The following is a 230686-nucleotide window of genomic DNA, read 5'->3' as shown; positions in this document are numbered from 1 at the left end:
GCCGTGATCGCTGGGAAACGACGAATCGGGCGCATGTTCGATGAACGTATGGCCGAGCCCGATCATGAAGGGCCGTGGATGCATCCAGTAAAGCCCGATGATCTGATTGCACCCGAGCGCAAGCAGCGCGACGCAGCACGCGCGCACGGCCGCCGCGCGCTGATGTTGTCCGCCGAATAGCCAAAGCACGCCGAGCGTGAGCGGAACGAGGTAGATAACGTAATCAGCGATCGCGATCGCGACGTCGATTTGCCAGCGCGGCGTCGAGGCCGTCGCGTTGATCATCAGAAAGAACGCCTGATTGAACGCTTCAAGTGTATTCATGCTGCAATCACGTAGATGAATGGAGCTGCCGAACAAGGAAGGCAGAAGAAAGGAAGGCAGAAGACCGGCCCGATCGTACCGGCCGAAACTTATGTCACGCTTAGGCGCTCGAATGGCGCTCTGACCTGCATCCCAACCGCGCAAGCATGCATGGCGCCTCGCGCCACTCTCACAGGTGGAACGGAGTATTCTTTCGGTGCGCTTGCAAAAGACGGCGTTATCGCCGTCTTTGTAGCTACATGCCGAAATCGAATGGCGGTGCTTCATGGATGCGGTCTCTGACGTGTTGCGCGTCGTGCGTCTGTCCGGCGCGGTCTATCTGCACGCTGAACTGACGGCGCCGTGGTGTCTGATCGGCCACGCCGATCAGACGTTGTGCACCGCTTATCTGCCCAGAGCGGATTGCGTGGTTTCCTATCATCTGGTCACGGAAGGGACCTGCTGGGCGCATCTTCCCGACCGCGCCGATCCCGCCATCTGCGTGAGCGCGGGCGAACTGCTCGTCGTGCCGCAAGGCGAGGCGCACATCATGGGAAGCGCGCTCGATCTCTCGCCCGTGCCGGCGGGGCCGCTGCTCGAATCGCAACTCGATACCACGCCGGGTGAACTGCTGAATCTCTCGCATGGTGGCGGCGGCGCGCCGACGCGCCTCCTGTGCGGCTTTCTCGCTTGCGACGACGCGCTGAGCAATCCCGTGCTCGGCTCGCTGCCGCGCCTCTTCAAGGTCAACGTGCGCAACGATCCACAGTCGTCATGGCTCGAAGCATCGCTGCGCTTCGCCGCTGCCGAGGCCGCGCAATCGCGCGCGGGCAGCGCGATCGTTCTCGCGCGGCTGTCGGAGCTGCTGTTCGTGTGGGCCGTGCGACGCTGCATCGACGACTTGCCCGCCGAGCGCAAGAACTGGCTCGCGGGCATCAAGGACCGTTTCGTCGGCCGGGCGCTGTCAATGCTGCATGCGCAACCGTCATACGACTGGACCGTCGACGAGCTTGCGCGAAAAGTCGGTCTGTCGCGCTCCGCGTTTTCACATCGATTCAGCGATTTGCTTGGACAGCCGCCGATGCAATATCTCGCGCGTTGGCGCCTGATCGTCGCGGCGCAGGAACTGTCGTACAGCAGCAAGGCGATTGCGGCGATCGCCGAGCAGGTGGGCTACGAATCGGAATCGGCGTTTCATCGCGCGTTCAGGCGCGAGTTCGGCATGCCGCCCGCCGCGTGGCGAAAACGTCATAGCCATGTCGACGGCGCCGAGGTCATCGCCGAAAGCCAGTAACGTTCACAGTCGATCGGCGTTCGCGCAGCGCGCATCGGGCTCATCGTCGGCGCAACGCGCGAAGGCTTGCGCAACGTGAAGCCGCGCGAATCGATGCGCGCGGCGCGGAAGACGACGGCGCGCCGCATCGCTCGCATCCGTGTCGAAGGCGACGAATGCAAACGGCTTCCGATGTCGTGCATCAACCGCCGCATCGTGGCGTGCCATGCGAGCGGATCGAATATCCGGCTGCCGCGCAGCGACTTCAACAGCGACAGCGCGGTGCCGAGTTCCCGCACATGTCTGCCGTGATCGTCGTTCAGCTGACGCAGCGCCGCACAGCAGGCATCCCAGCCGACGTGCGAATGCACATGCAGCAGTGCGAGCAGCAACACGGGCGGCAGGAGCGCGAGGCCGCCTTGCATCAGCGCATCGCCTTGCAGTTGCAGCAGGAGTCGCTCGTATGGGTCTTCGCTGATGGAGCGTCGGCGCGGATCTGGCAGATGATGCATGACACGGTCTCCTCATTCACAAAGGTCGCGGTTTTCGTGGCCGACGGCCGGCGACGCATCGCATCCGGTCACGGCGACGGAAAAGGCAGGACACCCTGATTTCAGAAGACCTTGCTGCCCGACGTTCAGGAACGCGCTTGCTGCAAAAGATGATTCATGGTGCTCGATGCCGTCTTGCGAGTGACTATGAGGCAATGCGCGCAAATGACCATTGCCCTTGCGTCGCGCCGCTTTATCCGATCGTCCTGTTTTCGTGAGCGCATCGCGCAATGACGCAATCGCCTTTAGTTATTCTTAACGTGCGCTTCCGTTCCGATTGCTCTAAAACTGGTCTGTAGACGCAGCGTCTGCATCGACTAAAAAGGAGTGGTCATATGAATGCTCAAGGCAATGCTCAAGGCGGTAACGACGCGGACAAAGATTCGGGAGCGCGTACTTCATGAACAGTCTCATTGGAACCATCGTCGCCGTGACGGGCGCTTTCGGCAGCCTGGGTCTCGCTACGGCGCAATTGCTGGCGCAGCGCGGCGCGAAAGTCGCGCTCGTCGGACGCGGAGCGGCGCCCACGGATCTGCCGGCGCCGCTCGCGCAGGCCTGCATCGCGAGCGATGTCGATCTCGCGCAACCCGACGCGGCTCAACGTGCGGTCGATTCGATCGCGAGCCGGTTCGGCGGCCTGAACGCGCTCGTCAACGTGGCGGGTGGCTTCAGCTGGGAGACGCTCGCCGATGGCGGCGCGCAAACGTGGCAACGAATGTTCGATGCGAACGTGAAGACGACATTGAACGCATCGAAGGCGGCGCTTGCGCATCTGACTGCGGCGGAGGGCGGACGCATCGTCAACATCGGCGCGATGGCCGCGTTGAAGGCGGGGATGGGGATGGGTGCCTACGCGGCGTCGAAGGCTGGCGTGATGCGTTTGACGGAAGCGCTTGCCGAAGAACTCAAGGACAAAGGCGCGACCGTCAACGCGATCTTGCCGAGCATCATCGATACGCCGCAGAACCGCGCCGACATGCCCGACGCCGATTTCACACGATGGGTGAAGCCGGAGCAGATCGCCGCGGTGATTGCGTTTCTGCTGTCGAAAGAAGCGCAGTGCATCACAGGGGCGCTGATTCCTGTCGCTGGACGTGTTTGAACCTGCTCCCCCTAAGGGCCGAAACGAAAAGCACGGCTTTCGCGCGGGTCATCGCCCCCTCTTCGGAGGGGCTTTTTTATCGTCGCAAGCTTTTGCGCAACGCTTGTACTGCTTGCGCAACTCGGCGATCTTCGCCGCGACGCTCGCCAGAATGCCGAGCGCACCGATTGTTTCGACCAACGCGGAAAGCATGAACGTCTCCTTTGCACGGGCTGTGGGTGCCGGCAACGTGAGACTGGAGCGTAAGGCCGCTGCGTGCCGCTCACAATCTGGAAGTTCCGGACCCAGACTTCGCCGCTACCGAAGCATCACGTTCACGCGAGAGAGCATGCGCAAAACGGACGCGTCGATGAACAGGAGGACGATTCACGCGACGCGTGATTTGAACGTCGACACGCGCGGCAGGTTTCGTCTGAACGTTGGCTGGCCCACATTGCAGCGCGCGTTTGTCGGCGATACTGTGTTCGCGCACGGGGGAAGTTTGCGCATCACGACAAGTCGAATGAGGCAAAGCGTTGTGGCGGCCACAAGGCACCAGCGCCACGCGGCGCGAACCTTTGCCGAACATCTGGCCATCCGGCGCCGCCCGGGACATCGGCCTCAAAAAACTAAAGACTGAACGCCGGCTCTAGCCGGCGTTTTCTTCGTCGCGTGCCGTGCGGCGCGGTAGCGGATCAAAGGACAAAGCAGCGGATAATCCGACGTCGATCGCCCACGCATTGCAGCATTGGTTCGTGCAGATAGCGCATCGCCGGTAGTATCTGGGTTTTGGCTTGCGCCTCGCTCCCTATCCGTCGATGCCACATACCATGCGCGCTGTGCTCAACAAATGGCTTTTCATCGTCTACCTGCTGGGCAGCGGAACGATCTGGTCCACGGTGATGCTGCTGCTCTATCCGTTTGTCGGCCGCTCGGGCCGCTATGCGCTCGCGGCGTTGTGGTGTCGCGCGCTGGTGTGCGTAATGCGCGTATTGCCGGGCATCCGTTGCTCGATAGAAGGCCTCGAGCATCTGCCGAAAGAACCGTCGATCATCCTCTGCCGGCACGAGTCGACGTGGGAAACGCTCGCGTTTCTCGCGCTATTTCCGCGCCGGATCGGTTTCGTGTTCAAGCAGGATCTTTTGCGCATCCCGTTCTTTGGCTGGGTGCTGAAGGGACTCGACATGGTGAGCCTCGACCGCGGCTCGCCGCGGCAGGCGCACGTCGCCGTCACGCGTGAAGCTGCGGAGCGCCTTGCGAAAGGCGATATCGTCGTGATCTTTCCTGAAGGCACGCGGGTGCCGCATGATGCGCCCGTCAGGCTGACATCGGGCGGCGTGCGCCTCGCGTGCGCAACGGGGGCGATGATCGTGCCCGTCGTGCACAACGCGGGCAAGATGTGGCCCGCGAAAGGCTGGCCGACGGGGGCGGGGCACATCCGTGTCGTCGTCGGTCCTACGCTGTCGCCTGCCGAGCGATCGCCGCAGGAACTGATCCACGACGTTCACGACTGGATGCAGTCGGAGTTGAAAAAGCTCTAGTGGGCCTTTCGCATCATGCCGCGCGACGGCCAGGTCGCTGGATCGCGCGCCGCGTGAAGTGCCTTATGAAGCACTACATGAAGCGTCGCGCCCTCATGCCGTCACCGTTGCAGCCAGGGTGCCGTGCGCGATTTGCCGTTCGATGCGCATCAGGCCTTCGATCATCCGCGCTTCGGCCTGCGCGATGTCATCCAGCGATGCAGCGGCGAGCTGCCGCTCGAAGATGCCGAGCGCGATGGTCAGCCACGCGTAGTTGTCACCCTCGATAATCCACTCGCCGCGTGTCTTCTCGATCGCGTCGATGTCCGTCATTGCAATCTGCGCTTCGGCGATATCGTCGAGCGCTTCAGGAAGATGGCCGATGCGGCCGAGTTCTTCGGCGACGAGCAGTTGCCGTCCGAGCGTCGTGTACAGCTCGCGAGATCCGTGACCTCGGCGGAACGCGTCGAGACTCGCGTATGCCTGCAGAAGCATCGCGCGCGTGATCGGCTCGTGTGCGGCGCGGCTGAACGTCAGCGCGCGCAGCAGCGGCGACATGGCGGGGCGGGTCTGTTTGCGGCTTCGCGACTTGTGCGACATGGTGGTGTACCTCTTCTCTTCGTTTCCGGCGAGTGCGGACAGCTCGTGAACGCGCGGAAAAAGATGCCGCCGATGCACTGGCGGCACGTACAGGGGAAAGAATTCAATGACTGTCTGCGTACGGATAATGAGCCGCGACAATTAAGACAGAATTAAATGGCGAGTGTCGTGCCGATCACCGCACACGTCTTCATCGAAAGTTACTGGTATTGAGCGTGCGCTGCCTGACGCTGCGCCGCCTGTTCTTCGGCATGTTTCTTCGCAACGTGATGGCCGACGACACAGCCGCCGATCGCGCCGATGACGGCGTGATGCCCCGCATAGTGCCCCGCGACGCCGCCGACCACGGCCCCCTTGATGCAACCCGCCGCGTGCGCCGTCCCGCTGACGGCGACGAGAAGCGTTGCGGCGGCAAGCGTGGCCTTACCGAATGCTGTCATGCTGATACCCCGTTTCAGTTGTTCGATCCGATGTTGCGCCGGCTCGGCTGAATTCAATAGCGTTCACGAGTCGATTCGCACCGTTAGCGTCAGCGCAGTGTACGCGGCGGCCCACGCCGAAGGTGCAACACGTCTGCGAGTTTCGTAACAAGCAGTTAGACGGAATTGAGGGGCGTGGCGCCCTTCGATTCCGGCGCTGGATGCCACGTGACAGCGCACGGTCACTGTGGCGGCGTCGCGCGCAAACGGTGCGTGGTCTTCGGCGCGGCAGCGGCCGCCGATGCTGCCTCCGATACGCCGCTCGGACCTGAAGGCACATCGGCGGGACGCGTGGCGCGGCCCGTCGCGTTCGGGTACATCGCCATCAGCGTGCGCAGCACGCCGTTCGTCCAGCCGAATCCGTCCTGCAACGGATACTCGCCGCCGCCCGCCGACGTCGTGCCCGCGTTCGCATCGACGTCGTACTTCTCGACCAGCTTGCCCGTGTGCTGGTAGTACGCGACGTTGGTGCGTATCCAGCGCGTCGCGATCTGCTGCGCGAGGTCTGCATGGCCATAACGGCGCAAGCCCGTCACCGCGAGATATTGCAAGGGCGCCCAGCCGTTCGGCTCGTCCCATTGCTGTCCCGACTGGACCGTCGTCGTCGCGATGCCGCCCGGACGCAGCAGGCGCGCGCGCACTGTCGCGGCAACCGACGCCGCTTGCGCCTTTGTCGCGATGCCCGAATACAGCGGATAGACGGTTGCCGCGCTGAGCCGGTGCGTAAGCTGATGCTTGACGAAGTCGTAATCGCCGAATGCATTCAGCTGCGAGTCCCACGCGACGCGGCGAATCGCTTCGGCGCGCACGGCCGCGCGCTGCTCCATGTTTTCCGCGTGCGACGCGTCGCCCTGCACGCGATACGCTTTCGCCAGCGTGCGTTCGAGATCGACGAGCAGAGAGTTGAGATCGACGGGGATCAGCGACGTGACCTCGACTGTCGCGAGCGACTTGCCGTCGGCGAACCAGCGTGAACTGAAATCCCAGCCCGTTTCGCCGCCCGCGCGCAGGTTGCGCCACAGGTCTTCCGCGTTGCGTTGAGGCATCGCCTGCGCGGTGACGACGTCTTCCCGATAGGATTCGTCGCGCGGCGTGCCGCGTTCGTCCCAATAGCGGTTGAGCAATGTGCCGTCAGGCAGACGCACGAGATGACGATACGCGCTGCCGGGCGCGATCTGGTTCTGGCCGTCCATCCAGTAAGCGTATTCTTTGCGCAGCGCGGGCAGATAGTGCAGATAGACTTGATCCCCTTCGCGGTCGGCTGCGAGGCGCACCATCTGCGCGAAGAACGGCGGTTGCGAGCGGCTGAGGTAGTACGTGCGGTTGCCGTTTGGAATGTGGCCGTAGCGGTCGATCAGCGTCGCGAAGTTGTCGAGTTCGTCTTTGAGCAGATCTTCGCGGCCGCTCTGCCGAAGACCCAGCATGATGAAGTACGAGTCCCAATAGTAGATCTCGTCGAAGCGGTCGCCGGGGACGATGTATGGACGCGGCAGCGGCAGCAACGACGACCACGGGCTCGCGCTTGAATCGGGGTTTCGCCGAAGCACGGACCACAACGTGTCGATATGCGCAGTGACGCTCTGGTTCGGATCGGACACGTAGTTTTTCGTTTCGCGCGCGGGCAGCGTGAAGCGCTCATCGACGAAGTACTTGAGATCGAAATGTGCGTCTGATTTCTGACCGGCATAATCGGCATCGATCTCCTTCGGCGGCACGTTGGGCACCATATCGGCGAATGTCTTGCTGTCGGGATAGAGATGCGCGAGTTCGACGGCGCGATACAGGTCGCCGTACAAATCCGATGGCGGAACAGGCACGACGGGCGATGCGTTCCCGGTGCCCCGGTTCGATGCCGACGCCGTAGCGGATGCACCCGACGATGCGCTTGCGGGCAAGGCCTGCGCGTCCGCGGGCTGCGCGTTGAGCGCGAGCAGCGCGCCGGCGCACAGGGTAATGCGAACGATGCGGGCGGCGTCGAAGGCCATGGAAAGCATGCGGCGGGCTTGGGGTTGCGGCATCGGAAGGGCGCTCCTGGTAGTGAAGTCCGTTCGAAGACAAGGAGTCGCGCAAGCAAGGTATGTTCCCCGGCGACGGATGTCCGCGTTCGCAATCAAAAGCGGACGACAGCCGTCGCATCGCGCCATGCGTTTAGACGGAAACCCCCGATGACTGTTCAACAGCACGATGTGATGAATCGTGTGCGCGATGTGCATGTGCATGTGCATGTGCATGCGCATGCGTGGCCTGGCGCACGTCCCGCTTCGGCAAAACTAACGCCGTCGCGATCCAGCGACTATCCTTTTACGAGGCTCGGGCATTGCGTCGGTTGTGTCGAGTTGAAGCGCGTCGAACATGGCTTCGACGTTAGCAAACGACTTTGCCAAGGCCGCGTGAGCGTGCGCGCTCGCGTCAATCGATTGAAGTTGCAACGATCGGACAAGGAGTTGAAAAATGAAGACCCTTGCGTTTGCTCTTGCACTTGTGGGTTTCGCCGGGCTGGCTGCACCCATTGCGTCGTATGCGAAGATCGATCAGAACGCCGACTACTATCGCGCCGAAGATCGCGTGCGCAATACGTCGGGCGATCCGAAAGACACAGCGCGGGCGGAGCGCGGCCAGGCGTCGGCGACTTCGAGCCAGTAGTGTTTTCGCGGTCGTTTCTGTTTGCGGCAACCCGATTACGATCGTGCTTGCCGCAACGCGAATCCTGTTCCGCGAAGGCGTCCACGCATGTTTCATCGTGGCGCGCGGCATAACCACGCACGCGCGCGCAACTCCCTGGCCGAAAGAATCTATTAACCGCAAGGAAGGAATATCGGTCGGGCGTGTAAGCGATAATCAGGCGTGTCCCACATCGGTCAAGCGTCACGCATGCCGTACCCCGACCAACGCAACTCGACGGGGAAAAGAATCCGGTCAGGATTCAATCGAACGAATGAGCGTTTACAATCCGGGCTCGCGTTTTTCACGGAAAACGCAGCCGGATCTGCCCCTCAATCATTTCGTTCAAACTCATGTCGACACCCAATCACGCCAATAGCCGCCGTTCGCTGACCCTGCTCCAATTGCTCTCGCTCGTAGGCGTCGCGGCCGTGGTGTGCAGCGCGCTGCTGCGTCACTTCTACTAGACGGCGGCTGGCAACACTCGCCGTTCGTCTGTCGTCCAATTCGCATGTACAAGAAAGCCACTGCTGTAGAAATCCAGTTCTCGCCTGACCGGCTCAACGATGGCGCCGGCGATCCCTTCTGGATCGACCTGAACCTGACGGAAGCGACAGCGCTGCATCAGGCGCTGCAACGCTATCTCGATGCGCCAGCCGGTGAGCGGCCGACGCCGCTCGTCGTGTCGCTCGATCGCGACAACGGCGCGGCAGCGGCGGAATCGCGCGGATCGGATGACGCGGCTGCGATGCGAACGCCGTCATCCAACGACGAATTCAAGCAGTGGGTATGCGTGATTTGCGGCTGGATCTACGATGAGGCAGCCGGCCTGCCTGAGGAAGGCATCGCGCCCGGCACGCGCTGGGCCGACGTGCCGGAAAGCTGGCGCTGTCCGCTCTGCGATGTCGGCAAGCAAGAGTTTGCGCTCGTGGAATTCTGAGCGCGGGTCACTGGTCTGCTGACGCCAGCGTTCGCGTGCACTCTCTAACCATCGACCGATAGATCGGATCGGCGACGCGGCGCTGAAAATACTCGACGAGCGTGTCGTTCGCGTGCGGCCTGAGCCGAACGCCGATCGCGATGCCACGAAACAGCGACTGCGCCTCGATGCTGACCGCGCCGTTCGCGCGCACCTCGCTGAAATGCCGCACGCTCGATTGCCAGCGGCCGGCGATGCATCCCGCCACATCCGATGCCGTCTGCACCGTTTGCGCCGAGTAGTTCGGCGCCAGTGAAAAGAGACTGTCCTTGCGCGAGCACGCGACGAGCGCGACGCACACGACTGCGGCGACAGCGAGATGAGAGAGGTTCAATTTTCGGTCCGTCAGGGCAGTTGAAGCGTGTAGAAAGCTTGTGAAACGCGCGCGGCGATCAGAGCCAGCGAGAACGAGTATACTTTCGCGCCTTGAACGTTTCGCGACGCATGTGCATCGTATTGAATTTCGAGGCACCACGTCGCCATGAAAAGCCCGCAATGAAAAGCATCACCGCTCTATCTGGCATCTTGTGCCTCATCTGGTTCTGCTCGACCGCCTTTTCGCAGTCTCCGTCCCAAGCCGACGTGCCCGACGACTACGCGTATCTCACGCGTCTTCACGTGCGTCCCGCCGTCATCAACTGTATCGCCGAACTCGACCGCTGGATTCGCACTACCTCACGCTATGACATGTTTCTCGCGCCCGATCGCCGTGTGCTGAAAGCCAGGGTCGACGGCGGCAGCGGCATTTTCTCCGGCAACAATGGCGCTCAACCCGTCGAGTCGACGGTGACGATGCGCGCATTTGCCCGCGTGCGCAGCAAGCAGTCGTGGATTCCTGTCGTCGCGAAGTGCGGGATATGGCACGAGCACGTGGTCGGCGTGTCGCTGCAGAAATACGAGGGTCATACGCCCGTCGTGCATTGACGCGGGGGGCTAGTCTCCGCGATCGTGCAGCTTGAATCCCGCCGACGGGCTATACGACAGCCTGTGCCTCGGCGCGAGCAGATCGTAGTCGCGCAACGCGGACAAGTAGGACGGACCGTGAATGATGGCGGGCGATGGCGTCGATGCGCGATGCCGTTCGGGCGGGGGCTGCGGCTGCAGAAGCGCCGGGTCGAGACGGGAACTGGACGGCAGGTTGGCAAGCACGATGGCCTGCGAGTCCGCGCCAGCCGAACGAACGCCGGCTGCGGCAAACGCTGCCATCCACGCTGCGAGCAGAACGACGTAAGATTTCATCTGCTACCGGAAATGCGCACACTGATTCGTCGGCGCGTCTTTGCGCACGATGCGCCAATCCGCCGCTATGAATCGATATTAGTCACGCAGTGACATAATTTCAACCAGCACCCGACATCGATGGAGTCTCCCATGGCAGCACGTCCCGCCGCTGCGGTCGAAGCCCCGACCAAGCAGGATCTGGAGGCGATGTCCGCATTCCGCTACCAGTTGCGGCGCTTCCTGCGCTTTTCGGAGGAGGTGACGCACACGGCCGGCATCACGCCGTTGCAGTATCAGCTGATGCTTCATGTGCAGGGCATCGAAGGACGCGACTGGGCGACGGTCGGCGAGCTTGCGGAGCGTCTGCAAGCCGCGCCGCATGGCACGGTGGCGCTCGTGTCGCGCTGCGAGTCGGCGGGACTCGTCGCGCGCAAGACCAGCCGCAGCGACCGCCGTCAGGTGGAGGTGCATCTGACGTCGAGAGGTGAACGCCTTCTGCTCCGGCTGGCTACCTTGCACAAGTCCGAGATGGAGGCATTCGGCTGGGCATTCAAAGGCGGGTTCGAAGGCATCTGAATACGCGCCGGCACCTTTTTCGCCGCGCCGCTGCGACGAATGGCACAGCGTGACGTATTCGCCGCCCACTAGCGCGTCTGCCGTTATCCGAGTTCGTCGATCATCAGCCGCGCAGCGGGCGACAACACGGCACCGCGCCGCGTCACGATGCCATAGGGTTCGGTACGGGATTTCACTTCGATTGCAAGCGTCCGTGCAAGGCCATGATCGGACAGCATCGCGGCCATGTCGCGCGGCATCAGGGAAACGAGCGCAGGGTCGCGCTGCAACATCAGCACCGTTGTCATCGTCGACGCGGTTTCGATCGTGTGAGGCGGCACGGGGAGTCCTGCTTCCTTGAACTCGCGTTCGAACAGCCCGCGCAGCGGCATCATGCTCGGATAGACGATCCAGCGGGAAGACGCGAGATCGGCGAGCTTCACGTCTTGCGCGTCCGCCAGTGGATGCGCGCGGCTCGCGACGATCGCAGCCGGTTCGTCGCTCAGTTCTTGATAGTCGTAGTGATCGGGCTGCCGCGCGACGGTCTTGCGGCAGATGGCCAGATCGAGCCGCCCCTGGTCGAGCAGCGCGAGGAGCCGCGCGCTTGTGTCTTCGACGACTTCGACCGTCAACGTGGGCTGTCTTTGCCGCAGACGCGTCAACGCATCGACCAGCACGCCCGACACCGCGCCCGTGATCGCGCCGACGGCGAGCCTTCCGCCCGAGCCTTGCAGAATGCCTTCCATCTCTTCACGCAGATGGGCGACGTCCATGTGAATCAGCCGCGCGTAGCGGATCACGCAGCGCCCGAGTTCATTCGGCTGAATGCCATGCGGCGAGCGCGTGAAAAGCGTCGCGCCGAACGTCGCCTCGATCTCGCGCAGCGCCTTGGTTGCACCGGGCTGGGTCAACGCCATCTCGTCGGCGGCGCGATGCAGCGAGCCGTGTTCGTCGAGCGCGATCAGAAGACGCAGTTGCTTGAGCCGCAGACGCGCGGCAATCGAATCGACATTCGGCAGCATGGGCTATTGTGTTGTCAGCTTTTCCATCAGGAAGTCCACGAAGCAGCGCACGCGCGACGACAGATGCCGCGCATGCGGATACAGCAAAACGAACGGACGCGTGCGGCCGCCATATGGCGTGAGCACTTCGCGCAGCGTTCCATCGTCGAGATCGCGAGCCGCGACGAACCGATAGGTTTGAAAAAGGCCCGCTCCGTGCCGCGCGAGGGAGACGCCGGCCAGCACGTCGCCGGATGTGCTATATCCGCCGCGCGTCATCATCTCCAGTTCTTCCCCTGCTCGCGTGAAGAGCCATGACAGATTGCGCCCGGTGCTCGGCAGCGCGTACTGAATGCACTCGTGGTTGATCAGATCGTCGGGTGTCTCCAGCTTGCCGGCCGATTTCAGATAGGTGGGCGACGCCACGACGACGAGCTCGGCATCTTCAAGCTTGCGCGCGATCAGTCCGGAGTCGTCGGGCGCGCGGCCTCGTATGGCGAGGTCGAAGCCTTCGTCGGCGAAGTCGATGTTGCGGTTGCTCAGATGTGCCTCGACCGTGACGCCGGGATAACGCGCGCGGAATTCGGCCAGCAGCGGCAACACGCGGTAATGGCTATACGGCGTCGGCATGCTGATGCGCAAGACGCCTGTGGGCGTGCTCTGTTGTCCCGTCACTTCGCGCTCGGCGTCGGCAAGCTGGTTGAGCGCCTGACGACATTGCTCGAAGTAACGGCGCCCGGCATCGGTGAGCCTGATCTGTCTCGTCGTGCGCACGAAGAGCCGCACGCCGAGGCGCGACTCCAGGCGCGCGACGGAACGGCTCACGGCAGCAGGCGTTACACTCGCGGCCGTCGCGGCGACGGTGAAGCTCTCCAGCTCAGCCGCGAGGCAGAACAGTTCGATGCTGCCCAGAAGAAGGTCTTCGAATCGACGCTGCATGGCCTTTCCATGATCTGCCGGATGTGCTGCTCGTTTTGCCTGACGCAAAGGCACGGCGCGGTGCAGCGGGATGGTTGACGGCGGGTCCGCAGAGGATAGCAGGTCTTGCGGCATGGGCTGGCTCGCAGCGCGAGCGCGCGTCCGTCATGGCTCGCGACAGCAAGTACAGCGAGCCATCGCCGGCGCAACGATACGCGCGTTGCCCGATCTGTTCCCGCCGCTCAACAGTGTCTTGACTGGCAACCGGTTGACCGGTCTTTGCCTGATAGCCGATCATCTATGTAAAGAGGCTATGCTTGCGGGAGCATTTGCAGCCGAAGCACGGACCTTCGACTATCCGCTCTGGCGTGTGGATCGCGAGCGGCATGGTCTCCAACTTACGCGATGAGGTCATCAGATGAGCAATCGTTTCGAAGACAAGCCGCTTCTCAAGTTGCTTGGCATCAGCAAGCCGATCATTCAGGCGCCCATGGCGGGCACCAGCACGCCGGCGCTCGCCGCGGCCGTTTCGAATGCGGGCGGCCTCGGATCGCTCGGCGTGGGCGCGATGAATGCCGAAGCCGCGCGAAAGGCAATCCGCGACACACGCGCTTTGACCAACGCGCCTTTCAATATCAACGTCTTCTGCCATGAACCCGCAACCGCCAATGCGAAAGTCGAAAAGGAATGGCTGAACTGGCTTGCTCCGCACTTCGAGAAGCACGGCGCGAGTGCGCCTGAGAAGCTCAGCGAAATCTATACGAGCTTCATCGAAGATCAGGCGATGCTCGACGTGTTTCTGGAGGAAAAGCCGGCTATTGTCAGCTTCCATTTCGGCTTGCCTTCGAAAGAAATCATCAAGGCGCTGAAGGACGCGGGCATCAAGCTGCTGGCGTCGGCGACGAATCTCGACGAGGCGGCGGCCGTCGCCGATGCGGATGTCGATGCCATCGTCGCGCAAGGTATCGAAGCGGGCGGCCACCGCGGCGTGTTCGATACGCAAGAGTTCGACGAAGGCTTGGGCACGTTCGCGCTCACGCGTCTCTTCGCGCAGAAAGTCGATCTGCCCGTGATCGCGGCGGGCGGGATCATGGACGGCGCGGGCATCGCGGCGGCGCTCGCGCTCGGCGCGCAGGCCGCGCAGCTCGGAACGGCTTTCGTGCCGTGCCCGGAGACGTCGATCGACGAGGGCTACCGCCGCGCCATTCTCGGCGACCCGGCGTATCACACCGTTTTGACATCGGCGATTTCTGGGCGGCCGGCGCGCAGCATGGTGAACAGGTTTACCGAACTCGGCCGCTCGGCGGATCGTCCTGAGACGCCGTCTTATCCGATCACCTACGACGCGGGCAAGGCGCTGCATGCCGCCGCGAAAGCAACGGGCGAGTTCGGTTACGGCGCGCAGTGGGGCGGCCAGGCGGCTGCGCTCGCTCGTTCGCTGCCCGCTGCGGAACTGGTCGCGCAACTGGAAACGGAACTCGTCGAGGCGATCCGGCGTTTGCTGCCGTTCGCGTCCTGAAGAAATGGATCGGCGCGAGATGGGAGACCAGACTTCCGTTGCACACAACGGCGATAACGTGCGCGACATCGGTGCGACCGTGTTGTCGATCAATGTCGGCTCGATTGAGCCTCTCGACGTTGGGCTTTCTTCGGAAGGGCTGCAAGTCGAGTCGGCGATACGCAAGCGCTCGATCAGCAGCGCGAGCGAGGGCGCGGTCGTCGAAGTGAAGAAGCTGGGTTTCGTCGGCGACCAGCAGGCGGATCTCAGCGTTCACGGCGGGCTCGACAAGGCCGTCTATCTGTATCCGATCGAGCACTACGCATGGTGGCGTGAAAGGCGCATCGAGGCGAGCGTCGCGCATGCCGACAGACCGCTCGAATTCGGCGCGTTGGGCGAGAACCTGACTACTCAGGGCGTGCTCGAAACAGATTTGTGGGTCGGCGATGTGCTCGTTATCGACGAAATCAGGTTGCGTGTCGAGGCGCCACGTAGTCCCTGTTTCAAGCTGAACGCGGTGATGGGCTACAGGCGCGCGGCAAAGCACATGTATCAGAGCGGATTTGCGGGCGTCTATTTGAGCGTCGTGCAAACGGGATTGGTGCGAGCGGGTTCGCGTATCGGCCTTGTGCCGGGGCGTCGCGAGGAATCGATCAGCAACATGCTCGACTTGCGCCGTGGCCGCGCGCATAGAGAACCCTGAATGAAACAGTGCGGGCCCATTGCGCGAAGAACCTTTAGGCTTTCTCGCGCAATCGGCCGCAACCGGCTGCCGCAATTGTCTGCCGGCACTTAGCCCGGCTTTTTGGCTTTCTGCCGACGATATTCCTCGACGGGCAGCCCGCCCCATCCCCAGTTCTCCGTCTCGACTTCCTGAATGACGACGAATGTCGCTTCGAGCGGCTTGTTGAGCACGTTAAGTAACAGCTCGCTGGCTCCCTTGATCAGTTGCGCCTTCTCTTCCGGCGTCACCGCGTTCGCGCCGGGCTTGTTTCCTTCACGAGTGACCTGAATCGTCACGATAGGCATGGCAATCTCCGTGATGTTAGGCAGATGATGCACCGTTGCCGGTGCCTCGCCGTTGTGCTCAGTGGCCTGCGCTCTGGCCGCCGTCGACGTGCAGGATCTCGCCCGTGACGAACGGCGCGGAGTCGAGGTACACGACGGCATCGACGATGTCGCGCATTTCGCCCATATGGCCGACGGGATGCAGCGCACCGAGCGCTTCATGGGTTTCCGGCGCGTGCATCGGCGACTTGATGATGCCCGGCGAGACGGCGTTCGCGCGAATACCCGTCTTCGCGTATTCGATTGCAAGCGACTTCGTGGCCGCATTCAGGCCGCCCTTGGTCAGCGATGCGAGCACCGACGGCACGCCGGAGATTGCATGATCGACGAGACTCGTCGTGATTTGCAACACATGGCCGCTTTTGTTCTTCTCCATCTCTGCGATTGCGAGCTGCGTGATATGGAAGAAGCCGTTCACATTGACGTTCAGGATGGAGGCGTAGTCTTCAGCCGTGTATTGCGTGAACGGCTTCGCGATGAAGATGCCCGCGTTGTTGATCAGCGTATCGACGCGGCCAAAGCGTTCGACGGCTTCGGCGACGGCACGTTTCGCGACTTCGCGATCGCCGATGTCGCCGGCGATTGTCACGACGTTCGGATCGTCGGACGATTTGATCGAACGCGCGATTGCGACGACGCGATAGTCGCGTTCACGGAAAGCTTTGACGAGTTCCGCGCCGATACCTTGCGATGCGCCAGTGACGATAACGACCTTTTGCGAGTTGCTCATGATTGACCTCAAGACGTTGGTGGCATTTGCCGTCGGGAATCGACAGCGCCGTTAGGTCGTCAATCTAGGCTTACTCGATCCGCTTGCGTACACCCGCAGTGGACAAACAGTTTTGACGCGTGGGAACAAATGCGGATGCGTTGCGGCGCGTGCGGGCAGGCGGTGCATGAGTGGGGATCGTTAACGACGCGTCATAGCAGTGCGGACTTCGTTCCAGTGCGCGGCCGGGCCGATGCCATGGGCGATCTGTGCTTCCTCTGGAATTCACTGTTGCGGAATTTCGCCCCTTATTGGGTGAAGCGCGCGAAGCGCTATTTCACTCGCGGTGATGGCACGCATCATCAAACATCATTTTATTGGTCGACTCGCGCTCCTATCGTTGAGCAAAAGAGAGGACGAGCGCAGCGCAATGCGCCTGACCCGTAACGGAATACAGGAGACAGTGCGCGGTACTGCCGCGAGCGTTATCGTCGGGCGCAATCCCGCCTTCTATGAGCACGGCGTACCCGCCGGAAAGCTGATCGGCGGCGGCAAAATGCCGGTGATGCATCTGGCCAAGGCCGTGGGAGGCGTTTTCGTACTCGGCTTTTTGTCTGCGCAAGGGCGGCGTCGACTGGCGCGCGGGCGTATCTGATGCGGGGCGCTGGTGCGATGTGTTCGAAACGCGACTTCAAGATTCAGCGATGCTTTATCTACCTCGACCCCGACTATGAGAGTGCGGACACAGGGTGATATCCGTGGCTGGCGCGGCAGCGTGTAGAGGCCGTTCGTGCCAGAAGGGCGGCGTCGCTGCCCTTCGCGGTGCATCGCGATTGACGCATGCTTCGTTTTTCATCGCGTGACACTCTCATATTTTCGCCATTTATTTTCGATTTTTGTCGCCGGCTGCGGGGCTAAGATCACCGCAGCCGAAAATAAAAGAGAGGCGGAAAGAAATGGCGAGCACGTTGGATCTGTCTGTGTCTGCGGGCACGAGCAAGTCGTCGAAGATAGACGCCATTCGATTTCTCGCAGCCTTCTGGGTGCTGATGTACCACTTTCGGCCGCCGGCGTTCAAGGAACTGCTGCCGCATCAGCTTGCCTCTTTGAGCGGCGCATTATGGTCAGGATCGACAGCGCTGTTTGCCGGGCCTGCCGCTGTCATCGTGTTCTTTGTGATTTCCGGTTATTGCATTCATAGCGCGTATCACCGGGATGTGGCGCTCAAGCCCGTCAACTACTACGCGTCGCGCTTCGTTCGCATCGGAGTGCCGCTTGTGATCCTGTTGTGCGTGGTTCAGCCGCTGCCGACAGGGCAAAACTATCTGGAATCCGTGCTGTGGTCGCTCTACTGCGAGATGGTGTATTACGCGGTGTATCCGATCTTGCGGCCGCGATTTCGCTATATCGGCGAAATGATCGTCGGCACGGCGATGGCGGCGGCCGTGATGGTGGCATCGGTGCGCCTGTTCGGGCATCCCGCTTGTCACGGCTGCGTCTACGAGACGTATGGCGTGTCCGGTACCGCGCTGCTGTACGCGGCGGGCTGGATTTTCGGCTGCATGATCGCGGAGACGCAGCGCAACGCTGCGCAGTTCCAGGATCGCGGCGCCTATTCGGCGCTTACGATGCTGATCCAGCGCGGCCTTGCGCGAAGCACTCGGTGCCTCGCGAACCATCTCGTCGCGCTGAGAGTGGCCGTCGTCGCGTCGGGCGCCATCATCATGATTCTGCTATCGGGATCGAGCCTCAAGCCGGCGATGCTGCCCTTGATCACACCCGACATCACGCTTCCGCTGTTCCAGTTTCTTGCGGCAGTGTGGATCGCGGCAGAGACGGACACGCCTTCGCAGTCCCGCGTCTGGTCCCGACTGGCCGCGTTGGGCGCGTGGTCCTATAGCCTTTATCTTTGCCACAAGACCGCGCTTGCGTTGCTTGAAGTAGCGGGATTCGACGGCACATCACGATTCGCGTGGTTCGTCGAAGTATCGTTGGCGTTCGTCATCAGCTACGCGTTTTATCGGGTGATCGAACGGCCTTCGCATCTCGTTTCACAGCGGCTGCGCAAATACGCGCCCGAGCGCCGGGCGCACCTGCTGCGTGAACGCACGCGCATCACGGCGTCCAGCGATAGACGATGATGCTGGAGCCGTTGTAGTTATCCTTCGTGACCACGTATTCGCCTGTCGACCGGAGGTAGGCTCTCAACCCATACATCGAGTCCACATCGTTGCCCACGTCCACTGTGCCCGGATTCCTGTTGGTCAGCGTGGCATCGAGATGGCCCGTGGTGAGATTGAATGCGTCGATATTGGGTACGGTATGCACGTATCCGACGAAGAGATAATTGCCCGCTGCCGTAATAGACTTCGGGTTGGCGCCCGTCAGATTGATCACCGGATCGGGCTTCGTTGTATTGCCCGCGCTCCAGCCGTGATACACCTCGATTCGCGCATGTATCGCGGTCCAGTCCGGGCTTCCGGCGATGCCCTGCGCGAGGATCATCGTGTCGGTATCCGCGAGATAGACGATGCGCGTCAATGGACGGATGCTCTGCGGAATGGGCAGCGTAATGCCTGCGCCCCATGTGGGCTTGCCATTGCCGTCGAAGCCCGTCAGCGGATAGTGATAGATGTGGTTCGTTCTGTCGAGACCGGCCCACACGTCGCCTTTGCTATCGATGCAAAAGCCCCCCGTGATCGGCCGCGTCGTATTGAATGCGGGCCCCGGAATCGATCCATCGGGCGTGGCGATGTAGCCTTCGGTCGGATCGAAATGGAAAAAGTAGAAGATCGCGGGGTTCTGTCCTGACGCAACGAGAATCCGATTGCCGCCGACACTGACGAGTTGGCCGAAGTGCTCGTTGCGTTGCGTGTCGTTCATGTTGAGCCGAGGGTCATCCGGATAGCTGAATGGATCGACGGTATTCGCGACGAAAGCGCCGCCTGCTGTGCCCGTGTAGATGTTGGTCCCGCTGTAGAAATAGGCGCCATCTGTCGCGGGATCGGGTGCAGCGACTGCTTCGAAGTTGAGGGACTGGAGTTTCCATTGCAGGTTGCCTGCGCCGTCATACGCGTGAATGTCGGTGCCGCCGTTGCGCCCGAGATCCCATCCGCCACCCCATGGATTGTCGAGTACGTACAGATTGCCCGCTGAGTCCTTGCCGATGCCGGTAATGCGCGTAAAGCGCTTGTCGCCCACCTGGCCTTTGATGCCCGACGTAGTGTCGAGATAACCGCCCTGAACGCCGAATGTGCCGACTAGCGTCGGCGGGCCCGAAACGTCATAGAGCTTGATGTTCATATCGGGGCCTTCGTCGCCGACCATGAGCCGATTGGACGATGTATCGAAATACAGCGCGGAAGGTCGCGAAGCGGCGGGCATCTGAATCGTATCGAGCGGCACGCCGGCCGCGCTGAATTCGACGATGACGCCTGCGCTCTGACGGGCAACCCAGACGTTCCCCGCGTTATCGAGCGCGAGTGCGCCGGGACTCGTCACGCTGATGTCCTGCTGCCATGCGCCATCCGTCGTGAAGACGCGGACGCGATTGGCGAAAAAGTCGCTCGCATACAGCAGCGAGCCGGCCGTCGCGAGTCCGGTGATCGCGTCGGCACGGCTGACCTTGTTCCATGTGCTCACGTTGATGACGAGATCGCGTTGACGCGTTGCACGGTTGTATCGTCCGACGGCCCCGCTGCCGTAGGCGCTGCCAGACTGCATCGCCGCGAAGATCGAAGTGGCGTTGCCTGTAATCGCACCGCCCTGAAACTCGTTGTGAATGCCGATAGAGCCGAGACTTTGCCCATTCTGATAGACCGCGATTCCGCCTTCGCTTTCGTCCCAGAAGGAAGCCGTATAGATGATCCCTTCGGGCGCGACCCACATCGAGCGCGCGGCATTGCCTACGTGCGCGGCCAGTGTTCCGAACGTGTTCGCGAGCCAGTCGGTGGTGTACTGCGCATGACAGACCGTGGCGATCATGGCGATCACCGCGCCAAAGAATGCATGCTTGATTCGCTTCGTGCTCATCTGCTTGGTTCTCCCTGCAGCAATTCTTTGGAAAGAGTGATCCGTAGTTATTCGATTCTAGATTGCCAATGTGTCGATACGAGGCCGATGTCGCAACTAATGCTGCGTGCATCGTTGCAGGTGCAACGTGTGTGATTGCTTGGGGAAAGTGGACGGTGCTTTCAGCGTGGAGCGGCGCTTATTATGCCGCTTGCGTGGTGCGCCACGCGATCCAGCGGATCGAGCAAGGCGTACGTTCTCGGATGCCGTTCGGCATACGTCCTTGCTCGTGACGGTAGGTCGATACGATCAGAACGTGTGACGCATGCCCACGGTGACGGCGACTTGGGTGTTGGTCGCCGATGGCGACAACGTGTTGATCATTGCGTGCGAGAGCACTGAATCTGCGGGTGCGCCGTGCACGTTCTGGTAGACGCCTTCGAGATAGAAGTCGGTGCGCTTGCTCACTGCATAGTCGGTCTGGAGCATCGCTGTGTTCCATCCAGGCGCCGAACCGTTGTACGCGCCATGCGTATACGTGTAAGCGCCGGACACGCTCAGTGCCGTCGTGAGCGCGTATTTGGCGTTCACCTCGTAGTTGTCGAGGCGCAGCGAGCCCGCGAGAGAGCCCACGCTCGTATCGTCGGCGCCGAGGTAAGAACCTGTTCCGAAGGAGAACACGCCCGACACGTTGTCGATCTGCGTGTGGCTCCAGACCAGGCCGACGGTAGCTGGCCCATACGTATAGTTGCCGCCGAGCGACCAGATGCGCTGACGTTGCGCGACGAAGTTGGCGCTGGTGTCGCCCGATGTGACCGCGCCGCTTCCATTACCGGCATTGTTCAGTTGCAGATAGCCTGCCGCGAGGTTGACGGGCCATTGCGAATACGACAGGCCGAAACCGTATGAGCGGTTGTTCGAAAAGTCACCGGCTTTATTGCTGAATGCGTACATCGTTTCGAACGTGATGCCGCGATAGATGGGGCTCGTGTACTTGACCGTGTTGTTGATCACGACGGAATTCGCGGCGAGATTGTCGTTCTCGAACGGATGTGCCGCCATGCTGCCGCCCCACGTATTGAATTCCGCCGTGAGGGGGCCGACGAGGTCGTTCATCACGTCAAACTGGCGGCCGAACGTCAGCGTGCCATATGGATCGCTTTGCAAGCCAACCCATGCCTGCGAACCGAAACCATCGCCGGAGAAAGCTTGTGCACCATTGTTGAGAATGAAGCCTTGTTCGAGCTTGAATAGCGCGTGCAAGCCGCCGCCGAGATCTTCCGAGCCTTTAAGGCCGAACACGGTGTTCTGCGTCGAGCTGCTGTTGAGTTGCCAGTTGCTATGGCCTAGCTGGTTGTTCGTGTAGACGAGGCCCGTGTCGAGCAGACCGTAAAGCGTGACGCTGCTTTGCGCGTGTGCCGAGACGGATATAGCTCCGAGCAGTGCGAGGGCGAGTGAGGATTTTTTCATGTTTGGGCTTCTTGATGGGCCGTCGATTAAATAGAACGTTTGGTTCAGTGTTGCCACTGTTGGCGCGCATGCGCTGCATGTTCTAGCCATGCCGATTTGAATCCGTTCTTCTATCGCGTGTCGCATATCCGCGTACTGAATGACTTTGGAAAGCGAACATGCGTGGCCGACGCCGCACAGCGCGACGACGCGAATCATATAACGGTCATGTGTCATACGAATGCATCGCGCGCAAGCGATGGCTTTCATTTCTCCGACGGCACAGCGATTGGCGGAAATATGGGCTTACACTTTGGCTCTATTTGTTGAATGATTGCGTCCGCTTTGCTCTTCATTGCGCGAGTCAATTGCCATTACGATAGTCGCCTCTCACGGCCGCGTGAGTCGGGAAGCGAGGCGCTTAGGCGTGCGCTGTACCGGACGAACATGGACAACAAAATGGAGGAGTTGTATACAAGAAACTCGCCCGACCGGCCGTTCAGGAACAAAAATGGCTACCGCGAGAAAGTACGGCAGCGGACGGGTTTGCGCGTAGCAGGCTAAAGCTCGAGGTCCAGTCGCAGTGCGCGTCGGCAACGCGCATGAGCACCGGGATCTCCGCTTTCTGCCTGTCTTCTTGCTATTGCTACGAATCCGGTGGTACTACAACAATGATTACCTTCGATACAACCATCGAGACATATCTCGCGCACCTGCATCTCGGCCCGCTGCCGAGCCTCGCGATGAGAGCCCTCACCGATATGTACACGTTCAGAGGGCTCGTGCTCATCCCTATCTTATGGTGGATCTGGTTCAAGCCCGGCGAGCGGCAGGAATGGCAGCGCGAAGTGGTCATCGCAACCGTTGCGAGTGGCTTACTGGCGCTTGCCGTTGGACGATTGCTCGCCGACTTTCTGCCGTTTCGAGTACGGCCTATCTACAATACTGAATTGCATTTGCAATTCTCGACAGGCTCTCTCCATGACGCGATGCTCTCGAACTGGAGTTCGTTTCCGAGCGACCACGCAATGCTTTGGATGGCGGTTGCGACGGGCGTTTTTATCGTCTCCCGCTTCACGGGCGTACTCGTATTTCTGTACACGGCCATTTTTATCTGCTTTCCGCGCGCCTACCTCGGCTTTCACTATCCGACTGACCTGCTCGCGGGCGCGGCAATTGGCATTGCCATTACTTATCTCATGACGAGAGACCCGATTCGGACGCGTTATGCCGCGCGATCGTTGCTCTGGATGGAGCGCTATCCGGGGGCTTCATCGATGTTGGCGTTCATTCTGTGCTTCGAACTCGTCACGCAGTTCGATGAACTCCGAAGAATTGCGAGTGTGGCGGCAAAGGCGCTTTGAGTGCGGCCAGCGCGACGTGAAGAAATTCCACTGATAGCGGGCTTGCAGTCGTCGTGCAAGGTAAAGAAAGAATTTGCACTCTCTACAGGGCATTTTTTCAATGCGCCGTCCAATGACGGACTCAAGCCGCGACGGCTGATTCCCATTCGGATGGCACGGATACTGCGTTCCCCCACTTCGTGCATTGCCTGCCCATCGGCGCACATGACACGAACTGCAATCGGGAGGTCGCGGTGTCCGCTATCAATGTCAGCCGGAGGCAACGATGTATGTCCGCGCTTTTGCGTCGTGACTTCGACGAACCATCTTGCAGGCAGACCGTCCCTTCTTCTGGCTCGACGCGCAAGCGTGTCGGGGTTGTCCCGTGCGCGCTCGTATTCATCGAAACGGACAGTACGGGAAGCCCGAATTGCACGCGCGCTGACCCATTTTGCTACCTCGAACAGGCCATTACGCTCAACCGTAGTCTGATGGCGGTCGGGCTGCCGAGATTGACGGTCGCGACAAACGTCGCCGGGCAGATCGAGCAGTACCTGACGAAGGTAGATTCCGATTCGCGTCCCTGTGTGCTGCAGTTGAGACCGTCCAGATTGACGTTGCCGAAAATGACGCGGTTCTATAGCGCACACTTCAAGCTGGACATGATGGAGCAAGTCGCCGCGACGCTGCGCGACGGCGAATTGCTCATGCTGCTCGACACCGACATGCTCGCGCTTCGAACGCTCGACGAAGAACTTCTGCGACGCTGCCAGGTGACAGGTGTCGGCGCGTTCGACATTTCCGATCAGGAGTTTTCGGCGTACGGCGACGCGCGCGTCATTGGCGACCTCGAGACCGTGGCCGGAAAGTCGCTTCAAAATCCGCGATGGTTTGGAGGCGAAGTACTGCTCGCGTCGACGAAGTTCATCAATGAACTAGTGCCTTATGCTCACGCGTGCTTCGAGCGTTACCGACTTGCCATAGATGAGTTGAACCACAACGGGGATGAGGCATTTGTTTCCGCAGCACTCAATCTGTTGGCAGACGATGGCCATCAGATCATCGATCTCGGCGCACACCGGCTTGTGGGACGTCACTGGTCCGGCAATACACACCGGGACCTTCGCTGGTTCAAAGGATGTTCGCTGCTTCATTTGCCCGGGTGCAAGCGGATGCTCGAGCGTGAGGCGCACCGGGATACCTTCAGTGCGGAGCGGCTGTGGCGAAATCTGGTGCTGCGGCACGAGCTCAATCGAACCGTCTGGCCACTCAGGCGATGGGTCCGCTCGCATGCACGGTCGCGTCACGACCGACGCGCGCAGCGTGATGCGATCAAGTCGACTGCAACAGTCGACGTTCTCGTTTTCGATCCGGATGCGGGGCGGCTTTCCGGACTCGTATCGAGACTAACGTCGCAGGGCCTGCAAGTCATGCCGGCTGTCACGACAGAGGAAGCACGAATTGAGGCTCATCGGCTCAATCCGCGCGTCATCGTCGCATCGAGTCCAATTGGTGCCGCCGACGCCGGCGCATTGCTTGCAGATCTATCGCGAGTGCCAGACCGTTTGCGTCGTCCTGTCATGATCGCATTCTCGATCGATGACGCGCGCCTCGACTGGGCGGAATGGGACCGTTGGTTTCCGCGATCGTCGGATCCCGCTGAGGTAGTACGAGCGGTAAGAGATGCACTCGCGCGACAGTAGACAGTACTATCGCCCGCCATTGCGGCCATTGCCGTTATTCCGGCAGTACCTTTTTACTCATCTCCCAAAAGCGGCAATCATTGCGCGATTGCAGCAGTGCATTATTAATTCGGTAAAAAATAAATACCCAATCAGCTATATGGTAGAGATTGCCGGTACTCGTCGCGCGACTTCCAGGGTCGATACCGAAAAAATATTCTCGGCGCGGTGAAAATTGCATCACCGCCTAGCGTTGTCGAGTAAGTTCTCCCACACTTTGCCACACACAGAAACAGGCGCGCATTGGCTCCCATAGCGCCGGCCCAGCCATTAGCGCTATTGCGCCAGACAACTCGGCCGCACCGGCGATCAGTTCATTCCGCACACGTGCGTAGGGCTATCTCCCGTATGGCCAAAAAAGGCGGAATTCCTTTTCGGCCGCAAACAATCAGAAGAATCGTGCTATTTACCTATTCATTTCCGATTCGTATGTAAATGTCAGTCGTATCCGGGTATTATTTGCACCGATTCAAAGGAACGCGCGCACAAATTGCCGGGCGATTTTTCCGCATCAGAACGGCAAACGTTTGCGCGTTGCACAAAGATGTGCGGCAGTCAGTGGCAACGCATTGGGAATCGTCGTAGTTCGCTAGTCAAAGTCTTCCGCAGCTGGATGGACCGTGGACTTTGAGTTCTAGCGTCACCGCTCGAGAAGCATTTGGAGCGGGCAGTTCAATCATTTCTCATGTCACTCACCGAAAGCGCGAGTAGTTGTCCTTGTACGTAAGGATTACTAATTAAATAGCGCTTTGCCGACGCCGGACATCGCATTCGAAGTTCGAGCATTCACCCACTTGGGACTTTTTATTCGAGAAATTTCTCGACAGGGGAAGTATTTGTCATGAATAAACGACGTCAATTTCTTGGCCAGCTGACGGCTCTCGGTGGCAGCTATCTTCTCGCGGCTTGCGGCGGTGGTTCAGGCGATGGCGCCGGCAGCGCGTCCGGCGCAGCTGTCGCGAACGTCGCGGCTCGCGCAAGTACGGCATCGGCAAACGGCACGACTATTCCATCGGCAAGCTCGATTACAGACACGTCGGGTGCGGTATGGACGTTGTCGCAAGGATCCGTCTACCGGAATGGCGCAAAAGCGGGCAACACGTACAACGTGACGCTGCTGATGATCTATGGCGCCGTGATTTATCACCAGGGCACGGGCGGGCAGTTCTACGCGTGGAACGGCACTACGTGGACGGCGTGTAACGACCCGCGCCTCGGCGGAACGTCGCCTGACGGTACAACTATTCCTTCCGCTTCGTACATCATCGACAAGGCGGGCGCGATGTGGACCGTCGTCAACGGTGTCATCTATCGGAACGGTGGGACCGTCGGCAACACGTACAACGTATCGCTGTTGCTGTGGTACGGCGGCAAGATCTGGCACATCGGTACGGGTGGACAGTTCTATGTGCTCACCGACCTCGATCGCTGGTTGCCATGTAACGACCCGCGCAACGCCGCCACGGTCCCCGCCATGGCAGGCATGTTCTACGGCGTCAACGGGCACTTTGACTACACTTACACACCGTCTCAGCTCGTATCGATTCTGAGGAACATGGGCTGCACGAGCTACCGTGTGGGCTGTACCGACGATCCGAATCAGCTGAACGCCGTCAGCAAGCTGGCTGCTGCCTTCCAGGCGGCCGGACTCCAACTGCTGGTCCTGATCAACCAGGGCGTCTACGATTCGAATGGAAATGTGTTCAGCAGCGAGTCGGCGGCATATTCGCGCGGCCAGCAGGTTGCGATGGCCGTCGCCAACGCACTCAAGCAGTATGGCGTGACGCTCTACGAATGCGGTAACGAGTTGACGCGCCAGAACGCGACGATTCTGGACTTCACCAATGCCGGTACGAAAGCGGTCGATTTTAACAACAGCAATTGGCCGGCCATGCGTGGCGTGATGCGCGGAATGATCGACGGCGTGAAGTCGGTTCAATCCAACGCAAAATGCGGCATCAACTTTTGTGTTGCGGACATCGGTGCAGCGGACGCCTTGTGGGACGGCATGCAACCGGATGGCACGGGCGGTTACCCGAAGGTACGCTGGGACGTCACGACGTGGCACAACTACGAAGTGTATGGCGACATCTTCAACATCGGCATCGACGGTTCGGGCCCGGGCTTCGACCTGCCGACGTACTGCAAGGCTCGATATGGCGTGCCGTTCATCATCACGGAATGGAACACGGGTCCTGAGAAGGCGCAGGATTATCGCGCCAGTTACATTACGAACACGTTGAGCAAGTACTATCAGGCGCGGACGTCTCACAACATTCAGGCTGTGATGTACTACGTGCTCGATAGCGGAAACAACACCTATGGTGTTATGACCAACGGCACGACGCTCAATCCGCCGTACAGCGCGCTAACCGGCTTCATGGCAAGCAACCCCGCGAACTGATTCCGCGCTGGCCGCTTGCTATTCGTCGCCCCTTCTTCGCTCGGTCCTTGAGTGGAGGAGGGGCGATTTCACACACCCCTGGTCAAGAGCTTTCCCCATTCATAGTCGATGTGGTCCGGCGTGAAAGGCAATACGCCAGCGCCAGGCGTGAACGTCAATTCGCCGAAATAGACCTCGTCGTCCGGCGCATAGAGATCGACACGAACATAGTCGAAGTCTTCGCAGAGTCGCGTCGCCGCTTGCAATATCGCATCCAGATTTTTGGGCCGTGGCGGAGGCACGGGGCTGCGCGTGTACGGTCCGATCATCACATCCATGACGTTCCAGTTTTCGTCGAACACGTCGCCATGTGTGTTGTTACCGAAGCGGTCCGAAATCAGCAAGGTGTACATGGTCGGATGGCCCGTTCGTCCACCGAAGCAATGCAGCTTGAAATCGGCTGGAATCTGCCCCTGCTTGTCAAGCAGAAGCTTTTCAAAAAAGATACGCGGCTCGATGCTCAAATAGTGTCGCTCGCGGGCAACGCGATAGAAGGACGCCGACAGCCAGCGATCAGCCAATTCTTTTAGCTTCTCGAAAGATGTAGTCGATTTATCTCGGACTATTTCAACAAAGGTACTGCCGTGATTCGCTTTCATGACGAAAGAGGACGGCAGTCTGTCGAATACCTCGCGCGTGAAGAGTTCTGGCGCAGCGATCAGCGGGACGAGATGTTCGCGTCCGAGCTTCTTCTCGACGTACTCGCGAACCGCAATCTTGTCGGTCAGAGGCACATAGCGCGGGTCTGGCCGAAGGTTACGCTGGAGGATCTGCTCATTGAACGTAGTAGGGTGAATGAGCTTCGGATACCGACCAATACACTTCTTGTGTAGCAGACTCAGGAAGAGTGCGTCAGGCAATACCTGTTTGGCGGCTTCTTTCATTCTCCTGAACGGCGACGGAAGCTCATTCGATCCACCGTGCGCCCCGTCCTGCTTCGTGTCCTGCGAGACACTCACTGTGTCGCTCGCCCGCATACCCTCGATTATTGGCATTCTTTGCGCTCCCCGTGCGTCAGGTCAGTAGATCAGCTTTGCCGATGATGCAAGTGCTGCGGCATGCACGACCACGCTGGCTGTGGATGCTGCTGCCGGCGGTTGTGAACGTTCCTCGGCGGGAAGATGGCGCAGCGCCCGGAAATGGGTGGGCGATACACCGTACCGCAGCTTGAATATTCTTCCCAGGCGATTGCCGTCGCCCATTCCACAACGCCGGGCAATCTTGTCGATGGGAAGGTCGGTTTCGATCAGCATCGAGCAAACGACTTCAAAGCGCGTGCGCAACAGATACTCGAGCGGCGTCATACCGAACTCGCTCTTGAACCGGCGCTGATAATTCCGCTTGCTCATCGCGGCGGACTCGGCCGCAAGGCCCACGGAAATAGGCTTGCTGTAGTTCTCGCGAATCCAGCGTGCGGACTCCCGGATCTTTTCCGTTGTCGTCGCAATGTTCAAATCTTCAGCGTCAGGCCGTACTCGCTCAGGGACGTTCGTCTGCAACGCGCGAGCAACCCTGCGCGCGATCTCCGCATTCAGGTCGCGTTCGATCTGCAAGAGCGCCATCTCCGATGGCGTCGGGCCGGCGGGACGCGTCTCGGACACGCCATCGTCAAGCACGAATACGGGCACGGACGACTGAGCCGGGGGCGTAAACGCTTCAAGCTTCGGCTGCATCCCGCCTGGCACGTTCGAGCCTTGGCGCGACAGCCAGGAAACGAGTGCCTCGTTGTTTTGTGCCGCGCCCTCCGAACCGCGAGCGACAAAGAGTGCGTGAAAGTCGGCAAGCCGGTATTGATCGAGCTTCTGCGTCCAGATCGAGAAGCAGGAACCGCCCGTAACAAAGCCACCGGACTCCGACAACACGGTGAACCGATAAGGAAGATGTTCGCCGTTACCGTGGTCGAATTCGTTGGCGAGGCGAAATGCGTCTCCAATGGCGCCTACGGCCGCCATTGAGCAGTGGTGCGAGATGAGCACGCCAATGTGCCTCTCAAGCCTTGAATCAACCGGTCGTTCGTCAGTGTGCCACGGATGCGATCGAGCAAACCCATTCACGTTTAGCTCTCCAAATTAATGCGAAATACTTCGATGCGGCCCAGAATACCGTAGTGAATAGATCGATTGAATAGCTGTCGGATTTGTGCGAACGATGTGGCGTAATTGTTCGAAAATGGAAATTATTACCGAATATCGGCTTTATATTTATCGTGTACTTTTCCGGATCAGGAAATTATTTCGCGTAAAAATTATATGACATTTGTGAAAGAAAAGCGGGCTCGATCTCCCGCGAGCCTTGCAGGACAAGCGTCAGAAAGGCATATGTTGCTTCATTCCCTAAATCTCGACTTTCGGTACTGTCACTAAGGTTCTGTTACGCGATTTCGGCCGGATCGTATCAATCTGTTACACCAATTTCAGATCGGCACAACTCTTTCTTTCCCTGGTAAACCCCGTTACACGCTCCGCGTTATCGGCCATTTGTACCCGAATTTGAGCCGAGGTCGTTCAAATCCCAATTCTGCCCGTCTATGCTTCGCTGCAACACCCTGGAGAAGCCGTCGCCCATTCGTGATTCGTTGGAATGCTGTTTGCAGGTCTTCACCAGGAAATCGCTTACGCCGAAAGCGCGCAAATGTAGTGACCTCGCGTGCTGATGTTTCCTTCGGTCGTGGGATAAAAGTACGCAATCACCGTATTGGACAGTACATCTCTATTGGCTCTCTAACGTCATAGAGATGCGTCTAGATATTTGGCAACCGCTTTGCTCCAGAGGAGGAAAAGCATGAATGGAATGCGCACCATGTTGATCTTCTCGTCCGGAGATTCCGGCACGGCACTAGCTAGTCAGAAAGTCTGAGCGCCGACGCCGAAATGGCGTTCGCATGTCCTGCCGGCTTCGACCTGGCTGAGTGACATTCCGACGCGCCGAATCCGTGTCAGCTTTAGCCGCAACAGCAGCTTCAGTTCGCGATCCGGTGCTGCACTACTGCGTATTGCAGGGTGCTCCAGGGAAACGTACATGAAAGGATGATTCAGGTGGATTACTACCCCTACAACTCGCTTCCTGCTCCTCCCGCTCCCGTCAACAATGAGCGCACGCAGCTCAGTGGGCGCGAGATGCTGAACCTCATGCGCGACCATATCTGGGAAATTCTGGCAACCACGGCGGCCGTGTTCCTGCTCGCGCTCACATATCAATTGGTGGCGAGTCCCGTCTATTCGGCGGATGTGCTCGTGCGTGTCGATCCGCCAGAGCCAAACGCGCTTGGTATCGCGCTGCAGAATCAGGATTCGATGCTTCCGCCGCCCGCACCGTCGCCCAGCACCGAAATGGGCGTGATGCATAGCCGTTCGGTGCTCGACCCCGTGATCGAGAAATATCGCTTCGATGTGACGGTCACGCCGCGCACGATTCCGGTTCTCGGCGACATCGCCGACAAGTTCGCAACGCCTGGCGAGCCTAACAGCGCGTGGCTCGGCTTGAAGTCGTTTGCGTGGGGCGGAGAGGTCGTCAAGGTTGGCTATCTGAACGTCCCGCAGAGCCTCGAGGAAGAGAAGCTCCGGCTCGTTGCACTCGATGGCGGTACTTATGAGCTGCTGGGTCCGTCGGGCGAGTTTCTGTTGAAGGGTGAAGTGGGCAAGCCCGTTACGGCCAACGGCGTCTCGATGCTGATCAATCAGATGGCCGCGCGGCCCGGAACGCACTTCGAAGTGATCCGGTGGAATGCCGTCGATGCCGTCAAGCGCTTCATGGATGTCGTGAAGATCAGCGACAAGGTGAAGGACTCCGGTCTCATCCAGATCGAGTACGCAAACAAGAGCGCGTCGATGGCCGCCGAGGTCGCGAATGCGCTTGGCCAGCAGTACCTGACTTCGGCTGCTGCGAGCCGTCAACTGAACGACACGCAGACGCTCAACTTCATCAAGGGCGAACTGCCGCGTCTGCTTGCGGATTTGCGCAAGACGGAGCAAGCACTCAAGGACTTCCGTGCGAAATCCAATTCGATGCAGCCGACGGCCGAATCGCAGACTTATTTGCAGGGCGGCCTGGACCTGGATCGTCAGATCGCGAGCCTGCAATTGCAGCGTACCCAGTTGCTGGACAAGTACGCGCCGGGTAGCCGCTGGATTCAGAGCATCGACTCCCAGCTCGCGCAGTTGAACAAGACGAAGTCCGAGTTCGACAACCGCTTCCAGGGCATGCCTGCGTCCGAGCGCGAGAGCGTCGATCTGATTCGCGCGCAGAAGGTCGCCGAGACGATTTACATGGGCATGGTGCAGAAAGCAGAGCAATTGACAGTTCGTCGCGCGAGCACGACGGGCGGCGCGCACATCGTCGACTCCGCGATCCGGCCTCATCGCCCGGTTAAGCCGAATCCGCTGATCGTGTTGCCTGGCGGTGCCGTGCTTGGCCTTGTTTCGGGCATCTTCCTCGTATTCATGCGTCGTCATGTTCTCGTGGGCGTGACGGATCCGCGGTACGTCGAGCGCCGCCTGAGCGTGCCTGTTGTCGGCGAAGTGCTGTTCAGTCATCAGCAAACGATGCTTGACCGGAGTCTGCCCGCCGCTGCGCGAAAACCGCTGCCTGGCGTGAGCGGGAAGAATGGATCGCCGCAACGCAATGGAGGCGAATCGGGGGCCGGCGCGAACGAGAAGATCGATCCTTCCTTTAGCGATTCGGGCACCAAGGTACTCGCGGCGCGTTTCCCGCATGACCCATCTGTCGAGGCGCTGCGCGCGGTTCGTACCACGATGTCCCGCGATCTCGCCAACGCCCGTAACAACATCGTGATGGTGACGGGGCCGACGACGTCGGCGGGCAAGAGCTTCGTCGCCGCAAACCTCGCAACGCTGCACGCAGAAGCGGGCTCGCGCGTGGTGCTGATCGACGGCGACATGCGCCGCGGCCACCTCGCCGCGTTCTTTAGCCAGAGCAACCGAGGCGGCCTGTCGGAAGTGCTCTCAGACCGTATTCCGCTGCGTGACGCGCTGCGCGAAGTCGGCATCGACGGCGTCACGTTCATGTCGTGCGGCGCACGTCCGGAGAATCCGGCCGCACTGCTGACGCGCCCGCGCTTCAGGCAATTGCTCGAACGGCTCGGCAATCACTTCGACCTGGTGATCATCGATACGCCGCCGTTCCTCGCCGTCACGGACGCATCGATCATCGCGAACGAAGCGGGCGCCTCGTTGCTTGTCCTGCGCTCCGAAATGCAGTCGGAGGAAGAGATCGCCGACACGGTCAAGAAAATCGAGCGCGCAGGCGGCCGTATCGCCGGTTGCGTATTCAACGGCATACCCGTGCGTCGCAGCACGCGCAGCTACGGCTACGCGACGAACTACGCGAGCGATGTCGGGGATGTCGAGACGGCCAGTTGATGTCGGGCTATCCCACGCTTACGCGACAACAGGAAACGGTACAACTTCGTGAGGCGGAGAAACCCCATGGCATTCGCGATCAACGGAAAATTCACTTCGCAACCCATCACGGGCGTGCAAAGGGTCGCTTATGAGCTCACCCGAGCGATGCAGATGCGCGAGAACCCGGGTAGTGAACTCGAGGTCTTCGTGCCGCAAAACGCGATGGAGCCGGGTGCGTCCCTTAAGCGGCAGCGCCGGTTTCCGTGGTTGCGCGGCACGCTGTGGGAACAGATTACGTTGCCGATTGCCGCGCGTCGGATGACGCTCGTCAATCTGTGCAACACCAATCCGATTCTCAAGCGCCGTCAGGTGGTGATGGTTCACGATATGGCCGTCTATGACGTGCCGGACGGCTTCTCGAAGAAGTTCCGGCTTTGGTATCGGCTCTGCTTCTCGATGCTGCCGAAGCTCGATCCGTTCGTGCTGACGGTGTCGTCTTTTTCGAAGCGCCGGATCAGCCACCATCTGAATATCGACGAGTCGCGCATTGCCGTGATTCCGCCAGGCGCGGATCACCTCGACCGCGTCGTATCGGACCCGGGCATCATCGGTCGTCTGCAACTCCAGACGGACGCGTATTGCGTGATCGTCGGCAGTCTCGATCCGCGCAAGAACCTTCAACGTGTTCTCGATGCAATTGCAAAACTGGAGCATTTGCGCGACGTGAAATTCGTCGTCGTCGGCGGCAGGAATCAACGTGTGTTCAGTGGCGAAGGCGTGAGCGACAGGCCCGAATCGAAGCAGGTGATCTGGGCCGGCTTCGTGACGGACGGAGAACTGAAGGCGCTTTACGAGCACGCGGGCTGCCTCGTGTTCCCGTCGCTATACGAGGGATTCGGACTGCCGCCTCTCGAAGCAATGTACTGCGGATGCCCGGTGATCGCTTCGTCGCGCACGTCGATACCCGAAGCATGCGGAGACGCCGCGATGTATTGCGACGCGATGTCCGCAGACGACATCGCCGAAAAGATCTCGCTGATGATGAGCCACGGCGAACTGCGCCAACGCTATCGGAGCAAAGGCATGGCGCATGCGCGCGAGTACCGTTGGGACCGGTCGGCGAAGAGGCTGCTGGATCTCCTGTATGGGAAGGAAAGCGAGCCTATGTCGGAGCTGTTTCCGCGGGCGACGGTGGGTTGATCAGCGGCACTCGCCGGGACGGACCAATGTATCGGAAGAGAAGCCGACAGGGTAGACGACGCGCGCTCAAGACGCTTGCCGCACTCGCGTGCGCGGGCCTGCCGGGCATGCGAACGACGCCGGTTGCATTCGCGGCCAACGCAGCGGGCAAGCAACGCGAGGCTCGCAGGATGACCGACATGATCGGAACGAACGGTTGGCCAGGATCGGACGCCGACATCAGCATGTGGCGCGCGATGGGCATCAGCTGGGGCCGCGGTTCCGTGGGCCCCGGACAGCCCGATTCCGCGAAGCAGGCGATGCGCGTCGACGGCACGGGTAATGCGTACGACAGCGATCTGCCGCCCGTCATCTTGCGCAACAACGCGAATGGAATCAGGTCGCTGCTGTTTCTCGGCTATACGCCGAAGTGGAATGCAAGCGTACCTGGCGATTCGAAGTCGGCGCCAGTGAATGTCGACGCGTGGCAACGGTATGTGGAAGCCGCCGTCAGCAAGTACTCGAAGCCGCCTTATAACGTGCGTCATTTCCAGATCTGGAATGAGGCTGCCGGGCGCTTGTCGGGCGGGCTGCCTCAGGCCACGTTCTGGCATGGACCCAGATTCAATCGCGACGAAAAGCGCTCTGGGCCATACGAGCGCGCGATGCAGGACTACGTCGACAAGATTCACTTGCCGGCGGCACGCATCATCCGCAAGTATGGCGCGTACATCGTCTACGGCGGATGGCCCGATCAGGGCGGACTGGACACATACGTCAAGTGGCTCGAATACAAGAGCACGCGTTCGAATGAACGGATGATCGATTGGGTCGACTATCTCGACACGCATTATTTGTCCGTCGGCGATCTCGACGGGCTGTACCAGCGATATGTGAAGCAGGGGCCCGCTCGCGGGCTGTGGCAAACCGAAATCGGCGACAGGTACATGGAGGACCCGCATTACCTGCCGCGCTATTTCTTCGAGTTTGCGGTGTGGGCGCTGGATCGCAACTGGGACGACCCTGACAAGTACGTGACGATGGTCTACCACTGGGACGGCTACGAGCCATACCGGCTGACGCATCGCGGGCCGCCCCGCACGTACAACCCTTCGGGGCGCAGTCTGGTCGTTCTGAACAAGACGGTTCCCGGCTTGCTGGCGCCGTTTTCGAAGCAGCTTCGGTTCGGGCCGGAAGCCAAAGGTTCTGCACTGCTTTCGGACAGCGACATTGTCATTCAGGTGAGCGCCGCACCGGGCTGGCGCACGGTGGAAGCGGCAGGCGTAGACCAGCCGTCACTGGACGGCGCAGAGGTGCTTTTCATCGACGCGGTGACGGGCGCCGTTGCGCCTCATGAAGACGCCACCCTGACGTCGAATAGCGGGACGCTGAGCATCCGCTTTCGCGTGCCCGCCGCAGTCAATGGTGCCGATAAGAAGTCGCCCGTGCATCTCGCCTATCTCGTCGTCCGGCGACAGAAGACGACATGAGACACGCAGCTTTTTATTGGTGAGGCAATAGTGCCGACTACCGAGAGAGAAGACTTGAGCATCGACGGATTCAACTTATCGCCGCGAGATCCCATGAAACAGATGGCCATCGTTATTTGCAACTATAACTACGAGCGCTTCATTGCCGAAGCGATCGACTCGTCGTTGAACCAGGACTATCCGGGCACGCGAGTGATCGTCATCGACGATGGCTCGACGGATGGTTCGCGCGCGATCATCGAGAGTTACGGCTCGCGCATATCCGCTGTCTTCAAGGAGAACGGCGGTCAGGTGTCCGCCTATAACCTGGGACTCGAACTCGCCGACACGGAGTATGTACTCTTCCTCGACTCGGACGATGTGCTCTATCCCGGAGCCGTGTCGGAAGTGATGCAGATGTTTGAGCGCAACGACGTGGCCAAGGTGCAATTCCGTCTGGACGTCATCGACGTCGAGGGCAAGCAGACGGGTGCCTACGTTCCGCACTCAGCGCCGCCGACCGATTGCGGCACCTTGCTGATGGGCGGCTGGCTGTATCCGTCGCCGCCTGCGTCGGGCAACGCCTATTGCGTGCGCGCACTGAAGAAGCTGTTCCCGGTTCCCGAAACGGCGGTCAACCGCTACGGCGCGGACTTCTACGCGATCTATGGCGTCGCCCTGGTCGGGCCCGTTGCGATGGTGCCCCGCTCGCTCGGCGCGTATCGCGTTCATCAACGTGCCAATGAATCGAGTGTGTCGTTCGCCAACTCGGAGCAATTGACGAAGGCGCCGAAGGCATTCAAGGCGCGGTGGGCGACATTGCGTGAACTCGCCCGCGCGCGTCTCGATCGGGAATTGCCGATGTCATTTCACGATTTCGCGCACGAGAAGGCTTATTTCTGCTCGAACCTCTATCAGGCTCCATTGGCGACACGCTGGCGCTGGGCGCTCAACGACTCGCACGACTATCGGTACTCGATCGTCGCCAATCCTTTCTGGAGCCTGAAAAAGAAGGCGGGAACGCTTTTGTTGTCGAGCCTCTGCCTGTTGCCGTATTCACCGCTCTCCAACTTCGTGGTCCGGTACATCACCAATCCGCTGGCGCGTCGCAGCGCCACGGCCGAGCGTTAGGAGACCGCCATGCGGCATCGACGATATCAAAGAGGTCGATATGGACGGTAAGAAGAGCGCTAACGTCATAGCCTTTGTCTACGGCGGATATTTGATGAGGTACATCTACCTCATCATCGTCGTGCCGTTCTACGGGCGCGTGCTGGGTGTCGCGGAATATGGCCGCGTGCTCGCTGCCATGTCGCTGATGAACGTGATCTGGATGCTCGTCAGCTACGGATTCACGTTCGTCGGCATGCGCGAAGTTTCCAAGGCGCAAGACACCAACGAATGCAACGCCATCTACTCGCTGCATGTCAGCGCGCGCCTCGCATTGGGCGTGTTGGGTGGCGCCGTCGGGTTCATCGCGACGATGTGCTCGCCGGCGTTGTCGGAGCGGCCATTGATCGGCGTGCTGGCGACGCTGCTCGGCATCGTGTCCGCATTGAATCTCGGCTGGCTCTACCAGGGCCGTCAGCACTTCAGAACGCCGATCATGATCGAGGTGTTCGGCTTCGCGCTCAGTCTCGCGCTCGTGCTGAGCCTGGTCAAAGGGCCGGCGGACTCGATATGGGTTGTCGCGAGCCTGTTCGTTGCGGGCATTGCGTCGGCTGCGATCTCTTATGGCCTGGCGACGTTTCAGCTTGGCCGACCGCACCTGTCGCTGACGGGCATCGTTCCGCTGATAAAGAACTCGACGATGCTCTTCTGCTATTCGTCGGGTTCTGTCGTGCTGACGGCGTCATCGACCTATCTGCTGACGCTGTTGTCGACTCCCGCCCAGGTCGGCTATTTCGGCGCCGCCGAACGCTTCGCGACGATCGCACTGGCGCTGATGGGGCCCGCGGGACAGGTGTTCATCCCCACGATCTCCCGCCAGCTCGCGCAGGGCGACAAGGCGGGCGCGCAGGCTACCACGCGGCGCGGCGCAATGTTGCTGCTCGGTTATGGACTGCTGGTTTTCTGCGGCGCCTTGGCGTTGTCGCCGTTCGTGCTGCCACTGATCCTCGGCCAGGCATTTACGCCTAGCGCGCGGGTGTTGCAGTGCTTTGCATGGATGTTCCCGTTTGCGGCATTCAACGAATTCGCGGCTTTCTACGTATTCGTTCCGCGAAGGAAAGATCGCGTACTGGCAATTGCGGGCGCGGCGGCGGGCATTGCAAATCTTGGCACGGCGCTGTGGCTCGCGCCGCGATTCGGGGCAGAAGGCATGGCGTTTGCCCGTGTAATTGGTGAACTATCGCTTTCGGTGATGCTGCTGACGGTCATGGTGCGCATGCAACTCATCACACTGCTGCCGGGAGCGGGCCGCGCGATGGAATTCATGGCGCGGATGGCGTGGGCCAAGCCACATGCTGGAACGGGTAAAGACGAATGATATTGACGCATCAGATGTTTTGGTGCGTCGGGGGTGAATTATCAATGGTATGGCAACGTGCGTCGGTACTTATGAGTAGTGCAAGAACAGACGGACCGGACGAGCACAGGAGGTGGAAGTGAAAGTTGCGATTGTTCACGATTGGTTGGTGGTATCGGGCGGCGCCGAAAAGGTATTGGAGAACATCATCGAGTGCTTTCCGAACGCGGACCTGTTCTCCATCGTCGATTTTCTGGAAGACCGCAAATGCATTAAAGGGAAATCCGTTTCGACGTCGTTCATTCAGCGAATGCCGTTTGCGCGGAAGCGGTATCGCGCGTACCTGCCTTTGATGCCGATTGCGATCGAACAGCTCGATCTCTCGGGCTACGATCTGGTCATTTCCAGCTCGCATGCCGTTGCAAAGGGCGTATTGACGGGTCCGAACCAGTTGCACGTCAGCTACGTTCACTCGCCGATACGCTATGCGTGGGATCTCCAGCATCAGTACCTGCGGGAGTCGCACCTCTCGGCAGGCTTGAAGTCGGTTCTGGCACGCATGCTGTTGCATTACATACGCGGCTGGGATTCGCGTTCGGCGAATGGCGTCGACTATCTGCTCGCGAATTCGCAATTCATTGCGCGGCGTATCAGAAAGGCCTATCAGCGCGACGCGACGGTGATCTATCCGCCTGTCGATCTGAGCAACATGCGGCTGCGCGAGCACAAGGACGATTTCTACGTGACCGCGTCGCGAATGGTGCCGTATAAGCGAATCGATCTGATCGTCAAGGCGTTTTCACAGACGCCCGAACGCCGCCTGATCGTGATCGGCGACGGGCCGGAGATGAAGAAGATAAGGTCAGTCGCGGGCGACAACGTGACGATCATGGGTCATCAGCCGTTTGATGTGCTGGTCGATCACTTGCAGCGCGCGCGTGCGTTCGTGTTTGCAGCGGAAGAGGATTTCGGCATCTCCGTCGTCGAAGCGCAGGCTTGCGGCACCCCGGTCATTGCGTATGGCAGAGGGGGCGCGCTTGAATCGGTGATGGGACTGCCGCTTGAGCGGCCCACGGGTGTGTTCTTCGGCGAGCAGACAGAGGAATCGTTGCTGGAGGCCGTGACCCGGTTTGAAGAGAATGCGAGCCTCTTCGACGCGCGTGTGTGCCGGAAGAACGCCGAACGCTTTTCGTCAGAGAAGTTCAAGAGATCGCTAATGTCGTTCGTCGACGAACGCTTGCCGAATGAATTCGTCGATCGCACGGCGCCGTATGCAGTCAAGGAACGCGCGCGCGACGACGAACATCATCACCAACTGGCTTGATTTCGAAAGCTCAGTCGGGACGTTGGCGGGAGGGTAGGCGTGCCCCCAATGCTCCCAATGCGGATAGCGGACGGATATTCGACAGCGCGCATCTGACTGTGGGCGCGTGTCCGCGAATCACCTCGGATTTGGCATCGATGATGTCCTGAAGCGGCGCCTTGTGCCCATAGGCGACCGTTGACACGGCGAGCAGACTCAGCGTCGCCCAGATCGGCCGAAACTTTCTGAACTCCACGTGCAATGCGGTTCGCAGGAACCACGCAGCCGCGATCACACCGACCACCCAGCCGACGATCACTTCCATCACCGAATGCGAGTGATCGAATACGCGCGAGTAGCCCGTCAGGGCTCCGATCAGCAGACCCATTACGATTCCCAGCGAAGGCGGCTGGCGCCACCATTTCGCCAGCAAGGCAATGGTCACGATCCACACGGCAGTGGAGAGCATCGTGTGCCCGCTGATCACGCGGAAATGGCCGAGTGGCAACGCGATGCCCCACGCCGAATAGAGAACTTTGGTCGCGCCGACCAGCGCCATTCCGCAGGTCAGTGCAAGAATCCATCGGCATGCGAGGACCACGTCGACCCTCGCAAGCCAGGCCGCGCACAGAATGGCTACGGGTACGGTTAGCGCTGCATCGCCGATATTGGTAAAGATCATCCACATATCGGTACGATCAAATCCGCTCAGGTTGATTCCGTGTTCGAGCAACATGTCCTGGAATAGCCCGGGAGGGTGGAGTCGGCATGACCGGTCGCGGGTCCAGCACCGGGCGATTTTGCTGAACCGGGGCGCGCTCGAAGCGCGCGGCAAGCAGAAGCGATACGACAAGAGAGAGGATCAGAACATTCGACGGCGTGACCAGCCGGTGTTCGGTGCCCGCCATCACGAGCAGACATACCGACGAGATCTCGACGAACCGGAAGCCCGCGAAGTTCCATCCCCCTTGCCTCAACGCGCTATAGGCGGCGCCATCCTGGCTCCACTTGATGAGCTTCCAGTAGAAGGCCAGCAGGAGGAACAGGCCGACCACGCCGAGCTCCGCGAGGAAGTTCAGATACGAATTGTGCGCGTGCGAGTCGCTGTGCTCGACCACGATATCCGAAGGCACGCCGAGCACGCCGAAGTACGACACGACGTTACGGATATGGTCGTCGAATGAGCCGAATCCCATGCCCACGATCGGGCTTTGACTGAAGTACGTCAGCGCGCGCGGCCACAGCCATTCGTACCGGATGTCGAGATTCGCCACCTTCGCATCCGAATTCTGGATGTTGAATGTGTAGCCCATGTAATCGACATTCGGCTTCACGTGATACATCGCCATGCCAATCGACGCAATGACGAGGCCGCTCATCAACGTCGCGAGCATCCAGCGCTTGCGGCCGAAATACAGGTACGGCAAGACCGCCATCGCGCCGAGCAGCGAACCACGGCTGTAGGTCGAGAACAGCATCAGGAAGTTGAGGAAGAGCATCGAGAGGAGCAGCTTGCCGCGTTCCTGAAGGTAGCAGGCGATGCCGAGACAGAACAGCATCGCGAGAAAGCCGCCCGCCGCATTACGCGCGATAAAGAAACTGCCGAAGCTGTCGTCGGGATGCTTGAAGATGGCCAACAGCCCGTTTTGAGCGAGATAGACCAGGTATGGCGGAATATTGGCGACCACCGCGCAGATGAAGAACGAACGGAAGATCTTGTTCAGATCGAAGCGGTGCGCGTACACGCAACCGGCAAAAAATGGCGCATAGGAGATGAAAAAGTTACCGTCGCGTCGATAGAACTCGAACTCGGTCAGCGAGTGCGCGTTGTAGAGCATCGTCGAGATGAGCGCGAACAGCGTAAGCGCCGTCAGCGGTGCGAAGAACGACGGATAACTGCGCCCGAAAAAGCGCCACGCGCAAAGAATGATTGGGACAAAGCCCACTGCGCTAATCGGTACCAGGTTAGTTACCGTCATGAATAGCGCAAGTAACGAGATGTAAGCCATGTCGACTCTCGCGATTAAAAATGCTTTTCATCGATGACAACACGGCCGTCATCAATGAACTTGTAAGTGGATGAAACTGCGAAGCGGCGAGTGATCGCGTGACGATCCGCTTGCCGCAGAAGAATTGCGTATAGCTTGACGTGCAGTATTGATGCCAGCGTTCGGAGCACGTCTGCTGTGGCAGGATTTGCGCAGATATGTGAGGCGGCACAGGCTGATCATGCTCGCTTCACAGAGAAGGCATTAGCGCCGCGCTGGTCGCAAATTACCACGAATAGAGATGGATTTCCACGCCGGACACAATCAGTAAAAAGATAACTTGGCGAGTGCGTGGCCGATATTCGAAAGCTTCAGCGAGCGGGGCCATAAGTTCAACCGTTCGCGCCAGAGGTGCTGTCGCACAGCGCAACCTGTCTATCATCGATATAGGTCGAATTGAATGTCGTGGCCTTGGGTCGCTATCAAAACGTCCGCGGGATGATGTTTTCGTTATCGGTGGAGAACATCTTCCGTTCACATTGCAAGATCGTGAGAGCAGGGCGCGGTGACGAACGATCGTCCGCCGATCGTTCGTACAACTCTGCTTGATGCGATCTTCGCCCATCAAGCTGTGGCGTCGATGCCTGCATCAGGCACACGCCCACGATGTGTAGTTAAAGCGACGCTTGTCTGGTCCTGCGACGTTCTTTCGTGCGAACGATGAGAATGGACTTCAATGCCAGGGAGATTGAAGTGAACAAACAAACGATGAATGTAGAACAACACGCCGTTGCAACAGCTGTCGCCGAACCCGCTGCGGATTGCCGGCGGCTGGTGCAGGTCATTCTCGCGGGTGGATCGGGTACACGTCTGTGGCCCGTGTCACGCGAGCAGTATCCGAAGCAGTTGATTGGCGTCGTCGGCGATCAGTCACTGCTGCAAGCGACGATGAAGCGGATGGATGGCTTCGCGAGAGCATGGGACGTGGCGGCCGAACCCGTCATCGTGTGCGGCGCAGAGCATTCGTTCGCGACTCGCGAACAGGCGCAGCAATGCGAAGTCAAGCCGCGCATCGTCGTCGAGCCCGCGCGTCGCGACACGGCGCCTGCGTTGACGCTCGCTGCGTTGGCCGCAAGCACCGACGGCGATGACCCCATTCTTGTGGCGATGCCCGCCGACCATGCGATCGCGGACGTAGCGGCATTGCAGGCCGCGATCGAACAGGCCGCGCAGCTCGCGCAGGCAGAGGGTGTGATCGCCACGCTCGGCGTGCCGCCAACGCGCGCCGACACCGGCTTCGGCTATATCCGCCTTGGTGCGCCGCTGAACGACGGCGCGTACCGGATTGACCGCTTCGTCGAAAAGCCCGCGGCCGAGCTTGCCGCGGAATACGTCGCGTCGGGCAACTACTGGTGGAACAGCGGCATGTTCGTCGTGCGCGCATCCGTGTGGCTCGAAGCGCTCAAGCGCTTTCAGCCCGAAATGCACGCAGCGTGTGTCGAGGCGCATACGAACGCGAAGCGCGACGACGTGTACATCACGCCCGGCGCGGACGCGTTCGAGCGTTGCCCATCCGATTCGATCGACTATGCGGTGATGGAGCAGCTCGGCAAAGAGGGCTCGCCCTTCACGGGTGTCGTGGTGCCGCTCGAGGCAGGCTGGTCCGATCTCGGTTCGTGGGACGCCGTGTGGGAGGCGATGGACAAGGACGAGTTCGGCAACGTCGCAAACGGCCGCGTGATGATGGAAGGCGCGACGGCCACGTATGCGCGTTCCGAAGGCGGCCGGCTGGTGGCGTGCGTCGGCACCAACGGTCTTGTCGTCGTCGAGACGGACGATGCCGTGCTCGTGGCGGATCGCTCGCACGTGCAGAACATCAAAGGACTTGTATCGCGTATTCGGCAGACGAAATCGCCGGAAGCGGAAAACCATAGAAAAGTACGCCGCCCTTGGGGCTTTTACGATTCGATCGATAACGGGGATCGCTTTCAGGTCAAGCGGATCGTCGTGAGTCCGGGTGCGCGTCTGTCGCTGCAAATGCATCACCATCGGGCAGAGCACTGGATCGTCGTCAGCGGAACCGCACTGGTCACGCGAGGCGAAGAACAGTTCTTGCTCACTGAAAATCAGTCAACCTTCATTCCCCTTGGCGTTCGGCATCGTCTGGAGAATCCCGGACATGTACCTCTGCAGATCATCGAGGTCCAGTCGGGCGCGTATCTCGGCGAAGACGACATCGTCAGGTTCGACGACCAGTACGGCCGTTGCAACTGATCGACGGATGTTGCCATGGGTGATGGATAGAAGGGGGTAATGATGCGTGCAATGACAGGTCTGCTGGCGAGGGTGTTCGACGTCGCCTTGATCGTGGCAGGTGCGCTCGTGGCGTCGCGAATCCGGTTCGACGATGCCTCGCAGCGTGGGTTCTATCTCGCGTTTGTCGCGTTTGCCGCGGCATTTTCGCTCGCCATTTTTCCGGCTCTCGGTGTCTACGAGTCTTGGCGGGGGCGCTCGAAGCGCGTGCTCGCGGGTCAGGTGGCGTTGGGCTGGCTGATCGTGCAGGCGTGCGCGTTGGCGTTGATGTTCTCGCTCCACCGCATCGACTTCGTGTCGCGTCTGTGGTTTGCGTACTGGACGGGTATTTCCGGCGGTTCGCTCATCGTCAGCCGTCTCGTGATGCACAGGCTGCTCGGCCGAGCCCGCAATGCGGGTCTGGATTTGCAGCCCGTTGCGGTGGCCGCTTGCGGAGAGCACTGCAACGAGATCATTCACCGGATGGAGAGCGAGACGACGTCGGGCTTCCGGCCGCGGGCGATCTACAATCTGCGCCCCGAGGCGCAGACGTTGCCGCACGTGCCCGCATTCAACGATCACGAGGCATTTGCCAGCTACGTTCGCGAGCAGCAGATCGGCGAAGTGTGGCTTGCGTTGCCGCTCGCCGAAGAGCGCACGATCCTGAAGCTCGTGAACGAGTTTCGCAACGATCTGATCAACATCCGCTTCATGCCGGACGTGCGCACGCTCGCATTGTTCGAAGGCGGCGTGATGAGCCTGGTGGGTCTGCCGACGATCAATCTCGCAGCGTCGCCGTTGCCCCCGAACGCAATGATGAAGAAGGACATATTCGATCGGCTGTTTGCGTTCTGCGCACTCGTGGCGATCTCTCCGATTCTGCTTGGCTGCGCAATTGCAGTGAAGCTGAGTTCGCCGGGGCCCGTGTTCTTCAAGCAGCGTCGCAAGGGCGCGGATGGCCGGGTCTTCACGATCTACAAGTTCCGCACGATGCGTCTGCACAAGCAGAAGGCGGGCGTGCTAGAACAGGCCAAACGCGGCGATCCGCGTATCACGGCCGTCGGCGCCTTCCTGCGTCGCACCAGCCTCGACGAATTACCGCAATTCCTGAATGTGCTGCGCGGCGAAATGTCCGTCGTCGGCCCCCGTCCGCACGCACTCGAACATGACGACCTGTATCAGAACGTCGTGTCCGGCTATATCCATCGCTACCGGATCAAGCCCGGCATCACCGGTTGGGCACAGGTGAACGGATATCGCGGCGAAACGGATCGCCTCGAAAAGATGGAAGGACGTGTCGAACACGATCTGTACTATCTGCGCAACTGGTCCTTCGGACTGGACTTGCGCATCATCCTCGCGACGATTTTCAAAGGCATTGTCCATCCCAACGCGTACTGAGCATAAGGCCAAAAATAATGAACGTTCGACAGGGAGCGGGTAGCGGACCCGGTTGGTTGAAGCGCGAAACCAGTACGATCGCGAGCGATCTGGAGAGCGCCGTGAGGAAGTCGCTGAAGACCATCGGGCGCCGCAAGTTCCATTGGGAGCACGCGCTGCAGGCAAAGAAAATTCTGCGCGTGCTCGAAAAGACCTACGGCAAGGTTGATCCGATGAACCTCAGGCTCGCCGACACGTATGCACGCGACGTGTTCGGCGCTGCCGTCTACGCGCCGTGGCTCCGCGCCTATACGGCATTCAACCGCAAGTTCAAGGAAGGCTGGATTCCCGACAACTTCTACGGAACCGTCGTCGTCCCGAGCATGAAAGGATGGCACGGGAAGATCTCGAACCTGAAGACAGTCTCGCAGCTGATCTTCGGGAGCGAGACCTTTCCCGACATCGCGTACTTTGCGAATGGCCTGTTCTTTTCGGCTCACAAGGTGGCGATTCCGCAGGCGCATGTCGAAGGATTCGTATTTCAGAACGCCGATCGAATCGTCTATAAGCTGGACGGATCCGCGCGCGGCTCGGGCATCCACATCTTCGACCGCAAGACGTTCGATCCCGAAGCGATCAGGTCGTATGGCAATGGCGTGATCCAGACGTATATCGAACAGCATCGGGTGTTCAGCGAATTTACGTCGAATTCGGTTGCGACGCTGCGCTTCACGACAGTGGTCGATGACGTCGGCGACATTTCCGTTCGCTCGTGCTTCCTGCGCTTAGGCAGAGCGGAGCACACGCACGTCACGGCGGAAGACGAGGTGTGCGTGCCCGTCGATCTGCTCAAGGGCGAATTGCGTCGCGAAGGCTATCTCGACAACTGGCTGGCTGTCGACGCGCATCCCGATTCCGGATGCTCCTTCGAGGGCGTCAAGATTCCGGCGTTCTGGAAATGCGTTGCGACCGTGCTCGAATTGCACGGCAAGATTCCCTTCGCGCGATGCGTCGGATGGGATCTGACCGTCGACGTCGATGAAAACGTCAAGGTGATGGAGTGGAACGCCGAGCATAACGACGTCAAGTTCAGTGAAGCGACCCAGGGTCCGTGTTTTTCGGATCTGAAATGGGAACGCCTCAAGGCTTCGTTTGCGTAGGTGAGCCGATGCCCCAGGCAATCAGATTCGAGAAAGCCGCACTCGGCGCGCAATGCGACGGGCAAACAAGCAGCCGTAAGAGCGGCGGGCAGCGAGTCGGCCTTGAGAAGGAGCGCGACTTGAGCGAACAGCTTTGGTGTGTGCACATCGAAGGGATCAACGATTACGTTGCGGCCATGTCGCGTGAGGCAGCCGAGCGGGAGGCATCGGCGATCAACGCATATCTCGAGCACGCGGGCGACAAGGCGCCCGCGTCGATCGTGCGAGCTACCGCGATCGAATGGCCTTTTACCGCGGCCGGCCATGCACGGTCGCTTGAAGTCGACTGGGACGATTTGCAGCACATGCCGCACAGGCTCACGGACGCCGACAGCTCCAGGGAGACGCTGCCGCCTTCGATATGGCGGCGGCTCAAGGCGTTGGTGCGCGGAGCGTGAAGCAAAAGGGCATGCGGACACGTGGAAACACGATGACGCACGAATAGGTTTCTTCCGCTGAGCTTGCATGACTCAGCGCACGAGCCGACAAGATTGTTCATTGACTAAAGCGGAGTTCCGACATGTGGTATGGCATCGGTGCAAGGATGATGGTCGTTGGCGCTTTTCTTGCGCTAGCGGGTTGCGGCGGAGGTGGCGGAGGCGGATCGGGTTCCACGACTTCCGGCAGCGCGAGTTCGCCGCAACTCGCGGCCGCGACGAAAGTCGACGACGGCACAGCGATGGGTGATACGAACTGGCCTGCGGGTTCGACAGCAACGGGTGGAACGGGACAGCCGGTGAGCGGCCTGAACTGCGGCGTGCGTGGCAATGCGTACACGTACTCGCATTTGTCGATCTACCTGAACGGCAGGCAACTGGCGTTGCCCGAAAACATCGGTACCGTCGAGCCGACGATGGCCGTGCAGACGGGCTGCGCCTATCCGCTGCATACCGATGACCAGACGGGCAAGATCCGCATGGACTCGAGCACCGGCGCGTCCTATACGCTCGGCCAGTTCTTCGCGATCTGGGGACAGCCGCTGTCGACGTCGAATGTCGCCGGATTGACGGGGCTGCCCGTCACGGTCTATGTGAACGACGGCGGCACGCTCACGAAATACACGGGCGATCTCGCGAGCCTGCCGTTGCCCGTGCACGGCGAAGTGACGATCATGGTCGGCACGCCGCTCACGCAGATTCCCACCTACACATGGAACGATCCGCCGCCGTTCAATCAGCAGCAACCGATCGCGCTTGCGTTTGGCGGTTTGATCGGCGCGCCTAACTGGCCGAGCGGCAGCACGCCGACGGGCGGCACGGGTTCGCCTGTCGATGGAATCGTCTGCGGGGTGGGCATGAGCGAGGCCTATCACGTGCACGCGCATCTGGCGATCGTCAGAGATGGCCAAGGGCTCGCGCTGCCCGCGCAAATCGGCATTCCGTCACCGTGTAACTATGAGATGCATACGCACGATTCGACGGGGATCATCCACATCGAAACGCCCAACGTGAAGAGCTTTACGCTCGGCCAGTTCTTCGACATCTGGGGCGAACCGCTGACGACCACCAACGTCGCGGGTGTGATGGGCAACGTGATCGTGTACATCAACGACAACGGTGACGTTCGTCGCTATCAAGGCGATCCGCGCAATATCGAGCTGATCTCGCACCGCGACATCACGTTGCAGATCGGGCAGCCCATCAGTACGCTGCCGACCTACACGTGGACGGATGAGGCGCAATAAGTAGCATTCAGGTAGCAGGAAGAAAGGGGCGGCGCCGTCAGGCCGCCGCTCCGACGCGCGTGCGTGCCTCGTCGTCCGTCGGCACGGACTGCAGCACGGCTTGCACGACGCGCTCCACGCCTGGCCAGTTCTTCGCGTGTTCGCCGGGCACATACTGCTGGGGCGACACGCTCACATAAGGCGGCGGATAACCCCATATCGCGTCGTGCACTTCGGGCCGTGTCACGCTTCCGCCGATCACCGCGACGGTCGGACGGCGGAACGCGGCCGCGACGTGTAGCAGCATCGAAGAATTCGTCAGCACGACGTCCGCCTTTTCGGTCAGCGCAAACACGATGCGCATCGACACTTCCGCTGCCAGCGAGCGGACGGGCACGCCCGATCCCGCTGCGGCGATCGCCTCGGCGGCGCGCGCCCGATCCGCCTCGCTGCCGACGATCACGATGTTGCAGGCGTTGCCGGCCTGTTCGAGTGCGTGAACGATTTGCGTGAGCGCGACGCCCACCTGTTGCGCGGGCCATGCCTTGGTCGGCACGCCTGCTCCAACGCCAACCACCAGGCGCACAGTCCTGCGCCCGGGTACGTCGCCGGTGTTCCATATCGGCGTGGCCTGCGCTCGCTCGTCGCCCGTCAGGAAGAGTTGCGGACGCACTTCGGGCAACGCCGTTGCGCCGAGCAGTTCGCCTTGCGCGAGCGCGGCGCGTCCGCACTGCCGTCTCGCGTATTCGACATAGGCCTGGCACGCGCTCCATCCGCCGCGATAACCGCGCACGCCGATTCGATATCGCGCGCCCACGCGCATCATGAGCAACGCGCCCATATAGCTGCCCAGCACGTCGATTGCGACATCGAAGCCGCCTCGCGCGCGCAATGCGGCGACCTGCGGCGACTTCCAAAGAAAGCGCAACACGTTGCGATGCGAGCGGTCATCGACGAGCTTGTTGTTCCAGGGCGCGTCGAGTTCGACGATCTCGTCGATGAACGGATTGTTCTCGAGTATCGGCCGCCCCCAACTGCCGATGCCGGCGATCAGGCGCGTCGTCGGAAAGCGCTCGCGCAGCGCTTCGAAGAGCGGCGTGGTAGTGAGCAGTTCGCCGAAATCGTTCGGGCGCAGCACGAGAATTTCACGCGGCGTGTCGCGCTGCGGGTCAAAACGTGGCGGGCAAAATCGGCCGGTCAGCCAGACCGGCGTTTCGATCAGCAGACTTTTCCAACCCATTGCTTCTCCATCCCGGCACGAGGTTGTCGCCGTCGGTGCGCGTTATCAGTGCGCGTGTGCGGCTGGCTGCGTGCGCGTCGATTGAAGCGCGTGGGACCGGCCGGATATGACGCCGATTGTGCATCGGCGCGATCGCATGGAACCGCCGAGGTCGCTCTCTTTTCCGCCATCGTGTGTGGGTTGGGGCACAGGCGATCGCTTCGATTGAACGCCCGTTAATCTTTCAGATTAACGCGATTTGTATTGCAGGAATATTTCAATGTCGATAATGCAAGCCATTACATCCGGTAGATCCCGCTGTAATTAAATGAAATATAAAGGCCGCAGAGCTTAATGTTTTCTTCAGGTTGTATCACTACGATCGCCCTGCCTGCTCGGACGCGCTCGCCGTTGTGTTGATCAGCCGCTTCCAGCTTCGCGAAGCGGTCATGAACGGCGGCGGACGTCCACAACGTTTTCGGCTTCGTGTCAGTGCCGCACTTCCGGGTTCTTCTCGCGCGCGGCTATGCGGCCCATCGACTACGGCGTCAGCAGAACGCCTGGTTCATAGAACCTTCACATCGGCACTCCAATGGCGATTAATGCGCTGGTTTCGAATGTCGGACTCGTACGCGAATTTCTGGCTTGCCTGTGTGGCGTATGCGCGGTATTCGGCATTCTGTACACCGTCGCGGCCGCCGCGCTGGTCGGCTGGTTCTTCGCGCGAAGCTCGCCTAAGCCGAGAGGCTTTCCACCCGTCACGGTAATCAAGCCGCTGCGCGGAATGGAGACCGCGCTTCTGTCGAATCTGCGAACCTTCTGCGAGCAGGATTACGCGGGCGAAGTGCAGTACCTGTTCGGTGTCCAGGATCCGAACGATCCCGCGCTCGATGTCGTGAAAGAGCTTCGACGCCTCTATCCCGACGCGCACATCACCATGGTCGCGAATAGCGAATTGCACGGCTGCAACCGGAAGGTCAGCAATCTTCTCAACATGCTTCCTTTAGCCGTCCACGAGCACTACGTGTTTGCGGATAGCGACGTCGCGGTCGGCCGCGATTACCTCAGCAGAGTGATGGGCGAACTTCAGTCGGAAGGCGTCGGCCTTGTCACGTGCGCGTACGTGGGCGCGCCCGACCCCGGTTTCTGGCCGAAGCTCTCGGCGAGAGCCGTCGATTATCAGTTTCTTCCCGGCGTGCTGATCGCGCTTGCATGGGGCCTTGCGCAACCGTGTTTTGGCCAGACGATTGCGATGCGTCGCGAAACGCTCGACAAAATCGGCGGGCTGCGCCAGTTCGCGGATCTGCTCGCCGAAGATCATGCGATCGGTATGGCGGTGAGAGCGGCAGGGCAGCGCGTGGCGGTCCCCGGTTTCGTGATCGGCCACGCATGCCCCGAGTCCACGCCCGCGCGGCTCGTCGAGCATGAGTTGCGCTGGAGCAGAACCATCCGGCGAATCGATCCGTATGGTCATCTTGGCTCGGCCGTGAGTTACCCGGTACCATTGGCGCTACTCGCGCTGCTGTTCGCAAGTGCGCCGCCGTGGACGATGTATCTGCTCGCGGCCGCGTTGTGCGCGAGGCTCGTGCTTCAGTGCCGGATGGATCTCGCACTGAAGCGCTCTGTTCGTGAACCCTGGCTTCTGCCGTTGTGGGACGTGATGGCGTTTGCCATTCTTTTCGCAAGTCTGCTTTCTTCGCGCGTCGTCTGGAGAGGCGTGAGTTTCGACGTAGACGACGATGGCCTCCTCAAGGTCGCGCCCGCCAGTTCTTCCACCGACTGAGCAACGGTAGCTTCCCACCAATTCCAATTCGATGATCAGGCACGTCAGCAGGTTCGCGGCTTTGGCAGGTCTCTTGATTGCGCTTTTCGTCGTGTGGCGCAGTCATCCCGCAGAGGTACTGGGTCTCTTGCGCGGCGCGGGCGCGGGGCTGATCGTCGCCGGGCTTGCGCACGTCCTGGCGATGCTGGCGAACGCCCGCGACTGGCAGACGCTGATACGCGGCGCCAATCGGCCCAGCCTGCTTTCGATGCTGAAGCTCGTGTGGATTCGCGAGTCGGTGAACTGCATGTTGCCCGTTGCGCGCGTCGGCGGCGAACTGGTCTCGTTCCAGTTGTTGCGGCGCTGGCGCGTGCGCGCGTCGACGGCGGCGGCCAGTCTCGTCGTCGATATGCAATTGACGATCATCAGCCAGTTCGTCTTTACGATGGCCGGGATCGGATTTCTCGCGGCTCGCGGCGATTCTGCAACGGGTCACGTGGTCGGCGGCCTCGCATGGAGCACGGCGCTGCTCGTGCCCGTACCCATCCTCTTCGCGCTCGTCCAGCATGCGAACCCGTTCGCGCTGGTGTCGCGAGGACTCGATCGGATGACGAGCGGCAAGCTCACCGCGCTGGTCGGCCATTCGGTGAAAACCGATCAGTCGATCAAGGTGATCTGGCGCAGGCGCGCCGTCGTTCTTCGCTATCTGTTCTTCTGGCAGCCGCTGCAATGTCTCGCGACGGCGCTCGAAATCTGGCTCGCGCTCTATTTTCTCGGCGCAAACGTGAGCTTTCTCGCGGCGCTGACCATCGAAGTGCTGATTCAGGCGGTGAGCAGCGCGGCCTTCGTTGTGCCCGGCGCGCTGGGGATTCAGGAAGGCGCCTTCGTGCTGATCGGCGGATGGCTCGGCATCGAGCCGGCGACCAGTCTTGCGCTGGCGGGCGCGCGGCGCATCCGCGATCTGTTGATCTTCATTCCGGGCCTTTTTGCGTGGCAGTTTTCGCTGCGCAACGCGCGGTGACGGTGCCCGTCACGGTCCTGGCGTGTCGGGCGTCGTCAGGCGTCATCAGTTGTCGTCAATTGGCCGGTTCTGCGCGGCCTGCGTGGCATAACTTTCTTCACGCCCTTCGCCAACGATCCCCTCTGCGGAATGCCCTCTGAATGCCTATGGGCATGCTTCTTTCATAGCGTATCGCTCAGAACGTAGTAATGTATCGCGGGAGCCAGTTTTCGCCCGGCCCCTTTGATTCTCGAGGCGCTTATGTCCAAAGACGCAGACACCACTTTCGACGAACAGGTTGCTGCAATTGCAGACCGCATGACCCAGGAAGGCCGTGACGTTTCTCCTGTGACGATCTGGTCGGAGGTCCATAGCGGATCGATCGTCGCCGTTGCCGTCGCCTTGCAACGCTGGCGCGACGCGCGACAGCCGCAGACGCCGCCCGCTCAGGTCCAGGCCGAAGTGCCAGACGACTTGGCCGAAGCACTGATGAACATCGCGCGCCGGCTCTGGACGGCATCGCACGAAGCCACGTCGCGGGTGTTCGGCGACCGTCTGGGCGCGGTGGACCATCAGCTCGCCGTTGCGCTGAAGGAGCGCGACGAGGCGCTGAGCGAATATCAGAAGACGGAGAAGGAAGTCGAAACCGGCCGCGACCGGCTCGACGGATTGACCAGCGAACTGCAGGCGCTGGACGAAGCGGCGACGCGCGCCCGCACGGAGCTTGCCGAGGCGACCGCTCGCGCCGGGATGGCCGAGGCGAAGGCCGGCGAGCTGGCGCAGCACGCATCGGCGGCGCAGGCCGGGCGGGAGGCGGCTGAGGCGTCGCTGGTCGAGCAGCACAAGGCGAACGAATGGCTCGCCGCGACGGTGTCGGGCAAGAACAACGAAATCGCGCGCCTCACGCAGGAGCGCGACGATGCGCGGCGCGAAATCGCGACATTGAACGACGCATGTCAGGCGAAGGCCGCCGAAGTGGAGCGATGGACGCAGGAGGCGGGCGCCGCCGCGTCGCGCGCCGATGCCGCCGACGTGCGGGCAAGCGAGAGCCTCGCGCGGGTCGTCGCGCTGGAGGCTGATCTGGAGGCGCATCGCAGCCAGTTGCAGGCCTCTGAGGAGACCGCGACGCGCGTTCAGGCCGAACTGGCCGCTGCGACTGCCCGCGCGCAAAGTGCGGAGGCGAAGGTCGAGGAACTCGGGCAACGGGCGTCGATGGCGGAAACGAAGCTCGAAACCATGCAGGCATCGCTCGACGAGCAGCGCACCGCGAATGAACGGCTGGCCGCGACGGTGTCGAGCCAGAACGACGACGTTGCGCGGCTCACGCAGGAGCGCGACGACGCTCGGCGCGAAGTGTCGACGTTGAATGACGCGTGCCGCACGAAGACGGAAGAAGCGGCGCGATGGTCACAGGAGGCGGGCGCGGCGACATCGCGTGCCGAAGCCGCCGAGGCGCAGGCAAGCGAGCGCCAGGCGCGGCTCGCGGCGCTGGAGGCCGAACTCGACGAAACCCGCAGCGCGCTGGCAGCCGAGCGGCAGGCGGGCGCGGCACGGGCGGATGACATGGCGGCGCGGGTCGAAGAGCTTCAGCGCGTCATGCGGGAACTCGAAGCGGCCAAGGGGCAGATCGACGCGATGAGCGAAGCCAGGACTGCCGCGAACGCCGAACTCGAGCACACCAGGCACGAAGCATCCGCCGCAGAGCAACGCGCCGACGCAGCCGAACAGCGCGCCACGCAGTTGGAGCAAAGTCTCGCTGCAGAGCAGCAGGCAAGCGCTGCGAGGGCGGCAGAAGCAGCGGCGCAGCGTGAAGAACATGAGCGCACCACGCGCGAACTGGCAGAAGCCCAGGCGCAGATCGTCGCGATGACCGAGGCCAGGACTGCCACGAACGTAGAAATCGAGCACATCAAGCACGAAGCATCCGCCGCAAAGGAACGCGCCGATGCAGCCGAACAGCGCGCAGCGCAGCTTGAGCAAAATCTCGCGGCAGAACAGCAGGCGAGCGCTGCAAGGGCGCAAGAAGCAGCGGCACAGCGCGAAGAACATCAGCGCGTCATGCGGGAACTGGCAGACGCCAAAGCGCAAATCGAAGCGATGAGCGAGGCCAAAATCGCCGCAGACGCCGAGCGCGAGCGTCTCTCGCACGAAGCATCCGCCGCCAAGGAACGGGCCGACGCTGCCGAACAGCGCGCAACGCAGCTTGAGCAAAGCCTCAAAGCAGAGCAACAGGCAAACGCTGCGAGGGCAGAAGAAGCGGCAGCGGTACAGCGTGACGAATATCAGCGCGTCGCGCGGGAACTAGCAGAAACCAAAGCGCAGATCGACGCGACGAGCGAAGCCAGGACTGCCGCGAGCGCAGAACTCGAACACATCAGGCACGAAGCAGACGCCGCCAAGCAACGCGCCGACGCAGCCGAACAGCATGCCGCGCAACTGGAGCAGCGCCTCGCCGAACAGGAGCGCGAAGCGGCAGCCGCAAGAGACGCGCCACGCGAGCACCAGGCCAGCATCGAACCTGGAGCAGCGACCACCGCGGACGAAATCGCCGCGCTGCAACGCCAGATCGACGCTCAGTCGAAAGCCCACACGAAAGCCTATAACGAGCTGCGCGCCAACGCCGAGCAGTGGGTCACGTACGCGAAGGAAATCAAACAGCGGCTCGAACAGGCGAACGAGAAGATCCTGTTCATCGACGCACGCAGCACGGGCGAAGTTGCGCTGTTGCGCCGACTCTCGTCCGAGCTGGAGCGGCTCAAGCCCGATCACGAACTGATCTACCGCGATGCGCAAAAGAAGCTGATCGGCACGACGATGGCGCAGCAGCTGGCCCAGAAAGGCTATCGGTACGATCCTTCCACGGCCGTCATGTCGAAAGTGGAGAGCTGACGCCCATCGCTCCAGCAGACGTTGCCCCGTGCCTGGTCAGATGATCGACCAGCATGCGCGCGGGCAGCGGCAGCGTATCGAAGTTGCGCGCGACGATCAGCATCGGGCGCAGCGACCAGGGCTCGTCGAGTTCGATCACCCGATAGCTCGCCGTCTGCGCGTAGGGCATCACGCTGCCCTCGGGCAGCACGCCGATGCCGAGCCCCGCGCCGACCATGTTGCGCACGCCCTCGAAGCTCGTCACCTCGATGCGCACGCGCAAGCGCCGGCCATCGCGCTCCGCCGCCGCGCGGCACAGCTTCGAAATGGACGTGGCGTAGGGCATGATGACGAAGTCTTCATCGAGCGCATCGGCGAACCTGACAGCCGCGCGCTGCGCCAGCCGATGCCCGTCCGGCACGATCAGCACCAGCTTGTCGACGCTATAGGTGCGCCATTGCAAGTCTTGCAGCGAATCGCCAGGCGCGGAGCAGATGCCGAGATCCGCCATGCCGCTCGCGTTCGTCGGCTCGCTCGTGACGACGTTCATCACATACAAGCTGACGTCGAGCGTCGAAGCGATGATGGTGATCGCGCCCATCAACGGCTTCTTCACGCTGGGCTGCGCCTATGTGTGGATGGCCATCTATCCTTGCGAGCTCTTCACGAGCTCGGTCCGTTCGACGGCGATCAGCTTCGTGTTCAACGCGGCGCGATTGATCGCATGGGTGTTCCCGATCATCGCGGGCAGCATGATCAAGTCGTTCGGCGGCGTGTCGCATACGGCGCTCGCGCTCGGTTCCGTGTACGTGCTCGGCATCGTGCTGCCGTGGTTCCTGCCCGAGACGCGCGGCGCGGGCATGCCGGACTGATTGCGCGCTGTGAATCAGCGCGTATGCACGCGCTCGAGCGGCGGCGCCGTCAGGTATCGGGGTGCGCCGCGATGAAGCTGGTGAATGCGTCATACGGCTGACTCAATATGGCGCCGTCGATCATCAGGCCGTAGGTCGAGTCTCCGCTATCGAGTACGTAGTACATCACCGACTGGATGTTTTGCGTCTTTCTGGCCGTGAAGTAGCTGGCGAACTGAGCACTGATATAAGTGGCCCGATAAGCCCCTGTCTTTTCGGGCCCCGTGTTCCACTCGGTGAGCAGGAACGGCACGCCGTAGCGCGACTTGCAGTACGCCGGCAGATTGAAACCCGGACCTGACCCATCGGAACCGATATCGAAGATGTTCCCGTAGACCTCGAAGTTGTGCCACGTCGTCATGTCCCATCGCAGCGTCGGATGACCGCCTGTTCCATCCGGCTGCATGCCGTCCCACAAGGCGTCCGATGCGCCGATGTCCGCGACGCAGAAATTGATGCCGCAACTCGCGCCGGGTTGCACCGACTTCACGCCCTGGATCATACCCCGCATGACACCGCGCATGATCGGCCAGTTCGTGTTGTTGAAATCGACGGCCTTCGTGCCGGCAGTCGTGGCATCGAGAATGATGTCGCTTGCGCGCGTCAACTCATTGCCGCACTCGTACATCGTCACGCCATAGGGCGCAAGCGCGTTGGCGACGGTCGCCGCGCAGGACTGCCCACGGTCGTACGCGATCGATTCGCTCGCGAACATTCTGCGGTTGCCGTCGTAAATGCTGAGATCGATGAGCACGAACAAGGTCAGGCCCGCCGACTGGAATGCCTGAGCGAGTTTCGCCACGGCGTTCAGTTGCGTCGGGTCGTCCGTGCAGCCGAGCCGATACGTCGAGCAGCCCAGGGTCTTGATGATCGATACGATCTGGGCAGGCGTGTAGCGATAGTCGTAGTGTCCGTTGATGCCGTAAAACGTGCCCGCACTCGCAGCATTGACGACACGCGGATTGTTGGTGACAGCGCTCGGGCCGGAACCGCCGCCCCCGCATCCGTTAAGTACATAGCTGCCGCCGAGCGCCGTCAGGCAGCCGAGAATCTGGCGTCTTTTGATCATGAGAGATTTCCGCTGCCGGAGTGCAGGAAACAAACCGTGTAGATGCTGGAGGGGCAACGACACACATGAGCCGCCCTTGCCGGCGAGTCGTCGACCAGTAATTCGTGCCATTGCCGCATCTGCCGGTCATTTTTTCGGCAAGAATATGACGGAATAGAGGAAACGTTATAGAGAAAGCGACATACAAAAAGCGGTGGGAAATGTGCTGGAACACATCTGGCAGGTAATCGTGACCGAATACGGTGAACGCGATGGGCGGAGGCAGATAGAAAACGCTGGGATCTTTCGGGCGAAGCGATATCTTCCGGCATGACTTCTTCGAGCCGAGGCAACGCGACGGTATCGACGTCAATCGCGTCCACGCGGATATGCCGCAGCGCAAGATGGGCTAAGAAGCGCCGATCTGATGAGCGCATAGATATTGGACCAAGGTCCAATATCCGCTCGCGCACGCCCGGCCTATTCTTGACTTCGCGCATGTTAGTTCGGAGATTCGCATGACGACGTCAAGGAATCTACTGATAGCCATGGTCCGTGCGGCGCTCGGTCGGCCGTACGTTTTGGCCATGACCCGATTTCGGGCGATGTTGCAGGCAGAGTGTTCCATTCAAGGCCCATTGCACACAGCCCGTATGCCGGGCAGGGGAAACACGGGCCGCGCACGGCGAAGCCGGCCATGAAACGGGTGCCCGACTGGGACCTCCTTCAGACTCGCGAAACGATCAGGCAAGCTGCCTATGAGCTCGCTCGCGGCGGAGTCTGTGAAGGATGGCAGGACGTATGGCGAGCGCTTCGCGCGCGCTTCACCGTCGATCAACTGACGACGATCTTCGAGAACCCGCTTTGCCGACTCGATGTCGATCAGCGTTGCTGTCGCGCGCGCAATCCGGGGAAGCACGACAGCGGGCTATCGGCCTGTTCGCCCTTGATCAGGCGAGACCTGTGCGAAAAAAACGGTGCATTGATTCCCCCGGCTGTAGATCGTCAGCCGCAAAGAACGGGACGGCTCGCCGGGAAAATCAAGGCGCTGCTGGCGGATGGCTGCGAGCGCACCGCGATGCAGATTGCGCAGCAACTGGGCACGAGTCGCAACGAGGTGCTCGTCGCTGTGCGCGCGATGTTGGCCGATGGCGCGCTGCAGGTAACGCGCCACGTTTCCGCGAGTCATCGTGGGCGGGGGGCACGCGTGTTTGCGTGTGCCGGTACGGCCGCGAGGAAGAAACATGAAGAACGCGGGTTGTACGCGCCGTGGCCGCAAGCGGACCCGGTGGTGACGACAGCCATCGATGCCATTGCGCGTCACAGGTGACGATGCTTCGGGTTGCGTGCTAACGGGGGGACCAGAAAGAGGGAATCGAAAAAGGCGCGAGCGGCGCTTTGACGAGGATTGCGCGTCTGGCTGATGGTCGTCCGCTTTGGTGGAAGCTGCACGTGTTGTCGCGGCTCGCTACCCGGTATCTGATATCGCGGTCAACCGGACGGCCATGTTGCTTTGTCTGTCGCTTGTCCTGCCGACATTGCGCATTGTTCTTCTGATCGGCGGAGGCAGAATGCTGAATCAGTTTGCCGAAACCTTTCTTCTTGTCGTCGCAGGTCTCTTTCCCGTCATCAATCCGCCGGCGGCGGGATTCATCGTCCTTAGCCTGGTCCCGCAAGCGACGCCGGCTGAGCGAGCCTATCTTGCCAAAAGCATCTCGATTAACAGTCTGATCATCTTGTTTCTGTCGCTCTCGATTGGCGCGTACGTGTTGTCCTTCTTCGGCATATCGCTGCCCGCATTACGGGTGGCCGGCGGAATGGTGATCGCGTTTGCCGGATGGAATCTGCTGCACGCGCCTTCGGACGCGGATCGCGAGCCGGAACAGAGGACCGTCTCCGACGCGACTCGCGAGGCCTCGTTGCGCGCGAGGGCCTTTTATCCACTGACGCTTCCGATCACCGTCGGCCCAGGATCGATCGCCGTCGCGATTGCACTCGGCACAGGCAGGCCACGCGGAGGCGTCGCGATGATTCACCTCGCCGGTGTGCTCATGGCCTTGGCCGTTCTATGGTGCAGCATCTACTTGTGCATCCGGTTCACAGCGAACATCGAGAAGCTGCTTGGACCAGTCGGCACTGAAGTCGCCGAGCGGCTCTTCGCGTTCATACTCTTTTGCATCGGAATTCAGATCTTGTGGCTGGGCATCGATGATCTGCTCGAATCGGTGCCCTTGTGGGTGCGTATCAAATGACATATGGATCGGTCGATGTCGTCGAAACCGGGTCGCGCCATGTCTTTTCACCCTGGCTTTCGCGGTACCGGAAAAACGGATTGGACATTGCAACGGCGTTTGATCCTGGGATGCTAAATAAGATGAGTAAGTGAGGAGACACGTGATGACGCTCACGCCGATTACCCAACGGACGATATCGAGAGAGTTGCTCGATGTCCTGATTCGCGCCGGACTGATCGCTGTTCTGGCCGTCTTCTGTTTCCGGATCTTCGTCCCGTTCCTCAACCTGATGGTTTGGGCCTTGATCCTCGCGATCACACTGTATCCGCTTCAGGTAAGACTTCGCGGTCCGCTTGGCGGCAAGGACGGCCTGATCGCCACGCTGATCATTCTCGTCGCGTTCGCGGTCATTCTGGTGCCGACCTATCTGCTGGGCGTCGCGGTGGCCAATTCGATCGAGCGCTCGATGGCCATTTTCAGGAGCGGCAATCTCCAGATTCCGCCGCCTGCCGAATCCGTCGCCGCGTGGCCGATAGTGGGTCAGCGGGTGTACGACTTCTGGGCGCAGGCCTCGACCGACATGACGGGTCTTGCGCAAAAGTTTGCGCCGCAACTCAAGGAAGCCGGCCTCGCGCTACTGGGCACGGTCACGGGTCTTGGCGCAGGGCTGCTCGTGTTCTTCTTCGCGCTGATCGTCGCGGGCATTTTCATGGCTCACGGCGAGAAGGGCTATGGCAGCGCGGTGCAGATCGCGTCGCGCATCTCGGGACCCGAAAACGGCCGGCAGATCGCCGATCTGTGCACCGCCACCATCCGGGCCGTGGCCCAGGGCGTGGTCGGCATCGCGTTTATCCAGATGCTGCTGATCGGCATCGCGTTCATCGTGATGGGCATCCCAGGCGCGGGTCTGCTCGCGCTCGCCGTGCTGCTGATCGGCATCATGCAGTTGCCCGCCACATTGATCACGATTCCCGTCATCGCGTTCGTGATCGTTACGGAAGGCGTGAGCACGGCGACGATCATCTTCTCCGTCTATGTCTTCGTCGCGGGTCTCGCAGACAACGTGCTCAAACCACTTCTGCTCGGGCGTGGCGTCGCGGTGCCGATGCCCGTCGTGCTGATCGGCGCGCTCGGCGGCATGGTGACGGGTGGGGTGATCGGGCTGTTCATCGGTCCCGTGATGCTCGCAGTGGCCTACCAGCTGTTCTGGCGTTGGGTAAGGGAGCAGCCGGAACGCGAGCCGTGGCAAAAGCAGAAGCAGCCCTGAAAGATGCTGCGGAGATGGCCATGTTGCCTTCGATTCGCCGATACGGGCCGCTGCCGCTGCTCCAGCCGGGCTGCGTCATCGCGTGCGTCGCTGGCGTTCTGGCCGCCTGCATGCGCGTGGGCCCCGACTTCCATCCGCAGCATGAAGCGTGGAGCGAACACTGGAGCAGCGCATCGATAGAACAGCTCGCGCAGCAGGCGGCGCAGCCTGACGTACGGCAGTGGTGGCAGGTATTCGGCGACGCGAATCTAGAGCATCTGATTGCCGAAGCCGATGCGGGCAATGGCGATCTGAAGATCGCGGGCCTGCGCGTACTCGAAGCACGCGCGCAGCTCGGCATCGCGCTCGCGGGGCGCTACCCTCAGGTGCAACAGGCGAGTGCCGATGTCCTCGCTTCGGCGCGCAAGCGCTCGGATGGATTCAACACGCGCTCGGGCGTCTATTTGCAGTACGGCGCGGGCTTCACGCTCGGATGGGAGCTCGATTTCTGGGGGCGTTTCGCTCGCGCCATCGAGTCGGCAGACGCTGCGTTCTTCGCCGCGCAGGCGAACCGCGACGCGGCACTGGTGCTATTGCACGGGCAGGTCGCCGATACGTATTTCGTGTTGCGCACGGCCGAGGCGCGTCTGCGCATTGCGCGCGAAAACGCCCAGTTGCAAAGGCGCAGCTACGAGATCACACAGAAGCTCTTCAAGGCCGGCGAGACTGATGAGCTGGATCTCCAGCAGGCGAGAACGCAGTATCTGGGCACGCTGAGCAGCGTCCCCGATCTCGAAAGCCAGATCGTGCTCGCACGTCATGCGCTGTCCGTGCTGATGGGGCGGCCACCGGGCCCGCTCCCCGAACTGGATGTGCAATCCGGAAAAGAAGGCGTGGTGCCGCTCGTGGATCGCGCGGTACTCCAGGGCGTTCCCGCCGATCTGCTCTTGCGCCGCCCGGACGTGCGCGCCGCCGAGTATCAGATGGCGGCGCAATCGGCACTTATCGGCGTCGCCAAGGCCGATCTCTATCCATCCGTTTCGTTGCTCGGCTCGCTGGTCTGGAGCGCGAGTTCGCTGACCGGCTCGCCGAACACGCTGGCCTTTGCCGTCGGCCCGAGCGTGACATGGAACGTGTTCGATAACGGAAGGATCACGAACAACGTGCGCGTGCAGGACGCCCGCTTGCAGCAGTTGACCGTCGCGTACCAGAACACCGTGCGCGAGGCGGCGCGCGAGGCCGACGATGCCGCCACCGCGTTGATCGCCGCATTGCAGCGGGACTCGATTCTTAACGACGCACAAGCGTCCGCGCGTCGCTCGCTCACGCTGGCCAACACGGTCTACCGCGAAGGATATTCGGACTTCCAGCGCGTGCTCGATGCGCAGCGCGCGCTCTTCGCGCAGCAGGACGCGTACATCGTCAACCGCAGCAATGCGGTGGGCAGTCTGGTCGCGCTTTACAAGGCACTCGGCGGCGGCTGGACGACCGAGCAGCCGCTCGTCGATGACGCGACGCGCGAGCAGATGCAGCAACGCACCGATTGGGGCGACATGCTGAACGAAGCGGGTGCGCCTGCGGCGACCACGCCATCCGACGGTGCGTCGCCATGAGCGAAACGACCGAGACCTCCCGATCGACGGCGGCGCCATCGCCGGGACCGCCTCCAGCGCCCCCCGCCGATCCGTCACGCCGCGCGGTGAAGTGGATCGGCGGGCTGATCGTGGTGAGTCTCATCTGGTATCTGCTTGCCGACCGCTTTACGCCGTACACGCAGCAGGCGCGCGTGCAGGCCTTCGTCGTTCCTGTGGCCGCGGAAGTATCGGGACGGGTGACACGCGTGTTCGTGCACGACAACCAGGAGGTCAACGCGGGCGACGCGCTGTTCGAAATCGACGGCGAGCAGTACCGCATTGCAGCCGATCGCGCGCGCGCCGACCTCGAAACCACGCGACGCCAGGTCGGCGCGAGCACGGCCGGGATCGATTCGGCGCTCGCGTCGCTTCGCGCAGCGATCGCAAACGAGGTCAAGGCGCGGCAGGACAGCGAGCGGCTCGAGAGACTGTATCGCGAGGACGAGGGTACAGTTTCGCTGCGGCGCCTCGAAGTGGCGCGAGCGACGCATGAGCAGGCACAAAGCCAGGTTGCGGCGGCGCGCGCCGAAGTCGAGCGCGCACGTGAGCAACAGGGCGGCGAAGAGGCCGGAAACGCGCAGTTGCGCAGCGCGGCCGCCGCGCTGGAGAAAAGCGAACTCGATATTGCCAATACGCGCATCAAGGCGCGCACGGGAGGCGTTATCACCGATCTCAGCACAGAGGTTGGCCAGTTCGCGTCGGCAGGCAAGCCGGTGATGACACTGATCGCGATTCGCGATGTGTGGGTCAGCGCAGAGATGACCGAGAACAATCTGGGTCATCTGAAGCCGGGCACCCCCGTCGCGATAGCGCTGGACGCCCTGCCGGGCGAAATCTTCGAAGGCCGCGTCCGCAGTATCGGCTATGGCGTGAGCGTGGGGCAGGATACGCCGCCCGGCAGCCTGCCCACCGTGCAGAACAGCCGTGACTGGTTGCGTCCCGCTCAACGCTTTCCCGTGATCGTCGAGTTCGATCGCGACGAGCGCTCGCGTCTGCACAACATTCGCGTGGGCGGCCAGGCCGAGGTCATGGCGTTTCCGGGTCAGGGCAATCCGCTCAATCCGCTGGGCCGCGTGTTTCTGCGCGTGATGAGCTGGGTCTCCTATCTCTACTGACGACGGCTATGGACAACAGGCTCCTGCTTCCCGGTCGACGCGCGCTCCGCCTGGCTATCGGCACAGCGCTATGTCTCGCGCTCAGTTTCGCGCTGGACCTGTCGATTCCCGTCGTCGCGCCTGTGTTTGCCGTCTATCTGCTTGCGACCCGAAACCGGCCACTGTCGTTGAAGGCGGGCGTGCTTCTCGCGCTTGTCGTGGCGCTGACGACGGGCAGCGGCCTTCTCCTCGTTCCGTTGCTTCGTCACTACGCGTTCGCTGGCGTGGCGCTCATCGGCCTCATGCTTTTCCTCGCCTTTCGATACGGATTGCGCGGCGGCAACAATCTCGTCGCGACGTTTCTGGTAGCCGGACTGACGATGATCTCCGCTGCGGGCACGGCTGACTTCGAACTCGCGATGACGGTTGTCGGCGCATTGGTGAAGGGGCTCCTGCTTGCGGTACTCGTATCCGTACTGATGCACGTGCTCGTTCCCGAGCAGCCCGTGAGCGCGCGGCCGCAATCTGTCGCGCGGGCCATGCCCGACGATCAGGCCGCGTACATCGCGCTTCGCGCCGCACTCGTGGTGATGCCCGCGTATCTGCTCGCCATGACCGATCCGGCAAGCTACATGCCGATCATCATGAAGTCCGTCAGCCTCGGCAGACAAAGCTGCACGACGACGGCCCGCAGCGCGGCGCGCGATCTGATCGGCTCGACGCTGCTCGGCGGCGTGCTAGCCATCGCGTTCTGGTTTTCGCTCAGGCTCTTTGTCGATCTATGGATGTTCTTTCTGTGGATGCTGCTTTTCGGCCTGCTGGTGGGACGCAAGCTCTACGCCCTTAGCGAGACGCGCTGTTCGCCGGGTTTCTGGCTGAACAGTCTTGTCACGATGATCATTCTGCTGGGGCAATCGGTGCAGGACAGCGTTGCGGGCAAGGATGTCTACACCGCATTTGCGGTGCGTATGGGGCTTTTTCTGGCCGTAACGGTCTACGCGTGTTTCATGCTTCTGCTGTTCGAACAACGCCGCCAGGCGGGATGAGGCGATGTGCAGTCGTGGGTCAGCCGAACCGTTGAACCGCACAACTTTCGCCGATGGATGAAACGGTGTACTTCTGCGCGATTATGGCGCTGAAGGATTAGCCGGATAGAAAGCGGTATTGACCGATGGAAAGTTGCGGGGAAGCAATCAGACGCAGCAAATCGACGGAGCACATATGCAGGCGCACACCAACAGATGGGCGTGCGGTCAACTCGACAGTCCGCGTGCTCGCATGAAAACGGGCGTTGTCCGGTGGAAACGGTCGCATTGCGCGCGATGGATGATGGGCGCGTGTCTGCTCATCGCGCTGTTTTCCTCGCAGTTACATGCGCAGGGGACACCGGATCAACTGTCGAGCCGCACTGTGATTGGCGGCAACGTGAAGCAGCATGCGGACGCCGTGCTCGCCATCATGACGTACACGACAGTTCCCGATGTCACGACCAGTTCGCTGTCGATCAATAGCGGGACGACGGGCAACCCGGGTTTTGGCCAGACGCAGTTCGGCGGCGGGTTCACGATCAGCAAGTCCTTTCCGTTGTACATGGAGGGCACGCTCGCCTATAGCCGCTACGATCCGACTTTCATCGCCTCGGATGGCGCCACGCAGCGCGAGGTGCCGACCCGATGGAATACCTTCAGCGGCACGGTGGGCCTCGGTTGGGATTTGCGGATCACCGATGAGCTCGTGTTCCGGCCCATCCTGAACGGTACGATCGGACGCGTGTCGAGCGATCTGAAGGTCGGGCAATCAGTCTTCAATCACGTCACGGACAGCAACCTCCAGTTTCTCGAGAACGGATCGCTGGACGCATACGGCTATGGCGGCTCGCTGATGCTCGATTACGAGCACTACCGCGAGAACTACGAAATCGATGCTGAACTGCGAGCTACCGATATCTATCTGCGCAGCTTTGGTGGCTCCGACGCCGTTCAGGGTTCAGCGATGGCGCAGCAACTGAGCCTGTGGACGCGCTGGCGCGCGCCGACGGGCTGGCGCGCGTTGGATCGGCCAGTCCGCTACGTGCTGGAGCTTGCCTACTCGCATTACTTCGGCGACAGCGCCGGCGTGCTGGGCTTTAACGATCTGACGTCGTTGGGCGTCGGACTGGAACTCGACAGCAGCAAATATCCGATCGTCATCACTCGCACGCGCGCGCTCGTCAGATATGTGTTCGGACACAATGTGCACGGCGTGTCGTTCGGGCTGGCGGTGAGCTTTTGATTCCTCGGGAGCGTCGGCCGGCATGTTGCGTGCGCTGACGCTCGTGACCGAAAGAACCACTAACCGGACAGCGGACGCAATGCCGTTCCAAAAGAAGAATGGTTCAGTCACGCGAACGGCAATAGAGGAACCGCTCGGCCTGGCCGGGAACGATGCGCGTTCTAAACGTCTGCAGTCCATAAGACCAAAGTCCAATACCGTCGATCAGACGCAGCGCCTAGACTGAATTCGCGCACACTGGACACGAAGCGTCGAGCGTGCGCGCACACATGAGCCGTGCTGGATTCTTCAATTCAATCGCCATTGATCGTGGTCCGCACTCGCTATCCGGTAGAACCTGTTCCGGACAGCGGACGACTGGTTGATCGCCGGGAGCGCAGAAATGAAAGCGAGTCACGTTTTTCTTGCGATGGCTGTCGTGATGACGGCATGCCCGGCACTTGCCCAACCGCAAACCACAGTGGATGTCACGAAGGGGGCGGGCAGCGCGACGGTAGTCGGAACGTCGAAGGTGACGGCCACGGTCGTCGCAATCGAGCCGGCGACCCGGACCGTTACGCTCAAGGACAGGAAAGGCAAGGTGATCCAGCTGGAGGTGGGAGAAGAGGCGCGCAACTTCGATCAACTGAAGGTCGGAGATATCGTCACGACGGAATACAGGGAAGCGATGTCGCTGAGCCTTTCGAAAACGAACGGTCCGCGTTCAGCGACGCAACGGCTGATTGAAGAGCGCGCGGCTCCCGGAGCCAAGCCAGGCGGCACGATTGGGCGGGAGATCACCGTGATGGCCGATGTCGTCTCGGTCGATACGAAGGCGAAGACGGTCACGTTGAAGGGTCCGCAGGGCAATCTGGTCGACGTGCACGTCGAGGACCCGGAGCAGATGAAGAACGTCCACAAGGGTGATCAGGTGGAGATTGTCTATACAGAAGCCGTCGCGATCACGGTCACGCCCGGCGCCACGCAGTAAAGCGGCGCGGAACATCACGTATGGAGCGAGCGCGCTGGCGGCCAACGGTGCGCGGATGTCGTGTTCGATGCAGGTGAACAGCGATGATTCTTCGTAGAACAAGCCGGCTTCGCGCTGGCACGGAGGAGGCGATGCGCGGCAAGCCTGAAACCGGCAGCGCCATCTATAGATGCCTGTTGCTGACGGGTGTTCTCGGCTCGCTGCTGTCCCTGACGGGATGCCCATACTATGCGGTGCCTCCCGGCACCGTCATCACGACGCCGGCCAGCTTCGACCGCTCTTTCGCAGCCGCATCGGGCGCAATGCACGACGAGGGTGTGTCGATTACCGTGCAAGACCCTGCGAGCGGCACGATCGTCGGCGTGCTCGACGGTGCTACTGTGACCTCGAGCGTACGACAGCAAGCCGATGGAAGTGTCGTCGTGCAGTTCAATTCGAAGGACGCGCGCGACCCTTCGCTACTCGATCGCATCTCGCGCAGTTATGACAGACGGATGGGACGGTGAGTGCATCGTCGGGCGGACATGGCCCCGAACCGTCCCATGCAATCGGACAATGTACACGTCACGGATTCGTATCATGCGAGCAGTGCCCGATATCGCCTCATGACCTCGTCTGAAGGACGCACGATGGGCGGCGAGTCATATCGGCACTTCCGGATCATTGGCCCGCGAGCCGCTTGCCCGCCACGTTATCGCCGGGATTTGCAGGCCATTGCGCGCGGATTTTCGTCAGGACCAGTTCCGGTAGCGGTATGTAGTCCAGCGTATCGACCGTTTGTCCCCCGTGGTTGAATGCCCAATCGAAGAACCTCAACGTTGCTCCGTCGTGGGCCGGGTTGTCCGGCGTTTGATGAATCAACACGTAGGTGGCCCCCATCACGGGCCACGCGTCCTTGCCCGGCTGGTTCGTCAGCAACTGGGAGAACGAACCGGACCAGTCGGCGCTGGCCACCGCTGCCTTGAACGTCGCGACGCCGGGCTGAACGACGGTGCCCGCAGCGTTGGTCATGGCCGTGTACGTCAAGTGATTCTGCTTCGTGAAGTCCCACGCGACATAGCCTATCGCGCCAGGCAGATATCCGACGTATGTCGCAACGCCTTCGTTTCCATTGCCGCCGATGCCGAGCGGCCAGCGCACGCTGGTGCCTTCGCCCACCCTGCGCTTCCATTCCGGGCTGACTTGCGCAAGATAATGCGTCCAGATGAGCGTCGTGCCTGAGCCGTCCTGACGACGCACGACGGCAATCGGGTAGTTTGGCATCTTGATCTTCGGATTCAGCCGCACGATAGTGGGGTCATCCCAATACAGGATCTTGCCGAGAAAGATATCGGCGATTACCTGCCCCGTCAGGACGACCTCGCCCGCTTTGAGACCGGGCAGGTTCACGACGGGCACCACGCCGCCGATCGCCGTTGGAAATTGCCGCAATCCGTTTTTGGCCAGCTGATCGTCGGTGAGCGGCGCGTCCGATCCAGCAAAGTCGACTTCGTGGGCCATGACCTGCTTGAGCCCATTCGACGAGCCCGTGCCGCGATAGATCACCTTGCTTCCGCCCGACTTCTGATAGTCGGTGGCCCACTTCATATAGAGCGGCGCGGCGAACGTGCTGCCGGCTCCCGTGATGTCGGCGGAATGGGCGGCGGCTGCAAACAGGCAGCAAAGCAGACTGGCCGTCAAGGTGCGCAATGTTCTCATGGATGGTCTCCGGTTGGATCTTGTCGCGGGACTTGCTTCAGGCGAAGTTGTCTGGCGCGCGAACTACAGCGTCGGAATCACGCTCGGAAACTCCAGGTGGTATTCCACGCGCTTGACTCCGGGCACGCATTCGGCCGCAATGTGGATCGCGCGCTTTTCCTCTTCGGATTCGATGACGCCCCACAAATGCGCGACACCGTCCTTGACGAGCACGCCCTGTTTCGGCAGCCTCCAGCGCTGCCCGCGCATTGCACGCACGATCGCGTCGCGCAGGCTCGCATCGTCGAGCGAAATAGCGTCGGCGGCCGGCACGACGCTCGCCAGCGCGCGGATCATATTCGAACGGCTCACGATTCCGACCAGCTTGCCGTCCTTGAGCACGGGCACGCGTTTGAGGTGCCGGCGCTCCATGAGGTCCGCGATCTCGGCGAGAGGCATGTCCTCCGAAATCGAAATCACCTGATTGCACATCACGTCGCCGACGACGTGACCGTGCTCCTTCACGTATCTCGCGGCCTGCTCGCGCGGCGATGACAACAGGAATTCGAGCCACCACCGACGCTTTCCGTGGCCGGTGCCGTTCTCCACACGATGCAACAGGTCTCCCTGGCTGACGATGCCGATGACCTTTTTGTTTTCGTCGACGACGGGCATGCCGCTGATGTGGTTGTCGACGAACAGTCTTGCAGCGTCGTGGATCGTCATGTCTGGTGTGGCGGTAACGACGGGCGTAGTCATGATGTCGAGTGCGCGCATGATCGTTCCTTCAGCGTGTCGCGTCGGGTCCCCATCTGTTGCACCCGTCGCATGGTTCCGGCAGACGCACCGGCAGCGGATCGCTCGGTGCTGAGGCGCCTTGATTCAATAAGCCGATGTGATATCCCGTCAGGGACGACCTGACCTGTTACGAATGCCGCTGTGAGCCGAAATCTTCGTACAGTTAGTTCGATGCGATCGCGAAGCGCTGAGCGCCATTGCGTGATTGGAGAACGATCAACGCGGATATCGATTTCAGTCCGGCTTTGGTTGCGCATTCAGGGATCGCCAAGCATGTCGAGCAGCGCCCGGGAGTCGCCGGTTCCAGACGGGCGCCGTGCGGTTCTTGCAGTCAGGCGTCAATTTCCACCGTAGTACTCGTTTATCCGGTTCAGCGACCCATCCTTTTCGGCGCGGATCAGTTCCTGATAGACCTGGGCGCGCGTCTTGCCGACACTCGCTCCGCTGGTGGTCGCGCCGGCCATCGTTCCGCCGACGGCATCGGTCGTCATCGCGGCATTGCTTTCGGAGCCAGTACTCGAAGTACTTGCTTCATCGGCGGCATAGACCTGCATCGCAGACAGTGACAGTGCTGCGACGGGAATCAAAAACATGGCTTTCATCGCATTCTCCAGCCTGGTGCATTGACATTGCCGACGCAGTTCGCCGGCATCGTCGACTGTATTCGCCGGTCACATGCGCATGAATAAGGTCCGAGTCCTAAAAGAGTATCGGGGATTGCCCTATTCGGCGGGCTGGCTTCGTTCTATCGGCTTCTGCCCGTTTCTATTGGCTCTCGATCCACTGAATGGCGAACCGCATCAGTTCCTTGCCGCTACGGATATTCAGCTTTTCCTTGATATTGGCCTGATGCGCCTCGATGGTCTTCACGCTCCGGCTCAGCTTCTCTGCGATTTCGCGCGTGCTGAAACCGAGGCCGATCAGGTGCAGTACTTCGAATTCCCGTTCCGACAGGCTCGCAATTCGGCCCTCCGGTTTTTTATGAGGCGCCGTAAGGGCTCTCGCCAGCTTCTCGTGCATGGCGGCGCTCAAGTAAACGTTGCCTGCCAGTACTTCGCGAATGGCACTCATGACGTGCTCCGTGGCCTCGAGTTTCATCAGATATCCGTTCGCTCCGGATCGCAGCGCGCGTTCAGCAAAGAGGCTTTCGTCATGCATGCTGAGCACGAGAATCATCAGATCCGGATAGCGATGACGAAGCGTCTTGACAAGCTCCAGGCCGGAGTCCGATTGCAGGCTGATGTCCACAATCGCCATGTCGGGCCGGCAGTTCATCGCTGCCAGAGCCTGTTCGGCGCTACCGGCTGCGCAGCAGACGTGCAGATCCTCTTGCAGATTCAGCAGATGTGTCATCCCCTCGCGGATGATCGGGTGATCATCCACGATCAGGATCTGGGTCGTACGGCTAGCGGATTTCTCGTGCACGGCCCGAACCCTCCGGCAGCGGATAGCTGATGGCGACCGTGGTGCCGCCCAGACCATTGCGAGTCACGGTGCAAGAGCCGCCTAGCAGGCTCGCACGGTGACGCAGGTTGTGCAGTCCCAGTCCTGACGCACGCTCCATTTCTTCCTGGCCGATGCCTACGCCATCGTCGCTGATCGAAAGCGTCTGGAGACCGCCCGCGCGCTCCAGGTCGATCCAGATGCGGTGGCCGTTGCAATACTTGAGCGCGTTGTTGACGGCTTCCTGCGCTGCACGGTAGAGGTTGATCTGCATGAGCGGATCGAGCAAGTCCACGTCTGGCGCGATCCGCAGCGTGCAATCCACGCCGTTGAGCGTGTGAGTCGTGTTTGCCAGCCCATGCAGTGCGGCCGCAAGACCGCCATATTCCATCGCGACCGGGTCCAGGCCGTGGGCAATCCTGCGGGTCGTCAAGGACGCCTGCTTCACCAGGCCGACGACGGTAGCGGCATCGGCGGCGGCGGGGTGGTCTTGCGTCTGCAGTTTCTGGTTCAGCGCGGTGCAGTACAGACCCAGGCTGGTCAGCTGTTGCCCGAGTCCATCATGCAGTTCCCGGCCGATGAGCCTCTGCTGCTGATCGCCGATCTGGATCAGTTCTCCTTCCAGCAAACGGCGTCGCGCCATCTCCTCCTTCAGTTCATTGTTTGCCTTCTCCAGGTCTTCCGTCCGCTCCTGAACGCGTCGTTCCAGTTCGATGTGAGCTTCCTGCAGCAGGCGATAAACGCGCTGCTCCTGAGCGCGTGCCGCCACCAGCAGCAGACCCGTTACCGCTACGACGTTCGCGAACGTGCACCACCTCGCGAGGCTATCCACTGGAGATTCTGCGGCGAAGGGGCCCGTGCCGTGCGTGGTGCCCCAGATGGCCACGATCGAGACCATCAGGGTCGCGATGCTGGTGCCGAGGTGCTGAAAGCGCAGCGCCGCCCAGATGATGAACGGGAAAATCGCGAGCGCCGCAGGGTAGTAGCCAAGCCCGGCAAGTTGCGGCGCGCCGAAGACGAGATAGCTGACCCAGAAGGTCGCAATAGTCAGCGCGCACGCTTCTATGGCCTGTTCGGCGGAGCGGACAGGATTCGAATACGTGAGGAAACTGAAGAGCGGCGGTGCCACGACGAGCACGCCCATCATGTCGCCGAGCCACCACTTCAGAAAGGCCGCGACGTACTGGGTAGCGGGCACCAGGCCGCCTGCCAGAAGCGCGGTCGTGCCGACCAGCGCGCTGACAGCCGTGCTCATCACGGCAGCGACGCCAATGAAGGCCAACACGTCATTGATGCGATCGAGGGTGATCTGGAATCGGGTCACGCGGTTCAACACGATCGCCGCCGTCAAGGTGCCAACCATCGACCCGGTGCCGATGATTGCGGCCACTGCAACGGGCACGCCCCCCGACACATTGGCCAGGAATGAGCCAATGGCAATCCCCGGCGCAACTCTGAAGCCGAGAGCGAGCAGCGCAACAAGAGCAATACCGCTGGAAGGCCACACGAGGGAGATCGCGCCGCCCACGACTGCGTAGGCAAGACCCGTCTTTGCACCCGCGTAATACGCCAATGCAACGATCCCGATGTGCACGAAAAGCCTGAACCTGGAATTGCCCCGAATGGTACCCATTGTTCGCTTCTTCCTGAAGCCGAAGTGCCAATACGCACCGCGCGCAGAGTAAACGCAATACGAGGCTGCGACAACGAGAAAAACGAGCCTTTCGACTGATGTTTGAGACGTGTGCTCTTCGCGGGGATCGAAGGTGGGAAAGTCGTATGTCAGCCAGCGAGTCACCCGGCGCCATTTCCTCACCTGACGACTCGATTGTCGTAGTACCCACTGCGTTAATCAAACGCTACACAGCGCGCGTTGACCTAAATCGCCGACTTGCAAGAACATTGTCAAATATAAGGAGGATGTGATTGTCCTGTCGCCCGTTCGCTTAAAGGGCGGCAGGTCCGCGCGCGATGATATTCAGCAGTAGCACGGCGAGCGCTTGTGCTTCCTTGCGCTCTTTCCAAGCGCTCGCCCGGTCACGTGGGCAGATCAGAAGTGCCCGTTGAGATCAGTACCCGGCGCGAAGGAAACGCCTCTTAGCACTTCCGCGTAGCCCGCGCTGCGTAGCGTGACGAACTTTTCCTGCGATGCGCCGGCAGCCGTCGTGTTCTTGACGACATCCCGAATGGCGACGAGCCTGTTCGGGTCCGCGCCGACATCGCCATTGCCGCTCACCGTCGACGTGATCGCCCAGATCGTCGCCGTGCCGTCGTCGTCGACGCGGCCGGTCAGGTTGCGCAAGCCATCCGTGGCGGGCGCCCAAGGCAATCCCGTCGCCGCATTGGAACCGGACGGATAGCCCTTGACGGTGTATTGCGTGCCGAGGTTGAGGCCGCCCTGCAACGTATAGGCGAGCGTCCACTTCTTCGTGCCTGCGTTATAGATCCACTTTTGCAGTCCGGCAGCCGATTGCGCTGCCGCGTGCGTGTAGAGATCGGCGCCGCCCGTGTAGCCGTCGCCTTCGTCGGCCACGTACAACGTATTCGCATCGGCGAACCAGAGTCCGAACGGGTACGAGAGCGTAGTCGCCGATTTGTTCGGCGTAGACGGGAAGCCAGCCAGGATGCACATGTTGTTCGGAAGGCCGCTGGTCTGAAGCGTCGGCGGGTTGTACGCAAGCGGCGCTGTCGGCAGTTTTGCTTGCGCAGACGGCACGCCGACGCCGTTCGGACATGCATTGCCCGTCGTATCGACGAAGTAGACGGTATTCACGCCGTTGCTGCCGCTTCCCTTCGTCAGGTACAGCACGTTGTTGAAGACGGTCATGCCGCGGAAATTGTCGTCCTTGCCGATCTTGTCCGCTTTCGCGCCCAGTTGCGTGACGGAGAAACTCGCCAGCGGCGCAGGCGTGCCCGGATCTTGTTGAGCTTCACGTTGTTTCGATGCATCGATGAATTGCGCGCCCGCGCCGAGAATCACGCCATCGGGTTGCGGGTTCGATCCATTGCCCGCATTACCCGCCGTATAGATGATGTCGTGCCCGTCGCTGTCGTTGAGAATCGCGGCGCGGCCGTTGTTGCCGCTATATGCATTGGTTTCCGTAAAGCGAAAGTGTCCGTTGCGATCGACGCGCGCGACAGCGCGATAGAAGTTCTGCCCGACAGGGTCGGTCGGATCGACTACACCGGGCGTGTTGGAGTTGGAAACGTCGATCGCATTCACGGGCGCGACATAACCCATGAATATCAGATATTTGCCGTCGGTGGACAGATGCAACGCGAGTTCCGACTTCGAGCTGAAGCTTGTCACCAACTGGTCGTGCGAGAAGCCCTGCAGCGTGCTGTTCGGCACTTCGAGCGCGCTCACGAATGCGCCGCCCGGCGTGATCTGATCGAGAAAGATGCGTGATGTGATGCCAAAGCTGGCATCGTAGCCGTCGTTATTCCAGACGTAGGGATAGCTGCCGTCGGAAGGTGCTCCCGTGGATGCGCTGCATCCGCCGTTAGTGCTGGCGCAATTGGGCGGCAGAATCGCGCCGACCCGAACGTTGCTCGAAAGATTGTCGTACACGCTGCGGCTGACAACCAGCAGACCCGGCTTGAAGCGGGCGTCGCCGTCGTGACCGGACGGCTGCGCGTGTGCGGCCGTGCTCGCGGAAATAACCGTGACAGCAAAGACAGACATGCTTGCGGCGGACATCAGATTGCGAACCATCGGGCGGGGATTCTCTTTTTTCATTTACGTCTCCGTAGGGGATCTGACAGGACTCGATCTGGCGGAACAGCAGGGATAGAGCCGGCTAAATCTAGCGGCGATTGATGAACAACTAATGGCGCAGGGCTTTCTCGAAGCTGGCAATCGGTTCGCTGGAATACGGTCGTAAGTGTCGTGAAATGGCTCTTTCAATAACCCGAAAACTTTTATATGGGAATTGGCAAAGTACTTGAAGGAGGAACGGAAAGTCAGCATTTGATTTCTATTTAAGCTGCTTAGGATTTGCTTCAGCAAAGACGGTGCCGGTGTTGGTTTGGCGCGCGGCGGACGCGGTGCAGTGTCTGGCTGAATCCAACACCTCGGCGATCGTTCGTCAATCGCTCGCTGCGGGCGAACGTCGATAGCACGGCCAAGAGGCACGATGCCGAACAGGTGGTGCGGATGCCGTCTCGATTGGCGCGGTTGTTGCAAACGATCGCTGCGTCAATTCAGGAGATGGTCATGCTCACGCTGCGCAACGTCGTCGCATCCTTGGCAACCCGTCGTTCGCTCGCGATCGTCGCCGCTTTCTCTGTTTCGGTGATGTGCGCGACGGGTATCGCGGCGTTCGCCGGTCTTTTGCCCGCATCCGATCACGTCGCTATGGCGGTGACGGCGACACCGTTTGTCGACATGCAAGTCGACGATGCCACTTCGACGAGATAATGATTTGCCGCGGCACGCGCAGCAGATTTCCTTGAAAAGAGTGGATGTCTTTCAGAGACTTTGCGTGGGGAACGGCAATTCACCGTAGGCCTTCTGTCCGACGATTCGGTCAGGCCGATCAGGCCATCGACTCGATTCCCTGTTTGAATTTGACACTCGTAGATCCTGCGATCGTAAGGAGGTTGACATGAGCAATGGACAGACGCGCAGCGACGCCGCAACGACGACCGGAAGAGCGAGCTTGGCCGACATGAAACTGGAGGTCGTCGTCATTCCCGTGTCGGACGTCGATCGCGCGAAGCAGTTCTACATTGGCTTGGGATGGAGGCTCGACGTCGATATCGCGAAGAATGACCAGTTTCGGGTCGTACACTTCACACCTCCGGGCTCGCAATGCTCGATCCTGTTCGGCAAGGGCGTCACGACAGCAGCGCCCGGCTCAGCACAGGGGCTTCACCTCATCGTGTCAGATGTAAGCGCGGCGCGCGCAGAACTCGTCGAACGGGGTGTCGACGTAAGCGAAATCTTCCACGACGTCGGCGGCGTATTCCACCATGCCGGCGAAGAAGGGCGCGTGAGCGGCCCTCATCCGGAACGGAAGAGCTACGGTTCATTCGCTTCATTCAGCGACCCCGATGGAAATGGCTGGGTTCTTCAGGAGGTGACCACACGGCTTCCCGGACGCGTGGAAACGCACGACACGACATTCGCTTCTTCGATTGAGCTTGCGGGTGCGCTGCGTCGTGCTGCGGCTGCGCACGGCGAGCACGAGAAACTAGCCGGCCAGCACGACGAAAACTGGCCGGACTGGTACGCCGAATTTATCGTCGGTGAGCAGGCCGCCTCGAAATGAGTCTTGCGTTCGGGCATTCGAGTGCGCGAGAAGCACAGTGTTGCTAAAGGCATGGTGATGTCATCGCGAATACATCGGGAGCCCAACGTCGTGTGACTCTTTGACACAAACTTTGTCGGGAAAGCGAGAGCGCTCAACGTCGACGCTCTCGCCGAAATCCGCAGCCCGGCACGATGGCTCGTGCGCCATTTCACCGGGACGGGAATCAACCGACTATTGCAGCCGCGTTCTGATTTCGTTCGCGAGTTGCTTCGTCGCTGCTTGCGTCGGCGCATCGGAGGCGAGCGCATTGAGCAGACCGAAATCGTGGATCGTGCCGTTGTAGCGCGTCGTCGTGACTTCATTGCCAGCGGCGCCGAGCTTGCGTCCGTATGCTTCGCCTTCGTCGCGCAGCACGTCGAATTGCGCAACCTGAATCAATGCGGGCGGCAGACCTTGCAGTTCGTCATCGGAGGCACGCAGCGGCGACGCGTAGACCTGCGCGCGCTGTGCGGGGTTCTTCGTGTAGGCGTCCCAGAACCACTGCATCATGGCTCGCGTCAGGAAGTGGTTCTTCTGATAGGCGAGGTACGAGCCGTCGCTGAAGTTTGCGTCAGTGACGGGCCACATCAGACCCTGGAAGCGGATTTGCGGACCGTGCTTGTCCTTCGCCATCAGGCTCACGACGGCCGCCATATTGCCGCCCACGCTGTTGCCGACCACGGCCAGACGGCTGCCGTCCACGCCAATCTCGTTGCCGTGTCCCGCGACCCATTTGGTCGCGGCATACGCCTGATTGATCGCGACAGGATAGCGAGCCTCGGGAGAGGGCGTGTAATTCACGAACACGGCCACCGCGCCGGACTGCACGACGAGGTCGCGCACGAGCCGTTCGTGGGTCTCGAAGTCGCCGAGTATCCAGCCGCCACCGTGGAAGAACATGAACACAGGCAACGTGCCCGTCGCACCTTGCGGGCGGACGATCGTCAGCGGCACGCTGATATCGTCCTGTTCGATCGTGCGGTTCGACACTTCGATGCCTGACAGATCGACCTTCACGCTGTTCTGCGCATCGATCAGCACCTGACGCGCCTTGGCGGGCGGCAGAGTATTGATGGCGGGACCCGTGCCGCTGTTGAGCTGCGTCAGGAATGCCGACGTGACGCGGTCCGGCGTTGCCTGCGCGGCGGGCGTTGCGGCCGAAGCAAGCATGGCGTTCGCGGCGAGCACGGCGGCGAGGATAAGGGGCTTTACGGGTTTCATTTTGAACTCCAATATTCTGTCAATGAGGCGAAGCCGATCAAACCAGCGTCAACGTGACGTCGATGTTGCCGCGCGTTGCATTCGAGTACGGGCATACGATGTGGGCCCTGTCGATCAGCGATCGAGCGGCGTCGGGGGCCATGCCGGGCAGCGAGATCTTCAGTTCGACTTCGATGCCGAAGCCGTTCGGAATCGCGCCAATGCCGACGCTGCCGTCGATGGCGACGTCTGCGGGAATGGGCGTCTTGTCGCGCGCCGCAACGAACTTCATCGCGCCAAGAAAACATGCGCTGTAACCAGCCGCAAACAGCTGCTCCGGATTGGCGCCTTCACCACCCGCACCGCCCAGTTCACGCGGCGTGACCAGCTTGAAGTCGAGCTTGCCCTCAGGGACGACGGCGCGGCCGTCGCGGCCTCCCGTGGCATGAGCGTGGGCGCGGTAAAGAACTTTTTCGATCGACATGATGTAACTCCCGACAAACATTGGTTGAAATACGAGGCGATTCGTTTGGGTATCTATGTGTAGATAGATAACTGCGCGAACCTCGACCCTGCTTCGATGCGTCTCGCCGAGTATCAATCTACTAGAAGATAGATAACCTGGCCCAACTAAAGGCGGTGCTCGACCGCCTCAATACATCTACTTCAAAACCTTCCACGAAGTCTCGACTTCTTCGAGCCGCGCCTTCGTTCTGAACAACCGGCTTGCAAGCACGCTGCCCTGATAGGCGGCGTACAGCGTTCGTGCGACGTGCTCGGGTTTGCCGTTGACGTTCAACGTACCCTCCTTCGCGCCTTGCGCAAGCACCTTTGCGAGCCAGCTTTCGTTGGCCTTGAAGAAGGACTGCACGGCAGCGCGCACGTTATCGGGCAATGCCTCGATATCGGCGGCGAGCATACCGCAGAGGCAGATCTGATCGCCTTCTCCGAGGGTTCTGCCGAACAGCTTTGTGTACTTGCTGAGCTTCTGATCCGCCCGAAGCGAAGCGTCTATAGAACCGAGCGCGGCGAGAATGCCGCTGCTGTACTGGTTGACGGCTTCGAGCACCAGGTCGTCTTTCGACGGAAAGTAATAGTGGATGCTCGAAGTTTTCACGCCAACCAAGCCGGACAGGTCGCGATAGCTAAAACCGTTGTAACCGCGGAGCATCATCAACGTGATGGCGTGGTCGAGAATCTGATCGCGAACGGTGCTTGTCGGTTCCATGTAGCGTACTTTATCTACTGCTAGATAGAATGTCAAGGTACTTTTCTGCATGCAGTATTCATCGTCTCATTCGAACGCTCCCGTGCGCACCTCGCCGTCGCGCATGTAGCGCGTAATCAGCACTCCGCCAGGCGTGCTGATCGAACGCGCGAGAGTGAAGGCGGACGCCAGTGCGTCTTCGCCGAACAGGCGCTTGCCGCGCCCAAGCATGACGGGATAAATCACAAGCCGAAGCTCGTCCACGAGACCGGCTGCGAGCAGTTGGCGCACCATGTTGCCGCTGCCGAACGTCAATAGATCAGCGCCGTTCTGACGTCGAAGCGCGCGTATCGCGTCCGCGAGATCGCCCTTCAGTGCGTGACTGTTGTGCCAGTCGAGCGTATCGGACCGATGCGTGGCCACGTGCTTCGATACGCTGTTGAACCGGTCTGCGATGGCCCGGCTGCCTGAATCGGCCGGCACGCGCGGCCAATATGCCGCGAATATGTCGTAGGTGGTACGGCCCAGCAGCAAGTCGAACGGCCGTGAGAGCAGGTCCTGCAAGTTTCGGCTGATGGCTTCGTCGGCATAGGGAACGATCCAGCCACCGAGGCGAAAATCGTCACTGGGATCTTCTCCCGGGCCGCCAGGGGCTTGGATGACGCCATCCAGACTGACGAAAGCGGAAACGATGAGCTTGCGCATAATGATCTCCCGATCTACGGACGCGGTCGGTCCACAGATACGACGAACGATTCGCATGTGAATCGACAAATAGCGCAGCGGCCTGCATGCGGTGCCGTGCGGCCTCGATCTCACTCAATCCGAGACTGCTGGCAATCCTGCTGATACCAACGATCTACCTGACGTAGCGCCTCCTGTAGATCATCGGGATAGTACGGATCAAACCACCTGGACGGCTCGTACCCCGCCGCCTCGAGCGCGGCGAGTTCACTCCTGTTGCGCTGGGGTGTGAGGGGCGCGTTGTTCCTGAGAGCGGTTAGGTCGCGGCATTGCGCTGCGCTCAGATGTGCCGCGCCGTCCGCTGTGCCGCTTGTGGCGCAGCCGGCGAGCGAGAAGGCCAAAGCGAGAAGCACTGGCCAGATCGTCGGCGAGTTCTTCATGCCACGTCTCCCTTCAGTAAATCAGCGCTGTACGAGGGCTGAAATCAGTGCCCGCGCGGCGGTTCGTCGATAACCCATTGCGCCGCCCGGATTGAATCATTTTACGTTTGCCGCCATCGCGACATCACTGAACGACGCTAGCCCGATAATTGACACCAATTCAAAAAGCGAGCGCAGAAAAAAGTCGCAACAGCCATTGAAACATTAACGCGTTGAGGATGTACCTGAGCGGTTGATTGGGGGGTTCTGTACCGGCTAGCGGGGCAATGAAACCTGCTCCAGTGCTAAAGAAAGAGCCTGCCCACCGGCAGCACGCAATCGGGCACTGCGTATGCTTAAGTAAATCGAACGCGCGAGAGGCGTGCCGGTTCTTCTCGCCATCCTTGGCAGCAGTTGCGCTGCGGTCAAAAGGCGTTCGGTCGAACCGACGAAGCAGAAGCAGGGGTAGTCCGTGTTACTCCAGAAGCGGGTTCGCAGAGTTTTGCGAGCCGCCGCGCTTGCCGTTGTCGTCGGTATTTCCTGTTCGCTACCTGCAGCGTTCGCTGCCGATATCGTTCAAGATCCATCGGGAAAAACCGACGCTGTGCCCGCCGGATCACGGGAAAGCGAGCCTGGCGTATTTCCGGCTACCGTTGACCGATACGTTCCCGCCGTAGTCAGCGTCATACCGCAGTCGACGCAGAAGCCTCCGGCAGTAGAAGCCGTCGATCCCGCCGCTCGCGATATCGCTGAGAAAAATGGAGCTGAGGAAAATGAGTCCGCAGGCGACGTGCATCGCCAGCCGATGGAGAAAGACGTGCAAGCGCCCTTTGCCCGGCTTGACCAGTACCAGGTCGCCGTCGCGCAACGCATCGAGAAGAGCAACCCGTCGGACGTGCTGCACGGCAATCCCCAGGCGATGCTGCGCTCGGTTGTGGTGCTTTCGGTCGTCGTCGATCGCGGCGGACGCGTAATCGGATCTTCGGTGTATCGGACGAATGGCGACGGCGACGCTGAGCGCATTGCGCTTGCATCGCTTCGCCGCTCTTCGCCGTTGCCACAGCCGCCGGCGCAACTGCTCGATGGACGCGGGCAACTGGAACTCTTCGAGGACTGGCTATTCAACGACAACCGCAAATTCCACATGCGTGAGCTCACGCCACCGCAAGCGCAGACGCTGAACTGACTTGCACGACGGATGGCCCGATATCCGACGTGACCGCTGCTCGAATCTCCACTGTATTAACGAAGCACTTCACCGTGCGCCGGATCAGTGCGCAGAACCACACGCTGCACGCACAACGAAAACCAATCCTATCCTGTCGTGAACCTTGATATACGGCTTACATTTTCCTAAAGTGAACTGGGCCGCATCGGCAAAAGTAATGTCCATCCTGAGCCATCCGATCCACCCATCGTCAGTAATCGTCTGCACGGAAGCGCTGCACAAGTCCGTCGACTGATCTGCGACCGCCATCCGCTTTTCGAAAGAAGCCGATGCTTCATCGGCACGGGATAGCGACTTCTTCGCATCGCGTTTTACGTCGACACAGTTCTACTACGTGACGGGCGAATCGCTGAAGGAGAAAGAAATGATCAATTCTTCTGAAATTCGCCAATCCGGTTTTCGGGGTGAGGTCATTCAATCTGCCGATTCCGAATACGACAAGGCGCGTGCCGTATTCAATGTCTCGATCGACCGGCGTCCTCTTCTGATTGCGCGCTGCGTTGACGCCGACGATGTGGCAAGGATCGTGGCGCTCGCACGCGAGCACGATCTGCCGCTCGCCGTACGCAGTACCGGCCATAACGTTGCCGGATATGCAGTCTGCGACGACGGCGTCGTGATCGATCTGTCGCTCATGAAGGCGATCACAGTCGATCCGTCGGCGCGCACTGTGCGTGTGGAAGCAGGTTGCAATTGGGCTGAAGTCAACGACGCGCTTCAGTTGCACGGCCTGGCCGCCACGGGCGGCTTCGTGTCGATTACGGGCGTGAGCGGACTGACACTGGGTGGTGGCCTTGGCTGGCTCGTCCGCAAGCATGGACTCGCGCTCGACAATCTTCTTAGCGCCGATGTCGTGCTCGCCGACGGTCGTAAGGTGAAAGCCAATAGCCGCGAGAATGAGGATTTGTTCTGGGCGATACGCGGCGGCGGAGGCAACTTCGGCGTGGTGACGTCGTTCGAATTTCAGGCGCACCCGGCCGGAACCGTGCTCGCCGGTATTGTGCTCCATCCCGCCAGCGCAGCGGCGGGTGCGATCCGCAGATGGCGAGATCTCGAAGCGGAAGCCCCGGACGAATCGACGATAGGCGCGCTTCTGTTTCACATGCCGGACGATCCTTCGCTGCCTCCACCGATGCGCGGCGCCCCCGTCGCAGGTATCGGTGGCGTGTACGCCGGTTCGGTAGAAGAGGGCGAGAAAGTCTTGCAGCGCTTGCGCGAATACGGACCGCCCCTCGTCGACAAATTTGCACCCACGCCATACAACGAAGCTCAGCGCATGGCGGACTTCCTGTGGCCGCCCGGCCTGCATAGCTATTGGAAATCGAGCTACCTCAAGGCGCTCGACGACACGGCTATCGACATCGTCGTCGATCGTTTTGCGCGTGTCCCGTCACGACAGACCGTGATCGTGCTGGAGAACTACGGCAACAGCGCATGGAGCCGCGTTCCCGAATCCGCGACCGCGTTCGGGCATCGCAACTGGCCGTGGAATATCGTGATCACGTCCGGTTGGTCCGATGCAAAGGATAGTGAACGGAACATTGCATGGACGCGCGAGTTGCTCGACGCGCTGAGCCCGTACACAGCGCCCGGCGCGTACGTCAACTATCTGGGCGGCGACGAAGGCGTTGACGGATTGCAGGCAGCGTATGGAAGCAAGCTCGGTCGGCTCGCCTCGATCAAGGCAAAGTACGACCCGGCAAACCTGTTCCGCCTGAACCAGAATATCGCGCCTGCGCCGCTCGCGGATGCGCCGGGCGGGTGAATGGGTCTGTGATGCACGTCACTGATCGCGGAGCCCCGTGCGGACGTAGCGGCGTATCGCATCAGGCGCACGGGCCGAACGAACGCGACAGCGTCGCGAAACGAGCCGTGTTGCGCTGACGAGATACAGCCCCGGCGATTAGCCGCTGCTGATGTTGCGCGCCTGGTCATCACCGTCGGCCCGGTCGTGCCGCCGATCACGCTGCCCATTGCGTTGATCCGCGCGATGCCGGCGGTCATCGTTCGAAATTCATAAAGTCCATTTCGCGAATGCGGCCACAACGATAGATCAGGCAAGAGGTAGGCATCGATGGACCGCTAGTTACCTAAGGTCCTTCCCGAACTTCTCCCGAGCTTATGGACATTCGCACAGACGCTGCCGCGTAATAGTGCTGAAAGCCCGCCCGGCGTAGTATGGCTTCGTGCGATACACATCTACGCGGGGTCCGCAATGAACGAAGGTTCGATGAGAGGCTACCGTAAGGACGAATGGAGTGAACTGCTCCTGATCGTGATGAAGACGAGCCTGTCAGTCGCTCACGAACTCGCATTGCCACCTGATGCCGTGCTCGACTGTGCCGCGACGCACCTGCTTTTCCACGACTTCGCAAGTTTGGCCTCGGCGATGCAGGGCGCCTCTCGAGTGCACGACTGCCTCGGACGACGCGCTAGCATTCCCGCGGTCGAAGTCGCGTATATCAAGAGCCTCGCGGCACGTATCGACACCGACAGAAATGTACTCGCCCATCCGCCGACGACGTGCGCATCCGACCTTCAGCGTCACGTCGAAGCGCCTGCTCAAGCGTACGAAAAAGTAGCAACGGCAATTCAGGCATTGAAGACCGATGTGCGCCAGACGTTCATGCAGAGCAGCATGTACAGCGATACCGCCGTTGAAGCCGCTTCCGGATTCGCAAAGGCGCTTGCGGAGATAACACCTGGCAACGATGGCGTCGACGCCTATGAGCGGGCGCTCGCCGCGCTGCTGCATGTGCGGTTCACTGGGCCGCTTCAACTTGTCGATAGAAATGCGGACGACGCGGAGCGTCATCCCGGTGGTGACCAGCACGCGGGAACTGTGCCCCTGTCGACTGCGCCGGGGGGCTGGATACAACGTGTCGAGGATGCAGTTCACCATCCTGCCAAGCTGCACAAGTAAGCCATTGCGCGCGAGGCATCGACGGGCGTGTGGGCTCGTGCGCTCCGAAGCGAAGGCGCTTTCACGCATTCGCTTCGAAGCGGCGACGATCACGAGTGCGCGTAGACCGGTTCGAGGCCGATGATGTTTTGCTGCGCGGCGGGCGCTTGCGCCGTGTCATGACGCGAGCCCGCGCTCGCCTGACCCGCCGTGACGCCGCCATAGGACGCGTCCTTTTGCGCCTGGATGCGCGACAGCGCTGCTTCGATGTTGCTCGGGTATTGCGTGTAGTCGCTTGCGGGGTTGTAGCCGGCCTGTTGCAACTGAACCAGTTCGGCGCGCACTTGCGCGCGGGTCAGCGGCTGGTTCGACTGCGCGAACGAAAGAACAGGAGCGGCGATCAATGCTGCGACGAAAAGGGATTTCACGAGTTTCATGAGTATTCTCCAGAAGTTGAGTGGCTTTCGGTGATGCTTCCGGGCGGCCGTCGCGCGTTGCACGTTGCATTCGCGATTGCATGTCGTCCCGGCAAGTCGCACTGTCATGAATCAACCTTGCGTGACGTTATTTGAATCCGCGCATGTATCTGGCTCGTTTCCCGAATGCGCGGGAATGTAAGCCACTGTTTCCCGAGCGGCGGTAGATACATTGCGGTACAAAAGTCCCGCCGGCGCCGCTTCAAATAGAAAACGCCGCTGCGCCAATCAGTGTGGTTCGCCGAGACATGCATCGGCTACGTCGACGATCGGCTCGATGTCGGCATGGGCTTCGGGAGAGCGATCGACGCATTTGATCTGCAATAGCGTCCACCAGATGCCGGGCGGATTGTGGCCGAGCCACATCACGGTTGCCGCCGCTTTGGTTCGGAGGCTCCATCGCTGCCAGTCGGCGCCCGTTGGTGAAAAATGGCCTTGTGTATCGGCGTATCGGGTGTGGTCCAGGCCGTAGCGTTTCAGGTAAGCAGGATTGAGTCGCTCGTCGAGCGTAAGCTGACGGTGAGCGATGCGCACCTGTTGATCCCTTTCGTCCTGGCTAAAATCGCTCACCGCGCGGCTGACGACTGACAACTCGTACAGCAGCGCCGCGCCCACTGCCAGAAACGTCGCGGCAATGCAGAGCACGAGCACCACGATGATTCGTCGTCCCGCTTTTCGTGCGCGGGCCATTCAGTTCTCCTGGTTCGCCATGCGACGTAAAGAACGCATGCGATCCCAGCCTGCCACAATCTTCGCGATCGCGGTGTAGCATTCCACCGTGTGCGGATGACTTTCTGGAATCCCAGCGCAAGAGCATCGATGGGAAGCATGATGTCAATCGAGTGGAAGCGCCGCGTCCTGCTGTTCGTCAAGCGCCTCTGGCAGCCGACCAGCGCGTGCATGACCTGCATGCCGGGCAGCTGGGGCAATATTCTGAGTCTCGCCCACTGGACTATTGCATTGCAAACAGGTGTGTTCACCGGAATCCTCGCTGTACTTCTGACTTTTACACCGTTGGCGAGGCTCTATTCGCGGCGATACGGCAATGCGCTGATCGTCGGATTCCTGACGATGTTAGGCGACGCGTACTCACACCCGAATCACTATGGCGTTCCTTTTGCCGAGGCGATCGTAACGGGTGTGACGTCGGGCCTGCTGGCGCTGGCTGCTTCATATGTTTTTGAGGACCGCGCCCGACGCCTTCGCGCGGCATGCACCCGGATTTCCCGATTGCTGGTTCACTGACGGTATGTACGTTATCGCGGCGTCAACAAGCGTCATATACTGGCTCAGTGCATCTGGAGTATGCATCGGAATGTCCTGGGCGCATTCGATGAGCGCTGCGACCAGAAAACAAACGACGCCGTAACCGTATCGCTCGGCTGTTTGCCTGCGCATGTCCTTTCGTCGGACGTGACGACCACGAGGCCTGGTGGTCCGGGATCTGCGGCACCTGCCAGGCAGGACGAAGAGGACGAAGCCATGCTGACTATCGATGACATCCGGGCAGTTCCGCTCTTCTCGTCACTTCCCGCCAATGAACTGGAGAGCCTCGCGCACACGTCCGCCGATCTGCATCTGTGCGCGGGCGAATTTGCCGTCCACGAAGGCGGCGAACGCGCGCTCTATGCGGTGCTGTCAGGCAAGATGGAAGTCATCAAGACGTTCGACGGCATCGAGCGCACGTTGGGCTGGCGTCTGCCGGGCACCATCTTCGGCGAAGTGCCGCTTGCGCTGAGTTCGCCGTTTCCCGGCGCATATCGGGCCGCGGAGCCCTCGCGCGTGATGCGCGTCGATGCGCAGCGCTACTACGCGCTCGCTGCCGCATCGCCGGAGGTCGCGCTCAAGATGGGGGCGCTTGCGCGCGAGCGCATCGGCGGTCTTCAGAGCCTCTCCGCCGAACCGCCGAAGGCGCGCGTGACGATCGTCGGCAATCGCTGGGACAACGCCTGTACCGCGCTGCGCCAGTTCCTCGCGCGCAATCAGATCAGCCATGACTGGATGGCGCCCGACGCGCCCGAACTGCCGGCGCGCTGGCCTGACACGATGCCGTCCGAGGCGGAGTGCCCCGCGCTGCGGCTCGTCGATGGAACGGCGCTTAGCCGGCCCGCGACGCGCGAGCTCGCACGCCTGCTGGGTTTGCAGACGCAGCCTCGCTTCGCCGAATACGATACGGCGATCATCGGCGGCGGGCCGGCAGGCCTGGCCGCGGCAGTGTACGGCGCATCGGAAGGCCTGCGCACGCTGGTACTGGAGCGCGAGGCGCCGGGCGGGCAGGCCGGCACGTCATCGCGCATCGAGAACTATCTCGGCTTCCCGAACGGCGTTTCCGGCGACGAACTCGCAAGCCGCGCGCTACAGCAGGCGAGGCGGCTCGGCGCTGAGATTCTGGTCACGCGGTCGGTGGCGCGGGTCGATGTGGAAAGACGCGCGATTTATCTCGACGGCGGCGATGTCGTCCGCTCGCAGACGATCATTCTCGCGACCGGGGTGACGTGGCGGCGCCTCGCGATCGATGGCTTCGACCGGTTCATTGGCAAAGGAATCTACTACGGCGCGTCGCGCAGCGAAGCAGGCGCGACGCATGGACTGGATGTTCATCTGATCGGTGGTGGAAATTCGGCTGGACAGGCCGCGCTCTTTTTTGCCAATCACGCGCGCAGGGTGACGCTCGTCGTGCGAGGCGATTCGCTCGAGAAGGGCATGTCGCGCTATCTGATCGAGCAGCTCGCCGGCAAGGATAATGTGGCGGTGCAGTTGCGATCGGAAGTCGTCGGCGCATATGGCGATACGTGTCTGAGCGCGATCGACGTGCGCGATGGAGCGAGCGAAGAGGTGCGCCGCTACGACTGCGGCGGCTTGTTCGTATTCATCGGCGCCGACGCGGAAACGGAGTGGCTGCCGACGGAAATCGCGCGCGACGCACGCGGCTATGTTCTGACCGGCGACGATGTCGTCAAGGCGGGCCGCTGGTCCCATCAACGCGACCCATACCTGCTCGAATCCAGCGTACCCGGCGTGTTCGCCTGTGGAGATGTGAGGTTGAGTCCCGTCAAGCGCGTTGCTTCGGCGGTCGGCGAGGGCAGCATGGCAATCGCTTTCGCACACAAGTATCTGCAGTTCGACGCGCGGTAGCGCCTGGGGGTGACGGTGTGGCTGCATCGACAACTAACAGCCGCGATCCCTGTCGAGAAACGCAGTGACCGCGCCCGTGAGCGCGATGCTGCGCAGTTCCTCCGGCGAGGCCAGATGCGCGGCGATGATCTCGCGATTATCGAGCCGTAGCTCGGGCATGCAATCGAGGCGCAGTTCAAAGAAATGCACCCGGTCTGTTCGTCCGTCCCAAGTGCCACAGACACTGCCGACGGGAAGTAACGGGCCCGATGAGAAACCAATCTCCTCTTCCATTTCGCGCTGTGCGGCTGCATCAGGCGTCTCGCCGGCCTGGATGCTACCGCCGGGAAAGCCCCACTCGGCGCGGTACGATGACTTCACCAGCAATAGCGCCGGCCCGACGTAGATTGCGACTAGCGCGCCCTCATGGGAAGGCCGTCGAACGCGCCACCAGACGCGAGCGAGCCGAAATCCGACGCGAAGCGCCATGCGCCAGACAGAGTCGACAAGCATGGACGCTCGGGCTGGCCCAAGGCTCGGCATGAGCTTTCTCCTTTCTTTCCTTTCGTGATCAGAGGATCTTCCGTTCATCGCGTTCTAGCGGCTTGGTTCATTCAGCGTTTGTCATAGCACTGTTTGAAAGCCGTAGTTTATCCGTAGGCCGCAACCTGGTGCCTGGACTCGCGATATGGTCGCGGGCACGATTCCGCTCATCGCGACGACACCCGGCATAAAGCACCTTGGCCCGGTTCTGGGCGATCTCCAGAGCACGCTCACTCATACAGCCGTGCTCATGGCTAGTACCTCACAACGTGATACAGCCGAAGGGCTCATCAAGTTCCTGGTGTTGCCCGACGCAAAGGGGGGCGCCGCAAACGGAGCCGGTGATCGACATCCGGATGTCGTGTTCGACGACAAGGGGAAAAATCGAGGGATTACCTCTGGCTGCTTACCATCTCATCATGTGGAACCAGATCGCGCGTATCGGAAACATCCAATGCAACGCAACGCCTGGAGCATTGCGCATCGACGCATCCCGTTTCTGAATACGAAACGATGCCAGTATCCCGCTGATTTCACGCTGTTTTCGTCGCCTTGCTACCGCAACGAATATGGTCTGTTGCCGCTTTTTTACTACCACTGGAGATTAGAGATGTCGCCCGTTTATATAGAACCGGTGCCGAAGGGCCGATGGGGGCCGATTGACGGATATAGCCTTGAGCTCAGGGACGGTACCAGGATTACCGAGGAACTGCATCGCTCCGAGAGGCTCGCGGCAAGTGAAGTAAAGTTGCGCGGCTACCTGCCGTTGCGTGCGACAGTGCGCATAACGGATAAAGCGGTCGCGGAACACTGGCAGCCGGCCGACGAAACCCATCTGTTCGCCCAAGGTCAGTCGTAACACGTTTGGTTTTGCCAGGAGCACTTGGCATACGACTTTTAACCTCTCACCGAAGGCTGACGAGATGCTGGGAGATATCGGAGCAACGGGTGTCGCGCGGGACGTCAATGTCGAGTTTCGCGGGCTGGGATTTCGGTCCGAATGGCGTCCGGGTGATGCTGCCCGGAGCGACACCCCGTCCTCGCCTGGCAGCCTGCCGCAAAGAACGCATCGACAAACGCCTGATCCGCATGCCCGCGCTTCTCGGCGATGTTCTTCGCGGTCTCTCCGGTCCATGTCTGACATGCCGGTTTGCATCGTGAACGCGCGCCAACAAACTTCTTGAAACTGTTTCCTGATCCACGCGCAGGCTTTAGTCCATGGCCTAGCATTCATCCCACACCAACGTGTCGAGCGCAACCAGCCGGTTGTCCAGACAAGGAAAACACGACAGAGGAGGAAACGGGATTAGCTAGTGAGCTGAGGCGAGTCCCACGGAAGCATGTTTATGTTCAATTCGGCTCAGGGTAGATGCCAGCGTGTCAGCATTTTGCTAGCTCACCGACCGTGTTCAGTTCGGGGCATATTTTTTTCACTATGCGGGCGTCCTTTTAACTCCATCTATTCGGTATCCAAACGAAATCCGTTCATTTCGTTTGTCGAGAGGAGGGCCGGTTGCAATGAGTCAAACGATGGAAGGAATGGTCTGTCCGAAGGACGCCTCGCGTAGCCACTGCCCCGCCTTCGTCTCCACGATGGAAAGCGGTTCGTCTGCCGATGCGAGGCCTGTGGCGTGCATGAACGTGATGTCCTTGAGTCCGATCACGCCGAGCGCCGCATTCAGATAAGGACGAAAGAAGTCGGGCTGTAGCGAAGGCTCGCGAAACATGGCGCCGCCGGAAGTCACCGCGACGAATGTCGGCCGGTCGCGCAACAGGCCGACCTTGCCGTGCTCCGTCGTCTTGAACGTCACGTCACGACGAACCACGAGGTCGATCCAGTTCTTCAGCACGGCGGGTACCGTGAAGTTGTGCACGGGTGCCGAGATCCAGAGCATGTCTGCGTCATCGAGTTCCTGAATCAACTGGTCTGAAAGCGCAAGTGCCGAACCGAATCGCGCCTTCGCTTCGGCTATGGGCAGCACCAGCGACTCCGCGTACTCGGCCGTGATCGGCGGCAACGGCTCTGCACCAAGGTCGCGCCGGTTGATCTGAATGTCCCGCCCGAAACGCTTGGCCATCGCGGGCAGCAAATGACGGGTGAAATGCCGGCTCGTCGAGTTGTCGCGCCGTGGGCTGCAATCGAGCAGCAGCAACTTGAGATTGTTCATTGCAGATCCATGCTGAAGTGAAGACCGCGGGCCAACAAGCCGAAGCGGAAATAGAAACGTTGCGCCAGTGCATTGGCGAGCGCTGTGTCGAGCACGATCCGGTTGCTGTTGTCCGCGCGGCCAAGCGTGCGCAATTCGTCCAGCAAGCGCTCGCCATGTCCCCTGCCGCGCTCCGCTGCATCCGTGATCAGATCGTCGATGTAAATGAAACGGCCGTGAATCAGGTTGTCGATGCGTCGGTAGCCGGCGAGCGCCACGGGCTTATCGCCGTCCCATACTGCGAGCAACCGGTAACCCTGCGTGCGCTGCAACGCGACGCGGGCGACAAACTCTTCGGATGATTGCAAATGCGGACGCAATTGCTGCATGACGCCGAAACACGCCATGACATCGGCGTCTGTTTCGGCATGTCGGAGAACCAGGACGTCTGTCATGATGCCGATGAACGAGGGTTGGTGTAGGCTTCAGTGTCGTCGTTCGATGACATAGCTGACAGGGACATTTTCTTTGCTTTGGACCAGGCCATGACGCAGCCAATGGCCCGCACGGCGGCGCCTATTCACGAGCAGATCTACGCGCGCTTTCGCTCGATGATCGAACAGGGACAGCTGAGTCCCGGCCAGAAAGTGTCGTCGTTGCGAGCGCTGGCCACCGAGCTTGGTGTCGCGCGCGGCACGGTGCAGGTCGCCTACGACCGCCTGCTCGGAGAGGGCTACCTCGTTGCCCGAGGTCCGGCGGGGACATTCGTTTCGGAACACACGGCTCCCGCCAAACCCGCTCACGCGAAAAAACCGCCCGTTGCCGCTCGCCCATCCCCACGCGCATCCGCACGCCCGTCGGCGCCCGAAACGGTCATCGATATGGAAGGCGGCAATCCCGCGCCGTTGCAGATGGGCCTGCCTGCGCTCGACGAATTTCCGAGGAAGCTCTGGGCGCGGCTGATGACGCGGCAGGCGCGCAAGGTGGGATCGCTGAACAAGCCACCGCCAGCGGGATACATGCCGTTGCGCGAGGCGTTGGCGGCCTGTCTGCACCGCTCGCGCGGCATCGACGCGCATGCCGCGCAGGTTTTTATCGTTCCCGCCTACACCGCGAGCCTTGCCTTGATCATCGATGCACTCGGACTGGCAGGCGAGAGCGCGTGGATCGAACATCCGTGCTATCCGCCGACCGCGCAAACGCTCAAGCGCATGGGTCTGCGAGTCTGCAATGTGCCCGTCGACGAACATGGCGTTGACGTCGGTTTTGGGCGCAAGCAGTTCACGAATGCAAGGCTTGCGGTGGTGACGCCATCGCATCAGAGTCCGACGGGTGTTGCGTTGCCGCTGCAACGGCGCGTCGAACTTCTCGATTGGGCGGGCGCGCACGATGCATGGATCGTCGAGGACGACTATGACGGTGAATATCGTTATCGCGGCCATCCGTTGCCCGCGTTGAAGAGCATGGACGCATGCGGCCGGGTGATCTACTGCGGGACGCTCAGCAAGTCGTTGTTCCCCGGACTGCGGCTGTCATATGTGGTCGTTGCGCCGAACCTCGTGCCGCAATTCGAACTAGCTTGCAGGCGGAGCGTGCATGGCGGTTGTCCCGAACTCATGCAGGCGGTGGTGGCCGATTTTATTGCCGAAGGCCACTTTTCGCGCCATATCAAGCGAATGCGGACACTTTACGCACGGCGGCGTGCGCTGCTCGCCGAAGCGCTCGCGCCTTATGCGGCGGATGGCTTCGTCGTCCATCTGCAGGACGGCGGCATGCATCTGCTGGTCGACGTGCGCGAAGATCTCGACGACGTCGCTCTCGCCAGCCGGGCGCGCGCCTCGGGCTTCGCCGTGCATGCGCTGACGACATGGCGCAACGGCTCGCCCGGACGTCGCGGCCTGTTGATGGGATTCACGAACATCAGCAGTCAGGCCGAGGCGCAGCGTTTGGTGACGGAGCTGTTTCGTGCATTCGACCTGCGCCGATAAGACTGGCTATCTGACGCGCAGGAGCGCAGCGCACTTCGCTGTGTCCGTTCGTCTGGTTGAGCAACGCTAGACCGTGCCTAATGCCTGTGGAACCGACACACCAGCGCGGCAAAGATCATTCACGACACAAGCAAGGATCATCCGGTTGTATTCGGGAGAGAGATAGCCTTGTTGTGTCAGAGGTCGAAAGACTTTATCGCCAAGTCGAATCCGTCTGCCCGTCAACACGCAATATGAATCGTTGCGCGCGCGTCCCAGTCGCCACGTCTGTCCGGAGTAACGGCCCAATGTCGGGTCACTCCAGCTTACGCTCACCGTTTCCGACGACAGCCACTCGACAATGGAAATGCGAGCGGGGACCGGCTCGGCAACGACAGGATCAAATGTCCCGGTTGCGGCGCGACCGCTTCGGCGATACTTCTTGTTGCGAATGCATGTATTCGCAGTGGCCTCCGACGCAAACGGCTTCGGTGTCAAAAGAGCAATCAGTGCACGTCGAACGATATTGTCTTCATCTCGACAGGTCATAGATTCACCTTTTCAGAAGTGCTCTGCCCATCGAGGCAGTCGCCAGGGGAAGTGACGATGAAGCCGGGGTCGCTCATGCGGTGAACAAGAAAGGATTCGCGTCCGAAAAGCAGAACGCATCTGCTGGCGGCATCCTTTTTAAGCCGCTGTCACCTGCAGCCCGCGCTGCACTGCCGGCCGCGCGAGACCACGCTCGAACCAGCGCCGGACGTGCGTGAAGCGGTCGAAGCCGACGATCTCGCGCGCCTCATAGAAGCCGATCAGATTGCGCACCCAGCCGAGCAGCGAGATGTCGGCGATGCTGTAGCCGTCGTCCATTACCCAGTCGCGGATCGCCAGCCGCGAGTCGAGCACACCGAGCAGCCTCGCCGACTCACTCACGTATCGGTCGAGCGGCCGCTTGTCCTCATAGTCCTTGCCGGCGAATTTGTTGAAGAAGCCGACCTGTCCGAACATCGGCCCGACACCGCCCATCTGCCACATCAGCCACTGGATCGTTTCATAGCGCGTGTTGAGATCGGTCGAGAGAAACTGCCCTGTCTTTTCGGCGAGATAGATCAGGATCGCTCCCGATTCGAACAACGCCAGCGGCTGGCCGCTCGGCCCGTTGGGATCGTAGATCGCGGGAATCTTGCCATTGGGATTGAGCGCGACGAAGGCTGGATCGCTGTTCTCATTCGCCAGAATGTCGATGCGGTGCGGCTCATAGGCGAGTCCCGTCTCCTCCAGCATGATGCCGATCTTCACTCCGTTAGGCGTCGGCAGGGAAAAGAGCTGGAGCCGATCGGGATACTGCGCCGGCCAGCGCGTAAAAATTGGATGATTGAGTGTCACTTTCGTCCTCCTCGGTGATTTCATCCGTAATGGCGCATCTCAGCGGCCAGCACTTTGCCCGCCGTCGACATGCAGGATCTCTCCAGTGATGAACGGCGCCGAGTCGAGAAAGAGGATGGCGTCGGCAATATCGCCTGCTTCACCCATGCGTCCGATAGGGTGGAAAGCGCCCAGCGCTTCGTGCGTTTCAGGCGCGTGCATCGGCGTCTTTATGATCCCCGGAGCGACGGCGTTCACGCGAATGCCTTTTTTTGCGTACTCGATCGCCAGTGACTTCGTGGCAGCGTTGAGGCCGCCCTTCGTCATAGCCGCGAGGACCGAGTAGATCCCGCTGATTGCAGCGTGATCTATGCTGGCGGTGACGCTCACTACATGGCCACTCGAATGCTTTTCCATCTCGGCGATCGCGAGTTGCGTGATGTGATAGAAGCCCGCCATGTTCACATTCATTACGGCGGCATAGTCTTCGGCAGTGTGTTCGGTGAAAGGCTTTCCGATGTAAATGCCGGCGTTGTTCACCAGCGTATCGATCCGGCCAAATCGCGCGACGCCTTGGGAAATGACACGTTGAGCGGTTGCGGGATCACCGATGTCACCGGCGATGCTCAGGATGTTCTCGTCGTTCGACGGCTTGATCGAACGCGAGGTTGCGACAATGCGGTAATCGAGCTTTCGGAATGCCTCTACGACTTTAGCGCCGATGCCTTGTGAAGCACCCGTGACGACAACAACCTTCTGTGACTCGTTCATGCTTTACCCAGAAAATATTGTTTCGCTTCAATGCCGACCAATCCTGATCTGGTGTGAAGTGTCCTAACCTTGTCGGCGCATTCGAAATGCCCGAACACGTTCCCGGAAATCTCTCCTGGGCGCATCCGGGCATTGGCTTTGGGCCTGCATCACATCAAACCGCTTGGTACCCTCAGCGAGGGCAGATGCAACCGGATTGCGTTCAGATCGAGCCAGCTGGCGTAACGGCGGGAAAGTCCTTCTCGGGATCGAACACGTTATTGAAGAAGTTCGTCAGGGAGTACATCGCCACCAGCGCGACGATCTCCATGACGTTCGCGTCCGTGTAGCCTGCATCGCGGACGGCTTTCAGATCGGCGTCGCTGACCTGGCCTCGGGTTTCGATGACTTTGCGGGCAAACTGAACGGCGGCGTCGCGCTTCGCGTCGCTGGCGTGGCCCTTCCGGGCGAGAATGATTTCATCGGCGGGCAACTGGGCCATATGCTTCGCGGTAAAGCTGTGCACCGTCAGGCAGTAGTTGCAGCCGTTCACTTCGGAGACAGCGAGCCCGATGCTGTCACGTGTCTTCACGTCGAGCGCCTTGCTCAAGGAGCCAAGCAGGGTGGCCCATGAGTTGAACGCGATCGGGCTCTGCGCGAAAGTCGCCATCATATTGGGGGTAAACCCGATATTCTTGGTGAACGTATCGAGAGTTGGTTTCGATTCGGCCGGCACCTGTTCCGGCTTTAGAGCAGTACTTCTCGGCATGTTGGTTTTCCTTAAGTTACTGGTTTTCGGAACACTTATATGAGATCGAGCACATCGGCCACCGGACGGCGCGGCTTCTGCGCCCAGTTTCCGGGGCGCTCCGTCCCAACGGACAACAGCATGACGGGCACTTCGTTCTCGGCCAGCCCGAACTCGCGGTGCACCGCTTCGGCGTCGAAACCGATCATCGGCGTCGAACCCAGGCCCAGCGAGCGGGCCGCATAGATCATCGCCGCCGCACCGAAGGTGCCGGTGCGTACCGCCTCGTCGCGCTGGCGCTGCGGGTACTCCATGTACAGATCTCGTGCGGGGATTTCCCATTCCGGCACCATCGTTGCCGGCATGACGCCCGCTTCAACCAGCGGTGCCAGGCGCTCCGGTATTACGCTGGAATCGGCCAACTGGCCGCAGATGATGAAGGTAACGGCTGCATCCGTGACCGCGGGCTGGTTCCAGGCGATCGGACTCAGCCGAGCTTTGGCTTCCGGCGTGCGCACCGCGATGAAGCGCCAGTTCTGCAAGTGGAAGGATGTCGGCGCGGAGGTGCCGATTCGCACCAGCTCGCGGATCTGGTCGTCGCTCAAGCTGGCGGCAGGGTCGTAGTACTTTGCGGCGCTGCGGCTCAGGATGCATTCGATGACGGCGTTGGTCATGGTGGTTCCATTTCTCATAGCGATTCCTATGCGTGATGAAATAAATCGAGGTACAAGCGTGCGTTCGCTCTATGCGGACCTGCTTTCGTTCAAGATGTCGGGCGACGTTTTCTCCTCTGCTTCTGGTAGTTGCAGTCAACCGCGGTACTTCGGCAAGCGCGGATCGGCGCATACACGGCTGGTACCGGGCATCTGGTTGATTGCGATCGTGATATCAACGCTCATCGAACACTACAAACTGGATAATTCGTATAACTAAGCGTAGACGTCACTTTGCGATACGAATGACCGAATCGGCTCATGCAAGCGCGGCACGCGCACGTTCGTCAAACAGACCGCCAGCTTCCGATCATGCCTGTACCAGCGCCAGTTTTTCGACCTGCACGCCTTTCTTCGGCAGGTCGCGCGGGCGCCCTTCGTGTCCAGGTTCAGTTGGGTGTGACGGTTTCATCCATCCCATGCCCGGTAGCAGGCATTGAGACGGTGAAGGCAATGGCTGTGCGAGCAGCAGCGAGGACAGATCGAATGTTCATGAGGATGTTGGTCCTTATGGTCCTTGTATTGTGGCTGTGCTCTGGGCCACAGGTAAGAACCAGGAATGAACATTTTTTATGTACCACGACCGGATGACCACGCCGCAAATTACCGGGCCTAACCCCGGAACAAATGTGAAGCGTGTGTGACGGCGCCGCCTGCACGAATGGCCGCCGCCACGAGCGCGGCTTCCGACAGTTGCGCTTCGCTCGCGCCTGCGTCGCGCGCAGCTTTCGTGTGCAGTTCAATGCAGTAGGGGCACTGCGTCGTCAATGCGACGGCGACGGCAATAAGCTGCTTCTGTTGCACACTCAACGCGCCTTCTTCAAAGACCGCCTTGTCGAATGCCCAGAAGGCTTTCATCGCTTCCGGTGCGTTTTCGTCCAGCTTCTTGAGTCGGCTAAGATGCTTCATATCGAACATGGGTTTCTCCTGTAATCATTGGCCTGCATGCTTATAGTAGAGAGGTGCCCGTTCCATTTGGTCTCGATTTGGTTCGAATTCGTCTATGACTAGTCGCGCGATCTTTGAGCTTCCCGTCCTCGAACGTTTCCTTGCCGCACTGGACATCGGCGTGGCGAATTTCACTCTGTGCGACATTCGCGACGGCTGGAGTGCCCGCTTCGACGCCTGCGCAACGACAAGCCTTCACTACTGCATGGAAGGCAAAGGCGTGCTCGTGATGCAAACGGGCGAGCGCGTCGCGCTGACGTCGCACAGTTTCGTGCTGTTGCCGCCTGGCATCGCTTACGCGATTGAAAGCGGCTATTCATCGCCCAGCAACGAAACGAACCACGGACGTCTCACAGAGTGGCCTTCGCGAGAAACAGTGCCGACAATCCAGGCGGGTGAAGGCACGGCCGGCATCGCCACGGCATGCGGTGAATTGAAGCTCGATACGAATCACGGCATGGATCCATTCAGCGCGATGCGTCGGCCGCTGATCGCACAGTTCGACGGGCAGTCGGGCTTGAAGAACCAGTTCGTCATGCTGCTGGCAGAATGCGCGCGGCCGGGGCTCGGCTCGCGCGCGCTGGTCGAAGCACTGCTCAAGCAGTGCTTGATCATGGTGATGCGGCGGCAGATCGAAGCGGGGGAAATAGAGCTGCCCTGGGCCACAGGCTTCGCCGACAAGCGGCTCGTCGCAACGCTCGAAGCAATCTTTGAGCGCCCGTCATCGCCGTGGACAGTGGAGCGGTTAGCCGATATCGCCGGCATGAGCCGTTCCGCGTTTGCCGCCCAGTTCATGAAGGCATTCGGGCAGCCGCCGATGAGCATGTTGAAACTCGTGCGGCTACGAAAAGCGGCGGAATTGCTGGCGACGACCACGCGACCGGTCGCCGAGGTCGCGAGGATGGTCGGATTCACGAGTCGAAGCAACTTCTCGCAGGCGTTCCACGCAATGCACGGCATGGACCCGACCGCTTTCAGGCGTCGTCCCGTCACGGGGAATTAGTCGGGCTACCTCCTACGCCGATCTCGGCCGTGTGTGGCTCTCGCCTTTTCGCCTCGCACGCGCATACGTGAACGATGGAGTGGAACGACCGGCTCCAAGGTCCTGAGCGCCATCACGTTGTAGTCGAGATGCTTGCTCGCGTGTTTGCTCGTTGATTTGCCTGAATTACTTGACCGGTGTGGTCAGGGCCTTGTCGCCGGAATCGACCACGAACACCGCCAGCAGTTTCGCTGGCCTGGTCTTGCTTGCATTGCGGCTCACACGATGAAGCGCACCCGGCTCCTCGAAGAAACTTTCGCCCGCGTGATAGATCCGCTTCGGGCCATCGTTGACTTGTGACTCAATGGCACCCGAAACGACATAGGCGTAGATGAACGCCGACTTTGCGTGCTCGTGTGCCGGCGACGCTCCACCAGGGGCATAGTCGACAACCACAGCGGTCAATGACTTGCCAGGAATGTTGGGGATGGCACGCTCGAAGTTGGGTGTGACCGTTTCACCCGTCCCGTGCGCAGTCGCAGGCATCGAGACGGTGACGGCCACGGCTGCGCAGGCACCAGCGAGCGCGGATCGAATGTTCATGAGGATGCTTCTCCTTAGTGCCATTGCATTGTGTCTACGTTCTGGGCCACTGACAAGAACCAGGATTGAACACTATTTATGTACCATGACCGGATGACCAAGCCGCTGCAAATACAACTCGACCGGTCTGCGAAGACTCCATTGGCCGAGCAGATCCGCAAAGCAATCAGCACTGCAATCGAGAGCGGCGTGCTTGCAGCGGGAGCACGTCTGCCATCGTGGTTGGACCTCGCAGCCCAGCTCGGCGTTGCCCGGGGCACGGTGCGCCTGGCATACGACCGACTCGCCGACGCTCAACTTATCATTGCTTCCCGGGCGACGGGAACGCGAGTGGCGGATCGGCCGCCCGCTCCCGTTCAGGTGGAAGAGCGGCCTGATCCGGGCTCGTTCATGGAGACGTACCGGGAACTCACCGCAGGGCCGGCGATTTTCCAGATGGGCGTGCCTGCACAGGAAACGCTCCCTGCCAGACTTTTCACAAGAGTCCGATCGTTCGCGCTACGCGCGGAATCCAGCGCATCAGTCGTTTATCCCGATCCCCGGGGCGAACTGGAACTGCGGCGCGAGATAGCCGCCTACCTCGCCATTTCGCGCGGCGTCACGTGCTCGCCCGCCCAGATCATCATCACGAGCGGATTTAGCGGCGGGCTCGGACTGACACTACGTGTACTGGGCCTCGGGGGCAAGAGGGCGTGGGTGGAGAACCCGGGGTTTCCGTTCACCCGACACGGGCTGGAACTCGCGGGCATGACACTTTCGCCGATACCGGTCGATGCGGAAGGGCTCAATATCGATTACGGCCTTCGACATGAGCCGAAGCCCGATCTGGTTGTCGTCACTCCCGGGCAGCAGGCACCGCTCGGTCCCACGCTCTCGCTCGCGAGGCGTCTGCACCTTCTCGACTGGGCTGCGAGAGAACGAGTCTGGGTGCTTGAAGACGACTATCTGAGCGAATTGCAACTGACAACACGCGCCGCGCCGGCGCTCGCGTCTCTTGATCGTGGCCAGCGTGTCATTCATATCGGCTCCTTCAGCAAAACGATCAGTCCTGCACTGCGATTGGGGTTCGTTGTCGCCCCGTTGCCGCTTGTGTCCCGGTTCGCGGAGGTGGCAGCATGCCTGGCTCCGGCGCCCTGGTTGTCTGTGCAGCTCGCGACGGCGCAGTTCATGCGCGACGGACACTACATGCGCCATCTGAGAAGGATGAAGCGCCTTTACGCCGCTCAACGCGACGCGTTGCTCAAATGCCTCGAGCAGCGCGCTTTCGAAACGGTGACTGCCGGTTTGGCCGTACTCGTGCGGTTGCCCGACGGCGTCTCGGACATCTCCATTGCGAGAGCATTGTTGGCGTTTGGATTGGGTCCCCCACCGCTGTCACCGTGGTATGCGTCGCCGGCCTCCGCGAGATCGGGACTTTTGCTGGGTGTCGCGACCTCGCCGGAGAGAAGCGTCGCCAGATCCTGCGACCTGTTGCATGAAGTGATAAGACGCCATACGTAAAGCAGTAATGCGGCTACGATCCAATCGGATCGCGCCAAGTTCAGTGCGACGAGACATAGGCCGTATCAGCGAATACGGCCGGAATCGCAAAGCTCTCGCGCATACGCCTAGCCTCGGCGGCCGGTGTCAGTCAAACAGACGCCTGAATTCCCTGCTGAACTGGAACGGGCTCGCGTAACGCACAGTGTGTCCCGCCGCCTCTGCGGTCAACTCGTTGCGCTCCATTGCAGGCGAGCCCGACGAAGACGCGTCGACTTCACGTATTGCATTGGCGACACCTGCGTATTGGCCTTGAAGTGACTGTGGAAACCCGGAAGGCTCATTCCCGCTTCGTCGGCCAGTTGCCTGACGTCGAGGGCTGCGCGTGGCTTGCATGAATCAGACGCAGCGAGCGGCCTATCTGGCCCGACTGTCCTCGCATCGCCAAAGCCTCGCGCAACGAGTCTGGCCTCAAGAGGATAGAACTGGGTGCTCGGTCGAGGCGCTTATCGCATTCCACCGGAAGGATTGACGGGCACTTTTCCGCCCAGCTCGAAGTAGCCCTCGCGCATGAGTCGCACTGACTCGCCGCGCTCGCATGGTCCTGCCGCGTCGCCTCGGCGCGATGCAGATCAGCAAGAAGGGCGATCTGGCGAACTGGATGATCCCCGGCAAGATGATCAAGGGCATGGGCGGCGCGATGGACCTCGTCGCGGGCGTGAAGAAAGTGGTCGTGCTGATGGAGCACGTCGCGAAGGGCGACCAGCACAAGTTCTCATGGCTGGCGGCCACTGGAGCCGTTGTCTGATTGTATTGTCCGCCGGGAACAAGGTGGCCTCATCGCTTCAGCCCGGTATGCGCTCTTACGTGCGGATCCAGCCTCGTCCCCAGGAGTTCAACGTGTATTCCTCATGCGGCCAGACGCCCGGAGGATGGGCCGCTTCTACTCGCTGGAGGTCACAGGAGAGTTCAACCCGATTGCCATCGGGGTCGGTGATCATGAAGAACAGGTTGTTACCTGGACCATGCCGTCCCGGGCCAAAGAAGATCGAGTATCGTGCCCGTGCGAAACGGTCGCCCCAATCGCGGATATCGTTCCAGGACGAGGTTTCGTAGCAGTGGTGATCCCAGACATCCTGCGAGCCTCGAAAGAATGCAAGTGAGTGATGCTCATCGTCCGAACGCAGGAAGCACGTCGTAACCCGCCCCTCCGTGTCGACGACTTCATCTGAGATGGCAAAGCCGAGTCTGTTGACGTAGAAGTCGAGCACCGCTTCGAGCTGCGTCGTCTGAAAAACAGTGTGCTGTAGCCGTGCGGGAAGGTCGTCAGGGCTTCGCTGCTCATTGGGTACACCGATGACCAGGCAACGCCCTTGTGGATCGCGAATGCGTATGGCACCTTGCATGAAGAACACCTCGTCGGCCGGAGTCGTGGTTTCCGCAAAGTCACCGAGCTTCGCCTTCAATGTGGCAAGGGCTGCTTCATCGCGCGCGGCATAGGCTGCTGCGGCAAGCTCTCCTGATTTTCCATAATGAATCACGATTGCCCGTGAACCGCCAGCGAGAGCAATCTGGTCGCCGTTATGCGACACGACCTTGAGGTCGAACAGATCGGTGTAGAACCTGGCCAGTCGTTGGGGATCTTCGCTTGTGATGTGAAGATGATGAAGGGCCAGTGGCGTATCGGTTTGAAGCGTCATTATTAAGGATGCTCTTATTCTGTGGAAAGAACGTGTGAAGGTGTTGCTTGCCCATGGCCGACTACGTCGCTGTCTGGGTTCGACGTTATGTCTGCCGCAGCAAGATAGCGCGACGCAAACAATTCGGCTTCGGAGGCGCGAAACACGCCGGCTACGTATCGATCCGGACGTACAAGGATGAAGCTTCCTTTCGCCGCTGCATACATCGACGGAATCGCCGCCGTTGCGAGGGTTGTCTGGACGAAGCTGGTTGTGCGATTCGAGTCGGTCTGACTGGACGTCGTAATTGCAATTTTCGTCGCCTTGATCCGCGCCCACATGGGCAAAGATCCAACTGCGGCCAGTGCTTCGGGATCGACGTCGATCGCAAGCAATGTGAAGCCGTGACCGGTGACTTCATCCAGCAGCACCCTGCTTTGGCCGATCCGTACTTCGGGCTGCGGCGACATGGTGCCGACGGCATCGGCACAAACGCTTGAAGACGCATCGATAAGGCCTGTGCGAAAGCGTGGCTTCGGTTTGAACTTCATTTTCAGGAAGTAGTCCCGGACCGGGGGCACGATCGCGGTTGCGCGGAAGAACGTTGCGGTGGCCCAAGCCTGCAATTTGCTGGCCGGCGCCATCACAAATCCGAGTTGCAATGCGAGCCTGATAAGCGCCCAGGCGTGGTCGCGGCGCTCCTGTTCGTACGTTTCAAGAACAGCCGGTCCCACCGTGCCGTTCAGAACGGCAGCGAGTTTCCATCCAAGGTTGTGTGCATCGCGGACACCGCTATTCATGCCTTGACCCGCATACGGTGGAGTCAAGTGTGCGGCGTCCCCCGCGAGGAAAACCCGGCCGATTTTCCACCGGTCGGCCACGCGGGCATGAAATGTATAGACGGTCTTCCGAACGATGTCGACCGGCCGATCACCTTTGAAGGGGCGAAGTAGTTCGCGGATGCGCTCCGGCTTCAGGATCTCCTCGTCGGTCTCACCGGCTTTGAGGAGAAACTCGTACCGTCGTGTCTTGTCCGGCCCGGGTACATCGACAACAGGGCGATCAGCGTCGCAAAATGCGCGGGTCTGCCAGAACGAATCGTCATCGTTTTCGATGTCGATTACGAGCCAGCGGGCTTTGAAGGACGACCCTACGAGCGTCGCGCCAATCTGCTGCCGCACGCTGCTGCGCCCGCCGTCGGTGCCCACAATGTAAGCCGCTTCAATGGTGTGAACGCCTTGGGTGCTCGCGACGTTCGCGCGCACGCCATCGGAGTCATGCGCAAAATCGACGAGCGTATGGCCGAACAACATGCGCACGCAGGGGAAGCGGCACAGCCCCTCCCGGAGGCTGGCCTCGAGGCGTGGTTGGCGGAACGCGTTGCGGCGGGGAAAGCCGTATTCGCTTGCGGTAGGTTCGACTTTTCCAAAGCAAATGCCATCTGGGCGCGTGTAGTAATGCACGCCGTAGCCCTTGACGACATTTTCGAGTACGGCTTCTGCGAGGCCAATAGCCTGCATGGTTCGAAGCGACTCGTCATCGATCGATACAGCCCGCGGCTCTCCGACAGTCGACGCTTTGCGATCAATCAGAATCGTTTCGATTCCCTGTTGCCCGAGTATGTTGGCCAGCGTGAGCCCGGTCGGGCCAGCGCCGACGACCAGTACCGATGTCTTCAGGGTCTTTGGGGTGTCCATCTTGTTGTCTCCGTCCATGCCAGCAGCCCCAAGACGGGGCACCCGCGGCGCGCTCGGACCTACTCGTCCTTGATTGAATTGAGCAATGTACCGATGCCCGAAATCTCGACTTCGACCACATCGCCGGGCTTCATCCACAGCGGGGGCTCGCGGAATGCACCGACACCTCCCGTGGTGCCAGTGATGATCACGTCGCCTGCATGCAGCTCGGTGAACGTCGAGCAATAGGCGATGACATCGCCAACACTGAAGATCAGGTCGTCGGTGGTGGCTGCCTGCACAACTTCACCGTTCAGGCGCGTCGTCAGCGAGAGCTTTGACGGATCAGGGATCTCGTCCGTCGTCACGAGCCACGGCCCGAATCCACCTGTTTGCGGGAAGTTCTTGCCGGGCGTGAACTGGATCGTGTGTTTCTGCCAGTCGCGCACACTTCCGTCGTTGTAGCAGGAGTAGCCCGCGACGAAATCGAGCGCGTTCTCTGAGGAAACGTGGCGTGCCGTGCGGCCGATTACAACAGCCAGTTCGCCTTCAAAGTCGAGCTTTTGCGATGCGCGTGGCCGGATGATCGGTTGTCCATGAGCCACCTGCGAATCGGCGAAGCGGGTGAAGAACATTGGGTGTTTCGGCATCTCGCGGCCCGTTTCCTTCACGTGCGAAGCGTAGTTGATGCCGACACAAAGAATCTTGCCGGGGGCCGGGATGACGGGGAGGAAACGTACCTGATCGAGGGGAATGAGGGCTGTCCCTCGTTCGGCGATCGTTGCGATGGCTCCAAACGCACCAATAGCGATGGCTTCCTGCAGCGTGTGTCCAACGTCCGAAGCGTATTCGCCGAGGTCAAGGACCCTGTCACCGCGCAGCACTCCAAAGGAGGTCTTTCCCGCATATTCAAAACTCAAAAGCTTCATTGCCTTTCTCCTGTATGAATCCTCATATATGACGTAGCGTTGAATCGAAATGTGCATTATTCGCATATTTCAGGAAATGGGCACATATAGTAAACCATTAGTACGGAAGGAGGCGGAGTGTGATAGCGTGAGCGAACGCTCGCAACGCCGGTGCGAGGAGATCTGCGCAAACGTCGACGACATACTGCGGATGCACCGTGCGGCGTTGAGATGCCATATAGTGAAAAATTACGCAAGCGGCCCGCTTCTGTGCGTGCCTGCTGGATTCAGACGGAACTCAGAATGGCGACAGATCGTGCGCTTGGCGTCCTCGGACTCTTTTCCCTTGAGAAACCTTTGTGGAGCGCAGAGGAGATTGTCCGGGAACTGGGGGTTTCTCCGAGCAGTGCATATCGTTATCTGGCGAATTTGTCGGAGCTTGGGCTCGTTGCCAGCGCTGGCGGAGGGAGGTATGTGCTCGGGCCTGCAATTATCCAGCTCGACCGGCAAATACAATTGACCGACCCGATGCTGCAGGTCGCGCGCCCGGTAATGAAGGAGCTGATCGAGTTCGCGCCCGCCGGCTCAGTGATGCTGCTTTGCAGAGCGTTCGGCGAATCTGTGCTGTGTGTACATCAGGCGATGGGCAAGGGCCCGCAGCCCGTCGTCAGTTATGAGCGTGGCAAACCGATGCTCATGTTCCGCGGGGCAACGTCGAGGATCATTCTTGCGTTCCAGCAGACCCGACCTTTGCAGGCGATCTACGAACGAAATAAAGCCGAAATCAAGGCGGCGGGACTGGGGCAGGACTGGGCTTCATTTCGTGCCGAACTGTCCAGGCTTCGGCGGGCCGGGTTCGTGGTGTCCCGAGGGGAAGTCGATCCCGGGCGTGTGGGCATCGCCGCCCCTGTCCAGAACGAAGACGGGCGTGCGATCGGCAGCCTCAGCTATGTGATTGCTGATTCGGTTGCCGACCCCGGATGCGTCACGCGGCTGTCGCATGTTCTGATGGGGGGCGCCCGAGAGATCAGTCTTGGTATGCTTGCTGTTGGCACATCGGCACCTGACGACCGGAAGCGCATTGCGTAGTCAGTCGGCGTGATTTTCCTATTCGTGCATGATTGGCACCTCCTGGCCTCGAACAATTACGTCTGAGCGAGAAGCTGGGGATAGCGCGAGCCCATGCATGCCGAGCATTGCTGGGCAGATCGGGAAGGATGATGCGAGAGCGGTGGAAATGCTGGAAATCCATTATCGGCCTGATAGCGCGTTTGATAGCTCGATGGTCGCGTTAATCTGGATCAGCGCCTTGCGCGATGTAGCTCTCGGTCGACGCGAATATGTGCTTCGGGTGAAGACCGCCATCGCAGCGCCCTTCGCAGGGGTCTGCCTGGTTGCTGGTGCAGAGTATCTCTTTGAGTACACGTAGTTATCCTTATCAGGTAACTTGCTCGACTGCGACAGAGACTCCAACCATACCGTCTGGCGACGCGTTCCTTGACCACGGTGCGATGGCAGGCCGCGTTCATCTGATGTCATGGCAATGCGAAGTGTTGCCTACTCGGGCCGAAGCATGTGAGAAACGCCTGCGTGCGGAGAGGATCGCGAAAGCCGCACATCCGGCGTTCTTACCTGCGGCTCGGCTGACGGCTGCTTTTCGGGAAGACATGCCGGCCTATGCGGGCGACGGCGAGGGGCCGCTGGATCTCGAGAGCGAGACGGGCATCCCTTGCTATGACGAGCTACGGCGCCGCGGTTGCGCGCCCGTGCCGACATCATCCACAAGTACGGCGCCTACGATGTTGGACAGGTTGCCACCCGCGGCACTTCGACGCCGGTGCACGGCAGCTGAGCCGCCACCAGGCGCCATTTGATCTCCAGATTCCACGCCAGTACCACGGGTAGCGTGGCGAGCGCCAGGCCTCAACGACGATAAGTTCATTACCGGCGGCAAAGGAGCGAGAATCTCGCTGAACAGAAGGGTGAGCATCGACTACGGCAACTGCCATAGCCTGCTTTAGATATATTGCATTTAAAAGCAAAGCCAACATAAAATGCTAAACAGTAGGAATATTCGGTTAAGTTCTAGGCTGCAGCGCTCGGCTTAGCCGGCAGTTTCAGTCGTTTCGTCGTTCTTGGACTTGAAAGCTGCTCCGAGCCTAGATTGAGGTCCGATTGGCTCAAGAGGATCATTCCACTGGTCGGGACGGGGCCCCTCTCCACTGACATTGCCTGATCGGTCGAGTACCGGTTAATACAGTTATGTATATACATAATACTCAACGTAGAACTTCGCGGGCAGGGGGCAACGCCCGCGGCAGCGATGTCCGAGGCCGAAGGCCCGGACCACGACGTGTCGTTGACGCTTGTGTCTGGAATTCTGGGATATAATACGATAATGAATACGATTGCGATCCCAGGCCGAATGACTTCCGGCGAACTTCTGGAACTGGACGGCAGTGACTTCCCGGCTCAGGTGGCGGCGGAGACACGCAAACTGATCAATCGCGGAGTGCTTGCACCTGGCTTCCAGCTGCGGCAGTCTGATCTTGCCGAGCGCTTCGGGATTAGCCGAGTGCCCGTGCGTGAGGCGCTGAAACTGCTGGCCGCTGAAGGCATCATTGAACACGATCCGAATCGCGGGTTTTTTGTCGCTCAACTGTCGAGTGACGAGGCACGGCAACTATATCGGATGCGGCAATTGCTCGAAGCTGAATTGCTAATGACCATCGAGTGGCCGACGCCCGCCCAGCTGAAGCAACTCAAGGCAATGCTCACGGACCTCGAGCATTTGCTCAAGGCGGGTAATCGCGACGGCTGGATCGAGCAGCACCGCGCATTTCACGACATGATTTTCGATCTGTCGCCGAACAAAGTGCTTAAGCGTGAAGTGCTGCGATTGATGCGATTGACCGATCGCTATCGTGCATTGGCAGCAGATATCTCGGCGAACCCCGAACACCGCAGTGCGAATATCGAGGCGCGGTTGGTCAAGGCGTTGCAGAGTAGGGATAAAGACTTGCTGCTCGCGACTTACGAAAAGGGGCGATCAATAGTTTTGAGCGGCTTGATGGCGGTGCTTGCGGCCAGAGAGACGTGATCAACACAAGACGCACCTACCGTGTCCCTTTTCACATCAAAAGCCGATTAGAACGTCCTAAGCATGCCAAGTTGGGTCACGGCTCGACTTTGGCGCTGGACACGGAAGGCGCTGGTCGCGACCGGCGGTTCCGCCACTGCTGCTGCGGACGTGCCAAACACGTCAGCCGCACGCTCCTGCAATGCCGCTTCCACTCCGTGATCGGGTTCGGATCAACATCAAACTGCTGAGCCAGTTCGGCCAACGTGCGTTCGCCTCGGACAGCGGCCAAAGCCGCCTTCGCCTTGAACGCCGCTGAGTGAGTGCGCCGGTTTTGTCATCGTCTGGCTTCCTTTGCCGGCATTATCCAGTCTCATAGACCAGTCGCTCCACTTACGCGACTGTCTGAATTCCCGGCGCCACCTCTCTCTCACGGAACAATTCGCCACGCAACTGGCACTACTATCCATTTGCCTGCCCCTTTGGTTTCCATGGCGCACGCGAGGCGAAAGCCATGACCTGCACGCAGTACGCGCTACCAGGCTGGCAGAAGAGGCCCTGCGCCGCATCGGTACGCTCTATGCCATCGAGGAACCGACCTGCGGCAGCCGACGGCTGAACGTCGCGATGCGCGCCAGGCGCAGGCGTTACCGTTGCTCGATGACGTCAAACGCTGGTTCTGGGCGACGCTCTTCACGCTCTCGGCGAAATTCGACACGCTAAAAGCGATCCAATACGCGCTGAACCGCTGGCCGGCGCTCGTGCGCTACTGCGACGACGGACGTGCGGAAATCGATAACACCATTGCCGAGCGAGCATTAAAAAGGTAGCGCGGCGTTGCGCCGAACTTCGGCGGCAATGGTACCGGATCGATGAACTATTACCTTTAATCATTGCGCTTCTGTTGCCCGCGTCAGCACATATCGACCTTATTCGCTTGCAGTCCCGCTTCTCACACGTCAACGTAATTCGTGACGGTATTGATCGAACGCTTACTCTGATTGCACTGCCCGCAACTCAGTCGCGAATCGCAGCCATCGGCAAATTGTGCCGTGCCGGAAAGCCAGGGGTTCTCACGGGAGCATGGCGCGTTGACATTGCATTCGTATATAAATACTATTTTGAATGTCACGGAAGAATTTCATTTTGCCTTCGTTCCATTGGACATCTGCCGATGGAATAAGTTGTCGTGTCGCGGTGTGCGCTCTGTTTTCCGCCAACTATCTACTTGACTTACGGCGGTGTCGATCTTCCGTTGGATGACATCGGCATTGACGGCTGTGGGCTTTGGCTATTACGTCGCGGTACACGGCTCGATGGCATCCCAGCTGACGCGGGCGGCTGGATAAAGGTACGTCGGGATCGACTAGTTCATTGCGGCTCTTCGCGGTCCCTCGCGGTCCTCGGGTTCGCGGTTTCAAGCGCGCTCCTTTCTGGCATCAAGTCATAGGGGAGGGGGAATTGCGACGGCCGAAAGCGTGGCTTTGAACGCGGCGATGATACTGACAGGCATTTCGATCTTAGTCGTACAGCTTGGCGAATATCCCTTTGTCGATCCATATCGGGAGTCGGAAGACTGGGGTTGGATCGCTCAGGGCAATTAGGAATGCAATTCAAATCGGACACCGGTTCCTTGCGCTATTCAGTCGATGCCTACGGGCAGCTGGAACCAGACAAAACGCTCGCATTTAAGGGTTCCTTCGGATGTCCAGCCAGATTTCGACGTCGCATTGGATGCTGCACATCTTCAGGATAGCAACAGAGCAGCGTAAAAAAATAGACGTACTCGCGTTTCGATTCACTAGCAGTCACTTTCAGAGATCATCTATAAGAATCAGGAGAAGATATGGATCGCCAGGGGACGTGGAGGAAACATCCATGGGCTGCGGTGCCGTTTGCGTGCGCATCGGTTTTCATGGGTGTTACGGCCGCCCATGCGCAAAGTAGCGTCATGCTTGGGGGATTTCTTGACGAAGGTCTCGCCGCCTATCGTGATTCTGGTGGGGCACGTTTATTTCAAATGCAGGATTCCGCCATCTTTCCCACCAAGTTTTTCTTCCGCGGGAGCGAGGACATGGGGGGCGGGTTGCGCGCGAACTTCAGCCTCGACTCGATGATCAGCCTGAGTACCGGGGGACTAGACCCGCAGTCGCGCGGCGCGATGTTCGAGAACTCGTCGTGGGTCGGACTCAGTCAAGCAGGGATCGGCAGCTTCCGCCTCGGGCGCCAGAACGACTTCGCCTTCGATTACTACCTGATCGGCGGTATCGATCCGGCAACGGGCATCGCTGGCGGTATGCTGAATTTCCGGACCGGTAGCTTCGGTGCCGATCTGCTCGGCGTCTCGGGGCCGGCGCGGATTGCCGGCGCCGTCTCAGGCGGTCCGTTCGCGCCTATTACGACGAACGGCCAAATTTCTGGATTAGCGGCCATCAACTGGGATCGTGTCGGCGGTAAGCGGATGGCGAATGCCGTCAAGGTTGTGACGGAAGAATACGCCGGGCTGTCGGCTGGCGTGATGTATAGCTTCGGCGGTATAGCGGGCGACTTCGACAACGGGGCTGGAAAAAGCGCGGCGATCAGCTTCCGGTATGGAGAAACGCGTGCTGCTGTCGTTTACACTGAGCAGAATTATGCGGCGGTCAACAATGGGCGCAGTGGCATCGCCAACCTGCTCGCCGGTGTCAGGACGAAGTTTGGCCACTTCACGGTCTCCGGGATGTACAGCGACGCGCGCAACACCCATACGGGTGCCAAGATTTACGCCTTTGCAGGTGGCGTCGGATACGACTTCTCGCCGGCTTGGAACCTCGGCGGCGCTTACACCTACGAAAATGGTAACGCGTTGCTGAAGAACGTGACGATCAACCAGGTCGCGTTGCAGTTGACGTACACATTGTCGAGACGTACCTCGGTCTATGCCGCTGGCGTATATCAACACACCAACGGCGCTTACGCCGCAGAAATTGGGAACATCGTGGCAAGCGGCAATATCCAGTCAGTTCTCCAGCTTGGCATGATGCATCGGTTCTGATGCTTCATTCAAGAACGCCAGCGATGTGCATGGTTTCGTCATCGCTGGCGTGGTCTTCGTGGGCTATGCACTGCGGGCCGCGAATACTGTCATCCGTCCGTTCCAAGGGGTCGACAAGGTCAGAGTGACCGCAATTCAAGTCCGCCTGGCAGCGCGCCTCGATTGATTTGTTTCTGCGTTTCCGCCGCGATTTGGATTACAGAGTGCTCTTTTTAAGGCTGCGTCTCTTCGTCAGGAGAGACGATATTATTCAATGCTGAATGCTATAATGCCGAAACAGCATCGGCAGCACTCGTTGAGCAAGATGAGAGCAATTCACAGCGCGCCGGGCGAGCAGTAGCGGCACAGCAGTGAATGATTAACGATAGTACGACGTGGTGTTAGGACGTGTAGACGCAGGCCGACTAACGATTCCGACCACATTTGCCGGAGAAGCAGCAAAAATGAAGAGCGAGGAGGGGCTATTCATCAGCCAAGAGCCGGAAATCCTGGCTTTAAACTGGTTCGCCGGTATTGTCGCAATGGACAAGGCGATCTCCGAGTCCGTTAATCGACGTTTGAAGTCATCGCTTGGAATTTCGTTTGCGCAGGCGAGGGTCGTCGCATGCCTCGCTGGGCAGCAGTTCATGACACAGGTTCAACTCGCCCGCCGGTTGCATCTTGATATGGGGACGCTGTCCAGAATCATTCCGCGTCTCATCGACGCTGGAGTTGTAACGAGGTTTCGACATCCAAACGACTGTCGCTGCTGGTGCGTTCGGCTTACGCAAAGCGGAGTGGCCATGGTCGCCGAAATTACAGCTTTTCTCGGGGCAACTGACAATAAATTGATTAGCCCCTTGACTGAAGATGAGGCGGATATTTTCGTTGCGTTGCTCAAGCGTTTACTTGTTAATGCCACGGTCCACGACGCAACCGATGTCTCGACAGTTGCCCGGACCGACAGTTTGTGACCCTCCCGCGCCGTTGGCGCCGTCGTGAACGACACCGCTCTTTCTCCTCACTGAAAACATGGGAAGCAGGCGATCCAATCCAGCGCGTCTTTCCGTACGCCCTTATCCGCGATCGCCTTCTCGCGCGTGTGTCCCAATGCTCCTCGCGGCCGAGTAACGGCCGGGTCTGGCGATAACACATCCGACCAGATCTAACAATTGTGTTTGCCCCCTATCTACCATACGGGGTTCGTGCCGACATCCTAAGTTATACAATTAATGTAGGCAATAAAACATGCTCCTGCTTCTTCGCAATCTAAAAGTACGCAACCGGCTGTTTGTTAGCTTCGCAATCGTTATCCTGCTGCTATGCAGTGCCGTGGGATTTGCGCTCTTGCAGGCGCATCGGATTCAACTACATCTGCTGGACATCAAACAGGATTGGATGGAGTCAGTCCAAACGATTTCTGATCTTCGTCTCGCGCTCAGTACGGATCGTCGTTCCACGCTGGGTCTTGTCTTATCCGATACAAAACAAGCCAAGGATACCAATGCTGCGATTCGGGCAGGAGCCTTGAATCAGCTGAGAAGCAGTGTCGATCGATATGAGAAACGCGCGCGGCCCGGCGAGGATCGTCAGTATTTCGAGAACGACAAGAAGGCAATTGCTGCGTATGCGGTGATCAACAAAGAACTATACACGCTTGCAATGTCTGATAATCCAGATCTTGCTACCGAGCGTGTGCTCGCCAACACCAAGATCTTTGCTGTTTTCAAGTCCACGGAGGAGACACTCACCGCCCATATGGACTTCATTAAAAGGCAGGCAGATCGGGCGGCGGACAAAGCGATTCACGACTACAACATGGCCGTGGCGCTGACGTTCACCGTGATATTGATTGCTCTCATTGCGACGGTATATGTCTGCAACGCGGTTGCCAAGTCGATCGTCTTCCCGCTAACGGACGCAGTACGAATTGCTGAGGCGGTGGCGGCGGGCGATTTGACTTCGGAAGTCAGAGTACATTCCGATACGGAACTCGGCCAATTGATGCGTGCGCTTCGAAGCATGAATGTGAGTCTTGTGAACATCGTGAAGGAGGTTCGATCGGGTAGCGAGGCCGTATTGACCGGCGCATCCGAGATCGCAGAAGGCAACGAGAATCTGAGCCAGCGAACCGAGGAACAGGCAGCAGCGCTTGAACAGACGGTAGCTTCGATCCAGCAACTGACTGTGACGGTGCAGAACAACGCAGCGAGTGCGAAACACGGACTTAAACTCGCACAGACCACGTCCGATCTGGCAAACAGCGGTGGAGAGGTCATGAAACACGTTGTGACCACTATGACCGGTATTGCTGATCAATCGAGGAAAGTCGCCGACATCATTGCGACTATCGAGGGCATCGCTTTTCAGACCAATATCTTAGCCCTTAACGCGGCGGTTGAAGCCGCACGTGCTGGCAACGAAGGTCGTGGCTTCGCCGTCGTTGCCCAGGAAGTCCGCACGCTGGCTCAACGCTCGGCAACGGCAGCCAAAGAGATCAAGGAATTGGTCAGCAATTCGGTCAGCCGCGTTGACCACGGATCTCAACTGGTGAACGATGCCGGGTCTAAAATCAACGACGTGGTAAGTGAGTTTACCCAGGTGTCGACTCTGATGGAGGAGATCACCCACGCATCCGATGACGGCCATCGCGGCATCATGGAGATAAATAAGGCGATCGGCGAAATCGATACGGTGACGCAGCACAACGCAGCTTTGGTCGAAGAAGCCGCTGCAGCAGCCCGTGGCGTTCATGCAGAAGCAGAGCGCCTCCAAAAACTGGTTACTAACTTCAAGATCGCACGCGCCATCTGAATCATACTCTCCGGAGACAAAATAGCCCTCGATGAGGGATGGTGTTCTTGAGATCGACGAAGGCTCCGTTACTGCGGATACCCTATCTGCTAGCGGCGACGTGAAACCGACCGACCGGGAGTGTGGACGAAAACTTGGACTACCGGGAGGTAGTTCATGTACTCGTACGAAGACCGCGTTCAAGCCGTCCGGCGCTACATAAAACCAGGAAAGCGCATTGCAGCGATCCATCGTCAACTGAGGTATCCGTCGGCTTGCGCAAGCGGCTGACGTCGATCCGTACGTTGCAGTGGTACGCCCACATACCCAGACAGCCGGAGAACTCGCTGCTGTTATCGGCGAACGGGAATCGCGACGCCCGACGTTGGGCCACCAGCCGGTTCAGTACGGACAGAAAGTCCTCTGCGCGCAGGCGCTGTCCGACTTCAATGGCAAGTGCCTCACGGCTGAAGACGTCGACGATCGTCAGGCTCGCAGACGGGTGTCGTCAGCCAAGTGGTCCGCCACAAAGTCCTGGCTCGAGTCTTCATTGATATCCGTCGGTGAATCCCGTCTTGAGCGCTGGCGATCCCTGTGCGAAGGTGTTGCCATGGTAGCGGCGGAACAACCTGATGGACCATGCAATGGGCGGAACTGCTGCACCGGCGCACGCGCGTCGTTCCCGGCAAGGCGAGACATTCTGGCGGGAGATGGTCATGACATGGGAAACAAACGGCCTTCGCGCGCCGTTGTGTCCTGAAGAGCGGCTCGCCGTCAGTTCCAAGAAGTTCGCTGGCAAGATACCGACGCGCCTGGTTGCCGTGGGGCCGTCGTATCCTGTCAACCGCGCACAGTGTCGCATGAAGGATGTTCTTATGAACCAAGTTGCATCGCAAGCCACCTGTGCACTGCGTAAGCTTATGCATCGCGACCCGGTGAGCGCGTGTAAGCACGAATGGTGCGAACAACACGATGAATACAAATATCGTGTCCAGCGGCAATATACCGAGGGTAGGCGAACACAGCCTGTACGCGACGTTGCAGTCACTTGGCGCAAGCCGGGCGCAGTTGCGACCTTCTTTTCGTTTTAGGCCCCTCTAGCGGCCAGCACCCTCATCAGCCCTTCCAAAACCGTAGAGCGCCCTTGATCATAGGCCGCAAGCAGCAGAACTCTATCCCGACTCTCCAGTGCCTGCACCAATCGCGCTTCGATATCTGCCCGGCGATGTTCCGGATTTGCCGAAACGTCCACGGCCAGCGCACGGTAGCGATCTGATAAACGCATCAAACGCAGGATTTCTAGCTTGATCACCTTGTTTGGAGACAGTTCGAAAATCATGTCGTGGAAAGCACGGTGCATTTCGATCCAGCCATCGCGATTACCCGTCTTCAGCAACTCCATGAGATCCGTAAGCATTTGCTTGAGTACCGTCAGCTGCTCTGGCGTAGGCCACTCGATCGTGCTCAGCAGTTCTGCCTCAAGCAGTTGACGCATGCGATACAGTTGTCGGGCTTCATCGGTTGACAACTGCGCGACAAAGAATCCACGATTCGGATCATGCTCAATGATGCCTTCTGCCGCCAAGAGCTTCAGTGCTTCGCGGATCGGCACGCGGCTGATCCCGAACCGATCAGCGAGTTCCGACTGCCTCAGCTGAAGGCCCGGCGCTAGCACCCCCCGATTGATCAGCTTACGCGTCTCTGCCGCCACCTGAGCCGGAAAATCAACGGTGTCCAGTTCGCGAACTGCGGTGCCCATCTACTCCTCATCATATATGAAATATATTTTTGTATTATATATCAAACCTCTATCATTCGCGCATTATTTCGTTGGGAAAATAACTCCCTGCGATAGAAACGGCAGTGTAACGATCAGCGCCTTCCACTCGAAATCGCGAAACTACTCTCTGAACGAACGGAGCGACCTCTGAGTGAAGTGTGAACGCTCTTCCTTTGCGCCGTTGATGCATGCACGACCCGAATACCAAACGCGGCCACGAGCGCTTATAGATACAGCCTCGTCACTCGAAATCCAGCCCAATACCATCTTGAGTTCGAGCCTCTTGTCGTGCTTTGCCACGGAAAACCCCAAGGGTCGGATTTATCTCCAACTCTCGGGGTTTAGCGCAACGATAGGGCATTTCTATGTCGTACCGTCGGTTCAGATCAGTAAACGAAGCCGGGCATCACTTCGCTCGCAGTGGGGACGTCCTTGATCTCGGGGATACGCGTCGAACCAAAGACCACTAGGGGACGCATCTGACCTTTCTTGATGTACGGGGCTGCGACATCGTACGGAACCGGGATAACCTGCACCTTCGCTTTCATCAAACCGTCGATTTCCTCAGTTGTATCCTTATACGACAATTTAACCATGCGAACACCGTTACGCTTTTGCAATGTGGTCATCGCGGCCAGGTCGCGCGCACCGTCAGCCGTCGTACCGAAGGTGTAGCAGTCTGGATTGTCTTTCAGGCGACTAATCAGATCCGCGTAGTCCTTTATGTCGGTTCCAGACACGCCCTTGCCGATTTCAGCGACCAGGACAACACTCGGGGGCGCACCAACCGCGGTTGCCCGTGCGGACTTGGCCATAGGTGCAGGTGCAGGTGCAGATGCGGATTTGGCAGGTGTACTCGCGAGGGCGACGTCCGAGATCAGTGCGCCCGCTGAGAGGACCGCCGAGAGGAGAAGTTTCCGGTTCAGTTTCAAGATCAATTGTCTCCGACTATTCTAAAGGGTGCCTGAAAGGCGGCTAACAATAATGCACTGCGTGATTAGCAAAATGCATTACATATGGGGAACGGCATAGTGCGGGCCGTACCTCAATCTGGATTTTTGGATTAGTCGGATCCCCAGTTGGAGATCCACAGTAAATCATGAAAATCGACGGCTCTATTCGCCTGAAATTCGCCGTAGGATCCTTGCGAATACAGCAGCGGCGTCGTTACATGACCATTAATCGCAGTGCCTTCGACACGTCCAAAAATTACGGCATGCGTACCGATCTCAAGGATGCGTTCAACGGTGCAATCGAAATTGACCATAGTATTGGCCAAAGCCGGGGCACCCGTCTTAATACGATTCCACGTCCCCGCCTGAAATTTTTCTTGCGGCGAAATCGGTCGCGAGAACCGCTGCGCCAGTTCCTGCTCACTACGTGCCAGAACGTTGACGACGAAGTTGCCAGTGGCCTGCACGTGCGCTAGCGACGAGTTTGCGCGATTGATACAGACCAGCAGAATAGGAGGTGCTGCACTAACAGACGTCACAGCGGTTGCGGTCATGCCGGCGAGCGGCCCGTCCGTATCCGAACCGGTAGTGATCAAACATACGTGCCCGGTCAAACAGCGCATGGCGCGTTTGAATTCGGATTCTTCTATGCTCACTTCACCCTCCAATCATAAAACCAGACGGAGCAAATGGAGGGGTGGCGATTTTTCGGGGGCGCCACCCCATGCTATGGACGCGAGTCTTAGCCGGTTTACTGATCCCAACCGAAGATACTGAGCGTGCTCTCACCCGCCTCCAGTCGCTTCATCTGTTGTGCTTCTGCTGCTTCGCGTGCTTCGGATGCAGTGAGCACCTCGGCGATTTGCTCACGCGGGATGCACACGACGCCGTCTTCGTCACCAACGATCAGGTCGCCTGCGTTTATCGTGACGTCGTCGAATCGAATCGGCGCGTTGATCCAACCTCTGGAGCCGAAATCTTTTCCTGTGCCACGGATGCAAAGTCCGCGAGCGAAAACGGGAAACCCAATCTCGGACAGCAGTCGCTGATCGCGAACGCAGCCGTTAATGACGAGGCCGGCAAGCCCCCGAACCTTTGCGGCCGTTGACATGACCTCGCCCCAGTACCCGTGTTCATACGCTTCGCTGACAGAGACGACCAGGACATCACCTGCTTGGGCTGCGTAAATCGCACGGTGAAGCCAAAGGTTATCGCCACCGGGCGAATGGACGGTCACAGCCGGGCCGCAAATCTTGAAGCCGGGCGCGACAGGCTTGATTTCATAAGGCAGGACGCCGATCTTTCCGGCAGCCTCGTGAAGCGTTGCAGCCGGCAATTTCGCGGCGACGTCAAGCAAATTGACATCGGGTCGCTCGATAGCGAGACGCGTGGTCTCATGACGATTGAAAACGGGGCCCGTCATGCCTCTTCTCCAGTCCGACGCGTTTGCAGTTGATGGTACTTGAACTGCTTGCGAGCCTCGTCAAGCCGCATACCCGTTGCCACAGATCGGCGGATGGCATTTTCGGCGGCATCGATTTCTTCAGCAGCAGCAAGCACGCGCTCTTCATGTTCCTTCGGAATGGAGATCACGCCGTCTGCGTCACCTCGCAGCAGATCGCCCGGAGCAACGCGCACGTTACCGATATTCACTGGAACGTTGGTGGCTTCGACCTGCACGCGGTCCTTGCCCGTGCGCATCCAGTTGTCCTTGGAGAAAACCGGATAACCGAGCGACAGGCAGAGGTGTACGTCACGATTTATGCCGTCGATTACGGTACCAGCGATACCACGGCGATGAGCGATCTCGGTCAGGATGTCGCCCCATACCGTTGCATCTTCGCGACCCCCATTGTCGAGGACGATGACCGAGCCTGGCGGAACGTCGTCGATAAAGTCACCCACGGTGCCTGCGGGCGAAGCGGCGGGGCCGTAGAGAATGGTGAATGCCCGACCAGCCATTCGGAACGACGAATCACGCGGCTTGATCTTGTAGCACTGACCGTTCAGGCCCAATCGGTCCAGTGCGTCGCTCAGCGTCGCTGTTTCGAGTTTCGCTGCGCGCGCAACATTCTTGTCTTGTTCGATTTCGGACATGGTTAATCCTTAAGCATAAGTTCGTAGTTGCCGCCCATGACTTCGTGGATCGGCGTGCCCGCCAGTAGTGCCTTCGCCATCAGGGCTTCGCGTGCGACGATCGATTCAGCGGTCTCGACCACCTTGGCGATGTTTGCCTTGCTGATGAAAATCACGGCGCTGCTGTCGGCGATCACGTAGTCGCCGGCTTCCACGGCGGCCCCGAAGACTTCAATCGGGACGTTCACGCCCTTTTCGACGATACGACCACGAGCGGTGAGCGCCGTGAACTTGTTTGTGAACACCGGTAGGCCCATCTCGCGGGATTCATCGATGTCGCGAACGGGACCGTCAGCGATTACGCCCGCGATACCGCGAACCTTGGCACCCAGCGACAGGATGCCGCCCCACGAACCGGCTTCAATACCGGTGCGCTGCTCGACAACGATCACATCGTCGGAGTTGCCGAGTTCGATCGCGGTGGTGCCCAGATGACGCGGCGGGCCAGGAGGCGGATCGCCAACACCGAGTTTCATCGTGATAATGCGACCTGCGATACGCTTCGTGCCTGAGGCTTGCGCGACGCCGCTCACGACGCCGGACAAGCCGAGTTTGTCGAGTGCGTCCGAGACTGCGCAGCAGTCCAACCGACGAAGGCGGTGGACGAATTCGTCTTTGGTTGCCATATATTTGATGTTTCCTTATTCGGACTGCGGCTTCCAGTACACAAAGCCCATCGCGTTGCCGGTACCGGCTTCGCTGCGATAGCAGGGCACATAGTCGACCACCGTCATGTCGAAGCCGAGTTCATCCATCATGCCCGCGACGGGAATCCAGTTTTTGATTTCAGATGTACCCGCCTGGAAGATTTCCTCGCCCAATGCGAATACCGGCGTGAGGTCGTGGTTCTTCATCGCGTCGAGAATCAGATTGTCGACGCGCTCGTCAATGACGAAGTGCGTCAGACCACCGGAAGCGATGACAGCCACACGTGCGTTCGAATCCCACGATTCGATCGCGCGAGCAATCGATCCACCGAAAGCGTGGCAGCGTGCGACTGTCGGTTGATTCGGCGGATAGAACGTATTGACAAACACCGGCACGGTCGGAACGACCTGGTCTTTCATCAACTGGCGGAACACGAAGCCGTATGCATGCGGCGTTTCCGTTTCAGACAAGCGGCCAAGAGCGGCAACGTCAAAGTTGTCCGCGATCGCGTTCTTGATAATGTGCTTTGCAAGTTCGGGAACGCCTTCATGCGTGGCTGTTTCCGGCTTGTAACCCGGCATCGAATGGCGCACGCCCGGAGGCATTTGCATCAATTTTCCGTGACTGATCATGTTGTTCACGATCGTCGGGCCGTGCATGACACCGAATGCGGGAATGCAATCAGTGGTGAAGATTTCCATCTGATCGTTGCCGACAATGACAACGACGTCAGGTTTGGCCTCAGCCAGTACCCGTGCCATTTCCTCGATAGCCGCCCGGCACTGGTCATGCCGCTCCTTCCACTTCTCGAGTGTGATCTGATCCGCGAGGTTCTCGCTACGGCGATATTCGACAAGCTCATCAAAAGCCCATTCGCGGCCTTTGAAATCATGCATGCTCAGTCGATCATCGGGTACGCGAGCGCCCCAGGTCTCCGGTGGCGTGATGAGCATGGGGCCATGCGATGTTCCCATTCCCAATACGATTTTTGCCATGATTTCGAGTCCTGTGGGCGTTGTTTATTCGTAATCCGCGAGCTTTAGCTTGAAGAAGTCGCGGGCGTTGCCGAAGAAAATCGCATCTTTCTCTGCCTGCGACAGCCAGTCGAAGCCTTCGATGTACGGCTTGATGTCGTCGAACGTGCGACCGGTGTCCGGATTCATAGCCGAACCCACGCCCGGGCACTCTGCGCCGAACATGCAGCGGTCAGCGCCAACCGTCTTGATCAGTAGACGCAGCGATTCTTCGGAGTAGAGCACGGTGTCGTAGTACAGATTTCGCATGCCCTCGAGGAAGTTGCGGCCGGCACGCGAGGCGCCCGACTGGAAACGGCCGATCTGATAGGGGATCGAACCGCCGCCGTGCGACACCATGATCTTCAGTTTTGGGAAGTCCTTGAACACGTTCGAATTGACGAGGTTGAACACCGCGATCGTTTCTTCGTTAATGAAGTGAACGGTATACGGCGAACGTGCCGACTGTGAGCCAGTAGCGTGGATGTGCGCCGGTATGTCGAGTTCGCACAGTTTCTCGTACAGCGGGTACCAGTAACGCTCACCCAGACCCGGGGCTTCGACGCCGCTGTTTTCGAACGGATCGGGATTTAGCAGTACGCCCTTGAAGCCGAGTTCCTTGACGCAGCGCTCCAGTTCCGGCAGCACGACCTCAATCGGGTCACCCGACACCTGGGGCAGGCCGCCGACCCCGATGAAACGCTTCGGCAGTAGCTTGACGGTGCGCGAGATGATGTTGTTGGTTTCTTCTGTGAACCAGTGCACGAGCTTGCCCGGCTTCTGGCTGTGCATCATCTGGAACGGACGCGGCGACATCAACTGGACGGTCGTGCCTACGCGGTCGAGCATGTCGAGGTGGCCGACCGGTGCCATTTCCTTCTTGTTGGCGTAGTGCAGGATTTCTTCGTCGGTCACTTCTGGCATCTTGCGACCGTGTTCGCCGCGATGCGACAGAATGTGTGCCTTGTAGACCCACAATTCCGCGGGTGCGCTGACGTGACCGTGGCAATCGATAATCACTTACTTGTCTCCTGAATTAACGTGATAATGGGTGCCCATAGGCACACGGGTGCTTGCTACAGATCGAGGACGAGACGATCGCCTTTGGAGCCAGAGCAGCAGATAATCATCGTCTTGTTCGAAGCCTTTTCGGGCTCAGACAGAATGGCGTCGCGGTGATCCGGTTCACCTTCCAGCACGCGCACTTCGCATGCACCGCATACGCCTTCTTCGCACGAGTATGAGATCGGTACACCGGCTTCACGCACGACGTTGAGAATCGTCTTTCCTTGAGGGACGGTGAGCGTCTTGCCGCTCTTACGCAGTTCAACTACGTAGTTGCCATCGAGTGCGGCTTCGTGTTTGGCACTGAAGTACTCGACGTGGACTTGTTCGGGGGGCAAATTCGAGCAAGCCTTTTCGAATGCGGCGAGCATCGGGCCGGGGCCGCAGCAATAGAAATGGGCCGACGCTGGCTCCCGCTTCACCACGTCTTCGATATTGAGAAATGTGCCGACTTCTGCGTCGACATGAACGACCGAACCTTCGAATGTCTTCAATTCTTCGGCGTAGGCGACGTCAACCCGGTCTCGACATGAATAATAGATGCGAGGCGATTTTCCGATTTCCTTCAGGCGACGAGCCATACACAGAATAGGCGTGATGCCGATACCCCCGGCGACCAGAACCGTGTGCTCAACGTCTTCGTCGAGCGGGAAGTTGTTGCGTGGGGTTTCGACCTGCACGAGGTCACCGACACGCATCGTTTCGTGAATGTAGCGAGAACCCCCTCGCGACTGCGGGTCGAGTTTTACGCCAATCACGTAAGAGCGTTGCGTCAGGCTATCGCTTGACTCGAGCAGGGAGTATTGACGCGTCAATCCGTTCGGCAGGATCAGTGCAACGTGCGAACCCGCGTCGGCGGCGGGCAGACGCTCGCCCTCGGGGTCTTCAAACGTCAGAGCCAGCGTGTTGCGCGCTAAATATTGACTCGCCGTCAAGCGCAGAGTCATCACTTCGTTAGATTCAGTCATCTCACCTCCAAATTCGTAGAACGCGCGAAACCCCGCGAATGGGGGGCAGGCATCACACATCACGCTTCCTCAGTCACCAATCATCGAAAGTTTGTCGCGAGCAGTTTGACGCGTAATTCTTTTTTGCATATTATTTCGTCTGGGTGGAAAAAAGTCAAAGACTCTTCGGAGCGAAACAGGCGATATCACATGGGGTATTCCCCAGGGAGGAGAAGTGATTGCAGTTCTGACCACTAACGGTGGAACCGTTACGCATGGTGATGGCGCGGCAACGACGCTACTGGTTGCTACGATCCGCGGCATGCTCGTATTCGAGCGTCAAGACGCCAGGGCCCCGTGGCACCTCACGCGCACGACGCTGGAGGACCGCCACGTGAGCGCGTTGCTCTATGTTCCGGGTCCGGGCCTGTTGTTCGCGGGCGCACACGGCCAAGGCAGCCTCGTGGTCTCGAAGGACTTGGGCCTGACGTGGGAAGCGGCCAACAATGGCCTGAAGAGCACGCACATCTATACGATGACGAAGCAGGAGCGCGGCGGGAAGACTGTCCTATTCCTGGGCACTGAGCCGTCCGCGCTTTATCGCAGTGACGATCTGGGTGCTTCGTGGGTCGAAATTCCCGAAATGATGACGGTGCCGGGTCAGGACCGGTGGACGTTCCCGCCGCCTCCACATATTGCACACGTCAAGAACATTTCGTTTCACCCGGCCGAACCTGAAACGCTTTATGTGTGTATTGAACAAGGCGCACTTCTTAAGACTACTGACGACGGCAAGACATGGAGCGAGCCGCGGTCGTACGAATCGGAAAACGATAAGTTCTACCACGACAACCACCGCGTGCTGATCCGCCAGTCAAATCCAAAGCAGATTTTCATGTGCGGCGGCGAAGGCCTGCACTACAGCGCAGACGCTGGCGAGACCTGGGCTCACCTGATGACGCGTCAAGACCTTATCGGTTATCCCGACGCCATGTTTATCGACCCGCGCAACGAGAACGTTCTGTATCTCGGTGGACCGGGTAACGCACCACGCGATTGGGGCGCCCGCAAGTCTGCGAATGCAACTGTTCTCAAGAGCACCGATGGTGGTGTTACCTGGAAACATATGCGTAACGGTCTGCCCGACGAAATTATCGGCAACATCGAAGGTATGGGTCTGTACCGTTGGAATGACAAGATCATGCTCATCGCCGGTACGGCAACGGGCGAAATCTATGCGACGGAAAACGATGGCGAAAGCTGGTACGTCGTCTCCGAAGACGTTCCACCGATCTCGAAGGGCGGTCACTATCGCTGGTTCCTCGACTCCAAGGAGCGCATGACCGTCGAGGATCGTTACGGTCGCAACGAACACTGAACGCTATTCAAGCAAAAACCATTCTGCGCGCCGGCCACGTTTCGGCGCGCCATGTCTTCCCAGGAGAACGTCTTGAGCCGTATTAACAGCCGCGAGGAAGCCCTCGATATTGCCCGTGGTTTGCACGATGCGATTCGTTCACGCGTCAAACAGACGGAAAGCGACCGCGTGGTACCGAAAGAAACGATCGATGCACTGCGCCACACGGGTCTTTTCAACATCATCACACCAAAAACGTTTGGCGGTTCCGAATTAGGTTTCACGACGCTCGTCGAAGTTACGGCAGAAATCGCGTCGGCCTGTGGCTCGACGGGTTGGGTTTTCGGGGTGCTGGCGGGCCATAGCTGGATGTTGAATCTGTTCCCGTTGCAAGCACAGCAAGACGTGCTTGGCAAAGGCCACGTATTGACGGCAACCGTATTCCGCCTGGGCGGCACGATTACCGAAGTCGAAGGCGGCTACAAACTCGTGAACGGCGACGGTCGCTTCTGTTCGGGTATCGACCACGTGCAATGGGTCATCATCGGAAACACCGTGCAGCGTCCGGATGGGTCGTCTGAACCGCGCTTTTTCGTCATCCCGCGCTCGGATATCGAAATTGTCGATGACTGGCACACAGCCGGCCTGCGTGGCACCGGTAGCCGCACGATCAAGGTCGCGGAAGCGTTCATCCCGAAACATCGTTCGGTATCGGTCAAAGACATGATGACCGGCAACGTCGAAGGCGCTGACGCAATGCGTGCCCCGATCTACCGGATGCCGTTCCAGAACGTCACGCCGTTCTCGCTCATCGGGGCGCCGCTGGGCATGGCACGAGCAGCACTCCGTTCGTTCGCTGAGGGTTTGGCGCCGCGTCTTCAGGCAATGCCAGCCGCTCAAATGGCGGAACAGTCGGCTACGATCGAACGGCTGGCACACGCGACGGTAGATCTCGACGCGGCCTACGCGTTGATTCTCGAAGACACGCGCCGCGTCGACAGCGCAGAGAGTGCGGAGTCACTGACGGCGCTCGAATGGTCGCGTATACCGCGCGATTGGGCGTATTCGGCTCAAACCGCTCGTCGCGCGGCAAACAGTGTTTTCGAAGCTGCCGGCGGCACCAGCATTTACAACGCTTCCGAGCTCCAACGCATCTGGCGCGACGTCAATTCCGCCGCGCAGCACTTCGCTTTCACGTGGGATTCGGCGCTGACGACATTTGGTCGCCATGCGCTCGGCCTCCCGCCTTCGCAGTTCGGTCCAGGTCCGAAGAAATAAGGATGAGCCATGAACGTGGATGACATTCACTCGATCGAAGATTACTCGCCGGAAACGTTGCGTGAACTGATCGGGCGCGTGGAGAAGTCGAGTACGTTCGAGCACATGATTTACCGCGAATCCGAGCTCGATGAAATCTGGCGGCTGCTCGATAACGATATCGTCGCCGCTGCACGGCAGGGCTCGAATGTGCGGGAAGTGCAGAACCTTGCTGCTCTGCGCAACCTGATTGTCGAAGCGCACGATTTTATTGGCAACGACAGCAACACCGTAGACGCGCGTGATCGACTGCTGAAGGCCGTCGAACTCGTTTCAGGCTAGTGGGAGAGCACGAGTCTCCCACGCATATTCACAGATAAAGAGAACCTAGGAGCAACCCATGCTTTCCCGCGAAGATAACGACGTTCTGACCCAGGTTGGTAAAGGCACGCCGAACGGCGACATGATCCGTCAATTCTGGATTCCGGTGATGCTGGCGTCCGAAATCAGCGAGCCGGGCGGCAAGCCCGTGCGCGTGCGTCTGTTGGGCGAAGACCTTGTGGCGTTCCGCGATAGCGACGGCAAGGTTGGTCTGCTCGAAGAACAGTGTCCGCACCGTCGTGCGTCGCTCGCGCTGGGCGACAACTCGGAAGGCGGCCTGCGTTGTTTGTATCACGGTTGGAAGTTCGCCGTCGACGGTCAGTGCATGGACACTCCGACGGAGCCGGAAGATTCGAAGCTGTGCTCGCGTATCAAGGCAGTGGCGTATCCGACTCGAGAAGTCGCTGGCGTGATCTGGACGTACATGGGCGACCCTGCAAAGGTTCCGCAATTCCCCGACTTCGACTTCCTTTCCTACCCCGCAGAGAAAGTTGCTGCGTTCAAGGTGCTCGAAGACTGCAACTACGCTCAAGCCGTCGAAGGCACGATCGACTCCGCACACGCAGGCGTCCTGCACCGTGAACAACCGTGGGCAGCGCCGGCCAAGTACGAACACGAGCGCGATCTGCGTCCGAAGATCGAAGTCGAGTACACGCAGTACGGCCTGCGCTATGCGGGCGTGCGTAATTTCCGTGAAGAAGGCAAGTTGCACGCCCGTGTCACGCAGGTGATCCTGCCGTTTTTCACGCTGATCCCGCCCGATGGCTTCGGCGTGCGCAAGAACCGTCGGATGGCCAATGCATTCGTTCCGCGCGACGACGAATCGACGTGGCACATCCAGTGGTTCTTCGACGAAACGCAGCCTGTCGACATCGAATACCGCATTCAGGAAGGCGGTCACTGGGTCGATGAAAACTTCCGCAAAGAACTCAACATCGACAACTGGTACAAGCAGGACCGCGAAGCGATGAGGACGTCGTCGATGTCGGGAATCAAGGGAATCCTGACGCAGGATCATGCGGTCAGCGAAACTCAGGGTCGTATCCTCGACCGCACGAAGGAACACCTCGGCACATCGGATGTCGCGGTCGTCGCATGGCGTCGTCAGATGATCCGTTCGGCTCGCACTTACGCGGAAAGCGGCGAATTGCCGAGCGTGCTGACGAACACGATCCCGTGGAAGGAGATTCACGCTTCGACGGTGATCTTCCCCAACGATCGCACGTGGAAAGAAGAAGTACCCCTCAATCCGGACGTCGCTCTGAAGGCCTGAGGTCCACATGATCGTCGATAGTCACGTCCATGTTTCGCGTCATTGGTATGAGCCTGTCGAGACGTTGATCGATCAAATGACTGAACATGGCGTTGATATGGCCATTCTCACCCAGATGATCGGACAGACGGATAACCGGTATCAGCAAGACTGCGTCAAGCGATATCCGGGCCGTCTGTCGAGCGTGGCGTGGGTTGATGTCGACGCCCCGGACGTTGCAGTGACGATCGAAAACCTGGCCGCCGATGGCGTGTCCGGTATTCGGCTTCGCCCCTCCTCGTGTCTTCCTGACGGTCGTGTTCCCGAAGCATGGCGTGCAGTTCAGGAAACTGGACTACCGGTGAGTTGCGTGGGATCGGCGGAAGCATTCAACGCGCCGGGGTTTATCGAGCTGGTTGCGAAGTTGGCTGGGACGACCATCGTCCTCGAACATCTGGGTGGCACCAGCACGCCCGTCACGACAGATGAGCAGTTGGCTATTCGTCGCCAGGTGTTCAAACTCGCCGCCTTTCCGAATGTCATGCTCAAGGTTCCGGGGCTCGGCGAATTGATGCCCCGCGACCCGAAAACCTGGCATCTGGGTCGTCCCTTCGGGGACGCGACGTCGCCACTTGTCCACGAGGCGGTAGCCGCATTCGGCGCAAATCGCCTGATGTGGGGTTCGGATTTCCCCGTCGTGAGTTCTCGCGAAGGCTACGGGAATGCATTGACTCTCACCCGTATTGCACTCAATGGATTACCTCATGAGGATCTCTGCGCGATCTTCGGTGCGAACGCACTTCGCGTATTTGGGAAACTCTGAGATCGAAAACGAGCAGGAGACAAGCACATGACGAAAAAGGTACTGGCCGCAGTTAAGACGGATGTCGAGACCACGGAAATCCGTGAATTCGATTATCCGACTGTCAAGCCTGAAACCGGCATTCTACGCATCGAAGCCAGCGGTGTAGGCGGCAGCGATCCCGAGCTCTATCGTAAGGCCGGCCACGTTCCGGTCATCATGGGGCACGAAAACGTCGGAACCATCGAAGAAGTCGGTGAAGTCGCGGCCAGGCGTTGGGGCGTCAAGCCTGGCGATCGCGTTGCTCTGCATGAGTATCTCCCGTGCTGGCATTGCGAATGGTGCATGAAGGGAGATTTCCGTCTGTGTATGGAGGTCGATTTCTTCAATGTGAAGGATCGCCTGAATACCGATCGATTCGGCATGTCCACCGCCAACAAGGCACCGCATCTGTGGGGTGGCTACGCGCAGTATATGCATCTGCCGCTCAACACCGTGTTGCATAAAATTCCGCAAGACATGCCGGCCACACACGCAACACTGGCAGTGCCGTTCGGTAACGGCGTGCAGTGGGCGTGTCTCGACGGCGGCGCAGGTCCCGGTAAGGTCGTACTCGTGTGGGGACCGGGCCAGCAGGGCTTGGGCTGCGTGCTGGCGGCAAAGGCCGCCGGCTCATATACGGTGATTCTGGCTGGCATGACGCGCGATCAAAGTCGTCTCGATCTGTCGCTGCGTCTGGGCGCCGACTATGCAATCAACGTCGAAACGCAAGACCTTGAAGTCGAAGTGATGCGTATCACCAGCGGACGGGGCGTGGACGTCGTCGTTGATACGACTGGCGACCCCAAAGGCGAAATCGTCAAGCAGTCGATCGCACTGGCGGCAAAAGGCGCCTATCTGAGCCTGAACGGCCTGGAGCAGCACGTCCCCGTCGGGGAGATCAAGAAGCGCTACCTGACGGTTCGTGCACCGCGTGGCCGTAGCTACGCAGCGGTCGAATTGGCATTGCGCTATATAGGCTCGGGCCGTTATCCGATCGATGAAGTGTGCTCACACACGTTCGGCCTGTCGCAGGTGCACGACGCAATTCTGGCCACCGCGGGTCGGGGCATTCAAGGTGCGATCCACGTGTGCGTGGACCCATGGAAATAACGCCGCATATCGTTGGTTAAACTGAATTTATCAAAGGGTAACGTCATGATTGACAGCCACGCACACCTTATTTCGACCGACCGCGAAAAATATCCGCCGTCGCCGCTGAGCGGCGTTCTGGAAGAGAACGCATTTGACAATCCGGTGACTGCTGAGCGCTTGATCGACTTGCTGGACACATTCGGTATCGATAAGGCGCTCGCGGTCCAACGCGCGCACCTCTATGGTTTTCATAACGACTACGTCGTGGATTCCGCACAGAAATATCCGGATCGTCTGCGTTCGCTGTGCATGCTCGATGCACTGGCACCGAACGTCGAAGAAACGGTGAAGTACTGGGTCGGCAAGCGCGGGTCGGTCGGCATCCGTCTGACGGAACCGAAGAAAGGTGCAGACAGCAGCTGGTTCGCTTCAACGCAAGCGCGTCGAGCCTGGGCAGCAGTGACGGATCTCGGTGGCAGCGTGCGTCTGCACTTCTACCGCTGGAATCGTTTGGCGGCACTCGAAGCACTCCAGGACGTTGTGAAGGAGTTTCCTGATACGCCGGTCATTCTCGACCATTTCTCGAATATTGCCGGCGAGAGCCCGGGACCGGATTACGGTGTGGACGAAGCACTGCTGAAGTTCGTCGACAGCCCGAACGTCTTCCTGCTGTATTCCATGATCAACCTCGGCAAGTTGAAGGCGCTCGAGCTGCCGTCCGCGCCGGTTGTCGAGCGTGTGGTGCGTTCGTTCGGTGCCGATCGTGTGATGTGGGGTTCCGACATCGCTCAGTCGAAGGGCGAATACAAGGACATGGTCCAGCTGGCTAAGGACTCCGTCTCTATGCTGTCGGCCGAAGATCAGCGCAAGGTTCTGCATACGACGGCCGAGCGTGTCTACTTCAGTTAGAGAAGCTACAAACATAAACGGCGTTCTGGGTACTGGAACGCCGTTTATGTGCATTTCAGGGTAATCCCGGGTCATGCCGCGCGAAGCAACGCGATAAGATGCCACGAATACTTAATTGAATACTATTTAGGATGCCGATTGCGGCTAAGTTACAGAGGTCGCATGCGCAAACTGGCAGGTCACTGACAGGTCCGTTGTGCCGCACCTTGTTCCGATTTATCCGTTATCGATTCCTTTCTCAGGAGACTGACAATGAAATTCCTCCGGAACTGCTGGTATATGGTTGGATGGTCGACCGAGTTCTCGGCTACTGATATCGTCCCGTTCACGGTGATGAACGAGGCACTGGCGCTCTACCGCAAGGAAGACGGCACGCTCGTAGCACTCGAAGATCTGTGTCCGCACCGTTTGGTTCCGCTGTCGGTCGGCCGCAAGGAGGGTGATGAACTGCGCTGTATGTACCACGGTCTGAAATTCGCCGCCGACGGACGTTGCACCGAAATCCCGGGTACCGATCGTATCTCGTCGAAGGTCTGCGTTCGTAGCTACCCGATCGAAGAAAAACATGGTGCTGCATGGGTTTGGATGGGTGACGCCGCAAAGGCCGATCCCGCGCTGATTCCGCCGATCGAAGGTCCTGACAGTGCTGTCTTCGCGATGAAATGCTCGAAGAAGGTATGGAAGGGGAACGCGGAAATTGTCGCTGACAACTTGCTCGACCTTTCGCACGCACCGTATGTTCACGAAGCGACGTTCGGTGCCAACAACAAGGTATCGCTCAAGATTCAGAAAGATGGCGAAGCAAAGCGCGGTATCGATACGGTCGAGCGTGGCGTCGTTGCTGACCGCTGGCACCTGGGCCGTCCGTCGAATCCATACTTCGGTGAAATCCCTTCCGACGACAACGTCGTCAGCACGTTCCTCGTACCGGGCGTCTTCATCCTCAAGATCCATTCGTACGCCCCGGGCGTTCAGGATCGTCTCGTCAATGGCAAGCCCGCAGAAGAGCCGATCTTCCGCCGTTGCACATGCCAGATGATCACGCCGATCAACGATACGGAATCGATGTTCTTCTACAACTTCGGTCCGGACCACGAGCATGCCCATTTGGCAGAACACGCATTCGCGATCGCTGAAGCCGCATTCGCGGAAGACAAGGCAATTATCGAGACGCAACAGGCAACGATCTCAAAAGCGCCGGGGCGCAAGATGATCATGCTGGTGATGGATCAACCGGTGCTGCGTTACAACGAAATCTATAACGGTCTTCGTTCGGCCGAAGAGGCTGAGCGAACCGCTGCTGCCCCCGCAGCTTAGGTAGACAGAACCGCGCTGGTATGTTTTGTGAGACACGAGGAATAGCGAAAATGGAATTGAATTGGACCGAGCCCCGATGGGATGACCAAGCCGATATGGTTGTTGTCGGCTACGGCGGCGCTGGCGCAGTGTTTGCGCTGGAAGCTGCTGAGCAGGGCGCCGACGTGCTCATTCTCGAAAAGGGTGCGCAGGGCGGCGGCAACTCGGTCTGCGTCGCGGGCGGTCTGATTATGACCTCTGTCGATGAAGAGGAGTCTTTCAAATATATGAATTGGCTGTGCGCAGGCCAAACTGATGAAAGCGTTCTTCGCCATTTCGTGTCGAGCCTCAAGAACATACCCGCCTGGCAGCACAAACTCGAATTGCCGCTCAAGGACAACCCGCAGCCGTTCTCCGCACCGGGATTTTTCCCCGAATTCCCGGGGGCTCCCGGCGGGGAAAGCATCAAAGGTATGAGCGTCGTCGCCGCGCCGGGCGGCGCTGGCCTCTGGAATGCGATCTCCGCGCAAGCGGAGAAGGCGGGTGCTCGCGTCCAGTGCAACACGCGCGTCACCAGGCTGGTTCAGCACCCGGTCACGAAACGGATTCTCGGTATTGAAGCCGAACATGATGGCAAGACGATCGCGGTGCGTGCTCGCAAGGCAGTAGTGTTGGCCAGCGGCGGCTTCGAGGCGAACGACGCCATGTGCAAACAATTCCTGACTGCTTGCCCGATCTACTTCCTTGGTAGTCCGAATCTGACCGGCGACGGCATTCGAATGTCGCAGGAGGTTGGCGCGCAGCTGTGGCACATGAACGCCGTAGCAGGCCCCCTCAACATGGGCATCAAGACGAAGGAAGGCTACGTCTATGTGACTTACGACCTGAACAAGGTCGCAGGTTTCGGCTATAAAAGCGGTGCCTTCAAGGACGGCGGCAGTCTGTTGTGGGTCAACCGCCAGGCGAAGCGCTTCCATAACGAAACGGTGGACACGTCGGTAGTCCAACATGGGTTGGCCAATCGCGATACCTGGTTGACAACGACGCCGGGCACCCCGGAATTCACGAACGTGCCGGCGTTCCACATTTTCGATGAAAAGGTCCGTGCGGGTGGTGCGGCAATGACGACGCTGAATTCGCGTGTGCCGCCGTGGTCGCAAGACAACCTCAAGGAAATCGAAGAAGGTCTCGTCATCAAGGCCGATACGCTTGAAGAGCTGGCGTCGAAGTGCCAGTGGCCGGAGATCCCGGGTGTGTGCAAGGCAGGCCACCTCGACCCGGCCGCACTTCGAGAGACAGTTGAGCGTTACAACGATCAGTGCCGCAACAACCTTGATTGCGATTGCGGTCGCGAAACGTTCCTCGTGCCGCTCAGCGATGAAGGCCCGTACTACGCGATCGGGCCAATGCTCCCGACATACTTGAACACGCACGGCGGTCCGAAGCACGACGCAGGTCAGCGTGTTCTCGATCATCAGAACAAGCCGATCGCCGGTCTTTATGCAATCGGAGAATGCGGGTCGCTATGGGGACCGTATTACAACTCGATGGGCGATATCGCCGAGTTCATCGTATCCGGCGTGACTGCGGCCAAGACCGCACTCGCCGATAGTGGGCGGGAGAATGGCCAAAATTAGCTACACCGAATTACACCGATAATTAGCAAGGAGACACCGTAGTGAGTGAGATCGCAGAGGTACATGGGGAGTTGACCCCCGCCGACAACGTGGCAGATTCAAAGACGGCCAAAGGTGCATGGTGGATGCTTATCGTTTTGACGTCCACCTACGTCATCTCGTTTATTGATCGAGGCGCGCTTGCTCTCGTTGTCGGACCGATCAAACAAGACCTCGGAATTTCAGATCTTCAGGTCAGTTTGTTGCTTGGCCTCTCTTTTATGTTGCTGTATAGCATGCTCAGTATTCCTATGGGCATTCTGGTTGACAAATACCAACGTAAGACGCTCCTCGGCGGCGCGATCATGGCATGGTCGGTGGTTCAGATGCTGTGTGGTCTGAGTACAACCTATCTCCAGTTATTCTTGACGCGTGTTGGTCTCGGAGTCGGCGAATCGGCGCTTGCTCCCGGATCGCAGTCGATGATACGTGATGCATTTCCGCCGCATCGTCGCAGTGTTGCTTTCGGCATCTACAATATCGGCCCGATGTTGGGCACTGGTTTGTCGATGGCTCTCGGTGCCGTCCTGTTGAAGGCAGCGTCCGCAGGCGCATTCGATACACTACCTGTCGTCGGCGGCATGAAGCCGTGGCACTTTGTGCTGCTAGTGCCAGGCATCATTGGGGTTCCGTTCGCATTTCTCCTTTGGCTGCTTCGTGAGCCGCCCCGTCGTTTCCAGACCGCTATTTCCGAGGTGACGTATGGGCAGACAATGTGCTTCGTCTGGAAGAATCGCGGCGTGTATGTGCAACTCTGGGCTGCGATTTGCCTATACGGTATCGCCGTCGGTTCCCAGATGGCATGGCTTCCGGAAATCATCGCTCGTACGCTACACGTTGCCCGTCCGGAAATCGGTAAGGCGATAGGCGGCGTGGCACTGCTCGCTTCCCCGCTCGGTCTCCTGATTTGCGGCGGAATCGCGGACCGGCTGCGTAAGCGCGGCATGATCGATGCGCCGGTTCGAGTAGCGGCACTCACAACGGCAATCGCCGCAGTGGTTACGGCATGCTTTCCGCTCGTCCATACGATGAGCGCGGGAATCGTCCTTTACTTCATCCAGATGTTCATGTTTGCGATGTTCGCGGTGGCGGGCGGTGCAACGAATGCCGAATTCACGCCGGGTAACATGATGGGCAAAGTCACTGCCATCTACTACCTGGTCACCAATCTCGTCGGTTTGGCACTCGGCCCGACAGTGGTGGCACTCGTCGCTAAATGCTTTGACGGTCCCAATGCACTAGGCGTGTCGTTCATCATCTGCTATGTGGTCTCTGTGGCATTGGCGGTAATCCTGCTGATTCGTGTCTGCGGTGCATTGCGTCGGTCAGTCGTGCAATAACTCATCGTCGCCTTGGGGCGTCATTTCTGATGCCCTTTCTACGAATTCCTATAGGTTTAATTCAAGTGAAGATAACCCGCGTTGAGTGCATTCCTATTTCGATGCCGCTGAAGAAGCCGATTAAGCTGCCGAATGTCACGATCACATGCCTGAATACGCTTCTCTTAGCTATTACGGCCGATAACGGTCTCGTCGGCTATGCGGAGTCGGGTGACACTTCGTCGTGGTATCGCGGTGAAAGCCAGGCGTCCATGACGGCGATGATTTCCGATATTTTTGCACCGCGAATCCTGCTTGGTGAAGATCCATGCAATATCGAGAAGATCGTCGGCATGATGGACCAACTCGCCCGCGACAACAATCAGGCGAAGGCGTTGGTTGATTGTGCGCTGCATGACCTGAAGGGCAAATCTTTGGGCGTGCCAGTCTACAGCCTGTTGGGTGGCCGCACTCGCGAGAAGATTCCGCTCGGTTGGGTATTGTCGGCGGGTGAACCCGAAAAGGTGGCCGAACTCGCAATCCAGGTTCGTGAAAATGGCTTTTCGGCGTTTAAGCTCAAAGTCGGCCGTCATACGTTCAATAACGACGTGGCTACGGTTCGCGAAGTGCGAGCCGCGCTCGGTCCGGATGCCAGGATCATCCTGGACGCGAATGGCTCGTGGAACTACGAGCAGGCGTTGACGACGATGAAGCGCCTCGATCAATACAACCTCTCATTCATGGAGCAGCCACTGGCGCACCAATACCGCGACAGTCTGGCGAAACTGCGCGAGCGTATCAACACGCCGATCTACGCAGACGAGGGGGCGCAAGAGTTGGGCGATCTGCGAGAAATCGCCGAGCGCCGTTCGGCCGATGGCGTCGTTCTCAAGATTCAGAAGGTCGGCGGACTGGTCAAGGCACAGCGATTCCTGGCCGCGTGTCGCATGTACGACATTCCCGTCTTTTGCAGCACGCTGATCGGATCGGGTGTCGAAGCCGGGCCGAGCACGCATCTGATGGTCGCAAACGAGTGGGCATGCCAGTTCATGAGCGAAAGTATGGGCCCGCTCGCGATTCACGCAGCGTGGAACAGCGGTGATATCCCCGTCGATCAGGACTTGGCTATCGGTGGCCAGCGCTTTAGCGGCGGCTTTGCATATCCGAGTGACGGCGCCGGATTCGGGTTTACATTGAATCAGGAGTTATTGGCGAGGATTCATACGCAGGGACAGCAGCATCGGGTTGTCGAAGCGCAATAGCAGAACACAAGGCGGCGGGCTCGATTCCGCCGCGTTGCATAACCATAATCCAATATAGGAGATATCGATGCAGGGACTTAATTCGCCGCCGTGGAAATATGCTGTGCTCTGGCTCCGGGTTTATTTCGGCGCCGATCTGTTGTGGTCGGGTTTCCGCTATCTTTCGACAGGCTGGGTTCCGTTTATTCCGGGCATCGGAGGTCAATACGTGCAGGCACTCGATGCCATTCATATGTTTTACGCCGTTAAAGCAGTGGAAATGCTGGCCGGCATCCTGTTGCTGACGAACCAATATGTGTTGCTCGGCGCAATTCTCGAGTTCCCGACATCGATTTCGATTTTCTGGATTAATACCTTTATCGTTGCGACTCCACGTCAATTGTTCTCCGGCCCGAACCAACTGCTAATGAATGGCCTCATTCTGCTGGCGTATGGCGGCTACATGGCAAGTGTATTTAAGCCAAACAAGCCACTGGCGTTATGGGAAGGCTTCAAGGTCGACGTATGGAAAGAGCATTTGAGGCTGAGTAAAGGCGCAGAACCGACGTCCACTATCAAGAATTCGAGCGATTTCGCATAAGGGAGATCGAAAATGAAAAGTAACCGGAATCTTTATATTGGCCTTGCATGCTGCGTCATTATGACGTGCTGGGTATTCTTCGGATCCACGGGACTGGGCTACACAGAATATCGGGAATTGCGCGCACGCGATATGTTTGGCCTGGCAATTCCATGGATCTGCGTCATCACCGTCTTAATTCGGGATCGACGCAAAGGCATCATTTAACGGACTCTCAGGCGTGGTCTAGACCACCGCCTTTGGGGTATGCCTGCCAGAGGCATATTTCGTCGCTGAACTGCACTAACCTTTCGGAAATATTCCCCTATGCAAAGCGCTAACTCTTCCCCGTGGAAGTACGTCGTTACGTGGCTTCGGCTGTATTTCGGCGCACACCTTTTCTTTTCTGGCATTCGATTCGTGATCGACGGTTACGTACCGATGGTTCCTGGGCTTGCCGGTCAATATTTGGCCGGTGCCGATGCAATCGGTATGTACCATTGGGTCAAGTATATGGAGGCGATTTACGGCTTCCTGCTTCTGACGAACCGTTTTGTCTTACTGACGCTGATTCTCGAAATGCCGACGACGGTCACTATTTTCTGGCTGAATACGTTCATTTCGGCTACACCGCGTCAATTGTTCTCGGGCCCGCAAGAACTGCTGATGAACGGTTTGCTGCTGCTTGCGTATAGCGGCTATATGGCTGCATGCTTCCGCCCGACCCTGAATCCTATGTGGCTCTGGGACGGTTGGAATGGCTTCAACCTGAAAGGTAAAGGTGGCCTGTTGCAAACCGACCCGACGTTGGTCGGTGTGTCTGTCGAAGAAAAAGTATCGGCTTAAGGAGCACTCGCATGAAGAAAAATACCTGGATCGCGATCGCCATCTGTATCGCGCTGACGCTGCTGGCCATCGATGGCTCAACGGGTTGGGGTTGGGCGGACTACCGTCCGCTGCGTAACTTCGATTACTTCGGTCTCGGCGTTTCCTGGCTGCTTTTTATCGGAGTGCTCATCCGCGACAAGATAAAAGGTGAAGCCTGAGCCTCGGTTGTGGATTGATAAAGAAGCCCGGAGACGACTCTCCGGGCTGGGACGCGGACACAGGCGAGCTCCGGCGTCAAATCTTACGGAGTTCATTGACGAGGCTTCGGCAAAAGTGCCTGTATATGATGGTGTGGCACACCAGGTAGTGCTTCATGATGATGATGTTCAAGCCGGTGATCGGCCGTATCATCGATTGGGAGAGTTGACGAGCATTTACTGGCCGGACGTCGCGTAAGTCTGCAATCGATATACGAGATTGCAACTGATTACCCCACGTGACGGTTGGGCTGCCTCGTATCGGTGACTTAGTCTTTTTATCCGTATCAAAGGAAAGCACGATGAAGATGGCACATGAATCACCGTGGAAGTACCTGGTCATGTGGGGGAGGTTGTATTTCGCGTTCCACTACCTTGAGTCAGGACTTTATTACGTAATTTTTAGATACGTGCCGGATTTCAGCCACGCGGGCAAAGTTGGTGCCTATATCGGTGCGATGGCGGACGTCGGGTTCTATCAAATGATCAAGTATGTTGAGGTGATACTCGGTACGTCGCTCCTACTCGATATAGGGGTGCCGCTTGCACTGATCGTTATGGCGGGTATCAGTACGACCATCGTCTTTTTGAACCTCTTCGTCTCGCCTGATCCGCGTGAATTGTTCACCGGCCTTCAGGAGTTGTTTCTGAATGGCGCACTCTTGCTGGCATACGGTGGATACTATGCAAATTTTTGCCGTATAAAGGCGGAGCCGTTTTGGTTTTGGGACGGGATGAAACGCGAAAGACTTGAACCGAGGGGTGAGTCGTGAAGAGGGATTTCGTTGTTGTTCTTATGGTTGTAGTAGCGGTCACGCTGATTGTAATTTGCACTTCGACAATCTTCTTTGTGCGTCATCTACGTCTTTATGATTACGGTCCGCCCTTGGGCGCCGGGATCATTGTTTTGGCGATGATGATCCGCACCGCGATATCTAGACGATAGAACGATTGATGCGCCGTCCACAGCGCATCCATACCTTTACTTCACCGTCTTGAAGGACGCTGGAAACATGACGAAGCGATTTACACGTTTCAAGTCGATATGGTCGCTAAGATATATTTGCAATAACATTACCGGCGCGCTACTCGGAACGCTTTTGATTGCACAGCCGAGATGGGTTTATGCACAACCGCCGCAAACGCTCACGATCATGGAATATCGGTCGCACTTGGATTCGGATCAACCGACAGTGCGCGGCATGATCCGGTTCGCGGAGCTCGTCAAGGAAGAGTCCAAAGACCGCCTGGCCGTGACAGTGAGTCGAGCGACGGTTCCTGGATCGCCCGAAGAGCAGATCAGGGCGTTGCAAAAGGGCGGGGCTGGTGCTCCCGACATGATGCTGCTGGTTACGCCGGCGCTGCGCCATCTCGAACGCGAATTCGAAATCATGGACCTTCCGTTCGTCGTCAACAGCGATCGCCAGGCGCATGAACTGCTGGACGGTCCCTTTGGCCGGGAATTGCTGTCGCGTCTCCATGGCCATGGACTGACGGGTTTCGCGTGGTGGGAAAACGGATTCCGGCAGATCACGACGTCGGGGCAGCCGTTCAAACATGCTAATGATCTGACTGACCGTCCGGTTCGTGTGATTCCGGAACCGGCGTTTGTAGAGACGTTTAAGGCCTTGGGTGCCAAGGTCGTGGGTCTTTCGTATTCCGATCTATATCCGGCTCTGAAGTCAGGACGAGTGGAGGCCGAAGACAACTTTTACTCGCAAATCCTGGTTGGCCATCTGTATGATGTTCAGTCGAGCGTGACGGTGACGAATCATTCCTATAGCGCCATTGCAGTCGTTGCTAACTCCGCAATATGGCAAAAGTTGTCGGTTCGTGATCGAAATATTCTCCAACACGCAGCGGTAGAAGCAGGGCGTTATGAACGGGACCTGGTTCGAAAACAGGCCGAGGCGGATAGAGCCACACTTGAACATCATGGAATGATCGTTCAGAGCCTCTCGCCAATGGAAATTGCAAGGATGGAATCTATGACGGAGCCCGTCAGAGAGCGATTCTTGCGGAACTACGATCCCATAATTCTCGATACCTACCGGCGTCAGATAGCAAAGCGTTAGGTAATTCGGTGATTGACGAAAATATAACTCTTGGGGCAAAGCAGGGCGCCAAACCGGCGTCGCCCTCTCGGCAGACGCGACTGATTCCTATGATCGTCGCTGTGCCGATGTTTTTGCAGGCAATCGATACGTCGATATTGGGCACGGCACTTCAATCGATGGCTACGTCGTTGAACGTCGAGATACTTCATCTCAACTTCGCCATCACCGCATATCTCTTAAGTTTGGCATTGTTTCTGCCCGCGAGCGGCTGGCTCACGGACCACTTCGGCACCCGCCGTGTTTTCTGTTCGGCAGTTGCGATATTCTCGGTCGCGTCGGCGCTGTGCGGAGCCGCAACTTCTATCACTCAAATTGTTCTTTTCCGGGTATTGCAGGGCCTTGGCGGCGCAATGATGGTGCCAGTCGGCCGGTTGATTCTCTTGCGCAGCATTCCGCCTGCACACTTGGTAATGGCGATGGTCTGGTTTACTGTGCCAGGGACCATCGGTCGTGTCTTGGGACCACTCCTCGGAGGCTTCATCGTCACGCTGGCATCATGGCGCTGGATATTCCTGCTCAACATCCCTTTCGGCGTGCTGGGCATCTTGTTGTCGCTAAAGTTTGTGCCGGATTCGCGATCAGAAAAACGAGAACGGTTTGATCTCACTGGATTTCTTTTGATGGCGATCGGACTTTCTGGAGTGGTCTGCGGCCTGGAAACTATCGGGCACAATTTTATTTCTCTGGGCGCTACAATTTTTGTCACAAGCATTGGTGTCGTGGCATCGATCGCGTATTGGATCTATAGTCGAGATCGTGCTGACGTGATCATTCCGCCCAGCCTATTCCGATACAAAGCGTTCAGTATCACAAATGTCGGCGGTATGCCATTAAGAATTGCGGTTGGGTCGTCTCCGATTTTCGTTCCGCTGCTTTTGCAAATCGGTTTGGGATTCACGCCTATTCAGGCCGGATTGACGAGTGCCTGGCTTTCGGTTGGGGCCTTTGGGATTCGGCCAATTATGCGACGGGCGATTAATAGATTTGGATTCAAGCCTCTTATGATTGCGTCGACGATACTGTCGGGTGCCGCATTTGCAGCTTATGGTTTGTTCTCGCCCGGAACGTCGATTTATTTCATTTGCGCCATGCTCTTCGCGGCTGGCATCGCCAACTCGCTTGGAATGGTTACGATGAATACGGTCGGATATTCTGGCGTTCCGAAGGCCATCATGAGCAAGGCAACAGCTCTTTCAACTATGATGCAGCAGACGTCGATGAGTATCGGTGTCGCACTATGCGCTTCCTGCTTGGCGTTTAGTGCTCACGCTCATGGACATAGTGCGGAGCATTTGACGAGGAGCGATTTTCCGATGATGTTCTTTATCGTCGGAGCGTTGAGTTGTCTGTCAATGCCTGCGTTCCTCCGCCTTCCGAACGATGAAGGCGCCGAGCTGCGGTAAGTGTTATCGGTTAAAACGTTAAGCGCGGGATACGCACCCGCAGTCGGGAACAATTTTGGGGGCGGATTTTAGGCTAGCCATTTTGATGGCCACGATCGCGATGTGCGCTTCGCATGCTTCATATTCGCGCGGTCTGCTTGTCGACGCGACGTTGTAGACGATACCGTCGGGCCTAACCGTCAAGAGAAAAACCGCGGGCGCTGAACCGAACCCCGGGAAGCCGATGGTGCAAGGAGGCGGAAATACCGAAGGGCTGGGTGCTACAAGGGAAGCGAGCTGTATGCAATTGAGCCCGCGATCCGCGGCAAGCCACGGACGTGTGAAGGCGTGTCTGCCAAGAGCAGGCGCGTCAGTTACTCGACGCCCTTGAGACCTGGCTGCGCTCGACATTGAGTCATATGTCGCAGAAAGGCGGTATCGCTTAAGCCATCAACTACGCGCTCAACCTGTGGCCCGCGCTACGTCGACGAGGGGATGGTCGAGATCGATAACCATGCCGCTGAACGCGCCCTGAGAGCGGTAGGGCACAAGGAAGTGCGGATTGAACCGATCGATGCAACGCACTAGTGACTGCGCAAGCAGTAGGAGTGTTGCGTATGAAGCAGCGCCGCCGGATCTATTACATCGAGACTCAGGAGGTATTGATGTTGGATCGTTGGCAGAAAGGTGAATCTCTCCAGAAGATCGCGCAGCTTTTTGATCGGAACCATTCGTCGGTGGAGAGAATTCTGGCCGAGACTGGCGAGATTTCGACGCCACGAAGGTGTCGCTTCCGATTGCCGTTGACGCTCGCTGAGCGCGAAGAGATATTGTGCGCCCTCATGACAGTGGATGCGATCGAATCGATGACAACACGACTTGGTCGAGCTCCCTCCACCATCTACCGTGAGCTCAAGCGCAACGGCGGGCGGCATGGGTATAGGGCAAGGCATGCCGACCAGCGAGCCTGGGATTGGGCGAAGCGTCACAAAGCTTGTAAGCTGGTTGAATATGGCGGATGCAACCGGTCGTCGCAATCTTTGATCAGCATGATTTATGGGGCGATCAGCGGGATGGATGCATAAGCTGACCCGGCGAGGAGCGATGCGCTCGTCAGATGCACCGTTGCATCGGCGTGAGACCGAGCGACGACTCTGGAAGCAAATCGGAAGATGCCTTGCACGCGTGAAAGCAGAAGATCTGTCTTCACGGATTCAGTTTGACCTGGTTCGCCTTTCTGCGTTGCAGGGGGATGAACGGTGTGGACGATCTCGCTGGCGGTCATTGAGAAGCAGTATTGCTGGATGTTTCGATTTGCCTTTTTTGTCAAGACAGCGCCTATACTCTCAGGGATATCCCCGATAAAAAAGGCCCTTGCCATGACCTCCCTTCCGCGTATTGCGCTCGGCGCCCTTGCCGCAGCGTGCTGCTTTGCGTCGGTTGCGGCGCTCGCCAAACCGTACGATTCCACGGTGCCGATGACGCGCGTCCAGGTGCGCGCTGAGGTGATGGAATGGCAGCGGGCGGGCTACAACCAGTCCGACGATTGGTCCCACTACCCTGAAAGCGCGTTACGCGCAGGCGCGATCGTCGCACAACGGCGTGCAGAGACCGTCACTCCTGCTGGTGGCGCCCGCCATTGACCGCGGCAATCCTCGACTGAAAAGACCGCTCGCGTGAACCGCGCCCCTGTAGTTGGATATTGATCCGACCATTGGATGCCAAGTTCAACGAGGAATTTCGACGGTAGATGGTTCAGTAGTATCTGGAGTCGGGCGCGAGCACGCGAACATCCGTCGCGGCGGGGGCATTGGCCACGATTTCCGGTTTAGGCCGTCGGTGCTTTGCCCCGCGGTACCGCATCGAGCCTTTTCAAGGAAGCGACTCTGGCGATGAGCGTCCGGTACGCGGACCTCAGAGTCGAGTTCCGGAACGTCCATGATCGTCATGCGCGCGTTGCGGCGATCTGCATGTCATGGAGGCGATCCGGCAGGCCGGACAGTTGATCACACGTACCGCGCCGGTGGCTCGTCCAGAAGTGGGTGACGATGTAGCCGGCTTCAATGTCGACGGGCAAAGCTCTATCTGTCGCCGGTGATGGATTCATATAACGGCGAAATCGTCGCTTGCCGGATGGATCAGCGGCTCAGCTACAGACTGGCCAGCGGCATGTTGAAGAATGCACCGACCGCGCTACCGCGCAAGGAGTGGCCACTGCAGCGTTCAGGCCAGTGCTGACATCGCTGCACGTCAGCCTATCGTCAACTGCACGAGCGCCGAAGCCACATGCAAAGCATGACCCGCAAGGGCAATTGCCTCGACAAAGCGGCTATGGAAAGTCTCTCGGCGCGCTCGGCCCGTCGGGCTCGAACGTTTTGCGTGCGCCGGTCAATTGCACGCGCGCTGGATAGATGCATCCACTTCTACAACCACGAACGCGTCTGGAAAGGTTAACGACCTGAGTTCTATGCAGAAAAGGACTCAGGCCTTGATGGCCCGCCATATTTAACTATCCGACCTCGTGAAGTGAGTTCAACTCGGCGGGTTTTTAATTGCGAGAGCAACTACGCTCAGAATCGCGTCGACATGCCCAGACCGATAGCCGTCACATTCGAGTGCTGACCGGTAGTAGCCAAGCCCCCCGGGGGGTAAATCGACTGACTTGCGATACCGCTATTCCAGAGCTTCTTGACGAAGCCATAGAACATAGTGGATTTCGAAAACGAGTAGGTGTAGCCGATAGCAGCGGTACGGATAAACCAGTCTCCGACTTTAACCGGTGTCGTGATTTGCTTCCCGCTCGCAGTGAGATTCTGATCGCTCAGCTCGCCATACGAGACGCGGACCGTGCCGAAAGGGCTGGTCGGGACCGTGAAGCCAACCTGCCACCCCTTGTCAACGAAGCCTGGATCGTTGGTACGGATTTGGCCCGAGGCATACAATTCCATGAAATTCAGGTTGTAGCGGATGCCAAGAACATTTTCGTACGTATTGCGAGCCACGGCAGCTTGGTTCTGAAGACTATGACCGAAACCGTATTCCGTGATCAGGGGGCCGTTTTCATACCGCAGCGTCGCGAGTTCGAAGTGCCGCTGGTAGGGTTGAGCCGTCAATGGATCGGAGGGATCGCCCCAAGAATAGGTTAGCGTGCCGGTCAGGCCGCGAAATGTCGGGCTCGTGTACTGAATCGAATTGTCCGACCGTGCTGGGTCTTGCAGCATGTTGAATAGCCACGGACGCGGATTCTCACCGCCAATCGAACCCAGCGGGGATCCCGGTGCGAGCAGCATCGGGTCGAACGTGCCACCCCAATCGTAACCCATCGTCTGTAGGCGACCGGCGATCAACTCGCCGTACTGTACGCTATGCAGGCCGACAAACGCACGACGACCAAACAGACGGCCGCTTTGGCCTGAGGTGCCGTTGTTGATATTGAAGCCACTTTCGAGAGTGAAGATTGCCGATAGACCGTTACCGAGATCTTCCTGGCCCCTCAAGCCCCAGCGCGAACCACCTGCACCACCGCTGTTCATGCTTATGACGTGCTGCCCATTCGAGTTGGCGAAATAACCCATGAACGCATCGGCCACGCCATACAGTGTGACACTGCTCTGCTGCGCTTGAGCCATCATCGGCGCGAATGCTGCTGCGGCAATTGCGCCGCAGTTAATAAGTTTACGCACTGGAAAAGCCTCCAAGAATTGATATTGGTCGTAGGGCGGGCTGCCGACCCACCGTGACACACCGAGGTACGGGCGGTGTACGAATTCAAAATGATATTCTTTGTTGCATAAGTCGTGTGAGAAAACACGAAAATGTTGCTTAAGGGTATGCCCTAGATGACAGTCATGTGATCCATTTGGCATGTCCGTAGAACTTAGTGGTCCAAATTAACGTACGACAGAGGCTTATTTCTGAGGCCGTAAGTTGAAATCGGGTTTTCCCTACGTTTACAAGACTTCTCGTTTGCCTATAGCATTGGATATGCTAAATTGAATACAAAGAGAGGACCGAGGCTGCGAGCCCGAAGTTCTTATTGCAATGTGCCAAGGAGAAGGGATGTCAAACATTCAGGGGGGGCTTTCGTCGCCCGAGTTCATTGCTCAAGCAGATGGATGGCTCGATAGCTGGACGGGACGCGTAGCAGCAATGCTTGTCGGATTCGTTTTCGTCGGCTGGATTGCGCACGATCTCCATTCTGATCCACGTTGGAAGTGGCACGCAGGCACCGGCAAACTTCCACATGAGGTCGTTCACGAATTTATGGACATGGCCTATACGAAGGGCCATGGGGGGGAGGCCTACAAGGAATACTTTTCGGCTAAAGCGATCGATACCGCCCCCCAGACCGTCGATCATCAAGATGGTGAGCCGATCCCCGATCACGTGAAGAAGGTTATCGTTGAAGGTTTTGACGTCGCTGTCTATCACACGATTGGCGCCGCGCGCGGTCAGGCCGCACAAGACGTCGTTGATGTATTCCAGCTGGACGGGTCGGGCTGGATCATTCGACGTGATCGTCTCACGGCTCCGGTGCAAGAAGAGGCGGCGAACACTGAGGTTGCCGCGCAAAAGCGGGCCTCGAAATAAGCGGGTCGTAAATAAACGGTGAAGGCAAATATGTCTAACGATGATCGTAGGACGACGGCTCAACTCGTCGGAAAAATTCTTCTGACCTTCTGTCGGTTGTATCTCGGCGGTTGGATGGTGGTGAGCGGCACCAGCTATTGGCGTACCGTACTCGGGATGGGACCAATCTTTCCGCAGCCGTTCGGCACGCTCCATGCGTCGAATGAATTGCTTGTCACGATGGTTCACACGCACTTCTTCCACATCGTGAAGACGCTGGAAATCTTGGGTGGTCTGTCTCTCGTGCTTGGCCTCTTCGTGCCGATTGGCCTACTGGTCCTGCTACCGGTGTCGTTTGTGGTCTGGTACAACGCAATCATCCTCAATCATCGTTTCGATAAGATGTTCACGCCATACATGGGCGTCGGGTGTCTCTACATCAACCTGGTGCTGTTGGTCTGGTATATCCGCTACTACCTGCCGATGATGACGTTCAAGACCACAATTGGCCGCATCAGCGACTGGAAGAAGTTGTCCAAAATCTTCAAACCGGACGCTGCTGATCTGGTATGAATTCTGAAGTGAGGGATTTAGCTACGTTGCTTCGTCAACGTAGCCGATCAGTTCGAACGGCCGCTTTGCGCCAACTGGTAAGGCAGCAGGCGACCCGATCAGTCCTTGGATCCCGCACGATCTCATCGGTATTTTCCGGAAGGTGTCCGGTCGTTGAAATGCAATCGATCGAGTTGGTTAGCCAGGTCAAGTTTCAAATTCGGTATGTTTCATGTCCTCGTTGTACCAGGCACGCGCTGGATTGAAACTGCGAGCCCACGCGTCCTTTGACAACTTCCATGGAAGAAACACCGCTCGAACGATTACGCATCCGTTGCGACCGGTTGTCTGGCTCAACACTTTCCTCGCAGTCCAATTCTCGATCGGCAAGCGCGATCTGACGGCCGTGCCCAGCTTTGTCCGGACTGCGTCGGTGGTTCCGCGCTCCTATCAGCTTTATCAGCTCTTGGCTGCACCATTAAAAAGAGGCAACTGCGAAATACATCAACCGCCTTGCAGCGTCTGCAACGCTTGCGGTAGTCGCGCTCGGTCTCGCAACGTTCGCCCAGATCAAGTTCTTTCCGAAGACGGCTGACGACAACCCGGTCGCGCGTGTCGTCCTCAACATCGAGTCCTGGACCAGCTAGGGGAAAAATGAATCACGTGGAAAAATCAATCGAAGGTCTGCACTGGGCTCATGAAGCGAATTAGCGGCGATCCTCCGACAACTGTATCGTTTCGCGATCCGTCAGCCACTTTCACAAGGTTGATGCGACGCAGTTGACTCCGTCGACTAGTGATCGATCAGGAATCGTAGGACCCACGTTCGGAGATCCTCAGTTTGGGATTCGGAGCGGGCGCGGAAATGACTGTGTGATGCCGATGGTGAACGGCTACTGATGATCGCAAGCACCAGTTCAGCGAACGTTCTCAGGAGCGGCCGCTGCAGTCATCAATGGCAGCTCCTGGCAGGTTGGGTGAATGCGTACTCCCGGCCATGAAGCGTCATTCTCTTCTTACCGTCGCACGGACGTTCAGACATCGGCTTCGCCCCAGAGAACGGCCATTCGACTCATCAAAAATGACCGTTGCCTCGTCGGCTATGACGGTCATCAGCGCAAACACAAACGAAAGCTATCGTTCGAGACGATCATTGACAAATGAGTCGGCGCTTCAGTCATCTTGCACCGTAGAAATGACGGTATTGCCACGCGGCCTGCCTGATCAACTCGTCGTCCGGCCATGGGCCAGTTCCAAATCTGTCAACCGATAGAGGCGTTAGATCGATGGAGGGTGCACCGTCGACGATCCACGCCGCGAGTATCTGCCCCAATGCCGGAGCGATGGAGAGTCCCGCGACATTGCAGCCGCTCGCGAAGTAAAACCCTCGAATGGCGGGCGCGGGGCCGACGATGTGCTGGCCATCTGCCGTCATCGTTGGCAGCCCGCCACGATGCTCCCGGATCCCTGCCTTCAAAAGGATCGGAAGCTGGGCCTCGACGTCCCGAGCGTAGTGCCAGAGAATCTCGGCGTCGAGCGAGAGGTCCTTGACGTCGAAGTTGGCGTCAAAGCCATGCATGTCGAAGAACCCAGGATGTTCCTCGTAGACTCCCCAGAGAAATCCTCCGTCACAAGGTCTCATATACACCGCAGCATCCATGATTCGGACCATCGGCAATTCGGCTCGGGCCTCCGGCACCGGTTCGGTGACGAACAATTGCTGCGCTGTCGTAACAAGCGGAACCCGAATCCCGCTGGCCTCGGCCACTTGCCGCGTCCAGGCGCCGGCTGCATCGACGACGACTGGGGCTCGTATGGGGCCGCGCGTGGTGTCGATCCCGGCCACGGCGCCGTCCTCAATCAGGACGCGCGTCACCGCAGTGTGCGGCAGTAGCACTGCCCCGTTTGCCTGCGCTGCACGAGCGAAGCCCACGGCCAGTTGTGCGGGATTGAAATACATGTCGTCGCTGATGCGCATCACCGCAGCGACTCCCGTTGTTTGCAGAAACGGGTTGAGCCGGTGGGCCGCGTCGACCGAGAGTTCCTCCACGTCCAGGCCGTGGCGCCGGCCGCGCAGGATGTCTTCCTGAATGACCTCCGCATCCACCGGCCGCCGCGCTACTTTGAGGCTGCCCGAATGCACCCAATCCAGCGGCTGACCGGTTTCCTCAGAGAATTGCCTGATGCTGTCAGCCGCCAGCTTGATCAGGTTGATCATCAAGTCGCTTTTGCGCAAACAGCTCACCATGCCAGCCGCTCGCGGCGATGTCTGGGAGCCGATTTCGAGCCGCTCGACCAGCGCGACCCGGAGATCGCGTCTCTTTGCCACGTGGAAGGCTGTCGCAGCTCCTAGCCCGCCGGAGCCAATGACGATCACATCTGCCGATTCGATCATCGATGTTTCTCCTGTCTATCATGTCGGCCGAGCTGCCAAACAAAGACGGCTTGATACATGATAGACGTCGGAACAAAGGAGGCGACCGCGAACGAACGGATGGCTGGGTCTATCATGGGAACCGTGAGGTTGCCATGCGTTGTCAGGACCGGAGCATCGAATGAAGCCACCACGCAATACTGACTCCGTGCCAGGGGAGTGGTACATCGACACAGCGTGCATCAATTGCGGTGCATCGCGTCACGTCGCGCCTGGGCTGATTGCCGAGCGAAACGACAGAAGTGTCTTCGTTCGGCAGCCCGTCACGTCAGAAGAACAACTTGCTGTTTGGCGTGCGGTGTTGGTATGTCCTACGGCATCGGTACGTAGCGAAACGAAGCAGTCTCGCCCGAACGCCGCGATCTTTCCGCAGCAGATCACATCGGGCGTGTGGCGCTGCGGATTCAACGCCCGTTCGTCGTTTGGTGCACATTCCTATTTTGCCGCGCGGCCAGACGGCAATCTGCTAATCGACTCACCGCGGTATGCGGCAGAACTGGTGAATTGGTTTGACACTTCGGGTGGAATTGCGCACATCCTTCTGTCGCATCGTGACGACGTCGCAGACGCAGACAAATACGCGCGCCGGTTTGGAGCTCGTGTGTGGATCCACCGCGAGGACAGGTCGGCTGCCCCCTATGCTACGGATCTGCTCGACGAAGGATCAGCACCGAGCATCGCGGCCGGCGTGCGCGCAATCTCGACGCCGGGGCACACTCAGGGTAGCGTTGTCTACCTGCTCGACGATCGTGTGCTCTTTTCGGGTGATTCACTTGCCTGGAGCCCACGCGAGCAGGATCTCGTCGCGTTCAGGGACGCGTGCTGGTACTCTTGGACCGAGCTTACCGAATCGCTCGGCAGGCTGGCCGCGTATCGTTTTGAATGGCTGCTTCCTGGTCACGGTTGGCTCGTGCACTTGCCGGCCAAGGAAATGAATGCTCGCTTGCTCGCGTTGGTTACACGCATGGGAAACGGCTGAAGTCGCCGGAATCTGCTTCCCGCATGGGGCATTTTGAATCCGTCAACTTCTAGCCCTGCAATGAAGTGGCAAGACTCGGCCACAAACTGCCGGGCACATGCGCCGCCGGCATGCCGCTCAGGCGTCGGCTCTGCTTCGCAACCGGCCATCTGAGTGTCACAAGGCGAGCGCTCGTTCATCGGCCAAAAGTGACATCAATCTGAGCGGCCAAAGACGCCCAGCTCAACCGAGCGGGGGCGTCTCCCCTGTTAATCCCTGTCAGCTTGCCGGATTGCGTGCCATGACGATCCACGCCGCGCCGTCGATCATCACCGACCGCTCGCCCGGCAGGCCCGCGAAGGCGGCGCGAACCGCGGCCGACGCGCGGGCGCGAATGTCGTCGGGCTGATCAGCGAGCGCGCGCGACAGCGGGCCGGCCTCGAGCGTCATCTTCACCGCGTCGTCGATCGCAGCGTCCCGCGTCCCGCCCTCGCCGAACGGGACGGAAGCATCGAAGGGCGCGATAGCGATACCGGTGAAGCCGGCCGCCGTCAGGATGCGTGCCACGCGCCCCCGGTCGCCGAACGAAAATGGGCCGGGCGCTTCGGAATCAGGCGGCGCGCTCGGCGGGAGGATGCCCTTGATCGCGCCCATCGGCAGGCGCACCCAATCGTTCTCGGCCGCGCCGCGCCAGCAGACGAAAGCGACCCGCCCGCCTGGCCGCAGCGCGCGTCGCATATGGGCGAACGCCGCTGTCGGATCGTCGAAGAACATCACGCCGAAACGCGAGAACAGGATGTCGAACGCGCCCTTGGGCAGTTCGGCGCTGCTGACGTCGGCCACCTGGTAAAGGACCGGCGTATCCTGTGGCGCAAGCGCGCGCGCCCGGCTGATAAGCGGTTCGGATATGTCCACGCCCAGCACTTGGCCCCCCGGGCCGACGCGGGCGGCCAGTGCCAGACTCGACGCGCCCGCGCCGCAGCCGACGTCCAGCACGCGCTCGCCCGCCGCGGGCGCAACGGCTTCGATCGCGGCCTCACCGAAGACCGCCACCATGGCGTCGAGCCGGGCCTGGTTGGCGACCCAGCGCTCCCCGCTTTGACCATTCCAGTCGGCAACCTGATAGGCATTTTGCTCTGTCATGTCATCTCCTTGTTCCGATTCGCTGTTAACTAAGCTGTCCGATGCCGAAGCGCGCATCGCAGTTAGAGCCCCCGCTTGTTCGAAGACCCCTCACGCCAGCGCTCCAGGAGTTAAGCGTCCACTATTCTTTTCAACGTGGCCCTTTGCATTGATCGCGGCGTCAGACGATTTGAAAAGGCTGCCATCTTGTTCGACAGGCCCGCGACCACCATAGCCTTTCCTTGCAACAACGCCCGAATACCGCTCGCGGCGACCCGACGAGGCTTCATCGTGAGGAGGCGCAGCAAGGCCGACGTGGTTGCGCCGGCTGCCTCCTCGAAGCCCGTCGCGACGTGCCCCGGGCAGAGAGTGGTAACAATCACACCATGCGGGCGGAGTTCGTCGTGCAGGGCCTCGCCAAGGGCGAGGACATATGACTTGGTCGCCGCATAAGCAGCGTAGCTGGGAACGGCTTGGAAGGCCATGAGGCTAGCGACGAGAAGCATATGTCCAGATCGCCGCTTGGCCATATCGCGGCCGAAGAGATAGGTCAGCTCTGTGAGCGTCGTGATGTTGAGCTGGATCATGTTCGCGGCGCGCTCGATCGGCGTTTCCAATAAGTCGCCGTGCAGGCCGTATCCGGCGTTGTTCAACTGCGGGGCGAAGATGCCCGCCATCGCGCCGTGCGATGATGCTTGGGTGACCGAGGGCAAGAAGGGTGTGGCGAGGTCACCAGCGGCGTAGATTCCGGGCATGCTGGTTTGGCGGCGCTCGTCGACCTTGAGGACGATGCCGCTGGCCCAGTGATTCATGCAGGCTTGCGGACGGCTGATTGCGCGGATGGGCGAACAGGACGTCGACCGCGGCGTTGCGGCGGGTACCGAGATTGACGGTGGTGATATGGCCGTTCTGGTGGGCGATCTCGACGATCCGGCCATCGATGGGCGCGCCGAAATTTGGCCGTTATGTTCGTCTTGCCAATATATGAACCACCGTGCAAGAGCGGGCATGGGATACGTTCGCGGCGGGGCGTCCGAAAGAGGCGTTCAAGTTGCTGCAGGGCTTGCGTCGCGCGGGGATAGTCGATCCAGCGGTCTCGAAGAAGTCCAAGTATTCGTTCGTCGTTTACGCGCCGTTGCTCTTCTATTGTCCTGAAGATCAGCGCCTCAGAGACAGTCTGCTGCCCTTCCGACGTGATGGCATGCAACGCTGCCCGATGCTCGAAAAGCGAGATTGCTGGCCGCCGCATGTCTGCGTAACGGACTTCGAGGTAGTTTCCGTCCCCTGCTGTCATAAAAACGCGCGAGAGGTCCTCGGGATGGTTCGAACCGTAACCGCTCGCCGCGTCTGGCACCAGGCGACGAAAATTGGATGCCAGTAACGAACATGGAAAGCGTCAGGCGATCACCCTGAATTTTCCTCTGTACGACGGGCAAAAAGCGGATCACGAACCTCAGCTCTGCATCGCTGGACGCGGGGAGCCGCCGCGAATCGAGGCTACGGGCAAGCATCCGCCACGTGTCGGCTGGCGTCCGCTCCAAGCAGCCCGCGATGCGGAACGTGGTGGTAGCGTCTGGCGATCTCGATCGCGAGCCATTGCTCGAATTCAAGAGCGACCGCTTCCCGCGAGGTTGCGGTCATTCGCGGCGATAGCTTCAGTGTTTGGATGATTTTAAACGGCAGCGTCGAGATTCGAAACGTCAGCCGAGCCACTTCCCGATGTTAGCTGCCATCGTTTCCGCCGAGACTCCGTACCGATCGTGCAGTGTGGGCAGCGCACCTATCTCGACGAACTCGTCGGGCAGCGCGATATGGCGGGCGGCAGCAGCGAAGTTCACAGGCTCGAGCGGCTGGCACGACGGTGCCAATTGCAAAGGCGCACCGCTGCACAACGCGCCAACGCCTACCTTGGACGTTGATGCCGCATCGGCAATCACGAAGCCTCCCTCAACGCCCGTGCAATGAAATCGACAAACGTCCGTATTCGCGCCGACATCTGATGCCGCTGTGAATACACCGCGAAGATGTCCGCGCTCGGCGTTTCATATGCAGGCATCACCTGAACCAGCCGGCCATCGACCAGATACTCCTTGATATCCCACTCCGCGCGCATCAGAATGCCATGGCCTTCGAGCGCCCACTTCACGGCGATCTCGCCATCATTGGTTGTCAGATTGCCGTTGATGCGCACCGCCTCAGTCTTGCGCGCGGCGCCACGGCCCGTTGTGAGACGCCACACGCCGTAAGCTTCATCGCCCTGTCGGATGCCGATGCAGTTATGTCGCACCAGTTCGTGCGGCGTCAGGGGTGCGCCATACTCGGCTATGTATGACGGCGCCGCGCACAGCAGCCTTCGATTCGGCGCAAGCCGGCGCGCGATAACACGGCTATCGGGAGGTTCGCCAAAACGGATGCAGACGTCGAACGCATCGTCGGTGAGCGGCGGCGTAACCGACAGCTGCAACTGCACCGCGACCTGCGGATAGCGGCTGACGAAGCGCGAGATGGCAGGCGCAACATGACTGCGCCCGAAACCGAGCGTCGCGTTCACACGAAGCAATCCCTTCGGACTCTTCTTTGCGCTGCTGAGCAGCTCGGAAAGCGCGTCAATCTCATCGAGTATCCGCCGCGCGTGCTCTAGGTAGACCTCGCCGTCCGGCGTCAGCATCATCCGGCGCGTCGTTCGGTTGACGAGCGGTACACCCGCGCGCTGTTCCATCTGCGTCAGCCGCTTGCTCACGGCTGCGGGCGTCAACCCCAATTCGCGCGCTGCGGCGCTCAGGCTGCCCGACGCGGCAAGCGTCGAAAAGAAGCTCAAATCGGTTGGCTGAACGGTCTGCGTCATCGCTCATTTGTGAATTCTGGTTAAAGATGCTTTGAGTCTAGCACCGGTTACTGCGCTCCCAGTTGGGTAAAGTCGGCTTCGTTCCCATCATTTCCAGACCATTTGGAGGAGCGAGACATGAAGACCTATCGCATTGCGACGATTCCAGGCGATGGTATCGGCAAGGAAGTCGTCCCGGCGGGCCAGCAGGTGCTGGAAGCGCTCGCAGGCACGAGCAGTGGTTTCCGCTTCGAGTTCGAGAACTTCGACTGGGGCGCCGACTACTACCGCCGGCATGGTGTGATGATGCCCGCCGACGGTCTCGATGCGATCCGCGACAAGGACGCGATCCTGTTCGGCTCGGCGGGCGATCCCGATGTGCCCGATCACGTGACGCTGTGGGGTCTGCGCCTGAAGATCTGCCAGGGTCTCGACCAGTACGCGAACGTGCGCCCGACGCGCATCCTTCCCGGCATCGACGCGCCGCTCAAGCGCTGCAAGCCCGAAGACCTGAACTGGGTGATCGTCCGCGAAAACTCCGAAGGCGAATATTCCGGCGTGGGCGGCCGCGTCCACCAAGGCCATCCGATCGAAGCCGCAACCGACGTGTCGATCCTCACGCGCGCCGGCGTCGAACGCATCATGCGCTTCGCTTTCCGTCTTGCGCAGTCGCGGCCTCGCAAGCTGCTGACCGTCATCACCAAAAGCAACGCGCAACGTCACGCGATGGTGATGTGGGACGAAGTCGCGCTGCAGGTTTCGAAGGAGTTCCCCGACGTCAAATGGGACAAGGAACTCGTCGATGCGTCGACGGCCCGCATGATCAATCGCCCCGCGTCGCTCGACACCATCGTCGCCACGAACCTTCACGCGGACATCCTGAGCGATCTCGCCGCCGCGCTGGCGGGCAGCCTCGGCATTGCGCCGACGGGCAACATCGATCCGGAACGCCGCTATCCGTCGATGTTCGAGCCGATCCACGGCTCTGCATTCGACATCATGGGCAAGGGCCTCGCGAATCCGATCGGCACGTTCTGGTCGGTCGTGATGCTGCTCGAGCACCTCGGCGAATTCGAGGCCGCGAGGCGCGTGATGAGCGCGATCGAAACCGTGACTGCCGACGCGTCGCTGCATACAGGCGACCTCGGCGGCAAGGCGACGACGGCGCAAGTGACGGCGGCTGTCTGCGCGCTCGTCGAGAAGATGACCATCGCCGCATAACGTGCAGGCGAGTCCGTTGCCGCGCAACCAGAGACTGCGAGACAACGGACGATGCAAACGGGCGTGTGCCGCATCCAACGACGCGTGCCCGAAGGTTTGCGCACACAACAACAACTGACCTCAAACCGCAGAGAACGCGCAAAGCCCGGCTTAACCTCCAAGGAGGAGACAGATGCAACCGGAACTTGAATCTCGCGTATCACGCAAGCTCATGTGGCGGATTATTCCGTTCGTGATGCTGCTGTACTTCGTCAGCTTCCTCGATCGCGTCAACGTCGGCTTCGCGGCGATGACGATGAACAAGGCAATCGACCTCTCGCCGACGGCATTCGGCCTCGGCGGCGGGCTGTTTTTCATCGGCTACTTTCTGTTCGAAGTGCCGTCCAATCTCATCTTGCATCGCGTGGGCGCGCGAATCTGGATCGCGCGCGTGATGGTGACGTGGGGCATCGTATCGGCCGCATCGGCGTTCGTGGCGGGCCCGACCAGCTTCTATGTGCTGCGCTTCGCGCTGGGCGTCGCGGAAGCAGGCTTCTTTCCCGGCATCATCCTGTATCTCAGCCTCTGGTTTCCGGCGAAGCAGCGCGCGGTAGCCGCCGCATGGTTCATGGCGGCCGCGCCGATCTCGACGGCCATCGGCTCACCGCTCTCGGGCGCGATCATGCAACTGCCGCCGATCTTTGGTCTCGCCGACTGGCAACTGCTCTACATTATCGAGGCGCTGCCCGCGATCCTGCTCGGCTTTGTCGTATTGAGATTGATGACCGACACGCCCTCGAAAGCAGAGTGGCTTCGCGCCGACGAGCGCGAATGGCTGATCGCGCGGCTGAAATCGGAAGCCGACGAACGCAAGGGACACGTGGGCCACACGGCGGGGGCACTCAGCGCACTGCGCGATCCGCGCGTGCTGGCCCTCGCGCTGATCTACTTCGGCACATCGGCCGGGCTGTACACATTGGGCCTGTGGGCGCCGCTTATCATCAGGCAGTTCGGCTTCAGCCCACTGCAAACAGGCCTGCTCACGGGCATTCCGAGCGTGCTTGCCGTGGTCGCGATGGTGCTGTGGGCGCGGCACTCGGACAAGACGGATGAGCGTACCTGGCACGTCGTCATCCCTTGCTCGCTTGCATGTATCGGCTTCATCTTCGCCGCTCAGGCGGGCACGGCGCTGCTGGTTGTGCTCGCGCTGGTGGTCGTGAATGTCGGCATCAGCGCGGCGAAGGCGCCGCTGTGGGCGATGCCGAGCATGTTCCTGTCGGGCGCGGGTGCGGCAGCGGGTATCGCGATGATCAACTCGATCGGCAATCTTGGCGGCTTTGTCGGTCCGTTTGCGATCGGCTGGCTCAAGAACGCGACGGGCGGCTACGCAGCGGGTCTCTATGTGGTCGGCGCGACGCTGGCCGTATCGGCGGCCGTTACCTTGCTGTTGAGCCGCAAGGGCGCGCATCAGCCAGTGACGGCATGCATGAAACGCGATCACTGAACGCATGTTGCTATCGGCCACGAACTCAGTCCGGTTAGCAGGGCTCTGCTTATGGAAGGAGTCGTGGACGCGGTACGGCGCGCTAACGCGCCCGTCATGCAGCAGTCCAAACACAGCCGAGCGAACCTGCACGGGATCGCCCGCCCGTCGAAAACTCGCGTTGATGGCGGGCAGTCTCTGCGGTTGCTTCACGAACCGCACGATCGCCGCTCGGGCCTCTCCGGTGAGTATTGTCGGGTTGGAGTTGAACGTGATCAGCAGATTCACCGATGGGCCGTTCGTCGGAACCATGTCGCCGCTGCCACGAGCAGCTTGTGCATGAGGCCGCGCGTGCCCGCGTCTTCATCCGCTTGTTCCGGCTTTAATGCGTTGATGATCGACTGCTCGTCGACGTTCTGCTCGTCCAATACCGGTTCAGCGGAGAACGCAAGGCGTACGATGACACCGAACGACAACGCAATGAAGATGCCCGGGGGTGCGGACAGTGGGTCAGTATTCGGTGGAAATCAACAGCTTGTCGTTCATAGTTGTTGTATTGGGCCCAACGGCCCGTCGACATACATGGAGGCCAGCGGGGGCTTGCTTCTCAAGCGCATGGTCGATCAACACGCAGATGAAGAGCACATAGCGAAGAAACGCAAAGGGGCCGCTATTCATCGACTTCATGCGAGCTTCCCGATGCGGTAACCTACCCCACGCACATTGTGGATTACATCTCCTCCCAATTTGCGCCGCAGATTGTGGACATGCACCTGGATGGCGTTGCTTTCGATCTCCTCGTTCCACCCGTATAGGCTTTCCTCGAGTTGCGCCCGCGTGACGACGATTGTCGGATCGCGCATCAGCTCCTGCAGCAGTGCGAACTCCCGCGTCGTTACCGATACCTCCTTATCGCGTAACCACACGCGGTGTTGCGCAGGATCGAGCCGCAGCGTACCTACTTGAAGTAGCGGTTGCACGCGCCCCGTCTGGTGCCGGATCACGACACGGATGCGTGCCAGCAGTTCATCGAGTGCGAACGGTTTGACGATGTAATCGTCGGCGCCTCCGTCCAGGCCCGCAACGGCTTTCGGAACGGCATCGCGAGGTGTAATCACAATCACGGGCGTTGCGTCATTTCGCTGCCGCAACCTTGCGAGCAGTATCAACCCTTCGTTTCCAGACAGATCGATATCGAGTAGGACCAAGCCATACGAGGTCATGCGAAGCGCAAGCATCGCCGATCGTGCGTCCCTCACCAAGTCGACGGCGAACCCCTCCTTGTGCAATCCGAACTTCAACTCACTGTCTATCAACGCGTTAGGTCCCACGACCAATATGCGCATGGCGCTCCCCGTATTTCACTCCACAGTCCGTCAATGATTTAGACACGACATGTTATGACTGGAGTGGCCGCCCCGTGACTGCCGCCTTCAGCGAACCGCGGGCTGTCGCCTCGTTGAGCGCGATGGCAGCGGACTCGACCACCCAAACGCAGGACTGGTTCATCACTTTTCTTGCTTTCTCACTGTCCACTCGTTCTCACTGCATCAACTAGACGTATTGAGAAACGCTCGGACGGACCGCCCGCCACAGAACTGGTGAATTTCATCGGTGCCGAGAGTCCAGCCAGCTTGGCGCGCAGCTGATACCGCACACGAGGTGGAAGAGGCTAACGACGAAACCTTAAGGGACGGTTAACGCGCTAACCATTCGCATGTGAATTACAACACTTTAAGATTTGCCGCGTTTTTGATAGCTGACCCGTGCTCGGTGAATTCCCTGGCCATTAGCCCGTTAAAGCAGATCGCACGATCAGTGCTTTTTTCTTCTCTTTACGTTTTCCTTTATCCGCAACATGAAGAAGTCCACTCTGCCAGCTTGGCGGCAGGAGACACAACGAATTGGTCTCAGCCCGTCTACGCGGTGCTCTTGCGACGCACAGGATCGCAGTTTTGTCACAAACGGGGCAGCTCGATGGCGACCTGACCGATAACCTTCGATTATTTAAACGGCTTTCACGCATAACCTCTCTTTTATCATGCGCATAAAATTATTCGATTGTCATAAAGCCGGGCGCGCCGTCAAAGTTCGATCCGGAACAGTTGGCGTCTGCCGCGCATCCTGAGCGGACAGCGTTCGTCTGGATGCCGAAACGGTCTGCCGGAGATGGCGACCGGGGTGGATCTGAAGCTTCATCTTCTGGTTCAAAAGCATCGACCTTCTGCGTCGAATCGTTCACTATGAAATTCGCACTACAAAGTATCAATAACGTAAGGAGAGGTTGTGAGACATTTCAGGTTTAGAGAAATTTCCGTTGTGGCGCTGACATTTTCGGTACCTGCTGCAGTACATGCACAGAGCAGTGTCACGCTATACGGCTCGATCGACGAATCCCTCGCCTATTACAACAACACCGGCGGTCATTCTCTCGTGGCAATGCAAAACGGCGACAACGCTGCGACTTATTGGGGACTCAAAGGCAAGGAAGAACTAGGCGGCGGTCTGAACGCGATCTTCAGCCTGGAAAGTTCATTCGACATCACCCGTGGATCGCTTTCGGCTAATCGCATTTTCGCCCACCAGGCCACGGTCGGTCTCGCCGACGAATCCTATGGAACGGTAACCATGGGGCGGCAGTTCGATCCAACCGTCGATCTGATCCAGCCGATCACCGGCGACAGCTTTGCGGGACCGGCTTTCACCACACCAGGCGATGCCGACAACAACGACAACTCTGTATGGATCAATAGCTCCATCAAATATGCGAGCCCGACATACGCCGGCTTCCAGTACGAGTTGATGTACGGATTCAGCGGACTCGCCGGCAATACGACGGGCGGCCACTCGTATGGAGCGGCGGCGTCATACAACAACGGGGGGTTGACGCTTGCCACCGGTTATCTGTTCTCGAAGAACGACGTGAACGGCAATGGCGCGGCAGACCTCACTCAGACCAATTCGGTGGTGCCTCTTTTCGGCGCGACATCGTTGTTCGGTTCGCGCCAGATCTTCCAGGTCGCCGCGCAGTACGTCGTCGGTAGCCTGACCGCCAACATCCGTTACAGCAACGCACAGTACAAGCCGTATATGAACTATGGCGCGTTCAACCGCACGCAGAAATTCAACGTTGGCGGCGCGGCGCTTCAGTACCAGTTCAACCCCGCGCTGACGGGCTCGCTCAGCTACGTGTACACGCGCTCAAGCGGTGCGTCGTCCGCAACGTACAACAACTTCGGAGTGAACGGCGCCTACTCGTTGAGCAAGCGCACGAGCTTCTATGCGTCTGTCGCATATTCGCACGCGAGCGGCACGACGTTCAGCGAAGACGGCTCCGCAATCATCGCGGCAGGCGGCACAGTGGGCGATCTTGCGGCGAGCTCGAGCACACGCTCGCAGGTCGTGGCGATCCTCGGCATTACGCACAAATTCTGACGTTGGAATCAAGGTAGTCGATAAAACCAACCTAAAACGCAGTCATTCCTATGGAGGCAACATGGCTTTTCTCAGGCACAAGGCGTTGACGATTTGTCTCGCAGCAATGGGGTTGTGCGCGATCGCGGTCCACGCGCAGACGTCTCAGTACCAGCTCGTCAAGACGATTGACCTGCCCGGAACCAAAGGTGGTCACGGCGATTGGGTTACCTACGACAAGGACACCCACGCGATTTGGTTGTCCCAGTCGCCCAACCACAATGTCGTCGTGATCGACGCAAAAACTATGGCCGTGAAAAAGACGCTCGCAGGCGTCGATTCCGGTAACGGCATCGATTTCGACGCAAAGCACGCCTATGTCACGGACGCGACGACTGGCAAGCTGATCATCTATGACAAACACTCGTTCGACCGGATCGCCGCCGTCGACACGGGAGGCAAAACCCCCGACGGTGTGAATGTCGACACGAAGTCCGGTACGATTCTGATCGCCAACGACGACAGCAATAACGAAGCGATTTTTGAGCCGACGTCGCCATACAAGCGTACTGCAACGTTCAAGCTGAAGCCCGAAGACGACAAGGACGGACCGGACGTCGCGCTGTACGTTGCCTCCACCGACCGCCTGTATCAGCCGGTTGGCGGCAAGATCGACGTGATCAATCCGAATACCCATGAGATCGAGGCAGTGTGGGAGTTCGGTTTGAAGAGCGCCGCGAAGGGCGGTGTCTACGACAGCAAAACGAATCACCTGATATTCGGCACCAGCGACAAGAAGATGCTTGTCGTGGACCCGACAACGGGCAAGCTGGTCACAACCATCGGCGTCGCTGGCGCCGTCGACCAGACGGCGATCGACACTGACAAGCGTCGCGCGTTCATCGGCGACAAGACGGGCAACCTTGAAGTGATCGATCTGGATTCGAATCAGGTCGTCGATCACATCCGTACCGAGCCCAAGGTCCATACGCTGACGGTCGATACGGCAACCCATCGCGTCTACGTCTATCTCAACGAAAGCAACAAGGTTGGCGTGTACGAGCAGAAGTCCTGATATCGCACACCGTTTTCGGGTCACGCGGCAGCATGCCCGCCTGCGTGACCCGTACGGCGCCTACGCTGCATGAAACACGGTGCGGCGCGCAGGATCGCAGCATCACGCGCCATCACCCGACCTTTATTTTGTAGGAGAAGTCGTCATGTCATCCGCTCCTTCGCCGGCGGGCAAACCCTTCCTGGGAAACCGGTGGACTCAACTGTTCATCGGCATTGCCTGCATGGCACTCGTCGCCAACCTGCAATATGCGTGGACACTGTTCGTTATCCCAATGAAAACGCAGAATCTTTGGAGCGCCGCCGAGGTTCAGACGGCGTTCTCCATCTTCATTCTGGTCGAAACGTGGCTCGTGCCGATCGAAGGCTGGCTTGTCGACCGCTTCGGTCCGCGCCCCGTCGTCATGGCTGGCGCAATCTTCGTCGCGTTAAGCTGGGTGATTGATTCTTTAGCCACGACATTGCCCGTGCTCTATGCCGCGTCAGTCATTGCCGGCCTTGGAGCGGGCTGCGTATATGGCACTTGCGTGGGCAATGCGCTGAAGTGGTTCCCGGACCGGCGCGGGCTCGCCGCCGGACTGACGGCAGCGGGCTTCGGCGCCGGTGCCGCGCTGACAGTAATTCCGATCGCGAACATGATTCACAGTTCGGGGTATCGGCAGACGTTCTTCGTGTTCGCCGTAATCCAGGGCATCGCAATCTTTATCCTAAGCATTGCATTGATTCGCCCTAATCCAGGCCCCGGCATCAAGCCGGTCGCGCGCGTCGTGACGAGCAAGATCGACTACACGCCCGGACAGATGATCAGAACACCGCTCTTCTGGATGATCTACGTGCTATTCGTGCTGGTAGCCGCTGGCGGCCTGATCGCTACGGCACAGCTCGGCCCGATTGCAAAGGCATTGGGCTTTGCAAAGCTGCCTGTACAGTTCTTCGGCACAACATTGCCTTTGCTGACGCTGGCGCTATCGATCGACAATCTGCTCAACGGGTTGACCCGGCCCGTCTGCGGTCTTCTATCCGATAAGATCGGCCGGGAGAACACCATGCTGCTCGTGTTTGTTGGCGAGGGACTTGCGTTGCTAGGAACGAATGCTTACGGCCACGATCCTTATGCGTTCCTTATCTTCGCGCCACTGATCTTCTTGTGCTGGGGAGAGATTTTCTCGATCTTTCCGGCGATCTGCGCGGATACGTTCGGCAGCAAATACGCGTCGTCGAACGCGGGCACGCTCTATACGGCCAAGGGCACCGCATCGTTGCTCGTCCCCATTGCGTCGCTGGTGGCGGCAGGCGGTTCATGGGAGCATGTTCTGATCGGCAGCGCCGTCGTGTCGGTCGTCGCGGGGGTGTCGGCCAAGTTCATTCTCGCGCCCATGCGAAAGCGCTGGTTCGCAGGCATGGGCGACGAGGTCGCTCCCGTTCTCCAGACTCAGTGAGCGAGCCGCCAGCTCCACTCTGACCGCCTGGTTGTGGGTGGCAGAAAGCTGTCGCTCGCTGTGCCGACAATTGCGCGAGCGTCATCAATCGTGTTGCCCATTTGGGGCCATCGTGGGTGCGGTTCGACCAGGCTCCAGGGAGTGGCCCGTGCCAGGGGCGCCGGCCGCAACGCGTGCCTGAGCCGCTTGCAGGTCCGAGGGATATTTGTTGTGACGCCCAGTTGGTCTGTAGCCGGCTCTTACCAGCTGGGCCAACTGCTCGCGTACCTCGGCACGCGTCGGCGAACCATTGGATGGCTGAGCGAAAGAAACGGCCGGTACAAGCAATGCGGCCGCTACAGCGGCCAGTTTAAGGGTCCTGTTCATAGTCTGCGCCTCCAGCTAGTCAGGTGTCAGTGCTGCGGCCCGGGGTGGGGCAGTAGCTGGCACCGCTAGCTTGCCAGTGCAGACTTAAGAAAAAGTTAACGCCGGACGGATTCTGCACTCTGATCGAAGGCCGAAAGCGATGATCTGCAGCCAACCAATATGATCCTTACCAATGTGAATAAAGCGCGCAGAACCGGAGGCGGGACATTAGATGCGCATATTGCTGGTGGAAGATAACGTCTCGATCGGCGGCGCGTTGCAGCATCGGTTACGCGGAAAGGGTTTTGCCGTCGACTGGGCAATTGACGGGGCATCGGCCATGCTTGTGCTTCGAACGACACCGTACGCGTTGGTGCTGCTCGATCTTGGGCTGCCTGGAAGCGGCGCACTGACACTGCTCGCAGGACTGCGGAATCGTAACGATCCGACGCCCGTGCTGGTCATTACCCCGCGCGAGACGGTTCCGGATCACGCCGCGGGTCTGGATAGGGGGGCGGATGATTATTTCGTAAAACCGTTCGCGCTAAACGAGCTACTTGCCTCCATCCGGGTCGAGGATCGGCGTCAAACGAGACGCGTAGATACAACGCTGCACGTAGGTGCCTTGTGGCTCGATTCTGTTCAGTGCCGTGTCTGGTTGCATGACCACGAGATATCGGTGACGAAACTAGAGTCCGCGTTGCTCCGCGAGTTGATGCGTGATCCGACGATCGTCGTCACCCACGAGCAGCTCGAGCAGCGTCTTGAGATTATGAGTAACGCTGTTCAGGTGCATGTCCACAACTTGCGCCGCAAGCTCGGCGTCGACACGATCCGCAACGTGCGCGGTGTCGGTTACCGCATCGGAGATATCGCTTGAAGTCGTCGCGTCACCGCCTTCCGCTGTGGCTGCTGTCGGTTATGCGCCGCTGTTAAATAGCGCCAAAAATGACGGATTGCACGGGGCACCACCGCGACCCCGCGATCAAAATAGCCGAACCAGCTTTCAATCATTGAAGGTCGCGCGGCCCATATTGGAGCCAGGTACGCGCGCGCATCGCTGCGATTCGCGACGGTGCTGCACGTCGAAGCGGGACGTTCGAGCGGCTCGCGAAAGCCGCGTGCGAATCCGGGCCGCAGGCATTCGAGGAACTCGATGCGCTCGCCGGTCATCGCTTCGCGCGCATCGCGCAAGTATGGGCACATGCTGCATCACGAAGCACCCGAGGAAGTCGCGGCGATCGTCGAGGATCTGCTCTTCTCGCCGCCGTAGCCCGTCGCACGGTCCTGCAAAAAAACTTCGTGTGGCTGCCGATCGGCGGGGGCGATCTCCGACGAATGACTTCCGGCCGGCTGCAAACTCCACGGTTTTCGCCTGTGGCCGCATCAATGTCGAACCCGAATTTCGTTGCGATCACCACACGGTCGCGGAATGGCGCGAGCGCCTCGCCGACCACTTCGTTGACGAATGGTCCATACACTTCCGCTGTATCAAAGAAGGTAACGCCGCGCTCGACTGCCGCGCGGATAAGCGCAACACCTTCCGGCTTGGACAACTGCGTCGCATAGCTAAAACTTATGCCCATACAACCGAGTCCGAGCGAAGATACGTTCAGAGGTCCCTGCCCCAGGGTTCGCATTTCCATGGCTTATCACTCCAGTAATCAAGAGGCCGTGAAGCGTCAATGTGCGATGGCCCGACAGACACCGCGCTCGTTGCCATACGTCTGTGCGGTGTCAATGTGCCGGTAGCCGCGCGCGAGCGCCAGACCGACGACCTCGGCCGCTTTGGGCACATTGGCGGGCGTCGGATTGCGATCCGGCGGTACGTTCAGTGCCCTGAAGCCGAGCCGGGCGATACGTGCGCTCTTATTAAGCGGGATTGTGGGAGTGGTCAACTACCCGTCCTCTAAACAGCGATGTAACCGCGTTGCCTTATTCGCTGGCAAGCTGCTTTTCGACCGCGGCGCGGGCACGCTTTGCCGCGTCAGGAAAGCCGCCACGGTCCAGCGCGTCCGCCGCATCGTGTAAGGCTGCGGGTGTCAGGCCGATATTCATGCTGATGCGGACGTGCGCCTGCAACTGCGATTCCACCCCGGTGATTGCCGAGAGCGCGCCGACCGTCGCGAGCTCCCGGCTCTTCCAGTCCAGGTTATCGCGCGCGAATATGTCGCCAAAGAGGTGCGCTTTGAGAAAGGTATCGATAGCTGGGGCGAATTCGAAGAGCGGCCCCTTCACCGCTCCGCCTGAAAGCTTCGTCTGGTTAGCGGTACCGAGGTCGAGGAGATCCTTGCCGGTGGGCACGGTCCCGGGCTCGCGGCCAGGCGCGTCCGTCATCCCACGTTGCTTGCGCGTTTCCACGACCTTCATGAGTTCGCCCAGTGCATTAAGGCTACGGGGGAACCCGGTGTAGGCGTACATCTGAACCAGAATCTCCTTGGCGTCGCTTACCGACAGGCCAGCGTCGAGCCCCTCGTTCAGCGCTGCGTTCAGGCGCGCCATGTCGCCCACAGCGGTGGCGGCAGAGATGGCTGGGATCGCCGTCTGTTTGGCGTCCAATGTTCGTTCAATTGTCATCGTCCTGTTCTCCCGTTCTATCGCCACGGCGAATTTCAGCGTCGGACCGCGAGCGCTATGCTGCCAACGCAAGCACGGCTGTACGGCGGCCACAGCTGACGGGCGCCTTCATGCGGCTACGTCAGGCATGCCCAACAGGCTTCGGGATTCCGTCCGTTCGCAGCATGACGACCGGTCAGCCCTGCACCCGTGGACCGGCCAGGTATTGTTCGTCAGTCACCCGCTCCAGCCAGTTGACGTTCTCGCCGTCGAGCGCTTCCTGAACAGCGATATGCGTCATCGCCGTGGTCGGCGATGCACCGTGCCAGTGCTTGTGGCCGGGCGGGCACCAGATGACGTCGCCTGCCCGGATTTCTACGATTGGCTCGCCGTCGCACTGTGTCCAGCCGCATCCGGCTGTCACAATGAGCGTCTGCCCAAGGGGATGCGTATGCCAATTCGACCGCGCACCGGGTTCAAACGTGACTGCCGCACAGGAATGACGCGCCGGTTCGGGCGCAGCGTTCAGGGGGTCAATGCGCACAGTTCCCGTGAACCATTCGGCCGGACCCTTGAGCGACGCTTGAGATCCCGCTGGCTTGAGTTCCATGGTAAGTATCCTCTCGACATGAGTTTCATTCGGAGCATGTTATCGGGAGGATTTCGTGGGATAAAGGCCATTTCATCGCATGGACCTATGGCCCACATCGATAAATACGTAATCCGACCGCATCGCACCGTACGAGCCGATGCTCGGCGTTGATCGGCGTTAGCCGCGCCGCAGTGCGTCGATCACGACCTGGAGCGCGCGGGACGTCTGCCTTCGACCCGGATAGTAAGCGTGCAGACCGGGGTAGGTCGGCCACCAGTCCTGCAGCACCCACCGGAGGCGGCGCTTGTCAACGAAAGGCTGGGCCAGGTCCTCCGGAACGTAGGCGAGGCCAAATCCCGCCACGGCCGCTTCGATCATCTGATATGTGTTAGTGACAGTCACCTGTCCTTCCACGCGCACCTGAACTTCCTTTGTCTTTTTCTTCAGCTCCCAGGGGAGTAAGCCGCCATGCGTGGGCAATCGCAAATTAATGCAGTTGTGCTGGAGGAGTCCTTCGGGCAATTCGACCGGTGCACGGTTGCGCAAATACGTGGGCGATCCGACGATCGCCATGCGAAAGGGCGGTGCTATTCGAACAGCAATCATGTCCCTCGCGACCTGGTCTCCAGAGCGTACGCCGATATCGAATCGGTCCGCGACGATATCGCGTAACGCGTAGTCAATCGATAGTTCGATCTTGATGTCCGGGTACTGGGGCAGCACCTTCGCAATCTTTGGCCAGATGACGGTGTTTGCCGCGTAGTCTGTCGCTGTTATGCGAACGATGCCGGACGGCTTTTCCCGGAGGTCAACGACGGCTTCCACTTCGGCGTCGATTTGCTCGAAATGGGGTGACAGGCTTTGCAGCAGCCGCTCGCCAGCATCGGTCGTCGAGACGCTGCGCGTCGTGCGGGTAAGCAGTCTTAGGCCCATGCGCTCCTCTAGCGTGCGCATCTTGTGGCTCAGGGTGGATTGCGAGATGCCGAGTTGAGCGGCGGCCTTGGTGAAACTACGTTCACGCGCTACGGCGACGAAAGCGATCAAGTCATGTAGGTTTGCACGAGGCATTATTTTCTTCCGCCCATAAAGCTCACATCGTGCCGCATGTGACGGCGACAAATCAACGGGGCGTCGCAACCCCCCGGACCGTGGAATCACGATTGGGATAGGCACTTTTTGGGCGCTGAGGAATTCGACCGCTGGCCGAGCGCGATATCATCGCGCGCGGCGTCGAATCGCCGATGAGGCCTTTGGCGTGACGACTGCTGTCGGCCTAGATGCGCCATTGCGGCGTCCGCTTAAAGGTTCCAACGGACGACTCCTATTGGCCCGAACCCGGTCCGACATAGCACGGCCGGCGCGTTCAGCCGTTGATCGGCCGCGTCGGGCGGGAGTCGAAACAGAGCGGACTTCGAATACGCCAAGGCTTTCGCGACTTGAAGCAATCCCCGTAAAACTACTTCTCGAACCAGTATTCAAATTCGGTGTGGTTCTGGTTGAAGGCTTTCGAGTCCGAAAGTGTTTCCGCGCGCACGATGCCTCGAATGCCGCGGAATTTGCCAGTGCCACCCGTGATATCCAGCTCTGTGAGATTCTTCAGGCGGTTGCTGTCGGGCAGTTTGTGGTTAAGAAAATATCCACGCGCAAAGATCTTGTCGCCATTTTCCATCCTATATTCCACATAGCTGCGTCCGAGCCCATTCAGGTCAGTCAGGTCGCTCGTGGCACGGATGACGGCTTCTTTGAGAACAATGCCCTCGATTGTCTGATCTTTGCCACCGTAACTGCGCACTAACTCGTATAGCCGTAGCTTGTGCTCGGGCACATCACCGACTTCAAGGATGTACTGCTGCGTGTACCTGTTTCCGCTCGCTGGTGCATCGAATGCGGCGATATGCGTCTCTTGCGCAATGGCGGTCGTCGAAGCGAGCAGCACGCCGCATAGCGTCGCAAATATTCTGAGTTGCATGGCCTTCTCCCAGCGGGGAACCGTGCTGTCGGCCGCGTTTCTTGCGCGGATGGCGCTCGAGATCGAGCACGTGTCGTACTTCAAGATCGAAACGCCGGGTGCGGCCGCGAAGCTGCGCGAACTGATCCGCCTCGCGGGCGAAGCAGTCGAAGGGCCATGGGACGGCGAAGAAGCGATCACGCTGTTCGCGGATCTCAACGCGGGCGCGACGGGTTCGATGACGGGCGGCGGCTATCCGGACGGCATCCGCCCGATCCTCGAGGCCTTCCGCGAAGGCAGGCGCGACGACGCCTTCGCGCATTATCAGCGCTGGCTGCCGCTGATCAATCACGAGAACCGGCAGGCGGGCCTGCTAGCAGCGAAGGCGCTGATGAAGGAAGGCGGCGTGATCGCTTGCGAGAGCCCGCGCCATCCGCTGCCGCCGATGCATCCCGCCATGCGCGCCGAACTGATCGATATCGCGCGGCGGCTCGATCCGCTGGTGCTGCGGTGGGGGAAGTGAACGTATAGCCAGGCCGCAATTCACAACACACAAACAGACGAGGAGACAGAATGGATGGAAAGCTGATTGCGGCGTCCGCGCCGGCCACAACGACAGGCATGAATTTCCGCTGGCGCGTGCTGATCTGGTTGCTGATCGGCGGCATCATCAACTATCTGGATCGCGCCAGTCTTTCGATTGCAGCGCCCGGCATGATTCACGATCTCGGCCTCACGCGCACGCAGATCGGTCTGCTCGGCACCGTGTTCGCGTGGACGTATGCCGTGATGCAGTTGCCCGCGGGCTGGATCATTGATCGTTTTGGCGCAAAGAAAGCGTATGCGATCGGAATGATCTGGTGGAGCGTCGCGACATGGCTGACGGGCGTGGTCGGATCGATCTCGGGCCTGATCGTGATGCGCGCGCTGTTAGCCGTCGGCGAGGCGCCTTGCTGGCCTACGTCGGCAAAGATCACGGCCGCGTGGTTCCCCGACAAAGAACGCGGCTTCGCGACGGGCATCTGGGACTCGTCGTCGAAATGGGGGCCGGCGCTTGCGCCCGCTATTCTCGTCGGGCTGATGATCGCGTTCGGCTGGCGCTCGCTCTTTCACGTGACGGGCGCGGTGGGCATCGCATTCGCGATTCTGTTTCTGTTCCTCTATCGCAATCCGATGCAGAGCAAGCGGCTTCCGCGTGAAGAGTTCGCGTATATCGAAGCGGGCGGCGGCGGACATGAGCGGTCGCTCGCGACTTCGGCGATCAAGTGGCGCTCGCTGTTCGGGCATCGCAGCGTGTGGGGGATGATTCTCGGGTACTTCTGCGCGATCTGGTTGTGGAATCTGTTTCTGGTGTTCCTGCCGCTGTATCTGCTCGACCGCTTTCACATCTCGCTCACGCAACTCGGCGTGTACGCGAGCATTCCGTGGTTCGCGGCGCAGCGGGTGAGATCGTCGCGGGCTGGATTGCGGCGAAGCTGGTCGATCGCGGCGTCGCATCCGCGATGAGCGCGAAGCGCATCATCATCGTCTGCTCGTCGCTGGGCGCGGCGGCTTGCGCCATTGCACTGCCGTTCACGCAATCCATTACGACGACACTCGTGCTGATGACGGTCGGTCTCGCGTTCATCGCGGCGACGATCGGCAATGCGTGGGCGCTTGCGGCGGATATCGCGCCTTCGTCGATGGTCGCTTCCGTCAGCGCGATCCAGAACTTCGGCGGTTATTTTGGCGGCGCGTTTTCGCCCGTTGCAGCAGGGTTCATCGTCGATCGCACGGGGTCTTACTCGCTTGCATTCGTGATTGGCGGGGCGATTGCGGGATGTGCCGCGCTGTTCTACTGGTTCATGGCGCGGCGGACTGTGGCGGATGGCATGATGGAGAGAAGCGCTGGTTGATTCTACGGTTTGAACGACGAGTGGCCGCGTTAGTCGTTATATTCGACGTCACTCGTCGTTCGATCTGCCGCATGCATGACGGCAAGGCGCAAACAACGCTACATCACTCGGACGGCACTCGCACCCAACCCTCCATCAACACGCGCGCGCTGCGGCTCATCACGGCCTTCTTGACCGTCCACTCGCCATTGGCCTGAGACGCCTGGGCGCCGACCCGCAGCGTCCCCGACGGATGACCGAAACGCACGGCGTTGCGCTCGCCGCCGCCTGCCGCGAGATTCACGAGCGTGCCGGGAATCGCCGCCGCCGTGGCAATCGCGACGGCCGCCGTGCCCATCATCGCGTGATGCAGCTTGCCCATCGACATCGCGCGCACGAGCAGATCGACGTCACCCGCTTCCACGCGCTTGCCGCTCGACGCCGTATAACCTGTTGGCCGCGCAACGAACGCGACTTTCGGCGTGTGCTGGCGCTTCGCGATTTCATCGAGACTCTTGATCAGGCCCATGCGCAGCGCGCCATGCGCGCGAATCGTCTCGAACTTCTTGAGCGCCGCATCGTCGCTGTTGATCGCGTCCTGTAGCTCCGTGCCCGTGTAGCCGATCGCGTCCGCGTTCACGAAGATGGTCGGGATGCCCGCGTTGATCATCGTTGCCTTGAGCGTGCCGACGCCGGGCACGTCCAGATCGTCGACGACGTTGCCCGTCGGGAACATCGCGCCTTCCGCGCCTTCTTCTTCGGCGGCGGGGTCCATGAATTCGAGCTGCACTTCGGCGGCGGGGAACGTCACGCCGTCGAGTTCGAAGTCACCCGTTTCCTGCACCGCGCCGTTGGTCATGGGCACGTGCGCGATGATCGTTTTGCCGATGTTCGCCTGCCAGATGCGCACGATCGCGATGCCGTTGTCCGGCACGCGGTCCGGATCGATGAGGCCGCCGCTGATCGAAAACGGCCCCACGGCCGCCGACAGGTTGCCGCAATTGCCGCTCCAGTCGACGAACGCCTTGTCGATCGACACCTGTCCGAAGAGATAGTCGACATCGTGATCCGGCCTGCTGCTCTTCGCGACGATCACCGTCTTGCTGGTGCTCGACGTCGCGCCGCCCATGCCGTCGATCTGCTTGCCATACGGATCGGGGCTGCCGATCACGCGCAGCAGCAATGCGTCGCGCGCCGCGCCGGGCACCTGTGCTGCTTCGGGCAAGTCCTTCAGGCGAAAGAACACGCCTTTGCTGGTGCCGCCGCGCATATACGTCGCGGGAATCCTGATCTGGGGTGCGTGTGCCATGTGTTGTGGTCCTGATGAGACGAGGGCGGTACAACGCGCACCGCCCATGCATGAACGAACAGTGCGCGTCAGGCCGCTGCCTTCGACGACTCCAGGAAGTCTTGCGCGAAGCGTTGCAGCACGCCGCCCGCTTCGTAGATCGACACTTCTTCCGCCGTGTCGAGACGGCAAGTGACGGGCACTTCGACGCGCTCGCCGTTCGTGCGGTGAATCACGAGCGTGAGGTCCGCACGCGGCTTGCGTTCGCCGATCACGTCATACGTTTCCGTGCCGTCGATGCCAAGCGCGAGCCGGTTGACGCCCGGCTTGAACTCGAGCGGCAGCACGCCCATGCCGATGAGGTTCGTGCGGTGAATGCGCTCGAAGCCTTCCGCGACGATCGCTTCGACGCCCGCAAGCCGCACGCCCTTCGCGGCCCAGTCGCGCGACGAGCCCTGGCCGTAGTCCGCGCCCGCGACGATGATCAGCGGCTGCTTGCGGTCCATGTAGGTTTCGATGGCTTCCCACATGCGCGTGACCTTGCCTTCCGGCTCGATGCGCGCGAGCGATCCTTTCTTCACCTGGCCATCGACGACAGCCATTTCGTTGATCAGCGTCGGGTTCGCGAAGGTCGCGCGCTGCGCAGTGAGGTGATCGCCGCGATGCGTCGCGTACGAGTTGAAGTCCTCTTCGGGCAGGCCCATCTTCGCGAGGTATTCGCCTGCTGCGCTGTTAGCGAGAATCGCGTTCGACGGCGACAGGTGATCGGTCGTGATGTTGTCTCCGAGCACGGCGAGCGGGCGCATGCCCTTCAGCGTGCGCTCGCCCGCGAGCGCGCCTTCCCAGTACGGCGGACGGCGAATGTACGTGCTTTGCGCGCGCCAGTCGTACAGCGGGCTGAGCGGCTCGCTGCTCGCGGCCGTCAGCGCGAACATCGGCTCGTACACCTTGCGGAACTGCTCGGGCTTCACGCTCTCTTTGACGATCGCGTCGATCTCTTCGTCGCTCGGCCAGATGTCCTTCAGATAAACGGGCTTGCCGTTCTGGTCGGTGCCGAGCGAATCGCGTTCGATATCGAAGCGGATCGTGCCCGCAATCGCATACGCGACGACGAGCGGCGGCGACGCGAGAAACGCCTGCTTCGCATACGGATGAATGCGGCCATCGAAGTTGCGGTTGCCCGACAGCACGGCCGTCGCGTACAGATCGCGGTCGATGATCTCCTGCTGGATCTTCGGATCGAGTGCGCCCGACATGCCGTTGCACGTCGTGCACGCAAACGCGACGATGCCGAAGCCGAGCTTTTCCAGATCGGGCAGCAGATCGGCTTCCTGCAAATACAGTTCGACCGCCTTCGACCCCGGCGCAAGCGACGACTTCACCCACGGCTTGCGCGTCAGGCCGCGCGCATTCGCGTTGCGCGCGAGCAGGGCCGCTGCGATCACATTGCGCGGATTGCTCGTGTTCGTGCAGCTCGTGATCGCGGCGATGATAACGGCGCCATCGGGCATCTGGCCCGGCACATCGTCCCACTTGCCCGCGATGCCGCGTTCGGCGAGATCCGAAGTGGGCAGGCGCTTGTGCGGATTCGAAGGGCCTGCCATGTTGCGCACGACCGTCGACAGATCGAACCTGAGCACACGCTCATATTCGGCGTTTTTCAGCGAATCGGCCCACAGGCCCGCCGTTTTCGCATACGTTTCGACGAGCTTCACTTGCGCGTCGTCGCGGCCCGTCAGGCGCAGATAGTCGACAGTCTGCTCGTCGATGAAGAACATCGCAGCCGTCGCGCCGTATTCGGGCGCCATGTTGGAGATCGTCGCGCGATCGCCGAGCGTGAGGCTCGACGCGCCTTCACCGCGAAACTCGAGATACGCACCGACCACTTTTTCCTTGCGCAGGAATTCCGTCAGCGCAAGCACGATGTCGGTGGCCGTGATGCCCGGCTGGCGCTTGCCGGACAGCTCGACGCCGACGATATCGGGCAGGCGCATCCACGACGCGCGGCCCAGCATCACGTTCTCCGCCTCCAGGCCGCCGACACCGACGGCGATGACGCCGAGCGCATCGACGTGCGGCGTGTGGCTGTCGGTGCCGACGAGTGTGTCGGGATACGCGACGCCATCGACGGCATGAATCACAGGCGACATCCGCTCCAGATTGATCTGGTGCATGATGCCGTTGCCCGGCGGAATCACGTCGACGTTCTTGAACGCCTTCTTCGTCCAGTTGATGAAGTCGAAGCGGTCTTCGTTGCGCCGGTCTTCGATCGCGCGGTTCTTCGCGAACGCATCGGGGTCGAAGCCGCCGCATTCGACGGCCAGCGAGTGATCGACGATCAACTGCACGGGGACGACGGGGTTCACCTTCGCGGGGTCGCCGCCCTGATCGGCGATAGCATCGCGCAAGCCCGCGAGATCGACGAGCGCCGTCTGCCCCAGAATGTCATGGCACACGACGCGCGCCGGAAACCACGGAAAATCCAGCTCGCGCTTGCGCTCGATGATCTGCGTGAGCGAAGCGGTGAGCGTCGCCGGATCGCAGCGTCGCACGAGATTTTCGGCGTGAACGCGCGACGTGTACGGCAGCTTGTCGTAGGCGCCCGGCTGGATCGCGTCGATGGCGGCGCGCGTGTCGAAGTAATCCAGCGAGGTGCCGGGCAGCGGTTTGCGGTATTCGGTATTCATGACGTAGGGACACTGCGGTAGTAATCGGAAGCGTCTGGCGCTGAACGCTCCTTTGAGGTCTTCTCGCGCAGTTTAGCGCGTCGGTGGACGGCTCGCGCAGTAAAGCATGCTGCGTAAAAAGCAGCCTTGGCTCGCGGGTATGACGAGCCAAGGCCCAAGTGCATCGCAGCTCTCGCGCAGCGATACAGAAGTCAGCTCATCTATCAGGCGCGCTTCGCGAGCGGCACGAACGGCAGATCGTCCGGACCCGTGTAATTCGCGCTCGGCCGAATGATCTTGTTGTCGATGCGTTGCTCGATGATGTGCGCGGCCCAGCCGGACGTGCGCGAAATCACGAACAGCGGCGTGAACATTGCCGTCGGCACGCCCATCATGTGATACGACACCGCGCTGAACCAGTCGAGGTTCGGGAACATCTTCTTGACGTCCCACATCACTGTTTCCAGCCGCTCGGCGATATCGAACATCTTCATGTTCGACGCTTCCTTCGACAGCTTCTTCGCCACGTCCTTGATGACCTTGTTGCGCGGATCGGAGATCGTGTAGACGGGATGCCCGAAGCCGATCACGACTTCCTTGTTGTCGACGCGGCGGCGGATGTCCGCTTCCGCTTCATCGGGCGTCTGATAGCGCGACTGGATCTCGAATGCGGCCTCGTTCGCGCCGCCATGCTTCGGCCCGCGCAGCGCGCCGATCGCGCCCGTGATCGCCGAATACATATCCGAGCCCGTGCCCGCGATCACGCGGCCCGTGAACGTCGATGCGTTGAATTCGTGCTCCGCGTACAGGTTCAGCGATACGTGCATCGTGTCCACCCACGACTTCGACGGCTCCACGCCATGCAGCAGATGCAGGAAGTGGCCGCCGATCGAATCGTCGTCGGTTTCGACTTCGATCCGCTTGCCGTTGTGCGAGTAGTGATACCAGTACAGCAGCATCGAGCCGAGCGAGGCCATCAGCCGGTCGGCGATGTCGCGCGCGCCTGCTATGTTGTGATCGTCCTTCTCCGGCAGCACCGTGCCCAGCGCGGAGACGCCCGTGCGCATCACGTCCATCGGGTGCGCTGCGGCGGGAATCCATTCGAGCACGGCCTTCACGTTCGCGGGCAGGCCGCGCAATGCCTTGAGCTTCGTTTTGTACGCGGCGAGTTCGGCGACGTTCGGCAACTTGCCGTGCACCAGCAGATACGCGACCTCTTCGAATTCGCAGGCGCCCGCGATGTCGAGAATGTCGTAGCCGCGATAGTGCAGGTCGTTGCCCGTCTTGCCGACCGTGCACAGCGCGGTGTTGCCCGCCGTCACGCCCGACAGCGCGACGGATTTCTTCGGCTTGAACGCGCCTGCGCTCGGTGTGTTGTTGTCTGCTTCGCTCATGTGTCTTCCTCCAGATGCCATTACTTGTTCGCGGCGAACAGCGCGTCGAGCTTGTCCTCGTACGCGTGATAGCCAAGGTACTTATAGAGATCGTTGCGCGTTTGCATCGTCGGCACGGCCGCTTTTTGCGTGCCGTCGCGCATCACCGTCTCGTAGAAATTGAGCGCCGCCGCGTTCATCGCGCGATACGCGCCGCAGCAGTACAGCGCGATGTCGACGTTCGCTTCGCGCAGTTCCGTCGTCGTGAAGAACGGCGTCGAGCCGAACTCGGTCAGGTTCGCGAGAATCGGCACCTTCACGGCGGCCTTGAAGCGGCGATAGTCGTCGAGCGTATTCATCGCTTCGGGGAAGATCATGTCCGCGCCCGCTTCGACATAGGCGACGGCGCGCTCGATCGCAGCGTCGAGGCCTTCGGCGGCGGCTGCGTCGGTGCGGGCCATGATGACGAACTGATCGTCGGTGCGCGCATCGACGGCGGCCTTCACGCGGTCCACCATTTCTTCCTTCGCGACGACTTCCTTGTTCGGCCGGTGGCCGCAGCGCTTCTGGCCGACCTGGTCTTCCAGGTGAACGGCCGCGACGCCCGCCTTGATGAACGAGCGGACCGTGCGCGCGATGTTGAAGGCGCCGCCCCAGCCGGTGTCGATATCGACGAGCAGAGGCAGGTTCGTCGCGTCGGTGATGCGGCGGGCGTCCGTCAGAACGTCGTCCATCGTGCTGATGCCCAGGTCGGGAATGCCGAGCGAGTTCGCGGCCACGCCGCCGCCCGACAGATACACGGCCTTGAAGCCGACGGCTTCGGCCATCTTCGCGGCATACGCGGTGATTGCGCCGACGACCTGCAGCGGTTGTCCTTCTGCGACGGCCTGGCGGAACGCGGCGCCGGCGCTAGCGGGTTGTTTGGCTGAGTTCAATTTGAGGCTCCGTTATTAGCGGGCCTGTATTCGCAAACAGCGTGCCATGCGGGGCCGCGCCGCTAAGTCTCTGATTTTGCGGTGCGCGCGTCCGAACGGTCTCGCGGCCGCGTTTCAGAAATGGAATTTGGCGTTTCTGTTGTGAAACATATAATGGACGAACAACACGATCCGCGCCGAGCCCGTCATGAACACGCCTTCCGCCGCCTCCCATTCCCGTCCGCGCATCTGGGCGATGGGCATCAGCCGTCTGCGCGATCTGTTCGTCGATATCGCGAGCGAGTATGCGGGCCGCGCCGACGTGCGGATCGTCGCGCGCGGTTTCGGCGATGCGATGCAGGAGATCGACGCGGCAGGCGTCGAGCGTCCCGACGTGATCGTGGCGGGCGGCTCGAATGGCGCGTATCTGAAGGCGCGCGTCAACGTGCCCGTGGTGGTCATCACGCCGACGGGCTTCGATGTGATGCAGGCGCTCGCGCGCGCGAGACGCGACGGCGATTCGGTGGCGCTCGTCACGCACGGCGAGACGCCCGACGAGGTCAAGCGCTTCACGGCCGCGTATGGCATCGACGTGATTTTCGCGTCTTACCGCTCGACGGAAGACGCGGAGCAATGCGTGCGCGAACTGCACGAGCGCGGCGTCGATGCCGTCGTCGGGCCGGGCCATGTGACCGATCTCGCGGAGCGCGCGGGCATGGGTGCCGTGTTCCTCTATTCGCGCACGTCGGTGCGCGCGGCGTTCGACACGGCGCTCGAAGTCGCGCAGGCGACGCGCGCGGAAGGCGTGCGCCGTCAGCGCCTGGACAACCTGTTGCAGCATTTGCGCGACGGTGTCGTCGCGCTCGATGCGCAAGGGCGCGTCGAAGCAATCAATCAGCGGCTCGCGGGCGTGCTCGGCATCGATGCCGCGAGCGCCGCCGGCGTGCCGCTGCAACAGCTCGCGCCCGATCTGGCGAGCGCGCTGCCCGATACCGACGGCGATACGCTCGTGTCCCTGCGCGGCGCGAGCTACGTCGTGCATCGTGGACCGCTCGCGGGCGCGGGTCCCGCTGCGGGCACGGTGCTGACGTTTCAGGAATCGCGCGCGGTCGAACGGCTCGATCGCACGCTGCGTTCGCGCCAGCGCGCGCAGCAGTTCACCGCGCGTTACCGGCTCGATGATCTGGTCGGCGAATGCGCGTCGATCGAACGCGTGCGCACGCTGGTCCAACGCTACGCGAAGTCCGATGCGACCGTGTTGATACTCGGCGAAAGCGGCACCGGGAAGGAAATGGTCGCGCAGAGCATGCATCATCTGAGCGCGCGGCGCGACTTCGCGTTCGTCGCGATCAATTGCGGCGCGTTTCCCGAAGCGCTGCTGGAAAGCGAGCTGTTCGGCTACGACGAGGGTGCGTTCACGGGCGCGCGCAAGGGCGGCAAGGCGGGGCTCATCGAAGCGGCGCATCGCGGCACGCTCTTTCTCGACGAGATCGGCGAGATGCCGTTGCCGCTGCAAAGCCGGCTGCTGCGCGTGTTGCAGGAGCGCGAGGTGGTGCGGCTCGGCTCGACGGAGCCGACGCGCGTCGACATCCGTGTGGTGGCCGCGACGCATCGCGCGCTGACGGAAGGGATCGAGGCCGGGACGTTCCGCGCGGATCTCTACTATCGGCTCAACATTCTGAGCATCGCGCTGCCGCCGCTGCGCGAGCGCGCGGCCGATGTGATGCCGCTCGCCGCCGAACTGCTGTTGCAGGCAGCCGCGCGCGAGCCGCGTCTGACGGCGCGCGTGCGCGGCTCGCAGGATGCGGCGCATGTGCTCGCGCCCGTCAGCGAGCCCTTGTGCCGCTACGCGTGGCCGGGCAACGTGCGCGAATTGCAGAACGTGATTGAGCGGATCGCCGTCGAGCTGGCCGACGCGGACGGCGACGCAGGCCCTGCGTTTACACGCGAGATGCTGGAGGTGGTTGCGCCTGAACTCTTCGTGCAGTCGGGGCGGCAGAAGAAGGGCGCATTGACGCTGCGCGAGCGCAGCCGCCATGTCGAGGCCGACGAAATACGCGCGATGCTGGCGGCGTGCGGCGGCGATCGCGATGCCGCGTGCAAGACACTCGGCATCAGCAAGACGACGTTGTGGCGCAAGCTCAACACGACGACGCAATGAGCGTCTGCGAACCGTTCACACGCCCAGCAACGCGGTGATGAAAAGACCGACTGCGACGACGGCCATGCCGATCGTGAGCTTTTGAAGCCAGCTCTTTTTGGTGAGCAGCGTAATGGCGGCGAGCGCGATGGAGATCTGGATCAGCGTGGTCGCCTGCGCCCAGCGATGATGCTGATGTTGCAGCGACTCGCTGACGTCATTGTCCTTTTTCACCTGCTTTTCGAGCGATTCCGCCTGCTGGCGAATCGGCTCTTTTTCGGTCTTGTAGCGCTGCACGTCGGTGATGAACTTCGCGTGCGCCGCCGATGCGGGATCGCTCAGCGCCGCGCCCAGTTCGGCGAGATTCTGCTTTTCTCCCTTGGCCTGATAGTAGGCCCACTGGTTCGCGGCTTCCGTCTTGAGTATCGCGGCTTCGTTCTTGTAGAAGAGCGCAAGGTTTTCGTTGGCGCCGCTTTGATATGACGCGATTGCGCCGACGCTCGCGAGGATCGCCGTCATGACGGCAAGTCGAGAGGCGCCCGAGTCGCTTCCATGGGAGCCGGGGTGCTCGATCGCGTGATCGTGCGGGCCGTGCACTTCGTATTCGTCGGACATCGTGATCGTGGCTCAGGAGAAACGCAGAATCGCAAGCATACCGCAGCGTATCACCCGCAAAAAAGGCGTCCGGCCTTTTCTTTTCTGTCCGGTCGATGCCGTGTCGAGCGCACGCCACATGCCGCTCAGTATTGCACCTTGCGCTGCGCGCGATACTCGGTCGGCGATGTTTTCATATGCCGCCGGAAGCTGCGCGCGAGATGATCGCCGCTCGTCATGCCTGCGCGCTTCGCGACTTTGTCGACGGGCAGATCGGTTTCGACCAGCAGATTGCAGACGACCTGAAGCCGCGCGTTCATCAGATAGTCGGACGGCGTCATGCCGAGTTCGCTTCTGAAGTGACGCAGCAGACTGCGCTCGCTCATCGCGGCCACCTGCGCCGCGTCTTCGATCGTGACCTGGCGGCGGCAGTTGTCCTGTAGCCAGTGCGCGGCCGCGCGCACCTTTTCGGCGGGCGTGCTGCCGACGACGTCCTCGAATATCGCATTCAGCGCGTCTTGCGAGCAGATCGACAGATGCTCGGCGACGCGCCTCGCCATCGTGTCGCCCATGTCGCGGCGAATCAGTTTCAGCGCGCCCGTGAGCGCTTCGTGAAGGCTTTGGGATTTCCTCTTGCAATCGTTCGCGTGTCCCGCCGCGCTGCACGATGACTCGCGATGCGTCGCGCGCGGCCCGTCGCGAATGGGGCTGTCGGGACCAGGCAGCGGCGCGCCTACCAGCCGCACATCGGCCGCTTTCGCGCGGGCGCGGCTGATCCAGGCGGTCAGCGGCTCCGAGCGGTCGTCGAGATCCGTTTCCGCGCCGACGATCGCGAAGATCGCGTCGAATTCGTAGTCTCTGCGTGTATCGAATGCTTCCGTGGAAACGAGCAGCGTCGCGGAACTGCCGACGTGTCCATCGTGCGCCGCAAGCACGGCGACCCGATACGCGCACTGGATCGAACTGCGCGACGACAGCTCGCTCGCCAGTTCGAGCGTATTGGCGATGACGCTTGCGCTCAACAGATCGAATCCCTCGAACAGCACGACGGCGACATGACGCGTGCGCAGCAGTTTCCCGTCCGGCCCCTCCGATTCGTTGGCATCGAGTCTTTGACGCGGACGCATGGACATGTTCTTCCTCAACCTCAATGAACTGGCCCAAAACTCCGGATACCCTGACGTCGACGGGAAGCATTCCAGACGATGCACGCGTCACCGAATGTATGGAAGGCTCCAGTTCTCCCGCTAACCTCCAATGCTGCCTTGATAAATCGCAAAGCGAATGTGGGCCGGCGCACGCAGCGCGACAAGTATCGTCAAAGAACTTTCACGCGCATCGGCTGATGCGTCCGATTCGGCAACAGGGGCAGCGTGAATGCAAGAGCAAAACGATTGGCGGGCCGGTATTGTTCCCGCAACGATGTCGATTGTCACGTCGACTGGTTTCTGTTCCAGTTCGACATCGACGAAATGCCGCTCGATTCGAAAATAGCCTGCGCGACTTTCAGATAGCTCTCGGCCGTGTCGCGCAACGTATAGCCGTCCAGTGGGCGATATGCGCGAGGCGTGTGCATTGCGTGAACCAGCGCGCGCGCATACGCGGAAGGTTTCATCGTGTCGACGAGCGAGACACCCGGAAATTCGCGGGCGAATTCGAACGCTGCAATGCGGCTTGCGACGACGGGAATACCCGATGCCAGCGCTTCGAGAAAGCCAATGCTATGTGCCTCTCTGTGAGAAGGCATCGCAAACACATGCGACGCTTGCAGGATCGCGGCGACATTCGTCGCGGGGCCGCACAACGAGACGCGCTCGTTCAGGTTCTTGCGGTCCACGAGATTCATCGCTGTCTCGTGATAAGCCTTGTCTTCGATGACGCCGCACAGCAGCAGGCGCGCTTCGGGTTCCTGTTGCAGCACGCCATCGAACGCTTCGATCGTTTCGAGTTGCCCCTTGTCGTGAACGTAGCGTCCCAGCTGCACGATCTGTTTTGCCGTGCTGTGATCGGCCAGATTCAATGCGGAAGCCACGAACTGGAAGCGCGACAGGTCGACGCCGTTAGGGATCACGGTCACGAGCGGATGCGGTCCGAATTCGCGCAGATAGTCGTGCGTATTCTGCTGCGAGACGCCGACGACCGCTCTGGCTCGACGCGACAGAAAACGCTCGGCCCATTTCAGCTTAGGGTCCTCGAAGTCATTGGAGCCGGAGTGCATCACATAGACGACGGGCGCGGCATACGGAAGAAGACGCACGTAGAGCGCCGCAAGCGTTGCGTGAGCGATGATGATGTCGGGCCGGAACTGCTTGATGCAGCGCCACAGATGCATCAGGCGCCCCATCCTGCCCAGATATGCATCGGGAAAATCGCACAGCACGTCCGCGGCCGCCAGCTCGCTGCGGCTGTGATCGAAGTCCGCAAGTTGAGGCAGCATCGACGCGATGCAGACTTCGTGGCCACCCTCCCTATGCTGGATTGCAAGACCCTTCGCGAGAATCTCGGCACCAGACAGACGTGGCGCATGTACGACCTGTAATATCCGCACTTGTCACCGTTTGAATAAGTGTTGTGTACGACGGAACAGGGCCCCGATGGCAAATCGTCAATTGCTTTCTGTTCTCTGTGCAGCGTACGGTTCCGTTGATCGACCGTCAATTGGTGTGTTCAATGACGGTTCCAACATACTCAATCGCACCGACAATCATCAGCCAACGACTAGTCATTACTCGACACCTAAGTACATACCTGTAGAGTTGCTTTTGATGCAAACATCAATGCGGCCGATAGGACGGTCGCAATTTTTCTGCCTGGTCCCACCTATTGAGTGAGCCGTTCGAGCCAGAGCGTTTCCGAGTACATTGCGGGAAGTTGGACCGTCGCTGTTGGTAAAGCTTGCACACTGTTTCCGTTCATTGCGTATTGCACGAGCGCCGCGTTTCCCGCCGTAAAGAGCGTGTTGTCGAGTATCGCGTCGGCACGCTGATAAAAGACGAGCGTCGAGTGCTTGCCGTCGCTCGTCACTGCGGGTGTCGTGTCTTGCCATTGGATGCCGCGCAACGAGGCCAGCGGAACAGGTGCCGAATCGGGATGAGCGGCGTCAAGCTTCCATACGTCGACGCCGCCAGGGCTTGCGAAATGAGGTACGGTCATGACGACCGACGCATCGGCATCGGCATCGGAGTGCGGATCGCTCGTCGCGAATTTCGTCATGTCGGGTTTGAACGTTGCGGGCAGCATCGCGGGCGCGCCAACCGACCAGTGCCCGCCTTCGGCATCAAGCGGGACGATGGCGATCCGGCTGTTGTCGTCGGTTGGTTGAACGGCGACAAACGATGCTGCATCTGCGCGATTGTTCGGCACTGCAAGCAGTCGAAGATTCGACTTGAGACGGCTGTCGTCGAGTACCTGGGTTTGCTGAACGTGTCCCGCGGGGTCTGCGCTCGCTGTCCACAGTTCGACGCCGTTGTCGCGCTTTTGAATTGCGATCAGTACTTTTGCCGGTTCCTTCTTTTTGATCGAGTACGACGTGATCTGCTGCACGCGTCCGGCAGGCATCCGGCTGTCGCTCTGGAACCAGAGAACGGGCGCAGTAAAGCGGCTCCCCGTGCTGCGCAGCAGCCAGAATGCGGTGCCGCCGTTTCGCGGCGTGACGACCATCAGATCCGCGCGGCCGTCGCCGTCGAAATCGCCGAGCAGAAAGCGCGCGCTATCGAAGCACAAACTATCGGCGCGGCACGTTGGCGTCGTTGCGCGGCTGTCGAACGGCACCGTATTCGCATACCAGCGCACGGGTTTATCGGCTTTGCTCAACGCCTGAACGTTGACATCGAAGCCCGGACCGTCTGCGCGACGTTGAACGTACACCGCCGCCGACTCGCCGCGCCCCGACACATCGCCATACATCGCGCCCGCGAGCCGCAGATCCGTCGCCCATGTCGGGCGCGTCGTCGACCAGCGGTATCGCGTCGTTAGCGATGCGCAGCCGCGGATATTGAGGCGCCCGCTTTCTTCGCCGAGGCACCGGCGCGACGGCGTAAAGATCAGACCAAAGTCCCACGGCGTCCAGCGCTGCGATTCGTCCCATGAGTCGCAGGTCTCTTCCGTCAAGGTGCCATTGTGTTCGGCAACGCATTGCCGCGTCGACGCCGAAACGAGCGCCGCATTGTGCTGATTGCCCGCATAGGTCGGCCTCGGTTCCCACATCCATTGCTGGCGGACGGAGCCGTCGCATGGCGCGAGTTCCGGCTTGCGCTCGCTGCCCGTCGAAGTCAGACATTCGCTGGAAGCCGTGTTGAAGAGCACCGTCGGCAGCGCGACGAAATCGGGCGTGGCGTGACCGGTCGTGTCGAAGCGCGCGTATCGGCGCAGGATCCAGTTGCCGTCCCATTGGTATTCGCCGAACACATGCGCGAAGTCCCCGCCGTCGATCGTGAAGTAGCTTGCGGAAATGTCGCGCTTGCGTTGCGCTTCGTCGCCGTACAGCGTCGATGGCCACGTTCCCGTCGGATACGTGATGTGGTACGCAATCGGGATCGATCGTCCCAGGATTTGCGCGACGTGCCGCGTGATGCGCGCGGAGTAGATGTGATCGGGATGCTCGATGAACGGGACGGTGTCGGGGTTGAGCGTGTAGATGCGCGTCGCGTCTTGCAAAATTGACCTGAGCACGGCGGACAAGGAATCGCGCGTATAGCGTGCCGGCGCGATTTCGCCGTGTCCCATCGGATAGGTCGTGATCGTCGCGCCCTGGTCCCACAGCAACGCGAGCGGCACGCGGCCGCCGCGCACGGCCCCGCCGGGAAGGCGCAGTTCGAGCAGCCGCACCTTCGGCTGCGCCTTCAAGGTCAACTGAAACACCGGCTTGCCCGCGATGCGCACAGTCGTTTCGTCCCAGTCGTTCGGCACGCCGGCCATGCGCGCGTAGGCGAGACGCGACCCTTGCTCGCGCTTTTGCACATACGCGAAGTTCGCGCCGTTGGCCCCGCCGATCAGGTGAACTGTCGTGACGCACCATCCCGCCCGCAACTGCTCGCTGATGCCGGGCTCGACGAACAGCAGATCGTCGTCGAGATGCGCGACTACGGTAACGAGCGTGCCCGCGCTGCAATCGGCGGACGCCGCATGGCTCGCGCCGCAACAGGCGAATGACACGAAAAGAAGAAACAGGAAGCGAATGAAGCGGCGAGCGTTGAAGATCGACAGGTTCATATGATTTTCTTCGTGTTCTTCTCGCGAGTCGTCACGGGATAGAGGACGTAATATCCATTCTCTTCTTTTCTAAGAGCCGGCAATTCCATCACGCTTAAGGGACGAAAGATCAGCGAGCCTTTGAAACCCGCTCTCAAAAATCGGCATTGAAATGAACATTCGCAATGTCACCTCTTTTGCGGTGGTCTTAGGGACATTGAATAGCATTTGATCGCCAGGTTTTCTGTCATATCGGCATCATATGGATGCACAGGATCGCGTCGGCAGCGTTTTACGACCCGGCTCGCGGCGTGGCCTGAAACGTATCGACGATTTCGCGCATCAACGCCTTCCGGTCATCCGACGCGCGCTGCACCATGCCCACCGTTCGAAGCGTCGGCGGGCTGCCGATCGAAATCACGCGCAGCAGCGGGTCGCTTTGCCAGTTGCCGCGATTGAGCAGCGGCAGCACCGCGACGCCGACCTTCTCGCGCACGAGCGCGACGATCGTTTCGATCGAATTGAGTTCGAGATACTCGTTGACCGTCAGGCCCGACTTCTGCAACGCCTGTTCGACGACCTGGCCTGTGCGCACGCGCCGGTCGAAGCGCAGAAACCCGTGGCTGCGCAAGATGCGCTGCGGATCGTTGTCGACAATCTCGCGGCTCGCGACGAGCATCATCGGCTCGGTGTAGAGCGTGGTCCACTTCAGCGTGTCGGGCAGCGTCTGGTCCGCACGCGCGACGACAGCGGCGACATCTACTTCCCGCGCTTCGACCATGCCCGCCAGCTCGTCCGAGCGCGCCGACAGCAGGCGCACGTCGAGCCGCGGATGCGCCGCCTTCAGCCGCGCGACGGCCAGCGACAGCGCGCCGATCACCGACACGACCGCGCCGATCGTCACCGGCCCTTCCATCGCGTCCGAAGGCTTCGCTTCCAGCTCGGCGAGAAGCTCCAGAATCTGCTCGACCTTCGGCCAGATCGTATGGCCGTGCTGCGTGAGCGCGATCTGGCGGCCCCGGCGATCGAATAGCTGGCGGCCCAGCGCCAGTTCGAGTCCGCGCATCTGCAGGCTGACCGCGGCCTGCGTCAGCGCGACCTTGTCGGCGGCGGCCGAGAACGATCCCGTGCGTGCCACGGCCTTGAAAGTCTTCAACATGCGAAGCGTCGGCATGGTGTGTCTCGAGTGCTTCTCATGATCTAATCATGAGAAAAATTTAAGTGTCGAAAAGAAATATTAATATTTTTTGTACGACGCCCGCCAGATAATCGATTCATAACGACCTGAAACGACGAGCGACACGATGCGGAGTGCCCAAGCATGACCGGCGTTGAACGCCGACCAGTACTGGAAGTACGAGGCTTCTCGTTGAAATTTTCAAACGCGGCCGATGTACCCAATGTCGTCGATAACGTCTCCTTCCCGGTTCACGCGGGCGAGACCTTGTGCATGGTCGGCGAATCGGGCTGCGGCAAGAGCGTGACGTCGCTGGCGCTGATGGGGCTGCTCGCGAGCCCGCCCGCGCGGCGCGTCGCGGGCAGCGCGCATTTCGAGGGGCAGGATCTGTTCGCGCTGACGGAGCGCGAACTCGCCGATATTCGCGGCAACCGCATGTCGATGATCTTCCAGGAGCCGATGACGTCGCTGAATCCCGCGTACACGGTCGGCGAGCAGATCGGCGAAAGCATCCGGCGTCATCGCGGCATCAAGCGCGCGCAAGCGCGTGAAGAGGCGCTGGAGATGCTGCGGCTCGTCCACATTCCCGCGCCCGAAACGCGGCTCGACGCGTTTCCGCATCAGCTGTCGGGCGGCATGCGCCAGCGCGTGATGATCGCGATGGCGCTCGCGAACCGCCCGCGTCTGTTGATCGCCGACGAACCGACGACGGCGCTCGACGTCACCATTCAGGCGCAGGTGCTGTCACTCGTGCGCAACCTCCAGGCAGAGACAGGCACGGCGATGCTCCTCATCACGCACGATCTGGGCGTGGTCGCGGAAGTGGCGGATCACGTCGCCGTGATGTACGCGGGCAGGATCGTCGAGTACGGCACCGTGACCGATCTGTTCGACGACCCGCAGCATCCGTACACGATCGGGCTGATGGGCGCGATTCCGTCCGTCGGCAAGCGCGCGGGCTCGCTCGCGACGATACGCGGCTCGGTGCCGTCGCCGGAGCAGATGCCGCGCGGCTGCCGTTTCGCGCCGCGCTGCCCGTTCGCGGAGCAGCGCTGCGTCGACGCCGCGCCACCCGACAGAACGCTTTCGGGCGAACATCGCGTCGCGTGCTGGCTAGCGCCCGTCGAGCAGCTCGTGAAGCCCGCGCAGCAAAAGGAGCTGACATGAAGGAGCCGACATGAGCGCCGACACGAAAGCGCCCATCATCGAAGCGAGCGCGCTGACGAAGCGCTTTGGCGGCGAGCGGCACATGTTCGCGCGCACGCCCACGGTTCATGCCGTCAACGACGTCTCGTTCGCCGTGAACACGGGCGAGACGTTCGCGATCGTCGGCGAATCGGGCTGCGGCAAGTCCACGCTCGGCCGGCTGCTGCTGCGCCTGATCGACGCGACGCAAGGGCGCGTGATCTATCAGGGCGAGGACATCACGCGCTGGCAAGGCGCAAAGCTGCGGCGGCTGCGCCGCGAAATGCAGATCATCTTTCAGGACCCGTTCGCTTCGTTGAATCCGGGCATGACGGTGGGCCAGATCATCGGCGAGCCGGTCGGCGTGCACGGGCTCGCGCGCAACGCCGCCGAGCGCCGCGAGCGCGTCGCGCAACTACTGACGAAAGTGGGCTTGCAGCCGGGCTACGCCGAGCGCTATCCGCATGAATTCTCGGGCGGGCAGCGTCAGCGTATCGGCATTGCGCGGGCGCTCGCGGGCGAGCCGAAGCTGATCGTCGGCGATGAGCCGGTGTCGGCGCTCGATGTATCGGTGCAGGCGCAGGTGATCAACCTGCTCGAATCGCTGAAAGCAGAACTCGGCCTCACGCTGATCATGGTCGCGCACGATCTGGCTGTGATCCGTCATATGAGCGACCGCGTCGCCGTGATGTATCTCGGCGAGATAGTCGAGCTGGCGCAAGCCGACGAGCTGTTCGACGCGCCGCTGCATCCGTACACGCAAGCGCTGCTGCGCGCGATTCCCGCCAGCAGTCCGCACGAGCGCCGCACGAAGCCCGCGCTGCAAGGCGATCTGCCGAGCCCGACGGCGCCGCCGCCCGGCTGCCGCTTTCATACGCGCTGCCCGCACGCGAAGCCGCGCTGCTCGCAGGAACGGCCGCTCGCCGAAGCGCTCCCCGGCGGCCGGCAAGTCGCCTGTCACTTCTGGCGCGAAGTGCAGAACGCGGGCAGCGGCACGCCGCTCGCCGCGAGCGTCAGCGTGAAGCTGAACGAGCGCCTGTCGATTTACCGTGACAGGCAGGCCGCGCTGACAGCGGGCGCGATCCGATAACTCACCTCTGATGGCAACCCGAACCGCAACAAGGACATAACGCATGCGAAGAATGTTGATTGCCGCCGCGCTCGCATTGAGCGCATCCGCCGCGATGGCCCAGACCACCATCCGCATCGGCTTGCAGGACGATATCGGTTCGCTCGACCCCGCGCGCAGCGTGCAGTTCGTCGACCGGATCGTGTTCGCGTCGCTGTGCAATTCGCTCGTCGACGTCGGGCCCGACCTGAAGATCGTGCCGATGCTCGCCACTTCCTGGACCACGAGCGCCGACGGCAAGTCGCTGACGTTCAAGCTGCGCCAGGGGGTGAAGTTCCAGAACGACGAGCCGTTCAACGCGGCCGCCGTGAAGGCGAACCTGGACCGCTATCGCACGCTGCCGACCAGCAACCGCAAGAGCGAGCTTTCGTCGGTCGATCATGTCGACGTCGTCGACGACAACACCGTGAAGATCGTGCTGAAGCAGCCGGACGCCGCGCTGCTCGCCACGCTCTCCGACCGCGCCGGCATGATGCTCGCGCCGAAGACGCTCTCCGACGCGGCGGGTGTCGCGTCGCATCCCGTGTGCTCGGGTCCGTACAAGTTCGTGCAGCGCGTGCAGAACGATCGCGTCGTGCTCGAGAAGTTTGCGGGCTATTGGGACGCGGACAAGTACCCGATCCAGCGCGTCGTGTTCCAGCCGATACCCGACAGCACCGTGCGTCTCGCGAACCTGCGCTCGGGCTCGCTCGACATGCTCGAACGCCTCGCGCCTTCCGACGTCGCGTCGGTGAAGAGCGATGCGAATCTGCAATTCAAGCCGGTGACGGGCCTCGGCTTCTACTATGTGACGTTCAACATCAACAACGGGCCGCGCGGCAACAGCCCGTTGAAGGACAAGCGCGTGCGTCAGGCGTTCGAACTGTCGATCGACCGCGATGCGATCGACCAGGTGATCGGCGCGGGCATCTTCACGCCGGCCAACCAGGGCATTCCGAAGTCGAGCCCGTACTACAACGCGTCGCTGCCGACGACGAAGCGCGACGTCGCGAAAGCGAAGGCCTTGCTGAAAGCGTCGGGCCACGAACATCCGACGATCGAATTCGCGTATCCGAACAACACGGTCGCGAGCCAGATCACGCAGATGTTGCAGGCGATGCTCGGCGAAGCGGGCATCACGCTGAAGCTGCGCCCGAGCGATTACGCAACCGAGCTGAACGCGGGGCACAGCGGCGATTTCGAAGCGATGTACACGGGCTGGTCGGGCCGCGTCGATCCCGACGGCAACCTGCATCAGTTCAACACGTGCTCGGGCAATCTGAATTACGCGCACTACTGCAACCAGCAGGTCGATTCGCTGCTCGACGGCGCGCGCACGAAGCTCACGGCAGCCGAACGCAAGGCGGACTACGACGCGGCCGGCAAGATCCTCGCCGACGACGATCCCATCGTGTACATCTACGCGCAGCCGTGGCCGTTCGTGCTGTCGAAGAAGGTGCAGGGCTTCACGCCTTCCGCCGATGGCCTCGTTCGCCTGCGCGGCGTTTCGATGAAGAGCTGAGCGCCATGCTGCGGATCATCGCCAATCGGATGCTCGTGGCCGTGCCGACGCTGATCCTGGTGTCGATGCTGATCTTCGGCCTGCAGAAGCTGCTGCCGGGCGACCCCGTCATGGCGATGGCGGGCGAGGACCAGGACCCGCAAGTCATCGCGACGCTGCGGGTCAAGTATCACCTCGATCAGCCCGTGCCCACGCAGTACGCGCTGTGGATGCGCGACGTCGCGCACGGCGACCTGGGCGCGTCGCTGCGCACGGACGTGCCCGTGCGCTCGCTGATCGCGCAGAAGCTGCCCGTCACGATACAGCTCGCGATCATGGCGATGATCCTCGCTATCGGCATCGGCATACCGGCGGGCGTGATCTCGGCGGCGAGCCGTGGCGGGCCGCTCGACTACGCCGCGAATATCTTCGCGCTGTCCGGCATGTCGATACCGAACTTCTGGCTCGGCATCATGCTGATCTTCATCGTGTCGGTGCGCTGGCATCTGTTGCCGTCGTCGGGCTACGTGTCGCCGGGCGAGGACTTCTGGCTCAGCATCAAGACGATGCTGATGCCTGCGTTCGTGCTCGGCGCCGCGCTCGGCGCGCAACTGATGCGTCACACGCGCAGCGCAATGCTCGGCGTGCTGCGCACCGACTACATCCGCACCGCGCGCGCGAAGGGTTTGCTGCGCGGCGCCGTGGTGGTCAAGCACGCGTTCCGCAACGCGCTGATCCCCATCGTCACCGTGCTCGCGCTGCTGTTCGGCGAACTGCTCGCGGGCGCCGTGCTGACCGAGCAGGTCTTCACGATTCCGGGCTTCGGCAAGCTCGTCGTCGATGCCGTGTTCAACCGCGACTATCCCGTCGTGCAAGGCGTCGTGCTCGTGACGGCGCTCGCGTTCATCGTCGTCAATCTGTGCGCCGACGTGCTGTACATCCTGCTCAACCCCCGACTGAGGCGCAGTTGATGGCTACTCCTCTCGATGCCCAAGCCGCCCGATCCGCAGCGTCGGCCGCAACGCTGCCGCGCCGCAAGCGCCGTGGACTCGCGCGCTTCATGCGCAACCGTGCTGCAGTGTTCGGCGCGTTTCTGGTGGCGCTCGTCGTCGTGATGGCTGTATTCGCGCCGTGGCTCACGCAGTACGACCCGGTCCAGGCGAGCTTCATGACCGTGCGCCAGGCGCCGTCGGCCGCTCACTGGTTCGGCACCGACGAACTCGGCCGCGACGTGCTGAGCCGTCTGCTGTACGGCGCGCGTGCGTCGCTGCTCGCGGGCGTCGTGTCCGTCGGCATTGCCGTCGTGCTCGGCGTGCCGCTCGGACTGCTCGCCGGCTATTTCGGCAAGCTCGTCGACGGCGTGATCTCACGCGTCGCCGATGCGCTGCTGTCCATTCCGTTCCTGATTCTCGCGATTGCGCTTTCCGCGTTCCTCGGGCCGAGCCTGACGAACGCGATGGCCGCGATCGGCATTTCGGCGATGCCGCGCTTCATCCGTCTCACGCGCGGACAGGCGATCAGCGTGAAGGCGGAAGAGTACGTGGAAGGTGCGCGCGCGATTGGCCTCGATCACCCGCGCATCATCCTGCGGTACATTCTGCCCAATGTGCTGCCGCCCATCATCGTGCAGGCGAGCCTCACGGTGGCGAGCGCGATCATCGCCGAAGCGAGCCTGTCGTTCCTCGGGCTCGGACAATTGCCGCCCGCGCCGTCGTGGGGATCGATGCTCAACACCGCGAAGGACTTCGTGAGCCAGGCGCCGTGGATGTCGATCTTTCCCGGCATCGCAATCTTTCTGGCCGTGCTCGGCTTCAATCTGCTCGGCGACGGTCTGCGCGACGCGCTCGACCCGCGCGAATCCTGATTTCTTTCCATGGCCCTGTCGCTTTCGATAGGGCCGCGGTCAACCTCTAGAGTGAAGGCATGACAAATTTCAACTGGCAGAACCCTTATCCGACGACGCGCATGCCTGTGTTCGCGCGCAACATCGTCTCGACTTCGCAGCCGCTCGCCGCGCAGGCTGGTCTGCGCATGCTGTGGAAAGGCGGCAATGCCGTCGATGCCGCAATCGCGGCGGCAGCGGCCATCACGGTCGTCGAGCCGGTGTCGAACGGCCTGGGCAGCGATGCGTTCGCGCTCGTGTGGGACGGCAAGAAGCTGCATGGGCTGAATGCCTCGGGCGTTGCGCCTGCCGCATGGAACGTCGACTACTTCAAGCGCAAGTACGGCGAGAACAACGGCGTCGCCGCTCAGCCCGTGCGCGGCTGGGACACCGTGACGGTGCCGGGCGTGATCGCGGGCTGGGAAGCGCTGCACAAGAAGTTCGGCTCGCTGCCATTCGCGGACCTGATGGAGCCCGCGATCGAGATTGCCGAGCGCGGTCATGCGGTGGCGGGCATCGTCGCGCGCAAGTGGGCAGCTGCCGTGCCGGAACTCAAGAACCAGCCCGGTTTCGCCGACACGTTCATGCCGCGCGGCCGCGCGCCTGAAATGAGCGAACTGGTGAAGATGCCGGGTCACGCGAAGACGCTGCGCGTGCTCGCCGAAAAGGGCCCGCGCGCGTACTACGAAGGCGAGATCGCCGAGCGCATCGCGGCGTTCTCGCGCGAATGCGGCGGCGCTATGACGCTCGACGATCTGCGCAACTATCAGCCCGACTGGGTCGAGCCGATCGGCAAGCAGTATCGCGGCTACACAGTGCACGAGATTCCGCCGAACGGGCAGGGCATCGCCGCGCTGATCGCGCTCGGCATTCTCGAGCAGTTCGACATGGGTTCGATGAAAGTGGACGGCATCGAATCGCAGCACTTGCAGATCGAAGCGATGAAGCTCGCGTTCGCCGATGTGTATCGCTACGTCGCCGATCCGCGTTCGATGGAAGTGACGCCCGCGCAAATGCTCGACGACGCGTATCTGAAGTCGCGCGCGAAGCTGATCGACCCGAAGCGCGCGACGCAATTCGGCTTCGGCATGCCGAAGTCGGGCGGCACGATCTACATGTCGGCGGCCGACGAGCGCGGCATGATGGTCAGCTTCATCCAGTCGAACTACATGGGCTTCGGCTCGGGCGTGGTCGTGCCGGACAGCGGCATCTCGCTTCAGAACCGCGGCTATGGATTCTCGATGGACCCGAAGTCGCCGAATGCCGTCGAAGGCGGCAAGCGGCCTTTCCACACGATCATTCCCGCGTTTCTCACGCAGCAGGTGGACGGCCGGCAGGAAGCCGTGATGAGCTTCGGCGTGATGGGCGGCGACATGCAGCCGCAAGGCCATCTGCAAACGGTCGTGCGCATGCTCGACTACGGCCAGCAGCCGCAAGCCGCGTGCGATGCGCCGCGCTGGAAGGTCAACCGCGACTTCACGATCGACATCGAATCGACGCTCGATCGCAACACGGCGCTCGCGCTCGAAGGGCTCGGCCACACGATCAAGTCGATCGACGATCCTTATATGGATTTCGGCTCGGGCCAGTTCATCTGGAAGCTCGACCGCAACGAGCCCGAACGCGGCTATGTGGCCGCGAGCGACAGCCGCCGCGATGGTCTCGCAGCGGGCTTCTGAGCGGACCGCTATATCGGTTTCGCCCGCGCGTTGGAGCCGGCTGCGTTCAGCCGGTTTTCCAGCGCGCGTCCGCGACGGTCAGCTTGCCGGGAATCAGCTTGAGCGCGCTGAACGTATCGGCGATCTGCTGCTGATACGCGAGCGTCGCGTCCGTAATCGGCTGAACGCCGTAGCCGGTGCGTTTGAGCGCGACTTCGAGCGTGGCCGTGTCGAGCCCCACGAGCGGCGATAGCAACGCAGCCACTTCGGGAATGTTGTCGTGCGCCCAGCCGTCGATGCCGTTCACTTCTTCGAGCAGCGTGTGCAGCACTTGCGGCTGCGCAGCGGCGAATTTGCGGGCCGCGACGTAGTACTGAGTGTTGCGCACGAGGCCGTCGCCATAGGCGAGCGTGCGCGCATTGCCCTGGCGTTCGATCGCCGCGAGATACGGGTCCCAGATCACCCACGCATCCACGCTGCCTTGCACGAAGGCCGCGCGCGCATCGGCGGGCGTCAGATAGACGGGCTGGATGTCGGTGTACGCGAGCCCCGCTTTTTGCAGCGCCTTCACGAGCAGGAAGTGGACATTCGAGCCCTTGTTGAGCGCGACCTTCTTGCCGCGTAGCTGCGCGACCGAGCGGATCGGCGAATCGTGCGGCACGACGATCGCTTCGCCTTGCGGCGCGGACGGCTCGCTGCCGATGTACACGAAGTCGACGCCGCCCGCCTGCGCGAAGATAGGCGGCGTCTCGCCGACGGTGCCGACATCGACGGCGCCTGCATTCAGTCCTTCCAGCAATTGCGGCCCGGCGGGAAATTCGAGCCACTGGACGGTCACGCCCTGGCTTGCAAGCCGCTTTTCGAGCGTGCCGCGCGCCTTCAGCACCACGAAGTTGCCGTACTTCTGATAACCGATTCGCAGCCGGTTGCTCGCGCCTTGCGCATGCGCAAGGCCGCTCGCGAATAGTCCGAACGGTCCGAAGGGTCCGAGCACGCCGCCGAGCGCGGCGCCCGTCAGGCCGGCGGCGGCGCGCTGCAAGAGGCGGCGCCTGCGCAGATCGGCGGGATGGGTATCGATGGGTGTGTCGTGTTTGCTCATCTGTCGTCGATGTTATGTCTGTGAGAAATGCGCCGCCTTGCCGGACTGTGCGGCGCAGTGGGCACGAACCGCTCACGCCGCAAACGGGCGCGTCAGACTCACGACGTTAAGTCGGCGCGCGCGTGAATCCAACCAATGTTTGCGCATATCGAAAGCAGCGAATCGACGATAGCGCGCGCGTAGCGATCGCCGTGGACATCGCATGAGACGCGCCATTTGCATATATCGAATCGTCGTTTGGAAGACGCGTAGCGCGTCGCTAGCATTCAGGGACTTTTGATTTCCTGTTCGATAGCCATCATGTCTACCGTCGCCATTCCGTCCACTTCCGTCGATACCCCGGCCCGACGCGCCGAGGCCGCCGTTCCCGTCATCATCCGCAGCGCGCAGGACGTCTCGCGCATCGTCAACGCGGGTGCCGCGAAGGGCAGCAACGCGCGCATCGTGATTGCGATTGCGCTCGGCGGCGTCTTTCTCGACGCCTATGATCTGACCTCGCTCGCCTACGGCATCAAGGACATCGCGAGACAGTTCGCGCTGACGCCCGTGCAGGTGGGATTCGTTTCTTCCGCGATCACGTTCGGCGCGATTCTCGGCGCGCTGTTCGGCGGCTATCTGACGATCGGATCGGCCGCTATCGCGTGTTCATGGCCGACATGCTGTTCTTCGTCGTCGCGGCGATCGCGGCAGGTCTCGCGCCGAACGCATGGGTGCTCGGCGCGGCGCGCTTTCTGATGGGATTCGGCGTGGGCCTGGACCTGCCTGTTGCAATGGCCTTTCTCGCCGAGTTCTCGCGCGTGGCGGGCAAAGGCAACAAGGCGGCGAGCGTCGCGGCGTGGTGCCCCGCCTGGTATGCGGCGACGAGCACCTGCTATCTGCTGATTCTCGGCCTGTACGCGATCCTGCCCGAACAGCACCTGGGCTGGCTGTGGCGGCTGACGCTCGCATTCGGCGCCGTGCCCGCGCTCGCGATCATTCTGGTGCGCAGCCGCTATATCAGCGAGTCGCCGGTGTGGGCCGCGAATCAGGGCGATCTCGAAGGGGCGGCGCGCATTCTGAAGCGCACGTATGGCGTCGATGCCGTCGTCGAGCGGGCCGCAGCAAGCGCAACGTCCGCGAGCGAGCCGCGCCGCGCTTCGTGGCGCAACTACGGCGTGCTTTTTAACAGCACGTATCGCAGGCGCACGATTCTCGCGGCTGTGATCGGCAGCGCGTCGTCGTTCGGCTACAACGCGATCATCTTCGGATTGCCCGTCATCATCACGAGCTTTTTCGCGCAAGGACCGCTGACGACGATCGTCGCATCGCTCACGCTGAATCTGCTGTTCGCATTCGTGGGCGGCCTGATCGGCGTGCGGACCGCGCCGACAGTCGGCGCATGGAAGATGACCGTGCTCGGCCACGCGCTGCAATTCGTTTCGCTGATCGGACTCGCGCTGATCGGGCGGCCGAGCGGCGGCGCGCTGGTCGCAGCCGCGATCCTGCTGCTCGGCGGCTATCTGTTCGGGCAAGGCTTCGGCCCAGGCTCGCATTCGATGACCTATGCGTCGCTCAGCTATCCGACGTCGCTGCGTGGCATCGGTGTCGGCTTCAATCAGACACTCGTGCGCACGGCGTCGACGATCTCGCTGTTTCTGTTTCCGGTGCTGGCGGGCGCGCTCGGCACGAAAGTGTTCTGGGTCATCGCGATCGCGCCGCTCACGTCGCTGCTGGTGCTGCTCGCAATTCGCTGGGAGCCGTCGGGTTACGACATCGACGGCGAAGACTATCGGGCTGTCGAACCCGCTCCAGCGCGCGGCAGCGCTTGCAGTTGCCGATAGTCGCGACGTTACGACATCACGACACGTGCGGTATGCGATCGAAGTAGTGCATCCCGCGCGCATTGCAAAGCATTGCACAAATGCTTGTTTGCACATGGATGCGCCACTGACTAGATTCAGTGACGAGGCCACAAGCAGGAGGACGCATCATGTCGATGAACCTCGCAGCGTTTTACCGTCATGCGGTTTTCGAGCCGTTCGAAGCCGTGCGGCATCGGTTGCATGCGCGGCCGCGACGCGTCGCGGCTCGCCGGACAGAGACTCACGACAAAGGCACGCCACGCGACGATGCCGAGCGCCTCGAACGTATCGCCGCTTACGCGCGTGCCGGCTACTTCAACATGGGATACACGCTCGACGTGTTTTACATGATCGGCGGAATAGAACCCGAGTGACGCATTCGCTTCGATCCACATGCGGAATCGGGACGAGTTCGTTGCCGATCTGCGTCCCGGACGGCTCTAGTTGCGTGTAGCAGCGAAGAACCGGTTTTGCGGACGCGGCAAGCCGAGATGTTCCCGCAACGTCGTGCCTTCATACGCGCGGCGGAAAATTCCGCGCCGTTGCAGTTCAGGCACGACCTTGTCGGCGAAATCGTCGAGCCCGCCGGGCAGATACGGGAACATCACGTTGAAGCCGTCCGAGCCGCGCTCGATCAACCACTGCTCCATCTGATCCGCGATGGTCGCTGGTGTGCCGATCATTTCCAGACCCGAGTAGCCGCCGATGCGCTGCGCGAGTTGTCGAATGGTCAGCTGTTCGGTACGCGCCCAGTCGACGACGCGTTGCCGCGCGCTCTTGCTCGCGTTGCTCTCCGGAATGTCGGGCAGCGGGCCGTCGGGATCGTACGTCGACACGTCATGTCCGAGCGCAATCGAAAGCGAGGCGATGCCACTGTCGTAGTGGACGAACGTATCGAGCAACACGCGCTTTTCGCGTGCGTCGTCGAGGGTATCGCCAACGACGACGAACGCGCCCGGCAGGATCTTCAGATGCTCCGGGTTGCGTCCCGCGCGTTCGGCCCGCGCCTTGACGTCGGCATAAAAGCGCTTGCCCTCGGCGAGCGACGGCGGCGCGGCGAATACGGCGTCGGCGGTTTCGGCGGCGATCTGGCGGCCTGGTTCCGACGAACCGGCCTGCACGACGACGGGCCAGCCCTGTATCGGCCGCGCGATATTCAATGGGCCGCGCACCGACAGATGCTCGCCCTCGAAACCGAGCACGTGCATCCGTTGGGGATCGACGAACGTTCCGCTTTCGACATCGCGCACGAACGCGTCGTCGGCCCAGCTATCCCACAGGCCCGTGACGGCATCGAAGAACTCACGCGCGCGCTCGTAACGCACGGCATGCGCAACGTGCTCGTCGAGCCCGAAGTTCAGCGCCGCGTCGGGATTGGAGGTCGTCACGAGATTCCAGCCCGCGCGCCCGCCGCTCAGGTGATCGAGCGAAGCGAACCTACGCGCGACGTGCCAGGGCTCCTCGAATGTCGTCGAAGCGGTGGCGATCAGGCCGATGCGCTCCGTCACTGACGATAGCGCGGACAACAGCGTCAACGGCTCGAACGACGTGACGGTGTGGCTGCGCTTGAGCGCGCCGACGGGCATGTTCAGCACGGCCAGATGATCGGCCATGAAGAACGCGTCGAAGCACGCGCGTTCGAGCGTTTGTGCGAAACGCTTCAGGTGGTCGATGTTGAAGTTGGCGTCGGGGAACGCGCCGGGATAGCGCCACGCGCCCGTATGAAGGCTCACGGGGCGCATGAAGGCGCCGAGATGAAGCTGGCGGGAAGGGGTCATGATCGATGGCCTCGTCGAAGCTGGGATCAGTATGCGAACAACGCTGCTGGATACGATACGAACGATACGACAACCGCGTGATTCGGGCTGGCACTCTGCCGTTGTTTCGTCCATCGCTTTATGACGGAGACAGATAAGCGTATCGGCTTTGATTCGTTGACCCTTGCGCGCGCGAGGCCATACATTGGTGATCTTGATCAGACACTGGGCATCTTCTTGTGACGAGCACCGCACCCGACCCCATCGCCATCGCAGGCGCGCGAGCAACCCACGCGAACCGCGCGGATTCGCGCGACGCTCACGCGCAGTCGTTCGAGATTCGCCCCTTCGACGCGCCGCTCGGCGCCGAAGTGATCGGACTGTCGTTGCGCGAGCCGCTTTCCGATGCGGACTTTGCGCGCATCCGCCGTGCGCATCTCGATCATCATGTGCTCGTGTTTCGCGATCAGCACATCACGCCCGAAGAACACATTGCGTTCAGCCGCCGCTTCGGGCCGCTGCAGATTCATGTGCTGCATCAGTTCGCGCTCGCGGGTCATCCCGAAGTGCTGATCGTGTCGAACGTCGTCGAGAACGGCAAACCGATCGGGCTCGGCGACGCCGGCCATTTCTGGCATTCGGATCTGTCGTACAAGGAGAAGCCGAGTCTCGGCTCGCTGTTGCACGCGCAGGAGCTTCCGTCCGAGGGCGGCGATACGCTGTTCGCGAACATGCATCTCGCGTGGGACACGCTGCCCGCGCATCTGCGCAAGGCCGTCGAGGACAGGCACGCGGAGCACACGTATCTCGCGCGCTATGCGGAGTTGCAGGCGCGCAGTCCGTGGCGTCCTAACCTGTCGGCCGAGCAGATCGCGCAGGTCAAGCCTGTCGTGCATCCCATCGTGCGCACTCATCCTGAAACGGGCCGCAAGGCGCTCTTCGTCAGCGAGCATTTCACGACGCGCATTGTCGGCTTGCCTGAAGATGAAAGCCGTGCGCTGCTCGACGCACTCTTCGCGCACAGCGTGCGTGCCGGGCATCTGTACCAGCATCGCTGGCAAGCGCACGATCTCGTGTTCTGGGACAACCGCTCGCTGATGCACCTCGCTGCGGGCACGCCCGATCACCTGCGCCGCAAGCTCTATCGCACCACCATCGAAGGCGACGCGCCGTTCTAGATCCGTTGCGCGAACATCGAGACCGGCTTCGCGCTCATCGCCATTCATCTACGGGGAATCTCATGTTGCACTCTTTTCGCGCGGCATGGTCCGCGCGCATTCGTCCTGCGCGCCGCGTTGCCGCTGCGGCTTTGGCCGTCGTCGTCGGCGTGAGCGCGCTCGGCTTGCCGCGACATGCTATGGCCGAAGGGCAGATACGCATCGCGGAGCAGTTCGGCGTCGTCTATCTGCTGCTCAACGTGGCGCGCGATCAGCATCTGATCGAACAGGAAGGCCGCAAGGAAGGACTCGATATCAAGGTGGACTGGGTGCGGCTGTCGGGCGGCGCGGCCGTCAACGACGCGCTGCTGTCGGGGTCGATCGATATCGCCGGTGCGGGCGTCGGTCCGCTGCTGACGGTGTGGGATCGAACGCGCGGACGCCAGAACGTGAAGGGCGTCGCGTCGCTAGGCAACCTGCCGTACTACCTCGTCAGCAACAATCCGAACGTGAAGACCATCGCCGATTTCACGAGCAAGGATCGCATCGCGGTGCCCGCTGTCGGCGTGTCCGTGCAATCGCGCGTGTTGCAGTATGCGGCCGCGAAGCAATGGGGCGACAAGGCGTTCGACCGGATCGATGGCTTCACGCAGGCCATTCCGCACCCGGACGCGACGGCCGCGATCATTGCGGACAGCAGCGTGATCACCGCGCACTTCGGCAATCCACCGTTCCAGCAGCAGGAACTGGCGCAGAACCCGAAAGCCCATATCGTGCTGAACTCCTACGATGTGCTCGGCGGCCCGAGTTCGGCGACCGTGCTTTACGCGACCGAGAAATTCCGCAACGACAATCCGAAGACTTATCACGCGTTCGTGGCCGCGCTCGCTCAGGCGGCACATCTGATCTCGACGAACCCCGAGCTGGCCGCCGACATCTATATTCGCGTCAACGACTCGAAGATAGACCGCGCGTTGCTGCTGAAAATAATTCGCGATCCGCAGGTGCAGTTCAAGATCGCGCCGCAAAACACATTCGGGCTTGCGCAGTTCATGCATCGCGTCGGCGCGATCCGCAACGAGCCGAAGTCCTGGCGCGACTACTTCTTCGACGATCCCGCGACGGCGAGCGGAAGCTGACCGTCATGCGCGAGCGGCGCATGCGGCACGCTTCTGCATCGCTTTCGATGCTTATGCGGGCGGCTACTTTGAATATTCGCATTCGTTGGTTGGTGCCGCGCGAGCTCGCCCGTATGTTGTCGTTTTGTCTGCTGGAGTTGTCATCGTGAACGCTGCTACGACACAAGACCGGGTCGCGCCGCGCGCAGCGCAGCGAACCGCATCGGCGGACTCGCCGGATGGGGGAGCCGCCTCGAATGCAGCCGGTGCGGATCGAAGCGGCGCCGTGTACAGCGAGCGCCTGCTCGCCGTCGATCGCGTGAGCCTCGAATACCGCACGCGCGAGCGGATCGTGCGCGCGACGCGCGACGTCAGCTTCGACGTGTACGGCGCAGACCGTTTCGTGCTGCTGGGTCCATCGGGTTGCGGCAAGTCGACCTTGCTGAAGGCCATCGCGGGATTCATCGAGCCTGTCTCCGGAACCATCACGCTCGATGGAGAACGCGTGCGTGGACCCGGCGCGGATCGCGTCGTCGTGTTCCAGGAATTCGATCAGTTGCCGCCGTGGAAAACCGTGGTCGAGAACGTCGCGTTCCCGCTGCGAGTCGCGCGCGGTTGCTCGCGCTCGCAAGCGACGGAACGCGCGCTGCACTATCTCGACAAGGTCGGCCTTGCGAATTTCGCCGATGCCTATCCGCACACGCTATCGGGCGGCATGAAGCAGCGCGTGGCGATTGCACGCGCGCTCGCGATGCAGCCGCGCGTACTACTGATGGACGAGCCGTTCGCTGCGCTCGATGCGCTCACGCGCCGCAAGATGCAGGAAGAACTGCTGCGGCTATGGGATGACGCGCGCTTCACGCTGCTTTTCGTTACGCATTCGATCGAGGAAGCGTTGATCGTCGGCAATCGCATCGTGCTGTTGTCGCCGCATCCGGGACGCGTGCGCGCCGAGCTGAACAGTCACCAGTATTCGCTGCAAAGCATCGGCGACAGCATCGGGCGACATGACTTTCAGCAAAGCGTCGCGCGCATTCATCGTCTGCTTTTCGACACCGATGCGCTGACGCCGCAGGAGAATCACGCATGAGCACGCCTGCAAAAATCGATCTTGTTCCGCCCGTGCGTCCCGAGTACGAGCGGCCGCTCGAAGCACCAGGCACGCTGACGGAAGCGACGCCCGTGCCGCCGCTTCGGCGCATATGGGATGCCGCGTGGTGCCGCCGCATTCTCATCGCGGCGGTGCTGATCGCCGTGTGGGAAGTGACCGCGCGCGCGATCGCCAACGACCTGTTGCTACCCACCTTCGGCGCGACGCTGACGGCGTTCGTGCAGGGCATCGCATCGGGCGAACTGCTTTCGAAGACGGCGATCTCGCTGTCGGTGCTGCTGCGCGGCTATGCGATCGGCGCGGTGCTCGCGTTCGCGCTGACGTCGCTTGCGGTGTCGACGCGCATCGCCCGCGATCTGCTGTCGATGCTCACCGCGATGTTCAATCCGCTGCCCTCTATCGCGCTGCTGCCGATCGCGCTGCTCTGGTTCGGCCTCGGTACGGGAAGCCTGCTGTTCGTGCTGGTTCACGCCGTGTTGTGGCCGCTCGCGCTCAGCATGTACTCGGGCTTTCTCGGCGTGCCCGAGACGTTGAGGATGACGGGACGCAACTATGGGCTCAAGGGTGTGCGTCAGGTGCTGCTGATTCTCGTGCCGGCCGCGTTGCCGTCGATCGTGGCGGGCCTGCGCGTCGGCTGGGCCTTCGCATGGCGCACGCTGATCGCAGCGGAACTGGTCTTCGGCGCGAGTGCGGGGCAGGGCGGACTCGGCTGGTACATCTTCCAGAACCGCAATGAGCTTTACACCGATCGCGTATTTGCGGGCCTCGTTGCCGTCATCGCGATCGGTTTGCTCGTCGAGCATCTGGTGTTCGATACGCTCGAACGCGTGACGGTGCGGCGCTGGGGCGTGCAGCACTAACGTTAACATCGGGTGCCCCGCAAGGCTCGACTGTTCGACGACAGCCGCTGCAAAACAAATTCGCGAACGCGGATAAGCATTCCTGAAATTGCTGGTAGGCGGTAACGCAAGGCGCTGGTTCAATGGATGTCTGGACCCGCTGTGCGGCTCTTCATCTGCGATGTGGCAGGAGGGCGGGCACGCATCGCGGGCGCTCTAGTCGTTCCATCACAACGCCATGCCAGACATCGAAAGCCTTCCAAACGGCGGCCGCATTGCGCGGCCGTTCGATCCTGACGAAGTACACCGCATCGCCGACGACGCAGAAGCACTTGCCGCTGCGCACAAGCTCGCTTCAACGTTTGCAAGGGAAGCCGCGCAACGCGACCGCGATCGCGTGCTTCCGTGGGACGAACTGGAACTGTGGTCGAAAAGCGGACTCGGCGCGATCACCGTGCCGCGCGGATACGGAGGCGCCGACGTGTCGTATGCGACGCTCGCCGAGGTGTTCGTGATCCTCTGCGAAGCGGACCCGGCGCTCGGTCAGATTCCGCAGAATCACTTCGGCGTGCTGGGCCTGTTGCGCGAAGCCGGATCGCCGGAGCAGAAGGCGCGCTTCTACGGTGAAGTGCTGGCCGGCCAGCGGCTCGGCAACGCGGGCCCGGAGCGCCGCTCATCGGGGGCGAATACGATCTTGCAGGGCACGACGCGTTTGCAAAAAACGCCGAACGGCTTGCGTCTTGTCGGCCGCCGCTTTTATTCGACGGGCGCGCTTTTCGCGCATCGCGTGCCTGCGCGCGCAACGGACGACGCTGGGCGCCCCGTGCAGGTCTGGGTTCCGCGCAACGCGCCGGGCCTCACCGTCGTCGATGACTGGAACTCGTTCGGTCAGCGCACGACGGCGAGCGGCACCGTGCTCTTCGACAACGTGCCCATCGATCCCGACGACGTGCTGCCCATCTGGCAACTGGCGAATCGGCCCGGTCTGTATGGCCCGACGTCGCAACTGATCCAGGCGGCGATCGATCAGGGCATCGCGCAGGCCGCCATCGCCGACGCGCTCGCATTCGTGCGCGAGCGTTCGCGGCCTTGGATCGATTCGGGCGTCGAGCGCGCCAGCGACGATCCGTACATCATCGCCGGCGTGGGGCGCCTCGAAATCGATCTGCACGCGGCGCACGAGGTGTTGCTCGAAGCGGGCCGCACGCTCGATGAGATCGCCGCCGCGCCGCTCGACGACGAAGCAAGTGCGCGCGCGTCGGTGGCCGTCGCGGAAGCAAAGGTGCTGACGACGCGCATCGCGCTCGAAGCGAGCGAAAAGCTCTTCGAACTGGCGGGGTCGTCGGCGACGCGCGCCGCGCACAATCTCGACCGGCACTGGCGCAATGCGCGCACGCACACGCTGCATGATCCCGTGCGCTGGAAGCTGCATCTGCTCGGCAACTATCACTTGAATCACGTGCTGCCTGCGCGGCATTCATGGAACTGAACGATGACGATCGACCTCTCACCCGCGCAGGACGCGTACGTCGAATCGCGGCCGCCGCTTTTGCAGCGCGAGCCGCTACGCGTGCCCGATCCCATCATCGACGATGCGCACGCGCTCGAAGTCGCGCGGCGGCTCGCTGGCGAGTTCGCGCCCGATGCGGCGCTGCGCGACCGCGAGCGGCGCTTGCCGTGGTCCGAGCTTGATGCGTTCGTCGCGAGCGGCCTGTGGGCGATCACCGTGCCGCGCGCTCATGGCGGCGCAGGCGTACGCACGGGCACGCTCGCTGACGTGATCGCGACCATTTCGGCTGCGGACGGATCGCTTGGCCAGATTCCGCAGAATCACTTCTATGCGCTCGAAGTGCTGCGCGTCGGCGGCAGCGCCGAACAGCAGCGCTTCTTCTACGATCGCGTGCTTGCGGGCGAACGCTTCGGCAACGCGCTCGCGGAAATCGGCCACAAGGATTTCAGGCGCCGCACGCGGCTGAAGCGTGAGCGCGATGGCTGGCATATCGACGGCCGCAAGTTCTATTGCACGGGTGCGCTGTACGCGCACTGGATTCCTACCCTCGTCGTCACCGAGGAAGAGGGTGCCGACGTGACGCGGCTCGCATTCGTGCCGCGCGACGCGGAGGGCGTCACCGTCACGGACGACTGGGACGGCTTCGGCCAGCGCGTGACGGGCAGCGGTTCCGTCACGTTCGAACGTGTGCGCGTCGAGCCCGAATGGGTCGTGCCGTTTCAGTCGTCGTTCGAGCGGCCCACGACGATCGGTCCCGTCGCGCAGATCATGCACGCCGCGATCGATCTCGGCCAGGCGCGCGGCGCGTTTGCCGCCGCGCTTGACTTCGTGCGCGAGCATTCGCGGCCGTGGATCGACGCGAACGTGGCGCGCGCAACCGACGATCCGCTGACGATCGCGCAGTTCGGCGACATGGCAGTGCGGCTGCGCGCGGCAGAAGCGTTGCTCAGACGCGCAGGCCGTATCGTCGATGCGGCGCAGGCAGCGCCCGATGAGCAGTCGGTTGCGCAAGCGTCGATTGCCGTCGCCGAGGCGCGAGCTGCGACGACCACGGCTTCGCTCGATGCGGGCTCGCGGCTCTTCGAACTGGCGGGCACGGCCGCGACGCTCGACGATCTCGGCCTCGACCGGTTCTGGCGCAATGCGCGCACGCACACGCTGCATGATCCCGTTCGCTGGAAATACAACGCGATCGGCAACTTCTATCTGAACGGGAAGCTTCCGCCGCGGCACGGAGCGCTGTGATGGCGAAGAAAAAAATTCTGCTCAACGCGTTCAACATGAATTGCGTCGGGCACATCAATCATGGCTTGTGGACGCATCCGCGCGATCGCTCATCCGATTACCGCTTGCTGTCGTACTGGACGGACCTCGCGCGCGTGCTCGAACGGGGTCTGTTCGACGGGCTCTTTCTTGCGGATATCGTCGGCGTATATGACGTGTACAGGCGCAACGTCGATGTCACGCTCAATGAGTCGATCCAGTTGCCCGTCAACGATCCGACGCTGCTCGTTCCGGCGATGGCGGCCGTCACGCAGCATCTGTCGTTCGGCGTGACGGTGAATTTGACGTATGAGGAGCCGTATCTGCTCGCGCGGCGCTTTTCGACGCTCGATCATCTGACGCAAGGGCGGATCGGATGGAACATCGTCACGGGCTATCTCGACAGCGCCGCGCGCGCGATGGGGCGCGCCGCGCAACAGCCGCACGACGAACGCTACGATCGCGCGGACGAGTATCTCGACGTGCTCTACAAGCTGTGGGAAGGCAGCTGGGAAGACGATGCCGTTGTTCGCGACAGGGCGGCGCGCGTCTATGCGCGGCCTGACAAGGTGCATCGCGTGCGGCATGCGGGGCGGTACTACAACGTCGACGGCTATCACCTCGCGGAGCCGTCGCCGCAACGCACGCCTGTGTTGTTTCAGGCGGGCAGTTCCGGACGTGGACAGCGCTTTGCCGCGCGTCACGCAGAATGCGTTTTCATCTCGCCGCCGAACCGGGAAGTTGGGCGCGCAACGGTGCGCGCATTACGCGAGGAACTGGTGAAAGCGGGACGGCGTCCGGATGACGTGAAGGTATTCGTCGGCGCCGCTGTCGTGCCGGGTGCGACGCAAGCCGAAGCACACGAGAAGCACGCGGACTATCTGCGCTACGCGAGCCGCGAGGCAGGTCTTGCGCACTTCGCCGCGAGCACGGGGATCGACTATGCGCAGTACGATCTCGACGAGCCGATCGACTACACGCCCGGCAACGCGATCGAATCGGCGGCTCGAACGGCGAAGGCGCATGGCTGGACGCGTCGCAAGCTGCTCGACATGTTCGCGTTGGGCGGGCGCTATCCGGCGATTGTCGGCACGCCCGCGCAGATCGCCGACGAACTCCAGCAATGGGTCGACGAAGCGGACGTCGACGGTTTCAATCTGAGCCGTACCGTCGTGCCCGAAAGCTACATCGATTTCGTCGATCTCGTCGTTCCCGAGTTGCAGAATCGCGGCATCTACAAGGCGGCTTATGCCGACGGCTCGTTGCGTCACAAGCTGTTCGATGCGGGCGACAGACTGCCGGAACGACATGCGGGTGCTGCGTTTCGCCAGCAGTCGGCGCTCGACAGTTTTGCGGAAGCGCCGACCGTCGCCTGAGCAACGAAGCAGAAGCACCTGAGACCTAAGCCGTCTGTTGCCCCAATGCGCGCGACAGGTTGGTCGCCTCGCGCTTGAGCGACTCGGCAAACTGCGCGACGCGGTTGTCCGTGACGCGCACGCTGGGACCGAAGATGCAAATCGATCCCGCAATCTGATTGGCCCCGTTGAAGAATGGCGCGGCGACGGCAACCGCGCCTTCGATCAGCTCATGGCGGCTCGTTCCGTAGCCTTGCGCGCGGATCGCTTCCATGTCCGCGAGCAGCGCCGACACGTCCTGATCCGGCTCGGCGAGATACGGGCGCAGTTCATCCGCGGAAAGCTGCATCTGCGAAAGGATGGTGCGCCCGCTCGCGCCGAGCACCAGCTTCTCGCGATAGCCGACGCCGCGCCGGAAACTCAGCGGCTGCGGGCTCTCCAGTTCGGCCACGCATACGCGATAGGTGCCGTCCGGCACGAACAGCGCGACCGTCTCCGACGTTTCCGCCCAAAGATTTCGCAGCATCGGTTGCGCAAGCTCCGCGATGCTGTGATCGCTCATCCACACGTGCGCCAGCTGCGCGACGGCGCTCCCGAGGTGAAACCGCTGCGGTTCACCCTTCGACGCGAGAAAGCCCTTTTGCTCAAGCGTGTTCAGCAGCCGATACAGCGTCGGCCGGCTCAGGTTCACGCGCGTGAGCAGCTCCGCGACGGTCAGTTCCTTGTCCCCCGGCCTGAACACAAGAAGTATTTCTAACGCTCTTTCCACCGCACGCACATTTTCGTGCGATTTTTTTTCTTGCATTTGAAATTTCCTTTCCTGATCGGCGCGCGCCGTCTGCACATTGTAGAGAAAGTCGGCGGCAATGAAACTTGACATCGGTCAAGTTGTTCGTAGAATGAGAACACAATCTCACACAGCGGACAACGACGCCGCAACCGATCTGGAGGATGAACATGGACAGGAACATGTCCGAAACACTCGTGCGCACGGGCCCAGGGACAGCAATGGGCAACCTGATGCGCCGCTACTGGGTGCCGATCCTGCTCGCGAGCGAAATCGCCGAACCCGATTGCCCGCCCGTGCGCGTGCAGATCCTCGGCGAGAAGCTGCTTGCCTTTCGCGATTCGGAAGGCAAAGCCGCGCTGATCGACGAGTTCTGCTCGCATCGCGGCGTGTCGCTGTATTTCGGGCGTAACGAGGAGAACGGCATCCGCTGCGCGTATCACGGCCTCAAGTTCGATCGCGACGGAAAGTGCGTCGACGTGCCGTCCGCGCCTCAGGCGTGCAAGCACATGGGCATCACCGCGTATCCGTGCATCGAGCGCGGCGGTATCGTGTGGGCGTACATGGGGCCGAAGGACCGTCAGCCGGCGCCGCCCGATCTGGAGTGGTGCAATCTCCCGGACAGCCATGTGTTCGTATCGAAGCGGCTGCAGGAATCGAACTATCTGCAGGCGATGGAAGGCGGCATCGACACGAGCCATGTCTCGTACGTGCACCGCTATGAAGTCGACGACGACCCGATGCACCAGGGCACCAAGGCGCTCGACTACATCAAGGCCGATGGCAACGTGATCTTCGAAATCGAGAAGCAGCCGTTCGGCCTGACGCTGTTCGGCCGTCGCAACGGCGAACCCGATTCGTACTACTGGCGCGTCACGCAGTGGCTCTTCCCCTGGTACACGCTGATCCCGCCGTTCGGCGATCACTCGCTGGCGGGCCACGTGTGGGTGCCCATCGACGATCACAACTGCTGGGCCTGGAGCATCAACTTTCGCCCGGATCGTCCGCTGAGCGAGCAGGAACTGGCGGACCTGAACGCGGGCAAGGGCATTCACTGCGAGTACGAGCCCGGCACGTTCCGGCCCAAGGCCAACAAGGACAACGACTACCTGATCGATCGCCAGGCGCAGAAGGACAAGCGCGCGTATTCGGGCGTATTCGGCTTCGCGATGCAGGATGCGTCGCTGCAGGAAAGCATGGGGCCGATCCAGGACCACAGCAAGGAAAAGCTGCTGCCGACCGACCGCGCGATCGTGATGGCGCGCCGCATGCTTTACGAAGCGGCCACCGCGTTGCTGCCCGATACCGATCCGCCCGCGATCAACGCCGATCAGCAGCGGGTGCGCGCAGCGGGCGCGCTGTTGCCGCGCGATCAGAAGCCGCAGGAATGGGCTGCCATTCACCTCGCCGACGGCAAGGGTCAACCGATCTACTCGATCTGATCGTCCGCGCCGGACGCACGTCCGGCCGCGGGAGTCATCGTTCCTGATTCGCGACAAGGAGGCCGGCATCGCGCCGGCAGGAAATGCAGCAAGGTACAAGACTTCAAGGCAAGGTGGCGCTGATCACAGGCGGCGGTGGAGGCATCGGCGCCGCGACGGCGCGCATCTTCTGCGACGAGGGCGCGGCTGTCGTGCTGGTCGATGCGAACGCCGAAGCGCTCGCGCGCGTTAGCGATGAACTGCTTCAGCACGATTCTTCCGCGAAGGTGAAGACGTTCGTGGCCGACGTATCGAACGCAGATGAAGCTGCAGCCGCCGCCGAGCTTGCCGCCCGCTCGTTCGATCGTCTGGACGTGCTCGTCAACAACGCGGCGATGCGCAACTACAGCCCGCTCGCCGACGTAACGCCCGCCGAATGGCAAAGCATGGTGTCCGTCAATCTGATCGGAACGTCGAACTACTGCAAAGCCGCGCTTCCGCTGCTGCGCAAGTCGGCTTGCGCGAGCATCGTCAACGTGTCGTCGTGCTATGCAGTGACGGGCCGCAAGGGCATGGGTCTCTACGATGCGACCAAGGCCGGCATGCTCGCGATGACGCGTACGCTCGCATTCGAGGAAGCGGCGCACGGCGTGCGTGTCAACGCCGTCTGTCCCGGCTCGACGCTGACCGACTTTCACGTCAACCGCGCGCGCGCGGCGGGCAAGAGCGTCGACGTGCTCAAGACGCAGCGGCAGGACACGTCGCTGATCGGTCGCTGGGCTGCGCCCGAAGAAATCGCATGGCCGATTCTCTGGCTCGCAAGCGACGAGGCGTCTTTCATCACGGGCACGACACTGATGGTCGATGGCGGCCTGTCGATCATGTAATGGGTGGCCAGCATGAACGATTCCACACTTACCGTGCGTGTCGCGCGACGCAGCGTCGAAGCTGAGGGCATTGTCAGCTTTGAGTTTGCGAGTCTCGACGGGCGCGAACTGCCTGCGTTCGACGCGGGCGCGCATATCGACGTGCATGTTCCTGGCGGCCTGATCCGTCAGTACTCGCTGTGCAATTCGCCTGCGGACCGTCGGCGTTACCAGATTGCCGTGTTGCGCGATGAACAGTCGCGCGGCGGTTCGGCGGGCATGCACGAGTCCGTGCACGAAGGCGACGAGATTCGCATCGGCGCGCCGCGCAACCATTTTCCGCTTGCACACGGCGAGGCGAAGCATCTGTTGCTCGCGGGCGGCATCGGCCTTACGCCGCTGCTTTGCATGACAGAGCATCTTGCCGGCGCGGGTGCGTCGTTCGGGATGCACTACTGCGCCCGCTCGCGTTCGCGTGCGGCATTTATCGAGCGTATTGCCAGTTCGCCGTGGGCGGCGCAAGTCCAGTATCACTTCGACGATGGCGACGTTGCGCAGCGCCTCGACTTGAAGGCGCTGCTCGCACAGCCGCAGCCCGATGCGCATCTGTATGTATGCGGCCCGCAGGGATTCATGAATGCCGTGCTCGACACGGCTCGTTCGCTCGGCTGGCCCGAGCAGCAACTGCACTATGAGTTCTTTTCGGCGGCGCCCGTCGATACCAGCAACGATGGTGCTTTCGAAGTCAGTCTCGCGCGCTCCGGACGTATCGTGCCGATCCCTGCGGACCGGTCGGTGGCGCAGGCGCTCTCCGATGCGGGCGTGGATGTCCCCGTGTCGTGCGAGCAGGGTATCTGCGGGACGTGCATCACGCGCGTGATCGATGGCGAGCCCGACCATCGCGATCTTTTTCTGTCGCCCGAGGAACAGGCTCGCAACGACCAGTTTCTGCCGTGCTGTTCGCGCGCGAAATCGAGGAGGCTCGTGCTGGATCTTTAGCGATGGAAGCAGGCCGATAGAACCAGGACCAGCCCGCTTCGAATGGCTGGATCAGACTGCAGAATAAAGGGGCGGCCGCGCGCACGCCCTGCATTGGAGGAGTCATGGAGAAGAATCTGACGTCGTCAGGAGACGCATCTTGCACGGCGTGGCCCGCGCAAAGCGCGGCGGCGACTGAGACGAGCGCTTACCGGTGGGTTGCATTGTTCATCGTATGGGCGGCGTTTCTGCTGAGCTATGTGGATCGCGTCGCATGGAGCACGGTCGCCGCGCCCGTCGGCGCATCGCTCGGCCTCAATGTCGCGATGCTCGGCGCATTCGTCACGGCTTTCTACGCGGGCTATGTGCTCGCGAATGTGATCGGCGGCGCGCTCACCGATCTGCTCGGCGGCCGCGCGATGATGACGCTCGCGCTGCTGCCGCTCGGCGTTTTCACGTTTTTCTTCGGCGAGACGCACACGCTGACGACGGGCATCGCGATCCAGCTTGCAATGGGCTTCGCCGCCGGCGCCGATTACTCCGCCGGCATGAAGATCATCCCCGCCTGGTTCACGCGTGACCGCGGCCGTGCGATGGGGATCTACACGACAGCCACATCGCTCGCAGTCGTGCTCGCGAATGCGATCGTGCCGTCGTTTTCCGCGCAGCACGGCTGGTCCAACGCGTTTCGTATGCTCGGCGTCGTCACGTTTGCGTGGGGCATCGTGTCATTGCTGTTTCTGAAGAACCGGCCGACCGGCGACCAGTCACCGACACGCAACAGCGCAAAAGAAATGCTCGGCCTGTTGCGCAACCGCAATCTGATCGTGCTCGCCATCGCAGGCTGCGGCGGCCTCTGGGCGACCGTTGGTTTCGGCGCGTGGGGCAATGCGTTGATGACGAAGCAATACGGCATCTCGCCGGTGGTTGCGGGCTCCATCATCGCGTCGTTCGGAATCGGCGCGGTGATCGCAAAGCCGGTGCTCGGCTGGATCTCCGATCTGCCCGGCATCTCACGCCGGCTGATGTCGATTCTCTGTCTGATCGCCTTCGCGCTGATGCTGCTCGTTTTCGGCATGTGCTCGACCACCACGCAGTTCTATGTGGTCGCGCCGATTCTGGGCGCGTTTTCATACGGCTATCTGCCTGTGCTGATGGCGCAGATCAGCGATGCATCGGGCAAGCGTCTTGCAGGAGCGAGCGCGGGCTGGACCAACGCGATCTGGCAAACGGGCAGCGCGATTTCTCCGCTCGCCGTCGGCCACGTATATGGCGGCACGCATTCGTTCATGCTCGCGCTGCTGACGCTTGCGATAGGTCCCGTCGTCGGCATGGTGGCGATGCTGTTCGTCAGCAAGCACATTTCCCGCGAATAAAACCGATGTCATAGAGAGCGTTATGTCTCGCTCTCTTATCCGTTGCGATTCGATTAGTACAACTACTGTAATAAATCAAAGGAGACAGGATGAAGTCGAATTACACGGCCCGCACAATCGGAAATCTGCTGGTCGCTTGCGTCGGAGCGGGTGTGAGCGTTGCGGCTCATGCGCAATCGTCGGTGACGCTGTATGGAATTGTCGATTCAGGCGTCGAATACGTGAACCACGCGGCAAAGCAGGGCTCGGGCAACCTGTTCCGGCTCAATACCGGCAATCGCATCAATTCGCGCTGGGGCATAACGGGCAAGGAGGATCTCGGCGGCGGACTACGCTCGATCTTCACGCTCGAGTCCGGCATCGCGATGAACAACGGGACGTTGCAGCAAGGCGGACGACTCTTCGGACGCCAGGCGTTCGTCGGCATTGAGAGCGACCGGCTGGGCTCAGTAATGGCCGGCAGGCAGATGACGCCGATGTATCGCTACTTTCTCCCGCTCGATCCGCTCGGTTATTCCAGCTATGGCTTTTCCGCGCAGGATGCGCAGTTCGTGGGCCGCGCCGACAATGCTGTCGAATATCTTGGGCACGCGGGACCGTTCGAAGTCAATGCGCTCTACAGCTTCGGCTATGACTCGACTGTAGCGAACGGCGGCCCGGTGCCTGGGGCGTTCAGGGTCGGCAAGCAGTTCGATGTCGGCGGGCGCTATCGTCAGGGGCCGTTCAATCTGACGTTCGTGTATGAACAGCGGCAGGGCCAAAGCATTGCATCGGCAAACGACAGCGAACGCCGGTACGTCGCCGGCGGATCATGGCAGATCGGCGACGCAACGTTGTACGGTGGATACGAGCTGTTGCTCAACGATATCGCCGCGACGCAGCAGGCTTCGCCGTCGCAATACATGGCCTACGGCGGATTGCGTTACAAGGTCACGCCGCAACTTCAACTGGCGGCCGCTTCTTACTATCACTCGTATCGAGCGGTATCGGCACACGCGCTGAGCTCGGGCGTCAACGCAGACTACTGGCTTTCTAAGCGCACGGTTCTCTATACCGACGTGACCTATGTGATCAACAGCTCGAAGTCTGCGTTGAGCGCGACGGGATCGACGACAACCGTTGCGACGGGCGCCAATCAATTCGCGGTTGCGGTCGGGATTGCGCACCTGTTCTAGGCGCTTTCATCAGGGAATCTGTTTGTCGCGTTGCACTTTGCCGAAGTGAACGGCAGCGGAGTGCCCGGTGACGACGGGAACTTGACTGACACTGTGGGCGATTCCACTGCGGCCTACGATGCAGTTGGCGGTTCGGTATGCATACTGCGAGCGCACGGGCATGTCGGATGGCGAAGCACGCGCTGCTTCGGCGCTGCTGTGAGCGAATGGGTCCGCCGTTTTCAACGCCGGTCCGACCAATTGCAACGACTTCTGGTCGGTCGACTGATCAAATCGGGCGGGCTAACGGTTTTGATCCGATTGCTGTGATGCGCAGGTGGGCTGCTATCTCTAGCAGCCCACGCGCGGGCACTTGATTAGCTGGACTCGCTCGGCGTCAATTGTGCGGTGATCCATGCATTGCACACCTGCTCGATTTGCAACGCCTCCTTGTTGCGAAGAAAATCAAAGCGACCGTCGACGGAACCATTGACCAGTCCATGGATTCCGCCCGCGAGGAATCGCCTCTTCCAGTACGTTACGGCTGCCGATGTTATCGAGCACTCGTGGCTGATGTCGTTGTTCGAATGACCGTCAGCGGCCATCAACAGGACCTTCGCGCGAAGTATCCATGAAGGCGGCTGGCCTTGCGAGCAAACCATGGCAAGGAGTTGCTCACGTTCGTCCGCGGAGATATCAAATTGGATTCTGGGTCGAGCCATGTTCAAAACTGCGGTATCGCAGTACTCCGTGAAAATCAGAATGGGCGTCACCGTGATTGAGCCTTGCTGTGTTGGCAAGACGCAGTTGCTTGATGCAAATACGGTGAATCGAATTCGTGCCGTCGATCGGATCAACAACGTTTCCGGAATCAAACGGTCGAGTGATGATCAAGGGCCGTGTATTGGATTCGGCAAGCGCATCTCCTCCACGTTTTAAAAGTGGTAACTGCTCCATCACCGCCATAGCGGACTTGCAAGGTCGAATGGCAATGTGGTTTACCGGGTAACGAGGTCAATTGGCGCCGACGATTGTTGTTGATGTATTGAGTCATCGCCGGTAGTGCCCGACTGTTCCAGCCGCCTTCCTTGCAAAGAGAGGGACGGGAACGGGTCGAGCGGCGATGCGGCACTGGAGCGCCTGATGGACCGCTGAGGACCGCTAGATCGACACAGGGATATTTGTCACATAAGCAAGACATTGCGACGTCTCCTGCGAGGAAAATGCGGAATGTCGAGTACGTATCCTACGGCTTTATATTTTTTTGGTCCCCCGCCCTTTGGGGGGGGACGCTAGTGAGAAAAGCGGTTCGTCGATAAATGGTATTAGGCCTGCATGTTGTAACAGGATGCTGTGTATTGCAGAGCACTTGCGATCGGATAATGTGAAAGATACGAGGATGTAATCGTTTCCCGGCCTTTAAAGGAAAGTGCTCGCGACCGAAGTCGCGAGCACCAATGCCACGCTTGTCAGAATCAATGAACCTTCGAGCACAACTCAGATGCTGCTGTCAAATTTTTGACGTGCTGGCTGCTGCGGAAGCTCGTAGCCTTTGACAAGGTCGAGTCATTCGAACGTCCGCTTGGACTTCAATAGCCCCTTGAGCTTGCTTTCGTAATCGAGCTGGTATGGCTTCTTCAGATGATGGTCCACGAAGTACTGCGCGCTACACGCCCAGGTTTCATAAAGCACGAGCGTGTCGGCATTATCCGCGGAACGATGCAGGTACGTATTGACGAAATCCGGTTCATTCGACATTTCGTCGAGCACCTTGATGAAGCTCGAGTAAAGTTCTTCGCGCGCCTCGGGCTTGCCGGGCAGATGGACAATGAATGAGATATTCTGGGTCATGTTGAGGCTCCTTGGTCTGGATGGGTTTTTACGCGTTCAATATCGCTCGCCCTGCGGAGCGTTGCGAGGCCACTTCCGCGACGCGCGCGCCGAGAAATTCCGCAGTGCGTAAATCCGCATCCGGCGGCGTAACATCGGCGCTTTCGTCGGCGTTCGATTGCGCAGCGGCGCCGAGGAAAAGCCTTGCCGGTTCAATGTTTCCTCCGTCGATTGCGAATGATTGTGTTCGGGCGGCAGGCCGAGATTGACCCAGTTCATCCGATGCTGCGCGGCGAAAATCGCTATCTGCTGAAGCGTGGCCAGCTTGTCGCCAGAACGCGATGCCGCATTGATGATGCCGGCCGCGACCTTGTCGGCCCATTTGCTTCCCTTTGCAAAGACATTGCGGGACGTCGCGTCCATGAACTTTTGAATTTCGCCGACGCGCTGCCCATGTACGTGGGAGCGCCGAAGATGATGCCGTCCACCTGTTCGAGGGTGGTCCAATATCCGTCGATATCCTCTACGCCGACCAGCAGGCTCTCGGTTCCTTCGACGCTGGCCGCCCCTCGGGCCACTGCTTCTGCGACTTTCATCGTGTGTCCATAACCGCTGTGGTAGACGACTGCAACACGGGTTCCTGCAAAACCTTGCGACATGATCTGCCCCATGGTTGACGTCACAGCCGGTGACGATTGCGATAATTATGGACCGGACGGTTTCGAATCTCGTTCGAAGGGATTCATGAGGTCGTTCGGTTTCATTAAACGAGTGTTGTTCCCACTCAGTTGTAAACCGTTTGGTCTACAATATCGGCCTGTCAGAGGAAACTGAAATGGCGCGCCCGCGCGAGTTCGACGAAGATCAAGTTTTGGAGAAGGCCCTACACGTCTTTTGGGACAAGGGCTATGACGCCGCGTCGCTAGCGGATCTCCAGGAAGCGACGGGGCTCACGAAGTCCAGCTTGTACAAGGCCTTCGAGAGCAAGGAGGGACTGTTTCGGCGCGTGGTCGATCGATACAACGACAACCATCTGGCGTTTCGCGGGCATGCATTGGCGCAGCCGACACCCAAGCTGATCGCCGAATCTCTGCTTGAGGGAATAATCGTGCTTCACACAGGGAAGAACACGCCCTCGGGTTGTCTCCTGACGTTTGCCGCGCTTGCGTGCAGCGCGGACGCGCGCCGGCTGAGCGATGAATTGTCGGAGAGCCGCAATGCTTTTGAGCGGCGTCTGCGCGAGCGCTTCGAGTCAGTGAAGCGGGCCGGGCCGCTTCCGGAAGGTATGACCAGTCATGATGCGGCCTCTTTCGTATCGACGTTCATTCAGGGCCTGGCCGTTCAGGCGAGAGGAGGCGCCACGCGTCGGCAGCTTCGTCAACTGGTGGCGGCCGTGTTGAAGAGCTGGCCCACGGACTAGGAAAACGCTGTCCAGACCTGCTCAGCCGAACATCCGCAGAGTTGCCGAACCAGCAGCGCGCGGCACTTTTCGCAACGGTAGTGTTCGATCGCCACTACGCCTTCGCACTCGCCGACGCCGATCAGCGTCAGCCCTTCTTCTCTGATCCTGTCAGCGGAGCATCCCTGGAGCGTGGAGCATTCGTCGCAAAGTTCCATGACCTGATTGCCGTCTCACGTGAGTCAATCAACAGCGGGAAAAAAGGGGAAAGGGCCCGCGTGAGTGGGCCGTCCATCAGCAAAGGACCCGCGAAGAGAAGCGGGCGAGTCAGTATTGCGCTAATTGGCCTGTCGCGCAGCAAAAATTATTTGGGGAAGCAGACCTAACGGCATGATGCACAGCGTTAGTGCCAAATGCGCTTCATTTCGGTGAGCTTTTCTGCGCGGTCCGACTCGTATCCCTCAACCAAAAGCAATCAGTCAGGCTGCATCCACGCAGGATCGAGCGGCGCCATTCTGCGTAGCGTCAGACGAAAATCGCGCGCGACGGCCGGCAACGTCGCATCGCGTCGGCGGATCAAGCCGATTGTGCGTGCAACCGTCGGCTCGACGAGCGGACGTATCGCAATTCTCGATTGAGCGTCGCGCGGCGCCGCGCAACGTGGAATGATCGAGATACCGAGTCCGGCTTCGACGAGCCCGAGCGACGTCGTCAGATGCTCGATCTCGATCAGCCGGTCCGGGCGCCAGTCGATGTCGCGCAGTGCGGCGTCGAGCATCCGTCGATTACCGCTCGTCGTGCCCGATACGATCAGCGGCCACGGTCTCAGTTCTCGCCATGCAACGTGCTCGCTTTTCGCAAGCGGATGATCGGCGGGGCATGCCAATACATACGGGTCCACTAGCAACTCGTCGATTGCAAGATCCGGCGTTTCATTGACGAGAAACGCGATGCCGAATTCCGCCTCCCCATCGGCGACGCGACGCGCTACCGTCGAAAGATCGGCTTCGATCAGCCTCAACCGCACTTCAGGCCGCTTGCGGTGATAACTGCCGACGATTTTCGGCAGCAGGAACTTCGCGACAGTGGGAATGCACGCAATCGTCAATTGACCCGCGCGGATGCGCGTGGCCTCGGTGACGAGCTGCAACGATGCGTCGAGTTCGCGCAGCACGCTTTGCGCGCGCGGCAAGAGCAGTTCGCCCGATGCCGTGAGCGAGACCGTGCGCGTCGTGCGCTCGAAGAGCATCAGGTCGAGCGCTTCTTCAAGCCGCTTGATGCGTCGCGTCAGCGCAGAGGCGGACAGATTCAGTTCGAGCGCCGCATCGTTGAACGACGCGTGCGAAGCGACTGAAACAAAAGCGCGGAGCGCATCGAGATCGACACCGGGATAGCGAATCATGGGAGCCTGACGGTGGGCCTGGTTCTGGACCTACTTGGCGATTCACAGACTATCGACTGTTGCATGTGAGGCAATAATAATCGCGCCGCACGCAATTCACAAACGCGAGGCGGCTGCGGATACTGGGTGACAGCAAAGCAGCATGCCCGGCTCAAACCCACTACTAGCGCCATTGCGCCTGACACGCGATGAACCAGCACAACGACATCGGCACAAACCCTTATACCGGCGGCGTCGCGGCGTTCGTGGCGGGATTGCGTTACGAAGCGGTCCCCGACGAAGTACGCGCTCGCATCAAGCTGCTGATTCTCGATTCGCTCGGATGCGCGTTGTTCGGCTCGGGCCTCGAATGGAGCCGCATCCTTTCGGACACGCTTGCGGGCATCGATACGACGCAGGGCTGCAACGTGTGGGGCATGCCGTCGAAGCTGTCGGCACCACACGCGGCGCTCGTCAACGGGACGATGATCCAGAGCTTCGAGCTCGACGACGTGCATCGCGCGGGCGTGCTGCACGTCGGCGCGGTGACGTTGCCCGCCGTGCTCGCCATCGCGCAGACGCTGCCCGCCGATGCGCGCATGAGCGGCCGTGATTTTCTGCGCGCCTGCGTCGCTGGCTACGAAGTGGGGCCGCGCGTCGGCATGTGCATGGGACCCGAACATATCGCGCAGGGCTGGCATTCGGGCGCAACGGTTGGCGTGTTTTCGGCTGCGGCGGGCGCGGCGGCCGCGTTGCGTCTCGATACCGCGCGGACGGTGCACGCGCTCGGCATCGGCGGCACGCAGTCGGCGGGCCTGATGGCCGCGCAGTTCGGCGCGATGGTCAAGCGCATGCACGCGGGACGCGCCGCGCAAAGCGGACTGTATGGCGCGCTGCTGGCGCAGAACGGTTTCACGGGCATCGTCGATGTGTTCGAGAACCCGTATGGCGGTTTTTGCAGCACGTTCTCGCGATCGACGGACCGTTTCGATCTGACGCAATTGATCGACGGCCTCGGCGAGCGCTTCGAGACGATGAACATCGCGCTGAAGTTCTATTCGTGCGTGGGCAGCAATCACACGACGCTCGATGCGATCCGCGCGATGCAGGCGCGTCATTCGTTCGGCGCAAACGACGTGGAGTCGATCGTCGTGCATGGCTCGCGTGTGACGGTCGATCACGTCGGCTGGCACTACGTGCCGCAGGGGCTGACGTCCGCGCAGTTGAACCTGCCGTACTGCGTCGCGACGCTATTGCTCGAAGGCGATGTGTTCGTCGACCAGTTCAGCGAAGACAAAGTGGCCGACCCTCAACGCATGGCGCTGGCAGACCGCGTACAGGTGCTCGAAGACCCGTCGATCACCGCGCGCGGGCGCGGCGCGCGCCATACGGTGAGAGTCGAGGTGATACTGCGCGACGGCGCGCGGCTGGAGGAAACCGTGCAGTCGCAGCGCGGCAGCGAGCATGCATTTGCGAGCGATGCCGAAATCATCGGCAAGATGACGAAGCTCGCGGCGCATCGCATCGAAGGCGAGCAGATCCAGCGCATCGTGGACTGGGTCATGCACGCCGAAGAGAAAGCCGACGCGGCAGAACTCGTGCGCTTGCTCGCGACTCAAGATTAGCGGCGCGAGAACATCACAACGCGAGAACATCAACCGCGAGAACATCGCACGCAACACGGCAAGAAAGCGGAAAGCAGCAAAGCAGCAAAGCAGCAAAGCAGCATCCAGGCACCAGACGATAGCGGCCCGACGGCCGCAAGGGGACACAGGATGGCCGCAACGCCTCACGATCTGTCGCTACGGGCCTCTCTCGCCGGGCGGCGGGAACGCCTGCGCTCGATCATCGGCGGCAGCGCGGGCAATGTGATCGAGTGGTACGACTTTCTCGCGTACTCGATCTTCTCGATCTATTTCAGCAAGGCATTTTTTCCGGGCGGCAATCAGACGGTGCAATTGCTTAACGCGGCCGCTGTCGCCGCGATCGGTTATGTGGTGCGCCCACTCGGCAGTTGGGCGATCGGCGCGCTCGCGGACAGGCACGGACGGCGCGTCGCACTGAGCGTATCGGTGGCGATGATGAGCATCGGCTCGCTGATCATCGCGCTGACGCCGACCTACGCGACGATCGGCGTCGCAGCGCCCGGCGTGCTCATCTGCGCGCGGCTGCTGCAAGGCTTCAGCATGGGCGGCGAGGCAGGGACGAGCGCGACGTATCTCAGCGAGATGGCGCCTGCGGGCCGGCGCGGCTTCTTCGTCGGCTTCGTGCAGGTGACGGTCGTGATGGGGCAGCTCGTCGCGCTCGCGTTGATGCTCCTGCTTCAACGGCTCGTGCTGTCGCCCGCGCAACTCGAAGACTGGGGCTGGCGCATTCCGTTTGCAATCGGCGGCGCGCTCGCGGTATTCGCGCTGTATCTGAGGCGCGGCATCGCGGAAACCGATGCGTTCCAGCGCGCCGACGCGCTCACAGCAGGCAAGCAGCGCGGCGAAGCGGAGCGCGGCAGTCTCGTTGCATTGCTGATCCGCCATCGCATGCAGACGTTATGGACTATCGGCATCAGCATCGGCGGCACGGTCGCGTTCTATACGTTCACGATCTATCTGCAAAAGTACATGGTCAACACGACGGGCTTCAGCCGCAATACGGCGACGCTCATCACCACGGTCGCGCTCGTAATCTACATGTGCTTTCAGCCGCTCTATGGACTGCTGTCCGATGCGATCGGCAGGCGTCCTGTCATGCTGATCTTCGGTGTCGGCGGCACATTCTGCACGGTGCCGTTGATGCATGCGCTCGGCACGACGCACAGCGTATGGGTAGCCTTCGCGCTGAACCTCGCGGCGCTCGGCATTCTGAGCGGCTTCTCGTCGATACATTGGCTCGTGAAGTCGGAACTCTTTCCCGCGAAGCTGCGCGCGCTCGGCGTCGGCTTGCCGTTTGCAGTGGTGTCGTCGGTGATGGGCGGCACGACCGAATACCTCGCGCTCAAGTTCAAGCACGCGGGCCATGAGTCATGGTTCTTCTACTACGTGAGCGCGTGCGCGGCCGTATCGCTCGCCACCTATCTGCTGATGCCGGAGACGCGCCATCGCTCCGTCATCGATGAAGAAGCGCGAGGCTAACGGGCCATGCAAGTCACGCAACGGAACGACACGATGCACGATTCGACCGCGACGGCTGCCCACGCGCTCGCGGACTACGCTCACGGCTTGCGATACGAAGCGCTGCCCGCCGACATCGTGCGGCTCGCGAAGGATTGCCTGATCGATGCGATCGGTGCGGCCGTCTATGGTCATCAAGTGGCGGCGGGCGAGGCGGTGCGCCGCTATCTCGCCGATGCGGCGCCCGGACCGTGCGCCGTCCCCGGCATTGCCGACGCGCGCTATCGCGCCGAAGCGGCGGCCTTTGCTGGCGGCGTGCTCGTGCATGCCGCTGAACTCGACAGTCTGCGGCAGCCCGGCGCGGGCGTTCATCCCGGCGCGGTGCTCGTGCCGCCGGCGCTGGCCGTCGCGCAAGTATCGGGTGCATCGGGATGCGATGTGTTGACCGCGCTCGTTGCAGGCATCGAAGTGCTGTTTCGTATCGGCGCGGCGACGAAGCATTCGGCGGAATCGCGCGGATTCCACGCGCCGGGTCTCACGGGCCCGTTCGGTGCTGCAATCGTCGTGGGCAAGCTCGCGTGCGTAGACCGAGAGACGCTGCGGCGCGCGCTCGGCATCGCGGGTTCGCTCGGCGGCGGACTGCTCGAATTCGCGAAGGCGGGCGACGGCGGCCTCGTCAAGCGCGTGCATTTGGGGCGCGCGGCGCAAGCAGGCATCGTCGCCGTGCAACTGGCGCGCGCGGGTTTCGACGGTCCGTCGAGCGTGCTCGAAGGGCGCTACGGGTTTTTGCACGCATATTGCGAGCGCTCCGACGTCGCGCTGCTGACGGACGGTCTCGGCACGCGCTACGAAACGCGGGCGCTCTGCCTGAAGCGCTACGCGTGCCATATCGTTGCGCACACGCCCGTCTACGCGGCGCAACGTCTGCGTGCCGCGCACGATATCGACGCGCGTCGCATCGCATCGGTTCATATCGAAGGCGCGGCACGGCTTGCCGCCAATCACGACATCAAGTCGCCGGCCGATTCGACGCTCGCGCAGTACAGCGTGCCGTACTGCGTCGCCGGGGCGCTGCTGCACGACGCCGACGACCCCGCGACGTTCGGCACGCGGCTGCTCGACGATCCCGCCGTCGGAGAACTGGCGCAGCGCGTGAGCGTCGTCGCAACCGATGCACACGGGCTGTCGACAAAGACGCGCATCACGCTCAACAACGGCACGTGCTACGAAGAAGCGCGCGCGGATTTTCCGGGCTGCCCGAGTTCACCGCTTTCGCGCGAGCAGTTGCGCGCGAAATTCATGCGGATGACGCGCGCGCTCGACAGCGCGGCCGCGCCGCTGTTCGACCGCCTCGACCGCCTCGAAGAGGAAACGGACCTTCACTGGCTACACGCCGCAACGTCACGGCTGCAAGGAGCACACGCATGACGATCGCCCGATGGCTCGGCGAGAGGATCGCCGCATTCCGTTTCGAAGACTTGCCGCCCGAGGCGCTGCGCTGGGCGCGCATCGGCATCGTCGATACCGTCGGCGTGACGTTTGCGGGCGCGAGCGAGCCTTGCACGCGTTTCGCGCATGCGGTCGCGTCGCCGTCGGCGGGCGACGCGCTGGTGTTCGGACGACGCGAGCGCATGAAGCCATCGGATGCGGCGTTCGTCAACGGCACGGCCGCGCATGCGCTCGACTTCGACGATTGCAGCAACACGCTCGGCGGTCATCCGTCGGCGCCCATTCTGCCGGCGCTCTTCGCGGTGGCGGATCACGTTCATGCAAGCGGCCGCGAGTTCGTGAGCGCGTACGTCGCCGGCTTCGAAACGCAAGCGCGCCTCGCGCACGCGGTGAACTTCCATCACTACGACAAGGGCTGGCATCCGACCGCGACGCTCGGCGTATTCGGCGCATGCGCGGCCACGTCGCGTCTGATGCGGCTCGACGCATCGCAAACGGCGACCGCGCTGTCGATTGCCGCGTCGTTCGCATCGGGCGTGAAGGCGAACTTCGGCACGATGACGAAGCCGCTGCATGTCGGTCACGCATCGCGCAACGGGCTCATCGCGGCGCAGCTTGCGCGCGAAGGCTTCACGGCCGGCGACGAGGCGTTCGAGCATCGCCAGGGATTCTTCAATGTCTACAACGGCGCGGGCAACCACGATGCCGAAGCGGCGATACGCGCGTGGGCCGATCCGCTCGATATCGTCGAACCGGGCATCGCGATCAAGCAATATCCGTGTTGCGGCAGCACGCATCCCGCCATCGACGCGATGCTGATGCTCGTCGCCGGGCACGGCCTGACGCCGGAGAAAATCGAGCGCGTGATCTCGCGCACGCATCCGCGCCGCTTGCAGCACACGAACCGCCCGCAGCCGAAGAGCGCGCTCGACGCGAAGTTCAGCGTGCAGTACTGCGTCGCAAGAGCCCTTGCACAAGGGCGCGTCGTGCTATCCGATTTCGAAGGCGATGCGTATGCGAATGCATCGATCCAGGCCGTGATGAAGAAAGTGACGGCCGAGCCCGATCCGCTCGCGGACCAGCAGCCCGATCATTTCGGCGCGGAGGTGGTCGTCGAGTTGCGCGACGGGCGCAGCGTGTCGAAGCGCGTCGCGCGCGCGGCGGGGCGCACGTCGGCGAATCCGCTGCCTGACTCGCGTATCGAGACGAAATTTCTGGATTGCGCTTCGCACGCGCTGACGGCAGACGCGTGCGCGCGAGCGCTCGCTGCGCTGTGGCAGGTCGAGCGTCTCGAAGATATCGCCGCGTTCACTGCGCAGATGGAGGCTGGCTTGAAGCCTGATTTGAAGCCGGATTCAAAGTCAGGTTGAAGCACGCCAGCGGATCAGCAACACACCGTCCCGCAGACCCGATAGCAAATCGCGCGGCCAAGAACGCGCGGATTCGAAGGAGACAGGCATGAACGATTCACTCGTCGCCGCGCGCGTCGACCGTTTGCCGAACTCGCGGATGCATCGCGAATGGATGCTGCTGTTTGCGATCCCGCTGTTTTTCGACAGCTGCGACATCAACACGTTTGCTTCGGCTGCGCCCGCGCTGATCCGGCATTGGCATATCGCGATCAACGAAATCGCGCTGATCACATCCGCGAGCTTTATCGGCATGTTCTTCGGCGCGACGTTGGGCGGCATGCTGTCGGACCGCATGGGACGTCGGCGCTCGCTGACCGTGTTCGTCCTGATTTCGTCGCTCGGCTCGCTCGCAACTGCGCTCGTGCCGGGCGTTCCGTATCTGTTCGCGGCGCGCGTGGTGACGGGCTTCGGCATTTCAGCGGGCATGGTGACGGTGATGACGTACATCGCCGAGCTGTTTCCGGCGAGGTCGCGCGGCACGTGGCAATCATGGGCGATGGTGATCAACCTGTGCGCGATTCCGTTGACGAATCTCGTCGCGCGGCTCGTCGTGCCCTTCGGCCCGGACGGCTGGCGCTGGGTGTTCGTATGGGGCTCGCTCGGCATCGTGTTTCCACTGATCGTGCGACGCTTGCCCGAGTCGCCGCGCTGGAGCGCTCGCGTCGGCCGCTTCGACGACGCCGAAGCCGCGATTGCCGCCATGGAAGCGCGCGTGACGGCCGAAGGTCATACGCTGTCATCGCCTGCCGTCGTCGCGCGTGCGCCCGAAGCGCGCGAGCCGTGGACCGCGATGTTCAACAGCGTCTACCGCCGTCGCACGCTCACGCTGTGCGCGATCTGGCTGTTGCAGACCATCGGCTTCTACGGCTTCGAAGCGTGGGTGCCGACGCTGCTCGTGCATCACGGCATCACGGTCGCGCGCAGTCTCACGTACTTCACGCTGATCAACGTCGGCGCGCCGCTCGGCGCGTTGCTCGCCGTCGCGTTCGCCGATCGTTTCGAGCGCAAGCATCTGATCGCGCTCGTCGCGTTTCTGATCGCGTGCTTCGGCTTGCTGTACGGACTGAGCTTCCAGCCGGTTCTGATCGTCACGTTCGGTTTCGCGGTCGGCATGTTGACGCAGACCTTCGCGACGCTGCTCTACTCGTACACGCCCGAGCAGTTTCCGACGGGCGTGCGCAACAGCGCGACGGGCCTGACGTATGGCGCAGGCCGCGTTGCCAACGTGGCGAACGCCTTCGTGATCGCCGCGATCTACACCGGCTATGGCTATGTGACCGTGTTCATGTACATCGCGGGCGCGTGGACGCTCACTGCGCTTATCACATTGTTGTTCGGTCCGCGCACGACGGGCCGCAGCCTCGAAACGCTGAGCCCCGCCGTCGATCCGAACGCAACCGGCGACGCCTCGCTGCAACCGCTCGCCGACTATCCACGCCGCTGACTACGCAACCGGAGACCTGACTGATGACCCTCGACGAACTCAACGATATCGACGTACTCGTGATCGGCGCCGGCAATGCCGCCGCGAATGCGGCACTGGCCGCGCGCGAAGGCGGCGCGCGCCGCGTCGCGATGCTCGAAAGCGCGCCCGAAAGTGCGCGCGGCGGCAATTCGGCATTCACGGGCGGCGCGTTCCGTTTCGTCTACGAGTCGGTCGATGACTTGCTGAAGCTCGCGCCCGACATCGCCGAACTCGATCTGCCGAACATCGATTTCGGCACCTATACGCGCGAGCAGTATTTCGACGACGTGGGCCGCCTGACCGAATATCGCGCCGACCCGGACCTGATCGAAGTGCTGATCGGCAACAGCTACGAAGCCGCGCTGTGGCTCAAGCGGCATGGCGTGCGCTTTCAGCCGGCGCTCGGACGTCAGGCGTTTCGCGTCGAAGGCAAGTTTCGTTTCTGGGGCGGCCTTGCGTGCCATATCCTCGGCGGCGGCACGCATCTCGTCGAAACGCTGCACGACGCGCTCAAGCGCGCGGAAGTCGGCGTCGTCTATCAGATGCAGGCGACGGGGCTCCTGTATGGCGACGGACGCATCGAAGGCGTGCGCGCATTGCATCGCGGACGTCCCGTCGAAATCCGCGCGAAGGCAGTCGTGCTCGCGTGCGGCGGCTTCGAGTCGAACCCGGAGATGCGCGCCCGCTATCTCGGTCCGAACTGGGATCTCGCGAAAGTACGCGGCACGCGTTACAACACGGGCTGGGGTCATCGGATGGCGATGGAGATCGGCGCGGCCGTGACGGGGCATTGGTCGGGCGCGCACGCGGTTCAATGGGACATGAACGCGCCCGAATATGGCGACCTGACGATCGGCGATCGCTTCCAGAAGCACAACTATCCGTTCGGGATTCTGGTGAACGCGAAGGGCGAGCGCTTCCTCGACGAAGGGCTGGACTTTCACAGCTTCACCTATGCGAAGTACGGCCACGAGGTGCTTCGCCAGCCGGGCCTGTTCGCATGGCAGATCTTCGATCAGAAAGTGGTGAAGCTGTTGCGCGACGAATACCGCATTGCGCGCATCACGAAGGAAACGGCGAATACGCTCGAAGAACTCGCGCAGAAGCTGACGGGGGTCGACCCGGAAGGTTTTCTGCGCACGGTGCGCGCGTACAACGCGGCGGAGCGTCCCGACGTGTCGTTCGATCCGAACGTGCACGACGGCTTGCGCACGCGCGGGCTCGCGATCGACAAGACCAACTGGGCGAACCGGCTCGATACGCCGCCTTACGAGGCATATGGCGTGACGGCAGGCGTGACGTTCACGTTCGGCGGGCTGAAGGTGTCGACGGCTGCGGAAGTGCTCGACGTGTCGGGCGCGCCGATTCCAGGCCTTTACGCGGCGGGCGAAATCGTCGGCGGTCTCTACTATCACAACTACGGCAGCGGCACGGGACTGGTCGCGGGCGTCGTGTTCGGCAGGCTGGCGGGCGAAGGCGCGGCGCGCCTCGTCGCTCGCTGAACGCCGCATAGCGGAGGGCGCTTTTCGATGCTGCTGCTGGACAACGAATGCGTCGCGCGTCTGTTGACGATGCGCGATTGCATCGACGCGCAGGCGCGGGCGTTTGCGGGGCTGCCGGCTGGCGCGTCGATCGGCCGCCCGCGCTTCGACACCTATGTGCCGACCACGCGCGAGGACGGCTACTACCGTTTCGGTTCCGTCGATGGCGCGACGAACGGCATTCTCGCCGTGCGGTTGAAGTCGGACGTGATGGTGTGGCCTCGTGATCGGGATGGCGGAGCCGGTCATTCGGGATCGCATCGCGCGGGCAGCGAGCAGAAGTACTGCATCGAGCCGGGCACGTACTGTGGTCTCGTGATGCTCTTTAGCACCGAGAACGGCGAGCCGCTCGCGATCATCAACGATGGGCATTTGCAGCATATGCGCGTCGGCGGCGCTGCGGGGCTCGGCACGCGTCTGCTCGCGCGCGTAGATGCGCAAACCATCGGCATGATCGGCTCGGGCGGCATGGCCGAGACGTTTCTCGATGCGCTGTGCTGCGTGCGCGACATTCGCCGTGTGCGCGTATATAGCCGACGCGAAGAGAACCGGCGACGTTTCGCTCGCGCGATGGCGGACAGGTTGCAGATAGACATCGAAGCCGTGGACAGCGCTCGCGATGCGGTGCGCGGCGCGGATATCGTCGCGACCTGCACGGATAGCATGTCGCCCGTACTCGACGCCGCGTGGCTCGAACCGGGCATGCATGTCGTCGCGTTGACGCCGCGCGAGTTCGATGCAAGCGTCGCGCGGCGCTTCGACGTTGCGATTGCACAGGGCCGCGAGCGCTTGCCGTTGGAGGAGAGCGAGCGGTTCAGCCAGCACATTTCTGGAAGCCCGAATGCGTTCGTCGGCGGCAGCATCGACGAACGGCGACGGCTGCCCGTCTCAAGCGGAGAGCGCGTGGATACGAGCGGCTGGCCCGTCTACAGCGATGTGATAACGGGCCGCGCGCCAGGCCGCACGAGCGCGGAGCAGATCACGTTCTACTACACGGTCGGCAATTGGGGCGTGCAGTTCGCGGCCGTCGGCGGACATGTGTACCGCGAGGCGATCAGACAGGGCGTCGGCATGATGTTGCCGCGCGAGTGGTTTATACAGAACATCCGCAATTAGTGAAAAGAGCAAACGGTGCCGGCAACACGCAAAGGACGCGCATCCTGGCGTAGTGAGCCGATAGGCTGCAAAACCAGATGTTTTCTTTCAGTTCGCCTCATTTCGTGAGGCGATTTTTTTTGCCCGCGACGAGGGTGATTGCGGATTGATGTCGCGAATCGATGGGTGTTGATCGCCGCCCGCCTTGGCGAATCGCCTCCATTCCGCGTTGCTGTCCTGATCAGCGGGCTGCCTCATCGGAAGCCTGTCTGTCGCATCTTCGTGGCTTTGTCACCCCTCATAACGGCAGGGGGCAGCCCGCGGCGGCCGTACTAATCTACCCGATGTCTCTCCGCTTATTGGTCCCGCAGTGTGGGCGGGCGCGTCCACCCATCTCTCTCGTTTCAGGAGTTCCGATGTTCCCGGTAAAGCGTTTTCTTCTCGCACTGACTCTGGTGTGCGGTGCCTTGCAGGCATCGGCGCAGACCGCCGCATCTGCAACGCCGCCAGTCCCCGTGACTGCAGACAACTTCGTCCGTGCGGAGTCGGACATGGAGTTCGCGGCAGTCGTGAAGCTGAACGGCTTTGGGCGTTTTGTCCATCTTCGCGAGCTTTCTCCGATAAACCGGCAAATCGTCGTGCGCGTGAATCGCGACACGCTCTATTCGGCCGCCGTATTCGATCTCGATGCAGGACCGGTCACGATTACTCTTCCCGACGCGGGCAAGCGTTTCCGCTCGATGATCGTCATCAACGAGGACCACTACGCGCAGGAGGTGGTCTACGATGCGGGCAAGTACACCCTCACGAAAGAGAATGTCGGCACGCGGTATGTGCTCGCGACGGTACGAACGCTGGTCGATCCGGCAGATCCCGCGGACCTCAGACAGGTTCACGCGCTGCAGGATGAAACGAAAGTCGAACAGCCCAGCGCGGGCCGGTTCGAGGTGCCCAATTGGGACCCAGTCAGCCACAAGAAGGTGCGCGACGCGCTGAGGGTTCTGGGTTCGACCGTGCCGGACACGAGGGACGCGTTCGGCCGCAAGGGCGAGGTTTCGCCGATACGCCACCTCATCGGCGCAGCCGTGCTGTGGGGCGGCAATCCCGACAAGGATGCGATCTATTTGACCGTCACCCCGCCGAAGAACGATGGCAAGACCTTGTACAAGCTTCACGTACGCGATGTCCCCGTCGATGGCTTCTGGTCGGTCACGGTCTATAACGCCTCCGGCTATATCGACCCGAATCCGTTGAACGCCTACACGATCAATAGCGTCGTAGCGAAGAAGGGAGCCGACGGCTCGGTCGATGTGCAATTCGGCGGATGCGACGGCAAGCGCGACAACTGTCTGCCGATCGAACCGGGCTGGAATTACACGGTTCGTCTCTATCGTCCACACCCCGAAGTTCTCGAGCGCAAATGGGACTTCCCGAAAAGCGTGCCCATGTCGTGATCGCGCGGGCGCGCATCGTCGAGGCGCCCGCTGCATGACTGGCGGGCGCTGCTGATGAGGCTACGGACTTCACGAGCCGCTGCCTGCGAAATTCAAATGATCTGACGAACGACAGCGGTTGCATCCGAAGCCAAATGCGCTGGCGATGCAACCGGCCTGTTCACCGGGCACACGCCCACGCGCAATGTCCGCCGACCGGGCTCAGAGGGATGCCCGCCATCCAGCGCCCACAATCCGCGAATTCCGGCGCACTTGTTCGCGTGTCTAAAGCGCCCAAAAAGCCCGCACCGCAAGGCGCTCAGCCCGATGACACACGGTGAAATAACTTCCGCATAGCCTGTAACGGCGTCCATCACTACAGTGCGCATATCGGATGCGATGCACTGACCCACAACTTCACCGCAGACGATACCTCCCGCCACAACCGTTATGGCATCGTCATGGAAAACCTTGGGAAATTCACGTTGTACGTCACGGCTTTCGTCATCGTCGTATCGATGATCGAAGCCGTCTGGCTCACCCGCAAGAACCGCAATACGGCCACGCCGTTTGCATGGTACGAAGTCTGGCTTTCGATCGTCGATCTGGTCGCGCGCAAGCTGCTTGCGCTGCTGCCGCTCTCGCTCGCGGCACCTGTTTTCGCCTTCGCCTGGGACCACCGCCTCTTCACGGTGGAACTCAACAGCGCGCTGATGGTGCTGGCGCTCTTCGTCGGCCAGGAGTTCTGCTACTACTGGTATCACCGCGCGTCGCATCGCGTGCGCTACTTCTGGGCCACGCATGCCGTGCACCATTCGCCGAACCAGCTGACGCTTTCCACCGCGTACCGTCTCGGCATCACGGGCAAGGTGTCGGGCGCGGCTGTGTTCTTCGTGCCGCTCGTCTGGCTCGGCGTGCGTCCCGAAGTCGTGCTGATGACGCTCTCGATCAACCTGCTGTACCAGTTCTGGCTGCATACGACGTGGATTCCGAAGCTCGGCTGGCTCGAGTACGTGTTCAATACGCCGTCGTCGCACCGTGTTCACCATGCGTCGAATGTCGATTATCTGGACGCGAACTACGGCGGCGTGCTGATCGTCTTCGACCGGCTGTTCGGCACCTACGTCGAAGAACGCGCCGACGAGCCCTGCCGGTACGGTCTCGTCACCCCCACGACGTCGCGCAATCCGTTCGTCGTCGAGTTCGAGCACTGGGCGACGCTGGTTCGGGACGTCGTGAAGGCGAAGAGCGTGTGGATCGCGATCAACCACGTGATCCAGCCGCCCGGCTGGCTGCCCGACGGAGGCGGCGAAACCACGGAAGAACTGCGCCGCAAGGGCAAGCCGGCAACCCGCGAGTGCGAAGCTGTCAACGGCTGATCAGAAGATAAAGCAGCATCGGACAGGGCGCGTGAAGTGACACGCGCCCTGTCGCTTTTCAGGGCCGCGCGACGCTGCCAGCGATTATCCCGCCGCTGCGTGAAAGCCATGTCCATCGAGGCGCGGTATGGCACGGTCGTGCTGCATTGTCCACGCGCCCAACTGATTCGGCGCTCAATCCGTAACAGTTACCATGGCAATATCTGACTGCCGGCACGATCTTCGTGCGGCGTTTGGGCTGTTTCGTGCAAAGAGGAAATCGTGATGGACGACGACGCGCATGCCTTTAACCAGCTTCGCCCGCGTTTGCAGAAGATTGCGTATCGAATGCTCGGGTCCGTGGCCGAAGCCGAGGACATCGTGCAGGACGTATGGCTGCGCTGGCATTCTGCGGCGCGCGAGGGCATCGACAATGCGGAAGCCTGGCTCGTCGCGGTCACGACGCGAATGTCGATCGACCGTCTGCGCGCGGCGAAGATCCAGCGCGAGCACTACACGGGCATCTGGTTGCCCGAGCCGCTGCTGACGGAGCCACCGGCGACGCCCGAGGAGATGACCGAGCGCGCCGACGACGTGTCCGTGGCCTTTCTGGTGCTGCTCGAACGGCTGACACCGGAAGCGCGTGCGGCGTTTCTGCTGCGCGAGGTTTTCGATGCGGACTATGTCGATATCGCCGATATCGTCGGCAAGACGGAAGCGGCGTGCCGTCAGCTGGTGAGCCGCGCCAAGGCGCAACTGCGCGAGGCGCACCCGCGCCATGCCGTGCCGCGCGAGACGCATCGCCGGCTGCTGAAGACGTTCGCGCAGGCGTGCGAAGGCGGCGACTTCGCGTCGATCCACGCGCTGCTCGCCGAAGACGCGACGCTGATCGGCGACGGCGGCGGCAAGGTGCCGAGCTTCCCGCGTCCGATGCTGGGCGGCCGGCGCATCGCACAGCTTTTCTACGCGTCGTCGCTTCGCTACAAGAGCGGGCTTCGCGTGAAGCTCGTGATGCTCAACGGGGAGTGGGCGCTGCTGCGCTATTTCGAAGGCAAGCTCGAATCGGCGCAGACGTTCGAGACGGACGGCCAACGCATCGTCGGCATCCACGTCCAGCGCAATCCCGACAAGCTGGCGCGCATCGTCGCCGCGCACGGCAATCCCTGAGCGGCCGTCCATCCCGCGATCCGGCGTGCACGCGCGGCGAGTACCGGATGACCGATGCGCCGATTGGTGCTTCACGGGCAACAGCGTGAGCCCGATCCCATGTCTACCGCCGCACGCCCCGCACACCTACCATGGCTTCATGCGGCTCATCGCCGCTCATGGCACCCTGGAAGTACGGGTGTTTCCCTTATCGTCGCCAGGAGACATCATGACCCAGCGCATCAACTATGTTCAGCAATCGCCGGAACTGTTCAAGAAGTACCTCGAATTCACGACGCTGTTGAAGGACAGCGCGATCGAAGAGACGATCCGCGACCTTGTTTCGATCCGCGCGTCGCAGATCAACGGATGTGCGTTTTGCCTCGACATGCACGTGAAGGAAGCGCGCATTCACGGCGAGCGGGAGCTGCGCATCCATCATCTTCCGACGTGGCGCGAGTCGACGCTCTTCTCCACGCGCGAACGTGCCGCGCTCGCGTGGGTGGAAGTGCTGACGAAGCTGCCCGAGCACGGCGTCGAGGACGATCTCTACGAGCGCGTGCGCGGCCAGTTCTCCGAAAAGGAATTGTCCGATCTGACGTATGAAGTCATGGCCATCAACGGTTGGAATCGTGCAAACATCGCGTTCAGGACGGTGCCCGGTTCGCTGGACAAGGCATACGGCCTCGACAAGGCCAACCTCGCCTGAGGCGCGCTGTCGTTTCGCTATCCCGGCCCGCCCGCGTGGGCCGCATCGTTGAGGAGCACACCATGTTTCTCTCGAAGAGATCCGTCATGTCATTGCTGGTCGTCACGGGCGCTTTGATGGGGCAGGCGGCCCGCGCCGCAGCGCCGGAGGCCATCGTCACGCCTGTAATGACGCAGCCGCTCGAAGACTATCCGGGCAAGGAGGCACTGATGATCACGGTCGAATATCCGCCTGGCTCCGTCGATCCCGTCCATCGGCATTTCGCGCACGGGTTCATCTACGTGCTGGAAGGGTCGATCGTGATGCAGGTAAGGGGCGGAAAGGAAGTCACGCTCAAGCCCGGGCAGAGCTTCTATGAAGGCCCGAACGATGTTCACACGGTCGGGCGCAACGCGAGCCAGACACAGCCGGCAAAGTTCCTCGTGGTATTCCTGAAGAACAAGGGTGCGCCCATTCTCGTGCCGGAAAAGTGAGCGCGGTGGCCGGCGGCGCGCCGGGCCGATGAAAAAAATCTGCGTGAAATGCAGCGAGCGATGTCACAAGCGGGGGCGCTCATACGTCTAGTCGGATACCGACCCACCGACTATGCGCGCCATGTCAGACTACCCACCACGCAGTTCGGCCCCACCACGCAGTTCGGCCCCATCACGCAGTTCGGCCCTCAGCGCCGACGATCCGATCGCCAGCAGCTTTGCGACCAGTTACGCCGGCGTCGTTTCCTTTCTGGCCGTTGCCAACGAAGGCAGCTTTGCCCGCGCGGGCGATCGCCTCGGCATCGGCCGCTCTTCCGTCAGCCGCAACGTGCAGAAGCTCGAGGCCCAGCTCGATGCGCGGCTCTTTTTTCGCACGACGCGCAGCACGTCGCTGACGCGCGAGGGCGAACTGTTCTACGAGAAATGTCAGCCGGGCGTCGAGCGCATCGCGCAGGCGCTGGAAGACATGCGCGATCTGCGCAGCGGGCCGCCGCGCGGCCGTCTGCGCGTCGGCTCGACACCGGGCTTCGGCCGCAAGATCGTCGCGCCGTTGTTGCGCGGCTTTCGCGCGCGCTATCCCGACATCGCGCTAGAGCTGCTGCTGAACGACCGCCCCACTGACTTCACGGCGGACCGCATCGACGTCGCATTCCGCGACGGACGCATGGAGGACAGCGAGATCGTCGCGCGCCAGCTGATACCGATGCAGATGATCGTCTGCGCTTCGCCCGCGTATGCGCAGGTCTACGGCCTGCCGCGCCATGTCGACGAACTGGCCGCTCACGATTGCATCAACTTCCGCATGACGTCGGGCCGCATCAGGGAATGGGAATTCAAGGTAGACGGTCTGCCGCAGCGGCGCCAGCCGGCCGCGCAGCATACGTTCAACGACGCCGAACTGATCTTGCAGGCCGTGCTCGACGGCGAAGGCATCGCGCAACTGCCGGCGTATCAGGTGTGCGATCTGCTCAAGCAGGGCCGGCTGCTGTGCTGTCTGCCTCAATACGCGCCCGACGACGGCGGCCACTACATCTGCTATCTGAGCCGCAAGCATCTTCCCGCGAGAATCCGCGTGTTCGTGGACTATATGACCGAGCACACGAGAGCGCTCGATTTGCAGTATCTGAGCACGACGCAAGAGATGCCCGAGGTCGAATCCGCCGTCGATTGACGACGCGCATGACGCCGACCTCTTCAACGTTCCTCGACATGCCGATTGGTGCCCGTGACGCAACACGATGGGTCCTTCTGCGGCTCTTCTGCCGGGCGGCGCGCGAGCCTACGATCTTCACATACGGAGCGCGCGCAATTCGTAATTCGCGCTTGGTATGCAGTAGCGGCCTCGCGGCCGCGCACTAGCTCGCAAGGAAAGTGAATGAAGATCGTCGTGACGGGCAGCACGGAACACATCGGCAGCAAGGCCGTCGCGACAAGCGGCAGGCACAGCTTGAACGGATGACGCGCTGTGACCGCATTACGCCCACCGCCATTGACGCTGCTCGACAAGTACAGCGGTAAAGACACTCAAACGCTGTACTCGACGACGGTCTGCGTGACAGGCGGCGATGCGTGTCATGGGCGCGCCTCGGGCATCGTGCGTTCCGACGACGGCAATCTCGCGATCGAGTTGCGCTTGCCCGAAGCGCTCGGCGGACCGGGCGGCGGCGCGAACCCGAGCAGTTGCTCGCGGCTGCGTACGCGGCCTGCTTTCACGGCGCGCTGAGCCTGCTTGCGATGCGGGCAGGCGTTCCCGTAGCCGATGCATCGGTGGAAGTCAAAGTCGGATTCGGCCGCGATCCCGTCGATGGCCTGTTTCTGCTGGCCGCCAATACGCGCATTCGCTTGCCGGGCGTCGAGCGCGCTCTCGCGGAGCAGCTTGCGCGCGACACGGAGCGCTTTTGCCCCTACACGAAGATGGCGCGGCAAGGCATCGAAAACGTCGTCGTGCTCGCGCAGGCGGATAGCGCTGACGAAGCATAACGCCGCGCGCGCATCAGCGAAGGAGTTCGAACATGAACGGCAGTGATCCGTGGTCTCAGATCGTCGGCTGGTTGCGCGGACAGGCGCCCGATATG

The 230686-nt window shown here is 60.7% G+C and carries 206 protein-coding genes and 17 pseudogenes (2 of these 223 running past the window's edge); 128 read left to right on the top strand and 95 right to left on the bottom strand.

Annotated elements, in window-relative coordinates; all coding sequences use genetic code 11:
* On the bottom strand, positions 1–324 hold the 5' portion of the coding sequence (locus AABE10_RS26790) for a phosphatase PAP2 family protein (RefSeq protein WP_342936219.1). 279 nt of this gene lie to the left of the window's left edge; 324 of the gene's 603 nt are visible here — the first part of the coding sequence; the start codon lies at positions 322–324; its stop codon lies beyond the left edge, outside the window.
* Positions 325–589: 265 nt separating this feature from the next.
* On the opposite strand from AABE10_RS26790, the gene AABE10_RS26785 reads away from it, so the two are divergent.
* Positions 590–1597 carry an AraC family transcriptional regulator gene (locus tag AABE10_RS26785; RefSeq protein ID WP_342936218.1) on the top strand — a complete coding sequence of 336 codons (1008 nt, stop codon included), beginning with the start codon at positions 590–592 and terminating at the stop codon, positions 1595–1597.
* Here AABE10_RS26785 and AABE10_RS26780 read toward each other — a convergent pair.
* Positions 1552–2088 (bottom strand): hypothetical protein, encoded by a 537-nt coding sequence (locus AABE10_RS26780; RefSeq protein ID WP_342936217.1) that lies wholly within the window; start codon positions 2086–2088, stop codon positions 1552–1554. The genes AABE10_RS26785 and AABE10_RS26780 overlap by 46 nt on opposite strands.
* Before the next feature lie 12 nt (positions 2089–2100).
* Entirely contained in the window at positions 2101–2358 is a 258-nt protein-coding gene (locus tag AABE10_RS26775; RefSeq protein WP_342936216.1) for a hypothetical protein, read from the bottom strand.
* A 169-nt stretch (positions 2359–2527) separates the two neighbouring features.
* Between AABE10_RS26775 and AABE10_RS26770 the strand changes: the two genes are divergently transcribed.
* Complete coding sequence (locus tag AABE10_RS26770) at positions 2528–3229, top strand: SDR family NAD(P)-dependent oxidoreductase (RefSeq protein WP_342936215.1); 702 nt, start codon at positions 2528–2530, stop codon at positions 3227–3229.
* Positions 3230–4038: 809 nt separating this feature from the next.
* Complete coding sequence (locus AABE10_RS26765) at positions 4039–4749, top strand: lysophospholipid acyltransferase family protein (RefSeq protein WP_342936214.1); 711 nt, start codon at positions 4039–4041, stop codon at positions 4747–4749.
* A 93-nt stretch (positions 4750–4842) separates the two neighbouring features.
* On the opposite strand, the gene AABE10_RS26760 is transcribed toward AABE10_RS26765, so the two are convergent.
* The 3 genes from AABE10_RS26760 to treF form a co-directional block, all read right to left on the bottom strand.
* Positions 4843–5328 carry a hypothetical protein gene (locus tag AABE10_RS26760; protein WP_342936213.1) on the bottom strand — a complete coding sequence of 162 codons (486 nt, stop codon included), beginning with the start codon at positions 5326–5328 and terminating at the stop codon, positions 4843–4845.
* A 200-nt stretch (positions 5329–5528) separates the two neighbouring features.
* Complete coding sequence (locus AABE10_RS26755; RefSeq protein ID WP_342936212.1) at positions 5529–5768, bottom strand: hypothetical protein; 240 nt, start codon at positions 5766–5768, stop codon at positions 5529–5531.
* A gap of 221 nt (positions 5769–5989) precedes the next feature.
* Positions 5990–7801 carry an alpha,alpha-trehalase TreF gene (treF, locus tag AABE10_RS26750; RefSeq protein ID WP_342936280.1) on the bottom strand — a complete coding sequence of 604 codons (1812 nt, stop codon included), beginning with the start codon at positions 7799–7801 and terminating at the stop codon, positions 5990–5992.
* 457 nt (positions 7802–8258) lie between these two features.
* Here treF and AABE10_RS26745 point away from each other — a divergent pair, with 457 nt between their 5' ends.
* Positions 8259–8450 carry a hypothetical protein gene (locus AABE10_RS26745; protein ID WP_342936211.1) on the top strand — a complete coding sequence of 64 codons (192 nt, stop codon included), beginning with the start codon at positions 8259–8261 and terminating at the stop codon, positions 8448–8450.
* A gap of 529 nt (positions 8451–8979) precedes the next feature.
* Positions 8980–9408, top strand: a complete 429-nt coding sequence (locus AABE10_RS26740; protein ID WP_342936210.1) for a rubredoxin — start codon at positions 8980–8982, stop codon at positions 9406–9408.
* Between the two features lie 7 nt (positions 9409–9415).
* On the opposite strand, the gene AABE10_RS26735 is transcribed toward AABE10_RS26740, so the two are convergent.
* On the bottom strand, positions 9416–9781 hold the full coding sequence (locus AABE10_RS26735) for a hypothetical protein (RefSeq protein ID WP_342936209.1): 366 nt from the start codon (positions 9779–9781) through the stop codon (positions 9416–9418).
* A 161-nt stretch (positions 9782–9942) separates the two neighbouring features.
* On the opposite strand from AABE10_RS26735, the gene AABE10_RS26730 reads away from it, so the two are divergent.
* A complete protein-coding gene (locus tag AABE10_RS26730) occupies positions 9943–10371 on the top strand; it encodes a BspC domain-containing protein (protein WP_342936208.1) in 429 nt (142 codons plus the stop codon).
* Positions 10372–10380: 9 nt separating this feature from the next.
* Here AABE10_RS26730 and AABE10_RS26725 read toward each other — a convergent pair whose 3' ends face one another.
* Positions 10381–10686, bottom strand: a complete 306-nt coding sequence (locus AABE10_RS26725) for a hypothetical protein (RefSeq protein WP_342936207.1) — start codon at positions 10684–10686, stop codon at positions 10381–10383.
* A gap of 132 nt (positions 10687–10818) precedes the next feature.
* Between AABE10_RS26725 and AABE10_RS26720 the strand changes: the two genes are divergently transcribed.
* A complete protein-coding gene (locus AABE10_RS26720) occupies positions 10819–11244 on the top strand; it encodes a MarR family winged helix-turn-helix transcriptional regulator (protein ID WP_342936206.1) in 426 nt (141 codons plus the stop codon).
* An 83-nt stretch (positions 11245–11327) separates the two neighbouring features.
* Here AABE10_RS26720 and AABE10_RS26715 read toward each other — a convergent pair whose 3' ends face one another.
* Complete coding sequence (locus AABE10_RS26715) at positions 11328–12245, bottom strand: LysR family transcriptional regulator (protein WP_342936205.1); 918 nt, start codon at positions 12243–12245, stop codon at positions 11328–11330.
* Between the two features lie 3 nt (positions 12246–12248).
* A complete protein-coding gene (locus AABE10_RS26710) occupies positions 12249–13163 on the bottom strand; it encodes a LysR family transcriptional regulator (protein ID WP_342936204.1) in 915 nt (304 codons plus the stop codon).
* 397 nt (positions 13164–13560) lie between these two features.
* Between AABE10_RS26710 and AABE10_RS26705 the strand changes: the two genes are divergently transcribed.
* Both AABE10_RS26705 and AABE10_RS26700 read left to right on the top strand, forming a co-directional pair.
* Positions 13561–14661, top strand: a complete 1101-nt coding sequence (locus AABE10_RS26705; RefSeq protein WP_342936203.1) for a nitronate monooxygenase — start codon at positions 13561–13563, stop codon at positions 14659–14661.
* A gap of 19 nt (positions 14662–14680) precedes the next feature.
* The gene (locus tag AABE10_RS26700; protein WP_342936202.1) at positions 14681–15343 is read left to right on the top strand and encodes an MOSC domain-containing protein; all 663 of its coding nucleotides are present in this window, start codon (positions 14681–14683) and stop codon (positions 15341–15343) included.
* A gap of 89 nt (positions 15344–15432) precedes the next feature.
* Here the strand turns inward: AABE10_RS26700 and AABE10_RS26695 are convergent, their stop codons facing one another.
* Both AABE10_RS26695 and AABE10_RS26690 read right to left on the bottom strand, forming a co-directional pair.
* Positions 15433–15669, bottom strand: coding sequence for a 4-oxalocrotonate tautomerase family protein (locus tag AABE10_RS26695; protein ID WP_342936201.1), 237 nt, complete (start codon positions 15667–15669; stop codon positions 15433–15435).
* Between the two features lie 58 nt (positions 15670–15727).
* On the bottom strand, positions 15728–16438 hold the full coding sequence (locus AABE10_RS26690) for an SDR family oxidoreductase (RefSeq protein WP_342936200.1): 711 nt from the start codon (positions 16436–16438) through the stop codon (positions 15728–15730).
* 328 nt (positions 16439–16766) lie between these two features.
* On the opposite strand from AABE10_RS26690, the gene AABE10_RS26685 reads away from it, so the two are divergent.
* The 3 genes and pseudogenes from AABE10_RS26685 (at position 16767) to AABE10_RS26675 (ending at position 18558) form a co-directional block, all read left to right on the top strand.
* Positions 16767–17072, top strand: a complete 306-nt coding sequence (locus AABE10_RS26685) for a hypothetical protein (protein WP_342936199.1) — start codon at positions 16767–16769, stop codon at positions 17070–17072.
* Positions 17038–17170: pseudogene (locus tag AABE10_RS26680) on the top strand (nuclear transport factor 2 family protein); the annotation flags it as partial. The gene AABE10_RS26685 and the pseudogene AABE10_RS26680, both read left to right, overlap by 35 nt.
* Before the next feature lie 203 nt (positions 17171–17373).
* Positions 17374–18558: an acyltransferase gene (locus AABE10_RS26675; RefSeq protein WP_342936198.1), complete on the top strand. Its 1185-nt coding sequence runs from the start codon at positions 17374–17376 to the stop codon at positions 18556–18558.
* Here AABE10_RS26675 and AABE10_RS26670 read toward each other — a convergent pair.
* Entirely contained in the window at positions 18533–20449 is a 1917-nt protein-coding gene (locus tag AABE10_RS26670) for an SMP-30/gluconolactonase/LRE family protein (RefSeq protein ID WP_342936197.1), read from the bottom strand. The two genes, AABE10_RS26675 and AABE10_RS26670, sit on opposite strands and share 26 nt — an antisense overlap.
* 288 nt (positions 20450–20737) lie before the next feature.
* Positions 20738–21898 carry a porin gene (locus tag AABE10_RS26665; protein ID WP_342936196.1) on the bottom strand — a complete coding sequence of 387 codons (1161 nt, stop codon included), beginning with the start codon at positions 21896–21898 and terminating at the stop codon, positions 20738–20740.
* Between the two features lie 650 nt (positions 21899–22548).
* Between AABE10_RS26665 and AABE10_RS26660 the strand changes: the two genes are divergently transcribed.
* The 3 genes from AABE10_RS26660 to AABE10_RS26650 all read left to right on the top strand — a co-directional run bounded on the left by AABE10_RS26660 (position 22549) and on the right by AABE10_RS26650 (position 27366).
* Complete coding sequence (locus AABE10_RS26660; protein WP_342936279.1) at positions 22549–23241, top strand: phosphatase PAP2 family protein; 693 nt, start codon at positions 22549–22551, stop codon at positions 23239–23241.
* 269 nt (positions 23242–23510) lie between these two features.
* Complete coding sequence (locus tag AABE10_RS26655) at positions 23511–24923, top strand: response regulator receiver protein (RefSeq protein WP_342936195.1); 1413 nt, start codon at positions 23511–23513, stop codon at positions 24921–24923.
* Positions 24924–25803: 880 nt separating this feature from the next.
* The gene (locus AABE10_RS26650; protein ID WP_342936194.1) at positions 25804–27366 is read left to right on the top strand and encodes a hypothetical protein; all 1563 of its coding nucleotides are present in this window, start codon (positions 25804–25806) and stop codon (positions 27364–27366) included.
* 68 nt (positions 27367–27434) lie between these two features.
* On the opposite strand, the gene AABE10_RS26645 is transcribed toward AABE10_RS26650, so the two are convergent.
* Positions 27435–28400 (bottom strand): ATP-grasp fold amidoligase family protein, encoded by a 966-nt coding sequence (locus tag AABE10_RS26645; RefSeq protein WP_342936193.1) that lies wholly within the window; start codon positions 28398–28400, stop codon positions 27435–27437.
* 24 nt (positions 28401–28424) lie between these two features.
* Complete coding sequence (locus AABE10_RS26640) at positions 28425–29357, bottom strand: helix-turn-helix domain-containing protein (protein WP_428983392.1); 933 nt, start codon at positions 29355–29357, stop codon at positions 28425–28427.
* A gap of 1083 nt (positions 29358–30440) precedes the next feature.
* Here AABE10_RS26640 and AABE10_RS26635 point away from each other — a divergent pair.
* From AABE10_RS26635 to AABE10_RS26610, 6 genes are all read left to right on the top strand, one after another.
* On the top strand, positions 30441–32783 hold the full coding sequence (locus tag AABE10_RS26635; RefSeq protein WP_342936191.1) for a polysaccharide biosynthesis tyrosine autokinase: 2343 nt from the start codon (positions 30441–30443) through the stop codon (positions 32781–32783).
* Positions 32784–32849: 66 nt separating this feature from the next.
* Positions 32850–33965: a glycosyltransferase family 1 protein gene (locus AABE10_RS26630; protein WP_342936190.1), complete on the top strand. Its 1116-nt coding sequence runs from the start codon at positions 32850–32852 to the stop codon at positions 33963–33965.
* Positions 33966–33991: 26 nt separating this feature from the next.
* Positions 33992–35434 (top strand): hypothetical protein, encoded by a 1443-nt coding sequence (locus AABE10_RS26625; protein ID WP_342936189.1) that lies wholly within the window; start codon positions 33992–33994, stop codon positions 35432–35434.
* Positions 35435–35527: 93 nt separating this feature from the next.
* The gene (locus AABE10_RS26620) at positions 35528–36544 is read left to right on the top strand and encodes a glycosyltransferase family A protein (protein ID WP_342936188.1); all 1017 of its coding nucleotides are present in this window, start codon (positions 35528–35530) and stop codon (positions 36542–36544) included.
* Positions 36545–36584: 40 nt separating this feature from the next.
* Positions 36585–37901, top strand: a complete 1317-nt coding sequence (locus tag AABE10_RS26615; RefSeq protein WP_342936187.1) for a lipopolysaccharide biosynthesis protein — start codon at positions 36585–36587, stop codon at positions 37899–37901.
* Between the two features lie 118 nt (positions 37902–38019).
* Positions 38020–39204, top strand: a complete 1185-nt coding sequence (locus AABE10_RS26610) for a glycosyltransferase family 4 protein (RefSeq protein WP_342936186.1) — start codon at positions 38020–38022, stop codon at positions 39202–39204.
* Positions 39205–39214: 10 nt separating this feature from the next.
* Here the strand turns inward: AABE10_RS26610 and AABE10_RS26605 are convergent, their stop codons facing one another.
* Together AABE10_RS26605 and AABE10_RS26600 are read right to left on the bottom strand one after the other, a co-directional pair.
* The gene (locus AABE10_RS26605; protein ID WP_342936278.1) at positions 39215–39871 is read right to left on the bottom strand and encodes a phosphatase PAP2 family protein; all 657 of its coding nucleotides are present in this window, start codon (positions 39869–39871) and stop codon (positions 39215–39217) included.
* A gap of 10 nt (positions 39872–39881) precedes the next feature.
* Positions 39882–41192, bottom strand: a complete 1311-nt coding sequence (locus AABE10_RS26600; RefSeq protein WP_342936185.1) for an O-antigen ligase family protein — start codon at positions 41190–41192, stop codon at positions 39882–39884.
* Between the two features lie 747 nt (positions 41193–41939).
* Here AABE10_RS26600 and AABE10_RS26595 point away from each other — a divergent pair.
* The 5 genes from AABE10_RS26595 to AABE10_RS26575 all read left to right on the top strand — a co-directional run bounded on the left by AABE10_RS26595 (position 41940) and on the right by AABE10_RS26575 (position 47726).
* Positions 41940–43445, top strand: a complete 1506-nt coding sequence (locus AABE10_RS26595; RefSeq protein ID WP_342936184.1) for a mannose-1-phosphate guanylyltransferase/mannose-6-phosphate isomerase — start codon at positions 41940–41942, stop codon at positions 43443–43445.
* A gap of 42 nt (positions 43446–43487) precedes the next feature.
* Entirely contained in the window at positions 43488–44864 is a 1377-nt protein-coding gene (locus AABE10_RS26590; RefSeq protein ID WP_342936277.1) for an undecaprenyl-phosphate glucose phosphotransferase, read from the top strand.
* Between the two features lie 113 nt (positions 44865–44977).
* Complete coding sequence (locus AABE10_RS26585) at positions 44978–46003, top strand: sugar-transfer associated ATP-grasp domain-containing protein (protein ID WP_342936276.1); 1026 nt, start codon at positions 44978–44980, stop codon at positions 46001–46003.
* 119 nt (positions 46004–46122) lie between these two features.
* Positions 46123–46440 carry a hypothetical protein gene (locus tag AABE10_RS26580; protein WP_342936183.1) on the top strand — a complete coding sequence of 106 codons (318 nt, stop codon included), beginning with the start codon at positions 46123–46125 and terminating at the stop codon, positions 46438–46440.
* Positions 46441–46562: 122 nt separating this feature from the next.
* Positions 46563–47726, top strand: coding sequence for a hypothetical protein (locus tag AABE10_RS26575; RefSeq protein WP_342936182.1), 1164 nt, complete (start codon positions 46563–46565; stop codon positions 47724–47726).
* 37 nt (positions 47727–47763) lie between these two features.
* Here AABE10_RS26575 and AABE10_RS26570 read toward each other — a convergent pair whose 3' ends face one another.
* Positions 47764–48945 carry a glycosyltransferase family 9 protein gene (locus AABE10_RS26570; protein WP_342936181.1) on the bottom strand — a complete coding sequence of 394 codons (1182 nt, stop codon included), beginning with the start codon at positions 48943–48945 and terminating at the stop codon, positions 47764–47766.
* Positions 48946–49516: 571 nt separating this feature from the next.
* Between AABE10_RS26570 and hpnI the strand changes: the two genes are divergently transcribed.
* The 3 genes from hpnI (at position 49517) to AABE10_RS26555 (ending at position 54575) form a co-directional block, all read left to right on the top strand.
* A complete protein-coding gene (gene hpnI / locus AABE10_RS26565) occupies positions 49517–50707 on the top strand; it encodes a bacteriohopanetetrol glucosamine biosynthesis glycosyltransferase HpnI (protein ID WP_342936180.1) in 1191 nt (396 codons plus the stop codon).
* 31 nt (positions 50708–50738) lie between these two features.
* Positions 50739–51707: a lysylphosphatidylglycerol synthase domain-containing protein gene (locus tag AABE10_RS26560; RefSeq protein ID WP_342936179.1), complete on the top strand. Its 969-nt coding sequence runs from the start codon at positions 50739–50741 to the stop codon at positions 51705–51707.
* A gap of 240 nt (positions 51708–51947) precedes the next feature.
* Positions 51948–54575 carry a DNA-binding protein gene (locus AABE10_RS26555; protein ID WP_342936178.1) on the top strand — a complete coding sequence of 876 codons (2628 nt, stop codon included), beginning with the start codon at positions 51948–51950 and terminating at the stop codon, positions 54573–54575.
* On the opposite strand, the gene AABE10_RS26550 is transcribed toward AABE10_RS26555, so the two are convergent.
* The gene (locus tag AABE10_RS26550; protein WP_342936177.1) at positions 54553–55065 is read right to left on the bottom strand and encodes a LysR substrate-binding domain-containing protein; all 513 of its coding nucleotides are present in this window, start codon (positions 55063–55065) and stop codon (positions 54553–54555) included. The genes AABE10_RS26555 and AABE10_RS26550 overlap by 23 nt on opposite strands.
* Between AABE10_RS26550 and AABE10_RS26545 the strand changes: the two genes are divergently transcribed.
* Entirely contained in the window at positions 55049–55426 is a 378-nt protein-coding gene (locus AABE10_RS26545) for a hypothetical protein (RefSeq protein WP_342936176.1), read from the top strand. The two genes, AABE10_RS26550 and AABE10_RS26545, sit on opposite strands and share 17 nt — an antisense overlap.
* A 49-nt stretch (positions 55427–55475) precedes the next feature.
* Here the strand turns inward: AABE10_RS26545 and AABE10_RS26540 are convergent, their stop codons facing one another.
* On the bottom strand, positions 55476–56534 hold the full coding sequence (locus AABE10_RS26540) for a hypothetical protein (protein ID WP_428983386.1): 1059 nt from the start codon (positions 56532–56534) through the stop codon (positions 55476–55478).
* Positions 56535–57210: 676 nt separating this feature from the next.
* Here AABE10_RS26540 and AABE10_RS26535 point away from each other — a divergent pair.
* The 9 genes from AABE10_RS26535 (at position 57211) to AABE10_RS26495 (ending at position 66468) form a co-directional block, all read left to right on the top strand.
* The gene (locus AABE10_RS26535) at positions 57211–57843 is read left to right on the top strand and encodes a hypothetical protein (protein WP_342936175.1); all 633 of its coding nucleotides are present in this window, start codon (positions 57211–57213) and stop codon (positions 57841–57843) included.
* 109 nt (positions 57844–57952) lie between these two features.
* A complete protein-coding gene (locus AABE10_RS26530; RefSeq protein WP_342936174.1) occupies positions 57953–58765 on the top strand; it encodes a MarC family protein in 813 nt (270 codons plus the stop codon).
* Positions 58766–58910: 145 nt separating this feature from the next.
* Positions 58911–60014, top strand: coding sequence for an AI-2E family transporter (locus AABE10_RS26525; protein ID WP_342936173.1), 1104 nt, complete (start codon positions 58911–58913; stop codon positions 60012–60014).
* A gap of 20 nt (positions 60015–60034) precedes the next feature.
* Positions 60035–61606 (top strand): efflux transporter outer membrane subunit, encoded by a 1572-nt coding sequence (locus tag AABE10_RS26520; protein WP_342936172.1) that lies wholly within the window; start codon positions 60035–60037, stop codon positions 61604–61606.
* A complete protein-coding gene (locus AABE10_RS26515) occupies positions 61603–62742 on the top strand; it encodes an HlyD family secretion protein (RefSeq protein ID WP_342936171.1) in 1140 nt (379 codons plus the stop codon). The genes AABE10_RS26520 and AABE10_RS26515 overlap by 4 nt, the downstream gene beginning before the upstream one ends.
* 8 nt (positions 62743–62750) lie before the next feature.
* The gene (locus tag AABE10_RS26510; protein ID WP_342936170.1) at positions 62751–63767 is read left to right on the top strand and encodes a DUF2955 domain-containing protein; all 1017 of its coding nucleotides are present in this window, start codon (positions 62751–62753) and stop codon (positions 63765–63767) included.
* Positions 63768–64050: 283 nt separating this feature from the next.
* On the top strand, positions 64051–64992 hold the full coding sequence (locus AABE10_RS26505; protein WP_428983391.1) for a hypothetical protein: 942 nt from the start codon (positions 64051–64053) through the stop codon (positions 64990–64992).
* A 382-nt stretch (positions 64993–65374) separates the two neighbouring features.
* Positions 65375–65962 carry a hypothetical protein gene (locus AABE10_RS26500; protein WP_342936169.1) on the top strand — a complete coding sequence of 196 codons (588 nt, stop codon included), beginning with the start codon at positions 65375–65377 and terminating at the stop codon, positions 65960–65962.
* Positions 65963–66093: 131 nt separating this feature from the next.
* Positions 66094–66468 (top strand): hypothetical protein, encoded by a 375-nt coding sequence (locus AABE10_RS26495; RefSeq protein ID WP_342936168.1) that lies wholly within the window; start codon positions 66094–66096, stop codon positions 66466–66468.
* A gap of 154 nt (positions 66469–66622) precedes the next feature.
* On the opposite strand, the gene pstS is transcribed toward AABE10_RS26495, so the two are convergent.
* From pstS to AABE10_RS26465, 6 genes are all read right to left on the bottom strand, one after another.
* Positions 66623–67660, bottom strand: a complete 1038-nt coding sequence (pstS, locus tag AABE10_RS26490) for a phosphate ABC transporter substrate-binding protein PstS (protein WP_342936167.1) — start codon at positions 67658–67660, stop codon at positions 66623–66625.
* A 63-nt stretch (positions 67661–67723) separates the two neighbouring features.
* Positions 67724–68416: a CBS domain-containing protein gene (locus AABE10_RS26485; RefSeq protein ID WP_342936166.1), complete on the bottom strand. Its 693-nt coding sequence runs from the start codon at positions 68414–68416 to the stop codon at positions 67724–67726.
* A 359-nt stretch (positions 68417–68775) separates the two neighbouring features.
* A complete protein-coding gene (locus AABE10_RS26480) occupies positions 68776–69039 on the bottom strand; it encodes a DUF4148 domain-containing protein (protein WP_342936165.1) in 264 nt (87 codons plus the stop codon).
* Between the two features lie 163 nt (positions 69040–69202).
* A complete protein-coding gene (locus AABE10_RS26475; protein WP_342936164.1) occupies positions 69203–69862 on the bottom strand; it encodes a response regulator transcription factor in 660 nt (219 codons plus the stop codon).
* Entirely contained in the window at positions 69843–71513 is a 1671-nt protein-coding gene (locus tag AABE10_RS26470) for an MASE1 domain-containing protein (protein WP_342936163.1), read from the bottom strand. The genes AABE10_RS26475 and AABE10_RS26470 overlap by 20 nt, the downstream gene beginning before the upstream one ends.
* Before the next feature lie 417 nt (positions 71514–71930).
* On the bottom strand, positions 71931–73619 hold the full coding sequence (locus tag AABE10_RS26465; protein ID WP_342936162.1) for a hypothetical protein: 1689 nt from the start codon (positions 73617–73619) through the stop codon (positions 71931–71933).
* 417 nt (positions 73620–74036) lie between these two features.
* On the opposite strand from AABE10_RS26465, the gene AABE10_RS26460 reads away from it, so the two are divergent.
* Together AABE10_RS26460 and AABE10_RS26455 are read left to right on the top strand one after the other, a co-directional pair.
* Positions 74037–74300 (top strand): hypothetical protein, encoded by a 264-nt coding sequence (locus AABE10_RS26460; RefSeq protein ID WP_342936274.1) that lies wholly within the window; start codon positions 74037–74039, stop codon positions 74298–74300.
* A gap of 187 nt (positions 74301–74487) precedes the next feature.
* On the top strand, positions 74488–75153 hold the full coding sequence (locus tag AABE10_RS26455; protein ID WP_342936161.1) for a VOC family protein: 666 nt from the start codon (positions 74488–74490) through the stop codon (positions 75151–75153).
* A 213-nt stretch (positions 75154–75366) separates the two neighbouring features.
* Here the strand turns inward: AABE10_RS26455 and AABE10_RS26450 are convergent, their stop codons facing one another.
* The 5 genes from AABE10_RS26450 to AABE10_RS26430 all read right to left on the bottom strand — a co-directional run bounded on the left by AABE10_RS26450 (position 75367) and on the right by AABE10_RS26430 (position 78705).
* Positions 75367–76395 carry an alpha/beta hydrolase gene (locus AABE10_RS26450; protein ID WP_342936160.1) on the bottom strand — a complete coding sequence of 343 codons (1029 nt, stop codon included), beginning with the start codon at positions 76393–76395 and terminating at the stop codon, positions 75367–75369.
* A 37-nt stretch (positions 76396–76432) separates the two neighbouring features.
* A complete protein-coding gene (locus AABE10_RS26445; RefSeq protein ID WP_342936159.1) occupies positions 76433–76858 on the bottom strand; it encodes an organic hydroperoxide resistance protein in 426 nt (141 codons plus the stop codon).
* A 177-nt stretch (positions 76859–77035) separates the two neighbouring features.
* Positions 77036–77602: a TetR/AcrR family transcriptional regulator gene (locus tag AABE10_RS26440; protein WP_342936273.1), complete on the bottom strand. Its 567-nt coding sequence runs from the start codon at positions 77600–77602 to the stop codon at positions 77036–77038.
* A 66-nt stretch (positions 77603–77668) separates the two neighbouring features.
* Positions 77669–78286 (bottom strand): dihydrofolate reductase family protein, encoded by a 618-nt coding sequence (locus AABE10_RS26435; RefSeq protein WP_342936158.1) that lies wholly within the window; start codon positions 78284–78286, stop codon positions 77669–77671.
* A 110-nt stretch (positions 78287–78396) separates the two neighbouring features.
* Positions 78397–78705 carry a DUF4148 domain-containing protein gene (locus AABE10_RS26430; RefSeq protein WP_342936157.1) on the bottom strand — a complete coding sequence of 103 codons (309 nt, stop codon included), beginning with the start codon at positions 78703–78705 and terminating at the stop codon, positions 78397–78399.
* Positions 78706–79516: 811 nt separating this feature from the next.
* On the opposite strand from AABE10_RS26430, the pseudogene AABE10_RS26425 reads away from it, so the two are divergent.
* The 3 genes and pseudogenes from AABE10_RS26425 to AABE10_RS26415 all read left to right on the top strand — a co-directional run.
* A pseudogene (locus tag AABE10_RS26425) lies at positions 79517–79870 on the top strand (TonB family protein); the annotation flags it as partial.
* 406 nt (positions 79871–80276) lie between these two features.
* Positions 80277–81677: an FAD-binding oxidoreductase gene (locus AABE10_RS26420; RefSeq protein ID WP_342936156.1), complete on the top strand. Its 1401-nt coding sequence runs from the start codon at positions 80277–80279 to the stop codon at positions 81675–81677.
* Between the two features lie 450 nt (positions 81678–82127).
* Positions 82128–82835, top strand: coding sequence for a hypothetical protein (locus tag AABE10_RS26415; protein WP_342936155.1), 708 nt, complete (start codon positions 82128–82130; stop codon positions 82833–82835).
* A gap of 89 nt (positions 82836–82924) precedes the next feature.
* On the opposite strand, the gene AABE10_RS26410 is transcribed toward AABE10_RS26415, so the two are convergent.
* Together AABE10_RS26410 and AABE10_RS26405 are read right to left on the bottom strand one after the other, a co-directional pair.
* Entirely contained in the window at positions 82925–83251 is a 327-nt protein-coding gene (locus AABE10_RS26410) for a DUF4148 domain-containing protein (RefSeq protein ID WP_342936154.1), read from the bottom strand.
* 267 nt (positions 83252–83518) lie between these two features.
* Positions 83519–83980, bottom strand: a complete 462-nt coding sequence (locus tag AABE10_RS26405) for a hypothetical protein (protein WP_342936153.1) — start codon at positions 83978–83980, stop codon at positions 83519–83521.
* Positions 83981–84121: 141 nt separating this feature from the next.
* Here AABE10_RS26405 and AABE10_RS26400 point away from each other — a divergent pair, with 141 nt between their 5' ends.
* Together AABE10_RS26400 and AABE10_RS26395 are read left to right on the top strand one after the other, a co-directional pair.
* Positions 84122–84535, top strand: a complete 414-nt coding sequence (locus tag AABE10_RS26400; protein WP_342936272.1) for a hypothetical protein — start codon at positions 84122–84124, stop codon at positions 84533–84535.
* 237 nt (positions 84536–84772) lie between these two features.
* Positions 84773–86425, top strand: a complete 1653-nt coding sequence (locus tag AABE10_RS26395; RefSeq protein WP_342936152.1) for an FAD-dependent oxidoreductase — start codon at positions 84773–84775, stop codon at positions 86423–86425.
* Between the two features lie 33 nt (positions 86426–86458).
* Here the strand turns inward: AABE10_RS26395 and AABE10_RS26390 are convergent, their stop codons facing one another.
* Positions 86459–86947, bottom strand: coding sequence for an NUDIX hydrolase (locus AABE10_RS26390; RefSeq protein ID WP_342936151.1), 489 nt, complete (start codon positions 86945–86947; stop codon positions 86459–86461).
* A 145-nt stretch (positions 86948–87092) separates the two neighbouring features.
* Between AABE10_RS26390 and AABE10_RS26385 the strand changes: the two genes are divergently transcribed.
* Complete coding sequence (locus AABE10_RS26385) at positions 87093–87806, top strand: hypothetical protein (protein WP_342936150.1); 714 nt, start codon at positions 87093–87095, stop codon at positions 87804–87806.
* Positions 87807–88470: 664 nt separating this feature from the next.
* On the opposite strand, the gene AABE10_RS26380 is transcribed toward AABE10_RS26385, so the two are convergent.
* Positions 88471–89115, bottom strand: coding sequence for an FMN-dependent NADH-azoreductase (locus AABE10_RS26380; protein ID WP_342936149.1), 645 nt, complete (start codon positions 89113–89115; stop codon positions 88471–88473).
* Positions 89112–89549 carry a GNAT family N-acetyltransferase gene (locus AABE10_RS26375; RefSeq protein ID WP_342936148.1) on the bottom strand — a complete coding sequence of 146 codons (438 nt, stop codon included), beginning with the start codon at positions 89547–89549 and terminating at the stop codon, positions 89112–89114. Before AABE10_RS26375 ends, AABE10_RS26380 begins: the two co-directional genes overlap by 4 nt.
* 90 nt (positions 89550–89639) lie before the next feature.
* Here AABE10_RS26375 and AABE10_RS26370 point away from each other — a divergent pair, with 90 nt between their 5' ends.
* On the top strand, positions 89640–91082 hold the full coding sequence (locus AABE10_RS26370) for a PLP-dependent aminotransferase family protein (RefSeq protein ID WP_342936147.1): 1443 nt from the start codon (positions 89640–89642) through the stop codon (positions 91080–91082).
* A gap of 66 nt (positions 91083–91148) precedes the next feature.
* Here the strand turns inward: AABE10_RS26370 and AABE10_RS26365 are convergent, their stop codons facing one another.
* The 5 genes from AABE10_RS26365 to AABE10_RS26345 form a co-directional block, all read right to left on the bottom strand.
* The gene (locus AABE10_RS26365) at positions 91149–91610 is read right to left on the bottom strand and encodes a DUF3331 domain-containing protein (RefSeq protein ID WP_342936146.1); all 462 of its coding nucleotides are present in this window, start codon (positions 91608–91610) and stop codon (positions 91149–91151) included.
* Between the two features lie 138 nt (positions 91611–91748).
* Positions 91749–92444 (bottom strand): glutathione S-transferase N-terminal domain-containing protein, encoded by a 696-nt coding sequence (locus AABE10_RS26360; RefSeq protein WP_342936145.1) that lies wholly within the window; start codon positions 92442–92444, stop codon positions 91749–91751.
* A gap of 39 nt (positions 92445–92483) precedes the next feature.
* Complete coding sequence (locus tag AABE10_RS26355; RefSeq protein ID WP_342936144.1) at positions 92484–93194, bottom strand: SDR family NAD(P)-dependent oxidoreductase; 711 nt, start codon at positions 93192–93194, stop codon at positions 92484–92486.
* Between the two features lie 202 nt (positions 93195–93396).
* The gene (locus AABE10_RS26350; protein ID WP_342936143.1) at positions 93397–93942 is read right to left on the bottom strand and encodes a carboxymuconolactone decarboxylase family protein; all 546 of its coding nucleotides are present in this window, start codon (positions 93940–93942) and stop codon (positions 93397–93399) included.
* Between the two features lie 35 nt (positions 93943–93977).
* Positions 93978–94613, bottom strand: coding sequence for a nitroreductase family protein (locus AABE10_RS26345; protein ID WP_342936142.1), 636 nt, complete (start codon positions 94611–94613; stop codon positions 93978–93980).
* Between AABE10_RS26345 and AABE10_RS26340 the strand changes: the two genes are divergently transcribed.
* On the top strand, positions 94579–94854 hold the full coding sequence (locus AABE10_RS26340) for a hypothetical protein (protein ID WP_342936283.1): 276 nt from the start codon (positions 94579–94581) through the stop codon (positions 94852–94854). The genes AABE10_RS26345 and AABE10_RS26340 overlap by 35 nt on opposite strands.
* Positions 94855–95246: 392 nt before the next feature.
* Here AABE10_RS26340 and AABE10_RS26335 read toward each other — a convergent pair whose 3' ends face one another.
* Positions 95247–95552, bottom strand: coding sequence for a carboxymuconolactone decarboxylase family protein (locus AABE10_RS26335; protein ID WP_342936141.1), 306 nt, complete (start codon positions 95550–95552; stop codon positions 95247–95249).
* 85 nt (positions 95553–95637) lie between these two features.
* Here AABE10_RS26335 and AABE10_RS26330 point away from each other — a divergent pair, with 85 nt between their 5' ends.
* Positions 95638–96585 carry an AraC family transcriptional regulator gene (locus AABE10_RS26330; protein WP_342936140.1) on the top strand — a complete coding sequence of 316 codons (948 nt, stop codon included), beginning with the start codon at positions 95638–95640 and terminating at the stop codon, positions 96583–96585.
* Between the two features lie 165 nt (positions 96586–96750).
* Here the strand turns inward: AABE10_RS26330 and AABE10_RS26325 are convergent, their stop codons facing one another.
* Positions 96751–97167: a cupin domain-containing protein gene (locus AABE10_RS26325; RefSeq protein ID WP_342936139.1), complete on the bottom strand. Its 417-nt coding sequence runs from the start codon at positions 97165–97167 to the stop codon at positions 96751–96753.
* A gap of 93 nt (positions 97168–97260) precedes the next feature.
* Between AABE10_RS26325 and AABE10_RS26320 the strand changes: the two genes are divergently transcribed.
* Complete coding sequence (locus tag AABE10_RS26320; protein WP_342936138.1) at positions 97261–98667, top strand: PLP-dependent aminotransferase family protein; 1407 nt, start codon at positions 97261–97263, stop codon at positions 98665–98667.
* A gap of 40 nt (positions 98668–98707) precedes the next feature.
* Here AABE10_RS26320 and AABE10_RS26315 read toward each other — a convergent pair.
* A pseudogene (locus AABE10_RS26315) lies at positions 98708–99109 on the bottom strand (helix-turn-helix domain-containing protein); the annotation flags it as partial.
* A 43-nt stretch (positions 99110–99152) separates the two neighbouring features.
* Positions 99153–99218 carry a hypothetical protein gene (locus AABE10_RS36480; protein WP_428983390.1) on the bottom strand — a complete coding sequence of 22 codons (66 nt, stop codon included), beginning with the start codon at positions 99216–99218 and terminating at the stop codon, positions 99153–99155.
* A gap of 44 nt (positions 99219–99262) precedes the next feature.
* On the opposite strand from AABE10_RS36480, the pseudogene AABE10_RS26310 reads away from it, so the two are divergent.
* A pseudogene (locus tag AABE10_RS26310) lies at positions 99263–99418 on the top strand (CoA-transferase); the annotation flags it as partial.
* A gap of 91 nt (positions 99419–99509) precedes the next feature.
* Here AABE10_RS26310 and AABE10_RS26305 read toward each other — a convergent pair.
* The 3 genes from AABE10_RS26305 to AABE10_RS26295 are packed head-to-tail and all read right to left on the bottom strand — an operon-like array spanning position 99510 to position 102930.
* Positions 99510–100346 carry a VOC family protein gene (locus tag AABE10_RS26305; protein WP_342936137.1) on the bottom strand — a complete coding sequence of 279 codons (837 nt, stop codon included), beginning with the start codon at positions 100344–100346 and terminating at the stop codon, positions 99510–99512.
* 14 nt (positions 100347–100360) lie between these two features.
* Entirely contained in the window at positions 100361–102022 is a 1662-nt protein-coding gene (locus AABE10_RS26300; RefSeq protein WP_342936136.1) for a bifunctional 3-(3-hydroxy-phenyl)propionate/3-hydroxycinnamic acid hydroxylase, read from the bottom strand.
* A gap of 59 nt (positions 102023–102081) precedes the next feature.
* Positions 102082–102930 carry a fumarylacetoacetate hydrolase family protein gene (locus AABE10_RS26295; protein WP_342936135.1) on the bottom strand — a complete coding sequence of 283 codons (849 nt, stop codon included), beginning with the start codon at positions 102928–102930 and terminating at the stop codon, positions 102082–102084.
* Between the two features lie 282 nt (positions 102931–103212).
* On the opposite strand from AABE10_RS26295, the gene AABE10_RS26290 reads away from it, so the two are divergent.
* A complete protein-coding gene (locus tag AABE10_RS26290; protein WP_342936134.1) occupies positions 103213–103998 on the top strand; it encodes an IclR family transcriptional regulator in 786 nt (261 codons plus the stop codon).
* A 97-nt stretch (positions 103999–104095) separates the two neighbouring features.
* Positions 104096–104338 (top strand): hypothetical protein, encoded by a 243-nt coding sequence (locus AABE10_RS26285; RefSeq protein ID WP_342936133.1) that lies wholly within the window; start codon positions 104096–104098, stop codon positions 104336–104338.
* A 112-nt stretch (positions 104339–104450) separates the two neighbouring features.
* Here the strand turns inward: AABE10_RS26285 and AABE10_RS26280 are convergent.
* Positions 104451–104561: pseudogene (locus AABE10_RS26280) on the bottom strand (IS6 family transposase); the annotation flags it as partial.
* Between the two features lie 746 nt (positions 104562–105307).
* Between AABE10_RS26280 and AABE10_RS26275 the strand changes: the two are divergent.
* Positions 105308–106009, top strand: coding sequence for a GntR family transcriptional regulator (locus AABE10_RS26275; protein WP_342936271.1), 702 nt, complete (start codon positions 105308–105310; stop codon positions 106007–106009).
* Positions 106010–106161: 152 nt separating this feature from the next.
* Here AABE10_RS26275 and AABE10_RS26270 read toward each other — a convergent pair.
* Positions 106162–106280 (bottom strand): annotated as a pseudogene (locus tag AABE10_RS26270) (IS3 family transposase); the annotation flags it as partial.
* Positions 106281–106479: 199 nt separating this feature from the next.
* On the opposite strand from AABE10_RS26270, the pseudogene AABE10_RS26265 reads away from it, so the two are divergent.
* From AABE10_RS26265 to AABE10_RS26250, 4 genes and pseudogenes are all read left to right on the top strand, one after another.
* Positions 106480–106812: pseudogene (locus AABE10_RS26265) on the top strand (IS66 family transposase); the annotation flags it as partial.
* Positions 106813–107834: 1022 nt separating this feature from the next.
* Entirely contained in the window at positions 107835–109022 is a 1188-nt protein-coding gene (locus tag AABE10_RS26260; RefSeq protein WP_342936132.1) for a porin, read from the top strand.
* Positions 109023–109465: 443 nt separating this feature from the next.
* Positions 109466–109975: a MarR family transcriptional regulator gene (locus AABE10_RS26255; RefSeq protein ID WP_342936131.1), complete on the top strand. Its 510-nt coding sequence runs from the start codon at positions 109466–109468 to the stop codon at positions 109973–109975.
* A 274-nt stretch (positions 109976–110249) separates the two neighbouring features.
* Positions 110250–111815: a methyl-accepting chemotaxis protein gene (locus AABE10_RS26250; protein WP_342936130.1), complete on the top strand. Its 1566-nt coding sequence runs from the start codon at positions 110250–110252 to the stop codon at positions 111813–111815.
* Positions 111816–112053: 238 nt separating this feature from the next.
* On the opposite strand, the pseudogene AABE10_RS26245 reads toward AABE10_RS26250, so the two are convergent.
* Positions 112054–112379 (bottom strand): annotated as a pseudogene (locus AABE10_RS26245) (IS3-like element ISBcen22 family transposase); the annotation flags it as partial.
* A gap of 47 nt (positions 112380–112426) precedes the next feature.
* On the opposite strand from AABE10_RS26245, the gene AABE10_RS26240 reads away from it, so the two are divergent.
* Positions 112427–112885, top strand: coding sequence for a hypothetical protein (locus tag AABE10_RS26240; RefSeq protein WP_342936129.1), 459 nt, complete (start codon positions 112427–112429; stop codon positions 112883–112885).
* Here the strand turns inward: AABE10_RS26240 and AABE10_RS26235 are convergent.
* From AABE10_RS26235 to AABE10_RS26195, 9 genes are all read right to left on the bottom strand, one after another.
* Positions 112882–113553, bottom strand: a complete 672-nt coding sequence (locus AABE10_RS26235; protein ID WP_342936128.1) for a GntR family transcriptional regulator — start codon at positions 113551–113553, stop codon at positions 112882–112884. The two genes, AABE10_RS26240 and AABE10_RS26235, sit on opposite strands and share 4 nt — an antisense overlap.
* Positions 113554–113960: 407 nt before the next feature.
* Positions 113961–114506: a tripartite tricarboxylate transporter substrate-binding protein gene (locus AABE10_RS26230; RefSeq protein ID WP_342936127.1), complete on the bottom strand. Its 546-nt coding sequence runs from the start codon at positions 114504–114506 to the stop codon at positions 113961–113963.
* A 131-nt stretch (positions 114507–114637) separates the two neighbouring features.
* On the bottom strand, positions 114638–115183 hold the full coding sequence (locus AABE10_RS26225; RefSeq protein ID WP_342936126.1) for a flavin reductase family protein: 546 nt from the start codon (positions 115181–115183) through the stop codon (positions 114638–114640).
* Between the two features lie 95 nt (positions 115184–115278).
* Complete coding sequence (locus AABE10_RS26220) at positions 115279–115950, bottom strand: 4-carboxy-4-hydroxy-2-oxoadipate aldolase/oxaloacetate decarboxylase (protein ID WP_342936125.1); 672 nt, start codon at positions 115948–115950, stop codon at positions 115279–115281.
* Positions 115947–116624 (bottom strand): RraA family protein, encoded by a 678-nt coding sequence (locus tag AABE10_RS26215; protein WP_184062837.1) that lies wholly within the window; start codon positions 116622–116624, stop codon positions 115947–115949. Before AABE10_RS26215 ends, AABE10_RS26220 begins: the two co-directional genes overlap by 4 nt.
* 2 nt (positions 116625–116626) lie before the next feature.
* Positions 116627–117289 carry an RraA family protein gene (locus AABE10_RS26210; protein WP_342936124.1) on the bottom strand — a complete coding sequence of 221 codons (663 nt, stop codon included), beginning with the start codon at positions 117287–117289 and terminating at the stop codon, positions 116627–116629.
* Between the two features lie 15 nt (positions 117290–117304).
* Entirely contained in the window at positions 117305–118306 is a 1002-nt protein-coding gene (locus AABE10_RS26205) for a protocatechuate 3,4-dioxygenase (protein WP_342936123.1), read from the bottom strand.
* Positions 118307–118330: 24 nt separating this feature from the next.
* Positions 118331–119344 (bottom strand): amidohydrolase family protein, encoded by a 1014-nt coding sequence (locus tag AABE10_RS26200; RefSeq protein ID WP_342936122.1) that lies wholly within the window; start codon positions 119342–119344, stop codon positions 118331–118333.
* A gap of 56 nt (positions 119345–119400) precedes the next feature.
* On the bottom strand, positions 119401–120357 hold the full coding sequence (locus AABE10_RS26195; protein WP_342936121.1) for a PDR/VanB family oxidoreductase: 957 nt from the start codon (positions 120355–120357) through the stop codon (positions 119401–119403).
* Positions 120358–120571: 214 nt separating this feature from the next.
* Between AABE10_RS26195 and AABE10_RS26190 the strand changes: the two genes are divergently transcribed.
* The 19 genes and pseudogenes from AABE10_RS26190 to AABE10_RS26100 all read left to right on the top strand — a co-directional run bounded on the left by AABE10_RS26190 (position 120572) and on the right by AABE10_RS26100 (position 139767).
* Positions 120572–121714 (top strand): glycosyl hydrolase, encoded by a 1143-nt coding sequence (locus AABE10_RS26190; protein WP_342936120.1) that lies wholly within the window; start codon positions 120572–120574, stop codon positions 121712–121714.
* A 72-nt stretch (positions 121715–121786) separates the two neighbouring features.
* Positions 121787–122971: an acyl-CoA dehydrogenase family protein gene (locus AABE10_RS26185; protein WP_342936119.1), complete on the top strand. Its 1185-nt coding sequence runs from the start codon at positions 121787–121789 to the stop codon at positions 122969–122971.
* A 9-nt stretch (positions 122972–122980) separates the two neighbouring features.
* The gene (locus AABE10_RS26180; RefSeq protein ID WP_342936118.1) at positions 122981–123292 is read left to right on the top strand and encodes a hypothetical protein; all 312 of its coding nucleotides are present in this window, start codon (positions 122981–122983) and stop codon (positions 123290–123292) included.
* Between the two features lie 58 nt (positions 123293–123350).
* Positions 123351–124604 (top strand): Rieske 2Fe-2S domain-containing protein, encoded by a 1254-nt coding sequence (locus AABE10_RS26175; RefSeq protein WP_342936117.1) that lies wholly within the window; start codon positions 123351–123353, stop codon positions 124602–124604.
* 7 nt (positions 124605–124611) lie between these two features.
* On the top strand, positions 124612–125406 hold the full coding sequence (locus AABE10_RS26170; RefSeq protein WP_342936116.1) for an amidohydrolase family protein: 795 nt from the start codon (positions 124612–124614) through the stop codon (positions 125404–125406).
* A 27-nt stretch (positions 125407–125433) separates the two neighbouring features.
* A complete protein-coding gene (locus AABE10_RS26165; protein ID WP_342936115.1) occupies positions 125434–126537 on the top strand; it encodes a zinc-binding dehydrogenase in 1104 nt (367 codons plus the stop codon).
* 45 nt (positions 126538–126582) lie between these two features.
* Positions 126583–127428: an amidohydrolase family protein gene (locus AABE10_RS26160; RefSeq protein WP_342936114.1), complete on the top strand. Its 846-nt coding sequence runs from the start codon at positions 126583–126585 to the stop codon at positions 127426–127428.
* A gap of 252 nt (positions 127429–127680) precedes the next feature.
* On the top strand, positions 127681–128745 hold the full coding sequence (locus tag AABE10_RS26155; RefSeq protein ID WP_342936113.1) for an aromatic ring-hydroxylating dioxygenase subunit alpha: 1065 nt from the start codon (positions 127681–127683) through the stop codon (positions 128743–128745).
* A 50-nt stretch (positions 128746–128795) separates the two neighbouring features.
* A complete protein-coding gene (locus AABE10_RS26150; RefSeq protein ID WP_342936112.1) occupies positions 128796–130361 on the top strand; it encodes an FAD-dependent oxidoreductase in 1566 nt (521 codons plus the stop codon).
* A 41-nt stretch (positions 130362–130402) separates the two neighbouring features.
* The gene (locus AABE10_RS26145) at positions 130403–131740 is read left to right on the top strand and encodes an MFS transporter (protein WP_342936111.1); all 1338 of its coding nucleotides are present in this window, start codon (positions 130403–130405) and stop codon (positions 131738–131740) included.
* A gap of 65 nt (positions 131741–131805) precedes the next feature.
* Entirely contained in the window at positions 131806–132981 is a 1176-nt protein-coding gene (locus tag AABE10_RS26140; protein ID WP_342936110.1) for a mandelate racemase/muconate lactonizing enzyme family protein, read from the top strand.
* 67 nt (positions 132982–133048) lie between these two features.
* The gene (locus tag AABE10_RS26135) at positions 133049–133561 is read left to right on the top strand and encodes a hypothetical protein (RefSeq protein WP_342936109.1); all 513 of its coding nucleotides are present in this window, start codon (positions 133049–133051) and stop codon (positions 133559–133561) included.
* Positions 133562–133960: 399 nt separating this feature from the next.
* Positions 133961–134386 carry a hypothetical protein gene (locus AABE10_RS26130; RefSeq protein ID WP_342936108.1) on the top strand — a complete coding sequence of 142 codons (426 nt, stop codon included), beginning with the start codon at positions 133961–133963 and terminating at the stop codon, positions 134384–134386.
* Positions 134387–134397: 11 nt separating this feature from the next.
* Complete coding sequence (locus AABE10_RS26125) at positions 134398–134586, top strand: hypothetical protein (RefSeq protein WP_027197797.1); 189 nt, start codon at positions 134398–134400, stop codon at positions 134584–134586.
* A gap of 341 nt (positions 134587–134927) precedes the next feature.
* The gene (locus tag AABE10_RS26120) at positions 134928–135398 is read left to right on the top strand and encodes a hypothetical protein (protein ID WP_342936107.1); all 471 of its coding nucleotides are present in this window, start codon (positions 134928–134930) and stop codon (positions 135396–135398) included.
* 240 nt (positions 135399–135638) lie between these two features.
* Positions 135639–136700, top strand: a complete 1062-nt coding sequence (dctP, locus tag AABE10_RS26115; protein ID WP_342936106.1) for a TRAP transporter substrate-binding protein DctP — start codon at positions 135639–135641, stop codon at positions 136698–136700.
* Between the two features lie 8 nt (positions 136701–136708).
* Positions 136709–138145 carry a DHA2 family efflux MFS transporter permease subunit gene (locus AABE10_RS26110; protein WP_342936105.1) on the top strand — a complete coding sequence of 479 codons (1437 nt, stop codon included), beginning with the start codon at positions 136709–136711 and terminating at the stop codon, positions 138143–138145.
* Positions 138146–138741: 596 nt separating this feature from the next.
* Positions 138742–139134, top strand: a pseudogene (locus tag AABE10_RS26105) (helix-turn-helix domain-containing protein); the annotation flags it as partial.
* 249 nt (positions 139135–139383) lie between these two features.
* Entirely contained in the window at positions 139384–139767 is a 384-nt protein-coding gene (locus tag AABE10_RS26100) for a DUF4148 domain-containing protein (protein WP_342936104.1), read from the top strand.
* Between the two features lie 927 nt (positions 139768–140694).
* Here AABE10_RS26100 and AABE10_RS26095 read toward each other — a convergent pair.
* Entirely contained in the window at positions 140695–141807 is a 1113-nt protein-coding gene (locus tag AABE10_RS26095; RefSeq protein ID WP_342936103.1) for a porin, read from the bottom strand.
* A 376-nt stretch (positions 141808–142183) separates the two neighbouring features.
* On the opposite strand from AABE10_RS26095, the gene AABE10_RS26090 reads away from it, so the two are divergent.
* Both AABE10_RS26090 and AABE10_RS26085 read left to right on the top strand, forming a co-directional pair.
* Positions 142184–142714, top strand: a complete 531-nt coding sequence (locus AABE10_RS26090; RefSeq protein ID WP_342936102.1) for a hypothetical protein — start codon at positions 142184–142186, stop codon at positions 142712–142714.
* A 30-nt stretch (positions 142715–142744) separates the two neighbouring features.
* Positions 142745–143266 (top strand): DoxX family membrane protein, encoded by a 522-nt coding sequence (locus tag AABE10_RS26085; protein WP_342936101.1) that lies wholly within the window; start codon positions 142745–142747, stop codon positions 143264–143266.
* A gap of 1156 nt (positions 143267–144422) precedes the next feature.
* Here AABE10_RS26085 and AABE10_RS26080 read toward each other — a convergent pair.
* A complete protein-coding gene (locus tag AABE10_RS26080; RefSeq protein ID WP_342936100.1) occupies positions 144423–145640 on the bottom strand; it encodes an FAD-binding oxidoreductase in 1218 nt (405 codons plus the stop codon).
* A gap of 160 nt (positions 145641–145800) precedes the next feature.
* Here AABE10_RS26080 and AABE10_RS26075 point away from each other — a divergent pair, with 160 nt between their 5' ends.
* The gene (locus AABE10_RS26075; RefSeq protein ID WP_342936099.1) at positions 145801–146658 is read left to right on the top strand and encodes an MBL fold metallo-hydrolase; all 858 of its coding nucleotides are present in this window, start codon (positions 145801–145803) and stop codon (positions 146656–146658) included.
* Positions 146659–146916: 258 nt separating this feature from the next.
* On the opposite strand, the gene AABE10_RS26070 is transcribed toward AABE10_RS26075, so the two are convergent.
* The 6 genes and pseudogenes from AABE10_RS26070 to AABE10_RS26045 all read right to left on the bottom strand — a co-directional run bounded on the left by AABE10_RS26070 (position 146917) and on the right by AABE10_RS26045 (position 150604).
* The gene (locus tag AABE10_RS26070; protein WP_342936098.1) at positions 146917–147780 is read right to left on the bottom strand and encodes a class I SAM-dependent methyltransferase; all 864 of its coding nucleotides are present in this window, start codon (positions 147778–147780) and stop codon (positions 146917–146919) included.
* Between the two features lie 110 nt (positions 147781–147890).
* Complete coding sequence (locus AABE10_RS26065; protein WP_342936270.1) at positions 147891–148436, bottom strand: SDR family NAD(P)-dependent oxidoreductase; 546 nt, start codon at positions 148434–148436, stop codon at positions 147891–147893.
* Positions 148413–148701, bottom strand: a pseudogene (locus tag AABE10_RS26060) (FAD-dependent oxidoreductase); the annotation flags it as partial. The pseudogene AABE10_RS26060 and the gene AABE10_RS26065, both read right to left, overlap by 24 nt.
* 31 nt (positions 148702–148732) lie before the next feature.
* Positions 148733–149008 (bottom strand): annotated as a pseudogene (locus AABE10_RS26055) (TniB family NTP-binding protein); the annotation flags it as partial.
* A 451-nt stretch (positions 149009–149459) separates the two neighbouring features.
* Positions 149460–149576 (bottom strand): annotated as a pseudogene (locus AABE10_RS26050) (transketolase family protein); the annotation flags it as partial.
* A gap of 116 nt (positions 149577–149692) precedes the next feature.
* Positions 149693–150604, bottom strand: a complete 912-nt coding sequence (locus AABE10_RS26045; protein WP_342936097.1) for a LysR substrate-binding domain-containing protein — start codon at positions 150602–150604, stop codon at positions 149693–149695.
* Positions 150605–150721: 117 nt separating this feature from the next.
* Here AABE10_RS26045 and AABE10_RS26040 point away from each other — a divergent pair, with 117 nt between their 5' ends.
* Both AABE10_RS26040 and AABE10_RS26035 read left to right on the top strand, forming a co-directional pair.
* The gene (locus AABE10_RS26040; protein WP_342936096.1) at positions 150722–151804 is read left to right on the top strand and encodes a tartrate dehydrogenase; all 1083 of its coding nucleotides are present in this window, start codon (positions 150722–150724) and stop codon (positions 151802–151804) included.
* Positions 151805–151976: 172 nt separating this feature from the next.
* Entirely contained in the window at positions 151977–153287 is a 1311-nt protein-coding gene (locus AABE10_RS26035) for an MFS transporter (RefSeq protein WP_342936095.1), read from the top strand.
* 489 nt (positions 153288–153776) lie between these two features.
* Here the strand turns inward: AABE10_RS26035 and AABE10_RS26030 are convergent, their stop codons facing one another.
* Positions 153777–153953, bottom strand: coding sequence for a hypothetical protein (locus AABE10_RS26030; RefSeq protein WP_342936094.1), 177 nt, complete (start codon positions 153951–153953; stop codon positions 153777–153779).
* Positions 153950–154612, bottom strand: coding sequence for a response regulator (locus tag AABE10_RS26025; RefSeq protein WP_342936093.1), 663 nt, complete (start codon positions 154610–154612; stop codon positions 153950–153952). Before AABE10_RS26025 ends, AABE10_RS26030 begins: the two co-directional genes overlap by 4 nt.
* A gap of 973 nt (positions 154613–155585) precedes the next feature.
* Here AABE10_RS26025 and AABE10_RS26020 point away from each other — a divergent pair.
* The 3 genes from AABE10_RS26020 (at position 155586) to oxlT (ending at position 159193) form a co-directional block, all read left to right on the top strand.
* The gene (locus AABE10_RS26020) at positions 155586–156701 is read left to right on the top strand and encodes a porin (RefSeq protein WP_342936092.1); all 1116 of its coding nucleotides are present in this window, start codon (positions 155586–155588) and stop codon (positions 156699–156701) included.
* 61 nt (positions 156702–156762) lie between these two features.
* Positions 156763–157755, top strand: coding sequence for a hypothetical protein (locus AABE10_RS26015; RefSeq protein WP_342936091.1), 993 nt, complete (start codon positions 156763–156765; stop codon positions 157753–157755).
* Positions 157756–157900: 145 nt separating this feature from the next.
* Positions 157901–159193 (top strand): oxalate/formate MFS antiporter, encoded by a 1293-nt coding sequence (gene oxlT / locus AABE10_RS26010; RefSeq protein WP_342936090.1) that lies wholly within the window; start codon positions 157901–157903, stop codon positions 159191–159193.
* A gap of 84 nt (positions 159194–159277) precedes the next feature.
* On the opposite strand, the gene AABE10_RS26005 is transcribed toward oxlT, so the two are convergent.
* A complete protein-coding gene (locus AABE10_RS26005; protein WP_342936089.1) occupies positions 159278–159559 on the bottom strand; it encodes a DUF4148 domain-containing protein in 282 nt (93 codons plus the stop codon).
* A gap of 211 nt (positions 159560–159770) precedes the next feature.
* Between AABE10_RS26005 and AABE10_RS26000 the strand changes: the two genes are divergently transcribed.
* Positions 159771–160418, top strand: coding sequence for a response regulator (locus AABE10_RS26000; RefSeq protein ID WP_342936088.1), 648 nt, complete (start codon positions 159771–159773; stop codon positions 160416–160418).
* Between the two features lie 454 nt (positions 160419–160872).
* On the opposite strand, the pseudogene AABE10_RS25995 reads toward AABE10_RS26000, so the two are convergent.
* The 6 genes and pseudogenes from AABE10_RS25995 to AABE10_RS25970 form a co-directional block, all read right to left on the bottom strand.
* A pseudogene (locus AABE10_RS25995) lies at positions 160873–161184 on the bottom strand (aldo/keto reductase); the annotation flags it as partial.
* Between the two features lie 36 nt (positions 161185–161220).
* Entirely contained in the window at positions 161221–161436 is a 216-nt protein-coding gene (locus AABE10_RS25990; RefSeq protein WP_342936087.1) for a hypothetical protein, read from the bottom strand.
* A 37-nt stretch (positions 161437–161473) separates the two neighbouring features.
* Positions 161474–162115: a carboxymuconolactone decarboxylase family protein gene (locus AABE10_RS25985; RefSeq protein ID WP_342936086.1), complete on the bottom strand. Its 642-nt coding sequence runs from the start codon at positions 162113–162115 to the stop codon at positions 161474–161476.
* Between the two features lie 175 nt (positions 162116–162290).
* Positions 162291–162704, bottom strand: a complete 414-nt coding sequence (locus AABE10_RS25980) for a (R)-mandelonitrile lyase (protein WP_342936085.1) — start codon at positions 162702–162704, stop codon at positions 162291–162293.
* Between the two features lie 159 nt (positions 162705–162863).
* Entirely contained in the window at positions 162864–163754 is an 891-nt protein-coding gene (locus AABE10_RS25975) for a LysR substrate-binding domain-containing protein (RefSeq protein ID WP_342936084.1), read from the bottom strand.
* 388 nt (positions 163755–164142) lie between these two features.
* Positions 164143–164655, bottom strand: coding sequence for a hypothetical protein (locus AABE10_RS25970; RefSeq protein WP_342936083.1), 513 nt, complete (start codon positions 164653–164655; stop codon positions 164143–164145).
* A gap of 16 nt (positions 164656–164671) precedes the next feature.
* Here AABE10_RS25970 and AABE10_RS25965 point away from each other — a divergent pair.
* The 3 genes and pseudogenes from AABE10_RS25965 to AABE10_RS25955 all read left to right on the top strand — a co-directional run.
* Positions 164672–165157, top strand: a pseudogene (locus AABE10_RS25965) (dihydrodipicolinate synthase family protein); the annotation flags it as partial.
* 50 nt (positions 165158–165207) lie between these two features.
* Positions 165208–166140: an MFS transporter gene (locus AABE10_RS25960; RefSeq protein ID WP_342936082.1), complete on the top strand. Its 933-nt coding sequence runs from the start codon at positions 165208–165210 to the stop codon at positions 166138–166140.
* Positions 166059–166529 carry an MFS transporter gene (locus AABE10_RS25955; protein ID WP_342936081.1) on the top strand — a complete coding sequence of 157 codons (471 nt, stop codon included), beginning with the start codon at positions 166059–166061 and terminating at the stop codon, positions 166527–166529. The genes AABE10_RS25960 and AABE10_RS25955 overlap by 82 nt, the downstream gene beginning before the upstream one ends.
* 103 nt (positions 166530–166632) lie before the next feature.
* Here the strand turns inward: AABE10_RS25955 and prpF are convergent, their stop codons facing one another.
* The 4 genes from prpF to prpB all read right to left on the bottom strand — a co-directional run bounded on the left by prpF (position 166633) and on the right by prpB (position 172770).
* Entirely contained in the window at positions 166633–167817 is a 1185-nt protein-coding gene (gene prpF, locus AABE10_RS25950) for a 2-methylaconitate cis-trans isomerase PrpF (RefSeq protein WP_342936080.1), read from the bottom strand.
* Between the two features lie 68 nt (positions 167818–167885).
* Positions 167886–170483, bottom strand: coding sequence for a Fe/S-dependent 2-methylisocitrate dehydratase AcnD (gene acnD, locus AABE10_RS25945; RefSeq protein WP_342936079.1), 2598 nt, complete (start codon positions 170481–170483; stop codon positions 167886–167888).
* Between the two features lie 203 nt (positions 170484–170686).
* Positions 170687–171856, bottom strand: a complete 1170-nt coding sequence (prpC, locus tag AABE10_RS25940) for a bifunctional 2-methylcitrate synthase/citrate synthase (protein WP_342936078.1) — start codon at positions 171854–171856, stop codon at positions 170687–170689.
* Between the two features lie 20 nt (positions 171857–171876).
* Complete coding sequence (gene prpB, locus AABE10_RS25935; RefSeq protein ID WP_342936077.1) at positions 171877–172770, bottom strand: methylisocitrate lyase; 894 nt, start codon at positions 172768–172770, stop codon at positions 171877–171879.
* Between the two features lie 187 nt (positions 172771–172957).
* On the opposite strand from prpB, the gene prpR reads away from it, so the two are divergent.
* On the top strand, positions 172958–174910 hold the full coding sequence (prpR, locus tag AABE10_RS25930; protein ID WP_342936076.1) for a propionate catabolism operon regulatory protein PrpR: 1953 nt from the start codon (positions 172958–172960) through the stop codon (positions 174908–174910).
* 15 nt (positions 174911–174925) lie between these two features.
* Here the strand turns inward: prpR and AABE10_RS25925 are convergent, their stop codons facing one another.
* From AABE10_RS25925 to AABE10_RS25905, 5 genes are all read right to left on the bottom strand, one after another.
* On the bottom strand, positions 174926–175504 hold the full coding sequence (locus tag AABE10_RS25925; protein ID WP_342936075.1) for a DUF4337 domain-containing protein: 579 nt from the start codon (positions 175502–175504) through the stop codon (positions 174926–174928).
* 125 nt (positions 175505–175629) lie between these two features.
* Complete coding sequence (locus tag AABE10_RS25920) at positions 175630–176616, bottom strand: helix-turn-helix domain-containing protein (RefSeq protein ID WP_342936074.1); 987 nt, start codon at positions 176614–176616, stop codon at positions 175630–175632.
* A 299-nt stretch (positions 176617–176915) separates the two neighbouring features.
* The gene (locus AABE10_RS25915) at positions 176916–178031 is read right to left on the bottom strand and encodes a glycosyltransferase (protein ID WP_342936073.1); all 1116 of its coding nucleotides are present in this window, start codon (positions 178029–178031) and stop codon (positions 176916–176918) included.
* A gap of 272 nt (positions 178032–178303) precedes the next feature.
* Entirely contained in the window at positions 178304–180694 is a 2391-nt protein-coding gene (locus AABE10_RS25910; protein WP_342936072.1) for an RICIN domain-containing protein, read from the bottom strand.
* Between the two features lie 271 nt (positions 180695–180965).
* Complete coding sequence (locus tag AABE10_RS25905; protein ID WP_342936071.1) at positions 180966–181847, bottom strand: LysR family transcriptional regulator; 882 nt, start codon at positions 181845–181847, stop codon at positions 180966–180968.
* Between the two features lie 147 nt (positions 181848–181994).
* Between AABE10_RS25905 and AABE10_RS25900 the strand changes: the two genes are divergently transcribed.
* The 6 genes from AABE10_RS25900 to AABE10_RS25875 are packed head-to-tail and all read left to right on the top strand — an operon-like array spanning position 181995 to position 189205.
* A complete protein-coding gene (locus AABE10_RS25900) occupies positions 181995–183017 on the top strand; it encodes an ABC transporter ATP-binding protein (RefSeq protein WP_342936070.1) in 1023 nt (340 codons plus the stop codon).
* Between the two features lie 10 nt (positions 183018–183027).
* A complete protein-coding gene (locus AABE10_RS25895; protein ID WP_342936069.1) occupies positions 183028–184125 on the top strand; it encodes an oligopeptide/dipeptide ABC transporter ATP-binding protein in 1098 nt (365 codons plus the stop codon).
* Between the two features lie 43 nt (positions 184126–184168).
* Complete coding sequence (locus AABE10_RS25890) at positions 184169–185665, top strand: ABC transporter substrate-binding protein (RefSeq protein WP_342936068.1); 1497 nt, start codon at positions 184169–184171, stop codon at positions 185663–185665.
* A gap of 5 nt (positions 185666–185670) precedes the next feature.
* Positions 185671–186615 (top strand): ABC transporter permease, encoded by a 945-nt coding sequence (locus tag AABE10_RS25885; protein ID WP_342936067.1) that lies wholly within the window; start codon positions 185671–185673, stop codon positions 186613–186615.
* Complete coding sequence (locus tag AABE10_RS25880; RefSeq protein WP_342936066.1) at positions 186615–187508, top strand: ABC transporter permease; 894 nt, start codon at positions 186615–186617, stop codon at positions 187506–187508. Before AABE10_RS25885 ends, AABE10_RS25880 begins: the two co-directional genes overlap by 1 nt.
* Before the next feature lie 59 nt (positions 187509–187567).
* Positions 187568–189205, top strand: coding sequence for a gamma-glutamyltransferase family protein (locus AABE10_RS25875; protein ID WP_342936065.1), 1638 nt, complete (start codon positions 187568–187570; stop codon positions 189203–189205).
* A 46-nt stretch (positions 189206–189251) separates the two neighbouring features.
* Here the strand turns inward: AABE10_RS25875 and AABE10_RS25870 are convergent, their stop codons facing one another.
* A complete protein-coding gene (locus tag AABE10_RS25870; protein WP_342936064.1) occupies positions 189252–190283 on the bottom strand; it encodes a sulfonate ABC transporter substrate-binding protein in 1032 nt (343 codons plus the stop codon).
* Between the two features lie 300 nt (positions 190284–190583).
* Between AABE10_RS25870 and AABE10_RS25865 the strand changes: the two are divergent.
* Both AABE10_RS25865 and AABE10_RS25860 read left to right on the top strand, forming a co-directional pair.
* Positions 190584–192103 (top strand): annotated as a pseudogene (locus AABE10_RS25865) (MFS transporter).
* 149 nt (positions 192104–192252) lie between these two features.
* Positions 192253–192498, top strand: coding sequence for a hypothetical protein (locus AABE10_RS25860; RefSeq protein WP_342936063.1), 246 nt, complete (start codon positions 192253–192255; stop codon positions 192496–192498).
* A 66-nt stretch (positions 192499–192564) separates the two neighbouring features.
* On the opposite strand, the gene AABE10_RS25855 is transcribed toward AABE10_RS25860, so the two are convergent.
* Positions 192565–193902, bottom strand: coding sequence for an LLM class flavin-dependent oxidoreductase (locus tag AABE10_RS25855; protein WP_342936062.1), 1338 nt, complete (start codon positions 193900–193902; stop codon positions 192565–192567).
* Between the two features lie 248 nt (positions 193903–194150).
* Here AABE10_RS25855 and AABE10_RS25850 point away from each other — a divergent pair, with 248 nt between their 5' ends.
* The 7 genes from AABE10_RS25850 (at position 194151) to AABE10_RS25820 (ending at position 202255) form a co-directional block, all read left to right on the top strand.
* Complete coding sequence (locus AABE10_RS25850) at positions 194151–195059, top strand: TauD/TfdA family dioxygenase (RefSeq protein WP_342936269.1); 909 nt, start codon at positions 194151–194153, stop codon at positions 195057–195059.
* 62 nt (positions 195060–195121) lie between these two features.
* Positions 195122–196177: an ABC transporter substrate-binding protein gene (locus AABE10_RS25845; protein ID WP_342936061.1), complete on the top strand. Its 1056-nt coding sequence runs from the start codon at positions 195122–195124 to the stop codon at positions 196175–196177.
* Between the two features lie 85 nt (positions 196178–196262).
* Positions 196263–197246: an ABC transporter ATP-binding protein gene (locus tag AABE10_RS25840; protein ID WP_428983385.1), complete on the top strand. Its 984-nt coding sequence runs from the start codon at positions 196263–196265 to the stop codon at positions 197244–197246.
* A complete protein-coding gene (locus AABE10_RS25835) occupies positions 197243–198127 on the top strand; it encodes an ABC transporter permease (RefSeq protein ID WP_342936059.1) in 885 nt (294 codons plus the stop codon). Before AABE10_RS25840 ends, AABE10_RS25835 begins: the two co-directional genes overlap by 4 nt.
* Before the next feature lie 217 nt (positions 198128–198344).
* Positions 198345–199595 carry an SfnB family sulfur acquisition oxidoreductase gene (locus AABE10_RS25830; protein WP_342936058.1) on the top strand — a complete coding sequence of 417 codons (1251 nt, stop codon included), beginning with the start codon at positions 198345–198347 and terminating at the stop codon, positions 199593–199595.
* Positions 199596–199598: 3 nt separating this feature from the next.
* A complete protein-coding gene (locus tag AABE10_RS25825) occupies positions 199599–200861 on the top strand; it encodes an SfnB family sulfur acquisition oxidoreductase (protein WP_342936057.1) in 1263 nt (420 codons plus the stop codon).
* Positions 200861–202255 carry an LLM class flavin-dependent oxidoreductase gene (locus tag AABE10_RS25820; protein ID WP_342936056.1) on the top strand — a complete coding sequence of 465 codons (1395 nt, stop codon included), beginning with the start codon at positions 200861–200863 and terminating at the stop codon, positions 202253–202255. Before AABE10_RS25825 ends, AABE10_RS25820 begins: the two co-directional genes overlap by 1 nt.
* A 25-nt stretch (positions 202256–202280) precedes the next feature.
* On the opposite strand, the gene AABE10_RS25815 is transcribed toward AABE10_RS25820, so the two are convergent.
* On the bottom strand, positions 202281–203039 hold the full coding sequence (locus AABE10_RS25815) for an IclR family transcriptional regulator (protein ID WP_342936055.1): 759 nt from the start codon (positions 203037–203039) through the stop codon (positions 202281–202283).
* A 152-nt stretch (positions 203040–203191) separates the two neighbouring features.
* On the opposite strand from AABE10_RS25815, the gene AABE10_RS25810 reads away from it, so the two are divergent.
* The 5 genes from AABE10_RS25810 (at position 203192) to AABE10_RS25790 (ending at position 208837) form a co-directional block, all read left to right on the top strand.
* Positions 203192–204463: an aromatic ring-hydroxylating dioxygenase subunit alpha gene (locus AABE10_RS25810; protein ID WP_342936054.1), complete on the top strand. Its 1272-nt coding sequence runs from the start codon at positions 203192–203194 to the stop codon at positions 204461–204463.
* A gap of 83 nt (positions 204464–204546) precedes the next feature.
* On the top strand, positions 204547–205329 hold the full coding sequence (locus AABE10_RS25805) for an SDR family oxidoreductase (RefSeq protein ID WP_342936053.1): 783 nt from the start codon (positions 204547–204549) through the stop codon (positions 205327–205329).
* Between the two features lie 12 nt (positions 205330–205341).
* Positions 205342–206307, top strand: a complete 966-nt coding sequence (locus AABE10_RS25800) for a PDR/VanB family oxidoreductase (RefSeq protein WP_342936052.1) — start codon at positions 205342–205344, stop codon at positions 206305–206307.
* Between the two features lie 104 nt (positions 206308–206411).
* Positions 206412–207662, top strand: a complete 1251-nt coding sequence (locus AABE10_RS25795; RefSeq protein WP_342936051.1) for an MFS transporter — start codon at positions 206412–206414, stop codon at positions 207660–207662.
* 89 nt (positions 207663–207751) lie between these two features.
* Positions 207752–208837, top strand: a complete 1086-nt coding sequence (locus AABE10_RS25790) for a porin (protein WP_342936050.1) — start codon at positions 207752–207754, stop codon at positions 208835–208837.
* A gap of 356 nt (positions 208838–209193) precedes the next feature.
* Here the strand turns inward: AABE10_RS25790 and AABE10_RS25785 are convergent, their stop codons facing one another.
* From AABE10_RS25785 to AABE10_RS25770, 4 genes and pseudogenes are all read right to left on the bottom strand, one after another.
* Entirely contained in the window at positions 209194–209538 is a 345-nt protein-coding gene (locus AABE10_RS25785) for a helix-turn-helix domain-containing protein (RefSeq protein WP_342936049.1), read from the bottom strand.
* Positions 209513–209782, bottom strand: a complete 270-nt coding sequence (locus AABE10_RS25780) for a hypothetical protein (protein ID WP_342936048.1) — start codon at positions 209780–209782, stop codon at positions 209513–209515. The genes AABE10_RS25785 and AABE10_RS25780 overlap by 26 nt, the downstream gene beginning before the upstream one ends.
* A 600-nt stretch (positions 209783–210382) precedes the next feature.
* Positions 210383–210667: a putative quinol monooxygenase gene (locus tag AABE10_RS25775; RefSeq protein WP_342936047.1), complete on the bottom strand. Its 285-nt coding sequence runs from the start codon at positions 210665–210667 to the stop codon at positions 210383–210385.
* A 28-nt stretch (positions 210668–210695) separates the two neighbouring features.
* Positions 210696–211305, bottom strand: a pseudogene (locus tag AABE10_RS25770) (flavodoxin family protein).
* 140 nt (positions 211306–211445) lie between these two features.
* On the opposite strand from AABE10_RS25770, the gene AABE10_RS25765 reads away from it, so the two are divergent.
* The gene (locus tag AABE10_RS25765) at positions 211446–212066 is read left to right on the top strand and encodes a TetR/AcrR family transcriptional regulator (RefSeq protein WP_342936046.1); all 621 of its coding nucleotides are present in this window, start codon (positions 211446–211448) and stop codon (positions 212064–212066) included.
* Positions 212067–212520: 454 nt separating this feature from the next.
* Here the strand turns inward: AABE10_RS25765 and AABE10_RS25760 are convergent, their stop codons facing one another.
* The gene (locus tag AABE10_RS25760) at positions 212521–213447 is read right to left on the bottom strand and encodes a LysR family transcriptional regulator (protein WP_342936045.1); all 927 of its coding nucleotides are present in this window, start codon (positions 213445–213447) and stop codon (positions 212521–212523) included.
* 188 nt (positions 213448–213635) lie between these two features.
* On the opposite strand from AABE10_RS25760, the gene AABE10_RS25755 reads away from it, so the two are divergent.
* The 15 genes and pseudogenes from AABE10_RS25755 to AABE10_RS25685 form a co-directional block, all read left to right on the top strand.
* Positions 213636–215051: an MmgE/PrpD family protein gene (locus AABE10_RS25755; RefSeq protein ID WP_342936044.1), complete on the top strand. Its 1416-nt coding sequence runs from the start codon at positions 213636–213638 to the stop codon at positions 215049–215051.
* 150 nt (positions 215052–215201) lie between these two features.
* Positions 215202–216551: an MFS transporter gene (locus tag AABE10_RS25750; RefSeq protein WP_342936043.1), complete on the top strand. Its 1350-nt coding sequence runs from the start codon at positions 215202–215204 to the stop codon at positions 216549–216551.
* A 33-nt stretch (positions 216552–216584) separates the two neighbouring features.
* The gene (locus AABE10_RS25745; protein WP_342936042.1) at positions 216585–217958 is read left to right on the top strand and encodes an MmgE/PrpD family protein; all 1374 of its coding nucleotides are present in this window, start codon (positions 216585–216587) and stop codon (positions 217956–217958) included.
* Complete coding sequence (locus AABE10_RS25740; RefSeq protein ID WP_342936041.1) at positions 217955–219349, top strand: MmgE/PrpD family protein; 1395 nt, start codon at positions 217955–217957, stop codon at positions 219347–219349. Before AABE10_RS25745 ends, AABE10_RS25740 begins: the two co-directional genes overlap by 4 nt.
* 88 nt (positions 219350–219437) lie before the next feature.
* Positions 219438–220835: an MFS transporter gene (locus tag AABE10_RS25735; RefSeq protein ID WP_342936040.1), complete on the top strand. Its 1398-nt coding sequence runs from the start codon at positions 219438–219440 to the stop codon at positions 220833–220835.
* 23 nt (positions 220836–220858) lie between these two features.
* A complete protein-coding gene (tcuA, locus tag AABE10_RS25730; RefSeq protein WP_342936039.1) occupies positions 220859–222358 on the top strand; it encodes an FAD-dependent tricarballylate dehydrogenase TcuA in 1500 nt (499 codons plus the stop codon).
* Positions 222359–222385: 27 nt separating this feature from the next.
* Complete coding sequence (locus tag AABE10_RS25725) at positions 222386–223513, top strand: ornithine cyclodeaminase family protein (protein ID WP_342936038.1); 1128 nt, start codon at positions 222386–222388, stop codon at positions 223511–223513.
* 395 nt (positions 223514–223908) lie between these two features.
* On the top strand, positions 223909–224946 hold the full coding sequence (locus AABE10_RS25720; protein WP_428983389.1) for a DUF1214 domain-containing protein: 1038 nt from the start codon (positions 223909–223911) through the stop codon (positions 224944–224946).
* 440 nt (positions 224947–225386) lie between these two features.
* Positions 225387–226304, top strand: a complete 918-nt coding sequence (locus AABE10_RS25715) for a sterol desaturase family protein (RefSeq protein WP_342936036.1) — start codon at positions 225387–225389, stop codon at positions 226302–226304.
* Positions 226305–226568: 264 nt separating this feature from the next.
* Entirely contained in the window at positions 226569–227450 is an 882-nt protein-coding gene (locus AABE10_RS25710) for an RNA polymerase sigma-70 factor (RefSeq protein WP_342936035.1), read from the top strand.
* A 208-nt stretch (positions 227451–227658) separates the two neighbouring features.
* Positions 227659–228138 carry a carboxymuconolactone decarboxylase family protein gene (locus tag AABE10_RS25705; protein ID WP_342936034.1) on the top strand — a complete coding sequence of 160 codons (480 nt, stop codon included), beginning with the start codon at positions 227659–227661 and terminating at the stop codon, positions 228136–228138.
* Positions 228139–228200: 62 nt separating this feature from the next.
* On the top strand, positions 228201–228611 hold the full coding sequence (locus AABE10_RS25700) for a cupin domain-containing protein (RefSeq protein WP_342936033.1): 411 nt from the start codon (positions 228201–228203) through the stop codon (positions 228609–228611).
* A 121-nt stretch (positions 228612–228732) separates the two neighbouring features.
* Positions 228733–229782, top strand: coding sequence for a LysR family transcriptional regulator (locus AABE10_RS25695; protein ID WP_342936032.1), 1050 nt, complete (start codon positions 228733–228735; stop codon positions 229780–229782).
* A 294-nt stretch (positions 229783–230076) separates the two neighbouring features.
* A pseudogene (locus AABE10_RS25690) lies at positions 230077–230591 on the top strand (Ohr family peroxiredoxin).
* 32 nt (positions 230592–230623) lie between these two features.
* Positions 230624–230686, top strand: the 5' end (the start) of a protein-coding gene (locus tag AABE10_RS25685; RefSeq protein ID WP_342936031.1) for a DUF3331 domain-containing protein. The gene runs 324 nt beyond the window's last position; 63 of the gene's 387 nt are visible here — the first part of the coding sequence; its start codon is at positions 230624–230626; its stop codon lies off the right edge, out of view.

It is taken from the genome of Paraburkholderia diazotrophica (assembly GCF_038900755.1).
Classification (GTDB): domain Bacteria; phylum Pseudomonadota; class Gammaproteobacteria; order Burkholderiales; family Burkholderiaceae; genus Paraburkholderia; species Paraburkholderia diazotrophica_A.
This window is presented reverse-complemented; position numbering and strand designations above follow the sequence as displayed.

What these genes read in the sequence shown, in the direction of transcription:
- AABE10_RS26785 (WP_342936218.1), top strand. Translation starts at nt 590, where the DNA reads ATGGATGCGGTCTCTGACGTGTTGCGCGTCGTGCGTCTGTCCGGCGCG.
- AABE10_RS26780 (WP_342936217.1), bottom strand. Translation starts at nt 2,088, where the DNA reads ATGCATCATCTGCCAGATCCGCGCCGACGCTCCATCAGCGAAGACCCA.
- AABE10_RS26770 (WP_342936215.1), top strand. Translation starts at nt 2,528, where the DNA reads ATGAACAGTCTCATTGGAACCATCGTCGCCGTGACGGGCGCTTTCGGC.
- AABE10_RS26765 (WP_342936214.1), top strand. Translation starts at nt 4,039, where the DNA reads ATGCGCGCTGTGCTCAACAAATGGCTTTTCATCGTCTACCTGCTGGGC.
- AABE10_RS26760 (WP_342936213.1), bottom strand. Translation starts at nt 5,328, where the DNA reads ATGTCGCACAAGTCGCGAAGCCGCAAACAGACCCGCCCCGCCATGTCG.
- AABE10_RS26755 (WP_342936212.1), bottom strand. Translation starts at nt 5,768, where the DNA reads ATGACAGCATTCGGTAAGGCCACGCTTGCCGCCGCAACGCTTCTCGTC.
- treF (WP_342936280.1), bottom strand. Translation starts at nt 7,801, where the DNA reads ATGCTTTCCATGGCCTTCGACGCCGCCCGCATCGTTCGCATTACCCTG.
- AABE10_RS26745 (WP_342936211.1), top strand. Translation starts at nt 8,259, where the DNA reads ATGAAGACCCTTGCGTTTGCTCTTGCACTTGTGGGTTTCGCCGGGCTG.
- AABE10_RS26740 (WP_342936210.1), top strand. Translation starts at nt 8,980, where the DNA reads ATGTACAAGAAAGCCACTGCTGTAGAAATCCAGTTCTCGCCTGACCGG.
- AABE10_RS26730 (WP_342936208.1), top strand. Translation starts at nt 9,943, where the DNA reads ATGAAAAGCATCACCGCTCTATCTGGCATCTTGTGCCTCATCTGGTTC.
- AABE10_RS26725 (WP_342936207.1), bottom strand. Translation starts at nt 10,686, where the DNA reads ATGAAATCTTACGTCGTTCTGCTCGCAGCGTGGATGGCAGCGTTTGCC.
- AABE10_RS26720 (WP_342936206.1), top strand. Translation starts at nt 10,819, where the DNA reads ATGGCAGCACGTCCCGCCGCTGCGGTCGAAGCCCCGACCAAGCAGGAT.
- AABE10_RS26715 (WP_342936205.1), bottom strand. Translation starts at nt 12,245, where the DNA reads ATGCTGCCGAATGTCGATTCGATTGCCGCGCGTCTGCGGCTCAAGCAA.
- AABE10_RS26710 (WP_342936204.1), bottom strand. Translation starts at nt 13,163, where the DNA reads ATGCAGCGTCGATTCGAAGACCTTCTTCTGGGCAGCATCGAACTGTTC.
- AABE10_RS26705 (WP_342936203.1), top strand. Translation starts at nt 13,561, where the DNA reads ATGAGCAATCGTTTCGAAGACAAGCCGCTTCTCAAGTTGCTTGGCATC.
- AABE10_RS26700 (WP_342936202.1), top strand. Translation starts at nt 14,681, where the DNA reads ATGGGAGACCAGACTTCCGTTGCACACAACGGCGATAACGTGCGCGAC.
- AABE10_RS26695 (WP_342936201.1), bottom strand. Translation starts at nt 15,669, where the DNA reads ATGCCTATCGTGACGATTCAGGTCACTCGTGAAGGAAACAAGCCCGGC.
- AABE10_RS26690 (WP_342936200.1), bottom strand. Translation starts at nt 16,438, where the DNA reads ATGAGCAACTCGCAAAAGGTCGTTATCGTCACTGGCGCATCGCAAGGT.
- AABE10_RS26685 (WP_342936199.1), top strand. Translation starts at nt 16,767, where the DNA reads ATGGCACGCATCATCAAACATCATTTTATTGGTCGACTCGCGCTCCTA.
- AABE10_RS26675 (WP_342936198.1), top strand. Translation starts at nt 17,374, where the DNA reads ATGGCGAGCACGTTGGATCTGTCTGTGTCTGCGGGCACGAGCAAGTCG.
- AABE10_RS26670 (WP_342936197.1), bottom strand. Translation starts at nt 20,449, where the DNA reads ATGAGCACGAAGCGAATCAAGCATGCATTCTTTGGCGCGGTGATCGCC.
- AABE10_RS26665 (WP_342936196.1), bottom strand. Translation starts at nt 21,898, where the DNA reads ATGAAAAAATCCTCACTCGCCCTCGCACTGCTCGGAGCTATATCCGTC.
- AABE10_RS26660 (WP_342936279.1), top strand. Translation starts at nt 22,549, where the DNA reads ATGATTACCTTCGATACAACCATCGAGACATATCTCGCGCACCTGCAT.
- AABE10_RS26655 (WP_342936195.1), top strand. Translation starts at nt 23,511, where the DNA reads ATGTCCGCGCTTTTGCGTCGTGACTTCGACGAACCATCTTGCAGGCAG.
- AABE10_RS26650 (WP_342936194.1), top strand. Translation starts at nt 25,804, where the DNA reads ATGAATAAACGACGTCAATTTCTTGGCCAGCTGACGGCTCTCGGTGGC.
- AABE10_RS26645 (WP_342936193.1), bottom strand. Translation starts at nt 28,400, where the DNA reads ATGCCAATAATCGAGGGTATGCGGGCGAGCGACACAGTGAGTGTCTCG.
- AABE10_RS26640 (WP_428983392.1), bottom strand. Translation starts at nt 29,357, where the DNA reads ATGGCGGCCGTAGGCGCCATTGGAGACGCATTTCGCCTCGCCAACGAA.
- AABE10_RS26630 (WP_342936190.1), top strand. Translation starts at nt 32,850, where the DNA reads ATGGCATTCGCGATCAACGGAAAATTCACTTCGCAACCCATCACGGGC.
- AABE10_RS26625 (WP_342936189.1), top strand. Translation starts at nt 33,992, where the DNA reads ATGTATCGGAAGAGAAGCCGACAGGGTAGACGACGCGCGCTCAAGACG.
- AABE10_RS26620 (WP_342936188.1), top strand. Translation starts at nt 35,528, where the DNA reads ATGAAACAGATGGCCATCGTTATTTGCAACTATAACTACGAGCGCTTC.
- AABE10_RS26615 (WP_342936187.1), top strand. Translation starts at nt 36,585, where the DNA reads ATGGACGGTAAGAAGAGCGCTAACGTCATAGCCTTTGTCTACGGCGGA.
- AABE10_RS26605 (WP_342936278.1), bottom strand. Translation starts at nt 39,871, where the DNA reads ATGTGGATGATCTTTACCAATATCGGCGATGCAGCGCTAACCGTACCC.
- AABE10_RS26600 (WP_342936185.1), bottom strand. Translation starts at nt 41,192, where the DNA reads ATGGCTTACATCTCGTTACTTGCGCTATTCATGACGGTAACTAACCTG.
- AABE10_RS26595 (WP_342936184.1), top strand. Translation starts at nt 41,940, where the DNA reads ATGAATGTAGAACAACACGCCGTTGCAACAGCTGTCGCCGAACCCGCT.
- AABE10_RS26590 (WP_342936277.1), top strand. Translation starts at nt 43,488, where the DNA reads ATGCGTGCAATGACAGGTCTGCTGGCGAGGGTGTTCGACGTCGCCTTG.
- AABE10_RS26575 (WP_342936182.1), top strand. Translation starts at nt 46,563, where the DNA reads ATGTGGTATGGCATCGGTGCAAGGATGATGGTCGTTGGCGCTTTTCTT.
- AABE10_RS26570 (WP_342936181.1), bottom strand. Translation starts at nt 48,945, where the DNA reads ATGGGTTGGAAAAGTCTGCTGATCGAAACGCCGGTCTGGCTGACCGGC.
- hpnI (WP_342936180.1), top strand. Translation starts at nt 49,517, where the DNA reads ATGGCGATTAATGCGCTGGTTTCGAATGTCGGACTCGTACGCGAATTT.
- AABE10_RS26560 (WP_342936179.1), top strand. Translation starts at nt 50,739, where the DNA reads ATGATCAGGCACGTCAGCAGGTTCGCGGCTTTGGCAGGTCTCTTGATT.
- AABE10_RS26555 (WP_342936178.1), top strand. Translation starts at nt 51,948, where the DNA reads ATGTCCAAAGACGCAGACACCACTTTCGACGAACAGGTTGCTGCAATT.
- AABE10_RS26545 (WP_342936176.1), top strand. Translation starts at nt 55,049, where the DNA reads ATGCCGAGATCCGCCATGCCGCTCGCGTTCGTCGGCTCGCTCGTGACG.
- AABE10_RS26550 (WP_342936177.1), bottom strand. Translation starts at nt 55,065, where the DNA reads ATGGCGGATCTCGGCATCTGCTCCGCGCCTGGCGATTCGCTGCAAGAC.
- AABE10_RS26540 (WP_428983386.1), bottom strand. Translation starts at nt 56,534, where the DNA reads ATGATCAAAAGACGCCAGATTCTCGGCTGCCTGACGGCGCTCGGCGGC.
- AABE10_RS26535 (WP_342936175.1), top strand. Translation starts at nt 57,211, where the DNA reads ATGAAACGGGTGCCCGACTGGGACCTCCTTCAGACTCGCGAAACGATC.
- AABE10_RS26525 (WP_342936173.1), top strand. Translation starts at nt 58,911, where the DNA reads ATGACGCTCACGCCGATTACCCAACGGACGATATCGAGAGAGTTGCTC.
- AABE10_RS26520 (WP_342936172.1), top strand. Translation starts at nt 60,035, where the DNA reads ATGTTGCCTTCGATTCGCCGATACGGGCCGCTGCCGCTGCTCCAGCCG.
- AABE10_RS26515 (WP_342936171.1), top strand. Translation starts at nt 61,603, where the DNA reads ATGAGCGAAACGACCGAGACCTCCCGATCGACGGCGGCGCCATCGCCG.
- AABE10_RS26510 (WP_342936170.1), top strand. Translation starts at nt 62,751, where the DNA reads ATGGACAACAGGCTCCTGCTTCCCGGTCGACGCGCGCTCCGCCTGGCT.
- AABE10_RS26505 (WP_428983391.1), top strand. Translation starts at nt 64,051, where the DNA reads ATGGGCGCGTGTCTGCTCATCGCGCTGTTTTCCTCGCAGTTACATGCG.
- AABE10_RS26500 (WP_342936169.1), top strand. Translation starts at nt 65,375, where the DNA reads ATGAAAGCGAGTCACGTTTTTCTTGCGATGGCTGTCGTGATGACGGCA.
- AABE10_RS26495 (WP_342936168.1), top strand. Translation starts at nt 66,094, where the DNA reads ATGCGCGGCAAGCCTGAAACCGGCAGCGCCATCTATAGATGCCTGTTG.
- pstS (WP_342936167.1), bottom strand. Translation starts at nt 67,660, where the DNA reads ATGAGAACATTGCGCACCTTGACGGCCAGTCTGCTTTGCTGCCTGTTT.
- AABE10_RS26485 (WP_342936166.1), bottom strand. Translation starts at nt 68,416, where the DNA reads ATGCGCGCACTCGACATCATGACTACGCCCGTCGTTACCGCCACACCA.
- AABE10_RS26480 (WP_342936165.1), bottom strand. Translation starts at nt 69,039, where the DNA reads ATGAAAGCCATGTTTTTGATTCCCGTCGCAGCACTGTCACTGTCTGCG.
- AABE10_RS26470 (WP_342936163.1), bottom strand. Translation starts at nt 71,513, where the DNA reads ATGGGTACCATTCGGGGCAATTCCAGGTTCAGGCTTTTCGTGCACATC.
- AABE10_RS26465 (WP_342936162.1), bottom strand. Translation starts at nt 73,619, where the DNA reads ATGAAAAAAGAGAATCCCCGCCCGATGGTTCGCAATCTGATGTCCGCC.
- AABE10_RS26460 (WP_342936274.1), top strand. Translation starts at nt 74,037, where the DNA reads ATGCCGTCTCGATTGGCGCGGTTGTTGCAAACGATCGCTGCGTCAATT.
- AABE10_RS26455 (WP_342936161.1), top strand. Translation starts at nt 74,488, where the DNA reads ATGAGCAATGGACAGACGCGCAGCGACGCCGCAACGACGACCGGAAGA.
- AABE10_RS26450 (WP_342936160.1), bottom strand. Translation starts at nt 76,395, where the DNA reads ATGAAACCCGTAAAGCCCCTTATCCTCGCCGCCGTGCTCGCCGCGAAC.
- AABE10_RS26445 (WP_342936159.1), bottom strand. Translation starts at nt 76,858, where the DNA reads ATGTCGATCGAAAAAGTTCTTTACCGCGCCCACGCTCATGCCACGGGA.
- AABE10_RS26440 (WP_342936273.1), bottom strand. Translation starts at nt 77,602, where the DNA reads ATGGAACCGACAAGCACCGTTCGCGATCAGATTCTCGACCACGCCATC.
- AABE10_RS26435 (WP_342936158.1), bottom strand. Translation starts at nt 78,286, where the DNA reads ATGCGCAAGCTCATCGTTTCCGCTTTCGTCAGTCTGGATGGCGTCATC.
- AABE10_RS26430 (WP_342936157.1), bottom strand. Translation starts at nt 78,705, where the DNA reads ATGAAGAACTCGCCGACGATCTGGCCAGTGCTTCTCGCTTTGGCCTTC.
- AABE10_RS26420 (WP_342936156.1), top strand. Translation starts at nt 80,277, where the DNA reads ATGATCAATTCTTCTGAAATTCGCCAATCCGGTTTTCGGGGTGAGGTC.
- AABE10_RS26415 (WP_342936155.1), top strand. Translation starts at nt 82,128, where the DNA reads ATGAACGAAGGTTCGATGAGAGGCTACCGTAAGGACGAATGGAGTGAA.
- AABE10_RS26410 (WP_342936154.1), bottom strand. Translation starts at nt 83,251, where the DNA reads ATGAAACTCGTGAAATCCCTTTTCGTCGCAGCATTGATCGCCGCTCCT.
- AABE10_RS26405 (WP_342936153.1), bottom strand. Translation starts at nt 83,980, where the DNA reads ATGGCCCGCGCACGAAAAGCGGGACGACGAATCATCGTGGTGCTCGTG.
- AABE10_RS26400 (WP_342936272.1), top strand. Translation starts at nt 84,122, where the DNA reads ATGTCAATCGAGTGGAAGCGCCGCGTCCTGCTGTTCGTCAAGCGCCTC.
- AABE10_RS26395 (WP_342936152.1), top strand. Translation starts at nt 84,773, where the DNA reads ATGCTGACTATCGATGACATCCGGGCAGTTCCGCTCTTCTCGTCACTT.
- AABE10_RS26390 (WP_342936151.1), bottom strand. Translation starts at nt 86,947, where the DNA reads ATGCCGAGCCTTGGGCCAGCCCGAGCGTCCATGCTTGTCGACTCTGTC.
- AABE10_RS26385 (WP_342936150.1), top strand. Translation starts at nt 87,093, where the DNA reads ATGGTCGCGGGCACGATTCCGCTCATCGCGACGACACCCGGCATAAAG.
- AABE10_RS26380 (WP_342936149.1), bottom strand. Translation starts at nt 89,115, where the DNA reads ATGAACAATCTCAAGTTGCTGCTGCTCGATTGCAGCCCACGGCGCGAC.
- AABE10_RS26375 (WP_342936148.1), bottom strand. Translation starts at nt 89,549, where the DNA reads ATGACAGACGTCCTGGTTCTCCGACATGCCGAAACAGACGCCGATGTC.
- AABE10_RS26370 (WP_342936147.1), top strand. Translation starts at nt 89,640, where the DNA reads ATGACGCAGCCAATGGCCCGCACGGCGGCGCCTATTCACGAGCAGATC.
- AABE10_RS26365 (WP_342936146.1), bottom strand. Translation starts at nt 91,610, where the DNA reads ATGACCTGTCGAGATGAAGACAATATCGTTCGACGTGCACTGATTGCT.
- AABE10_RS26355 (WP_342936144.1), bottom strand. Translation starts at nt 93,194, where the DNA reads ATGAACGAGTCACAGAAGGTTGTTGTCGTCACGGGTGCTTCACAAGGC.
- AABE10_RS26350 (WP_342936143.1), bottom strand. Translation starts at nt 93,942, where the DNA reads ATGCCGAGAAGTACTGCTCTAAAGCCGGAACAGGTGCCGGCCGAATCG.
- AABE10_RS26340 (WP_342936283.1), top strand. Translation starts at nt 94,579, where the DNA reads ATGACGGCGTTGGTCATGGTGGTTCCATTTCTCATAGCGATTCCTATG.
- AABE10_RS26345 (WP_342936142.1), bottom strand. Translation starts at nt 94,613, where the DNA reads ATGAGAAATGGAACCACCATGACCAACGCCGTCATCGAATGCATCCTG.
- AABE10_RS26335 (WP_342936141.1), bottom strand. Translation starts at nt 95,552, where the DNA reads ATGTTCGATATGAAGCATCTTAGCCGACTCAAGAAGCTGGACGAAAAC.
- AABE10_RS26330 (WP_342936140.1), top strand. Translation starts at nt 95,638, where the DNA reads ATGACTAGTCGCGCGATCTTTGAGCTTCCCGTCCTCGAACGTTTCCTT.
- AABE10_RS26325 (WP_342936139.1), bottom strand. Translation starts at nt 97,167, where the DNA reads ATGAACATTCGATCCGCGCTCGCTGGTGCCTGCGCAGCCGTGGCCGTC.
- AABE10_RS26320 (WP_342936138.1), top strand. Translation starts at nt 97,261, where the DNA reads ATGACCAAGCCGCTGCAAATACAACTCGACCGGTCTGCGAAGACTCCA.
- AABE10_RS26305 (WP_342936137.1), bottom strand. Translation starts at nt 100,346, where the DNA reads ATGACGCTTCAAACCGATACGCCACTGGCCCTTCATCATCTTCACATC.
- AABE10_RS26300 (WP_342936136.1), bottom strand. Translation starts at nt 102,022, where the DNA reads ATGGACACCCCAAAGACCCTGAAGACATCGGTACTGGTCGTCGGCGCT.
- AABE10_RS26295 (WP_342936135.1), bottom strand. Translation starts at nt 102,930, where the DNA reads ATGAAGCTTTTGAGTTTTGAATATGCGGGAAAGACCTCCTTTGGAGTG.
- AABE10_RS26290 (WP_342936134.1), top strand. Translation starts at nt 103,213, where the DNA reads ATGGCGACAGATCGTGCGCTTGGCGTCCTCGGACTCTTTTCCCTTGAG.
- AABE10_RS26285 (WP_342936133.1), top strand. Translation starts at nt 104,096, where the DNA reads ATGCCGAGCATTGCTGGGCAGATCGGGAAGGATGATGCGAGAGCGGTG.
- AABE10_RS26275 (WP_342936271.1), top strand. Translation starts at nt 105,308, where the DNA reads ATGAATACGATTGCGATCCCAGGCCGAATGACTTCCGGCGAACTTCTG.
- AABE10_RS26260 (WP_342936132.1), top strand. Translation starts at nt 107,835, where the DNA reads ATGGATCGCCAGGGGACGTGGAGGAAACATCCATGGGCTGCGGTGCCG.
- AABE10_RS26255 (WP_342936131.1), top strand. Translation starts at nt 109,466, where the DNA reads ATGAAGAGCGAGGAGGGGCTATTCATCAGCCAAGAGCCGGAAATCCTG.
- AABE10_RS26250 (WP_342936130.1), top strand. Translation starts at nt 110,250, where the DNA reads ATGCTCCTGCTTCTTCGCAATCTAAAAGTACGCAACCGGCTGTTTGTT.
- AABE10_RS26240 (WP_342936129.1), top strand. Translation starts at nt 112,427, where the DNA reads ATGGACCATGCAATGGGCGGAACTGCTGCACCGGCGCACGCGCGTCGT.
- AABE10_RS26235 (WP_342936128.1), bottom strand. Translation starts at nt 113,553, where the DNA reads ATGGGCACCGCAGTTCGCGAACTGGACACCGTTGATTTTCCGGCTCAG.
- AABE10_RS26220 (WP_342936125.1), bottom strand. Translation starts at nt 115,950, where the DNA reads ATGACGGGCCCCGTTTTCAATCGTCATGAGACCACGCGTCTCGCTATC.
- AABE10_RS26215 (WP_184062837.1), bottom strand. Translation starts at nt 116,624, where the DNA reads ATGTCCGAAATCGAACAAGACAAGAATGTTGCGCGCGCAGCGAAACTC.
- AABE10_RS26210 (WP_342936124.1), bottom strand. Translation starts at nt 117,289, where the DNA reads ATGGCAACCAAAGACGAATTCGTCCACCGCCTTCGTCGGTTGGACTGC.
- AABE10_RS26205 (WP_342936123.1), bottom strand. Translation starts at nt 118,306, where the DNA reads ATGGCAAAAATCGTATTGGGAATGGGAACATCGCATGGCCCCATGCTC.
- AABE10_RS26195 (WP_342936121.1), bottom strand. Translation starts at nt 120,357, where the DNA reads ATGACTGAATCTAACGAAGTGATGACTCTGCGCTTGACGGCGAGTCAA.
- AABE10_RS26180 (WP_342936118.1), top strand. Translation starts at nt 122,981, where the DNA reads ATGAACGTGGATGACATTCACTCGATCGAAGATTACTCGCCGGAAACG.
- AABE10_RS26175 (WP_342936117.1), top strand. Translation starts at nt 123,351, where the DNA reads ATGCTTTCCCGCGAAGATAACGACGTTCTGACCCAGGTTGGTAAAGGC.
- AABE10_RS26170 (WP_342936116.1), top strand. Translation starts at nt 124,612, where the DNA reads ATGATCGTCGATAGTCACGTCCATGTTTCGCGTCATTGGTATGAGCCT.
- AABE10_RS26165 (WP_342936115.1), top strand. Translation starts at nt 125,434, where the DNA reads ATGACGAAAAAGGTACTGGCCGCAGTTAAGACGGATGTCGAGACCACG.
- AABE10_RS26160 (WP_342936114.1), top strand. Translation starts at nt 126,583, where the DNA reads ATGATTGACAGCCACGCACACCTTATTTCGACCGACCGCGAAAAATAT.
- AABE10_RS26155 (WP_342936113.1), top strand. Translation starts at nt 127,681, where the DNA reads ATGAAATTCCTCCGGAACTGCTGGTATATGGTTGGATGGTCGACCGAG.
- AABE10_RS26150 (WP_342936112.1), top strand. Translation starts at nt 128,796, where the DNA reads ATGGAATTGAATTGGACCGAGCCCCGATGGGATGACCAAGCCGATATG.
- AABE10_RS26135 (WP_342936109.1), top strand. Translation starts at nt 133,049, where the DNA reads ATGCAGGGACTTAATTCGCCGCCGTGGAAATATGCTGTGCTCTGGCTC.
- AABE10_RS26125 (WP_027197797.1), top strand. Translation starts at nt 134,398, where the DNA reads ATGAAGAAAAATACCTGGATCGCGATCGCCATCTGTATCGCGCTGACG.
- AABE10_RS26120 (WP_342936107.1), top strand. Translation starts at nt 134,928, where the DNA reads ATGAAGATGGCACATGAATCACCGTGGAAGTACCTGGTCATGTGGGGG.
- dctP (WP_342936106.1), top strand. Translation starts at nt 135,639, where the DNA reads ATGACGAAGCGATTTACACGTTTCAAGTCGATATGGTCGCTAAGATAT.
- AABE10_RS26090 (WP_342936102.1), top strand. Translation starts at nt 142,184, where the DNA reads ATGTCAAACATTCAGGGGGGGCTTTCGTCGCCCGAGTTCATTGCTCAA.
- AABE10_RS26085 (WP_342936101.1), top strand. Translation starts at nt 142,745, where the DNA reads ATGTCTAACGATGATCGTAGGACGACGGCTCAACTCGTCGGAAAAATT.
- AABE10_RS26080 (WP_342936100.1), bottom strand. Translation starts at nt 145,640, where the DNA reads ATGATCGAATCGGCAGATGTGATCGTCATTGGCTCCGGCGGGCTAGGA.
- AABE10_RS26075 (WP_342936099.1), top strand. Translation starts at nt 145,801, where the DNA reads ATGAAGCCACCACGCAATACTGACTCCGTGCCAGGGGAGTGGTACATC.
- AABE10_RS26070 (WP_342936098.1), bottom strand. Translation starts at nt 147,780, where the DNA reads ATGACAGAGCAAAATGCCTATCAGGTTGCCGACTGGAATGGTCAAAGC.
- AABE10_RS26065 (WP_342936270.1), bottom strand. Translation starts at nt 148,436, where the DNA reads ATGGCGGGCATCTTCGCCCCGCAGTTGAACAACGCCGGATACGGCCTG.
- AABE10_RS26045 (WP_342936097.1), bottom strand. Translation starts at nt 150,604, where the DNA reads ATGACGCAGACCGTTCAGCCAACCGATTTGAGCTTCTTTTCGACGCTT.
- AABE10_RS26040 (WP_342936096.1), top strand. Translation starts at nt 150,722, where the DNA reads ATGAAGACCTATCGCATTGCGACGATTCCAGGCGATGGTATCGGCAAG.
- AABE10_RS26035 (WP_342936095.1), top strand. Translation starts at nt 151,977, where the DNA reads ATGCAACCGGAACTTGAATCTCGCGTATCACGCAAGCTCATGTGGCGG.
- AABE10_RS26030 (WP_342936094.1), bottom strand. Translation starts at nt 153,953, where the DNA reads ATGAAGTCGATGAATAGCGGCCCCTTTGCGTTTCTTCGCTATGTGCTC.
- AABE10_RS26025 (WP_342936093.1), bottom strand. Translation starts at nt 154,612, where the DNA reads ATGCGCATATTGGTCGTGGGACCTAACGCGTTGATAGACAGTGAGTTG.
- AABE10_RS26015 (WP_342936091.1), top strand. Translation starts at nt 156,763, where the DNA reads ATGGCTTTTCTCAGGCACAAGGCGTTGACGATTTGTCTCGCAGCAATG.
- oxlT (WP_342936090.1), top strand. Translation starts at nt 157,901, where the DNA reads ATGTCATCCGCTCCTTCGCCGGCGGGCAAACCCTTCCTGGGAAACCGG.
- AABE10_RS26005 (WP_342936089.1), bottom strand. Translation starts at nt 159,559, where the DNA reads ATGAACAGGACCCTTAAACTGGCCGCTGTAGCGGCCGCATTGCTTGTA.
- AABE10_RS26000 (WP_342936088.1), top strand. Translation starts at nt 159,771, where the DNA reads ATGCGCATATTGCTGGTGGAAGATAACGTCTCGATCGGCGGCGCGTTG.
- AABE10_RS25985 (WP_342936086.1), bottom strand. Translation starts at nt 162,115, where the DNA reads ATGACAATTGAACGAACATTGGACGCCAAACAGACGGCGATCCCAGCC.
- AABE10_RS25980 (WP_342936085.1), bottom strand. Translation starts at nt 162,704, where the DNA reads ATGGAACTCAAGCCAGCGGGATCTCAAGCGTCGCTCAAGGGTCCGGCC.
- AABE10_RS25975 (WP_342936084.1), bottom strand. Translation starts at nt 163,754, where the DNA reads ATGCCTCGTGCAAACCTACATGACTTGATCGCTTTCGTCGCCGTAGCG.
- AABE10_RS25970 (WP_342936083.1), bottom strand. Translation starts at nt 164,655, where the DNA reads ATGCAACTCAGAATATTTGCGACGCTATGCGGCGTGCTGCTCGCTTCG.
- AABE10_RS25960 (WP_342936082.1), top strand. Translation starts at nt 165,208, where the DNA reads ATGGATGGAAAGCTGATTGCGGCGTCCGCGCCGGCCACAACGACAGGC.
- prpF (WP_342936080.1), bottom strand. Translation starts at nt 167,817, where the DNA reads ATGGCACACGCACCCCAGATCAGGATTCCCGCGACGTATATGCGCGGC.
- acnD (WP_342936079.1), bottom strand. Translation starts at nt 170,483, where the DNA reads ATGAATACCGAATACCGCAAACCGCTGCCCGGCACCTCGCTGGATTAC.
- prpC (WP_342936078.1), bottom strand. Translation starts at nt 171,856, where the DNA reads ATGAGCGAAGCAGACAACAACACACCGAGCGCAGGCGCGTTCAAGCCG.
- prpR (WP_342936076.1), top strand. Translation starts at nt 172,958, where the DNA reads ATGAACACGCCTTCCGCCGCCTCCCATTCCCGTCCGCGCATCTGGGCG.
- AABE10_RS25925 (WP_342936075.1), bottom strand. Translation starts at nt 175,504, where the DNA reads ATGTCCGACGAATACGAAGTGCACGGCCCGCACGATCACGCGATCGAG.
- AABE10_RS25920 (WP_342936074.1), bottom strand. Translation starts at nt 176,616, where the DNA reads ATGTCCATGCGTCCGCGTCAAAGACTCGATGCCAACGAATCGGAGGGG.
- AABE10_RS25910 (WP_342936072.1), bottom strand. Translation starts at nt 180,694, where the DNA reads ATGAACCTGTCGATCTTCAACGCTCGCCGCTTCATTCGCTTCCTGTTT.
- AABE10_RS25905 (WP_342936071.1), bottom strand. Translation starts at nt 181,847, where the DNA reads ATGCCGACGCTTCGCATGTTGAAGACTTTCAAGGCCGTGGCACGCACG.
- AABE10_RS25900 (WP_342936070.1), top strand. Translation starts at nt 181,995, where the DNA reads ATGACCGGCGTTGAACGCCGACCAGTACTGGAAGTACGAGGCTTCTCG.
- AABE10_RS25895 (WP_342936069.1), top strand. Translation starts at nt 183,028, where the DNA reads ATGAGCGCCGACACGAAAGCGCCCATCATCGAAGCGAGCGCGCTGACG.
- AABE10_RS25890 (WP_342936068.1), top strand. Translation starts at nt 184,169, where the DNA reads ATGCGAAGAATGTTGATTGCCGCCGCGCTCGCATTGAGCGCATCCGCC.
- AABE10_RS25885 (WP_342936067.1), top strand. Translation starts at nt 185,671, where the DNA reads ATGCTGCGGATCATCGCCAATCGGATGCTCGTGGCCGTGCCGACGCTG.
- AABE10_RS25880 (WP_342936066.1), top strand. Translation starts at nt 186,615, where the DNA reads ATGGCTACTCCTCTCGATGCCCAAGCCGCCCGATCCGCAGCGTCGGCC.
- AABE10_RS25875 (WP_342936065.1), top strand. Translation starts at nt 187,568, where the DNA reads ATGACAAATTTCAACTGGCAGAACCCTTATCCGACGACGCGCATGCCT.
- AABE10_RS25870 (WP_342936064.1), bottom strand. Translation starts at nt 190,283, where the DNA reads ATGAGCAAACACGACACACCCATCGATACCCATCCCGCCGATCTGCGC.
- AABE10_RS25860 (WP_342936063.1), top strand. Translation starts at nt 192,253, where the DNA reads ATGTCGATGAACCTCGCAGCGTTTTACCGTCATGCGGTTTTCGAGCCG.
- AABE10_RS25855 (WP_342936062.1), bottom strand. Translation starts at nt 193,902, where the DNA reads ATGACCCCTTCCCGCCAGCTTCATCTCGGCGCCTTCATGCGCCCCGTG.
- AABE10_RS25845 (WP_342936061.1), top strand. Translation starts at nt 195,122, where the DNA reads ATGTTGCACTCTTTTCGCGCGGCATGGTCCGCGCGCATTCGTCCTGCG.
- AABE10_RS25835 (WP_342936059.1), top strand. Translation starts at nt 197,243, where the DNA reads ATGAGCACGCCTGCAAAAATCGATCTTGTTCCGCCCGTGCGTCCCGAG.
- AABE10_RS25830 (WP_342936058.1), top strand. Translation starts at nt 198,345, where the DNA reads ATGCCAGACATCGAAAGCCTTCCAAACGGCGGCCGCATTGCGCGGCCG.
- AABE10_RS25825 (WP_342936057.1), top strand. Translation starts at nt 199,599, where the DNA reads ATGACGATCGACCTCTCACCCGCGCAGGACGCGTACGTCGAATCGCGG.
- AABE10_RS25820 (WP_342936056.1), top strand. Translation starts at nt 200,861, where the DNA reads ATGGCGAAGAAAAAAATTCTGCTCAACGCGTTCAACATGAATTGCGTC.
- AABE10_RS25815 (WP_342936055.1), bottom strand. Translation starts at nt 203,039, where the DNA reads ATGCAAGAAAAAAAATCGCACGAAAATGTGCGTGCGGTGGAAAGAGCG.
- AABE10_RS25810 (WP_342936054.1), top strand. Translation starts at nt 203,192, where the DNA reads ATGGACAGGAACATGTCCGAAACACTCGTGCGCACGGGCCCAGGGACA.
- AABE10_RS25805 (WP_342936053.1), top strand. Translation starts at nt 204,547, where the DNA reads ATGCAGCAAGGTACAAGACTTCAAGGCAAGGTGGCGCTGATCACAGGC.
- AABE10_RS25800 (WP_342936052.1), top strand. Translation starts at nt 205,342, where the DNA reads ATGAACGATTCCACACTTACCGTGCGTGTCGCGCGACGCAGCGTCGAA.
- AABE10_RS25795 (WP_342936051.1), top strand. Translation starts at nt 206,412, where the DNA reads ATGGAGAAGAATCTGACGTCGTCAGGAGACGCATCTTGCACGGCGTGG.
- AABE10_RS25790 (WP_342936050.1), top strand. Translation starts at nt 207,752, where the DNA reads ATGAAGTCGAATTACACGGCCCGCACAATCGGAAATCTGCTGGTCGCT.
- AABE10_RS25785 (WP_342936049.1), bottom strand. Translation starts at nt 209,538, where the DNA reads ATGGCTCGACCCAGAATCCAATTTGATATCTCCGCGGACGAACGTGAG.
- AABE10_RS25780 (WP_342936048.1), bottom strand. Translation starts at nt 209,782, where the DNA reads ATGGCGGTGATGGAGCAGTTACCACTTTTAAAACGTGGAGGAGATGCG.
- AABE10_RS25775 (WP_342936047.1), bottom strand. Translation starts at nt 210,667, where the DNA reads ATGACCCAGAATATCTCATTCATTGTCCATCTGCCCGGCAAGCCCGAG.
- AABE10_RS25760 (WP_342936045.1), bottom strand. Translation starts at nt 213,447, where the DNA reads ATGATTCGCTATCCCGGTGTCGATCTCGATGCGCTCCGCGCTTTTGTT.
- AABE10_RS25755 (WP_342936044.1), top strand. Translation starts at nt 213,636, where the DNA reads ATGAACCAGCACAACGACATCGGCACAAACCCTTATACCGGCGGCGTC.
- AABE10_RS25750 (WP_342936043.1), top strand. Translation starts at nt 215,202, where the DNA reads ATGGCCGCAACGCCTCACGATCTGTCGCTACGGGCCTCTCTCGCCGGG.
- AABE10_RS25745 (WP_342936042.1), top strand. Translation starts at nt 216,585, where the DNA reads ATGCACGATTCGACCGCGACGGCTGCCCACGCGCTCGCGGACTACGCT.
- AABE10_RS25740 (WP_342936041.1), top strand. Translation starts at nt 217,955, where the DNA reads ATGACGATCGCCCGATGGCTCGGCGAGAGGATCGCCGCATTCCGTTTC.
- AABE10_RS25735 (WP_342936040.1), top strand. Translation starts at nt 219,438, where the DNA reads ATGAACGATTCACTCGTCGCCGCGCGCGTCGACCGTTTGCCGAACTCG.
- tcuA (WP_342936039.1), top strand. Translation starts at nt 220,859, where the DNA reads ATGACCCTCGACGAACTCAACGATATCGACGTACTCGTGATCGGCGCC.
- AABE10_RS25725 (WP_342936038.1), top strand. Translation starts at nt 222,386, where the DNA reads ATGCTGCTGCTGGACAACGAATGCGTCGCGCGTCTGTTGACGATGCGC.
- AABE10_RS25720 (WP_428983389.1), top strand. Translation starts at nt 223,909, where the DNA reads ATGTTCCCGGTAAAGCGTTTTCTTCTCGCACTGACTCTGGTGTGCGGT.
- AABE10_RS25715 (WP_342936036.1), top strand. Translation starts at nt 225,387, where the DNA reads ATGGAAAACCTTGGGAAATTCACGTTGTACGTCACGGCTTTCGTCATC.
- AABE10_RS25710 (WP_342936035.1), top strand. Translation starts at nt 226,569, where the DNA reads ATGGACGACGACGCGCATGCCTTTAACCAGCTTCGCCCGCGTTTGCAG.
- AABE10_RS25705 (WP_342936034.1), top strand. Translation starts at nt 227,659, where the DNA reads ATGACCCAGCGCATCAACTATGTTCAGCAATCGCCGGAACTGTTCAAG.
- AABE10_RS25700 (WP_342936033.1), top strand. Translation starts at nt 228,201, where the DNA reads ATGTTTCTCTCGAAGAGATCCGTCATGTCATTGCTGGTCGTCACGGGC.
- AABE10_RS25695 (WP_342936032.1), top strand. Translation starts at nt 228,733, where the DNA reads ATGTCAGACTACCCACCACGCAGTTCGGCCCCACCACGCAGTTCGGCC.